The sequence below is a fragment of the Cobetia sp. 2AS genome (genome assembly GCF_029846355.1).
In the GTDB taxonomy this organism is placed as follows: domain Bacteria; phylum Pseudomonadota; class Gammaproteobacteria; order Pseudomonadales; family Halomonadaceae; genus Cobetia; species Cobetia amphilecti.
Genome location: NZ_JARWKQ010000006.1, coordinates 57672 through 230421, shown reverse-complemented (window position 1 = coordinate 230421; position 172750 = coordinate 57672). Strand labels below are relative to the sequence as shown.

Annotated in this window: 136 protein-coding genes, 3 tRNA genes and 1 pseudogene (1 of these 140 running past the window's edge); 80 read left to right on the top strand and 60 right to left on the bottom strand. The window is 63.5% G+C overall.

Annotation, left to right across the window (positions count from 1 at the left end; translation table 11 throughout):
* Nucleotides 1–679: 679 nt before the first annotated feature.
* Both QD356_RS15790 and QD356_RS15785 read right to left on the bottom strand, forming a co-directional pair.
* Entirely contained in the window at nt 680–3490 is a 2811-nt protein-coding gene (locus tag QD356_RS15790; protein WP_318833296.1) for a heavy metal translocating P-type ATPase, read from the bottom strand.
* A complete protein-coding gene (locus QD356_RS15785; protein WP_192839191.1) occupies nt 3487–3942 on the bottom strand; it encodes a MerR family DNA-binding protein in 456 nt (151 codons plus the stop codon). Before QD356_RS15785 ends, QD356_RS15790 begins: the two co-directional genes overlap by 4 nt.
* A 443-nt stretch (nt 3943–4385) precedes the next feature.
* Here QD356_RS15785 and QD356_RS15780 point away from each other — a divergent pair, with 443 nt between their 5' ends.
* Nucleotides 4386–5654, top strand: coding sequence for an outer membrane protein transport protein (locus QD356_RS15780; RefSeq protein WP_225996631.1), 1269 nt, complete (start codon nt 4386–4388; stop codon nt 5652–5654).
* 188 nt (nt 5655–5842) lie between these two features.
* Here the strand turns inward: QD356_RS15780 and QD356_RS15775 are convergent, their stop codons facing one another.
* The 6 genes from QD356_RS15775 to QD356_RS15750 all read right to left on the bottom strand — a co-directional run bounded on the left by QD356_RS15775 (nt 5843) and on the right by QD356_RS15750 (nt 14359).
* Entirely contained in the window at nt 5843–6925 is a 1083-nt protein-coding gene (locus QD356_RS15775) for a porin (RefSeq protein WP_192839189.1), read from the bottom strand.
* 353 nt (nt 6926–7278) lie between these two features.
* Nucleotides 7279–8874 carry an ABC transporter ATP-binding protein gene (locus tag QD356_RS15770; RefSeq protein WP_107336731.1) on the bottom strand — a complete coding sequence of 532 codons (1596 nt, stop codon included), beginning with the start codon at nt 8872–8874 and terminating at the stop codon, nt 7279–7281.
* 147 nt (nt 8875–9021) lie between these two features.
* Nucleotides 9022–9945 (bottom strand): ABC transporter permease subunit, encoded by a 924-nt coding sequence (locus tag QD356_RS15765; protein WP_107335886.1) that lies wholly within the window; start codon nt 9943–9945, stop codon nt 9022–9024.
* A gap of 14 nt (nt 9946–9959) precedes the next feature.
* Nucleotides 9960–10886, bottom strand: coding sequence for an oligopeptide ABC transporter permease OppB (gene oppB / locus QD356_RS15760; RefSeq protein ID WP_043337152.1), 927 nt, complete (start codon nt 10884–10886; stop codon nt 9960–9962).
* A gap of 59 nt (nt 10887–10945) precedes the next feature.
* Nucleotides 10946–12583, bottom strand: a complete 1638-nt coding sequence (locus QD356_RS15755) for a peptide ABC transporter substrate-binding protein (protein ID WP_192839188.1) — start codon at nt 12581–12583, stop codon at nt 10946–10948.
* Nucleotides 12584–12733: 150 nt separating this feature from the next.
* A complete protein-coding gene (locus tag QD356_RS15750; protein WP_192839187.1) occupies nt 12734–14359 on the bottom strand; it encodes a peptide ABC transporter substrate-binding protein in 1626 nt (541 codons plus the stop codon).
* Nucleotides 14360–14778: 419 nt separating this feature from the next.
* Here QD356_RS15750 and prfB point away from each other — a divergent pair.
* The 6 genes from prfB (at nt 14779) to QD356_RS15720 (ending at nt 20341) form a co-directional block, all read left to right on the top strand.
* A protein-coding gene (gene prfB / locus QD356_RS15745) for a peptide chain release factor 2 (RefSeq protein ID WP_107335890.1) occupies nt 14779–15877 on the top strand; the annotation gives its coding sequence in 2 pieces (ribosomal slippage) (nt 14779–14853 and nt 14855–15877; 1098 coding nt in all).
* Nucleotides 15878–16041: 164 nt separating this feature from the next.
* Nucleotides 16042–17580 carry a lysine--tRNA ligase gene (gene lysS / locus QD356_RS15740; RefSeq protein WP_192839186.1) on the top strand — a complete coding sequence of 513 codons (1539 nt, stop codon included), beginning with the start codon at nt 16042–16044 and terminating at the stop codon, nt 17578–17580.
* A gap of 367 nt (nt 17581–17947) precedes the next feature.
* Entirely contained in the window at nt 17948–18331 is a 384-nt protein-coding gene (locus QD356_RS15735) for a hypothetical protein (RefSeq protein ID WP_043336300.1), read from the top strand.
* 224 nt (nt 18332–18555) lie between these two features.
* On the top strand, nt 18556–18867 hold the full coding sequence (locus tag QD356_RS15730) for a BolA/IbaG family iron-sulfur metabolism protein (protein ID WP_043336297.1): 312 nt from the start codon (nt 18556–18558) through the stop codon (nt 18865–18867).
* A 2-nt stretch (nt 18868–18869) separates the two neighbouring features.
* Entirely contained in the window at nt 18870–19841 is a 972-nt protein-coding gene (locus tag QD356_RS15725; RefSeq protein ID WP_192839185.1) for a hypothetical protein, read from the top strand.
* On the top strand, nt 19838–20341 hold the full coding sequence (locus tag QD356_RS15720; protein ID WP_192839184.1) for a GNAT family N-acetyltransferase: 504 nt from the start codon (nt 19838–19840) through the stop codon (nt 20339–20341). The genes QD356_RS15725 and QD356_RS15720 overlap by 4 nt, the downstream gene beginning before the upstream one ends.
* 193 nt (nt 20342–20534) lie before the next feature.
* Here the strand turns inward: QD356_RS15720 and QD356_RS15715 are convergent, their stop codons facing one another.
* Both QD356_RS15715 and rsmD read right to left on the bottom strand, forming a co-directional pair.
* Complete coding sequence (locus QD356_RS15715; protein WP_054556544.1) at nt 20535–20795, bottom strand: cell division protein ZapB; 261 nt, start codon at nt 20793–20795, stop codon at nt 20535–20537.
* Nucleotides 20796–20977: 182 nt separating this feature from the next.
* Nucleotides 20978–21664 (bottom strand): 16S rRNA (guanine(966)-N(2))-methyltransferase RsmD, encoded by a 687-nt coding sequence (gene rsmD / locus QD356_RS15710; RefSeq protein ID WP_192839183.1) that lies wholly within the window; start codon nt 21662–21664, stop codon nt 20978–20980.
* Nucleotides 21665–21770: 106 nt separating this feature from the next.
* On the opposite strand from rsmD, the gene ftsY reads away from it, so the two are divergent.
* From ftsY to QD356_RS15685, 5 genes are all read left to right on the top strand, one after another.
* The gene (gene ftsY, locus QD356_RS15705; protein ID WP_192839182.1) at nt 21771–23501 is read left to right on the top strand and encodes a signal recognition particle-docking protein FtsY; all 1731 of its coding nucleotides are present in this window, start codon (nt 21771–21773) and stop codon (nt 23499–23501) included.
* Complete coding sequence (gene ftsE / locus QD356_RS15700) at nt 23498–24166, top strand: cell division ATP-binding protein FtsE (RefSeq protein WP_043336289.1); 669 nt, start codon at nt 23498–23500, stop codon at nt 24164–24166. Before ftsY ends, ftsE begins: the two co-directional genes overlap by 4 nt.
* Nucleotides 24163–25245: a permease-like cell division protein FtsX gene (ftsX, locus tag QD356_RS15695; protein ID WP_192839181.1), complete on the top strand. Its 1083-nt coding sequence runs from the start codon at nt 24163–24165 to the stop codon at nt 25243–25245. Before ftsE ends, ftsX begins: the two co-directional genes overlap by 4 nt.
* A 258-nt stretch (nt 25246–25503) precedes the next feature.
* The gene (gene rpoH, locus QD356_RS15690) at nt 25504–26379 is read left to right on the top strand and encodes an RNA polymerase sigma factor RpoH (protein WP_043336284.1); all 876 of its coding nucleotides are present in this window, start codon (nt 25504–25506) and stop codon (nt 26377–26379) included.
* A gap of 195 nt (nt 26380–26574) precedes the next feature.
* Nucleotides 26575–29205 carry a GGDEF domain-containing phosphodiesterase gene (locus QD356_RS15685; protein WP_192839180.1) on the top strand — a complete coding sequence of 877 codons (2631 nt, stop codon included), beginning with the start codon at nt 26575–26577 and terminating at the stop codon, nt 29203–29205.
* Between the two features lie 130 nt (nt 29206–29335).
* Here the strand turns inward: QD356_RS15685 and slmA are convergent, their stop codons facing one another.
* From slmA to coaBC, 5 genes are all read right to left on the bottom strand, one after another.
* Entirely contained in the window at nt 29336–29953 is a 618-nt protein-coding gene (gene slmA / locus QD356_RS15680) for a nucleoid occlusion factor SlmA (protein ID WP_043336281.1), read from the bottom strand.
* A gap of 112 nt (nt 29954–30065) precedes the next feature.
* A complete protein-coding gene (gene argB, locus QD356_RS15675) occupies nt 30066–30983 on the bottom strand; it encodes an acetylglutamate kinase (RefSeq protein ID WP_043336279.1) in 918 nt (305 codons plus the stop codon).
* Nucleotides 30984–31214: 231 nt separating this feature from the next.
* On the bottom strand, nt 31215–32597 hold the full coding sequence (locus QD356_RS15670) for a phosphomannomutase/phosphoglucomutase (RefSeq protein ID WP_054556539.1): 1383 nt from the start codon (nt 32595–32597) through the stop codon (nt 31215–31217).
* Nucleotides 32598–32768: 171 nt separating this feature from the next.
* Nucleotides 32769–33227 (bottom strand): dUTP diphosphatase, encoded by a 459-nt coding sequence (gene dut / locus QD356_RS15665; protein ID WP_043336274.1) that lies wholly within the window; start codon nt 33225–33227, stop codon nt 32769–32771.
* Nucleotides 33228–34595, bottom strand: a complete 1368-nt coding sequence (coaBC, locus tag QD356_RS15660) for a bifunctional phosphopantothenoylcysteine decarboxylase/phosphopantothenate--cysteine ligase CoaBC (protein ID WP_192839179.1) — start codon at nt 34593–34595, stop codon at nt 33228–33230.
* Nucleotides 34596–34884: 289 nt separating this feature from the next.
* Between coaBC and radC the strand changes: the two genes are divergently transcribed.
* The 11 genes from radC to QD356_RS15605 all read left to right on the top strand — a co-directional run bounded on the left by radC (nt 34885) and on the right by QD356_RS15605 (nt 45767).
* Entirely contained in the window at nt 34885–35559 is a 675-nt protein-coding gene (gene radC / locus QD356_RS15655) for a DNA repair protein RadC (protein ID WP_192839178.1), read from the top strand.
* A 441-nt stretch (nt 35560–36000) separates the two neighbouring features.
* Complete coding sequence (gene rpmB, locus QD356_RS15650) at nt 36001–36237, top strand: 50S ribosomal protein L28 (RefSeq protein ID WP_043336270.1); 237 nt, start codon at nt 36001–36003, stop codon at nt 36235–36237.
* A 92-nt stretch (nt 36238–36329) separates the two neighbouring features.
* Nucleotides 36330–36485 (top strand): 50S ribosomal protein L33, encoded by a 156-nt coding sequence (rpmG, locus tag QD356_RS15645; RefSeq protein WP_016417370.1) that lies wholly within the window; start codon nt 36330–36332, stop codon nt 36483–36485.
* Nucleotides 36486–36641: 156 nt separating this feature from the next.
* Nucleotides 36642–37457, top strand: coding sequence for a bifunctional DNA-formamidopyrimidine glycosylase/DNA-(apurinic or apyrimidinic site) lyase (mutM, locus tag QD356_RS15640; protein WP_192839177.1), 816 nt, complete (start codon nt 36642–36644; stop codon nt 37455–37457).
* A 130-nt stretch (nt 37458–37587) separates the two neighbouring features.
* Nucleotides 37588–38778, top strand: a complete 1191-nt coding sequence (locus QD356_RS15635; protein ID WP_043336266.1) for a class I SAM-dependent rRNA methyltransferase — start codon at nt 37588–37590, stop codon at nt 38776–38778.
* 178 nt (nt 38779–38956) lie between these two features.
* On the top strand, nt 38957–39313 hold the full coding sequence (locus tag QD356_RS15630) for a DUF2007 domain-containing protein (RefSeq protein ID WP_192839176.1): 357 nt from the start codon (nt 38957–38959) through the stop codon (nt 39311–39313).
* Complete coding sequence (locus QD356_RS15625) at nt 39310–39816, top strand: thioesterase family protein (protein WP_192839175.1); 507 nt, start codon at nt 39310–39312, stop codon at nt 39814–39816. Before QD356_RS15630 ends, QD356_RS15625 begins: the two co-directional genes overlap by 4 nt.
* A 143-nt stretch (nt 39817–39959) precedes the next feature.
* A complete protein-coding gene (gene ald / locus QD356_RS15620; protein ID WP_192839174.1) occupies nt 39960–41081 on the top strand; it encodes an alanine dehydrogenase in 1122 nt (373 codons plus the stop codon).
* 186 nt (nt 41082–41267) lie between these two features.
* The gene (locus tag QD356_RS15615; protein WP_107335903.1) at nt 41268–42281 is read left to right on the top strand and encodes a tryptophan--tRNA ligase; all 1014 of its coding nucleotides are present in this window, start codon (nt 41268–41270) and stop codon (nt 42279–42281) included.
* Between the two features lie 265 nt (nt 42282–42546).
* Nucleotides 42547–43776, top strand: a complete 1230-nt coding sequence (locus QD356_RS15610; protein ID WP_192839203.1) for a YeeE/YedE family protein — start codon at nt 42547–42549, stop codon at nt 43774–43776.
* A gap of 311 nt (nt 43777–44087) precedes the next feature.
* Nucleotides 44088–45767, top strand: coding sequence for an NAD-dependent malic enzyme (locus QD356_RS15605; RefSeq protein ID WP_043333048.1), 1680 nt, complete (start codon nt 44088–44090; stop codon nt 45765–45767).
* Between the two features lie 132 nt (nt 45768–45899).
* Here the strand turns inward: QD356_RS15605 and acnA are convergent, their stop codons facing one another.
* Nucleotides 45900–48659 (bottom strand): aconitate hydratase AcnA, encoded by a 2760-nt coding sequence (acnA, locus tag QD356_RS15600; protein WP_043333046.1) that lies wholly within the window; start codon nt 48657–48659, stop codon nt 45900–45902.
* 347 nt (nt 48660–49006) lie between these two features.
* Here acnA and QD356_RS15595 point away from each other — a divergent pair, with 347 nt between their 5' ends.
* The 3 genes from QD356_RS15595 (at nt 49007) to trxB (ending at nt 51686) form a co-directional block, all read left to right on the top strand.
* Nucleotides 49007–49372 (top strand): CPXCG motif-containing cysteine-rich protein, encoded by a 366-nt coding sequence (locus QD356_RS15595; protein WP_192839173.1) that lies wholly within the window; start codon nt 49007–49009, stop codon nt 49370–49372.
* A gap of 285 nt (nt 49373–49657) precedes the next feature.
* Nucleotides 49658–50260 carry a peroxiredoxin gene (locus QD356_RS15590; protein ID WP_043333044.1) on the top strand — a complete coding sequence of 201 codons (603 nt, stop codon included), beginning with the start codon at nt 49658–49660 and terminating at the stop codon, nt 50258–50260.
* A 469-nt stretch (nt 50261–50729) separates the two neighbouring features.
* Nucleotides 50730–51686: a thioredoxin-disulfide reductase gene (gene trxB, locus QD356_RS15585; RefSeq protein WP_192839172.1), complete on the top strand. Its 957-nt coding sequence runs from the start codon at nt 50730–50732 to the stop codon at nt 51684–51686.
* Nucleotides 51687–51830: 144 nt separating this feature from the next.
* Here the strand turns inward: trxB and QD356_RS15580 are convergent, their stop codons facing one another.
* A complete protein-coding gene (locus QD356_RS15580) occupies nt 51831–52082 on the bottom strand; it encodes a SlyX family protein (RefSeq protein WP_192839171.1) in 252 nt (83 codons plus the stop codon).
* Between the two features lie 608 nt (nt 52083–52690).
* On the opposite strand from QD356_RS15580, the gene QD356_RS15575 reads away from it, so the two are divergent.
* Entirely contained in the window at nt 52691–53155 is a 465-nt protein-coding gene (locus tag QD356_RS15575) for a cold-shock protein (protein ID WP_043333039.1), read from the top strand.
* A gap of 96 nt (nt 53156–53251) precedes the next feature.
* Here QD356_RS15575 and QD356_RS15570 read toward each other — a convergent pair whose 3' ends face one another.
* From QD356_RS15570 to map, 7 genes are all read right to left on the bottom strand, one after another.
* Nucleotides 53252–53665, bottom strand: coding sequence for a hypothetical protein (locus QD356_RS15570; protein ID WP_043333036.1), 414 nt, complete (start codon nt 53663–53665; stop codon nt 53252–53254).
* Entirely contained in the window at nt 53662–54861 is a 1200-nt protein-coding gene (gene dapE / locus QD356_RS15565; RefSeq protein ID WP_225996629.1) for a succinyl-diaminopimelate desuccinylase, read from the bottom strand. The genes QD356_RS15570 and dapE overlap by 4 nt, the downstream gene beginning before the upstream one ends.
* Nucleotides 54862–55019: 158 nt before the next feature.
* Nucleotides 55020–56045, bottom strand: coding sequence for a 2,3,4,5-tetrahydropyridine-2,6-dicarboxylate N-succinyltransferase (dapD, locus tag QD356_RS15560; RefSeq protein WP_077377814.1), 1026 nt, complete (start codon nt 56043–56045; stop codon nt 55020–55022).
* 40 nt (nt 56046–56085) lie between these two features.
* Nucleotides 56086–56487, bottom strand: a complete 402-nt coding sequence (locus tag QD356_RS15555) for an ArsC family reductase (protein ID WP_318833295.1) — start codon at nt 56485–56487, stop codon at nt 56086–56088.
* A gap of 39 nt (nt 56488–56526) precedes the next feature.
* Nucleotides 56527–57726: a succinyldiaminopimelate transaminase gene (dapC, locus tag QD356_RS15550; RefSeq protein WP_192839170.1), complete on the bottom strand. Its 1200-nt coding sequence runs from the start codon at nt 57724–57726 to the stop codon at nt 56527–56529.
* A 215-nt stretch (nt 57727–57941) separates the two neighbouring features.
* Nucleotides 57942–60653, bottom strand: coding sequence for a [protein-PII] uridylyltransferase (locus QD356_RS15545; RefSeq protein ID WP_043333097.1), 2712 nt, complete (start codon nt 60651–60653; stop codon nt 57942–57944).
* 5 nt (nt 60654–60658) lie between these two features.
* Nucleotides 60659–61450 carry a type I methionyl aminopeptidase gene (gene map, locus QD356_RS15540; RefSeq protein WP_175089677.1) on the bottom strand — a complete coding sequence of 264 codons (792 nt, stop codon included), beginning with the start codon at nt 61448–61450 and terminating at the stop codon, nt 60659–60661.
* A 315-nt stretch (nt 61451–61765) separates the two neighbouring features.
* Between map and rpsB the strand changes: the two genes are divergently transcribed.
* From rpsB to tilS, 18 genes and pseudogenes are all read left to right on the top strand, one after another.
* Nucleotides 61766–62500 (top strand): 30S ribosomal protein S2, encoded by a 735-nt coding sequence (gene rpsB / locus QD356_RS15535; RefSeq protein WP_043333027.1) that lies wholly within the window; start codon nt 61766–61768, stop codon nt 62498–62500.
* Between the two features lie 178 nt (nt 62501–62678).
* A complete protein-coding gene (gene tsf, locus QD356_RS15530; protein ID WP_043333025.1) occupies nt 62679–63548 on the top strand; it encodes a translation elongation factor Ts in 870 nt (289 codons plus the stop codon).
* A 116-nt stretch (nt 63549–63664) separates the two neighbouring features.
* Nucleotides 63665–64402: a UMP kinase gene (gene pyrH / locus QD356_RS15525; RefSeq protein ID WP_225347344.1), complete on the top strand. Its 738-nt coding sequence runs from the start codon at nt 63665–63667 to the stop codon at nt 64400–64402.
* Nucleotides 64403–64406: 4 nt separating this feature from the next.
* Nucleotides 64407–64964 (top strand): ribosome recycling factor, encoded by a 558-nt coding sequence (gene frr / locus QD356_RS15520; RefSeq protein WP_043333023.1) that lies wholly within the window; start codon nt 64407–64409, stop codon nt 64962–64964.
* A gap of 54 nt (nt 64965–65018) precedes the next feature.
* Nucleotides 65019–65762 (top strand): polyprenyl diphosphate synthase, encoded by a 744-nt coding sequence (gene uppS / locus QD356_RS15515; RefSeq protein ID WP_043333020.1) that lies wholly within the window; start codon nt 65019–65021, stop codon nt 65760–65762.
* Nucleotides 65762–66565, top strand: a complete 804-nt coding sequence (locus QD356_RS15510; RefSeq protein WP_192839169.1) for a phosphatidate cytidylyltransferase — start codon at nt 65762–65764, stop codon at nt 66563–66565. Before uppS ends, QD356_RS15510 begins: the two co-directional genes overlap by 1 nt.
* A gap of 53 nt (nt 66566–66618) precedes the next feature.
* On the top strand, nt 66619–67821 hold the full coding sequence (gene ispC, locus QD356_RS15505; RefSeq protein WP_192839201.1) for a 1-deoxy-D-xylulose-5-phosphate reductoisomerase: 1203 nt from the start codon (nt 66619–66621) through the stop codon (nt 67819–67821).
* Between the two features lie 88 nt (nt 67822–67909).
* A complete protein-coding gene (rseP, locus tag QD356_RS15500) occupies nt 67910–69265 on the top strand; it encodes a sigma E protease regulator RseP (RefSeq protein ID WP_043333016.1) in 1356 nt (451 codons plus the stop codon).
* A gap of 245 nt (nt 69266–69510) precedes the next feature.
* Complete coding sequence (bamA, locus tag QD356_RS15495) at nt 69511–71847, top strand: outer membrane protein assembly factor BamA (RefSeq protein WP_192839168.1); 2337 nt, start codon at nt 69511–69513, stop codon at nt 71845–71847.
* 145 nt (nt 71848–71992) lie between these two features.
* Nucleotides 71993–72505 (top strand): OmpH family outer membrane protein, encoded by a 513-nt coding sequence (locus QD356_RS15490; protein ID WP_043333014.1) that lies wholly within the window; start codon nt 71993–71995, stop codon nt 72503–72505.
* 92 nt (nt 72506–72597) lie between these two features.
* A complete protein-coding gene (gene lpxD, locus QD356_RS15485) occupies nt 72598–73635 on the top strand; it encodes a UDP-3-O-(3-hydroxymyristoyl)glucosamine N-acyltransferase (protein WP_192839167.1) in 1038 nt (345 codons plus the stop codon).
* Nucleotides 73636–73828: 193 nt separating this feature from the next.
* Nucleotides 73829–74272 (top strand): 3-hydroxyacyl-ACP dehydratase FabZ, encoded by a 444-nt coding sequence (gene fabZ / locus QD356_RS15480; RefSeq protein ID WP_043333010.1) that lies wholly within the window; start codon nt 73829–73831, stop codon nt 74270–74272.
* Nucleotides 74269–75036 carry an acyl-ACP--UDP-N-acetylglucosamine O-acyltransferase gene (gene lpxA, locus QD356_RS15475; protein ID WP_043333008.1) on the top strand — a complete coding sequence of 256 codons (768 nt, stop codon included), beginning with the start codon at nt 74269–74271 and terminating at the stop codon, nt 75034–75036. The genes fabZ and lpxA overlap by 4 nt, the downstream gene beginning before the upstream one ends.
* A gap of 2 nt (nt 75037–75038) precedes the next feature.
* On the top strand, nt 75039–76190 hold the full coding sequence (gene lpxB, locus QD356_RS15470; RefSeq protein ID WP_192839166.1) for a lipid-A-disaccharide synthase: 1152 nt from the start codon (nt 75039–75041) through the stop codon (nt 76188–76190).
* Between the two features lie 101 nt (nt 76191–76291).
* Nucleotides 76292–76936: pseudogene (rnhB, locus tag QD356_RS15465) on the top strand (ribonuclease HII); the annotation flags it as partial.
* Nucleotides 76937–77310: 374 nt separating this feature from the next.
* On the top strand, nt 77311–80811 hold the full coding sequence (gene dnaE / locus QD356_RS15460; protein WP_054556522.1) for a DNA polymerase III subunit alpha: 3501 nt from the start codon (nt 77311–77313) through the stop codon (nt 80809–80811).
* Nucleotides 80812–81087: 276 nt separating this feature from the next.
* The gene (gene accA, locus QD356_RS15455) at nt 81088–82041 is read left to right on the top strand and encodes an acetyl-CoA carboxylase carboxyl transferase subunit alpha (RefSeq protein WP_043333001.1); all 954 of its coding nucleotides are present in this window, start codon (nt 81088–81090) and stop codon (nt 82039–82041) included.
* Nucleotides 82042–82200: 159 nt separating this feature from the next.
* On the top strand, nt 82201–83724 hold the full coding sequence (tilS, locus tag QD356_RS15450) for a tRNA lysidine(34) synthetase TilS (protein ID WP_192839164.1): 1524 nt from the start codon (nt 82201–82203) through the stop codon (nt 83722–83724).
* A 44-nt stretch (nt 83725–83768) separates the two neighbouring features.
* On the opposite strand, the gene ppx is transcribed toward tilS, so the two are convergent.
* Nucleotides 83769–85253: an exopolyphosphatase gene (gene ppx, locus QD356_RS15445; protein WP_192839200.1), complete on the bottom strand. Its 1485-nt coding sequence runs from the start codon at nt 85251–85253 to the stop codon at nt 83769–83771.
* 481 nt (nt 85254–85734) lie between these two features.
* On the opposite strand from ppx, the gene trxA reads away from it, so the two are divergent.
* The 5 genes from trxA to folM all read left to right on the top strand — a co-directional run bounded on the left by trxA (nt 85735) and on the right by folM (nt 91154).
* Nucleotides 85735–86061 (top strand): thioredoxin, encoded by a 327-nt coding sequence (gene trxA, locus QD356_RS15440; protein ID WP_043332999.1) that lies wholly within the window; start codon nt 85735–85737, stop codon nt 86059–86061.
* 575 nt (nt 86062–86636) lie between these two features.
* Nucleotides 86637–87896, top strand: coding sequence for a transcription termination factor Rho (gene rho, locus QD356_RS15435; RefSeq protein WP_043332997.1), 1260 nt, complete (start codon nt 86637–86639; stop codon nt 87894–87896).
* 160 nt (nt 87897–88056) lie between these two features.
* Nucleotides 88057–89526 (top strand): 4-hydroxy-3-polyprenylbenzoate decarboxylase, encoded by a 1470-nt coding sequence (ubiD, locus tag QD356_RS15430; RefSeq protein ID WP_153636602.1) that lies wholly within the window; start codon nt 88057–88059, stop codon nt 89524–89526.
* An 86-nt stretch (nt 89527–89612) separates the two neighbouring features.
* On the top strand, nt 89613–90407 hold the full coding sequence (locus tag QD356_RS15425) for an FAD-binding oxidoreductase (RefSeq protein WP_043332993.1): 795 nt from the start codon (nt 89613–89615) through the stop codon (nt 90405–90407).
* 33 nt (nt 90408–90440) lie between these two features.
* Nucleotides 90441–91154 carry a dihydromonapterin reductase gene (folM, locus tag QD356_RS15420; RefSeq protein WP_192839163.1) on the top strand — a complete coding sequence of 238 codons (714 nt, stop codon included), beginning with the start codon at nt 90441–90443 and terminating at the stop codon, nt 91152–91154.
* 169 nt (nt 91155–91323) lie between these two features.
* On the opposite strand, the gene QD356_RS15415 is transcribed toward folM, so the two are convergent.
* Nucleotides 91324–92034 (bottom strand): anti-sigma factor, encoded by a 711-nt coding sequence (locus tag QD356_RS15415; RefSeq protein ID WP_107335921.1) that lies wholly within the window; start codon nt 92032–92034, stop codon nt 91324–91326.
* The gene (locus QD356_RS15410) at nt 92013–92567 is read right to left on the bottom strand and encodes a sigma-70 family RNA polymerase sigma factor (protein ID WP_043332989.1); all 555 of its coding nucleotides are present in this window, start codon (nt 92565–92567) and stop codon (nt 92013–92015) included. Before QD356_RS15410 ends, QD356_RS15415 begins: the two co-directional genes overlap by 22 nt.
* A gap of 727 nt (nt 92568–93294) precedes the next feature.
* On the opposite strand from QD356_RS15410, the gene QD356_RS15405 reads away from it, so the two are divergent.
* Nucleotides 93295–94455 (top strand): 3-deoxy-7-phosphoheptulonate synthase, encoded by a 1161-nt coding sequence (locus tag QD356_RS15405; protein WP_192839162.1) that lies wholly within the window; start codon nt 93295–93297, stop codon nt 94453–94455.
* Between the two features lie 255 nt (nt 94456–94710).
* The gene (locus tag QD356_RS15400; protein WP_192839161.1) at nt 94711–96852 is read left to right on the top strand and encodes a PhoX family phosphatase; all 2142 of its coding nucleotides are present in this window, start codon (nt 94711–94713) and stop codon (nt 96850–96852) included.
* A 206-nt stretch (nt 96853–97058) separates the two neighbouring features.
* Here QD356_RS15400 and ppk1 read toward each other — a convergent pair whose 3' ends face one another.
* Entirely contained in the window at nt 97059–99344 is a 2286-nt protein-coding gene (ppk1, locus tag QD356_RS15395) for a polyphosphate kinase 1 (protein ID WP_225996628.1), read from the bottom strand.
* A 48-nt stretch (nt 99345–99392) separates the two neighbouring features.
* Nucleotides 99393–100412, bottom strand: a complete 1020-nt coding sequence (gene hemB / locus QD356_RS15390; protein WP_153636598.1) for a porphobilinogen synthase — start codon at nt 100410–100412, stop codon at nt 99393–99395.
* 653 nt (nt 100413–101065) lie between these two features.
* Here hemB and elbB point away from each other — a divergent pair.
* The gene (gene elbB / locus QD356_RS15385; RefSeq protein ID WP_192839160.1) at nt 101066–101752 is read left to right on the top strand and encodes an isoprenoid biosynthesis glyoxalase ElbB; all 687 of its coding nucleotides are present in this window, start codon (nt 101066–101068) and stop codon (nt 101750–101752) included.
* 187 nt (nt 101753–101939) lie between these two features.
* Here the strand turns inward: elbB and tatC are convergent, their stop codons facing one another.
* From tatC to QD356_RS15320, 13 genes are all read right to left on the bottom strand, one after another.
* Nucleotides 101940–102731 (bottom strand): twin-arginine translocase subunit TatC, encoded by a 792-nt coding sequence (gene tatC, locus QD356_RS15380; protein ID WP_043332983.1) that lies wholly within the window; start codon nt 102729–102731, stop codon nt 101940–101942.
* Complete coding sequence (gene tatB, locus QD356_RS15375; RefSeq protein ID WP_192839159.1) at nt 102731–103129, bottom strand: Sec-independent protein translocase protein TatB; 399 nt, start codon at nt 103127–103129, stop codon at nt 102731–102733. Before tatB ends, tatC begins: the two co-directional genes overlap by 1 nt.
* Nucleotides 103130–103134: 5 nt before the next feature.
* Entirely contained in the window at nt 103135–103389 is a 255-nt protein-coding gene (gene tatA, locus QD356_RS15370) for a Sec-independent protein translocase subunit TatA (protein ID WP_043332981.1), read from the bottom strand.
* 109 nt (nt 103390–103498) lie between these two features.
* Nucleotides 103499–103834 carry a phosphoribosyl-ATP diphosphatase gene (locus QD356_RS15365; RefSeq protein ID WP_043332980.1) on the bottom strand — a complete coding sequence of 112 codons (336 nt, stop codon included), beginning with the start codon at nt 103832–103834 and terminating at the stop codon, nt 103499–103501.
* 201 nt (nt 103835–104035) lie between these two features.
* The gene (gene ubiB / locus QD356_RS15360) at nt 104036–105664 is read right to left on the bottom strand and encodes a ubiquinone biosynthesis regulatory protein kinase UbiB (RefSeq protein ID WP_054556513.1); all 1629 of its coding nucleotides are present in this window, start codon (nt 105662–105664) and stop codon (nt 104036–104038) included.
* A complete protein-coding gene (locus tag QD356_RS15355) occupies nt 105661–106329 on the bottom strand; it encodes an SCP2 sterol-binding domain-containing protein (protein ID WP_131432768.1) in 669 nt (222 codons plus the stop codon). Before QD356_RS15355 ends, ubiB begins: the two co-directional genes overlap by 4 nt.
* Nucleotides 106330–106336: 7 nt before the next feature.
* Nucleotides 106337–107083 (bottom strand): bifunctional demethylmenaquinone methyltransferase/2-methoxy-6-polyprenyl-1,4-benzoquinol methylase UbiE, encoded by a 747-nt coding sequence (gene ubiE, locus QD356_RS15350; protein ID WP_043332974.1) that lies wholly within the window; start codon nt 107081–107083, stop codon nt 106337–106339.
* A gap of 147 nt (nt 107084–107230) precedes the next feature.
* Nucleotides 107231–107590 (bottom strand): DUF971 domain-containing protein, encoded by a 360-nt coding sequence (locus QD356_RS15345; RefSeq protein ID WP_279878295.1) that lies wholly within the window; start codon nt 107588–107590, stop codon nt 107231–107233.
* A 343-nt stretch (nt 107591–107933) separates the two neighbouring features.
* Nucleotides 107934–109259 carry an ATP-dependent protease ATPase subunit HslU gene (gene hslU / locus QD356_RS15340; RefSeq protein ID WP_043332972.1) on the bottom strand — a complete coding sequence of 442 codons (1326 nt, stop codon included), beginning with the start codon at nt 109257–109259 and terminating at the stop codon, nt 107934–107936.
* Between the two features lies 1 nt (nt 109260).
* Nucleotides 109261–109782 carry an ATP-dependent protease subunit HslV gene (gene hslV / locus QD356_RS15335; RefSeq protein WP_043332970.1) on the bottom strand — a complete coding sequence of 174 codons (522 nt, stop codon included), beginning with the start codon at nt 109780–109782 and terminating at the stop codon, nt 109261–109263.
* Between the two features lie 331 nt (nt 109783–110113).
* Nucleotides 110114–110767 carry an SPOR domain-containing protein gene (locus tag QD356_RS15330; RefSeq protein WP_043332968.1) on the bottom strand — a complete coding sequence of 218 codons (654 nt, stop codon included), beginning with the start codon at nt 110765–110767 and terminating at the stop codon, nt 110114–110116.
* Between the two features lie 3 nt (nt 110768–110770).
* Entirely contained in the window at nt 110771–112456 is a 1686-nt protein-coding gene (argS, locus tag QD356_RS15325; RefSeq protein WP_043332965.1) for an arginine--tRNA ligase, read from the bottom strand.
* A gap of 240 nt (nt 112457–112696) precedes the next feature.
* Nucleotides 112697–114955 (bottom strand): primosomal protein N', encoded by a 2259-nt coding sequence (locus QD356_RS15320; RefSeq protein WP_279878250.1) that lies wholly within the window; start codon nt 114953–114955, stop codon nt 112697–112699.
* A 240-nt stretch (nt 114956–115195) separates the two neighbouring features.
* On the opposite strand from QD356_RS15320, the gene rpmE reads away from it, so the two are divergent.
* Together rpmE and QD356_RS15310 are read left to right on the top strand one after the other, a co-directional pair.
* Nucleotides 115196–115408 carry a 50S ribosomal protein L31 gene (gene rpmE / locus QD356_RS15315; protein WP_054556509.1) on the top strand — a complete coding sequence of 71 codons (213 nt, stop codon included), beginning with the start codon at nt 115196–115198 and terminating at the stop codon, nt 115406–115408.
* Between the two features lie 528 nt (nt 115409–115936).
* Entirely contained in the window at nt 115937–117205 is a 1269-nt protein-coding gene (locus QD356_RS15310; protein ID WP_192839157.1) for a malic enzyme-like NAD(P)-binding protein, read from the top strand.
* A 174-nt stretch (nt 117206–117379) separates the two neighbouring features.
* On the opposite strand, the gene QD356_RS15305 is transcribed toward QD356_RS15310, so the two are convergent.
* Together QD356_RS15305 and QD356_RS15300 are read right to left on the bottom strand one after the other, a co-directional pair.
* Nucleotides 117380–118141: a DUF481 domain-containing protein gene (locus QD356_RS15305; protein WP_043332961.1), complete on the bottom strand. Its 762-nt coding sequence runs from the start codon at nt 118139–118141 to the stop codon at nt 117380–117382.
* Between the two features lie 224 nt (nt 118142–118365).
* Nucleotides 118366–120882, bottom strand: a complete 2517-nt coding sequence (locus QD356_RS15300; protein ID WP_192839156.1) for a penicillin-binding protein 1A — start codon at nt 120880–120882, stop codon at nt 118366–118368.
* 248 nt (nt 120883–121130) lie between these two features.
* On the opposite strand from QD356_RS15300, the gene pilM reads away from it, so the two are divergent.
* The 12 genes from pilM (at nt 121131) to eno (ending at nt 138548) form a co-directional block, all read left to right on the top strand.
* On the top strand, nt 121131–122195 hold the full coding sequence (gene pilM / locus QD356_RS15295) for a type IV pilus assembly protein PilM (protein WP_107335932.1): 1065 nt from the start codon (nt 121131–121133) through the stop codon (nt 122193–122195).
* Nucleotides 122192–122782 carry a PilN domain-containing protein gene (locus tag QD356_RS15290; protein ID WP_064503256.1) on the top strand — a complete coding sequence of 197 codons (591 nt, stop codon included), beginning with the start codon at nt 122192–122194 and terminating at the stop codon, nt 122780–122782. The genes pilM and QD356_RS15290 overlap by 4 nt, the downstream gene beginning before the upstream one ends.
* The gene (locus QD356_RS15285; RefSeq protein WP_043332958.1) at nt 122779–123411 is read left to right on the top strand and encodes a type 4a pilus biogenesis protein PilO; all 633 of its coding nucleotides are present in this window, start codon (nt 122779–122781) and stop codon (nt 123409–123411) included. Before QD356_RS15290 ends, QD356_RS15285 begins: the two co-directional genes overlap by 4 nt.
* Entirely contained in the window at nt 123408–123959 is a 552-nt protein-coding gene (locus tag QD356_RS15280; protein ID WP_192839155.1) for a pilus assembly protein PilP, read from the top strand. The genes QD356_RS15285 and QD356_RS15280 overlap by 4 nt, the downstream gene beginning before the upstream one ends.
* A gap of 152 nt (nt 123960–124111) precedes the next feature.
* Nucleotides 124112–126169: a type IV pilus secretin PilQ family protein gene (locus tag QD356_RS15275; protein WP_107335935.1), complete on the top strand. Its 2058-nt coding sequence runs from the start codon at nt 124112–124114 to the stop codon at nt 126167–126169.
* Nucleotides 126169–126711: a shikimate kinase AroK gene (aroK, locus tag QD356_RS15270; protein ID WP_054556506.1), complete on the top strand. Its 543-nt coding sequence runs from the start codon at nt 126169–126171 to the stop codon at nt 126709–126711. The genes QD356_RS15275 and aroK overlap by 1 nt, the downstream gene beginning before the upstream one ends.
* Nucleotides 126712–126780: 69 nt before the next feature.
* Entirely contained in the window at nt 126781–127887 is a 1107-nt protein-coding gene (aroB, locus tag QD356_RS15265; RefSeq protein ID WP_192839154.1) for a 3-dehydroquinate synthase, read from the top strand.
* Between the two features lie 506 nt (nt 127888–128393).
* The gene (gene gltB, locus QD356_RS15260) at nt 128394–132845 is read left to right on the top strand and encodes a glutamate synthase large subunit (protein WP_192839153.1); all 4452 of its coding nucleotides are present in this window, start codon (nt 128394–128396) and stop codon (nt 132843–132845) included.
* Between the two features lie 77 nt (nt 132846–132922).
* The gene (locus QD356_RS15255) at nt 132923–134338 is read left to right on the top strand and encodes an FAD-dependent oxidoreductase (RefSeq protein ID WP_192839152.1); all 1416 of its coding nucleotides are present in this window, start codon (nt 132923–132925) and stop codon (nt 134336–134338) included.
* Nucleotides 134339–134532: 194 nt separating this feature from the next.
* Entirely contained in the window at nt 134533–136173 is a 1641-nt protein-coding gene (locus tag QD356_RS15250) for a CTP synthase (protein WP_043332948.1), read from the top strand.
* Between the two features lie 131 nt (nt 136174–136304).
* Nucleotides 136305–137156, top strand: a complete 852-nt coding sequence (gene kdsA, locus QD356_RS15245; protein WP_192839151.1) for a 3-deoxy-8-phosphooctulonate synthase — start codon at nt 136305–136307, stop codon at nt 137154–137156.
* 102 nt (nt 137157–137258) lie between these two features.
* Nucleotides 137259–138548 carry a phosphopyruvate hydratase gene (eno, locus tag QD356_RS15240; RefSeq protein WP_043332946.1) on the top strand — a complete coding sequence of 430 codons (1290 nt, stop codon included), beginning with the start codon at nt 137259–137261 and terminating at the stop codon, nt 138546–138548.
* Between the two features lie 1262 nt (nt 138549–139810).
* On the opposite strand, the gene fdxA is transcribed toward eno, so the two are convergent.
* Both fdxA and mutS read right to left on the bottom strand, forming a co-directional pair.
* The gene (gene fdxA / locus QD356_RS15235; protein ID WP_043333067.1) at nt 139811–140134 is read right to left on the bottom strand and encodes a ferredoxin FdxA; all 324 of its coding nucleotides are present in this window, start codon (nt 140132–140134) and stop codon (nt 139811–139813) included.
* Between the two features lie 259 nt (nt 140135–140393).
* Complete coding sequence (mutS, locus tag QD356_RS15230; protein WP_192839150.1) at nt 140394–142973, bottom strand: DNA mismatch repair protein MutS; 2580 nt, start codon at nt 142971–142973, stop codon at nt 140394–140396.
* Between the two features lie 214 nt (nt 142974–143187).
* On the opposite strand from mutS, the gene QD356_RS15225 reads away from it, so the two are divergent.
* The 9 genes from QD356_RS15225 to QD356_RS15185 all read left to right on the top strand — a co-directional run bounded on the left by QD356_RS15225 (nt 143188) and on the right by QD356_RS15185 (nt 151357).
* The gene (locus QD356_RS15225) at nt 143188–143676 is read left to right on the top strand and encodes a CinA family protein (RefSeq protein ID WP_225996636.1); all 489 of its coding nucleotides are present in this window, start codon (nt 143188–143190) and stop codon (nt 143674–143676) included.
* A 215-nt stretch (nt 143677–143891) separates the two neighbouring features.
* Entirely contained in the window at nt 143892–144959 is a 1068-nt protein-coding gene (gene recA / locus QD356_RS15220) for a recombinase RecA (RefSeq protein WP_192839149.1), read from the top strand.
* A gap of 232 nt (nt 144960–145191) precedes the next feature.
* Nucleotides 145192–145776, top strand: coding sequence for a regulatory protein RecX (locus tag QD356_RS15215; protein ID WP_192839196.1), 585 nt, complete (start codon nt 145192–145194; stop codon nt 145774–145776).
* 242 nt (nt 145777–146018) lie between these two features.
* Nucleotides 146019–148622 (top strand): alanine--tRNA ligase, encoded by a 2604-nt coding sequence (gene alaS, locus QD356_RS15210; RefSeq protein WP_054556500.1) that lies wholly within the window; start codon nt 146019–146021, stop codon nt 148620–148622.
* A 109-nt stretch (nt 148623–148731) separates the two neighbouring features.
* Entirely contained in the window at nt 148732–149979 is a 1248-nt protein-coding gene (locus tag QD356_RS15205) for an aspartate kinase (RefSeq protein WP_043332939.1), read from the top strand.
* Nucleotides 149980–150337: 358 nt separating this feature from the next.
* A complete protein-coding gene (csrA, locus tag QD356_RS15200; protein ID WP_043332937.1) occupies nt 150338–150529 on the top strand; it encodes a carbon storage regulator CsrA in 192 nt (63 codons plus the stop codon).
* A 463-nt stretch (nt 150530–150992) separates the two neighbouring features.
* Nucleotides 150993–151085: transfer RNA gene (locus QD356_RS15195), tRNA-Ser, on the top strand.
* A 22-nt stretch (nt 151086–151107) separates the two neighbouring features.
* A tRNA-Arg gene (locus tag QD356_RS15190) sits at nt 151108–151184 on the top strand.
* A gap of 96 nt (nt 151185–151280) precedes the next feature.
* A tRNA-Arg gene (locus QD356_RS15185) sits at nt 151281–151357 on the top strand.
* Nucleotides 151358–151720: 363 nt separating this feature from the next.
* Here the strand turns inward: QD356_RS15185 and QD356_RS15180 are convergent.
* Entirely contained in the window at nt 151721–152779 is a 1059-nt protein-coding gene (locus QD356_RS15180; protein ID WP_192839195.1) for a tRNA-dihydrouridine synthase family protein, read from the bottom strand.
* A gap of 256 nt (nt 152780–153035) precedes the next feature.
* Between QD356_RS15180 and QD356_RS15175 the strand changes: the two genes are divergently transcribed.
* The 3 genes from QD356_RS15175 to QD356_RS15165 all read left to right on the top strand — a co-directional run bounded on the left by QD356_RS15175 (nt 153036) and on the right by QD356_RS15165 (nt 156733).
* On the top strand, nt 153036–153302 hold the full coding sequence (locus QD356_RS15175) for an OadG family protein (protein ID WP_153636585.1): 267 nt from the start codon (nt 153036–153038) through the stop codon (nt 153300–153302).
* Between the two features lie 205 nt (nt 153303–153507).
* The gene (gene oadA / locus QD356_RS15170; protein WP_192839148.1) at nt 153508–155343 is read left to right on the top strand and encodes a sodium-extruding oxaloacetate decarboxylase subunit alpha; all 1836 of its coding nucleotides are present in this window, start codon (nt 153508–153510) and stop codon (nt 155341–155343) included.
* A gap of 70 nt (nt 155344–155413) precedes the next feature.
* On the top strand, nt 155414–156733 hold the full coding sequence (locus tag QD356_RS15165; protein WP_192839147.1) for a sodium ion-translocating decarboxylase subunit beta: 1320 nt from the start codon (nt 155414–155416) through the stop codon (nt 156731–156733).
* Nucleotides 156734–156818: 85 nt separating this feature from the next.
* Here QD356_RS15165 and QD356_RS15160 read toward each other — a convergent pair whose 3' ends face one another.
* The 6 genes from QD356_RS15160 to QD356_RS15135 form a co-directional block, all read right to left on the bottom strand.
* On the bottom strand, nt 156819–157934 hold the full coding sequence (locus tag QD356_RS15160) for a metal-dependent hydrolase (protein ID WP_192839146.1): 1116 nt from the start codon (nt 157932–157934) through the stop codon (nt 156819–156821).
* Between the two features lie 50 nt (nt 157935–157984).
* Complete coding sequence (locus QD356_RS15155; protein ID WP_192839145.1) at nt 157985–158569, bottom strand: DNA-3-methyladenine glycosylase I; 585 nt, start codon at nt 158567–158569, stop codon at nt 157985–157987.
* Nucleotides 158569–158973 carry a DoxX family protein gene (locus QD356_RS15150; protein ID WP_279878243.1) on the bottom strand — a complete coding sequence of 135 codons (405 nt, stop codon included), beginning with the start codon at nt 158971–158973 and terminating at the stop codon, nt 158569–158571. The genes QD356_RS15155 and QD356_RS15150 overlap by 1 nt, the downstream gene beginning before the upstream one ends.
* A 106-nt stretch (nt 158974–159079) precedes the next feature.
* Entirely contained in the window at nt 159080–159523 is a 444-nt protein-coding gene (locus QD356_RS15145) for a GNAT family N-acetyltransferase (protein WP_107335943.1), read from the bottom strand.
* Between the two features lie 44 nt (nt 159524–159567).
* Nucleotides 159568–160173 (bottom strand): glutathione S-transferase family protein, encoded by a 606-nt coding sequence (locus tag QD356_RS15140; protein WP_043332924.1) that lies wholly within the window; start codon nt 160171–160173, stop codon nt 159568–159570.
* A 132-nt stretch (nt 160174–160305) separates the two neighbouring features.
* Nucleotides 160306–160908: a LysE family translocator gene (locus tag QD356_RS15135; RefSeq protein ID WP_043332923.1), complete on the bottom strand. Its 603-nt coding sequence runs from the start codon at nt 160906–160908 to the stop codon at nt 160306–160308.
* 157 nt (nt 160909–161065) lie between these two features.
* Between QD356_RS15135 and QD356_RS15130 the strand changes: the two genes are divergently transcribed.
* Nucleotides 161066–162517, top strand: coding sequence for a PLP-dependent aminotransferase family protein (locus QD356_RS15130; protein WP_192839144.1), 1452 nt, complete (start codon nt 161066–161068; stop codon nt 162515–162517).
* Nucleotides 162518–162530: 13 nt separating this feature from the next.
* Here the strand turns inward: QD356_RS15130 and QD356_RS15125 are convergent, their stop codons facing one another.
* The 7 genes from QD356_RS15125 to QD356_RS15095 all read right to left on the bottom strand — a co-directional run.
* Nucleotides 162531–163820, bottom strand: coding sequence for a methylated-DNA--[protein]-cysteine S-methyltransferase (locus tag QD356_RS15125; RefSeq protein ID WP_192839143.1), 1290 nt, complete (start codon nt 163818–163820; stop codon nt 162531–162533).
* 150 nt (nt 163821–163970) lie between these two features.
* Nucleotides 163971–164495, bottom strand: a complete 525-nt coding sequence (locus QD356_RS15120) for an acyl-CoA thioesterase (RefSeq protein ID WP_043332919.1) — start codon at nt 164493–164495, stop codon at nt 163971–163973.
* A 273-nt stretch (nt 164496–164768) separates the two neighbouring features.
* Nucleotides 164769–166079 (bottom strand): short-chain fatty acid transporter, encoded by a 1311-nt coding sequence (locus QD356_RS15115; RefSeq protein ID WP_054556491.1) that lies wholly within the window; start codon nt 166077–166079, stop codon nt 164769–164771.
* A gap of 168 nt (nt 166080–166247) precedes the next feature.
* A complete protein-coding gene (locus QD356_RS15110) occupies nt 166248–167531 on the bottom strand; it encodes an MATE family efflux transporter (RefSeq protein WP_225996634.1) in 1284 nt (427 codons plus the stop codon).
* A 219-nt stretch (nt 167532–167750) separates the two neighbouring features.
* The gene (locus QD356_RS15105) at nt 167751–168344 is read right to left on the bottom strand and encodes an outer membrane beta-barrel protein (RefSeq protein WP_192839141.1); all 594 of its coding nucleotides are present in this window, start codon (nt 168342–168344) and stop codon (nt 167751–167753) included.
* A gap of 716 nt (nt 168345–169060) precedes the next feature.
* The gene (locus QD356_RS15100) at nt 169061–171991 is read right to left on the bottom strand and encodes an MASE3 domain-containing protein (RefSeq protein ID WP_192839140.1); all 2931 of its coding nucleotides are present in this window, start codon (nt 171989–171991) and stop codon (nt 169061–169063) included.
* 536 nt (nt 171992–172527) lie between these two features.
* A protein-coding gene (locus QD356_RS15095; RefSeq protein ID WP_043334597.1) for a YfhL family 4Fe-4S dicluster ferredoxin crosses the window boundary here: on the bottom strand, nt 172528–172750 show its 3' portion. It continues 35 nt past the right edge of the window; 223 of the gene's 258 nt are visible here — the last part of the coding sequence; the start codon falls outside the window, past its right edge; the stop codon is at nt 172528–172530.

Below are 172750 nucleotides of genomic sequence, written 5' to 3'. Positions count from 1 at the left end.
ATGTGAGAGTAGGTCATCGTCAGGCACTTATCCCGAACCGCCCCTGCAGCCTTGCTGCAGGGGCGGTTCTCTTTGTGCGCAGGAAAAATCATAGGCGCGAAGGTCATGCGTGGGATAAGCCATGTGTGACATGTGTGAGTTGTGTGGAAAGGCACGCATAGAGACGTCAGCAGATCCGCTGTGCAGAAAGAAGCTCAAAGGAAGCGCCCCTGTCACTGATGTGGCAGGGGCGTTTTTGCATTCTCGGCGCCTTGGTCGAGCGGGGTAAAGAAGTGATGCGCGGGGTAAAGAAGAGCAAAGCGGTTGTGGAAAACTCAAGATTCGTCAGTGCAGGAGCTATCCATACGAACTCGCGGCAGCTGCTTTCTCTCCAGTGTGCTGTTGGGTGACATGGGTCTCGGAGCCACTGGGCGGCATGCCATGAGCGCTATCGTTGCGAGTCTTGCGAGAGCCGTCTGGTGCGCTTTTGATCAGAAAACAGTCACGAAAAAGCCCTGCCACACAGCGTGTGACAGGGCTTTGAAATGATGAACTTGCGCGATTGTCTTGTGCAATCATCTTGCTCGATTTCAGCGACTACAGAGCAAGGCCTGGAGTGTGTTTCATGACTTGGCGAGCCAGAACCACCAGACAATGGCGGCGATCAGGCCGAACCCTAGCAGATTGATGGCCATGCAGATCATGCTGACGCTCCTTGTGAGGTGGTGGCGGCATTCTCGGGGTTACTCGTTGCGGATCCAGCTGCACTCGGGGGCGTATATCGACGCAGACGATTGGCATTGGTCACGACGGTGACCGAGGACAGGGACATGGCCAGCCCCGCGATGACCGGTGACAGCAACATGCCCGTGAAGGGATAGAGGATGCCTGCGGCAATCGGGATGCCGATCAGGTTGTAGCCGAAGGCCCCCACCAGGTTCTGCTTGATGTTGCGCAGGGTGGCCTGGCTGATCGCGATCGCATCCGCGACCCCGCCCAGCGACGGCTGCATCAACGTGATACCGGCGGTCTCGATGGCGACGTCGGTACCTTCGCCCATCGCGAAGCCGACATCGGCCAGCGCCAGCGCCGGCGCATCATTGATGCCATCGCCGACCATTCCCACCACATGACCTTCCTGCTGCAGCCGCGCGATCTCGTCGTGCTTGTCATCCGGTGAGACGCCGGCACGGTAATCATCGATACCGGTCTCGCGCGCCACGGCCGCTGCCGTGTGAGGGTTGTCACCGGTCAGCATGATCACCTTGAGGCCGATGGCATGCAGGCGAGCGATGGCATCGCGGCTATCGTCACGTAGCGGGTCGGCCAGCCCGAAGACGGCGAGCAATTCATCGTCGCGAGCCATCAGGATCAGGGTGCGCGCATTGTCTTCCAGCGCTGTGATCTGCTCGCTGAGAGGGGCTAGGCTGATACCTGCCTCTTCCAGCATGGCAGCGTTGCCCATGCGCCAGGTGCGCCCTGCATCGTCCTGGGCCTGAATGCCGCGTCCGCTGATGGTCTGGTAGTCATGGAAGGCCTTGCTGCGCGAGGCTTCGGGACGTCTGGCTTCGATATGTGCCAGCAGTGCCGCGGCCAGCGGGTGCTCGGAGCCCCTCTCCAGTGCATGTGCTGCATCCAGTACGGCTTCCTCGTCTTCCCCTTCGAGGAGCGAGACCTCGGTGACCTCCGGCTTGCCGCGTGTCAGGGTGCCGGTCTTGTCGACCACCAGCGCGGTCAAGCGACTGGCGGTCTGCAGTGCCTCACCGCTGCGTACCAGCACGCCATGTTCCGCCGCCTTGCCGACCCCGATCATGGTCGAGATCGGCGTCGCCAGGCCCAGCGCACACGGGCAGGCGATGACGAGTACCGCCGTCGCGACCACCAGCATATGCACGCCGGTCGGCGCAGGTCCGAAGTTGAACCATACCAGCGCCGCGACGATGGCGATGATCATCACGCTGGGCACGAATACGCCGGAAATGGTGTCAGCCAGCCGGCCGATCGGCGGGCGCGAATTCTGCGCCTGACGCACTTGGCTGATGATGCGGCCCAGGCGCGTCTCGCTACCGACGCGCTCGACCTCGAAGACCAGACTGCCACGTGTATTGAGCGTACCGGCGGCTACCTCGTCGCCGATACCGCGTGACACGGGCAGTGGCTCACCGCTGAGCATCGATTCATCGATGTGGCTCTGGCCCTCGATGACCCGGCCATCCACCGGGATGCGCTCACCGGGGCGAATGCGCACCTGGTCCCCGCTGCGGACCTCGTTGATATCGATCTCGCGCTCTTCCCCGTCGCGGATCACGCGGGCCGTGCGGGTCTGCAGATCCAGCAGCGCGCGCAGCGCCTGCTGAGTGCGGCCCCGGGCGCGGACTTCCAGCGCCTGCCCCAGACTGATCAAGCCGATGATCATGGTCGAGGCTTCAAAGTAGAGCCCGCGCGCCGCCGGGGGCACGCTGTCGGGAAACAGCAGCACGCCCATGGAGTAAAGCCATGCCGCCCCGGTACCGAGCGCCACCAACGTATCCATGTTGGCCTGATGGTGCGTGAAGGCCTTCCAGGCGCTGGTGAAGAAGCTGCGTCCTGCCGTGGCGAGCACGCCCAGCACGGCGACGCCGATCGCCAGCCACACCCCGCGCTCGAGCCCCTCGAAGCCGGGATGATGGAAGAACATGCTGATCATCAGAGGGATGCCGATGCCCAGTGACAGCACGCTGTCACGGACACGAGAGTGATATTCCTGCTCGGCGTCCTCTTGCTGTTGCTGCTCACCGGCCTGGGCGTCTTCCACCAGGCTCGCCCCGTAGCCGACACCTTCGATGGCCGAGACGATCTCGTCAGGAGTGAGGCGGCTCGTGACCTGGGCGGTGCGCGAGGCGAAGTTGACCTGCGCCTGCTCAACTCCGTCCAGGCCATCCAGTGCCTTCTGGATCGTCGCCACGCAGCTGGCGCAGGTGACGCCGGACAGTGAGAACTCGGTGCTTGCGCTATCGGTTGGCTGGCTCTCAGTCGCTGTCTTGTTTGCAACGGCCGGCGTATCAGCAGCCGGCGCGACTTGAGCTTCATCCTCTTCGGCGGGGGCCTCAAGCGAATAGTCTGTCTCGAGAATGATTCTCTCGAGCAGCCCGCGCGGCAGACAGGTGTCCACGTCGAGAGTGTCTTCTTTCGGCGTGCCAGTGACTTGCGCGGTGTCATCCCAGTGCTGGATGGCCTCGCGCAATCTGGCGACGCACTTCTGGCAGTGCATGCCGTACACCGACAGATTGTGATGGGCGCGTACCGGCAGGGCTTCCTCCTTGAGGGGGTAGCCGCAGTCGTCCGCGACTTCCTGCAGTGCCGTGGATGACAGCTGGCTGTGCATCAGCAACAGCTCTGCGTCAGGCGCGCCGAGCAACTCGGCCTGCAGGTCCTGCGCCTGCAGGGCACGACGAATCCTGCCGACACAGCCCTGACAATGGATGCCTGGCGCCTGCAGAAGGCGTGTCTCGGGAAGTGATGTGGTCATCATGATTGCCCCCCGTCGCGGCGTTTGGAAGTGGAAGCGGTGTCGGGCACGTCCTGCGGAAAGCCTTCGATCAGGCAGCACACGCTGTTGCCGTCCGGCACGCCATCCGGCAGGTCCTGCCAGCAATCCAGCGCATGCTCCATGCGCTCTGCGAGGGATTCCAGCTCACGAATGCGCTCGCGCACTCTCGGCAGGTGCTGTCGCAGCAGGTCACGCACCAGCGGGCACGGCGAGTCGTGCTGGTCCGCCTGCTCGAGAATCTGTTTGATGTCGGCAAGGCTGAAGCCCAGCTGGCGTGCCTGACTGATGAATTTGAGGCGTACCAGCGCCTGCTCATCGAAGCGCTGGTAGTTGTTGACGGGATCACGTCGGGCCGTGATCAGCCCCTGGCGCGTGTAATGGCGAACGGTTTCGGCGGTGACGCCCCCCGCGCGGGCCAGTTCAGCGACTTTCATTGCATCATCTCCTGGTGATCAAGAGTGGCGGAGAGAGCATTCGGCTGCCCTGAAGGTCTGTCGGCAGCCAATGTTCCGTGACTGGTCATCAGTGTAAGACTTATGTGTTGCACATAGGTCAAGCGAGCCGATACATACGAAAAAGCTGATGTTCGACCAATAGGCTAGAGAGGGGAGCAGAGGAGGTTGTCGTGTTTTAAACGCTGGCGACAAGGCACTAAATCGTCGTCAGGTCATGGGCTTAGCAGCACGCGACAGTGCAGACATGAATGAAAGTTCCCTGAATACTAGAAATCTCCCTATTCAAACAAACGTTCGCCCTTGACTTGAACGCACGACTCGCCCAAAACGTAGGTGACAGAGCTATGCATCAACGAATGATAACAACAACATGCGGCTCTCCAGCCACCTGCAATGGGACGCCATCCATAATGAAAAACAAGATGAACAAACTCACCCTCGGGGTCGCTCTGGCAGCGGCTGCCACGGCTTATGCCGGTGGCGTTCACGCGGGGGCCTTCCAGCTGAACGAGCAGAGTGTCAGTACCCAGGGCACCTCCTTCGCCGGGCGCGCCTCGAATGCCAATGATGCCTCCACCGTGTTCGGCAATCCGGCCGGCATGTCCTTCCTGGATCGTGCCCAGATCACCGGCGGTGTGACCTATCTGGACGTCAATACCGATATTGATGTCGCCAGCGCGAACGATGCACTCGGTCGGCCAGTCTCTGGCGGAGATGACGGTGACATGGTGCCGGGGGCAGCAGTGCCTTCCTTCTATTACGTGCAGCCGATGAATGATCGGGTAGCACTGGGCTTCGGGGTCTACGCGCCCTTTGGCGTGATCACCGATTATGGTTCTGATTTCCGCGGCCGTTATTTCGCCAATTACAGTGAAGTCGAGGTGGTCACCGCCCAGCCGACCATCTCCTACCGCATCAATGACAAGTGGGCCATCGGCGCCGGTGTGACCTACAACAGCGTCAAGGGAGAGCTGACTTCCAACACTGCCGATGTCCTTGGCGCAGGCGATGGCAAGGTCAAGATCAAGGGTGACGATGCCGCCTGGGGCTACAACGTCGGGGTCATCTTCCAGCCGGTGGAAAGTACCCGTCTCGGTCTGTCCTATCGCTCCAAGGTGGATTACAGCTTGGAAGGTGAGGCCAAGTACAACAATGTCTTCAATGGCAGCATGACAGCGCCGGGCCTCGTGAATACCGAGCAGGATGCGTCGCTGGACGTGACCTTGCCGGAAAGCATCGACTTCTCCGTGACGCACAAGCTGGATGATCGCTGGACGCTGATGGCGGGCGTGACCTGGGTGCACTGGAGCCGCTTCGATGAGATCGCGGTGGAAGTCGACAACATGAACGACATCGTCGAGGAGCAGGGCTACGAGGACAGCTGGCAGTACGCGGTGGGCCTGAGCTATCAGCTCAATCCGCAGTGGGTGCTGCGCACCGGCATGGCCTTCGATGACAGCCCGACCGTGGACGAGCATCGCAGCGCGCGTATCCCGTCCGGGGATCGCACCATCTTCTCGCTGGGGGCCGGCTGGACGCCGATGCCGGAGCTGACCATCGACATGGCCTACACCTACCTGTGGGAAGAGACGGCCACCGTCAGCCTGAGCGAGCCCAACCGTGGCACCTATGAAGCCGATTACGAGAATGAAGCGCATGGCTTCGGTCTCGGCGCGACCTATCGCTTCTGAGTACGTCAGCGGCTGAAACCCTGAGCTGATCTCGGGACAACCGATACAACCGATACAGCCGATACAAAAAACGCCCGGTCATATGACCGGGCGTTTTCTTGTCGTCCTTGCCGGGTTCATCAGGCAAGGGCGGAACTATCGCCTAAGCGCGAGCATTGGCGAACCGTCACCAGCGTCTGACATGTCGATCAGAAGTCGTAACGCGCCAGGAACATCAGCTGGTCGCGGTCGGCGCTGTACTCGCTGCCGTCTGACTGGCGGCTGTTGTCGAAGCGATACTCGGTGGCCAGCGTCAGGTCCTTGACCCGCCAGGCCGCGCCCAGAATCTGATAGGCGTAGCGTGCTTCGCTGTCGGCGTCCTCCAGGTGATTCAAGCCACCGTAGAGCTCGACACTGTCATCGCCCCAGATGACCTCCTTGAACTTGTAGTTGACCACGAATTCCGCGCCGCGCGCCTTGTCGACGAAATCTTCTGAGGAGTCCAGAGTGCTGCCGGCGATGTGGTTGCGATATTCCCCGCCGACGAGGGCGATGTACCAGTTGCCCGGTGACCAGTGACCGCCGAGCAGCCAGGCATCGATATCGCCGTTCTCGCTGTTGCCGCTCTCGTAGTCGCTCAGCTCCGTATGGTGGAAGACCCCGCCCACCGTGAAGTCCTCGTTCGGGTGCCAGTTGAGCGCGGCCTCATAGCTGTAGTCACGCTCATACCCCGAATACTCGGTCTCGGTGGTGAAGACGCCATCCTCGAAGAGTGAGGTCTCGTTGCTGTGCTGGCCATCATGGCCGAGCTGGTAGAGCAGGCCGACAGTGACATCGTCGAAGCCCTTCTTCCAGTAGAGCGAGTTGTCCGGCCGCCCCGTGCCATGCAGGCCGCCGTCACCGCTGCGGCCTTCGAAGGTGCCGGACGCCTCGCCACCATTGATCCAGAACCAGTCGGTGTTGACGGCCACCATGTCGTACCAGGGGCCATACTGCTTGCCGACCGTGAAGCTGCCCCATTTCTCGTGGGCCGCTCCGGCATAGAGCATGCGCTTGTAGTGAGCATCGGTGCCGTCCTTGAACCAGGGATCGAAGCCCCACTCGGCACGAATGATGGAGCTCCAGCCCTGCTCGAACTGATGCTCGTGGATCAGGCGCACCCGCGAGCCGCCGTTGTAGATATCATCGTGTGCGCCATCCTGGATCACCGCAAACGCCGCCAGGCGGCCACTGAACTCGACGCGGTCGGTATCCGTCTTGTAGACCTCGATGGCCTGGGCCATGGGGCTCATGCTCAGCAGTCCCGTGCCGAGCAGGGCTGCGCCAATCGCGTGACGCAGTCGTGAGTGAGTGTGAAGGGGGATGCTGGCTGTTGTTGTAGGTTGCATCGTCATCCTGTGCATGTCTTTCCATCGGTGTGGGTAATGCCGGAGCATCCTGCTCCGGCCTCGGTCGGGTGCAAGCACCCGGTTGGCAGCCAATGTCGATTCGTGTGAGCGACTCGGCTGCCCTTGCCCGGGGCGAGGCCGGGCGCTCATCGCCACCCTTCAGACAGGCAGTGATGAGGCCCTGCGCCTTTTCTCAGGCAAAGCGGGGTCTTGATGGGCGCTGCAGCGCCCATCAGGCATGTCGTCTTTTCAGGGTGTCAGTGGTGCGTCTGGCCCAGGTCCGGGGCGAAGGCGGCCTGCATCAATTCACGCGTATAACGCTCACGGGGTGCCTCGAAGATGGCGTGGGTACTGCCGCTTTCCACCACCTCGCCTTCCTTCATCACGATGAGATGGTCTGACAGCGCACGCACGACCGCCAGGTCATGGCTGATGAACAGATAGGTCAGGCCATGGCGCGCCTGCAGGTCGCGCAGCAGGTCGATCACCGTGACCTGTACCGAGCGGTCCAGCGCCGAGGTCGGCTCGTCCAGCAGCAGGAATTCCGGTTTGAGCACCAGGGCGCGGGCGATGGCGATGCGCTGGCGCTGACCGCCGGAGAACTCATGCGGATAGCGATTGCGCATGCCGGGGTCGAGGCTGACCTCGCTCAGGGCGTCGCAGACCCGCGCATCGCGCTGGGCGCGATTGAGCTCGGGGTGGTGCACGCGCAGGCCTTCGCTGATGATCTCGCCCACGGTCAGGCGCGGTGACAGGGAGCCGAAGGGGTCTTGGAAGACGACCTGCATGCGCGAGCGCAAGGGGCGCATGCCTGACTTGTCCAGCGGCATGATATCGACGCCATCGAAGCTGATCTGGCCCTGGCTCTTGAGCAGGCGCAGCAGGGCGCGCCCCAGCGTCGACTTGCCGGAGCCGGACTCGCCGACGATGCCGATGGTCTGGCCGCGTCGCACCTCGAGATCGATGCCGCGCACCGCCTCGAAGGCGACCTTGGGGCCGAACAGCGGACGCTTGATGGTGAAGCTGACACGCACATCGCGCGCCGACAGCAGCACCGGCGCATCTGCGGCCACCGGGGCCTTCTCGCCGGCCGGTTCGGCATCGATCAGCATGCGGGTGTAGGCGTGCTGCGGGCTCTCGAAGACGTCGTGGGTGGCGCCGGTTTCCAGCAGCTCGCCGTGACGCATCACGCAGACGCGGTCCGCGAAGTGGCGCACGATGCTCAGGTCGTGGGTGATGAACAGGATTGCCATGCCGTAGCGCTGCTGCAGCGACTTGAGCAGCCGCAGGATCTGCGCCTGCACCGTGACATCCAGCGCGGTGGTCGGCTCATCGGCGATCAGCAGGTCCGGCTCGCAGGCCAGCGCGATGGCGATCATCACGCGCTGACGCTGGCCACCGGACAGCTCGTGGGGATAGCTGTCGATACGTCGCGCCGGCTCCGGAATGCCGACCTGCTCGAGCAGTTCCAGCGCCTTGTGGCGAGCCGCGCGGCCCTTGAGGTCACGATGCAGTGCCAGTACCTCGATGATCTGGCGCCCGATGCGGTGCAGCGGATTGAGCGAGGTCATCGGCTCCTGGAAGACGGTAGCGATGCGATTGCCGCGCAGCTCGCGCATGCGCCGCGTCGAGGCACTCAGCAGGTCTTCGCCGCGCAGGCGGATGGCGCCCTTGATCTCGGCGAGTTCCGGCAGCAGGCGCAGGATGGCGGTGGACGTGACCGACTTGCCGGAGCCGGACTCGCCGACCAGCGCCAGCGTCTCGCCCTTGTTGAGAGTGAAGCTGACGCCCTTGACGGCGGGTACCGCGCCGTCCGGCAGCTGGAAGTCGACCTTGAGGTCATCGATCTCCATCAGCGGTGGCGTGCCCGGCGCCTCGGCTGCCAGCCCCAGGCGGGTCAGGGTGTCGGCGCGGGCCTGGTCGGCGGCGTTGCGTGCTGGCGGCAGGCTGGAGGAGGTGCCGGAGGTAGAGGGTGAAGAAGTCATGATCAGCGCTCCGGTTCAGCGAGTCTTGGGGTCGAGGGCATCACGCAGCCCATCGCCGAGGAAGTTTAGGCAGAACAGGGTCGCGGCGAGGAAGGCCGAGGGCACCAGCAGCATCCAGGGGGCGGTCTCCATCATGTCCTTGCCTTCGGAAATCAACACGCCCCATGAGGTCAGCGGTTCCTGCACGCCGAGGCCGAGGAACGACAGGAAGCTTTCCAGCAGGATGACCTTGGGCACCGTCAGCGTGACGTAGACGATCACTGGGCCCAGCGCGTTCGGAATCAGGTGACGAGTCACGACCTGCAGGTCACGCACGCCGAGTGCATGCGCCGCCTCGACGAATTCGCGCTTCTTGAGCGCCAAGACCTGGCCGCGCACGATGCGCGACATGTCCAGCCACTCCACCGCGCCGATGGCGGCGTAGATCAGGAAGATGTTGCGACCGAACACCACCATCAGCAGGATCACCAGGAACATGAACGGCAGCGAATACATGATGTCGACGAAGCGCATCATCAGGTTGTCGGTGCGTCCGCCGAAGTAGCCGGAGACGGCGCCGTAGAGCACGCCGATCACCAGGCTGACGAAGGTGGCGACCAGCGCCACCGACAGCGAGATCTGGCCGCCATGCAGGGTGCGGGTCAGCAGGTCGCGGCCGTTGACGTCGGTGCCAAAGACGTGGCCGGAGGCCAGGTCCGGGCCGGTGCCGATGGCGTTCCAGTCGACCTCGTCGAGTTCGAAGGGCGTCAGCCACGGGCCGATCAGGCAGGCCAGCACGATGACGGCCATCACCACCAGGCTGCACATGGCAGCGCGGTTCTGCTTGAGACGACGCCAGGCGTCGCGGGTCAGGCTGTCGCCTGCCGGCGCGGCAGGAGGCTGGCCGTCGAAGGCACTGGCACCGCCGGTGCCGTGGGGAGCGGGAGTTGTCTGTGACATGTCAGGGCCTCGGGTCAGTCGTCGTAGCGGATCTGCGGGTCGAGCATGCTGTAGAGCAGGTCGACGATCAGGTTGAGCAGCAGGATCAAGGCGCCATAGAAGACCACCGTGCCCATCACCAGGGTGTAGTCACGATTGAGCGCACCCTGCACGAAATAGCGCCCGATGCCGGGAATGCCGAAGATCTGCTCGATCACCACCGAGCCGGTGATGATGCCGGCGATGGCCGGGCCGAGGTAGGAGACCACCGGCAGCATCGCCGGTCGCAATGCATGGCGCAGAATCACCTTCCACTCGCTCAGCCCCTTGGCGCGGGCGGTGCGGATGTAGTGGCTGCCGAGCACCTCGATCATGCTGGCGCGCATCATGCGGGCGATGTAGGCGATCTGCTGGATGGAGAGCGCCACCACCGGCAGCAGCAGGTTCTGCCAGGCGCCGCCGTTCCAGCCGCCGGCCGGCAGCCAGCCGAGCAGCACGCCGAACACCAGCGCCAGCAGCGGGGCGATCACGAAATTGGGCACCGCGATCCCCGCCAGCGCAGTACTCATCACCACGTAATCCGCCGTCGAGTTGCGCCGGATGGCCGCGATCACCCCCAGCGGCACCCCGATCAGCAGCGCGGCCAGAATCGCCCACATGCCCAGCTCCAGACTGGCCGGGAAGCCCTGGCTGATCAGCTCGCTGACATCGAAGTCCTTGTACTTGAAGGACGGGCCGAGATCGCCCTGCACCAGATCACCCAGATAGCGCAGATACTGCATCGGCAATGGCTCATCCAGGTGATAGGCCGCGCGCAGGTTCTGCTCGATTTCCGGGGGCAGACGGCGCTCGCCATCGAAGGGGCCGCCCGGGGCGACTCGCATCAGGAAGAACGACAGGGTGATCACGATCAGCAGGGTGGGAATCGCCTGCAGCAACCGTTTGAGGGTGTAGCTCAGCATCCAGTGCTCCGTCCGGGCCGCTGCCCGGGTATGTCGTTGTTATTGGTGACTGTCGTCTGTCAGTGCGAGGTATCGAGCTGCAGATAGCGACTCGGGTGCACGTCCAGCGCATTGGGCGCCCAGCCGCTGATGGCGGGGTCGACAAGACTGGAGGTGACATAGTCGTAGAGCGGCAGCACCACATCGTTGTCGAGCAGATACTGCTCGGCGTCGTGGAGCTGGCGCTGGCGGGTGCCGACGTCTCCTTCACGTGCCGCCGCCTCGATCAGCGCATCGTAGGTCGGCGAGCTGAGCCCGGGCGCGTTGGAGGTGTTGTCGCTGCTGAAGGCGTTCAGGAAGTCGTAGGCATCGGCGATGGTGGCGATCATGCCGTAACGGCCGACCTCGAAATCGCCCAGCGCCAGATCGCGGTAATGCACCGCGGCCTCGGTATTGGTCAGCGTCACCTTCACGCCCAGCGGTTTCCACATCGCCCCCAGGGCCACGGCGATCTTCTTGTGGTCTTCCAGGGTGTTGTAGCGCAGCGTCAGCTCAAGCGGGGTATCCGGGCCGTAGCCCGCGTCTGCCATCAGCTCACGCGCCTTCGCCATGCGTCGGTCCATCGACCAGTCAGCGAAGTCGAAGCGCGCGCCCTGATGCTCACCCAATGCCTTCGGCACGAAGTGCCAGGAGGGAATCTGGCCCATGCCGAGAATGCGCTCGGTGATCACCTCACGGCGCGTGGCCAGATTCAGCGCGCGACGAATGCGCTGGTCGGCCACCGGCGAGCCCTCGCGCAGATTGAAGACATAGAAGTACTCGCCGAGGATCGGGTAGGTCTGCAGGGCAGCGGCCAGATTGTCCTGGATCCAGGTGTAATGGCTGGCGGGTACGCCGTAGGCGATCTCGACCTCGCCGGCGCGGAAGCGATTGAGCGCGGCATGACTCTCCTCGATGGGCAGGTAGACCACCTCATCGAGCGCGACCGTGTCCGCCGCGTGATAGCGCGGATTGGGCGTCAGGCGAATCTCGGCCTGGGGCGACCAGGTCTTGAGCACGAAGGCGCCCGAGGTGGCCATGTTGGCCGGCCGCGTCCAGTCAGCGCTCTTGGCCGCGATCACATGGCGTGGCAGCGGGGCGGCTTCGCTCATCGCCAGCGTCTGCTCCAGCGTCGCCGAGGGGTGACTGAGGGTGATGGTGAGCGTCTGCGCGTCGGGCGCGGTCACGCCAAGCTTCTCCGGCTCCAGCGCACCGGTATTCACCGCGCGGGCATTGACGATCGGGTAGTAGAGCGTGGCGTTGTGGGCCGCGGTGGCGGGAGTCAGCAGGCGGCGCAGCGCGAAGACCGCATCCTGGGCGGTCAGCGGCGTGCCGTCTGACCATTCGAGCCCTTCGCGCAGATGGAAGGTCCAGCTCAGCCCATCGGCGGACGACTCCCAGCGCTCTGCCAGCCCGGGAATCAGCTTGCCGTCGGCGGAGTAGGCGATCAGCGGCTCGAACAGATCACGCGTGATGCGTGTCTCCCAGGTGCCGTTGGTCTGTTGCGGGTCCAGCGAGCCGGGTTCGGCGCCATTGGCGATACGCAGGATCTGCTCGCTCTGGCTTGAAGATTCTGCTGCCATGGCGCTGCCGGAAGCGCCGAGGGAGAGGGGAAGAACGGACAGCAGCAGGCCTGCGCTGAGGCTTGCCGCGCATTGCATCGGTGAGGTGGGGGACATGCATGAACTCCTTGTCACGCCCGTGGGGCGCGACGTCATCTTCTGGTGCCATCCTTGGCAGATGCCACGCTCCTGCCCTGCCAGGCACGAGCGTGGACCCATGACGATCTAGAGAGCGGCGAGCCGGGTCAGAGGCTCACAGGGCTCGCCTCACTCGGAGAACGAGACCCAGCGCGAGCGGTGGGTATCCTCGATGTTGTTCTTCCAGCCGCTGAGCTTGGGGTTCACCAGATTGCGCGACACGTAGTAGTAGATCGGCAGCACGGCGTAGTCATCCAGCGCCTTGCGCTCGGCGTCCTGCATCAGCGCCTCGCGATCCTCCATGTCGAGCGTATTGGCGGCCTTGTGCATGTCGTCATCCAGCGCACTGTTGGAATAGGCGCCGTAGTTGTTGGGCACGCCGCTTTCCAGCAGGTTGAGGAAGTTCTGGGCGTCGTTGTAGTCGCCGATCCAGCCGGCGCGGCCGACATCGAACTTGCCCTGGCGCATGTCCTCGTAGTGCACCGCGACTTCGGCATTCAGCAGATTGACCTTCACGCCCAGCGGCTTCCACATCGCGGCGGCGGCGATGGCCACCTTCTTGTGGTCTTCGCTGGTGTTGTAGCGCAGGGTCAGCTCCAGCGGGTTGTCCGGACCGTAGCCGGCGTCTTCCATCAGGGACCTGGCCTTCTGCATGCGCTCATCCATCGACATGTCCTTGAAGGCCATCTCCTGGATGTCGTAATGGTTCACGCCGGTGGGCACGAAGCTGTAGGCCGGCACTTCGCCGGTGCCGAGAATCTTGTCGGTGATGATGTTGCGGCGGATGGAGAGGTTGAGCGCCTCGCGCACGCGCGGGTCTGCGGTGGCATGGCCATCGCGCGAGTTGAGCACGTAGTAGTAGATGCCCAGGTAGGGCGCGACGTGGGTGGCGTCCGGCAGGTTGTCCTTCAGCCAGCCGTATTGCTGGGTCGGGAATTCGCGCGCGATGTCGATCTCGCCGGCGCGGAAGCGCTTCAGGGCGCTGTTGCGCTCCTCGATGGGGTAGTAGATCACCTCATCCAGCGCGACCTCCCTGGCATCGTGGAACTCAGGATTCTTGAGCGCGACGATGCGGGTCTGCGGCTGCCACTCGCTCAGCTCGAAGGCACCGTTGGAGACCATCTTGCCGGGGTCGGTCCAGTCCTTGCCGTACTTCTCCACCACATGTTTCGGCAACGGGTAGGCGGTGTAGTGCGACAGCTGATCCAGGAAGTAGGGCGTCGGGCGCTCGAGGGTGATCTCGAGGGTATGATCATCCACGGCACGCACGCCGAGGGTGTCCGGCTCGGCTTCGCCACTGTTGATGGCCTTGGCGTTCTTGATCGGATACAGGATGTAGGCGTAATCCGAGGCATTTTCCGGCGTCATGATGCGCTTGAGCGCGTACACGAAGTCCTCGGCGGTCACCGGCTCACCGTCTGACCACTTGCCGTTCTCGCGCAGCGTGAAGGTGTAGGTCTTGCCATCGTCGGAAATCTGCCACGACTCGGCCGCGCCGGGGATGCGCTCGCCATCGGCGGCTTCGGTGACCAGGCCCTCGAAGAGGTCGCCCACCACGTCATTTTCCCAGGTGCCGGAGATCTGCTGCGGGTCCAGCGAGGCCGGTTCACCCATGATCGCCAGCTTGAGCGTGTCGGCCATGATGCCCTGGGAGGCAACGATGCCCCCGGCCAGCAGCAGAGAGCCTGCCAGGCGTTTGAGCGCGAAGCGTCCGGGGAGCGCCGGGGTGTGAGAGGGGGAGTACAGTCGTGCCATGATAGGGAGGCTCGCTATTGTTGTTAGGGGTAATACGAGTGTCGCCTTCTACCATCGAATCTTTTCCTGCCCGCTGTCCATGTTAAAAAATGGATGGCTTATGCATGCATTCGATAAACGTCATGCAAGGCGTGGAAACTCGGGCCATTCGGGGCTGACGGACCTTTGAATGACTTTGGTCGTATTCGTCGCCTGCCCGCTGATGGGCGGCATGCCTGGCAGCCGAAAGCCGCCGCTTGCCCGCTGGCCACGGATGATGGGCCGGGCATGGTCGCCACGCCGGGAAATGGCTACAATATCGGGCTTTGCGCGCTGTCGATCTGCACATGCACCCTCGGGTGGCATGTGGCGGAGCCCGTCGCTTGCGACAGGATCGCCGCGCACCCATTCACGCATCATCGCCTCAAGACAGGACGACCATGCAAGAGATCAATCCGATCACCAACCTCATCAAGGACCTGTCCGAAAGGGCAGAAGTCCTGAGGGGGTACCTTTGACTATGCCGAAAAGCAGGATCGGCTAGAGGAAGTCACTCGCGAGCTCGAGAATCCGGATGTCTGGAATGACCCGGACTACGCGCAGAAGCTCGGCAAGGAACGTGCGTCGCTGGAGCTGGTCGTCAAGACCCTCGACGACATGAGCAACGGTCTGTCCGACTGCTCCGACCTGCTGGAAATGGCGGTCGAGGAAGAGGACGAAGGCACCGTGGACGAAGTCGTCCGCGAGCTGGACCAGCTCAAGGCCAGTCTCGAAAAGCTCGAGTTCCGCCGCATGTTCTCGGGTGAGATGGACGCCAACAACGCCTACCTCGACATCCAGGCAGGCTCCGGCGGTACCGAAGCGCAGGATTGGGGCAACATGTTGCTGCGCATGTACCTGCGCTGGGCCGAGCATCACGGTTTCAAGACCGAGATCGTCGAGGCGAGCGCCGGTGAAGTTGCCGGGATCAAGTCCGCGACCATCCACGTCGAGGGTGATTACGCCTTCGGTTGGCTGCGCACCGAGCTTGGCGTGCACCGTCTGGTCCGCAAGAGTCCCTTCGACTCCGGCGGCCGTCGTCACACCTCGTTCGCGTCCGTGTTCGTGTCGCCGGAAATCGATGACAACATCGAGATCGACATCAATCCGGCCGACCTGCGCACTGATACCTATCGCTCCTCCGGCGCCGGTGGTCAGCACGTCAACACCACCGACTCCGCGGTACGTATCACCCACGTGCCGACAGGCATCGTGGCGGCCTGCCAGACCGAGCGTAGCCAGCACTCCAACCGTGACCGCGCCATGAAGATGCTGAAGGCGCGTATCTACGAAGCCGAGATGCAGAAGCGCAACGCCGCCAAGCAGGAACTCGAGGACTCCAAGTCCGATATCGGCTGGGGCAGCCAGATCCGCTCCTACGTCCTCGATGACCAGCGCATCAAGGACCTGCGGACCAGCGTCCAGTCGAGCAACTGTGACAAGGTGCTCGACGGCGACCTCGATGACTTCATCGTCGCCAGCCTCAAGATGGGGCTCTGAGCGCGAATACCCTCGCGGCCCAGCGCCTATTCGCCTCCGCCGGTCTCGCCGGCGGAGGCCACGAATCCCCGTATCGCGGTCAGCACTGATGGTCACAATCGTCAGGCTGATCATGATCTGTCGTGGCCCAGGCCATGACCCTTTGACACGAGACAGGCCCCTCCATGTCGACAGAGCAGACCCCCGCCATTGATGAGCAGCAGGCCGCCGAACAGGCTCAGGAAGAGAACCGCCTGATCGCCGAACGTCGCGCCAAGCTGAACGCCCGCCGCGAGCAGGCCGCCGCCGAAGGCAAGAGTGCCTTCCCGAATGATTTCCGTCGCGACAGCCTCGCCGCTGACCTGATGGAAGAGCTGGGCGAGAAGGACAAGGCCGAGCTGGAGACGCTGGACCGCAAGGCCGCCGTCGCCGGGCGTATCATGCGCAAACGTGGCCCCTTCATTGTGCTGCAGGAAGTCTCCGGCCAGATTCAGCTCTACGTCGACAAGAAGGGCCTGCCGGAAGCGCTGCTCGAGGACATCAAGAGCTGGGATATCGGTGACATCGTCGGTGCCAGTGGCCCGGTGCACAAATCCGGCAAGGGCGATCTGTACGTCATGATCGAAAGCGCCCAGCTGATGACCAAGAACCTGCGTCCGCTGCCGGACAAGTTCCACGGTCTGTCCGATCAGGAAATGCGCTATCGCCAGCGTTATGTCGACCTGATCATGAACGAGCAGTCGCGCCGCACCTTCGCGCTGCGTGCCGGCATCGTCGCCTCCATCCGCCGCTTCCTCAGCGATCGCGGCTTCATGGAAGTCGAGACGCCGATGCTGCAGCAGATTCCGGGTGGCGCGACCGCGCGTCCGTTCATCACGCACCACAATGCGCTGGACATGGAAATGTACCTGCGCATCGCGCCGGAGCTGTACCTCAAGCGTCTGGTGGTGGGCGGCTTCGAGCGCGTGTTCGAGATCAACCGCAACTTCCGCAACGAAGGGCTGTCGACGCGTCACAACCCCGAGTTCACCATGCTCGAGTTCTACTGGGCCTACGCGGACTACCGTGACCTGATCGCGCTCACCGAGGACATGATCCGCACCGCGGCCCAGGAAGTGCTCGGCACCACGCAGATCACCTGTCAGGGCAGCGAGTACGACCTGAGTCAGCCGTTCATCCAGATGACCATGCGCGAGGCGATCATCAAGTACGGCGATGGCATCACCGAAGCCGACCTGGCCGATTACGACGCCGCGCGCGCCACGGCGGAGCGTCTCGGTATCCAGGTCAAGCCGATCTGGGGGCTGGGCAAGCTCGAGACCGAGATCTTCGAGGAAGTCGCCGAGCACCGTCTCGACCAGCCGACCTTCATCACCGAATATCCGGCCGAAGTCAGCCCGCTGGCGCGTCGCAACGATGCCAACCCGCACGTGACCGATCGCTTCGAGTTCTTCGTCGGTGGTCGCGAGATCGCCAATGGCTTCTCGGAGCTCAACGACGCCGAAGATCAGGCCGAACGCTTCCAGGCCCAGGTGGCCGAGAAGGACGCCGGTGATGACGAAGCCATGTTCTACGACGCCGACTACGTGCGCGCGCTGGAATACGGCATGCCGCCGACCGCCGGTGAAGGCATCGGCATCGATCGTCTGGTGATGCTGCTGACCGACAGCGCCTCCATCCGCGACGTGCTGCTGTTCCCGGCCATGCGTCCGCAGCAGGGCTGAGCAGTCGGCCGCCAGCCCGTCACGATGGCGCATCATGACGCACCATCGTGACGGGCCACGCTGAGGGCACCCACAACGCCTCCGATCCCTGATCGGGGGCGTTGTGGTCTCTGCCTCACACGAATGGCTGACGACGAGTGCCTCGCGGGGCATGATCGGTGCCGATGAGGCAAGGTGGCGCTTGGCTTTGTTGCCCGCGAGCGGCCATAATGGTCGGCGTCCAGTCTGCTGGCGCCCTGGCACTGCCAGGGTGACGCGCTGGACACCTCGAGGCTCACCCGCATCGCGTGCCTGCTTTATGAGCGGCGCTGCCATCCACGGTGTGTCCTGTCTCGGAATTGTCCCTGAATGTCCTGGAGAGTGCAGAATGAAGCTGCTTAACCGTTCCGCCCTGAGCGTCAAGCCGACCCAGGCGTTTGTCGACTGGATCAACTCGCTGGAATCCGAAGGCGAGGGAGGCGAGGATCTGGCGCTGGAGGATGTCAATCAGGAGAGCACCGTCTACCTGATTCCCGAGATGGACACGCGTGAGGCGCTGGATGGCTTCGTCTCCGAGCGCTGGCTGGACGTGCTGGAAAGCGAGCTGCGCGCCTGGGAAGAAGACACCCGCCATTGGCCGGAGCCGATGGACAAGGCACTCTTCGAGCGCTTCCTGACCGTCGAGCACAGCTATCTGGCGGTCGACCTGGACGACGAGGCACCGCTGGAAGTCAGCGAAGTCGATGACGAGCTGTTGGCCGATCTGGACTGAATCTCCGGTGTGATCGCGCCGATTGGCCGATTGTCAGACGCGTGATGGCCGCCGTCGCCGCACTTTCCGCAAGAGCCGTCAGCAATGACTGTCAGTGATGGCGACAGACGCTACAATGGCCTCGGGCAAAATGCCCGAGGCCATTTGCGTTGTGGCGATCGCATCGTCACCCTCATTTTTCCGCATGTCCGTCGTGCGGCTTCCCCCCTTCAAGGAGATTGCGCATGAGCATCCAGACCCAGATAGACACCAAGCTCGCGACGCTTGACCCGTTGATGGTCGAAGTCGTCAACGAGAGCCATATGCATAGCGTGCCGGCCAACTCCGAGACCCACTTCAAGGTCACCCTGGTCAGCGATCGCTTCAGCGGCCTGTCGCGGGTCAAGCGTCACCAGCAGCTGTATGCCTTGCTCAGCGAAGAGCTGGATGGCCCGGTGCATGCACTGGCACTGCACCTGTACACCGCGCAGGAGTGGGCGGCACGCGGCGGCGAGATTCCGGATTCCCCCAACTGTCTGGGCGGCGGCAAGCACTGACCATGACCCCTGAACCGCAACGCCTGCAATATCTGGACGCGATGGGACTGACCGCCTGGGTCGGTCGCTATCAGCTGCCCAATGCCTTGCCCACCCAGGCGTGTGACTGGCCCGAGCCGCAAGCAGCGGAGGCGGTCGCGCCCCAGGCGCGCCTGCACGCGCTGATCGATGAGGCGCCGCGTCCGCCTGCTGCCCACCAGACGGCGGATGCCAGCCATGGCTCCTCCGCTCAGGCTGGCGGCATGGCCGGCAGCGCGACGCCACGCCCGGCAGGGCCTTCTCCGGCCTCGAGTGCACGCGCCTTGCTGGGCATGGCGCCGGCGGCGGTCGAAGCCCCCGCTGCGGCTGCCTCGCCGGCGCCCGGCGCTGCCGAGACCAGCAGCACCGCCTCGTGGGGGACGCCGCCGACGCAGGTCACGGCCGAGGCACCGGCAGCAGATGAGGCAGTGACAACGCCAGCGGCAGACAAGCCGCCACTGCGCTTCAGCGTTCAGCTGGCGGCGCTGGAAGGACGCTGGTTGATCATGCTGCCCGGTGACGAGGCGCCGCATCTGGAAGGGGAAGCCTTGCTCAAGGCGTTGTGGCGCGCCGCCGGTATCGAGGCGGCATCAGGGCTCACCTTCAGCCACTTCCGCTGGCCGCTGTTGCCCAACCTCAAGGCCAGTTCGCCACTCGAAGAAGCCCGCGAAGGATTGCATGCCTTCCTGAGTGGCCCGGCAAGGCGAGGTTGGCAGCCGGAGCGGCTGTTGATCTTCGGCAGCGATGAGGCCAGCGAGACGCTGCGCGAGGTGCTTGGCATCACCGCATCCGAGCGCGGCGAGGCGACCTCCAGTCTGCTGAACCTGCCGGTCTGGCAGGGGCCGGCACTGCCGGCGCTGGCGCGCTCCAGTGAGGCCAAGCGCAAACTGTGGCCGCTGTTGATCCGCTGGGGGCGCGAGTGGCAGTCGGCATCGCCGCAGACGGACGACTCATGAGCGAGTCAGCTGACCGGCGCCTCGAGCTGCGTGAGCTGGCCGATGATCAAGCGACCCTGACGGCGCTTGAGGCCATCGAGGCCAGCCAGGCACACGGCCTGAGCCAGTCACAGCTGGTCGATGTGCTCAACGATGACGCGCGCTGCGTGCTGGGCGCCTGGTGGCAGGCCTGTGAGTCGCCGACCGCAGAGCTGATCGGCTTCGTGGTGCTGGCGCGCGGGCCCTTCGAGGCCGAGATCGAGGCGATCACCGTACACGCCGCGCAGCGCGGGCAGGGCGTAGGTGCACGCCTTTTGGCCGCCGCCATCGCGCAGGCGCGTGACTGGCAACGTGACTCGGGGCTTGAGCGCCTGCTGCTGGAGGTGCGCGCCAGCAATGCCGCCGCCGCTGCCCTCTATGCGAAGGCCGGCTTTACTCGGGATGGAGTGCGCAAGGGCTACTATCCGCTGGCGGATGGCGGGCGTGAAGATGCCTGGCTCATGTCGCTGCCGCTGGTGTGATCCTGGCCCTTCTTTCTTGGGCTCCGGCATCGCTATGGTGCTGGTGCCGATACGAAAACGCCGCCGACAGTCTCCTGTCGGCGGCGTTTTCATGAGGCCATGTTCATGAACTCTTGTTCAAGCGCTCCTGTTCAAGAGCCATTGTTCAAGAGTGCATGTTCACGCGGCCCAGCGCGCAGGACGCGCGGGAGCATCAGGCGCTCTGGGTTTCGCTCTCGGTCTCGCTGAAGCGTGCGACCAGCGCTTCCAGACGCTGTGCCCACTGGTCACGCTCTTCCTGCAGTTGGGCGTTGGTCTGGCGCAGCTGCTCCAGCTCTTCGCCCTGACCTGTCTTGGCTTCGGTCAGGCGCTGGTTCTCTTCCTTCAGCTCTTCGACTTCCATCTTCAGCATCTCGATGCTGTCGATGGCCTGGCCGACTTTCTGCTCAAGTTGGGTAAAGAGTTCGGTGCTCATGCTATCTCCTTGTCGAGTCACGGTCGTGGCCCGAGGGGGTTCGTTGAGGGCGGTAAAGGTATGCGGTAAATGCTGGTGCGATGAATATCGGCCATGTCGGGAATCCTTGCCGGATGGCGCAGCGATACCCGCCTGCAGGCAGACTACGACGCCGCCTGAGTCGACACAAGTGGGAAGGTGGCTCAGGCGGGCGGATGGCGCCGATACAGGCGGCCATGACTGTCGCCGGCACGGCTTTCCCGGTGCAGCTGCCAGTTGGCGGGCACCACGGGGTCGAGGCCGGATTCCACTTCCAGATAGATCATGGCGTCATCGCTCAGCCAGCCATGCGCTTCGAGCAGTGCGCAGCTCGCGGCGGCCAGCTCGAGCCGGAAGGGCGGATCGAGCAGCACCAGATCCATGCCGCCTGCAGCGGGAGTGGCCGTCTCGAGCCAGTGCAGGACATCGCCGGTCACCACCTGCGTTGGCAGGCTGTCACCGTTGGCGAGGGTCGCGAGATTGGCCTCGAGCGCGCGCGCGACGCGGCTGTCGCGCTCCACGAAGGTGACGTGAGCCGCCTCACGCGACAGTGCCTCGAGACCCAGTGCGCCACTGCCGGCATAGAGGTCAAGCACGCGGGCGCCGCCGACATGAAAGCCCAGCCAGTTGTAGAGCGTCTCACGCACGCGGTCGGGTGTCGGGCGCAGGCCCGGTGCGTCGATCACGTTGAGCAGGCGGCGCTTGAAGCGCCCGCCGATGATGCGCAGGCGACCTGGCCCGCCGGCGGCCTGGCCACGCTTGCCGCTCTGCTTGCCGTGCTGCTTGTCAGCGCGCGAGGGCGCGCTGGATTTGCCCCGTGCGGGGCCTTGGGAGGATGCGCGTTTTTTCATGCCGCGAGTCTAGCATGTGCGACGCCGGATGCCGCGCGGTGCGTACCTTCAGCCCCGAAGGGATGGTAGGATGACGCCACTTTCACGAGTTCAGGACTGTCTCGCCATGTTCGGTTTTTTCAAGCGCAAGAAACACAAGGCTCAGGAGCAGAAAGCCTCCGAGCAGCAGGCCCTCGAGCAACAGGCTCTTGAACAGACACAAGACGCCACGCCCCACGAGCAAGCCGATGCCGAGCAGGCAGCGCGGCTCGAGGCGAAGCGTCTCGAGGCCGAGAAGGTAGAGGCAGAGCGCCTTGCCGGTGAAGAGGCCGCTCGGGTCGAGGCTCAGAAGCTCGAAGAGCAGAAGGCCGAAGCTGAAGCCGAGCGCCGCGCCTCGGAGCAGGCGGCTGCTGATCAGGCCGCCAAGGCAGAGGCCGAGCGCATCGCCCAGGAACGCGCAGCGCAGGAGCAGGCCGCTCAGGAACAGGCCGCCCGAGACGAAGCGGAGCGCATCGCCCAGGAGCAGGCCGCTGCAGAACGCGTCGCCGCCGAAAAGGCCGCCCGGGAAGAGGCGGAACGTCTGGCTGCCGAGCAGGCCGCCCAGGCAGAGGCCGAGCGCATCGCTGCCGAACAGGCCGCTCAGGCCCGTGCGGAAGAAGCCGCCAGTGAAGCGCGTGCCGAAGAGGCGCGTATCGCGGCTCGCGAGGAAGAAGAGCGTCAGGCCGCCGCGCAGCTGGCCGCCATCGAGGCCGAAGAGCAGGCCGCGCTGGAACAGGCTCGCCAGGAAGAAGAGGCACGTGCCGTCGAGGCTGCCGCCGCTGGCGCAGACGCCGTGGTCGAGGATGACGCTGCGCGTGATACGGCCCGCGATGGTCGGGAAAAGCCGCGTCGTGGCTTCTTCGCGCGCATCAAGGCCGGTCTTGGCAAGACACGCGCCAATCTGACCGAGGGCGTCGCCAGCCTGTTCCTGGGCAAGAAGCAGATCGATGATGAGCTGATGGAAGACCTCGAGACCCAGCTGCTGATGGCAGACGTGGGCATCGAGGCGACCACCGAGATCATCGACAACCTGACCGCGCGTATCTCGCGCAAGGAATTGAAGGAGCCGCAGGCGCTCTACGAAGCGCTGCAGGAAGAGCTGCGCGTGATGCTGGCACCGGTCGCCAAGGACCTGGAGCTGCCGCCCAAGGGTAGCGGTCCCTTCGTGATCCTGATGATCGGCGTCAACGGCGTCGGCAAGACCACCACCATCGGCAAGCTGGCCAAGCGCTATCAGAGCCAGGGCCGCAGCGTGATGCTGGCGGCGGGCGATACCTTCCGCGCCGCGGCGGTGGAGCAGCTCAAGGTGTGGGGCGAGCGCAACAAGGTGCCGGTCATCGCTCAGCATACCGGCGCCGACAGTGCCTCGGTCATCTATGACGCCCTGGAAGCCGCCAAGGCGCGTAACGTCGATATCCTGATCGCCGATACCGCGGGCCGCCTGCACAACAAGAGTCACCTGATGGAAGAGCTCAAGAAGGTGCAGCGCGTGATGGCCAAGCTGGATGTGTCCGCGCCCCACGAGGTGATGCTGGTGCTGGATGCCGGTACCGGCCAGAACGCGCTGTCACAGGCCTCCACCTTCCATGAAGCGGTCAACATCACTGGCCTGACGCTGACCAAGCTGGATGGAACCGCCAAGGGCGGCATCATCTTCGCGCTGGCCAAGCAGCTCAATCTGCCGATCCGCTATATCGGTGTCGGGGAAGGTGTCGATGACCTGCGTCCCTTCGCGGCCGATGACTTCGTCAGTGCCCTGTTTGCACGTGCTGGCGATGAGGCAAGCGAAGAGGCCAACGCCGAGTCGCGCGAGGCATGATTGCCTTCGAGCATGTCGGCAAGCGCTATGGAGGGCGCTTCGATGCACTGGCCGGGCTCGACTTCAGGGTCGAGCGTGGCGAGATGGTCTTTCTGACAGGCCATTCCGGTGCCGGCAAGAGCTCGTTGCTCAAGCTGATCATGCTCCTCGAGCGCCCCTCGCGGGGGCGCATTCTGGTGGCGGGGCATGATATCGGGCGGCTGCATACCTCCCAGGTGCCATATTACCGCCGCCAGATCGGCGTGGTCTTCCAGGACCACCAGCTGCTGACCGACCGCAACATCTTCCACAACGTGGCCCTGCCGCTGATGATCCAGGGGGTCCCGCCGCGTGAACAGGCGCGGCGGGTGCGGGCGGCGCTCGACAAGGTCGGCCTTCTGCATCGTGAGAAGGCGCTGCCGATCGAGCTGTCCGGTGGTGAGCAGCAGCGCGTCGGCATCGCGCGCGCCGTGGTCAACAAGCCCGCGCTGCTGCTGGCCGATGAGCCGACCGGCAATCTGGACCCGGCACTGTCCGCTGACATCATGCGTCTGTTCGAGGACTTCAATCGCATCGGTACCACGGTGATGATTGCCAGTCACGATCTGGCGCTGATCGCCCGCCTGCACCATCGCACGCTGGAGCTGTCCGATGGTCGTCTGATCGCCGACAAGGATGCCCGATGAGCCCCCCGCGTTCCCGCAACGATTCCCCCTCTACTTCACGCGAGCGTGGCCAGCCCCGCGCCGAGACGCGTACCCGCAAGGCCGCCCCGCAGGCGCCTGAATCACCGGAGGCCGCCGAGCGTGCGGCGCGCAAGGGTGCGCGCTCCAGTCGTGTCTCGGTCGAGAGCCGCTACCGCAGCTGGCTGCGTCATCACGCTGCCATGGCGCGCGACAGCGCACGCCGCCTGCTGGTCGCGCCCATCGCCAGCCTGCTGACCATGCTGGCCATCGCCATCGCGCTGACGTTGCCGGCGGCGCTGTGGCTGGCACTGGACAGCGCGCGCCTGCTCGACAATGAACTCAATGACAGCGCCCAGCTCACCCTCTATCTCGAGACCTCGGTCGACGAGAGCCAGGCGCTGACGCTGTCGGACTCGCTGCGCGATGCTGCCGGTGTCGGGGGAGTGCGTCTGATCACCGCCGCCGAGGGCATGCAGGAATTCGCCAAGGCGCTGGACCTCAAGCGCTCGCTGAGCCTGCTGGATGACAACCCACTGCCGGCCAGCATCGTCATCACGCCGCTGGACACCACGCCGGAGTCCGTTCGCGCCCTGGCCACGCGCCTCGAGGGCGAACCGGGTGTCGCCAGCGCACGTCTGGATCTGGCCTGGCTCGAGCGTCTGCGCCAATTGGGTGAGCTGGGTCAGAAAGTGACGCTGGGACTCGCGTTACTCTTCGGGCTGGGCGTGTTGCTGGTGGTGGGCAATACCATCCGCCTGTCCGTGGAGAGTCGCCGCCAGGAAATCGAGGTCGTGACGCTGATCGGGGCGACCCACGCCTTCGTGCGGCGTCCCTTCCTCTACAGCGGTGCATGGTACGGTCTGGGAGGAGGGCTGCTGGCCTGCGGAATCCTGGCGCTTGGCGGCAACTGGTTGGCGGCACCCGTGACGGCCCTTGTACAAAGTTATGGCGGCAACTATGTGTTGCCCGCACTGGGCGTTGCAGGGGGTGCCACGCTGCTGTTTTCGAGTACAATATTGGGCTGGATAGGGGCTTGGATCGCGGTCGGACGTCATCTGGCGAGTATTTCTCCGCGCTGATTCCGATTATTCTTCGCGGTTTTCAGCCAGTGTTTCTGCCCAGGAAGGTCAACAGTTACGTTCCGACAACATTCCTGTCGGGCGTCAGTGAAGGGGGCTGGCGGGTGGTTAAACGCACCACACACCCGACAGCGTTACGAAGTGCTACTCGTCATGACAATTGTACACGTCATGTACAGCTATTGACGGGAACCTGTCCCACCCTTCACAGTCTCACTACTTGCATGCGTGTTAGGCAACCATGGAGACATCTGCACTATGAGCACCAGTCTTCAGCCACTTGGCCACCTGTCACCGGGTCAAGATCTAAACGGCTATATTCAGTCGGTGAACCGTATCGCTGTGCTTACTGCCGAAGAAGAGCACGAGCTGGCCCTGCGGTTGCATGAAGAGAATCATCTGGAGTCGGCCCGTCGACTCGTCATGTCGCACCTGCGCTTCGTCGTGCATATCGCGCGCAGCTACAGCGGCTATGGCTTGCAGCAGGCGGACCTGATCCAGGAAGGTAACGTCGGCCTGATGAAGGCGGTCAAGCGTTTCGACCCGCATCAGGGCGTACGCCTCGTCTCCTTTGCCGTGCATTGGATCAAGGCTGAGATTCACGAGTTCGTGCTGCGCAACTGGCGCATCGTGAAGGTCGCGACCACCAAGGCTCAGCGCAAGCTGTTCTTCAACCTGCGTGGCGCCAAGAAGCGTCTTGCCTGGTTGAACAACGATGAAGTGGATGCCATCGCGGGCGATCTGGACGTCAAACCTGCCGTGGTGCGTGAGATGGAAAGCCGTCTCTCTGCCCACGATGCAGGCTTCGACGCCGGCCCCAGCGATGACGAGAGCTCTGCCTATCAGGCGCCGGCCAACTATCTGGAAGATCACAGCCTCGATCCGGCTGCCCAGGTGGAACAGCAGGACCTGGAAGACGACTCCCACGGTCGTCTGCTCAAGGCGCTGGCGGCACTGGATGAGCGCTCACGCGACATCCTCCAGCAGCGCTGGCTGAGTGACAACAAGTCGACTCTGCACGAGCTTGCCGACATCTATGGCGTCTCTGCCGAGCGTATCCGTCAGCTCGAGAAGAACGCGATGAAGAAGCTGCGTGAATCGATGGGTGACATGAGCGAAGGCTTCGCTGCCTGAGCTTGATGACCCCATGACATGAGCCCGCGATTTTCAGGCTCGCTGTCACGTGAAAATGCCCCGCCGGGTTTCCCGGCGGGGCATTTTCGTTGAGGGAGAGTGGATCCCGAGGAATCCGTCGTTATTGGTTGAACACTGCAACACAATGTTTCATTCTGTCACACTAAGACATGAAACATTTCTACTGGTGACCCCGTGGACCCGACCTCCTCGCACGTCAATGGCACACATTCGCTGTGGCGAATCTTTGGGCTCAATGCAGCCTTGATGGTGGTATTGGGTGGCCTGTTTCTGGCCAGCCAATGGTTTGATGTGCGTGAACAGGAAATGCGTCGCCTGGAGCTGCTGGACACCCAGCTGCATATCTCCACCGAGCAGCTGATCGCCAATGTCTCGCGCGAGATGATGGTGCTGGAGCGCGTGTTGAGCAGCGAAGGCAAGGAGCTGTGGCGTGGCTCGCTGGATAGCGCGCTGGGCCGTCATCCCTCTCTGGTCTCGCTGATGGTGGTGCCGTTTGCCGATTACCGCGGCAGCAGCCTGCGTCAGATCGGCGTGGGGCGCAGTTGCAGTTGGCAGCTGACCCAGCCGGAAGCCCAGGCGCTGCCCGGGCGTAGCAGCTTGCTGTTCGGCTCCGCACTGCCTCTGGCATCCGGTCAGCCGGGCTTGCCGTTCTATCGCCACATGGATATCGAAGGCATGTCCTGGCTGATGATCGGCTGCCTGGACTTCTCCGAGTCACGCAGCCTGCTGGCCAACCCGAATTCCGATGATGGGCAGCGCCTGCGCCTGTTCTCCACCAACGGTCTGCTGCTGTTCTCGAGCCCCCAGGAGCATGCGCTGGGCGTGACCGGCAAGCTGCCGCTGTCCTCGATGGCCAACATGGGCAAGTACATCTCCGAGCGTGGCGTGCGCCGCTATCATGTGCCGGGCTTCGACGGCCAGCCGCGCATGGCGGCGGGCAGCTATATCGCACCGCTCAAGCTGTTCAGCGTCGTGAGTCAGCCGCTCTCCAGTCTGTGGTGGCTGTGGTGGAACCGTATCTGGTTCGGCATGCTGCTCGGCGGCATCTTCCTGGTCGTGCTGGTGGTCGTGGTGGCGCGCGCCGAGCGCAAGCGCGCTGAGCGCCACGATGAGCTGGAGGGCGCGCTCGAGTCGATGACGGCGCGTTCTCGCACCCTGGTGACGCTGATGGATAACCTGCCGGGCGTGGTGTATCGCATCGAGGTCAACACCGGAGTGCTGACCTTCATCAGCAACGGCTCGGCCGAGCTGTTCGGTCGCTCGGCCGAATCGCTGGTCGGCGCCGGCATCACCCTGACCGAGCTGATCCATCAGGAAGACCGTCAGTCCGTCAGCGCCGCCCGCCACTGGGCGATGTGCGCGCAGATGCGCCATGAGCAGGTCTTCCGCATCATCGCCGACCATGAGCGTTGGGTGCTGGACCGCAGCGTGATGATCGAGGGCGAAGATGGCGTGCGCTACTGGGAAGGCCTGCTGCTCGACATCAGTGCGCACAAGGAATCCGAGCGTCAGCTCGATTTCCTGGCGCGCCATGACGCCCTGACGGGACTCTATAACCGCAAGGCCTTCATGGCGGCGGCCGACGAGCGCGTCGCGGCGGGTGGCTTGATGATCTACGCCGATATCGACCGTTTCTCGACCGTCAACGATGGCCTGGGCCATGAAGCCGGTGACCAGCTGCTGGTCGCGGTCGGCGAGCGTCTGCGTCGTCTGCTGCCGCCGGGCGGTCTGGTGGCGCGTCTGGGGGCCGATGAGTTCGGCCTCTATCTGCCGCACGGCAATGATGATCCGGCGCAGGTGGTGGAGGAGATCCAGCAGAAGGTCGAGCGTCCCTTCACGATTCTGGGTCGCCCGCTGATCATCAGTCTGACGGCAGGCTACGTGCTGTCCGAGACCAATGGCGATGCCCAGGCGCTGATGCTGAATGCCGATGTGGCGCTCTATCACGCCAAGTCGCGCGGCGATCATGCGCTGCGCTGGGAGTCGTCGCTGGACAAGCACGTCGCGTCGCGCATGACGCTGGAGCAGGATCTGCGTCAGGCCATCGGCAGCGAGCAGCTCTATCTGCATTACCAGCCGCAGCTGGATAGTCATGGTGAGCTGCAGGGTGTCGAGGCGCTGCTGCGCTGGCAGCATCCGGAGCTGGGCATGATCTCGCCGGCCCAGTTCATTCCGCTGGCCGAAGAGACCGGTCTGATCTTCCGCCTCGGACGGTTCGTGCTCGAGGAAGCCTGTGCCCAGATGGTGCGCTGGCAGGATGCCGGCCTTCACATGCCGCGCATGGCGGTCAATCTGTCGGCGCGCCAGCTGACCTCGGGCTACGAGAACGAAGTCTTCGGCGTGCTGGAAAGCCAGAAGCTGTCGCCGACGCGGCTGGAAGTCGAGGTGACCGAGACGCTGCTGATCCAGGACATGGAAGGGGGGCTTGCCGTGCTCGGCGCGCTGCGCGAGCTGGGCGTGCGTGTGGCGCTGGATGACTTCGGGCAGGGCTATTCGTCGCTGTCCTATCTGTCATCCCTGCCGCTGGATGTGCTCAAGGTCGACCGCAGTTTCGTGATGAAGATGGATGCGGTCGCCGGCTCTGATGGCGGTATCCGCTGCCCCAATCAGCAGGCCATCCAGCTGGTCGGCGCCGTGATCAGCCTGGGGCACTCGCTGGGCCATGAGATCGTCGCCGAGGGAGTCGAGACGGACGTGCAGTTCGAGGAGCTCAAGCGACTGGGCTGCGATACCTATCAGGGCTACCTGCTGGCGCGGCCGATGTCCGCCGAGGCCATACTGGAGCGCTTCAGCGTCAACGCCTGAGGTGCCGTCCCCCATCCCACCCCACTCGGTGGTGACATGAGAAGGCCTGACCCAAAAAGAACGCCCCGCCTGCAATGACTGCAGGCGGGGCGTTCTTTTTGGTGCGGCTCATGCGTGCGAGGCAAGCCCCTCAGACGGCAATGCGCTCCTGACTGCTCAGCAGCAGGTCGCGGCTCAGCAGCTGCCACTGGTCTTCCCAGTGCTCGGTCGGGCGCTTGCGATAGTCGCTGCGCACGTACTGGCCGATACGGCCTTCCGCACACGCCAGCAGCAGATTGGCTGCTGCCGTGACGGTGATGGCCGGTCGCAGTCCTTCGCGAGGCTCGGCTTCGCGTAGCACCTGCTTGATCTGCGTCTCGAGACGCTCGAACAGTTGCGCCATGCGCGTGCGCAGGCGTGCCGTCTCGCCGGTGAGAGCATCACCGTTGAGGAGGCGACACAGCCCCGGGTTCTTTTCGGCAAAGCCTAGCAGCAGGCTCAGGATGTGATGCACCCTGGCATGCGCGGTGTCGTTGTCCTGAATGATCAGCGCGATACGCTCGAACAGCGTGCTCTCGATGAATTCGATCAGTCCTTCGAACATGCGTGCCTTGCTGGGGAAGTGGCGATAGAGCGCCGCCTCCGAGACACCGACCTGTCGTGCCAGTGCTGCAGTCGTGATGCGTTTGCCGCTGTCCTCTTCCAGCATCAGAGCGAGTGCCTGGAGGATCTGTTCGCGACGTGATTGTTTTGGATTCGCCTGCGTCATGGAATCTTGTCGTTTATCGCGGCCTGCAGCAGTGTGCTACGGGCGGGTCCGTGTCCTGAGGCATGTCGCTTGCCTCGCGCGAAACACCGGGGCCGAGCCCCGGCTTGTCACCTTACGCCTTGTCAGTGTCCGCTTCCGCGTTGCTGATCAACGTGCCGACCCCGGCATTGGTGAAGATTTCCAGCAGGGTCGCATGTGGCACGCGGCCATCGATGATGTGAGCACTGCGCACGCCTTGCTTCACGGCGTCCAATGCACAGCTGATCTTGGGCAGCATGCCACCGTAGATGGTGCCATCCTCGATCAGGCCATCCACCGCCTCGGTGGTCAGGCCGGTCATGACTTCGCCTTGTGCGTTCATCAGGCCAGCCACGTTGGTCAGCAGCATCAATTTCTCCGCGCCCAGTGCCTCGGCGACCTTGCCGGCGACCAGGTCGGCATTGATATTGTAGCTGCGACCCTCGGCATCGACCCCGATGGGTGCGATGACGGGAATGAAATCGTTGCGTGTCAGCAGTTCGATCAGGTCCGTGGAGACATGCTCGACTTCACCGACATGACCAATGTCGATGATTTCAGAGGCATTCATGCCCGGCGTCTGGCCGCTGACCTTGAGCTGGCGGGCGCGAATCTGGCCGCTGTCCTTGCCGGTCAGGCCGATGGCCTTGCCGCCACTCTGGTTGATCAGGTTGACGATGCCCTTGTTGACCAGGCCGCCCAGTACCATCTCGACCACGTCCATGGTCTCGGAATCCGTGACGCGCATGCCATCGACGAAGCGCGATTCGATGTTCAGCTTCTCGAGCAGCGCGCCGATCTGCGGGCCGCCGCCATGCACGACCACCGGATTGATGCCGACTTCCTTCATCAACACCATGTCGCGAGCGAAGGAGTCGATCAAGGCTTCTTCGGTCATGGCGTTGCCGCCGTACTTGACCACCACGGTCTTGCCCGAGAACTGCTGGATATAGGGCAGGGCTTCGGACAGGACCTCGACCACCTGATGCGGGTCGCGGTTGGCGTGGCTCATCAGCGTATCACTCCACAGAAAATGGTCCGGAAAGAGAGTCCGGACACTGTCACTCGAAACGGTCTTTCAGCGCGCGCGGTGCGCGCTGTCATGCAAATCGGTTTCTTCAGGCACCTGATGCGCCCGGATAAGCGGCAGCAGTGCCTGGCAAGGCGAGGGCGGCGATCAAGCGGCAGACCGCCGCCCCCGTTGCGGCTCATGCCATCCTGTCGATGGCGAGCGAGTGCGGGATCAGAACGGTGCCTGGATGCTCGGCTCGGCCTGCTTCAGCGCGGCGCGGAAGCTGTCCTTGATACGCTCCAGTGCGGCTTCCGACTTGCCTTCGAAGCGCAGCACCAGCATCGGCGTGGTGTTGGACGCGCGGCACAGGCCCCAGCCATCGGCGTAGTCGACACGAATGCCGTCCAGCGTGGTCTTGACGCCGTCGCTGCCGAAGTCGCCTTCACTGGCCAGTCGCTCGACGATAGCGAACTTGTTCTCGTCGGTCACTTCCACATTGATCTCGGGGGTGCCGAGGTCCTGCGGGAAGCGGGCGAAGAAGGTGTCGGCATCGACATCCTGCTTGGCGAGGATTTCCAGCAGGCGCGCAGCGCCGTAGATGCCGTCATCGAAGCCGAACCAGCGCTCCTTGAAGAAGATGTGGCCGCTCATCTCGCCGGCCAGTGCCGCGCCGGTTTCCTTCATGCGTGCCTTGATCAGCGAGTGGCCGGTGCGCCACATTTCCGGCGTGCCGCCGGCCTTCTCGATCACGGTCGCCAGGTTGCCGGTGCACTTGACGTCGAAGATGATGCGCGCGCCCGGCACGCGCTCGATCAGGTCTTCCGACAGCGCCATCATCAGGCGGTCCGGGTAGAGGATCTCGCCCTTGGGCGTCACGACGCCGAGGCGGTCGCCGTCACCATCAAAGGCCAGACCGATGTCCGCGCCGGTTTCCTGCATGGTCTTGATCAGGTCCTGCAGGTTTTCCGGCTTGCCCGGGTCCGGGTGGTGATTCGGGAAGTTGCCGTCGATCTCGTCGAACAGCGGCACGGTGTCGACGCCCAGGCGACGGATCAGCTCCGGGCCCAGCTCACCAGCCACGCCGTTGCCGCAATCGACCACGGCCTTGAGCGGACGCTTGACGACCACATCACCGGTGATCTGCTCCAGATAGCGCTCGCGCACGTCCTCTTCACGCAGGCTGCCTTCACCTTGCGCCAGATCGCCTTCCTGCAGGCGACGATAGAGATCGGTGATGGTGTCACCAGACAGGGTCTCGCCGGCCAGCACTATCTTCAGACCGTTGTAGTTGGCCGGGTTGTGGCTGCCGGTCAGCATTACGCCGGAGCGGGTGCCTTCCAGGATATTGGTGGCGTAGTAGAGCACCGGTGTCGGCACCATGCCGATGTCGACGACATCACGGCCGGCATCGCGCAGGCCCGCGATCAGCGCCTTGGACAGGCGCGGGCCGGAGAGACGGCCGTCACGCGCGACCACGACGGTGGATTCACCGCGTGCCGCGGCTTCGCTGCCGATGGATTGGCCGATGGCGCGCACGCCGTCTTCGGTGAGGGTCTCATCCACGATGCCACGGATATCGTAGGCGCGGAAAATTGAAGCGGGTACCTGACTCATGGTGCATCCCTGTCGGTTGAATCAATCGTGAAGTCGCTTGAGGCGTCATGCGTCTCGAACGCTATCGCTGCATGACGATCAGTGTGGAAATCTGCATGGCTTCCTTGTGACCGGAAGCCCGGCAGCCGGCGCGAGCCTGCCGCTCGGCTGCCCTCTGGCATGACGGGTCAATCAGTGGCGACCGGAGTGGCCGAAGCCGCCTTCGCCGCGCTGGCTGGCCTCGAATTCAGAGACTTCCACCAGCTCCGCCTGTACCACCGGGACTAGCACGTACTGTGCCAGACGCTCGCCGGGTTCCAGCACGAACTCGCTCTCGCCGCGGTTCCAGACCGAGATCATCAGTTCGCCCTGGTAGTCGGAGTCGATCAGGCCGACCAGATTGCCCAGCACGATGCCGTGTTTGTGCCCCAGACCGGAGCGCGGCAGGATCATGCCGGCCAGTGCGGGGTCGGCGATATGGATCGCCAGCCCGGTGCGCACCAGCTCACAGGCGCCCGGCGCCAATGTCAGCGGCGCGTCGAGCAGTGCGCGCAGGTCCATGCCGGCGCTGCCGGGAGTGGCGTGATGCGGCAGCGGGTAATCGCGAACGCGCTCGTCGAGAATCTTGAGTTCGAGCCGGGGGCGGGTCATCTAAGGTGCTTCCTGATCGTCGGTGACAGTCGGTGTAACGGTCTGGATGGCAGGGTCGAGGCTGACCCTGTGCTGATGAAGTGCCAGGGCGCGCTTCAGAATCGCGCGCGCCAGTTCCGTCTTGGGACAGGCCGCGATGGCCTGTTCGTGTTGCGTGTTCGTGTTCTGATCGAGCGGCTGCCACAGCAGGGTGGCGGCATTGCTGTCGCTGCCGAAGCCAAGGCCCGGCGTGCTCACATCATTGGCGACGATCATGTCGAGCTGTTTACGTGCAAGCTTGTCGCGTGCATAGCGGAGCACATCGCGGGTCTCGGCGGCGAAGCCGATCACCAACGGTGCCCGCTGACCGGCGGCGCGGCGTGCCTGCGTTTGGGCGGCGATACCGGCGATGATATCCGGATTGCGGGTCAGCGTGACCTGCATCTGCTCCTCGCCCGACTGCTTCTTGAGCTTGTGGTCGGCGACCGTGGCCGGGCGGAAGTCGGCGACTGCCGCGCAGCCGATGAAGAGGTCGCTCTCGCTGGCGGCTGCCTCGGCGGCGGCCTGCATGTCCAGCGCGGATTCGACATCGATGCGCTCGACGCCAGTCGGCGTCGTCAGCGCCACCGGGCCACTGATCAGGCGCACGCTGGCGCCCAGCGCCGCAGCCTCGGCGGCCAGCGCATAGCCCATCTTGCCGGAGCTGTGATTGCTCAGATAGCGCACCGGGTCCAGCGGTTCGCGGGTCGGGCCGGCGGTGATGGTCACCGTCAGGCCTGCGGCCGGCAATGACATCTCATTGCTCTTACGGCCCGGGTCGCTCTGGCTCATGAGGTCGCTCTGGCTCATGAGGTCGCTCAGTGCCGCGACGATTTCTTCCGGCTCCAGCATGCGGCCCGCTCCCACGTCGCCACAGGCCTGTTCGCCGCTGGCGGGGCCGAGCAGCGTCCAGCCGTCGGCACTGAGCTGGCGGGCGTTGCGCTGGGTGGCGGGGTGCGCCCACATGGCCTGATTCATCGCCGGGGCCATCACCCAGCGCGCGCTGTTGGCCAGGCACAGGGTAGTGAGCAGATCATCGGCATGGCCATGCACCAGGCGGGCCATCAGATCGGCGGTGGCAGGCGCGATCAGGATGACCTCCGCCCAGCGTGCCAGCTCGATATGCCCCATGCCGGCCTCGGCCTCGGGGTCCAGCAGGGAGGTGTGCACCGGATTGCCCGACAACGCCTGCAGGGTCAGCGGTGTAATGAAGGCTTGAGCCCCTTCGGTCATGGCGATGCGCACTTCACAGCCCGCCTTTTTCAACAGGCGGGTGATCAGAGCGGCCTTGTAGGCCGCGATGCCGCCACTGATGCCCAGCAGAATGCGCCGTCCGGCGAGTGAATGCATGGTGTGTCCTGCGTCCCTGATGCGTCGATTGCTACGCTCGCGCGTTTGCCCTCTACCATATCACCGTGATGCAACCTTGCGTAGCGCCGCTGGCCCGCGACGCCGAGTGTCGCCAAGCGCTCGCTTCATGGGGCGGGGGCTCCTCTCGAGTGGCATGCAGGGGCCAGACGCAGGCCCTCGGGGCGACAAGCGTTGATACTCACAATGGCGAAAGAGGCGGCATCTGACCACGCTTCTCATGCTTTGGACTGTCAGCCATTCGGGGCGACAGGCGATGGGAGAAGAGTGCATGGGGATTCGAGAGTGGCCGGTCGGGGAGCGTCCGCGCGAGAAGCTGTTGTCGTCAGGGGCAGGGGCCTTGTCAGATGCCGAGCTGCTGGCCATCTTTCTGCGCGTAGGCATAAAAGGACGCTCGGCGGTGGATCTGGCGCGCGACCTGCTGAGCACCTTCGGCGGTCTCAGGCCGCTGCTGGAGGCGACCCAGCAGGACTTCTGCGCGGCGCGCGGACTGGGTGATGCCAAGTACGTGCAGCTGCAGGCTTCGCTTGAGCTGTCGCGTCGCCATCTGGAGAGCCTGTTGATGCGCGGGGCCGCCCTGACGTCGCCCCTGCTGGTGCGGCGCTATCTGTCCTCGCATCTGCGCGACCTGCCGCATGAAGTGTTCGCCGCGCTGTTTCTCGACAGCCAGCATCGCGTCATCCGCTTCGAGACACTCTTCACCGGCACGCTGGATGCCGCCGCCGTCTACCCGCGCGAGGTGGTCAAGCGGGCACTGGCGCTCAATGCCGGCGCCCTGATTCTGGCCCACAACCATCCCTCTGGCGTCGCGGAGCCCAGTGAGGCCGACCGGCGCATCACGCAGCGCCTGGAAGAGGCGCTGGGGCTTTTCGATATTCGCGTGCTGGATCACTTCGTGGTCGGAGACGGCGAGGTGGTTTCGTTTGCCGAGCGCGGCTGGCTCTAGTTGGGGTGTCGAGGAGGCTGAGCCGCTGAGTGCTCGATGACGGTACAGCCCCCGCCAGATGCGGTCGCCGCTGGCGTGAGAAATGCGCAGGGATTGCAAACCAGGGCACTGGTTGTGGTAATGTTGCGCCTCCCGTATCACCCACCACAGAATTCGCGACCACTCTGGCCGACATTGGCTGAGTGAAGCGTTTGGCTGAGAAGCGTCTGTACCGATGTGACACGTCGGGCATGGGCGTGCTGGCGAAAAAAATCCGTATAGGACGTGCTTTCACGTTCCTCTTCGGGTAAAATGCTGCGCCTGCACGTTCCAGCACCCGAAAGCTTGTCTTCCGGAACGGACGTAAACACTTTGAAATCAGGGCATGAGGCGGCGCCTGCCACTTCCGGTTTGCCCGACAGGTTTTGAACAACTTAGCCAACGCAGCGGTTGGAGGCTCCAATGTCCAAAGTATGTCAGGTTACCGGCAAGCGCCCGGTGACTGGTAACAATGTTTCTCACTCCCAGCGCAAGACTCGTCGCCGGTTCCTGCCGAACCTGCACACCCACCGTTTCTGGGTTGAATCCCAGCAGCGCTTCGTCAAGCTGCGCGTCTCTACCAAGGGCATGCGCATCATCGACAAGAAGGGTATCGACGAAGTCCTCAAGGACCTCACTGCACGTGGCGAGCGCTTCTAAACACTAGAAGACAGCCCCTGTAGCAATGGCAACCGAGCCGAGGGCAACGCTCTCAATCGTTCGGTGAATGCGACTGTGGAAGGAAACTGAAAATGCGTGACAAGATCAAGTTGGTGTCAAGTGCCGGTACTGGCCACTTCTACACCACCGACAAGAACAAGCGTAACACTCCGGACAAGCTTGAATTCAAGAAGTACGATCCGGTCGTTCGCAAGCACGTGATGTACAAGGAAGCCAAGATCAAGTGATCTTGTCTCCCGCCAGCGTGCTGTCGGAACCCTCGAAAACCCGGTCCTGACCGGGTTTTCGAGTATCTGGATGTCGCTGTTCTGGGCATCCTGCAACAGGGTGGCGGCTTCTGTCGTCACCCTGTTGTGCGTCTGGCGGTCAGTCGAGGAGAGAACATGCCCGAATTACCGGAAGTCGAGACGACCCGTCGCGGTATCGCGCCGCTGGTCGAGGGCCAGGAGGTCAGCGAGGTGATCGTGCGTCAGCCGCGTCTGCGCACCCCCGTGCCCGGCGAGCTCGCCGAATGGCTGGTGGGTCAGCGTTTCGGCACGCTTGCGCGTCGCGCCAAGTACCTGCTGTTGCCGATCGCCGATGGCCATCTGCTCTGGCACCTGGGCATGTCCGGTAGCCTCAGACTGGTGCCCATCGGCACGCCGCCACGTACGCATGATCATGTCGATGTCGTGCTCGGCAACGGCCATGTGCTGCGCTATCACGATCCACGTCGCTTCGGCTTCGTCGACTTCGTGCGCGGTGACCCGCATGCCGATACGCGCCTGGCGCGACTCGGTCCGGAGCCGTTGTCCGATGCCTTCAATGGCGAGCACCTCTTTGCGCGCTCCCGCAAGCGCCGCGTGGCGATCAAGCCGTTTCTGATGGACAACGCCAACGTGGTGGGTGTGGGCAATATCTACGCCAGCGAGGCGCTGTTCATGGCCGGTGTCGACCCGCGCCGTCCTGCCGGTGAAGTGACGCGCGAGGAGTGCGAGCGCCTCGCCAACGCCGCCAGCAGCGTGCTGGCCGCGGCGATCGCCCAGGGCGGCACCACGCTGCGTGACTTCGTCGGTGGAGATGGCAAGCCGGGCTACTTCGCGCAAAGCCTCAACGTCTACGGGCGGGGTGGCGAGCCATGCCGCGAATGCGGCCACGAGATCATGAGTCTGGTGCTGGGCCAGCGCGCCAGCTGCTTCTGCCCGTATTGTCAGCGCTAGCGGCGAGCCGCATCAGACCACTGCTTGACCGGGGGCTCCGTGACCGGGGCCGCCATGACGACTAGAATAGGCCCGTTCGGGCGCGTCCTGTCGTCGTCCTGTCCCTTCCTCTGCTTTCTGGATATTTCCCGTGACTGAACGTCTGCGCCTGAAGAAGAATGCTGATCGCCGCCTCAAGGCCGGCCATCTGTGGCTGTACTCCAATGAAGTCGATACCGTCGCGACGCCGCTCAAGAACTTCGAGCCGGGCGCCCAGGCCATCATCGAGGCCAGCAATGGTCGTGCGATGGGTGTTGCCTACGTCAACCCGAACTCGCTGATCTGCGCGCGCATCGTGTCGCGCAACCCGGAACAGCGTCTGGATCGCTCGCTGCTGGTGCACCGCTTCAACCAGGCGCTGTCGTTGCGCGAGAGCCTCTATGACAAGCCGTTCTATCGTCTGGTCCACGGCGAAGGCGACCTGCTGCCGGGCCTGATCGTCGATCGCTTCGGCGACGTGCTGGTCTGTCAGCTCAACACCTTCGGCATGGAGCGTCTGGCGGAAGTGATCGTCGATGCGCTGCTCAAGGTCGTCAAGCCGACAGCCATCGTATTCAAGAACGATTCCAGCGGTCGCCGCCAGGAACAGCTCGAGCGCAACGTCGAAGTCGTCTACGGCGAGCTGCCGGAAAGCGTGCTGCTGGAAGAGAACGGCGTCCAGTTCACGGCGCCGGTACTCGACGGCCAGAAGACCGGCTGGTTCTACGACCACCGCGCCAACCGTGCCTGGTTGAACCGTCAGGTCGAAGGCAAGCGCGTGCTGGACCTGTTCAGCTACGTCGGTGGCTGGGGCGTGCAGGCGGCGGCGCATGGCGCCAGCGAAGTGCTGTGTGTCGATGCTTCCGGCGCGGCACTCGAGCGCGTCTCGGGCAACGCCGTGCTCAACGGTGTCGAGGACCGCGTCTCCATCGCGGAATCGGATGTCTTCGAGGCCCTCTCGGCTCTGCGTGCGGAAGGCGAGCAGTTCGACGTCATCATCGCGGATCCGCCCGCCTTCATCCGCAAGCGCAAGGACATCACCAACGGCGAGCGCGCCTATGCACGCCTCAACCGTGAAGCCATGCGCCTGCTGGGCCGTGACGGTCTGCTGATGTCCGGCTCCTGCTCCATGCATCTGGCGCCGGAGCGCCTGATGGATGTGGTGCGTGGCGCCGTGCGTCACCAGGACCGCCACGGTCAGGTCATCTTCCAGGGCCATCAGGCCAGTGACCACCCGGTGCACCCGTCCATCCCCGAGACGTCCTACCTCAAGGCCCTCGGTGTGCGCGTCTATCGCGACTGATGATGCCTGACGGCTACCAGGACTGATGGCTGTGCCATCCGGTATCGACGACAACGCCGCCCTTCGGGGCGGCGTTGTCGTCTGTGGCTTGTGAGTCGTCTGTGGCTTGCTTGTCTATCGACTGCGGCCCGCTTTTGGCTAATCGTCCATGGCTCATGGACTCTGATAGTCTGACGGCATGCATAGACGACTGACATCTCATCACAATCTCGTGCTGCTCGATCACTGGCGCAACCTGCTGGAAAGCGAGGGTATCCCCTGTGAGCTGCGCAATCGCCTGCTCGGCTCGGCCGCGGGTGAGTTGCCCGTGCTCGACTGCGAGCCCCAGCTGTGGGTGGCAGAGCATGACCTTGCGCATGCCCGCCGCCTGCTGGCGAGCATCGAGGCCGCGCCGGCCCTGCCGGACTGGCAGTGTGCCTGTGGCGAACATCTCGAGGGCAGCTTCAGCGAGTGCTGGGCGTGTGGGGCAAGCGCGCCGCAGCAGCCCGCACCACAGGCGCGTCCGCGCGATGAGGACCCGGAGTTCGTGGCATGAGCAAAGGCACCTCGAAGGCGAGCGCCGCGCCGCCGTTGACGCAAGATTCCCCCGGCTGGGCACTGCCACGCCCGTTCCTGTTGCCGATCAGCGTGAAGAAGAAGGCGCTGGATGGTTATGGTCACGTCAACAATGCCGAGTATGTGCGCTGGCTGGAGGACATCAGCTGGGCACACTCCGAAGCGTTGGGGTTTGGCCTGGCGCACTACCGTGAGCAGGACCGCGGCATGGCGGTGCACCGTCACGAGATCGACTATCTGGCCAGTGCGCGACTTGGCGATTCACTGATGCTGGCGACCTGGCTGGTGGATTGCGATGGTCGCCTGAGTCTGACGCGTCGCTTCCAGCTGCGCCGGTGCTCGGATGGCCAGACGCTGCTGGAGGCGCGCACGCGCTTTGTCTGCATCGAGCTCTCGAGTGGACGGGCCCGGCGCATGCCCGGCGCCTATCGTGAATGCTATTCGGCGGCGCTGGTGAGTGAGGAGGCTGCCAGTCAGCGATGATTCCTCGCATTCCACTGCATCATTGGCGTGTTTTGGTGAATCCTGCTGGTATCTGATTGGCGAGACGCTGACGAGTCTGCTGTGCTTGTAGCAGGCGTCGTGATGACGTCAGTGCATTCCGCCAGCAGTGCAAGGAGTTCACCATGCAGATTGCCGTGCCGAAGGAAATCAAGAACCACGAGTATCGCGTCGCCCTCACGCCTGCCGGTGTGCGCGAGCTGATCGCCCAGGGCCATGAGGTGATCGTCGAGTCTGGTGCCGGGGAGGGTAGTGGCTACCCCGATGCGCAATATCAGGGCGTGGGCGCGCGTCTCGAGTCGGACGTCGAGCGGGTCTTTCGCGACGCCGAGCTGATTCTCAAGGTCAAGGAGCCGCAGCCGGCCGAGGTGGCGCGGCTCACCCGCGGCCAGACCCTGTTCACCTATCTGCATCTGGCCGCCGCTCGTGAGCTGACCGAGAGCCTGCTGGAGAGCGGCGTGACGGCCATCGCCTACGAGACCATCACGGATGCCGACGGGGGGCTGCCGCTGCTGGCGCCCATGAGTCGCGTCGCCGGGCGCATGGCGATCCAGGCCGGCGCGCACGCGCTGGAGAAGGCGCAGGGCGGTATGGGCGTGCTGTTGCCCGGCGTGCCCGGCGTGCCGCCGGCACGGGTCACGGTGATCGGCGGTGGCGTGGTGGGGGAGAACGCGGCGCGCATGGCGCTGGGGTTGGGCGCCGAGGTGGTGATTCTCGATACCTCACTGGCGCGCCTCGAGACGCTGGATCATCGCTATCAGGGCCAGATTCGTACCGTCTATTCGACCTCCGAGGCGCTGGAGGAAGCGGTGCGGCAATCGGCGTTGATCATCGGTGCCGTGCTGGTGCCCGGGGCGGCGGCCCCCAAGCTGATTCGCCGCGAGCATCTGCGCAAGATGACGCCGGGCGCCGTGCTGGTGGATGTCGCCATCGATCAGGGCGGCTGCTTCGAGACCAGCCAGGCGACCACCCACGCCGAGCCGACCTACGTGGTGGATGGCATCGTGCATTACTGCGTGGCCAACATGCCCGGCGCGGTGGCACGTACCTCGACCCAGGCGCTGACCAGTGCGACGCTGCCGTATATCGTGCGCCTCGCCAATGGCGGCTATCGCGAGGTGCTGAGCCGGGACAGCCACTTTGCCGCGGGCCTCAATGTGCACGCGGGGCAATTGATCCTGCCGGAAGTCGGCGAGGCCTTCGACATGCCGGTGACTGCACTCGCCGAGGCACTGGCGAAGGAGTGAGCCGAGCGCGCCGGCCCTTACGAAGGCTGCACGCCTCAGGGTAAGATGTGGGACATATAGCGACAGGTCATGGTGGCTGCGTTCGAGGGATTCGAGCGGGCGCTGCCGCGGCCTGTCGTGATCCATTGTGAGCGAGTGCAGCCCCGCGGCACGACCTCCCGACCCAGACGCCCAAGAAGTGCATCCATGACCAAGACCCGCGTTCTTACCGGCATCACGACAACCGGCACCCCTCATCTCGGCAACTATGTCGGCGCCATCAAGCCTGCCATCGAAGCCAGTCAGGACCCGACGGTCCAGTCCTTCTACTTCCTCGCCGACTTCCACGCCCTGATCAAGTGTCAGGACCCGAAGCGCGTGCAGGAGTCGCGTCGTGAGATCGCCGCCACCTGGCTGGCTCTGGGTCTGGACACCGACAACGCCATCTTCTATCGCCAGTCGGACGTGCCGGAAATCCCGGAGCTGATGTGGCTGCTCAACTGCGTGTGCGCCAAGGGCTTGATGAACCGTGCGCATGCCTACAAGGGCGCCGTGGCCGAGAATGAAGAGAGCGGCATCGAGGATCTCGATCGCGGTATCAGCATGGGCCTGTTCAGCTATCCGGTGCTGATGGCGGCGGACATCCTGATGTTCAATGCGCACAAGGTGCCGGTGGGGCGTGACCAGATTCAACATATCGAGATGGCGCGCGACATGGCCGGACGCTTCAACCACCTCTTCAAGGGCAACTACTTCACCATGCCCGAGGCGGTGACCGACGAGAAATCCCAGCTGCTGCTGGGTCTCGACGGTCGCAAGATGTCCAAGAGCTACAACAACACCATCCCGCTGTTCGGCACCGAGAAGCAGCTGCTCAAGAGCGTGCGCAAGATCAAGACCAACTCGCTGGAGCCGGGCGAGCCGAAGGACCCGGATACCTGTTCGCTGTTCCAGATCTATTCGGCCTTCGCCACCGAGGCGGAAGTCGCCGCCATGCGTGAGCAGTACGCGGCCGGCATCGGCTGGGGCGACGCCAAGAACCAGCTGTTCGAATACCTGAATGATCACCTCAAGGCGCCGCGCGAGCGTTACGTCGAGCTGATGGAGGACCCGGCGCATGTCGAGGCGATCCTCAAGCGTGGCGCCGAGCGTGCCCGCGAAGAGGCCGCACCGATGATGGAGCGTCTGCGTCGCGCCGTCGGTCTGGGCAACTTCATCTAGGTCGCCCGTCCACGCTGCTCGATCGGCCCCCGTCATCTTCCCGGATGGCGGGGGTTTCTGTTGCTGGCACCGTCGTTTCAGAGGGTAGCGTCATCGGGGCTATCGGGCTGATGGCGCCCGGGGCGTGATGTCAGGCATATATCTGCGGGGAATGAAAAGCGTGCTGGAAATTCATTCACAGCTATAAAGCGACGCGTTAGGCTTGCCGCATCAATGCTTCAAGCATGCTGTATACACAAGGGGGTACGACATGAGTCAACACGCGATGCCGGGCAAGGCCAGTGAGCCTGCCCAGCCATCTAGCACCATCAACCCTCGCGCCGTCTGGGCGGGTGGGCTGCTGGTCATTGCCTCAGTGCTGCTGGGCCTGGTCGCCGGCTGGCGCCAGGGCCTGCTGCTGCTGATCGGCGGCGCGCTGGGCGTGGTGCTCTATCACGCGGCCTTCGGCTTCACCTCCGCCTGGCGAGTGTTCATCACCGAGCGTCGTGGCCGCGGCCTGCGCGCGCAGATGCTGATGCTGGCGATTGCCGTGGTGCTGTTCTTCCCGGTATTGGCAGCGGGCAGCCTGTGGGGACAGGACGTCTCCGGCTTCGTCTCGCCGCTGGGCACCTCCGTCGTGGTCGGCGCCTTCCTGTTCGGCCTCGGCATGCAGCTGGGCGGCGGTTGCGCCTCGGGCACGCTGTTCACCGTCGGCGGCGGCAATGCGCGCATGGTGATCACCCTGATCTTCTTCTGCGTCGGCTCGGTGATCGGCACCGCGCACTTCAGCTGGTGGCAGAGCCTGCCGTCGCTGCCCGCCGTCTCGCTGGTTGACAGCTTCGGCGCACTGGGCGGCATCATCGTCAGCCTGGTGCTGTTCGCCATCATCGTGCTGGTGACGCGCACGCTGGAGAAGCGTCGTCACGGTGAGCTCGAGAAGGCCGCCGTGACCGACAGCCAGCCGCGTGGCCTGTCACGTTTTCTGCGCGGCCCCTGGCCGCTGCTGGCGGGCGCCGTGGCGCTGGCGCTGCTCAACTTCGCCACCCTGGCGCTGGCCGGGCGTCCGTGGGGTATCACCTCGGCCTTCGCGCTGTGGGGCACCAAGGTCTACACCACGCTGGGCTTCGATGTCAGTGACTGGGGTTACTGGCAGGCGGCGGGCAACGCCAAGGCACTGGCGGCACCGCTCTACACGGACATCACCACGGTGATGAACATCGGCATCGTGGTCGGGGCGCTGGCGGCGGCGCTGCTGGCCGGCAAGTTCGCGCCGAAGTGGAACATTCCGCTGCGCTCGCTGGTGGCTGCCGTGCTGGGTGGCCTGCTGCTGGGCTACGGCGCGCGGCTGGCCTTCGGCTGCAACATCGGCGCCTACTTCGGCGGCATCTCCTCCGGCAGCCTGCATGGCTGGCTGTGGCTGGTGATGGCCTTCGCCGGCAACATGCTGGGCGTGAAGCTGCGTCCCTTCTTCGCCCTTGCGCCGCGCAAGCCGGCATCGCGTGCCGATCTGGCCTGAGCCATTCCCCGCACGTGACTGCGAACGCCTCGCTCCTTCCCCGTCAGGGGGATGAGCGGGGCGTTTCTCGTCATGCAGTACCCTTGTCTGCGCAACGCACGCCGACCTTGCACAGGCTGCCGGAGATAGCACTGCGCGTGCTATCATCATGCCTTGTTCGCACGTGGAAACTGCACGTCGAAAGGTCCCTCGGACGCCCGGTTGCCAGCAGGTCTTCTGCGGTGCTTCAGCGGGCATGCTGCGCTTGTCTGCCGGCATGCCGAGAAGCTTGCCGAGCGTGAGGTCGTCCCCACTGATTCAAGAGTCTCGCCATGACGGATACTTCCAAGCGCGCCCTATACGTTCCTTACGCCGGCCCGAGCCTGCTCGAGATGCCGCTGCTCAACAAGGGCAGCGCCTTCAGCCTCGAGGAGCGTGTCAGCTTCAATCTGATGGGCTTGCTGCCGCAGAATGTCGAGAGCATCGAAGAGCAGGTCGCGCGCGTCTACAGCCAGTATCAGCAGTGCGCCACCGACCTCGACAAGCACATCCTGTTGCGCTCGGTGCAGGACGACAACGAGACCCTGTTCTTCCGCGTGATCGAGGAACACCTCGAGGAGATGATGCCGATCATCTACACCCCGACCGTCGGTCAGGCGTGCGAGGAGTTCTCCAACATCTACCGCAACCACCGCGGCCTGTTCATTTCCTACCCGGACCGCGAGCACATGGATGACATCCTGCGCTCCGCGACCAAGGACAACGTCAAGGTCATCGTCGTCACCGATGGCGAGCGTATCCTGGGGCTGGGCGATCAGGGCATCGGCGGCATGGGCATCCCCATCGGCAAGCTGTCGCTGTACACCGCCTGTGGCGGCATCAGCCCGGCCTACACCCTGCCGATCTCGCTGGACCTGGGCACCAACAACCAGAAGCTGCTCGACGACCCGCGCTACATGGGCTGGCGTCACGAGCGCGTCACCGGTGATGACTACAACGCCTTCGTGGCCGAGTTCATCACTGCCGTGAAGCGTCGCTGGCCGAAGGCCATGATCCAGTTCGAGGACTTCGCGCAGGCCAACGCCATGCCGCTGCTCGAGCGTTACCGCGATGAAGTCTGCTGCTTCAATGACGACATCCAGGGCACCGCCTCCGTCGTGGTCGCGACCCTGATGGCGGCCTGCAAGGCCAAGGGCGAGAAGCTCTCCGACCAGCGCGTCACCTTCCTGGGTGCCGGTAGCGCCGGCTGCGGTATCGCCGAGATGATCGTGGTGGCGATGGTCAAGGAAGGCATGGAAGAGGCCGAGGCCCGCAAGCGCGTCTTCATGGTCGATCGCTTCGGTCTGCTGACCAGCGACATGGAAGGCCTCTACGACTTCCAGAGCCGTCTGGCCCACGATATCGACAGCGTGGCCGACTTCGGTGACCGCGGCCTGCTGGATGTGGTCAAGGCCGCCAAGCCGAGCGTGCTGATCGGTGTGTCCGGCCAGCGTGGCCTGTTCAGCGAAGACGTGATCCGTGCCGTGCAGGCTGGCTGCGAGAGCCCGCTGGTGATGCCGCTGTCCAACCCGACCTCACGCGTCGAAGCGACACCGGCGGAAGTCATCGAGTGGACCGACGGCAAGGCGCTGGTCGCCACCGGCAGCCCGTTCGCGCCGGTCGAGCACAATGGCCACACCCACGCGATCGCCCAGTGCAACAACGCCTACATCTTCCCGGGCATCGGTCTGGGGGTGCTGGCGTCCAACGCCTCGCGCATCACCGACAACATGCTGATGGCCGCCGCCAATGCGCTGGCCAACAACGCCCCCATCGTCCTTAAGGGTGAGGGCGCGCTGCTGCCGTCACTGGGCGACATCCAGGACATCAGCCGTCAGATCGCCTTCGACGTGGCACGTCAGGCTCAGACCGATGGTGTGGCGCTGACCTCCAGCGACGAGATCATCCAGGCCAATATCGAGAAGAACTTCTGGCAGCCGCGTTACCGCGCCTACCGTCGCAAGGCGTTCTGATTGCATCGGCGCCGCCAGTGAGCGCATGAAGCAGGTTGCATGAAACAGAGTGCGTAAATGAAGAAGCCCCCGCAGGCCATGCCTGCGGGGGCTTTTGTGTTGCAGTCAGCGCTGCGGTGAGCGACTGGCGGGTTACAGCATGCCGCGCAGCACGTAGTGGAGGATGCCGCCGTGACGGTAGTACTCCAGCTCGTTGTCGGTATCGATGCGGCACAGCGCCTCGATCTTCTGCTCACCCTTGTCGCTCTTGAAGGTGACCTGGACCTTGCCGCCGGCCGTCAGGTCATTCAGGCCGCTGATGCTGATTTCCTCATCACCGGTCAGCCCCAGCGACTGGCGGCTCTCGCCTTGCGGGAACTGCAGAGGCACCACGCCCATGCCGATCAGGTTGGAGCGGTGGATACGCTCGTAGGACTCGGCGATCACCGCGCGCACGCCCAGCAGCAGGGTGCCCTTGGCGGCCCAGTCACGTGAGGAGCCAGTGCCATACTCCTTGCCGGCGACGACCACCAGCGGCGTGCCTTCCTCGGCGTACTTCATGGCGGCATCGTAGATGGCCATCTGCTCGCCGGACGGCACGTGGCGGGTCTCGCCGCCCTCGACGCCATCGAGCATCTCGTTGCGGATACGCACGTTGGCGAAGGTGCCGCGCATCATCACTTCGTGGTTGCCGCGACGTGAGCCGTAGGAGTTGAAGTCCTTGACCTCGACCCCGTTCTCCTTGAGGTAGCGACCCGCCGGGCTGTCCGGTTTGATGGCACCGGCCGGAGAGATGTGGTCGGTGGTCACCGAGTCGCCGAGCATCGCCAGCACGCGGGCATTCTCGACATCCTGAACGGCTTCCGGCTCACGCTGCATTCCTTCGAAGAACGGCGGATGCTGGATGTAGGTGGAGTCCTTCCACTCATACACTTCGGCTTGCGGCACATCGATGGCCTGCCAGGTCTCGTCACCGTCGAAGACCTCGGCGTACTCCTTGCGGTACATCTCGGTACGCACCTGCTCGACGGCCTCGGCGATCTCGGCCTGACTCGGCCAGATGTCCTTGAGGAAGACGTCATTGCCGTCGGTGTCCTTGCCCAGCGGCTCCTTGGAAAGGTCGACCCGCACGGTGCCGGCGAGGGCATAGGCGACCACCAGGGGCGGCGACGCCAGCCAGTTGGTACGCACGTTGGGATGCACGCGACCCTCGAAGTTGCGGTTGCCCGACAGCACCGAGGCGACCGTCAGGTCACGCGTGTTGATGGCGTCCTCGACCGGTTCCGGCAGCGGGCCGGAGTTGCCGATACAGGTGGTGCAGCCATAGCCGACCAGGTTGAAGCCCAGCTCGTTGAGGTCATCCTGCACGCCGGCAGTCGCCAGGTAGTCGGTGACAACCTTGGAGCCCGGCGCCAGTGAGGTCTTGACCCACGGCTTGCTGCTCAGGCCTTTCTCGCGTGCCTTGCGCGCCACCAGGCCAGCCGCCAGCATCACGCTGGGGTTGGAGGTGTTGGTGCAGGAGGTGATGGCGGCGATGACCACATCACCGTGATCGAGGCGGAAGGTCTCGCCATTCAGCTCGCTGTAATCGCCGTTCTTCACCTCGCTCTGCTTGTCGTAGCTCTGCTCGACATCGACGGCGGTCTGGCCACCCTCGGACAGCCACTTGCCGTCCTCGATGTCCGGCACTTCGCCCAGCTGATCGCCGAGAATCTTCTCGAAGGTCTGCTTGATGTCGGTGAGGGCGACGCGGTCCTGCGGGCGCTTGGGACCGGCGAGGGAGGCGACGACCTCGGTCATGTCCAGCTCGAGCGTATCGGAGAAGACCGGCTCGTGGCCCGGCTCGCGCCACAGACCCTGCTCCTTGGCATAGGCCTCGACCAGCGCGACCTGCTCATCGGAGCGACCGGACAGACGCATGTAGTTGAGCGTCTCGTCATCCAGCGGGAAGAAGCCACAGGTAGCACCATACTCCGGCGCCATGTTGGCGATGGTCGCGCGGTCGGCCAGCGGCAGGTCATCCAGGCCGTCACCGTAGAACTCGACGAACTTGCCGACCACGCCCCGGCTTCTCAGCATCTGGGTGACGGTCAGCACCAGGTCAGTCGCGGTGATGCCTTCGTTGAGCTTGCCGGTCAGCTTGAAGCCGACCACTTCCGGAATCAGCATCGAGACCGGCTGGCCGAGCATCGCGGCTTCCGCCTCGATACCGCCGACACCCCAGCCCAGCACGCCGAGGCCGTTGATCATGGTGGTGTGGGAGTCGGTGCCGACCAGGGTGTCCGGGTAGGCGAAGGTCTTGCCATCTTCCTCGCGAGTGAAGACGGCGCGGCCGAGATATTCCAGGTTCACCTGGTGGCAGATACCGGTGCCCGGCGGGACGACGGAGAAGTTGTCGAAGGCCTGCTGGCCCCAGCGCAGGAATTCGTAACGTTCGCGGTTACGCTCCATCTCGATGCGGACGTTGTCCTTGAAGGCGCTCGGATCGCCGTAGTGGTCCACCATCACCGAGTGGTCGATGACCAGGTCCACCGGAGTCAGCGGATTGACCTTCTCGGGGTCGGCGCCGAGCTTCTTGACGGCGTCACGCATGGAGGCCAGGTCGACCACACCGGGCACGCCGGTGAAATCCTGCATCAGCACGCGCGCCGGACGATAGCCGATCTCGTGGGTGCTGGAGGCGGTCTTCTGCCAGTCGGCCAGCGCCTTGATGTCTTCTTTGGTCGCGGTTTCACCGTCCTCGAAGCGCAGCTGGTTCTCCAGCAGCACCTTGAGCGTGAAGGGCAGTCGCGTCAGGTCGCCAAGCGTGTCGGCCGCCTTCTTGAGCGAGTAGTAGTGATAGCGCTTGTCTCCGACTTCCAGCTCGGAGAGGGTGTCAAGCGAATCCAGTGACTGAGAGCGCTGGGAACCCATGATTCTCCTCCTTGTCGTTGTCTTCACCGGCCAGACTGCTGAAGTGTCGTTCAACAGGCGCGTCAGGTGCCTCGGCCGGATGCGACGCGTCGCGAGAGCGACTGCCAGGTCGCGGATGGTTGCCTACATAAGGCTATGGTCATCATGTGACAGGAATTCAAGCGCACACCATCATCGAGGATAGTGTGAAGCAAGGAACCCTGCGTCGCGTTCGCTGCCATAGAGATTGCCGCCACGACTCTCGCGCGGCGTGAATGCGGCCTCTAAGGTATCCAATGCAATGGCATCCGAAACGGTGCCAGCCGCAACGTCCGTCGCTTTCACCATCAGGCACAACGGAGGCTGTCATGAACGAACAAGGGCGCAGGCCGAGCGAATCCGGCGAGCTGCCGGAAGATGATGAGGTTCTGGATGCGGCGGTCGAGCAGTGGCTGGCGGAGCATTCCTCGGGGCAGTCCGATGAATGGCCGGGCCATGAGTTGCTGGAAGACAAGCAGGCGGGGGTGGTCAATGAGGCGCTGCATGAGGCGGAAATCAACTGCCCCTACTGCGACACGCCCTTCACGGTGTTCCTGGATCTGGACGAGGGCAGTCTGACCAACATCATCGACTGCGAGCGTTGCTGTCAGCCGATCCAGGTGCGCCAGCAGGTCGACCCGGTCAGTGGTGAGCTCGAAGGGCTGGATATCGGCCAGGATGACGACGTGCTGTGACGGCATCTCACCTGCGCGGCACGCTGGAATCGGCGCCGGCAGGCGTCAGTGACGCAAAGTGACAGGCTTGCAGGGGCAGGGCGCGGCAGATGCTGTATTCTGCAGCCAAGGTCACTTATGATCCCGACACCCGCTGTTGGCGTCATCGAGCTGCCATAGGCAATCTCTATGGTGGTGATTGCAGCAAACATTTGGCATCTGCCACACGTGGCGATTAGTCTGTGTGGCGATTCATCACAAAGGCGGTCCGCTGCCTTTATCATCATTATTCCTCAGGAGATCACCATGAGCGTATTGGTCGGACGTCAGGCCCCGGATTTCGAAGCCGCAGCAGTGCTGGGCGACGGTACCATCGTCGACAACTACAAGCTGTCTGATTCCAACGGCAAGCTGCGCGTGCTGTTCTTCTGGCCGCTGGACTTCACCTTCGTTTGCCCGTCTGAAATCATCGCCCACGACAACCGTCTGGCGAAGTTCAAGGAACTCGGCGTCGAAGTCATCGGTGTGTCCATCGATTCCCAGTTCACTCACCACGCATGGCGCAAGACCTCTCCGGACGCTGGCGGCATCGGTGAAGTCGGCTTCCCGATCGTGGCTGACGTCAAGCACGAAGTCACCCAGGCATACGGCATCGAGCATCCGGAAGCTGGCGTCGCTCTGCGCGCTTCCTTCCTGATCGACGAAGACGGTGTCGTTCAGCACCAGGTCGTCAACAACCTGCCGCTGGGTCGTAACGTCGACGAGATGGTCCGCATGGTCAAGGCCCTGCAGTTCCACCAGACCAACGGCGAAGTCTGCCCGGCAGGCTGGGAAGAAGGTCAGGAAGGTATGAAGGATACCGCTGAAGGTGTTGCCAAGTACCTGGCAGGCCACTCCAGCAGCCTGTAAGTCGCTGCCTGGACGAGATCAGCTCACGCGTCCGCGCTGACTGATCCCGCGACTGCCTTTCGAACCTTCGGTAATGAGTGTCTCGAGAGGTAGGCGAATCGGAAGCCGTCGCCCTTGGCGGCGGCTTCCGCGCATCTGGGCAATGCCATCCTGCGGGGGCGTGCTTGAGCATAAGCTTCTGCGATGCCGGTCTGAGTCCGGTGCTGAAAGCTGGCGGCGTCTGCGCTACTCTGCGCAGTCCTTGTTCGTCTCAACCAGCCCGGCGAGCCAGTCAGCCAGCGAGTACAAGTGCTTCCAGCGGGAAGCCTGCACGGGCGCCAGCCGGCCCGGGTCATCACGCCGTGTCCTGAACCATGTCGATCGCATGCGCCGTCTGCAGCGCTGTCGGTATCGTTCAGTACATTGATCGCCAGCCGCCGCCATTGCTGCTGGTGAAATCCTCCGCCTTCATCTGTCACTGAGGTCATCCATGAGCAATGTCCGTCACGAACGTCTGATCATTCTCGGTTCCGGCCCGGCGGGTTACACCGCTGCCGTCTACGCTGCACGTGCCAATCTCAAGCCGCTCCTGATCACCGGCATGCAGATGGGTGGCCAGCTGACCACCACCACCGACGTCGACAACTGGCCCGGCGACGATGCTGGCGTGCAGGGGCCGGAGCTGATGGAGCGCATGCGTCGTCACGCCGAGCGCTTCGAGACCGAAGTCCTGTTCGACCACATCAACGAAGTGACCCTCGGCGAGCGTCCGTTCCTGCTCAAGGGTGACAACGGCAGCTACAGCTGTGATGCCCTGATCATCGCCACCGGCGCCAGCGCGCAGTATCTGGGCCTGCCGAGTGAGCAGCAGTTCATGGGCCAGGGCGTCTCGGCCTGTGCGACCTGCGACGGCTTCTTCTATCGCAATCAGGAAGTCGTGGTGGTCGGTGGCGGCAACACCGCTGTCGAGGAAGCGCTGTACCTGTCCAACATCGCCTCCAAGGTCACGCTGGTGCATCGCCGCGATAGCCTGCGCGCCGAGAAGATCCTGCAGGACAAGCTGTTCGACAAGGTCGAGAACGGCAACATGGCGGTCGAATGGCACCACACCCTCGACGAAGTACTGGGTGACAACTCCGGTGTCACCGGCGTGCGTCTGCGTCATGTCGAGAGCGGTGCCACCAAGGAGTTGAGCTCGATGGGCGTGTTCATCGCCATCGGTCACCGTCCGAATACCAGCCTGTTCGAAGGCCAGCTCGAGATGCAGGGCGGCTATCTCAAGGTCCAGTCCGGCCTGGAAGGCAATGCCACCCAGACCAGCATCCCCGGTGTCTATGCCTGTGGCGATGTGATGGACCACGTCTACCGTCAGGCGATCACCTCTGCCGGTACCGGCTGCATGGCGGCGCTGGATGCCGAGCGTTATCTGGACGGCCTCATCGCCTGAGATCGCCCTGTCTGTAGCAACACTGTCTGATTCGAGAAAGTCTGATTCAGAACTGCCCGACCGGCCCCGCAGCCTCGCTGCGGGGCCGGTTTGCGTTCAAGGCCCAGCCAGGACTTGGCTGGGGGGCTGCGTGCCGCTGGCGGCTCAGTAATGGGGCGGCAGCTCGTCGTGTGGTTGTGCACTGAAAGGTGCTGTCGAATCTTTATCGCCTTGCTGCTCGCGCAGGGTGCGTAGCTGGCTGGCCATCAGCGCGGTGAGTCGCTCGAGTGTCTCTATCTGACGCTGCTGGGTGATGACGGTGCGATCGAGGGTCTCGAGCCAGTCATCCTGATGCGCGAGGCGCGATTCCAGTGCTTCCAGTCGGGCTTCCAGGCTGGGATCAGTCGAGGTTGTCATGCATCTGGGCTCCAGAGGGTGAGGGAATGGTCCGCGTGGGCAGTGGGGGAAGAGGGTGAGGTGGCCGCCGTTGGATGACGACTCATGCCATGACTCATGCCATGACTCATGCCACGATTTCTGAGCGATGGCACGCCGAATCATCGCTGCGGTCGTTGCCTGGATCGTTGTCGAATTACCGCAAAGTGTTGAAGGATTGTCACTGAGTTGCCTCAGACGCATCAGGAAGAGGCGTGATAGACTGTTGACAGTGCGATTGACTTATTTTTCGTATATCGCACTCATTGACGGCCTTCGATTGCCTGCGCTTCGCGCGTCATTGACAGGGCCGGTTCCATCGACTGATGTGGAGTTACCTGCATCACGAGCCACGACGTCATCAGAGCGATGCACAGGCATCTTCGCGTGTATCAGTGACGGTGACGGGCACCGCCGTGAGGCGCTGCATTCAGGCAGTTTCCCGACTGACGATAGCTTCTGTAACCCTGTCGTGCGGTCAGGCGCTGTCCATTGCGATCAAGGGCAGAACATTCTGATAGGGATCATCCGAAGCACTCATTTCTGTCCTCGCGTTACACCTCCACCCATTACCTAGAGAGTTTATCTTGATGAGTTCCAAGACGTTCTTCCGTTGTTTCATCATCAGCCTGTTGCTGGCACTGCCGGCACCGTTGCTGATTGCTGTCTTCATCACCCTGACCGGCGGCCAGCTGGCCGACACCCTGAGCCAGGCGCTTAGCGTCGAGGGCTTCGAGTTGGCGTACGCGGCTGCCGTCGCGGCCGTGTTCATCCTGCTGTTGATCGCGACGCTTGCCATTCCGGTGCTGTCTCCGCGCTCTGCAGTACTGGCTGAAGTCGAGGACGACGATCGTGAGATCGGCGAGGTCAAGTGGTTCAACGTCAACAAGGGCTACGGTTTCGTGACCCGTGAAAGTGGTGAAGATGTCTTCGTTCACTTCCGTGCCATTCGTGGCAAGGGTCACCGTACCTTGGCCGAAGGTCAGAAAGTGCGTTACCACGTCATCAGCAATGAGCGTGGCCTGCAGGCGGATGACGTGACGGTCATCACCTGATCGCTGACTCGCTCAGTGAAAGACGACAACGCCCCGCAGGCTAGCCTGCGGGGCGTTGTCGTTTCATGGTCTGTCTCACCAGAAGAGACGGGTCACTCAGCCCTTGTCCGGCCAGGTGAAGGCCTCTTCGCTGCCGTCGGCCATGACACGGAAGAAGCGGTCCGGCTCATCACCGGGCTGCCAGCTGCCCAGCGAGCAACGCGTCTCGACCTGCAGGGCCCGGGCGGCGGCGCGTGCGCAGTCGACATCGCGCGCCCAGGGGGTGCTGGCGCTGTCGAACCACAGGCTGGCGAAGCCATCGGCGACCTTCTCGACCACCAGCACCGCGATCTCGGCACCATCACGCGTGAGGCGCGTACGGTGCTGCAGCTTGCCGGCCGGCTGGAAGACGACGACCTGACCGAACTGCTCGCCCAGCCAGGCGCCCAGTGCTTCCAGGCTCAAGGGCTTGAGGTAGATCTCGATGTCCGGGTACTGCTCATCGGCGTCATTGTGCGGGGTGTCGCTCATGCCGTGGTCTCTTGGGTCGCGGGGACAAACAGGTATTCCAGGATGTGCTCGTAGGCGCTGGAGAGTCGGTCCAGATCGCTGGCCATGACGCGTTCATCGATCTTGTGGATGGTCGCATTGACCGGCCCCAGCTCGACGACCTGAGTGCCGAGCGTGGCGATGAAGCGACCATCGGAGGTGCCGCCGGAGGTGGACAGCACCGGCTTGCGCCCCAGTGCGCGTTCCACGCCGTGGATGGCGGCATCGACCAGCGCGCCTTCCGGCGTCAGGAAGGGCTCGCCGCTCAGGTTCCACTCGATCTCGACGTCCAGACCGTGCTTCTCGAGGATCTCATAGGTGCGACGCTTGAGGTCATCGGCGGTCAGTTCGGTGGAGTAGCGGAAGTTGAAGACCACTTCCAGCTCGCCGGGAATGACGTTGGTCGCGCCGGTACCGCCACGGATGTTGGAGATCTGGAAGCTGGTCGCCGGGAAGAAGTCGTTGCCGTTGTCCCAATGCTCGGCGGCCAGGGCGGCCAGCACCGGGGCGGCTTCGTGGATCGGGTTGCGCGCCAGATGCGGGTAGGCCACATGGCCCTGGATGCCCTTGACGTGCATGACCGCACCCAGCGAGCCGCGACGGCCATTCTTGATCACGTCACCGGCGTAGTCGGTGGAGGACGGTTCGCCGACGATGCAGTAGTCGAGGCGCTCGTGATGCTCGCGCAGATACTCGACCACCGCACGGGTGCCGTGAACCGCCGGGCCTTCCTCATCGGAGGTGATCAAGAAGGCGATGCGGCCTTCGTGATCCGGGTTGGCGGTGACGAAGCGCTCGGTGGCGGTCAGCATCGCGGCCAGCGAACCCTTCATGTCGGCGGCGCCACGGCCACACAGGAAGCCGGCATCGTCGATGCACGGCGAGAACGGCGGATACTGCCAGTTGGCTTCCGGGCCCGTCGGCACGACATCGGTGTGGCCGGCGAAGGCCAGCACCGGACCATGATGGCCGCGCACCGCCCAGAAGTTGTCGACATCGCCGAAGGGTAGCCGCGTGATGGTGAAGCCCAGCGCCTCGAGGCGTTCGATCATCAGGGTCTGGCAGTCCAGGTCGTCCGGCGTGACCGAGGGGCGTGAGATGAGATCGAAGGCCAGCTCCAGCGTCGGAGACAGATCGGCGGGGCGTGGCGGAAGCGGTGCGTTTGAATCAGTCATCATGGGCCATCGCTGCAGGCGTCATCGCGAGGAGCGACAGCGCGAAATTCGGGGGGAGAGACGAAGTGTCTTCACGCCGGCTCGGACACTGCTGCCCGAGCCGGGAAATGCCACGACGGCCTGCCAGAGGTGTAGCCCCTGACAGGCCATCGTCACGCGCCTCAGTTGTGGGCGTGCAGGGCATCGTTGAGCGCGATGGCGCTCTTGTTGGTGCGGCACTCGACACGGCCGGTGACGGAGTTGCGACGCAGCAGCAGGTCGTCCTGGCTGGCCAGCTCACGGGCCGCGACCGTCTCGACTTCCTGGCCTTCGTTGTCGAAGACCATGACCTTGGTGCCGGCGGTGATGTAGAGGCCAGCTTCCACGGTGCAGCGATCGCCCAGCGGGATGCCGATACCGGCATTGGCGCCGATGAGGCAGCCTTCACCGACCTTGATGACGATGTTGCCGCCACCGGACAGGGTGCCCATGGTGGAGCAACCGCCGCCCAGATCAGAACCCTTGCCGACGAAGACGCCCGCGGAGATGCGGCCTTCGATCATGCCCGGGCCTTCGGTGCCGGCATTGAAGTTGCAGAAGCCTTCGTGCATCACGGTGGTGCCTTCGCCCAGGTAGGCGCCCAGACGCACGCGTGCGGTATCGGCGATACGAATGCCGGTCGGCACCACGTAGTCGGTCATCTTCGGGAACTTGTCGACGCAGTCCACGGACAGGGTGCGACCTTCCAGGCGGGCCTTGAGGCGACGCGCCGGCAGCTCTTCGATGTCGATGGCGCCTTCGCTGGTCCAGGCGACATTCTTCAGCAGACCGAACATGCCGGTCAGGTCGATGCCGTGCGGACGCACCATGCGGTGAGACAGCAGGTGCAGCTTGAGGTAGACCTCCGGCACGCTCTGCGGGGCGGCGTCTTCCTCGATGAACATGGCGACCAGCGGGCGCTGGCTGGCGGCCAGGCTCTCGGCCAGTTCGGCCTGGGCGCTGTCACCGGCGTCGCGCAGGGCGCTGGCCAGGGCGGCGCAGTGTTCCGGGAGGAAGCTGGTGGCGGTGGTGCCAGCCGGTGCGTCCAGTGCCTTGCGAGCGGCGTCAGCAACGGCAGCGGTCGGCTTGAACAGCGGGGCAGGATAGTAGACTTCCAGCCAGTCGCCGGTGGTGTTCTGGGTGCCGATTCCGAGGGCAAGGCTCAACATCGTGTCAATCTCCGGGGTGTCCAGTGGTGTAAGGGGTAACTCAGTCCTGCGGTTCGTAGACCGCCTTGTCATAGCCGATCACCAGATCCATCTCATTGTCGGCGGGATGACGCTCGAGAATGGGACGCTTGATCAGGGTCGGGTGCTCCAGCATCAATGCGCGTGCCGAGTTGGCATCGAGGCTGTCACGCTGTTCATCGCTCAGGTTGCGCCAGCTGGTGCTGCGCTTGTTGAGCAGGCTGCTCCAGGCGGTCTGCTCCAGCCAGGATTCCAGCAGGCTGGCGGAGAGGCCATCCTCACGCAGGTCATGCCAGCGATAGGGCACGCCCCGGTCGTCGAGGGCGCGGCGCGCCTTGCGGCAGGTATCACAGGTCTTGATGCCGTAGAGCACGTGCATGGCGGTCTCCTTGAGCCAATCCACCCCGCCGGGCGGGGCTGTCATCCAGTGTTGGGCTGCTGTCAGCCCGTGCAGGCCTGGCACTCAGCGCAGGCGCTCGACGAAGCGACGCAGGCGCTGGGCGGCTTCGACGGTCTGTTCCAGTTCGGCCACCAGCGCCAGACGAATGCGTCCGGCGCCCGGATTCACGCCGTCCACCTCGCGCGCCATGTAGCTTGCCGGCAGCACGCCGACCGCCTCTTCACGCAGCAGTTCGCGGGTGAAGGCGGCGTCGTCACCGCCGGGCACGGCGGGATACAGGTAGAAGCTGGCTTCCGGAGTCGGGAAGTCCATCACCGGCGCGAGGATTTCGGTCACGGCGGCAAACTTCTCGCGGTAGGCATCGCGATTGGCCAGCACGTGGGCTTCATCATTCCAGGCGGCGATGGAGGCGTACTGGTGATGCAACGGCATCGCGCAGCCGTGATAGGTGCGGTAGTGACGGAAGCGACGGATCACCTCGCCATCGCCGGCCACGAAGCCGGAGCGCAGGCCCGGCAGGTTGGAGCGCTTGGACAGCGAGTGGAAGACCACACAGCGCGCATAGTCATCGCGGCCCATGGCGGCACAGGCCTGCAGCAGTCCCGGCGGCGGCGTGGACTCGTCGAGATAGAGCTCCGAGTAGCACTCATCGGAGGCGATCAGGAAATCGTGCTCGTCAGCGAGGCGAATCAACTGCTGGAAGTCCTCCAGCGGTGTCACGGCGCCGGTGGGATTGCCCGGCGAGCAGACGAAGACGATCTGGGTGTCACGCCACACCTCGGACGGCACCGCCGCGTAGTCGGGGCGGAACCCATTCTCGGCGGGGCAGGGCAGGTAGGTGACCTCACCGCCGGCCAGCAGCGTCGCGCCTTCGTAGATCTGATAGAAGGGGTTCGGCACCAGTACGCGCGCTGGACGGCTGCTGTCCAGCGAGGCCTGGATGAAGGCGAACAGTGCCTCGCGGGTGCCGGTGACCGGCAGGACCTGCTGGTCGATATCCGGCGTGGCATTGAGCGAGAAGCGCTTCGCGAGCCAGTCGGCGATTGCCTGGCGCAATTCCCCCAGACCGCCGGTGGCGGGGTATTTGGCCACGCCCATGATGTGCTCGCGCAGGGTGTCGAGCACGAACTCGGGCGGCGCGTGACGCGGTTCGCCGATGGTCAGTGCAATCGGGTCCAGGGCGGGATTGGGCACGACGCCCTCGCGCAGCTTGGCCAGGGTTTCAAACGGGTAGGGCTTGAGCTGGTCGAGATCCGGGTTCATGCACGTTCCATGGGTGATGGCCGTGGCAGTCAGGCTGCCGGCCGAGCAGGGAGGAAGGCGTCCGCGAGTCACCGGACTGCCATGCAGGTCGACTCGCGATTATAGGGAAGCCGGCCGGTCCCCTCAATCGCGGGGTGCCGGCCGGCGCTTTCCCTCTGTACTCTCGTCACGCGCCGTCACGCGCCGTCACGCGCCGTCACGCGCCGTCGCGCGTCTCAGCCGCGCTCGCCGACCTCGAGGACTTCGGTGAGGGCGTCACGCAGGCGTGTCTGGCGCTCGGGGTCGGTGATGGGTTCACCGGCGCGGTCGGTGATGAAGAAGATATCCTCGACGCGCTCGCCGAGGGTGGCGATCTTGGCGGCATCGATGGCGATCTCGTGCTCCATGAACACGCGGCCGATGCGCGCCAGCAGGCCCGGGCGGTCCGAGGCGATCACTTCCAGCACGCTGCGGCCGTTGGTGTAGTCCTGACTCAGCGTGATGCGCGGCGCGATGCGGAAGTGCTTGAGCTGGCGCGGCGTGTGGCGATTGACGATCACCGAGTAGTCATCCGGGTCATCCAGCTCTTCGACCAGATGGGTACGGATATCGGCCAGGCGTGCGGCGTCGCGGATCGGCTCGCCGTCATCGTCGAGCAGGATGAAGGTGTTGAGCGTCCAGTTGTGGCTGGAGGTGGCGATGCGCGCATCGTGGATCGAGAGCCCCAGCTGCTCCAGCGCCGCGGCAGTGGCGGCGAACAGGTTGTCCACCGAGCGAGTGTGGATGAAGACCTTGGTGCCGCCTTCGGTCATCTCCTCGGTGGGCGCGCTGGTCAGTACCAGCGGCAGCGGCTCGCCATGCTCGTCGAGCTGCGGGGCTGCCTGGCGCGCCAGGATCCCCTGGGTGTGCCAGGCCACCTCGCTGGGGGCATAGCGCACGAAGTAGTCGTCGCCGAGGCTGGCCCACAGCGCCTCGGCGTCAGTGCGGGTGGTGCCCATGCCGGCCAGCAGGGACAGCGCTTCCTCACGGGTCTCGGTGATCCACTCGTGGCGCTCCGGCGGATGCTCGAGGCCACGGCGCAGCGCCCGGCGCGTCTCCATGTGCAGCTGGCGCAGCAGTGCCGCACGCCAGCCGTTCCACAGCGACGGGTTGGTGGCGTTGATGTCGGCCACCGTCAGCACGTAGAGATAATCGAGGTGCGTCTCGTCGCCGACGATCTCGGCGAAGCGGGTGATGATCTCGGGGTCGGCGATGTCCTGCTTCTGGGCGGTCATCGACATCAGCAGGTGGTGGCGCACCAGCCAGCTCAGGGTGCGGGTGTCACGCGGGCTGAGGTCATGACGGCGCGCGAAGTCCTCGACTTCCTCGGCACCGATCTCGGAGTGGTCGCCGCCACGGCCCTTGCCGATGTCGTGATAGAGCCCGGCGATCCACAGCAGCTCCAGCTTGGGCAGCTCGCGGATCAGGGTCGCGGCGACCGGGAATTCCTCCTCGGCATCGGGGGCACGGAATTCCTGGGCGACCTTGAGCAGGCGCAGGGTATGCGCATCGACGGTGTAGACGTGGAAGAGGTCGTGCTGCATCAGCCCCACGGCGCGCCCGAAGGCCGGCAGGTACTTGCCGAGGATGCCGTAGCGCGCCATGCGCTTGAGTACGCGGGGCACGTTGCCGCCACAGCGCATCAGCTCCATGAACAGGCTCTGGTGGCGCACGTCGTCGCGGAAGGCGTCGTCGATCTGGTGGCGATGATCACGCAGCGCGCGGATGGTGTCGGCGCGCACGCCCTCGATCTCCGGGTGCTGCGCCATCAGCAGGAACAGCTCCAGTAGCGCGGCGGGGCGGCGGCGGAACACGCCTTCCTCGCGCAGGCTGATGTAGCCGCTGCGGATCTCGAAGCGCGGATTGAGCGGCACGATGTTGACCGGCTCGTCATGGCGCAGGATGGCCTCGTCGAAGTGCTGCAGCAGCATGTCGTTGAGGCCCGCCAGGGCGGTGACATGGCGGTAGTAGCGCTTCATGAACTGCTCGACCGCCAGATGCTCGGGCGTGTCGCGGAAGCCGAACAGCTCGGCGATGGTGCGCTGGTGGTCGAACAGCAGCCGGTCCTCGGCGCGTCCGGCCAGCATGTGCAGCGCGAAGCGTACCTGCCACAGGAAGGCCTGGCCCTGGCTGAGAATGCGTAGTTCGGCATCATTCATGAAGCCCAGCGCGACCAGGTTGTCGTAGCGCTCGACCCCGAAGTGGCGCTTGGCGACCCAGCCGATCATCTGGATATCGCGCAGGCCGCCGGGCGACGACTTGATGTTGGGTTCGAGGTGATATTCGGTGTTGGCGAACTTGTGGTGGCGAGCGATCTGCTCCTGCCACTTGGCCTCGAAGAAGGCTTCGGCCGGCCACAGACGGTCAGTGGCCAGACGTTCGCGCATGGCCTCGCGCAGCCGCTGCGGGCCGGCGATGACACGGGATTCCAGCAGGTTGGTGATCACGGTGACATCGGCGCGTGCCTCACGCTCGCAGTCACTCAGCGAGCGCACGGACTGGCCGATCTCGAGACCGATGTCCCACAGGAAGGTGATGAAGTCGGACAGCGCCTCACGATAGGGCGTGTCGTCGTCCTGCTCCAGCAACAGCAGCAGGTCGATGTCGGAGTGCGGGTGCAGCTCGCCGCGGCCGTAGCCGCCCACGGCGAGCAGGGCGATGCCGTCATCCGGCCAGGTCTGGCGCTGCCAGGCGATGGCCAGCAGGCGGTCGATGGCGCGGGCACGACCATGGATGAGGTCGCGGATGTCGGCACCCGCCTTGAAGCGAGCCTCGAGACGCTCCTGTACCTGTGCCAGAGCCCGCTTGAACAGCGGGATGGGTGTCTTCGTCGTGGCCAGCTCGCCGTCGAAGGTGACGGCATCGTAGAGCGCTTCACGCTCGACGAAGTGATAGTGGTGCAGGAGCATCTTGATCAACCCTCGAGGAAGGAGAGGTCCTCTTCCGTGCGACGTGTCAGTACCTCGACGCCGGTGGCGGTGACCAGCAGGGTGTGCTCCCACTGGGCCGAGAGGCTCTTGTCCTTGGTGACGGCTGTCCAGTCGTCCTTGAGGACCTTCACCTTGTAGCCACCGACATTGACCATCGGCTCGATGGTCAGGCACATGCCTTCCAGAAGCTCGGCGTCGGCACGGGCTTCGTAGCCGTCATAGTGCAGCACCTGCGGGTCTTCATGGAAGCCGGCGCCGATGCCGTGGCCGCAGAAGTCACGCACGACACTGTAGCCTGCCGCTTCGGCATGCTTCTGGATCGCGCGACCGATTTCTGACAGGCGTACGCCCGGGCGTACCAGCTCGATGCCTTTATAGAGGCATTCCTGGGTGATGCGGCACAGACGCTCGGCCTGGATGCTCGGCTCGCCGACGATGTACATCTTCGAGGTGTCGCCGTGATAGCCGTCCTTGATCACGGTGATGTCGATGTTGAGGATGTCGCCTTTCTTGAGCTTCTTGTTGTCATCGGGGATGCCGTGACAGACCACGTGATTGATCGAGGTGCAGATCGATTTCGGGAAGCCGTGGTAGTTGAGCGGTGCCGGAATGCAGCCCTGAACTTCGGTGATGTGGTGGTGCGCGATGCGGTTGAGCTCGCCCGTGGTGACGCCGGGACGGACATGCTCGTCGAGCAGCTCCAGCACTTCAGCCGCCAGACGGCCGGCGACGCGCATCTTGTCGATTTCTTCAGCTGTCTTGATGGGAATGTTCATGAGGACTCGAGGCAGGAGATAAGAGGGATGAAACGCCGCCAGGCCGCGCGTGACGGGGGAATGGCGCGACGCATCGCATGCCGCGTCGGGCAGTGGCGACTTCATATCGTGGTCGAGCTATGGTATAAAGCCGCGCGCTTTCCTGCAAATTCTCCTCGATCGGCCACCTCCGGGCGCCTGGCCGAGGCGAGATTGAAGGACTGACGTACATAACCCCAATCCACACACGTTCCGTCACATGGTCCCGGGTGCCGCGCAAGCGGTCGGATCCATGGGGGACGTGGAGGCCCAACCCGATATCCAGGAGATATTCACATGGCGCAAGTCAACATGCGCGATCTGCTCAAGGCAGGCGCACACTTCGGTCACCAGACCAAGTACTGGAACCCGAAGATGTCCAAGTTCATCTTCGGCGCTCGCAACAAGATCCACATCATCAACCTCGAGCACACCCTGCCGGCGCTGAACGAAGCCGTGTCAGTGGTCGAGAAGATGGCTGCCAATGGCAACAAGATCATGTTCGTGGGCACCAAGCGCGCTGCCGGCAAGATCATCAAGGAAGAAGCTCGCAAGGCTGGCCAGCCGTACGTCAACCATCGCTGGTTGGGCGGCATGCTGACCAACTTCAAGACCATCCGTCAGTCCATCAAGCGCCTGCGTGAAATCGAGCAGATGCATGAAGACGGTACCTTCGCGAAGCTGACCAAGAAAGAAGTCCTGATGGCCACTCGTGAGCAGGACAAGCTCGAGCGCTCCATCGGCGGTATCAAGGACATGGGCGGCCTGCCGGACGCAATGTTCGTGATCGACGTTGACCACGAGCGCATCGCGATCAACGAAGCCAACAAGCTGGGCATCCCGGTCATCGGCGTCGTCGATACCAACTCCAACCCGGACGGCGTGGACTACGTCATCCCGGGTAACGATGACTCCATCCGCGCCATCCAGATCTATGTCCAGGCAATTGCAGGCGCCTGTGGCAAGAACAAGGAAGAAGAGCTGGCCGGTGAGTTCGTCGAAACTGCTTCTGAAGAAGACGCAGCAGAGTGATCCTGGCGGCTTGATCTGACTGTCACAAACGCTGCGCTACACTAAGTGCGGCATGGCCTAGCCAGGTGGCAGTCAGGTCAGGCAATGAGGGGGCCACGGCCCCCTCATTTGCGACCGTTCAGCGGTCGTGACCGAATTCCCGTATTCAAAGACGTCGACACGACAGAGGTTTCATCCCATGGCAGCTATCAGCGCATCTATGGTCAAGGAACTGCGTGAGCGTACTGCGCTCGGCATGATGGAATGCAAGAAGGCTCTTACCGAAGCCGGTGGCGACATCGAGCTGGCGATCGAGAACCTGCGCAAGAACTCCGGCCTGAAGGCCGCCAAGAAAGCTGGCCGCGTGGCCGCTGAAGGCGCCATCGTCATCAAGGTCGCCGACGACGCCAGCTACGGCGTGATGGTCGAAATCAACTCCGAGACCGACTTCGTCGCTCGTGATGACAATTTCAAGGCCTTCACCCAGCTGATCGCCGATCGTGTGTTCGCTACCAAGAACACCGACATCGCTTCCCTGATGGAAGGCGAGCTGGAAGACACCCGTGGTCAGCTGGTTCAGAAGATCGGTGAGAACATCTCCGTTCGTCGTGCCGAGCTGGTCGAAGCGCCGGCTGGCGGCGTCGTCGGTGGCTACGTCCACGGCGGCCGCATCGCTGCGCTGACCCTGCTGAACGGCGGTACTGGTGAAGCAGCCAAGGACGTCTCCATGCACGTCGCAGCCGTCAACCCGGTCTGTGCACGTCCGTCCGACATGCCGCAGGAACAGATGGACGCTGAAAAGGCCATCATCCTTGCTCAGCCGGACATGGCAGGCAAGCCGGCGGAAATCGCCGAGAAGATGTCCCAGGGTCGTCTGAAGAAGTACCTGGCTGAGAACAGCCTGACCGAACAGCCGTTCGTCAAGGATCCGAACCAGACCGTCGCCGAGTTCGTCAAGGCAGCCGGTGGTGAAGTGGTATCCTTCGTACGCATGGAAGTCGGTGAAGGTATCGAGAAGGAAGAAGTCGACTTCGCAGCTGAAGTCCGTGAGCAGGCCAGCCGCGCGTAAGGGCTGACTGTTTTCGCTTCTCATGATGGCGTGCGCATAGTCGCACGCCATCGTGTATCTGGCCCCCGCCTTCGGGCCGCCCCGTTCCCCGTATGTCAGTATCAGGAGAGATTCGCATGGCCACCATTTCCGCTGAACGCAATGCCAAGTACAAGCGCATACTGCTCAAGCTTTCCGGTGAGGCCCTGATGGGCGATGGCGATTTCGGCATCGACCCCAAGGTGCTGGATCGCATGGCGCTGGAAATCGGTCAGCTGGTGGGCATCGGCGTCCAGGTCGGCATCGTCATCGGTGGCGGCAACCTGTTCCGTGGCGCAGCCCTGCAGGAAGTCGGCATGGAGCGTGTGACCGGTGACCATATGGGCATGTTGGCGACCGTGATGAATGGTCTGGCGCTGCGTGATGCGCTGGAACGCTCCAACATCCGTTCACGCGTGATGTCTGCCATCCCGATGAGTGGCGTGGTAGAACATTATGATCGCCGTACCGCCATCCGTTATCTGACGTCTGGCGATGTGGTCATCTTCTCCGCCGGTACCGGCAACCCGTTCTTCACTACCGATTCCGCTGCCTGTCTGCGCGGTATCGAGATCGACGCGGATGCCGTCATCAAGGCAACCAAGGTGGATGGTGTCTACGACAAGGACCCGGTCAAGTTCCCGGATGCCGTGAAGTACGACAGCCTCAGCTACGATGATGCGCTGGACCAGAAGCTTGGCGTGATGGATTTGACCGCCATCTGCCTGGTACGTGACCATGACATGCCGGTGCGGGTGTTCAACATGAACAAGGCAGGCGCGCTGCTCAACCTGGTGGTGGGTGGCAAGGAAGGCACGCTGATTGATAGAGGGTAAGACTGTGATCAACGACATCAAGAAAGACGCCGAATCACGCATGAAGAAGACCATCGAGTCCCTCGGTGCCGCCTTCGGCAAGATCCGTACGGGTCGTGCGCATCCCAGCATCCTGGATGCCGTGACGGTCGATTACTATGGTAGCCAGGTACCGCTGAATCAGGTGGCCAACATCACCACCGAAGATGCGCGCACCCTGACTGTCGTGCCGTGGGAAAAGCCCATGGTGCCGAAGGTCGAGAAGGCCATCATGACTTCTGACCTGGGTCTCAACCCGTCCACCGCCGGTGACGTGATTCGCGTCCCGATGCCGATGCTGACGGAAGAGACGCGTCGCGGTTACACCAAGCAGGCGCGTGCAGAAGCGGAAAACGCCCGCGTGGCGCTCCGCAATGTGCGTCGTGACGCCAATGGCGACATCAAGAGCCTGCTCAAGGACAAGGACATCTCCGAAGACGATGCACGTCGCGGAGAAGACGAGATCCAGAAGCTGACCGACAAGTATGTGGCGGAAGTCGACAGTGCTCTGGAGCACAAGGAAACCGACCTGATGCAGGTCTGATCGGGTCTGCCGCCGGCGCTTGCCGGCGGCATCCGGTGCTCGTAGCGAGACCCCATGACGTCACCGAATTCCCCCTCCACGCCACGCCATGTGGCGATCATCATGGACGGCAACAACCGCTGGGCGAAGTCCCGCGGCTGGGCTGGCATACGCGGCCATCGCGCCGGTGCCGAAACCGTCCGCAGTACCATCCGTCGCGCTGCCGAGCAGGGCGTGGAAGTGCTGACCCTGTTTGCCTTCTCCAGTGAGAACTGGAAGCGCCCGGCCAATGAAGTCAGTGCGCTGATGGAGCTGTTTCTGCTGGCGCTCAAGCGCGAGGTCAAGAAGCTTCATCGCCACGATATCCGACTCTCGGTCATCGGCGAGCGCAGCCGTTTTTCCAATTCGATTCAAAAGCATATCCAGAGCGCCGAAGACATGACGCGCGGCAATCGCGGCATGCACGTGGTGATCTGCGCCAATTATGGCGGTCGTTGGGATATCGCCGAGGCCGCCCGCCGTCTGGCGGAGCAGGTCGAGCGCGGCGAGCTCAAGGCCGCGGACATCGACGAGTCACGTCTCGGGGCGGAAGTGTGCCTGAGCGAACTGCCGGAGGTGGATCTGTGTATCCGCACCAGCGGTGAGCAGCGCATCTCCAACTTCCTGATCTGGCAGCTGGCCTATGCCGAGTTCTATTTCTCGCCCGTACTGTGGCCTGATTTCGATGCGGCGGCCTTCGATGAAGCGCTCAGCGCCTACGCCCTGCGTCAGCGTCGTTATGGCATGACCAGCGAACAACTCGACGCCGAGGGGCTCTAGTGCTCAGACAACGAATCATCACCGCGCTCATTCTCGCGCCGCTGGCGCTGTGGGGGCTGTTCGGCCTCGACGGTGCCGCCTTTGCCGCCTTCACCGGGGCTGTCGTCGCGCTGGCCGCCTGGGAGTGGTCCAACCTGTCTGGCGTGCGTGCCGGCATGGCGCGTCTGCTGTTCCCGCTGGTGCTCAGCGTGCTGATGCTGCTGGTCTGGCAGTTTGATGGCGCTCTTGCGCGTTGGCCGCTGTATCTGGCGGCACTGGCATGGCTGGTCAATCTGCGCTGGGTGATGCGCTATCCGGCCGCCAGTCAGGAATGGCAGGCGACCGGCGTGCGGCTGGGCGTCGGCGTGCTGGCACTGCTGCCGACCTGGTTCGGCTTCGTGCAGCTCAAGGCCAGTGGCGGCGAGTGGCTGCTGTATGTGCTGCTGATGGTGTGGGCGGCGGATATCGGTGCCTACTTCTCCGGCAAGCGCTTCGGCAAGCGCAAGCTGGCGCCGCGCGTCAGCCCGGGCAAGTCCTGGGAGGGCGTCTACGGTGGTCTGGTGGCCACCGGCCTGCTGGCGACCGGCTATGCGCTGGCGGGGCTGGCCGACTGGCTGCCGCTGCTGCTGGTCACGCTGGGCGTGACGGCCGTCTCGGTGCTGGGTGACCTGCTCGAGAGCATGTTCAAGCGCCAGCGTCAGATGAAGGACTCAAGCCATCTGCTGCCCGGTCATGGTGGCGTGATGGACCGCATCGACAGCCTGACCGCAGCGGTGCCGCTGTTTGCCCTGCTGTTGCCGTGGGTGCTGGGAGGTGGTGCGTGAGCACGAATGTGAACGTGAGCGTGAACCACGAGACTCCTCATGAGGCGCCTGCGTTGCAGCGCATCACCATCCTTGGCGCGACCGGCTCCATCGGGTCCAGCACCCTGGATGTGATCGCGCGCCATCCCGAGCGCTATCGGGTGCATGCGCTCAGCGCTGCCACGCGTCACGAGGCGCTGCTGGAACTGTGCCTGACGCATCGCCCGCAGGTGGCGGTGATCGCCTCGCGCGAGGCGGCTGCGTGGCTCAGTGAGGCGCTCAAGGGCGTCGAGAGCTATCAGGGCACGCCCATCGAGGTACGCCACGGTGAGCAGGCGCTGGTCGACATCAGCGAGGCGCCTGAAGTCGATAGCGTGATGGCCGCCATCGTCGGTGCGGCTGGTCTGTTGCCGACGCTGGCGGCGGTGCGGGCCGGCAAGCGCGTGCTGCTGGCCAACAAGGAAGCGCTGGTGTGTGCCGGGCAGCTGTTCATGGATGCGGTGAAGCAGCACGGGGCGACCCTGCTGCCGATCGATTCCGAGCACAATGCCATCTTCCAGTGCCTGCCGGCCCAGCATCGTGATGGCCTGGCGCCGATCGGCGTCGAGAAGCTGTTGCTGACCGCCTCCGGCGGCCCGTTCCGCGATGATGCCGAATGGCCTGCCGAGCGGCTGGCCACGGTGACACCGGACGAGGCCTGCGCGCACCCCAACTGGTCGATGGGGCGCAAGATTTCCGTCGATAGCGCCACCCTGATGAACAAGGGCCTGGAGCTGATCGAGGCCTGCTGGCTGTTCGCCTGCGGGCCGGACGACATTCAGGTGGTCGTGCATCCCCAGAGCGTGATTCACTCGATGGCGGCCTACAGTGATGGCTCGGTGCTGGCCCAGATGGGCAATCCGGACATGCGTACGCCGATCGCCTATGCGCTGGCGTGGCCGGAGCGTATCGATGCCGGCGTCGAGCCGCTGGACCTGTTTCAGGTCGCGCGCCTCGATTTCCGTGCCGCCGACGAGACGCGCTTCCCGTGTCTGCGGCTGGCGCGCGAGGCCATCGCGGCAGGCGGCACCTGGCCTGCGGTGATGAATGCCGCCAACGAGGTGGCCGTGGCCGCCTTCCTCGAGGGTCGCCTGGCCTTCGATCGAATCCCGGCAGTGGTGCAGGCCGTCATGCAGGCGCGTCCGCCACTGGCGGTGGATGGCCTCGAGGTGATTCTCGCCGAAGACGCGGCGGCGCGTGAGCTGGCTGCCGCCGAGTTGGCCCTCGCCGGGCCCTGAAATCCTATCTTGCACTGTCTTGTCACTTTCTTCGTGAGCGTGGCAAGGCAGGCTGCCCATCTCGGGCACCAATCTCCAGGAGCGCGTGATGGGTGTGATCCAGAATATTCTTGCCGTGATCGTCGTGTTGGGGGTGTTGATCACCATCCATGAGTACGGTCATTTCTGGGTCGCGCGTCGTTGCGGCATCAAGGTGCTGCGCTTCTCCATCGGCTTCGGCAAACCCTTCTGGTCATGGACCGATCGCCACGGCACCGAGTACGGGGTCGCCGCCATCCCGCTGGGTGGCTACGTCAAGATGCTGGATGAGCGCGAAGGGCCGGTCGATCCGGCCGAGCGTCATCTGGCCTTCAATACCAAGTCGGTGTGGAAGCGTATCGCCGTCGTCTCGGCGGGCCCGCTGGCCAACTTCCTGCTGGCCATCGTCGCCTACTGGGCGCTGTTCGTCGCCGGTACCACCACGGTGGTGCCGATGGTCGGTGCCGTGGCACCGGACTCGCCGGCTGGCCGCGCCGGCCTTGCGCCGAAGACCGAGATCGTCGCCATCAATGGTCAGGCCACTCCCTCGTGGGATGAGGTCAACCTGCGCTTGATCGGTGCGATCGGCGATGACAGCCTGACGCTCACCACACGTGCCGAGGGTGCCAGCGCCACGCGTGAGCAGTCCCTCGACGTGACACGCTTCCTGGTCGATCAGGATCCGCCGCGTCCGCTGGTGACGCTGGGCATCACGGCCTGGCGTCCTCAGTTGCCGGCGGTGCTGGGGCGTGTGCTGGACGGTGGTGCCGCTCAGGCGGCAGGCCTGCAGGCCGGTGACCGCATCGTCAGCATCGATGGCACCCTGGTGGTCGACTGGATCGATTTCGTCGAGCGCGTGCGCGGTGCGCCGGGCGAGACGCTGTCGGTGCTGGTGGCGCGTGATGGCAAGGAAGAGACGCTGTCACTGACCCCCGCCAGCAATTCGCTCGATGACGGGCGTGTGGTGGGGCAGGTCGGTGCCGGCGTCGAGAACGTCAGCTGGCCCGAGCAGTACCAGCGCGAGCTCAGCTTCGGGCCGCTGGCGGCAGTGGGGCAGGCCGTCGGCAAGACCGGCGAGATGACGGTGCTGACGCTGGATTCGATCCGCAAGATGCTGGTCGGCCTGATCGCACCGTCCAACCTGTCTGGCCCGATCACCATCGCGCGTATCGCCGGCGACACGGCGCGCTCCGGCCTCGAGGCCTTCCTCGGCTTCATGGCCTATCTCTCCATCAGCCTGGGTGTCCTGAACCTGCTGCCGATTCCGGTGCTGGATGGCGGGCACCTGCTGTTCTATCTGGTGGAAGCCGTGCGCGGCAAACCACTTTCGCAAGAGGTCCAGAATGCGGGGTTGAAGATCGGCATGGCGCTGGTCGGTTCCCTCATGCTGATGGCCATCTACTTCGATCTCATGCGTCTTTGGTGACGGATTCGGGGAGCCATCAGCACGTGATGGCTCCCGCAGGATGAACCGAATCTGAACTGTCGATGCCCATGGGGGTCAATTCATTGCACGGGCTGGTCAATGCGATCAACTCCCGTCATCATGCCCACACGACTTCGGCCCCGATTGCCGATCCTCACTCGTAGCTGTCTTGTCAGTTGCAGGGGGTTGTGTATAAGGTGCCTGTTCACCCAAGCGGGCGGAATCCAGAGAAGCGAAGCGACTGCATGAAACTCAAGACCATTGGATTGGCAGCTGCGCTGCTCGGGGCCAGTCAGGGCGCCTTGGCCGCATCTTTTAAAATTTCGGACATCCGGGTAGAGGGCCTCCAGCGCGTGTCTGCGGGCACCGTCTTCAACGCCTTCCCCGTCTCCGCGGATCAGAATGTGGAAGAAGAGGACCTGTCCTCGGCTGCGCGTCAGCTGTTCGACACGGGCCTGTTCGACGACATCCGTCTCAAGCGTGATGGCGATGTCCTGATCATCGATGTGGTCGAGCGTCCGACGATCTCCAAGATCGAGATTGACGGCAACTCGCAGATTCCCGACGAAGACCTGCGCAAGGGCCTCAAGGAAGCAGGGCTGGCCGAGGGTCAGGTTCTGCAGCGCTCCACGCTGGAAGAGATGCAGCGTGAGCTCGAGCGTGTCTACCAGGCTCAGGGCCGCTACAGCGCGCGTATCGAGACCTCCGTCGAGGAACTCGAGCGTAACCGCGTACAGGTCAACATCGACGTCAAGGAAGGCGCGATCGCCAAGATTCATCAGATCAACATCGTTGGCAACGATGCCTTCGATGACGAGACCCTGCGCGAACAGCTGGAGCTGGAAGACAAGCCGAGCTGGTTCTTCGGCTGGTTCTCCGATGATGAATACTCGCGTGAGAAGCTGACCGGCGATATCGAGACCCTCAAGTCCTGGTATCTCGATCGCGGTTACGTCAACTTCCAGGTGCGCTCGACCCAGGTGTCCATCTCGCCGGACAAGTCCGAGATCTTCGTCACCATCAACGTCGATGAAGGCAAGCCGTACAAGATCGGCAATATCGGCTTTGCCGGTGACCTGAAGATGAAGGAAGAGCGCGCCCGCGATCTGGTCAAGCTCGCCCCGGATGCCCTCTATTCCCAGCGTGATGTGACCGCTTCCAGCGAGGCGCTGCGCCAGGCACTGGGTGCCGACGGCTTCGCCTTCGCCAAGGTCAACGCGGTGCCAGAGGTCAATGAAGAGAGCGACACCGTCGATCTGACCTTCGCGGTCGATCCCGGCAAGCGTGCCTACGTGCGTCGCATCAACTTCAAGGGCAACACCACCACTGCAGACGAAGTGCTGCGTCGTGAGATGACCCAGCTGGAAGGTGCACCGGCCTCCACCGACAAGATCAAGCAGTCCAAGCAGAAGCTTGAACGCCTCGGCTTCTTCAAGCAGGTCGATGTCGACACGCGTCCTGTCGCCGGCGAGCCGGACCAGCTGGACGTCAACTACAACGTCGAGGAGCAGCCGTCGGGCTCGATCTCGGCGTCGGTCGGTTTCTCCCAGGGTGACGGTGTCATCTACGGGGTGGGCCTGTCGCAGAAGAACTTCCTGGGCACCGGTAACGAAGTCAACATCAACGCCCAGAAGTCGGATGACTACACCAACGTCAGCTTCGGCTACACCGACCCGTACTGGACGCTGGATGGCATCTCGCGCGGCTACAACATGTTCTACCGCAAGGTGGACTACGACGATGATGACGACGTCGCCAGCTACGCGACCGACAGCTTCGGTGGCGGGATCAACTTCGGTTACCCGATCAACGAGCTGTCACGTCTGAACTTCGGCGGCGGTTACGAGTTCGTGCGCGTCAAGGACTTCGACGACAGCCCGGCGGAGGTCACCCAGTTCATCGAGGATGAAGGCGAAGACTTCAACCTCTACAAGCTGACGGCCAGCTGGTCACGCAACAACCTCAACCGTGGCATCCTGCCCACGGCGGGCAGCTCTCAGCTGCTGTCGCTGGAAGTGGCGGTGCCGGGTTCCGATGCGGATTACTACAAGCTCCGCTACAAGGGATCCAAGTACTTCGAGCTGAGTCAGGACTGGTCACTCAAGTTCCGTACCGAGCTGGGCTATGCCAACTCGTTCTCCGGCGATACCTATCCGTTCTTCAAGAACTTCTATGCCGGCGGCCTGGGCAGCGTGCGTGGCTACAGCTCCAATACCCTGGGGCAGTCCACCACCGAACAGAACGATGGTGACGACGATACCATCGGCGGCAACATCCTGATCGAAGGTGGGGTGGACCTGATCTTCCCGATGCCCTTCATCAAGGACAAGCGCTCTGTGCAGCCGTCGTTCTTCGTCGATGCCGGTAACACCTATCTGACGTCGTGCTACGACGTGAGCTCCAGTGACACCAGCAGCTGTGAAAGCGGTGTCGACCTGGGCGAGCTGAATTACAGTGCCGGTATCGGCCTGTCGTGGATCACGCCGGTAGGCCCGCTGACCTTCAGTGTCGCCCAGCCGATCGGTGACGATGACGACGATGACACCGAGATCTTCCAGTTCTCGCTGGGCCAGACCTTCTAAGGCCGTACGAGGCCGCACCCGCTTGAGCCGGTGCGGCCTTCGTCACGACCACCGGCGGCGCTGTCCCTGTTCCGTCGCCGGTCCTCGCACCGTCGGTCGCTGAGTCATCAGTGACTGAACAACAGGCCTACAAGGAGTTTGTGTGATGCGTAAATTGACCCGCGCCCTGTGTCTGGCTGGTGGCCTTGCCGCCATGGCGACTCCGATGCTGGCACAGGCCACCGAAGTCGCGGTCCTCGACTGGCGCCAGGCGCTGTTGAGTTCCGACTCTGCCAAGATTTCCATGAACCAGCTCAAGAATCAGCTGGCCGGCAAGCAGGACCAGGCCAAGGCACTCGCCAAGGAACTGGAATCCCTGCAGGCCAAGCTGCAGAAGGACGGCGCCGTGATGTCCGATTCCGAGCGTCAGTCCGTGCAGCAGCAGCTGCGCCAGAAGGGCGGCCAGTTCCAGCAGCTGCGTGGCCAGGTCCAGCAGCAGCAGCAACAGGCGGAGCAGACCTTCCTCAAGCAGTCCAAGCCGAAGCTCGACAAGGCCATCCAGCAGGTCGTCGACAAGCATGGCATCGAGCTGCTGGTCGACCGCAATGCGACGGTCTACAGCAAGGACGGTATGGACCTGACCAATGAAGTGACTCAGGTGTTCAACTCGCTCAACTGAGTGCATCCCGCGCGCGAAAGCGTGCGGGATGTGTTGCATCCGAGCATGCCAACGCGAATGCGAGCCAGAGGCGCTCAGCGCCCAGAGACAGAATGAAAAAGCGACAATTCTCTTACACTCTCGAGGATCTGGCTCAGCGGCTGGGCGCTCGTCTCGTCGGTGCCCCGGCTGTCCGGGTCACCGGCCTGTCGACGCTGGTCGATGCTGAGCCCGGCGATATCGCCTTCCTCGCCAATCGCGCCTACCTCAAGTATCTCGGGGAAACCGCCGCGACTGCCGTGCTGCTGCATGAAAGCCATCTTGAAGAGTGCAAGGGCAATGCCCTCGTGCTGGACAATCCGTATCTGGCCTACGCTGAGCTGTCGCGTCTGTTCGATCCGCTGGCGGTCGAGCCTCAGGCGAGCGTGCACGCCAGTGCCGTCATCGACGAGACCGCAACCCTGGGGGCCAATGTCGAGGTCGGCCCGCAGGTCGTGATCGGTCCGGGCGTCAGCATCGGCGACAATACGCGCATTCACGCGGGTTGCGTGATCGGGGCTGACAGCGTGCTGGGCGAGAGCTGTCTGCTGCACCCCAATGTCACGCTCTATCATGGCGTGGTGATAGGGGCGCGCGCAGTACTCCATAGCAGCTGCGTGATCGGTGCCGATGGCTTCGGCTTTGCCCACGATGGCAAGGGCTGGCACAAGATCGCCCAGCTCGGCGGCGTGCTGATCGGCGATGATGTCGAAGTCGGCAGCTGCACCAGCATCGATCGTGGCGCGCTCGGCGACACCATCATCGGCAATGACGTCAAGATCGACTCCCAGGTCCAGATCGCGCACAACGTGCAGATCGGTGACCACTCGGCGCTGGCGGGCTGTGTCGGCATCGCCGGCTCCACCAAGGTCGGTCGCTACTGTCTGATGGGCGGTGGCGTGGGGCTGGCGGGGCACCTGGAAATCGCCGATGGCGTGCAGGTGACCGGCATGAGTCTGGTGACCAACTCCATCACCAAGCCGGGCGTCTATTCCTCCGGTACTGGCGCGATGGACAACGGCCTGTGGCGCAGAAATGCCGTACGTTTCAAGCAGTTGGATCAGTTGGCGCGACGCTTGAATCAGGTCGAGAAGAGTTTGAAGGACAAGTAGTACTGCAAGCCCGGGTAGTACCTGTCCAGAGCAGAGTCTCGCACCTGCTTGGCGCACTGTCGGGCAATGAGCGGCTGCCAGCCACGCGCAAGGACGCTATAATGCGCGCCATTGCCCGAACGGCGGTCCGGACCGTCATTACATGCCTGCCCGCGAGCGGCAGGCATTTCGTTATTTCAGAGGTTGCAAGCCAATGGTTATGGACGTCAACGAGATCCGTGAGTATCTCCCGCACCGCTATCCTTTCCTGCTGATCGATCGTGTCATGGACCTGACCCTTGGCGAGTTCATCGTCGCGCGCAAGAACGTCAGCATCAATGAGCCGTTCTTCAATGGTCACTTCCCGGAGCACCCGATCATGCCGGGCGTTCTGATCGTGGAAGCCATGGCTCAGGCGGCGGGTATTCTCGGCTTCAAGACCGTCGACAAACGTCCCGCCGATGGCTACATCTATTATCTCGTCGGAAGCGACAATGTGCGCTTCAAGCGCCCGGTGATGCCGGGTGACCAGCTCGAGATCAGCGCCCGCGTGCTGCGCGAGAAGCGTGGCATCTGGAAATTCGCCTGTCAGGCCAAGGTCGACGGCGATCTGGTCTGCGAGGCCGAAATCATCTGTGCCGAGAGGAAGGTCGCTTGATACATCCTACTGCCATTGTCGATCCCGGCGCCCGCCTGGCCGATGATGTCGAGGTCGGCCCGTTCTGCGTGATCGGGGCTGATGTCGAGATCGGCGCTGGCACGGTGGTGGGGCCGCATGTCGTCATCAAGGGCACCACCGTCATCGGTGAGCGCAACCGTATCTTCCAGTTCGCGTCAGTGGGCGAGGACTGTCAGGACAAGAAGTACGCCGGTGAGCCGACGCGTCTGGAAATCGGGGATGACAACGTCATCCGCGAGGGCGTGACCCTGCATCGCGGCACCGTCCAGGATGCCAGCCTCACGCGTATCGGCAGTCGCAACCTGTTCATGGCCTACTCGCATGTCGGCCATGACTGCATCATCGGTGACGACTGCATCATGGCCAATCAGGCGACGCTGGGTGGTCATGTCCATCTCGGCAACCACGTCATCCTGGGTGGCCTGTCGGCGGTGCATCAGTTCTGCCATATCGGCGAACATGCCATGGCGGGTGGTGGCTCCATCATCACCAAGGACATCGCGGCCTTCGTGATGGTCAATGGCCATCCGGCGGAAGCGCATGGCCTCAACAGCGTCGGCCTCAAGCGTCGTGGCTTCAGCCGCGAGACCATCTCCGCGCTGAACACGGCCTACAAGACGGTCTTCCGTCAGGGCCTGACGCTGGCCCAGGCTCTCGAACAGCTGGAAGCCGAGCCGCCACTGGCCGAGCGCGATGTCTTCATCGCCTCGCTCAAGGCGTCCACTCGCGGTCTGACTCGCTGAGCATGCGCATCTACCTGGTAGCCGGCGAGCTCTCCGGTGACATCCTCGGTGCCAGCCTGATGCGCGCGCTCAAGGCGCGCTATCCCGATGTCGAGTTCCGTGGCATCGGCGGCCCGCGCATGCAGGCCGAGGGCTTCGACAGCCTCTACCCGCTGGAAACGCTGTCGGTGATGGGGCTGGTCGAGGTGCTCAAGCATCTGCCGGCGCTGATCAAGGTGCGTCGCCATCTGTTGCGCGACGCCCTTGAGTGGCAGCCCGACGTGATGATCGGCATCGATGCCCCGGACTTCAATCTGGGACTCGAGCTGCGCCTGCGCAAGCAGGGAATCACCACCGCGCACTACGTCAGCCCCTCCGTGTGGGCCTGGCGTCAGGGGCGCGTGAAGACCATTCGCCGCGCCGTCGATCGCATGCTGACCTTCCTGCCCTTCGAGGCCGCCTTCTATCGTGAGCATCAGGTGCCGGTGACCTTCGTCGGCCATCCGCTGGCCGATGAGTTGCCGCTCGAGGATGATCGCGCTGCTGCCCGTGGGCAGTTGGGGATCGACCTGGAAGTGCAGCTGCTGGCGGTATTGCCGGGCTCCCGCGCCAACGAGATCCGCTTTCTCGGCGAGACCTTCCTGGCCGCCATCGAGCGTCTCTGTCAGCGTTACCCCGGCCTTGAGGTGGTGATCCCGGCGGCCACGCCGCTGCGGCGCACCGAGCTCGAGTCCCTGATGGCGGAGCGCGCAGGGCTGGATCGCAGCCGCATTCATCTGGTGGATGGCCAATCGCGTGAAGCGATGACCGCCGCCGATGCCGTGCTGCTGGCTTCCGGCACAGCGGCGCTCGAGTGTCTGCTGTGCCATCGTCCGATGGTGGTGGCCTATCGCATGGCGCCGATGACGCATCGCATCGCGCGGCATATGGTCAAGACCGAGTGGATTTCCCTGCCCAATCTGATCGCCCGCGAGACGCTGGTGCCGGAGCTGATCCAGGACGCCGCCACGCCGGAGTCCATCGAGGAAAGCCTTGCGCCATTGCTGTCGCGTGCCGCCGGTGACGTCGCCCGCCAACGGGAACTGCGTGAGCGTTTCACCGCCATGCATCGTGAACTGACCTGTGATGCCAGCGCCGCGGCCGCCATCGCCATCGGTGAACTGGCCGGACGCTGATCCCGCGTGTCGCCGCCAGACATTGCGCTACCCTTGATTGAATCACTTCGACAGGCAGATCGCATTGGCGCTCTGCCTGTTGTCTTACGCCTCGAGATATCATGACCGACTCTGCCGACAGCCACGCCACCACGCCTTCTGCGCGCAAGCGTAAACCCGCCGATGATTTTCCGCCGCTGGTGATTCCCTATCAGGGGCAGTTGCTGGCCGGTATCGACGAGGTCGGGCGTGGGCCGCTGGTCGGCCCGGTGGTGGCGGCAGCGGTGATTCTTGACCCGAATGACCCCATCGAGGGCATCACGGACTCCAAGAAGCTCAGCGAGAAGAAGCGTCTGGCCCTCTACGAGCAGATTCGGGCCCGTGCCTGGGCGTGGGCGATCGCCGAGGCCACCAGTGACGAGATCGATGAGCTGAACATCTATCAGGCCACGCACCTGGCCATGCGGCGCGCCATCGATGCACTGGGCGTGCGTCCGGAATACCTGCTGGTGGATGGCAACCGCCTGCCGGGACACGAGATTCCCGGCATGGCGGTGGTGAAGGGCGATCTGCGCCACGCCGCCATCGGCGCGGCCTCGATTCTGGCCAAGGTGCATCGCGACGCCCAGATGGCGGCGCTGGATTCACGCTTCCCCGTCTATGGCTTCGCGCGTCATAAGGGCTACCCGACCCGCGAGCATCAGGCCGCCATCGAGGAACATGGCATCCTCACCTTGCATCGCAAGAGCTTCGGGCCGGTCAAGCGACTGTTCATGTCGGGTCACGTGCCACAGGCCGTGCCGCCAGACGCGCTGATCGCGCTTCCGGCCCCGGAGCCGAGCGAGGCAAGCGAGACGAGCCAGCACCCCACGGCAAAAAAGCCGCCAGCCGTGGTCTGACTGATGCCAGTGAGACCACGGCATCCCCGTCAGTCGAGCCTGCCCGGGTGGATGCTGCGCCTTCAGATGCCATGCCTTCAGACGATGGCGCTGACAGGCTATCCTTGAAGCCCGAGCCCGAGCCCGAGCCCGAGCCCGAGCCCGAGCCTTCAGCCTCGCAGCCGCCGGCGGCACCCGCAGCGACGACAGCACCAGCCGCAACCGAATCCTTCACCGTCACGCCGACTTCACGAGCCGATTCCATGACCACGCCCTTTGTTCACCTGCGCGTTCACACCGAGTTCTCCCTCGTCGATGGTCTGCCCGGCGTCAAGCCGCTGATCAAGGCGACCGCCGCGGCGGGCCAGCCGGCTGTCGCGGTGACTGACGAGGCCAACCTGTTCGGGCTGGTCAAGTTCTACTCCAATGCGCGCGCTGCCGGCATCAAGCCGATCATCGGGGCCGACATGTGGCTGATCAATCCCCAGGATGCCACGCGCCCGTATCGCCTCACGCTGCTGGCGATGAACGACACCGGTTATCGCAATCTTACCGAACTGATCTCGCGCGGCTGGACCGATGGCCAGAAGCAGGACCGCGCCTACCTCGAGAAACAGTGGATCTTCGAGCAGGCCGAGGGCCTGATCGTGCTGTCCGGTGGCCGTGAAGGCGAGATCGGCCGTCATCTGCTGTCGGACCACGAAGACAGCGCCCGGGCGCTGCTCGGTGAGTGGAAGGCGGTGTTCGGGGATCGCTTCTATCTGGAGCTGACCCGCACCCAGCGTCAGTACGAGGAAGAGTGCCTGCACCTGTCGGTGGCGCTGGCCGAGGCCACCGATACGCCGGTGGTCGCCACCAATGATGTGCGCTTCCTCAAGCGGGAGGACTACTGGGCCCACGAGACGCGCGTCTCCATCGGCGAAGGCAAGGCGCTGGATGACCCGCGGCGCGAGACCCGATACAGCGATGAGCAGTACCTGAAGAGCGCCGAGGAGATGAGCGAGCTGTTCTCCGACATTCCCGAGGCGCTCGAGAACAGTGTGCTGATCGCGGCGCGCTGCTCGGTGACCGTGCAGCTGGGCACCTACTTCCTGCCCGAGTTCCCGGTGCCGGAAGGCATGACGATGGACCAGTTCTTCCGCAAGGTCTCGCATGATGGCCTGACGGAGCGCCTCGACAAGCTGTATCCGCACGCCAGGCATCCGCGCGACAGCGAGGCCTGGGCCGAGATCGAGCAGCGCTATCGCACGCGGCTGGATTTCGAGCTCGACATCATCCTGCAGATGGGCTTCCCCGGTTACTTCCTGATCGTCATGGACTTCATCCAGTGGGGCAAGGACAACGGCGTGCCGGTCGGCCCGGGGCGTGGTTCCGGTGCCGGCTCGCTGGTGGCCTACGCCCAGAAGATCACCGATCTGGACCCGCTGGAATATGACCTGCTGTTCGAGCGCTTCCTGAACCCGGAACGTGTCTCCATGCCCGACTTTGACGTCGATTTCTGCATGGAGAAGCGTGACCGCGTGATCGACTACGTGGCCGAGCGCTACGGGCGCAACGCGGTCTCGCAGATCGTCACCTTCGGCACCATGGCCGCCAAGGCCGTGGTGCGTGACGTGGCGCGTGCCCAGGGCAAGCCCTACTCGCTGGGTGACAAGCTCTCCAAGCTGATTCCCTTCGAGGTCGGCATCACGCTCGAGAAGGCCATCGAGCAGGAGCCGCAGCTCAAGGAATTCATCGACAACGACGAGGAAGCCCAGGAAATCTGGGAGATGGCGCTCAAGCTCGAGGGCACCACGCGCGGCACCGGCAAGCACGCCGGGGGCGTGGTGATCGCGCCGACCAAGCTGACCGACTTCGCGCCGCTGCTGTGTGATGAAGACGGCAGCGGTCTGGTGGTCCAGTTCGACAAGAACGACGTCGAGGAGGCCGGGCTGGTCAAGTTCGATTTCCTGGGTCTGCGCACCCTGACCATCATCGACTGGGCGACCGAGATGGTCGACAAGATCCGTGAGCGGGAAGGGCTGGCGCCGCTGGATATCGATGATATCCCGCTGGATGACGCCAAGACCTTCGACATGCTGCAGAAGGCGGAGACGACGGCCGTCTTCCAGCTGGAATCCCGCGGCATGAAGGAGCTGATCAAGAAGCTCAAACCCGACTGCCTGGAAGACATGATCGCCCTGGTGGCCCTGTTCCGTCCCGGCCCGCTGCAGTCCGGCATGGTGGATGATTTCATCAACCGCAAGCACGGCCGTTCCGAAGTGTCTTATCCACACCCGGATTACCAGCATGAGCTGCTCAAGCCGGTACTGGAGCCGACCTACGGCATCATCCTGTACCAGGAGCAGGTCATGCAGATCGCGCAGGTGCTGGCCGGCTATACGCTGGGTCAGGCCGACATGCTGCGCCGCGCGATGGGCAAGAAGAAGCCGGAAGAGATGGCCAAGCAGCGCGCCGGCTTCATGGAAGGCTGTGCGGGCAAGGGCATCGACAAGGACCTCGCCGGCAACATCTTCGACCTGGTGGAAAAATTCGCCGGTTACGGCTTCAACAAGTCGCACTCGGCGGCCTATGGTCTCGTCTCCTACCAGACCGGCTGGCTGAAGGCGCACTATCCGGGGCCGTTCATGGCCGCGGTGATCTCGACCGAGATGCAGACCATCGAGAAGGTAGTGCCGCTGATCGAGGAGTGCCGTCATATCGGCCTGACGGTCACGCCGCCGGATGTGAACATCGGCGGCTACAAGTTCACCGTCGATCTGGAAGGGCGCGTCGTCTACGGCCTGGGCGCCATCCGTGGCGTCGGCGAGGGCCCGATCGATGCGATCGTCAGCGCGCGCGCCGAGGGTGGCCCGTTCAGCGACATCTTCGATTTCTGCAAGCGCATCGACGCCAAGAAGATCAATAAGCGCACCCTGGAAGCGCTGATCCGCTCCGGCGCGCTGGACAACATCGGCCCGTCGCGTGCGGTGCTGATGCTGGCGGTGGAGGATGCGCTCAAGGCCGCCTCCCAGAATCACGCCAACAATGATGTCGGCATCACCGACATGTTCGGCGATGCCTTCAGCGAGCCGGAAACCGATGTCTACGCCGGCTATCGCAAGGCGCGCGAGTGGACCGACAAGGAGCGCCTCACCGGTGAGAAGGACACGCTGGGACTCTATCTGACCGGCCACCCCATCGATGAGTATGAGGGTGAGCTCAAGCGCTTCATCAATGCGCGCATCAGTGATCTGAAGCCGTCGCGTGAGCCGCAGCGCATCGCCGGGCTGGTGATCGCCATGCGCACCATGAAGTCCAAGCGGGGCGACACCATGGCCTTCGTGACCCTGGATGACCGCACCGGGCGCATCGAGGCCTCGATGTTCGGTGAGCTTTACGATCAGGTGCGCAACAAGCTGGTACCTGACAGCGTGGTGATCGTCGAGGGCGAGGTCAGCCAGGATGACTATTCCGGTGGCCTGCGTCTGCGCGGCAAGGATGTCACGCCGATCATCGATGCGCGGGCGCGCTTCGGTGAGGCGGTCGAGATGAGTATCGCCGCCGAGGACATCGGCGGTCGCTTCACCCAGCAGCTGACCACCTTGCTGACGCCGCACCTGGCCAGCGAAGGCCTGCCGATGCGCCTGCGTTATCGCAACGCCGCGGCGGAGGCCTGGCTGGAGCTGGGCGAGCAATGGCGCGTTGCGCCCAGTGATGAGTTGTTGATCCAGCTGGGTGAGGTGGAAGGCCAGCGCGGTGTGCGCCTCAAGTACCGTGACTGAGGTGCTGGCCCACAGGATGGTGCCTGCCTCGCCAAGCGGCGGGGCAGGCGCAGCACCGAGATGAGCGGCGTGGGTGCAGAGTTAATCCACGCCTAACAGGCGGGCAAGGTTTGCACCTGTCGAACAGGGTGCGATAATGCCTGTCCATCTTTTCCGTACCCAATTCCATGCCGACTGTGACCGCCGCGAGCCACAGATCGCCTGAGCGTGTGCTCAGGGGGAGTGACCCGGCCGACTCGCTTTCCTGGCTGCCCGAGACGACGAACGAAACGCCTTATGAATCCCAATTATCTGGACTTTGAACAGCCGATCGCCGAGCTGCAGGCCAAGATCGAGGAACTCCGTCTGGTCGGTAACGACTCCCAGGTCAACCTGTCTGACGAGATCGCTCGCCTGCAGGAAAAGAGCACCAAGCTCACCGAGTCCATCTTCAAGGACCTCGGCGCCTGGCAGGTATCTCAGCTGGCACGTCACCCGCAGCGCCCGTATACCCTCGACTACCTCGAGAATCTGTTCACGGATTTCGATGAGCTGCACGGCGACCGTCACTACGCGGACGACGAAGCGCTGGTCGGCGGTATCGCGCGTCTCGACGACAAGCCGGTGATGGTGATCGGTCACCAGAAAGGCCGCGACGTGAAGGAAAAGGTGCGTCGCAACTTCGGCATGCCGCGTCCGGAGGGCTACCGCAAGGCCTGCCGTCTGATGGAAATGGCCGAGCGTTTCAAGATGCCGATCCTGACCTTCATCGACACGCCGGGTGCCTATCCGGGCATCGGTGCCGAGGAGCGCGGTCAATCCGAGGCCATCGCCTACAACCTGGCGGTGATGTCTCGCCTGAAGACGCCGATCATCTCCACCGTCATCGGTGAGGGTGGTTCCGGCGGCGCACTGGCCATCGGCGTGTGTGACGAGCTGAACATGCTGCAGTACTCCACCTACTCGGTGATCTCGCCGGAAGGTTGCGCCTCCATCCTGTGGAAGAGCGCCGAGCGTGCCGCCGACGCCGCTGATGCGATGGGCATCACTGCCTCGCGTCTCAAGGAGCTGGGCTTCGTCGACAACCTGATCAAGGAGCCGCTGGGTGGCGCGCATCGCAACCCGCAGTCCGCCGCCGACAGCATCAAGGCTGCGCTGGGCGAAGGTCTGGAGCGTCTTGGCGCCCTGGATACCGATGCCCTGCTGGAGCGTCGTTACCAGCGCCTGATGAGCTACGGCGCCCCGGCATGATCCCGGTGCCTCTCGCGTGATGCGCGATCGGCTCATGCCCGCGTGACCAGGACGCCTCCGGATTCTTCCGGGGGCGTTCTTGCGTTCAGGGTCGGCGCTTTCTTCTCCACTTCCTTTTCTCCTCCACTTCCTTCATCCGCTTCGCGACAGGAGCCCGACATGTCTCTGTCCCCCTCACCGGATTCGCTGTGCCTGCGTGCTCAACCGCTGAGCGAGATGGCGGAGTCGCGGGCACTCGTCGCCGTGCGCGAGGCGCTCGAGGCCAGCGATGCCAGGCGCACGGTGTGGATCGCGCTCTCGGGCGGGCTGGATTCGGTGATGCTGGCGCGGCTGGCGGCACGCGCGCTCAAGGACTGCCCACGCCGAGTGCGGCTGGTGCATGTGCATCACGGCCTGCAGGCGGCCAACGATGATTTCGAGCAGCTGGCGCGCAGGCTGGCCTCGCGTCTCGGGCTACCGCTGAGCGTGCGTCATCTGGCGCTGGCGGAGACAGCACTCAAGTCGCGAGGACTGGAGGCGGCAGCGCGCGAAGGGCGGCTGGCGGCACTGAGCACCTGTCTGGTGGCGGGGGATAGCCTGTGGCTGGCGCAGCATCAGGATGATCAGGCCGAGACGCTGTTGCTCAACGCGCTGCGTGGCAGTGGCGGGCGCGGGCTGGCGGCCATGCCGCCTGAGCGGGCGCTGGCCGTGGGCGAGGCGTCTCCCGGGCAAGACCAGCTCGCCCATGAGCGGGCGCGACTACTCCGGCCGCTGTTGGGCATCCCGCGCCATGAAATCCTGACATTGGCGCGCCAGCAGGGCTTGCAGGCCGGGCGTGACTGGTGCGAAGACCCCAGCAATGTCGATCAGCAGTTTGATCGCAACTATCTGCGCCACAGTGTCGTGCCGCTGCTGCAGGCGCGCTGGCCGCAGGCCGTGGCCAGCCTGGCGCGTTCGGCGCAGCAGTTGCAGGAAGAGCAGTCACTGCTTGATGAGCTGGCGGCCGAGCTGCTGGCGAAGGTTCAGGTGTCAGGCGCAAAGCGCCTGGCTCAAGGACATGAGCGGGGACATGAGCAGGGGCAGGGACTAAATCAGGGCCTGGATCAGGGGCGGGAGCAAGAGACGCAGCTGTCACTGGCGAGGCTGGCAGGCTTGAGTGAGTCACGTCAGCGGTTGGTCCTGCGCCATCTATGCCAGTCGCGTGGCTGGCCGGTGCCGCCGCGGGGTCGCTTGATGAGCCTGCAGCAGTTGATCGCCACGCCGCCCGACTCGGTGGCCGAGGTGCACTGGGCCAATGCCGAATATGCCGTCAGCGTGCGTGCGTGGCGCGGCCAGCTGTGGTGGCAGGTGTCAGATACCGTTATTGAGCAGGGTGTGCGTCATCGACAAGGCGATACCGGCTACGCGAGAAGTGGTCGCCAACCCGGAGAGACGCCTTCCTCTGAGTGGGATGCTGAGGCGCGCAAGGCATGGCGGGCGCTGGGGAGGGACGAGCAGCATGTTGCCTTCACCTCACGTCAGCCGGGAGATGTACTGCGAGTGGCAGGGCGGGGGCGGCGTGATATCAAGCGTTTGCTGCAGGAAGCCGACATCCCGCCGTGGCAGCGTGACCAGTTGCGTGTGGCACGCATGCACGACGGGACAATCGCGGGGCTGTGGCATCCCTCGCGGGGCTGGTGGCTACTGGCCTCATTCACACAGTAGTGAGGCCAGCGGGCGGTCTCGCCGATGTCTTGCGCAGTGCTCGCTCAGGCATCGGCCAGTGTCAGCGTCATGCCGGCGGCTTTCTGCAACTCGCTTTCCTGGCTGAGGTCATCGTTGATCAGGCTGTGATCGCGATATTCCTCGGTCAGGTTGAGCGTCAGGTCGTCGCCTTCGGCGCTGAGGTGCATGCCGAGCACCGGCGCTTCCGAGCGTGAATGGTTGAGCATCACCGCTATGCGCAGCAGGCGTGCCAGACGCGCCAGACGCGGTTGCTGCGGCTCCGGCAGCGCCGCCAGTTCGTTCTTGGGGAACTTGCGACGGTGGGCGCGGACCAGGAAGGCCAGCGCGCGCTGTTCCGGACGCGAGAAGCCGAGTAGGTCGGAATGCTCGAGCAGGTAGGCGCCATGGCGATGGAACTGGCTGTGGGAAATCGCCTGGCCGACTTCGTGGAGGTCAGCGGCCCAGCTCAGCAGCTGACGTGACGTCGCCCCCAGCGCCCAGTCGCCGGCGACCTGATCGAACAGCTGCAGGGCGGTGTCGCGCACATTGCTGGCGTGGCGGGTATCGATGCCGTAACGACGCTGCAGCGACTCGATGGCCGACAGACGCGAATCCTCCGGCGTGTTGCGCCCGATCAGATCGAACAGTACGCCTTCACGCAGCGCGCCGTCGGAGTAACGCATCTGTTCCAGTCCCAGTGCCTCGAAGACACCGCACAGGATGGCGATGCCCGCCGGGAAGACGGTGGCGCGATCGCTCTTCAGGCCCGGCAGGCTGACCTTGTCGAGGCGCTTGAACTCCAGCAGTGCCGCGCGCAGCTTGTGCAGCCCTTCACGTGTGACCACGCCATGTGGGGCCCAGCCGTGCGCTTCCAGCACGTTGGCGGCGGCCTTGATGGTGCCCGAGGAGCCGACCGGGTCATCCCAGCCCATCTCGCGATAGGTGCGCTGGATGCTGGCCAGTTCCGAGCGTGCGGCCAGCTCGGCGCGGCGCATGCGCTTCTCGCTGATCTCGCCATCCTGGAAGAAGGCCTTGGTATAGGCGACGCAGCCCATGTGCAGGCTTTCCAGCAGCTGGGGCTCGAACTGCTCACCGATGATGAACTCGGTGGAACCACCGCCGATATCGACGATCAGGCGCTTGCCGTGCACATCGGCCAGTGCATGCGCCGCGCCCAGATAGATGAGGCGGGCTTCTTCGCGCCCGGCGATGATCTCGATGGGATGCCCCAGCAGGGCCTCGGCACGCTCGATCAGTTCTTCACTGTTACGCGCGGCGCGCAGGGCGTTGGTGCCCACGACCCGCAGATGGTCGGCCTCGATGCCATCGATGAAGGGCGCGAACTGGGCGAGGCAGTTGAGGGCGCGCTCCATGGCTTCCTCGCTGAGCATGCCGTCTTCGTCCAGCCCTGCCGCCAGCTGGACCTTCTCACCCTGCTTGGCCACGACCTGCAATTGCCCCGCCTGGTGGTTGGCCAGCAGCAGGTGGAAGCTGTTGGAACCCAGATCGATGGCGGCCAGCTTCAGCAGCGGGGCCTCGTTGCCGGCGCTGCCTTCATCAGAGGCGGTGGGTTGCGGGTGCTGGGAGGGTGCTGATTCACTCAAGGGCGGAGTCCTTTACGGCGGGTCATTCATGGCAGGCATCATGCACTGCCTCCTTCACGCCAACTCCTGCGACGGCTTCCTTGCGTAGCGACCATGGCGCAATGAAGTTGTCGTGAGCGTGGGCGGCCACCGGGCGCGAGCCTGCTGCGGGAAGATGACGCTGGCAGCAGGTCGCGGCGGCGACTCTCGCAAGATTGCGGCGACTGGCCAGAGGTGTCAAACCGGTGGCACACACGGCGCCATCACCACGAGGGGCTGGCGGCACATTCAGCGCATGGGGCATGCTATTCTAGCGGCGTGATATGACAGAACGACGAAGTCGCGGGTCATCATCACGCTCAATGAGTCGCAAGCCATCACGCAGCACAATCAGCAAGACCAAACGGGTCTGGGAGATAACGTCGCGATGAGCGAACGTGTGGTACCGATTGCAGAAAGGGACTTCGAATCCGTGGTGCTGGAGAGCGAGCATCCGGTGCTGGTGGATTTCTGGGCTTCCTGGTGCGGGCCGTGCAAGAGCGTGGCACCGACGCTGGAATCCCTGGCCGAGGAATACGAAGGGCAGCTCAAGATCGTCAAGGTCGATGTCGATGAAGCCCCTGAACTCGCCGCCCGCTTCGGCGTGCGCGGTGTGCCGACATTGATGCTGTTTGTGGGCGGCAATGTCGAAGCCAGCAAGGTGGGCGCCATGCCGCGCGCGCAGCTGGCAGCCTTTCTGGATGCCAATCTGTGAATCGGACCTTGCCGCCGCCGGGTGCCTTAAGCCGTCAGTGAAAGCGCCACGTCAGCGGCGGCTATTGCAGCGCTGGCTGGCCGCTAGCGAGCGCCACCAGGCCGCCGGGGCTTGCGTTCAGGGGCCGGCTTGACTACCATCGAGACGTTCGCCTGATTACACGCTCTCTGATTGCGTCATGTCGACCGTCCCACGGTCCCCCAGTTGTCAGCCAGCCCTCTGGTAATGCTGCCCGCGACACGCCGGCCAGCCACCAGGCGATTCATACCGCTAGATTCCATATCGAGAAGACTTTTCTGTCAGGAAGCATGACGCTCCGTGTCCCTTCGACCGGTCCGTCGTCGCTGGACATCCGTAGCTCGACACTCCGTTGCTGAATTCGTTGTTCGGCCGTGGTGAGTGATCTTTCCTGAACTTTTGGCACCTGTCTTCATCCAGCTCAGGCGCTTGCCTCCGGGAATGCTGTCGAGTTCTGTCTGCACCTTTGCAGTGCCGGTCCTTGCCTTCTGCCCGTCTTCTCGATTCCCTTCTTATCTATCAGCCCTGCTGACCTGAGCCACGTTCAAACAAAGCCGATGAATCTTACCCAACTCAAGCAAAATACTGTCCCCGAACTGCTGGAACTTGCCCAGACGATGGGCATCGATAATCTGGCACGTTCGCGCAAGCAGGACATCATCTTCGCCATCCTCAAGAAGCACGCGAAAAGCGGTGAGGACATCTACGGCGACGGCGTTCTGGAAATCCTGCAGGACGGCTTCGGCTTCCTTCGCAGTGCAGACTCTTCCTACCTCGCGGGCCCTGATGACATCTACGTTTCACCGTCCCAGATCCGTCGCTTCAATCTGCGCAAGGGCGACACCATCTCCGGCAAGATTCGACCGCCGAAGGAAGGGGAGCGTTACTTCGCGCTGCTCAAGGTCAATCAGATCAACTTTGACCGCCCCGAGAATGCCAAGCACAAGATCCTGTTCGAGAACCTGACGCCGCTGTTCCCGCAGTCGCGCCTGCTGATGGAAATCGGCAACGGTTCCACCGAAGACATCACCTCGCGCATCCTTGATCTGACCGCCCCGATCGGCAAGGGCCAGCGTGGCCTGATCGTCTCGCCGCCCAAGGCGGGCAAGACGATGATGCTGCAGAACATCGCCGCCTCCATCACGCGCAACAACCCCGAATGTCACCTCATCGTACTGCTGATCGATGAGCGTCCCGAGGAGGTTACCGAGATGTCGCGCACCGTGCGTGGCGAAGTCGTGGCCTCCACCTTCGATGAGCCGCCGGCCCGTCACGTCCAGGTCGCCGAGATGGTGATCGAGAAGGCCAAGCGTCTGGTCGAGCACAAGAAGGATGTCGTCATCCTGCTCGATTCCGTGACCCGTCTGGCGCGTGCCTACAACACCGTGGTGCCGTCCTCCGGCAAGGTGCTGACCGGTGGTGTCGACGCTCACGCGCTCGAGAAGCCGAAGCGCTTCTTCGGTGCCGCGCGTAACATCGAAGAAGGCGGCAGCCTGACCATCCTCGCCACGGCGCTGGTCGATACCGGCTCCAAGATGGACGAAGTCATCTTCGAGGAATTCAAGGGCACCGGTAACATGGAAGCTCACCTCGACCGCAAGCTGGCCGAGCGTCGTGTCTTCCCGGCCCTCAACATCCGTCGCTCCGGCACGCGTCGTGAAGACCTGATCGCGTCCGAGGATGAAATGCAGCGCATGTGGATCCTGCGCAAGCTGCTCAACCCGATGGAAGACGTGGCGGCTACCGAGTTCCTGATCGATCGCCTGAAAGATACCAAGACCAACCTCGAGTTCTTCGAGGCCATGAAGCGCCGCTGATCGACACTTGGCCCAGCCGGTTGGCTGGCCATGTTCTCGACAGGTGCTTGCCAGGACGCCCACTTCCCGCCCGGGAAGTGGGCGTCTTGCGTTGCTGACCTGCCGAGTGCCGGCTGGCAATGGTATGCTCGGGACTTGATCAAGCCGAGCGGAAACTCCCATGCAGTATCGAGACTTACGCGATTTCATCGCGGCGCTGGAAGAGAAGGGCGAACTCAAGCGCATTCGTGCCGAGGTGGACCCCTATCTGGAGATGACCGAGATCTGCGATCGCACCCTGAAGGCGGGTGGTCCGGCGTTGCTGTTCGAGAACGTCAAGGGCCACAGCATGCCGGTGCTGGGCAATCTGTTCGGCACGCCGCGGCGCGTGGCGCTGGGCATGGGCCAGGAATCCGTCGAGGCCTTGCGCGAAGTCGGCGAGCTGCTGGCCTTCCTCAAGGAGCCGGAGCCGCCCAAGGGCTTCCGTGATGCCTGGGACAAGCTGCCGATCTTCAAGCAGGTGATGAGCATGGGGCCGAAGAAGGTCAAGCGTGCGCCCTGTCAGGAGATCGTGCTGGAAGGGGATGAAGTCGATCTCGACATGATTCCGATCCAGCACTGCTGGCCGGGGGATGCCGCGCCGCTGGTGACCTGGCCGCTGGTGATCACCCGTGGTCCGCACAAGGAGCGCCAGAACCTCGGCATCTATCGTCAGCAGAAGCTCGGCAAGAATCGCCTGATCATGCGCTGGCTGGCACACCGTGGCGGCGCGCTGGACTTCCGCGAGTGGCAGAAGGCCCATCCGGGCGAGCCCTTCCCGGTCGCGGTGGCACTGGGTGCCGATCCGGCCACCATCCTCGGCGCTGTCACGCCGGTACCGGATTCACTCTCCGAGTATGCCTTTGCCGGTCTGCTGCGCGGCTCGCGCACCGAGCTGGTCAAATGCGGCCTGTCGGATCTCGAAGTCCCGGCCAGCGCCGAGATCATCCTGGAAGGCTATCTGTATCCGGATGACGTGGCACCGGAAGGCCCCTACGGCGATCACACCGGCTATTACAACGAGGTGGAGACCTTCCCTGTCTTCACCATCGAGCGCATCACCCATCGGCGCGACCCGATCTATCACTCCACCTATACCGGGCGTCCGCCGGATGAGCCGGCGATTCTCGGCCTGGCGCTCAATGAAGTCTTCGTGCCGATTCTGCGCAAGCAGTTCCCGGAGATCGTCGACTTCTATCTGCCGCCGGAAGGCTGCTCTTACCGCATGGCGGTGGTGACGATGAAGAAGCAGTACCCCGGCCACGCCAAGCGCGTGATGATGGGGGTCTGGAGCTTCCTGCGTCAGTTCATGTACACCAAGTTCGTGATCGTGCTGGATGATGATGTCGATGCCCGCAAGTGGGAAGATGTCATCTGGGCCATCACCACGCGCATGGACCCGAGCCGTGATACCGTTCTGGTCGACAATACGCCGATCGATTATCTGGACTTCGCCTCGCCAACGGCGGGTCTTGGCTCCAAGATGGGCATGGACGCGACCAACAAGTGGCCCGGCGAGACGGACCGCGAGTGGGGCGAGCCCATCGTGATGAGCGAAGAGATCACATCCCGTGTCGATGAACGCTGGGACAGTCTGGGCATTCTGGACTGATTCCGCGACAGACCATCAACACCCATGCATTTACCCTGTCGTTGCGCGGCGCGCTGGCGGCAGGCATCAGATAACAAGAGGATACGATGACGGCGCGGACCCTGACCTGTCATGTCGAGAGTGTGGAAGATCTGACCCCGGACGTGTTTCGTGTGCGCTTCGCCGCACGTCCCGAGGCCCTGGCGCACGCGCCGGGCCAGTATCTCGAGATGAAGCTCGATGACACCACCTGGGTACCGTTCTCCATCGCCAATGCCGCCAGTGATGATGGCGTGCTCGAGCTGCATATCCAGCATTGGCCGGAGCGCAGCAATTCCGCGCGTCTGCGCAGCCTGCTGGTCGCGGCCAATCAACTTGAGCTACGTCTGCCCAGTGGGGAGTGCGTGCTGGACCTCGACGACCCCAGCCCCATCGTGCTGATCTGTGCCGGCACCGGGTTCTCGCAGATGCACGCCATGCTGCAGGCGGCGTTTGCGCGTGGCCTGACCCAGCCCATCGAGCTGTGGTGGGCGGCGCGTGAGCGGCGTGATCTGTACCTGGAGAGCGCGGCGCTCAACTGGGCCGCCAGTCAGCCCAACTTCCGTTATTTCCCGGTGCTGGAAGAAGCGCCGGAAGTCGGTGATGCCCACCATCGCGCGCTGGAAGCGGCCGGTGTCGAGGCCGCTTTCAATGGCCATCTGGGGCGTATCGATGAGGCGCTGCGCAAGCACGCGGGCAGCATGGCGGGCAAGCGCGTCTATCTGTCCGGCTCGCCGGGCATGGTCTATGCCTGTGTCGATGCGCTGACGCCATTGGGTGTCGAGGCCAGCGCGCTGAGCTCCGATGTGTTCAGTTATGCGCCACGCGAGCCGCTGCTGGACCCGGCGCTGGTCTCTGCCTGAAGCAGCCTGACATTGCCTGAAGGAGTCGAGTGAATGAGTCAGTCCCCGATACTGATCACCGGTGGCGCGCAGCGTCTGGGGCGCTATTGTGCCGAGCGACTGATCGATGATGGTCATCCGGTCATCATCAGTTATCGACGCGAGCGGGAAGAGCTCGATGCCCTGCGCGCGCTGGGCATTCGCACCGTGCAGGCGGATTTCTCCAGCGAGGCAGGCATCCAGGCCTTCATCGCGGCGATTCGTGAGCTGACTCCGACATTGCGGGCCATCGTGCACAATGCCGGCGACTGGGCGCCGGATGGCGACGGCGAGGGGCAGGGCGAGCTGTTCGAGCACCTGTTCCGTGTCCACATGCAGGCGCCGTACCTGATCAATCTGGCGCTGCGCGATCTGCTGGAAGCCGGAGTCGAGAAGCAGGCGGACATCGTCCACATGAGTGACTTCGTGGTCCAGAAGGGCTCGCGCAAGCATGCGGCCTACGCGGCCAGCAAGGCGGGGCTCGAGAACCTGACCTTGTCGTTCGCGTCGATGTTCGCGCCACGCATCCAGGTCAACACCATCGCGCCGGCGCTGATCATGCTGCGCCCGGACGATGATGATGACTATGCCGAGCGTGCGCGCGCCAAGTCGTTGATGCAGCAGGTACCGGGGCCTGGCGTCATCTGGCAGGCGCTGCGCTACCTGCTGGATAGTCCCTATGTCACGGGCACGACCCTGCCGGTGGATGGTGGCCGCCACCTGCGCTGATGCCTTCTGTTTGCGGGTCTTTCGGTTATCGCTCCTGATATTTGCGATACGACATTCGAGACCTGACATTCGCGACATGACATTGGGCATATGAGCACCGCACAAAAAAGCCCCCGCTTCTCAGCGGGGGCTTTTTTCGTTGACGCGACATTCTGCACCAGCGAAGCGCTTACAGGATGTGGCGGCCTTCGACCGGCGTCAGCTGACCCTTCTTGAGGGTCGGCCCCATCTGGTTGCCGGAGGGAGCGCCCTGCGGGCTTTCCAGCGTGATCACCAGATCGCTGTCGGGGAAGGCGGCCAGATACTCCTTGGGCACCTCGACCTTCATGGTGCCGGAGTGCGGCAGAATGCCCAGTGACATCGGCTCCTTGCCATCCTTGGCCATCAGCCACAGCTCGCAGACCTTGCCGGGGGCCGGTGCTTCGGGCCTGACGGCCTGCACCATCATCTCGCCCGAATGGGAGGCGTTGACGATCCAGCCGGGGCTGCTGTCAGAGTTGTTGACCACGAACACGTAGTCGCTCTCCATGCCCGCGTTGTGCCCCAGGCTGAAGGTCAGGGTGACCGCCAGTGCCAGGCTGAATGCCGTGGCGGTCATGCCTTGCCACAGGCCCAGGCGACGCCACCAGGGCTGACGGGCGGTGCCCGTCGCCTCGGCGATGCCTTGCCAGACATGGGCCGGTGGCGTGACGGGGGGAAGCTGTTCATTGAACACGTTGAGATGCTCGCGCCAGCGCTCCACATCACGTTGCAGGTCGTGGCTGACGGCCAGCAGTGACTCGAATGCCGCGCGCTCGTCGCGTGTCAATGTGCCGAGCGCATATTCGCCCGCTGCGGCTTCGCGCAGTTCCGGGTCGCTCAGATCAAATGACTCATGCATGTCTTCAACCTCTCGAGTCCACGACGGACCCAGCTCTTGACGGTGCCCAAGGGCTGGTCCAGTTGATTGGCCAGATCCTGGTGGGTGAGGCCTTCGAAGTAGGCCAGTTCCAGGGCGCGGCGTTGATCGTCATTCAGCTCGGCCAGGCACTGGTGGAGTTCACCACTGTGCTGGGCCAGGTCGACATCTGCCTCGATATCACTCCGCCCCGGCATGGCGGCGATCAATTCATCGCTGTCATGCTCGCTGGGTCGCTGTCGACGTATCCAGTCGATGGCGATGTTGCGGGTCATGGTGCCGAGCCAGGTCATCGGGCGGGCGCGGCCGGCGTCATACTGGGCGGCGGCGGCCCATACCCGGATGTAGACCTGCTGAAGACAATCCTGCGCGGATGCCTCATGTCTCAAGATACGCAGCAACTGAGCGTATAGATGCGCACTGGTCGCTCGATAGAGCTGATCCAGTGCCTTGGCATCCTGCCGGGCGCATCCCGACAGATACTCAATCAGTGCATCATTTCGGGAATCCTGCATGCATGCATTCCAAGCTGTGGGCGCGGTGTCAGGCACCGCTGGACGAATGCGTGTTGCCGATCATGTTGCTCGACAACCAAAGATTATACTGATGCCACTTCAGGCTGATAGCCCTTCTTTATGCGTGCGGGCAACGGTTTGTTGCCGGTTCACGCTTGCGCAGGACGATCTGGAGTGCAAGGATAGGCCTATCACCTTTTTCATCGTCACTACTGGATATCGGCCCGACCCATGAATCAGACCACCAGCCACCGCCCGTTCACTGTCGCTGCCTGCCCTTCGGGCCAGGTCGTGACGGCGGCGTGTGCGGCCGGCTATTGGTATTGGTTTACACAGGGGCGCGCCTGAGGTTACGGCGCGCCTGTCTCGTACGGGCTGCCACCACCTTCAAGAACCCCCGGTCGCAGCCACGGCCGGGGGTTCTTGCGTTTCGGGCCTTGCGAAATCCATGACGAGAGGCATGTCACCCTAACGTGCCGACAATGATTGCAGCATGAATGACGAGAGGAATGACCATGCGCACCACTATCCTGACTACCCGCTTTTCTCTTGCCTCCGCTCGGGTCGTGCATGGTTATTGGCGCTGGCGATTTAGCGGCGTCCTGCCTCTTTCCGCTGTCACCGCGGGGCAGGGCGAGCAACACCGGGGTGACGATTCGCGAAGTCCCTGTCTGTCAGAATGAATATTGCGTGATGGAGCCGAGGCTTCATCACAGGAGAGAAAGCCATGAACGCCAGCCTTGAACGCGTGTTGACCGCCAACCCGCACACTGCCGACGCCACTGTTGACCCCTTGACTGCCGAGAACGCCACCGTGACCCGCTCTGATGCCGCCCAGACACCGACCACACCCGGACGCATCAGTCGTGAAGCCCTGCCCAGCGCCAGCGAATTGCGCGAGCAGCTGCCGGTGGACGCCGCCCTGGCCGGCCAGATTCGCCAGCATCGTGATGAGATCAACGCCATTCTCGCCGGCGACGATGATCGTCTGCTGGTGGTGGTCGGGCCGTGCTCCATCCATGATCTCAAGGCCGCGCGCGAGTACGCCCAGCGCCTGGCGGTGATCGAGCCGCAGGTGCGTGATCGCCTCAAGCTGGTGATGCGTGTCTATGTCGAGAAGCCGCGCACCACGGTGGGCTGGAAGGGGCTGGCCTATGATCCGCATCTGGATGGCAGCGATGACATGGCCACCGGCCTGCGTCAGGCACGCGAGCTGATGCGCGAGATCAACCTGCTGGGCCTGCCGGTGGCGACGGAGCTGCTGCAGCCGCTGACCGCCGCCTACCTGGAAGACCTGCTCGGCTGGGCGGCCATCGGCGCCCGTACCACCGAGTCGCAGATCCATCGCGAGATGGCCTCCGGCCTCGGCTGTGCGGTGGGCTTCAAGAACGGCACTGACGGAGGCGTCGAGGTCGCCGTGCAGGCCATCGGGGCGGCGGCGCATGGGCATCGCCATTTCGGCATGGATGACAGCGGACGTCCGGCGCTGATCGAGACCGCGGGCAACCCGCATACCCATGTGGTGCTGCGCGGCGGCCATGGCCAGCCCAACTATGACGCCGCCTCGGTGGCCGCCTGCCGGCGTGAGCTGGAAGGCGCTGGCCTGACGCCGCGTCTGATGGTCGATTGCAGCCACGCCAATTCCCGCAAGGACCACCGCCGCCAGAGCGAAGTGATGCTGGATGTGCTCTCTCAGCGCCTGGCGGGGGATGATGCCTTGATCGGCGTGATGCTCGAGAGTCACCTCAATGAAGGCAAGCAGTCCTTGCCGGCAGCGGAGAAGCTTTCCCAGCTGCGTCATGGCGTGTCCGTCACCGATGCATGCCTTGGCTGGGAAACCACCGAGCACCTGCTGAGCCTGGCCGCCGAGCGCTTGCGCGAGGCCTGAGATCAAACGCCAGACTCGCGCCTCGATGGGAGGATGACGTCGCGCTTGCCTGATGTTTGCTGAATTTGTCGGCTTGTCCTGAAGTCCCCAGCGCCCAACGGTCGAAAGGCCGTTGGGCGCTGTCGTCTCTTGCCTTTGTTGCCCGTTCGTCACGGAATTGTCATCGGGCTCGCGTATCACTCTTGTTGCCTTCGGCTTGCCCTCAAGGGGCATGCCTGAACAGAACAACCCGAAACCTGACTACGGGGAAGCGACATGAGCAAGGAAATCGAAGACCATCGCCTGCTTAATCCCAGCAGCAACGAGACGTTCTCATCCGTCATCGAACGACACATCTCGCGTCGTCGTGTCCTGCAGGGTGGCCTTGGCATGGCGGCTGCCAGCATGCTGGGTGGTTTCGGTCTTGCGGGGCTGAGCACCACGGCCAACGCCGCCAGCAACGCTGCGGGCGAGAAGACGGCTCTGGCACTGGCCTTCGAATCGATCAAGGGTTCACGCACGGATGCAGTCGTGGTTCCCAAGGGGTATACCGCACAGGTGCTGGCGCCGTGGGGCACGCCGCTCAATGCCAAGGCTCCCAAGTGGAGCAAGGACCTGGCGATGACGCCGGAGATCCAGCTCAACACCGTCGGCATGCATCACGATGGCATGCACAACTTCGCCTTGAATGACGACACAGCCTCCAGCAACTTCCTGCTGGTCATGAACAACGAATACATCGATCAGGATGCTCTGTGGGCACCCAAGGGTGGCGCGACCAATGCGGATTCCGGCAAGCGTCCGGCCGATGAAGTGCGCACCGAGATCAATGCCCATGGCGTGACCATCGTCGAGGTCAAGAAGGCCAGCAACGGCAAGTGGGAAGTGGTGGGCGATTCGCGCTACAACCGCCGCTACACCAGCGCCAGCGAAATGAAGCTGAGCGGCCCGGTGGCGGGCAGCGATTACGTCAAGACGGCCTTCTCGCCGGATGGCATGCGCACCCGTGGTACCAACAACAACTGCGCCAACGGCTACACCCCGTGGGGCACCTACCTGACCTGTGAAGAGAACTGGCCGGGTTACTTCGTCAAGCGCAGCGATCGTCAGCTCGATGACAACCGCATCGGCATCGAGACCGAGCGTGGCCGCTATGGCTGGGAAACCGCCGCCGGGGATGCCAGTGAAGTCGATGGCGAGTTCGCGCGTTTCGACAACACGCCGACGGCAGACAGCGCCGACAAGGATTACCGCAACGAACCGCGGACCTTCGGCTATATCGTCGAGATCGATCCCTACACCGGCGAGCAGGCCATCAAGCGCACCGCGCTGGGCCGCTTCCGTCACGAAGGCTGCTGGCCGGGCAAGCTGGTCGAGGGTGAGCCGGTGGTCTTCTACTCCGGTCACGATTCGCGCAACGAGTACATCTACAAGTTTGTGTCGGACGCCAAGTGGGACGCCGCTGATGCCCGTGGCGCCGGTGACTTCAAGGACCGCCTGGCGATCGGCGACAAGTACCTGGACAAGGGCACGCTGTATGTCGCCCAGTTCTCCGCCGATGGCACCGGCACGTGGCTCAAGCTGACGCCGGACGCCGTGACCAATGATGGTCGCACCCTGGCCGAGGCACTGGGGCTGGCGGCCGATGACCTGGCTGGCATCATCATCCACACCACCGATGCGGCTGACCTGATGGGCGCGACCCCGATGGACCGTCCGGAGTGGGGTGCGGTGGACCCGGTATCCGGTGAGGTCTACATGACGCTGACCAACAACTCCAAGCGCACCGAGGAAGGCACGGATGCCGCCTTCACCAACGATGGCACCGCCATCGAGGAGCCGGGTGTCGGTTACAAGACGGCGCCGACCAACGCGGCCAATCCGCGTGGCAACAACGAAGCGGGTCAGATCATCCGCTGGCGTGAAGCGGGCGATCACAAGGCCTTCGATTGGGAGATCTTCGTGTTCGGCGCAGCGGCCAGCGATGCCGACAACCTGTCCGGCCTGACCGAGATGAACGAGTTCGCCAGTCCCGATGGCCTCTACTTCGACGGCCGCGAAGGTCAGGACAGCATCCTGTGGATCCAGACGGACAACGGCTACGAAGGCATCACCGAGGTCACCAATGACCAGCTGCTGGCGGTCGTGCCGGCAGGTCTCGAGCAGGCCGAGGGAGACGCGGCCGTAATCGGTGCCGACAACCAGGCGCAGCTCAAGCGCTTCGCGGTGGGCCCGAACGGTTGTGAAGTCACCGGGATCTTCACCACCCCGGACAAGACCGCGATGTTCATCAACATCCAGCACCCGGCCAACTGGCCGCAGAGCGATGACGCTACCGCCGAGACCGATGGCAGCGTGCGTGCCCGCGCCGCGACCGTGGTCATCCAGCGCGAAGATGGCGGCCAGATCGGCGTCTGATGTAAGCCGCCGCGCGTCAGGTGTGAACGCGAAGCCCCCGTATCGATGATACGGGGGCTTTTTCATGCGCCTGAACCTGGCCCCGCTTCGCTTGAGGGCGCTTGGTCGATCAAGCGGGTGGGGAGGGCCAACGACAACGGCCCCCACGCAAGCGTGAGGGCCGAGAGTTCATGAGCTTTGTTCTGTCCTGACCTTGCCGAGCGCGATCAGGCCTTGGCGGCGTAGGCGAACAGCAGGGTTTCCTGCACGCTGATCGGTTCCGCGTCGCCGGCATCCAGCTGGGTGTAGTGGCCATCGCTTTCCAGACGCCAGCTCTGGCAGTTGTCGACCAGATAGGTGTCCAGGTCCTTGCGGATACGCTGGGCCAGCTTCTTGTCGAGCAGCGGGAAGCAGGTCTCGACGCGGTGGAACATGTTGCGCTCCATGTAATCCGCGCTGGAGCACCAGGTTTCCGGCTGACCGGCATTGTGGAAGTGGAAGGTGCGCGTGTGCTCGAGGAAGCGACCGATCACCGAGCGTACGCGGATGTTGTCGGAAATCCCCGGCACGCCCGGGCGCAGACAGCAGACGCCGCGGATGATCAGGTCACACTGCACGCCAGCCCGCGAGGCGCGGTAGAGGGCGCGAATCAGCTTGGGCTCGGTCAGTGAATTGCATTTGACGATGATGTGGGCGCGCTTGCCTTTCTCGGCGTTGCGCGCTTCACGGTCGATCATCTCCACCATGCGCTCATGCAGCGTGAAGGGCGCGTGCAGCAGCTTCTCGATATTGCGCTGCTTGCCCATGCCGGTCAGCTGCTGGAAGACCTTGTGGACGTCCTCGCAGAGCGTCTCGTTGGCGGTCAGCAGGCTGTAATCGGTATACAGGCGCGCCGTCTTGGCATGGTAGTTACCGGTGCCCAGGTGCGCGTAATGACGCAGCTCGCCGTGTTCACGCCGCACGATATGCAGCATCTTGGCGTGGGTCTTGTAGGCCATCACGCCGTAGATGACGATGGCGCCGGCTTCCTGCAGGCGTGAGGCCAGCTGCAGGTTGTCGGCCTCATCGAAGCGCGCCCGCAGCTCGATCACCACGGTGATCTCCTTGCCCTGGCGTGCGGCTTCCACCAGCGAGGAGACGATGTTGGAGTCGGCGCCGGTGCGATAGAGGGTCTGCTTGATGGCCAGCACGTTCGGGTCGCGCGCCGCCTCGGCGAGCAGGTTCTCGACCGGGGAGAAGGACTGGAAGGGGTGATGCAGCAGGATGTCCTCGCGACGGATCGCATCGAACAGGCTGTTGTCGCCCTTGAGTGCCTTGGGGATGCCCGGAGTGAACGGGGCGTAGAGCAGGTCCTCGCGGCCGACGTCGCCGATGACTTCCATCAGGCGGTTGAGGTTGACCGGGCCCTTGACCTGATAGAGGTCACGCGTTTCCAGATCGAACTGCTTGAGCAGGAAGGTGTAGAGCGCTTCCGGGCAGTTGTCGGCCACCTCGAGACGCACCCCGTCGCCGTAGCGGCGTGCCAGCAGCTCGCCACGCAGCGCGGAGGCCAGGTCGGAGACATCCTCGGCATCCACCGACAGATCGGCGTTGCGGGTCAGGCGGAACTGATAGCAGCCCTTGATCTTCATGCCCGGGAACAGCTCCTGGGCGTGAGCGTGGATCATCGAGGACAGGAAGACGTATTCGGTGTACCCCGGCTCGACAAGGCCATCCGGGATGCGGATCAGGCGCGGCAGTGAGCGCGGGGCCGGCAGGATGGCCAGGCCACCTTCACGACCGAAGGCATCCTTGCCTTCCAGCTCGACGATGAAGTTGAGGCTCTTGTTGACCAGGCGCGGGAACGGGTGCGACGGGTCGAGACCGATCGGGCTGATGACCGGCTGGATCTCTTCCTCGAAGTAATCGCGCACCCAGGCCTTCTGGGCATCGTTCCACTGATTGCGGCGACGGAAGCGGATGTGCTGCTCTTCCAGCGCGGGGATCAGGTCCTCGTTGAGCATGCGGTACTGGCGTTCGACCTGCTCATGCGTGATGCGGGAGACCTCATCGAGCACCTTGCTCGGCAGCATGCCGTCACAGCCGGGGTCGGTGCGATCGAAGGCGATCTGATGCTTGAGACCCGCCACGCGAATCTCGAAGAACTCGTCCATGTTGGACGTGAAGATTAGCAGGAACATCAAGCGGTTGAGCAGCGGATGCGAGGTATCCTTGGCCTGCTCGAGTACGCGGATGTTGAACTGCAGGTTGGACAGCTCGCGATTGAAGTACAGCGCCGGATCAGCGAGATCAGCCTCGGGGGAGGGGGTGGCCTTGGCATGGATACCGGTACGCGTCCGGTTGACGCGCAGGGGCAGCGGTTCCTGAGCCGGCGGCTCATCCGCCGCCAGCTCGATCTCGCCTTCCCGTGGGGTGGATGCTGCCTTGGGGGCAGCATCCTTGTCGCGACTGTCAGCGACTTCCGGCAGGGTCGCCGTGTTGTTGTCGGTGTCTTGCTTGGGCGTCTGTTCCATCATCAACTCCATGATCCCGGTCAGCCGCATCCGCAATGGCCGGGGTTGTCAAAGGCGGTTTTTCTGCGCCAGCAATTCGGCCGCCTGGCGAGCAAAATAGGTGAGGATGCCGTCGGCACCCGCACGCTTGAAGCACATCAGCGACTCGAGAATGACCTTGTCGGCATCCAGCCAACCGTTCTGGAAAGCCGCCATGTGCATGGCGTACTCACCGCTGACCTGATAGGCGAAGGTCGGCACTTCCAGCTCGCGCTTCACGCGCGTTACCACATCAAGATAGGGCATGCCCGGCTTGACCATCACCATGTCCGCACCTTCGGTGATATCCATGGCCACTTCGTGCAGCGCTTCATCGCTGTTGGCGGGGTCCATCTGGTAGGTCTGCTTGTCGGCCTTGCCCAGATTGCCGCTCGAACCGAGCGCGTCACGGAACGGGCCGTAGTAGTTGGAGGCGTACTTGGCCGAGTAGGCCATGATGCGCGTGTTGATCAGGCCTTCCTGTTCCAGCATGGCGCGGATGGAGCCGATGCGGCCATCCATCATGTCGGAGGGCGCGATGACATCGGCACCGGCTTCCGCGTGTGACAGCGCCTGCTTGATCAAGGTCTCGACGGTGCGGTCGTTGAGCACGTAGCCGTCTTCGTCGAGGATGCCGTCCTGACCGTGAACGGTGTAGGGGTCGAGCGCGACATCCGTGATGACGCCCAGCTCCGGCAGCGCTTCCTTCAAGGCGCGCACGCAACGCTGCACCAGGCCGTTGGCGTTGTAGGATTCTTCGGCATACAGCGTCTTGGCCTCGGCATCGACCACCGGGAAGAGCGCGATGGCCGGCACGCCCAGTGCGTGGACGGCGCGGCATTCTTCGACCATGAGGTCGATGGACAGGCGTTCGACGCCCGGCATGCTGGGCACGGCTTCACGACGCTGGGAGCCTTCGAGAACGAAGACCGGCAGGATCAGATCATCGGCCGTCAGCTGGTTTTCACGCATCAGGCGGCGAGAGAAGTCGTCCTTGCGCATACGGCGCATACGAGTCGCAGGAAACTGGCGCGGGGTACGTTGGCTCAAGAAATGCTCTCCGGGTCGGGTGGTCCGCTCCCGTGATGGTCGCAGGCAGTCTAGGTCTATAATATTTCATTAATATTACAGTGATGCCAGCGGTCATGGGGCAAGGCCGGTCACGTGAGGTGCCAGCAGGGGCTGAACATGACGACAAGGCGTCTGTCGGGCGACGAGAAGGCCTGGCTTGCGGCCTGCAAGTGGGTGGCCCGTGACGGGAGCCGTCGTCCCTGTGGCAGGGTCAATTGAGTATATCAGCGTTGACTTGTGGCCACAGGTGCAGGAGATGTGTCGCGGTGTCGCGCCTCATGCACGCCCCGTATGGGGCGGGTGTGTGGGGCTGCAAGACGACTTCGGACACCGCGGCAAGCCTCCGGCGCTAGAGCCTTGATGGCATACGAGTGGACGAGGAGCAGCACTTGAGTTGTGCCAGGGCCGCCCATAGTCTTGAGGGGATGCGCAGTGACATGCCCCGCCTGCACGCCTGTCACTGTCTGCCGCGTGGCGGTCGCGCAGCTTCGGTGCCGCTGAAGCGTCTCGCGCCGGGCATGACGCCGGGCATGAAATCAGACTCGGCATTCGAATCAGTCACGCGCTTGTATTAGTCTTTTCTGACCTGTCCGGCAATCGCCGCGCACAGCTCATCGTCAATGGAGTAACCCATGACCAAGCAGGTAGCCCTGATCCTTTCCGGTTGCGGTGTCTTTGATGGCTCCGAGATCTATGAAACTACCCTGACGCTGCTGCGTCTCGATCAGCTGGGCATTGCCTATGAGAGCTTTGCACCGGATGTCGCGCAGCATCACGTGATCAATCACGGCACTGGCGACGAGATGGAGGAGACCCGCAACGTGCTGGTCGAGTCCGCGCGTCTGGCACGTGGCAAGGTGCGCCCGCTGGGAGAGCTGTCAGCGGACGACTTCGATGCGCTGATCCTGCCCGGCGGCTTCGGTGCCGCCAAGAATCTGTGTGACTTTGCCGTCAAGGGTGAGGACCTCGAGCTCGTCGCGGGCCTGCAGGACGCGGTGCAGCCCTTCCATGCGGCCGGCAAGCCGATCGGCGTGATGTGCATCGCGCCGGTGATGGTGCCCAAGCTGCTGGGTGAGGGCATCTCGGTCACCATCGGCAACGACGCCAGTGTCTCCGGGGCGATCAGTGCCCAGGGCGGCCTGCACAAGAGCTGTGAGGTGACGGACATCGTCGTCGACGCCGCCAACCGTGTCGTCACCACTCCGGCCTACCTGCTGGCGGAGCGCATCAGCGAAGCGGCCCAGGGCATCTTCAAGCTGGTCGAGCGCATCGATAGCTGGATCGAGGACGACAAGGCGCGCGCCGCTGAGCAGGACTGACCTCGACACGCCGGTGCGCCTGGCGTGATAGCGCGTGGCTGGTGTGAGCAAGTTCCCTGGAAACACAAAGCCCCCAGAAACAGAAAGCCCCGCCGGTGAACCGGCGGGGCTTTCTGTTTTGATGCTGTGATTCTGAGGCACTGTTTCTGGCGCCCTGTTTCTGATGCCCAACTGCTGGCAGCCACGTTCAGGGCGCTTCCTGCGATGCCTCATCGTCTGAGGCCGCACGCCGGCGCTTGAAGAGGCGCGAGGCCAGAATGCCGACCTCGAACAGCAGCCACATCGGAATCGCCAGCAGTGACTGCGAGATCACGTCCGGCGGTGTCAGCAGCATGCCGACCACGAAGCAGGCGATCACGATATAGGGGCGCTTCTTGCTCAGTGCCTCCACCGTGGTCGCGCCGGTCCAGATCAGCAGGAAGGTGGCGATGGGGATCTCGAAGGCCACCCCGAAGGCGAAGAACAGCTTGAGGACAAAATTCAGGTACTGATTGATGTCCGTCATGATCGCCACGTTCTCGGGGCCCGTGGTGGTGAAGAACTGGAACAGCAGCGGGAACACCACGTAGTAGGCGAAGGCCGCACCGGCATAGAACAGCAGGATGCTGGAGGCCAGCAGCGGCAGGGCCAACGCCTTCTCGTTCTCATAGAGGCCCGGCGCGATGAACGCCCAGGCCTGGTAGAGCACAGCGGGGATCGCCAGGAACAGCGCCACCACCAATGTCAGCTTGAAGGGTGCCAGGAAGGGCGAGGCCACTTCGGTGGCGATCATCTGCGAACCCGGTGGCAGCAATGCCATCAGCGGTTCGGCGACATACAGGTAGATCTGGTTTGAGAAGCCGTACAGCGCGGCGAAAACCACCAGCACCACCAGGGTGGCGCGCAGCAAGCGCGAGCGTAGCTCGATCAGGTGCTCGATGAGCGGCGCATGTGCGGCGTCGCCCTGACCACCTGACGGTGAGGCATGTGGATCACTCATCAGGAACGTGGCTCTCGTGATTCACGGGTGTCGGAAGCAGTGCTCGGCTCGGTGGCCGGCGCACCATTCTCGGCAGGGCGGGGGCTGGTCTCGGCGCCGGAGGCGCCTGCATCGCGGGGCGTGCTGGGCTCGGTGATGCCGCGCTCGACATCGCGTGCCTCGTTGCGCGCATGAGCGAGCGTCTCATCGAGCTGCTTCTTCTGCTCGTTGAGCGTCTGACGCAGTTCCTCGGCTTCCAGCTGGGCACTGATTTCCTGCTGAATGCCCGAGACACTGCGCTTGATGCGTCCCAGCCACAGACCCGCAGTGCGGGCGGCCCGGGGCAGACGCTCCGGGCCGAGCACGATCAGCGCCAGCAGCGCGATCAATGCCAGTTCAAAAAAGCCGATATCGAACATGCGGGTTACGAGCGCTTGTCAGCGGTATCGCGGCTCTCGGCCTCGACATCGATGGTGTCGCCACGCTTTTCCTCATGCGCGACCTTCTGCTGGGCAGTCGGCTCGTCGCTCTTCTTCTCTTCTTCCTTCATCGCGCCCTTGAAGCCCTTCACGGCACCGCCGAGATCAGAGCCGACGTTGCGCAGCTTCTTGGTCCCGAAGATCAGGATGATGATGCCGAGCACGATGAGAAGCTGCCAGATACTGATGCCACCTAACATGGGAAATTCTCCATTTGGGCCGCTGACACCGGGTCATTGGGCCTTGAGACTTGCAGGGTGCTGGCACCGCTGCCGGAAAGCCGACTTGCGCCGGAAGAATACGGGTCCTTCACTGGCCGCGAGCGGCCTTTTCATCATGGCCGGAAACACCGAAGCGGCGTGCCAGCTCATCCAGCACTTCCTGATGATCCAGCCCCAGGTGCGACAGCATGACCAGTGAATGGAACCACAGGTCAGCGGTCTCACCGATCACGGCACGCTGCGAGTCCACGTCGTCGTGAGCGAAATCCTTGGCGGCCAGTACGGTTTCGGTCGCCTCTTCGCCAATCTTCTCCAGTACCTTGTTGAGGCCCTTGTGATGCAGGCTCGCGACATAGGAGGAGGTCGGGTCAGCGTCGCGCCGTTCTGCCAGTACCACTGACAGACGGTTGAGAATATCACTCATGAATCATCATTCCTGAAATCTTGGGTCTTGCGTTAAGTCATCGAGTTCTGCGCTGACGGCACACCTTGCACGGCAAACGGCACGGCGTGGGCAGGCGACTCAGGATGCAAGTGTTATATGTCATTCATATTGCACTGCGTCCCATGGGGCGGCAAGTGTCGTTGCGCGCCGGGCCAGTCAGGCCATCATGTCTGCCTGCGGCTAGCGCCACAGCAATAACACGATTCCCAGTCCTGCGCCCACCAGTACCGCCACGGGCTGGGTCTCCGCCCAGGCCATCAGGGGCTGCCAGCCGAAAGCGCCGGCCACCAGCAGCAGGCCCGCTCGCAGCCGCCAGCTGGTGCTGGAGGCGTGATTGACCCGGTCGCGCAGCGTGGTGATGGCCTCTGTCTGGCGTTGACGGGCGCGATGCTCGTCCTCGATGCGCTCCATGGCCTGGAAGGCCATCGCCGGCAGCTGCGGCAGCTGATGCGACAGCTCCGGTGCCTGCTTGACCATCTCGGCCCAGAACGCCTTGGGACCGGCGCGCTCCTTCATCCAGCGCTCCAGATAGGGGCGGGCGGTGGCCCACAGGTCGAGGTCCGGATACAGCTGGCGGCCGAGGCCCTCGATGTTGAGCAGGGTCTTCTGCAGCAACACCAGCTGCGGCTGGACTTCCATGTTGAAGCGGCGCGCGGTCTGGAACAGCCCCAGCAGGACCTGGCCGAAGCTGATGTCCTTGAGCGGCTTCTCGAGAATCGGCTCGCAGACGGCGCGGATGGCGGCGGCGAATTCGTTGGCGCGCGTGCCTTCGCCGACCCAGCCGGACTCGATGTGCAGCGCCGCGACCTCGTAGTAATCCTGGCGGAAGAAGGCCAGCAGGTTGCGGGCCAGATAGTCCTGGTCCTCGCGGGTCAGGCTGCCGACGATGCCGCAGTCGATGGCGATGAACTGCGGGTCGTGCGGGTTCTCGCGCGAGACGAAGATGTTGCCGGGGTGCATGTCGGCGTGGAAGAAGTTGTCGCGGAATACCTGGGTGAAGAAGATCTCCACACCGCGCTCGGCCAGCTTCTTGAGGTCGGTGCCCTGCGCGGTCAGCTCCTCGATATCGGCGACCGGAATGCCGCGGATGCGCTCCTGCACCATCACGCGGCGGCGCGTCAGTGGCCAGTGGATGGCCGGGACGTAGAGCAGCGGCGAGTCGAGGAAGTTGCGCTTGAGCTGGGAGGTGTTGGCGGCCTCCTTGTGCATGTCGAGCTCGTCGAACAGCGTCGCCTCGTAGTCGGCGACGACCTCGACCGGGCGCAGGCGACGGGCTTCCGGCGAGACCTTCATCAACAGGCGCGCGAACATGTAGAGCAGGCCGATATCCTTGCGCATCACTTCCTCGATGCGCGGCCGGATGACCTTGACCACCACGTCCGAGCCATCGTGCAGGCGTGCGGCATGTACCTGGGCGATGGAGGCGGAGGCCAGGGGCTGGGCCTCGAATTCGGCGAAGGCTTCCTCGACCGACATCTCGAGTTCCTGCTCGACCAGCTCCCGCGCGACCTGGTTCTCGAACGGCGGCACCTGATCCTGCAGGCGCTTGAGTTCGTCGGCGATGTCCGGCGGCAGCAGGTCGCGGCGCGTCGAGAGCATCTGGCCGAACTTGATGAAGATCGGGCCGAGGGCCTCGAGCGCGAGACGCAGACGCTCGCCGCGCGTGCGTCTGCCGATGGGGAACAGACGCAGCGGCGACAGCTTGAGCAGCGGACGCAGCAGGGCCGGCACGCGCCCCGGGGGCACCAGGTCGTCGAGGCGGTAGCGGGCGATGACCCACAGGATGCTCAGCAGGCGATAGAGTCTCACGACGGCTGGCACTCCCGCTCGGCAGGTTGATGGGAGGTGGCGGCCTCGAGATGACGGCGCAGCCGCGCCAGACGCGCTTCGGTGCGATCCAGACACTGGGTCAGCTCGGTCAGCTCGTCGCGGGCGACACGCATCTGTGCCTGACCGGGCAGCCAGCGCGCTTCCTCGGTGAGGTATTCGCGCAGGTCCAGCTCCAGCTCACGGCGGCTGATCAGCCCGAAACGCCCGAGGCTGCGCAGGCCGCTGGCCAGGCTATGGCCTGGGGCTTCGCCGAACCACTCACTGAGTGCACCTTCCCAGTCCAGGTCGAGGTCCATCACCAGGTCACGGGCGCTCTCCAGCAGATGGATACGGCCACGCACGGCGAGGCGGCCCTCGAACATCAGGCGCTCGATGGACTCACCGGACAGCAGGGCGGCGGCGGTCTCCATGTCGAGCTCCACCACCACATCGCCATCGCTCTCGTTGGCCTGGGGCAGGCGCAACAGGTGCAGGCCCTGCAGGTCGAAATGCACCAGCAGGTCGAAGGCGGGGCGTTCGACACGCACCAGCAGGCGTCGGCCTGCCAGTGCATTCAGGCGCGACGTCGAGGCCGGGTCGCGAGCAAGCAGCTGATTCAGCGTCCGCTCAGCGGTCGCCAACAGCAGGGGGGTCAGCAATGCCATGACAGCCTCAGAGCTTGATGCCGCGGTGCAACGCGACGATGCCGCCCGTCAGGTTGGTGTACTCGACGCGCTCGAGACCGGCCTCTTCCATCATGCCGGCCAACGTCTTCTGGTCGGGGTGCATGCGGATGGACTCGGCCAGGTAGCGGTAGGAGTCGGCGTCGCCGGCGACCATCTCGCCCATCTTGGGCAGCAGCCGGAAGCTGTACTGGTCATAGGCGGTGGAGAGCAGCGGATTGACCGGCTTGGAGAATTCCAGCACCAGCAGACGGCCGCCCGGCTTGAGGATGCGCTGCATGGAGCGCAGGGCCTTGGCCTGGTCGGTGACGTTGCGCAGCCCGAAGGCGATGGTGATGATGTCGAAGGTGTTGTCCGGGAAGGGCAGGGCCTCGGCATTGGCCTGCACGTATTCGACGTTGCCGCCGACGCCACGGTCGAGCAGCTTGTCGCGGCCGACGTTGAGCATCGAGGCATTGATGTCGGCGAGCACCACGCGGCCTTTCGGGCCGACCAGACGCGAGAACTTCAGCGTCAGGTCACCGGTGCCGCCGGCGATGTCCAGCACCGACTGGCCGGGACGGGCGCCGGCACGCTCCAGGGTGATGCGCTTCCACAGACGGTGGATGCCGAACGACATCAGGTCATTCATCACGTCGTACTTGGCGGCGACACTGTGGAAGACGTCCGCGACGCGGCCTGCCTTCTCGTCCACGGCAACTTCCTGATAACCGAAGTGAGTCGTACGCTTGTCCATGACTTCCCCTGTTGTGACGCCGCCGTGGCGACGTCAGCACAATATGGTGAGCTTTCGCAGTGGCTCGATTGTAACCGCTGGCCAGCGGGCTGTCTTTTGGCAAGACGTCGACTCGGACATCTTGCCGCGCCCAGTGGCATCAGTGGCTTACAGCTGGTTGAGCGGAATGCCCAGTGGTTCGCGCGAGGCGCCGACCTCTTCCAGCTGGCGCAGGTAGTAGGCCCACATGGCGTCGCGGCGATTGGCCAGTTCCCACAGGTATTCCCAGGTATACAGGCCGCTGTCATGGCCATCATCGAAGTGCAGCTTCAGCGCGTAGCGGCCGCTCTGGGTGATGTTGGTCAGCCCGACGTAGCGCATGCCGACCTGCAGGGTTTCCTGGCCGACACCGTGGCCACGCACTTCCGCCGACGGCGACATCACGCGCAGGAATTCGGTGCTCAGGCGGAAGCTCTGGCCATCGGCGTAGCCCAGTTCCAGTTCGCGCTCTGACTTGTGGTAGTGCACGCGCGTCGGTACCGGGGCCTCTTCGCCATCACGGGCATGGCGCTCGTTGAGGCGGTAGTCGCGCTGCTGGCCGCTGGTATCAGCGTCGTGGGACGCGGCGGCGTCCTTGGGAGTGTCGTGGCTCATCGGGGCATCCTCGGGCTTGCATGCCGCACGGCAGCGTGGGGCGCAGGGCGGCATGGCGAAGGCAGATAGGCGTCGAGCGCGGCGCTTGGCCGGTCGATGTGTCTTGTGCGCATGATGCACTGACGCCCGATCCGGGCCAAGCCGGATCGGGCGTCAGAAGTCCCCTCAGGAACGGGACTGGCTTCCATGAGGGGCTGTCAGGCGCGTGAGCGTGTCGTCAGAGGATGTAGCGCGACAGGTCTTCATCACGCGCCAGATCACCCAGGCGGGCATCGACGTAGGCGGCATCGACCTTGAGTTCGCCGGGCTGATCGCCACCCTCGTAGGAGATCTCTTCCAGCAGACGCTCCATCACGGTGTGCAGACGACGGGCGCCGATGTTCTCGGTGCCTTCGTTGACCTGATAGGCAATCTGCGCGATGCGCTCGATGGCGTCATCCGCGAAGCTCAGCTCGACACCTTCGGTCGCCAGCAATGCCTTGTACTGACGGATCAGGGCGGCGGACGGCTCGGTCAGGATGCGCTTGAAGTCTTCCGGTGTCAGGGCGTTGAGCTCGACGCGGATCGGCAGACGGCCCTGCAGCTCCGGAATCATGTCCGACGGCTTGGACAGGTGGAAGGCACCGGAGGCGATGAACAGGATGTGGTCGGTCTTGACCATGCCGTGCTTGGTGGACACGGTGGAGCCCTCGATCAGCGGCAGCAGATCGCGCTGCACGCCTTCGCGGGACACATCACCGCCACTGCCGGATTCGCCACGCTTGGCGACCTTGTCGATCTCGTCGAGGAAGACGATGCCGTTCTGTTCGACGGCCTCGATGGCACGGCTCTTGAGGTCTTCATCGCTGACCATTCTGGCCGCTTCTTCCTCGTGAACCAGCTTGAGCGCTTCCTTGACGGTGATGCGACGGCTCTCTTTCTGCTGCTTGCCCATGTTGGAGAACATGGACTGCAGCTGGCTGGTCATCTCTTCCATCCCCGGCGGGGTGGCGAAATCGAGACTCTGGCTGGCCGGGCTCAGCTCGATGTCGATTTCCTTGTCATCCAGCTGGCCTTCGCGCAGCTTCTTGCGGAACATCTGGCGCGTGCTGCTGTTGTTGGCGGCAGCGTCGTACTCTTCACCACGCACACGCGGCAGCAGGGCGTCGAGGATGCGCTCTTCGGCGGCATCTTCGGCCTTGTCGCGCACTTCCTTCATGGCGTCTTCACGCACCAGCTTCATCGCGACCTCGACCAGGTCGCGGATGATGGATTCCACGTCACGGCCGACATAGCCGACCTCGGTGAACTTGGTCGCCTCGATCTTGAGGAAGGGCGCGCCGGCCAGCTTGGCCAGACGACGGGCGATCTCGGTCTTGCCGACACCGGTCGGGCCGATCATCAGGATGTTCTTCGGCGTGACCTCCGGGCGCAGATCGTCATCGAGCTGCATGCGGCGCCAGCGGTTGCGCATGGCAACCGCCACGGCGCGCTTGGCTTCAGGCTGGCCGACGATGTGCTGATCGAGGGCGTTGACGATTTCCTTCGGGGTCATCTGGGACATCTCAGGACAGCTCCTCGATGATGGCATTGTGGTTGGTGAAGACGCAGATATCGGCCGCGATGGAGATGGACTTCTCGGTGATCTCGCGGGCGGAAAGCTCGGTATTCTCGATCAGGGCGCGGGCAGCGGCCTCGGCATAGTTGCCACCGGAGCCGATGGCCAGCACGCCGTGCTCGGGCTCGACCACGTCACCGTTGCCGGTGATGATCAAGGAGGCGTGCTTGTCGGCGACTACCAGCATGGCCTCAAGCTTGCGCAGGGCGCGGTCTGAGCGCCACTCCTTGGCAAGCTCCACGGCGGACTTCACCAACTGGCCCTGATACTTCTCGAGCTGCGCTTCGAAGCGTTCGAACAGCGTGAAGGCATCGGCGGTACCACCGGCGAAACCGGCCAGTACCTGATTGCGATACAGACGACGTACCTTGGCGGCGTTGCCTTTCATGACAGTGTTGCCAAGGGATACCTGGCCGTCACCAGCCAGGGCGACCTGGCCGTTGCGACGCACGGAGACGATCGTGGTCATGGATAACTCCTGAGAGAGCATGCCGGCGATTGGAATAAGGTGAACGGGGCCGGGCATGGCATTTCTGGGCAGACGAGGCCGTAGCCTCGTCGCGTAAAACGGGTGGTGATCGTCAGCCTGGCGCTTGCCACTGCTTGCCGCGATCCTGCACCGCCTGATGGGCGGCACGCGGGCCTGATATCTCACCGGAATGCTGTAGATGGGGGCGCCGATACGGGTTTCAAGTCATCGGCGACTCAGCGTTGACTGCGATCGGCCCTGGTCTGTGCCCTCATGCAACGGGCCCGCTCAAAAATGAGCGGGCCCGTCTGTCGCAAGGCTCACGCCTGGCTTACTGCAGCTTGATCAACAAGGGCTCGATGCCCTGGGTGTTCATCAGGTCCTGGGCGCGATTGAGCTCGCGGGTGTCCTTGTAGGGACCGACCTGCACCCGGTGCCAGACGGTGCCACCGGAGGCATTGACGTCACTGACCTTGGCCAGCAGGCCAAGGTCCTTGAGCTTGCCGGCCAGCTTCTTGGCATCGCTCATTTCGCGGAAGGACGCCGCCTGCAACATGTAGTTGGTCAGCGAGGCCTCGGACTTCTTGGTGCTCTCGGCGCTGCCCGGACGCGGCGTGGACTTGTACTCATCCACCTTGGGCGCGATCACCTCGGTTTCCGGCAGCAGGGTGTAGAACTCGAAGGTCGGCATGTTGCCGGCGGACTCTTCGGGGGCTTCCTTCTGCTGCTGGTTGCCCTGCTTGGCGGCCTGCTGCCCGTTCTGCTGCCCGTTCTGCTGCGTGTTGGCCTTGGGCACGATGGCCGCGACCGGCAGACGCGGGGCCTGTTTCTCGAAGTACTGCGCGAGAGCGAAGCCGGCGATCAGGCCGATGATGCCCCACAGCCAGCCGGGCAGACCACGACTCTGGCTGGCAGCGGGTTGCCGACGGGGGCTCGCCCCCTGGCGGGAGGCGGGCTTCTTGTTGGCGGGGCGGCGAGCAGCCATGGCTTACATCTCCTCGGGAGCGCTGACACCCAGCAGGGCCAGGCCGTTGCGGATGACCTGAGCGGTCGCCAGACCCAGCGCCATGCGCGCATTGCGGGTCGCGTCGTCCTCGACCATCACCTTCACCGCGTTGTAGCAGGTGTGGAAGTCGGAGGAGAGGTCCTGCAGGTACTGGGCGACCTGCTGCGGCTCGCGCACCTTGGCGGCGTGGGCGACGACGTCCGGGAACTGCGCCATGCGATTCATCACGGCCTTTTCCTGGTCACTGGTCAGCAGGGTGAGCTGCGCCATGGCCAGGGCTTCGTCGAAGGGCTTCTCTTCGCGGCTGGCCTTGCGCAGCACGCTGTGCACGCGGGCGTGAGCGTACTGGATGTAGTAGACCGGGTTGTCATTGGACTGGGAGCGCGCCAGGTCGATGTCGAAGGTCAGCTGGGAGTCGGCGCGACGTGCGGCCAGGAAGTAGCGGGTCGCGTCGCGGCCGACTTCCTCGATCAGGTCGCGCAGGGTCACGTAGCTGCCGGCACGCTTGGACAGCTTCACTTCCTCGCCGGAGCGCATCACGGTGACCATCTGGTGCAGCACGTAGTCCGGCCAGCCCTTGGGAATGTCCGCCTGCAGAGCCTGCAGACCGGCACGCACGCGGGTCACGGTGGAGTGGTGATCGGCACCCTGCTCGTTGATGACCTGGGTGAAGCCTCGCTGCCACTTGTCGAGGTGGTAGGCGACGTCGGGCAGGAAGTAGGTGTAACCGCCGTCACGCTTGCGCATCACGCGGTCCTTGTCATCACCGAAGTCGGTAGTGCGCAGCCACAGGGCACCGTCGTCTTCGTAGGTGTAGCCGTTGTCGACCAGGCGCTTGACGGTCTCTTCGACCTTGCCGTCGCTGTAGAGCGAGGACTCGAGGAAGTAGACATCGAATTCGACGCCGAAGGCCTTGAGGTCGAGATCCTGCTCGTGGCGCAGGTAGGCGACGGCGAAGACGCGGATGGCCTCCAGGTCATCGGGGTCCGCGGCACCGGTCACCTGCTTGCCATCGGCTTCGACGGTGTCGCCGGCCATGTAGGAGGCGGCCAGTTCGCTGATGTAGTCACCGCGATAGCCATCGGCCGGCCAGCTGGCATCGTCCGGGCCCAGGCCCTTGGCGCGCGCCTGGACGGAGAGCGCCAGATTGTTGATCTGGGCGCCGGCGTCGTTGTAGTAGAACTCGCGCGTGACGTCGTGACCGGTGGCGGCCAGCAGGCGGCACAGCACGTCGCCGACCGCGGCACCGCGACCGTGACCGACGTGCAGCGGGCCGGTCGGGTTGGCGGAGACGAACTCGACCTGCACCTTCTCGCCGGCACCCACGTCGCTGTGACCGAAGCTGTCGCTTTCGCTGAAGACGCGACGCACGATATCGGCTACCGCACCGGTATCAGCGAAGAAGTTCAGGAAGCCGGGGCCGGCGATCTCGACCTTGGAGACGGCATCGGAGGCCGGCAGCGCCGCGATCAGCTTCTCGGCCAGATCGCGCGGCTTCATGCCGGCGGCCTTGGACGTCATCATCGCCAGATTGCTGGCGTAGTCGCCGTGGCTCTTGTCCTTGGTCGGGTCGACCTTGATCTGCGGGCTGGCGTCGGCGGGCAGGGTGCCGTCGGCCTTGAGGGTTTCCAGGGCCTGGCCCAGCAGTTCGATGATCGTCTCTTTCATGGAATATCGGTCTCTTCACGGCTCGGGTCGCACCGCGTGCCATACAGCAGGCGGTTGCAGGCATCAGGCCTGCGGGCAATGGGGGAGTGCGGATGTCGCTGCACGATGGCGGGCATTATCACCGATCCTGCGGCTTGCATAAACCGTCGTGATCAATCGCGCCGCATTCCGCGCCCTGCAGGGATAGTGGTCAGTTCATCGCAAGCGGCGTAGAGGGCTGTCACGCCGCTTGCGTATCACTCAGGCCATGCCGATGGGATCGACATCCAGCGACCAGCGCAGGCGGCGCGCGTCGCGGTCCTGCTCGCAGAGCGTCACCAGCCAGGCCGCCGCTTCATGCAATGGGCCGCGTTTCGCACAGCGCAACAGCAATTGGGCGTGATAGCGATTCTGGCGACGCTCCATCGGTGCGGGCACCGGGCCGAGGCAATCCACCTTGAGATTGGCAGCCTCGACGTGCTGGCGCAGGGCGCCACCGACCTTCAACAGCCACTGCTCGACCTGCTGCTGGTCAGTGGCCTCGGCGCGCAGCAGCGCCAGATGGCTGAACGGCGGCAGCTGGGCGATGCGGCGCTCCTCGAGCAATTCCCCCGCCAGCTGCGGGTAGCCGGCCTGAATCAGCGTCAGCAGGTTGGGGTCTTCCGGGTGGCGGGTCTGGATCAACACCTCACCGGGGCGCTCGGCGCGTCCGGCACGCCCCGCGACCTGCACCAGCAGCTGCGCGGACTGCTCAAGTGCGCGGAAGTCGGCGGCATAGAGGCCGCTGTCGGCATTGACCACCACCACCAAGGTGACGTGGGGGAAGTGGTGGCCCTTGGCCAGCATCTGGGTGCCGACCAGCAGGCAGGGCTCGCCACGCCGGATCACCGCCAGCGCCTCGCTCATGGCGTCCTTGCGCTGGGTGCTGTCGCGGTCGATGCGCAGCACCGGCACATCGGGGAATTTCTCGCCGAGCAGCTCTTCGGTACGCTCGGTGCCCGCGCCCTGCGGGCGAACATCTCCGCTGCCACACGCCGGGCAGGCATCCGGCAGCGGGCGGGTGCGCTCGCAGTGGTGGCAGGTCAGCTGGGGTGGATGACGATGCAGGGTCATGCGGGCATCGCAGTTGTCGCATTCGGCGATCCAGCCGCAGGCATGGCAGGTCAGGGTCGGCGCGAAGCCACGCCGATTGATGAACACCAGCACCTGATCGCCCTGGGCGAGGCGCTTCTCGATCGCCTCCAGACTCTGGGTCGAGAGGCCGCCCAGCGTCATGCGGCCGCGCAGGTCGACGGGATGCAGTCGGGCCGGCTGGCTGCGACCGGCGCGCTGATGCAGGTGCAGATGCGTGAAGCGCCCCTCGCGTGCATGGCGCAGGCTCTCAAGAGACGGCGTGGCGCTGCCGAGCACTACTGGTATGCCTTCCTGCTTGCCGCGCACCAGCGCCAGATCGCGGGCGTGATAGCGCAGGCCGTCCTGTTGCTTGAAGGAGCCGTCGTGCTCCTCGTCGACGATGATCACGCCGAGTCTGGCCATCGGCGTGAAGATGGCGGAGCGGGTACCGATCACGATGCGCGCCCGGCCGCAGCGCGCGGCTTCGAAGCCATCGAGGCGTTCACCATCGCTGACGCCGGAGTGCAGCATCACCTGCGGCACGCGGAAGCGTCTGCGGAAGCGCTCCAGCGTCTGGGGAGTCAGGCCGATCTCGGGCACCAGCACCAGCGCCTGGCCGCCGCGGTCCAGCACCGCCTCGATCAATTGCAGGTAGACCTCGGTCTTGCCGGAGCCGGTCACGCCCTCCAGCAGCGTGGGCGAGAAGCGGTTCAGGCCCTCATGCAGACGCGAGAGGGCGCGACCCTGCTCATCATTGAGGGCCAGGCCGGGTTCGGCGAGCACGCCCTTGTTGGCCTGCTCCGGCGTGGCGCCAGTCACCGGCTCCTCACGGGATTCGATGTAGCCGCGGCCGCGCAGGGTCTCCAGCTGCTGGCGGGTGAAGCCCTGGGCGGTGATGGCGCTGTGCACCAGGCCATGACGATGCTGAGCGAGCAGCTCCAGCAACGCGATCTGGCGGGTGGCTCGCCCCAGGCTTGCCGGCTCGGTGGCGCGGCCCTTGTCGGTCAGCGTCCAACGCTCACGGGTACGCGCCTCGAGGGCGCGCCCCTGACGCAGCAACGAGGGCATCGCCTGGGCGAAGGTGTCGCCGAGCGAGTGCTGGTAATAGCGCGCGGTAAACTGACATATCCACAACCAGTCGGCCGGCAGCGGTTCGTCATCGATGACTTCGCTGACAGGCTTGAGCTTGTCGATGGGGAAGCTTGAGTCGCTGCGCAGCTCGGCGATCACCCCGACCAGCTGGCGACGCCCGAATTCGACGCGCACGCGCAGGCCCACCTGCCAGCCTTGACGAGGCGGCTGGCGGGATGGCAGGTAGTCGAACAGATCGCGCAGCGGGCCGGGAATCGCGATGCCCAGCACACGTCCCGGCAGGTGAGTCGCAGTCTTGTCGGTAGTGTCAGGCACGCAAGGTATCCGGATATGAGGTGATATGAGGCGTTCAGTAAAACGGGGATATGCCGTGGCACGCAGTCTACAGAGTGTTGCCCGCAATAAACGTCACAAAGTTTGGTCTTGCGGCAGATGACTGGTAAAATACGCGGCCTTCCGTCGGAAACGGCGGAATGACCGGTTCAATCCAAAACCCGTGTACGGTGCCTGGCAAGTGATCAGGTGGCGGTGCACAGCGACCTGAGGTTACACATCATGAAACAGGGTATCCATCCGGACTACCAGCGCCAGACCGCAACTTGCTCCTGCGGCGCGCAGCACGAAATCGGTACCACTTCCAAGCAGACTTTCGCGCTTGACGTGTGCTCCGAGTGCCACCCGTTCTACACCGGCAAGCAGAAGCAGGCTACCACCGGTGGTCGCGTCGAGCGCTTCAACAAGCGTTTCGGTGCTGCCATCAAGCGCTGATACCTTCAGCTGCTTGTCGCTTTCATGGCGCTGCGCATCTTGCAGCGTCATGGACGAAAAACCCGCTCACGAGCGGGTTTTTTTGTGCCTGTCGTTCAGACCACCCTGAAGAGAGCCGCGACCACGCCAGCCGGCCCGGGATGCCCTTGTCGTGATGGTCTTGCGGAGATGTCGCCCCTGCGCTGCGCTTGCCGGGAAGGATTATTGTTTCCGATTTGGCACTTTTTCTGCTCTGCCTCTGCATCAAGCGCGCCGGAATGGCGGGTTGCGTCAGCGAACGGTCGAAAATCGAGGATCTTGCGCGAATCGTGGCGTCATCTCGGGCCGAAATCGGCGTGAAAGCCGGTCAGCGATAAGGAAAGGTTTATAGCTGAGTAGGGCATCCATAATGTTAGACGAATGGCTAAAATATTTTTTAAACGAACGTTTTAAAGTCATGAATAACAGCAAGTTGCGTCGGTTGTTCAGAGGTGTCTTTTTCTATATTCTGGAGCAGCCAACCCCCCGCCAAAATACCGGATGACACGCATGTCTGATGCCATGAAGAAAGCAGCACTGCAATATCACGCCGAACCGATTCCCGGAAAGCTCTCCATCGAGCTGACCAAGCCGACCGAGACCGCCAAGCACCTGGCGCTGGCCTACAGCCCGGGCGTTGCCGAGCCGTGCCGCGAAATCGCCGCCGACCCGGAAAATGCCTACCTGTACACCGGCAAGGGCAATCTGGTCGCGGTCATCTCTGACGGGACTGCCATCCTTGGGCTGGGCAACCTTGGTCCGCTGGCTTCCAAGCCGGTCATGGAAGGCAAGGGCGTGTTGTTCAAGCGCTTCGCCGGCATCAACTCCGTCGATGTCGAGATCGATGCGGAAAGCCCGCAGGCCTTCATCGATACCGTGCGCCGCATCCACACCACCTACGGTGGCATCAACCTGGAAGACATCAAGGCGCCGGAATGCTTTGAAGTCGAGCAGGCGCTGATCGAGCAGTGCAACATCCCGGTCTTCCATGACGACCAGCACGGTACCGCCATCGTCACCGCGGCCGGCATGCTCAACGCCCTGGATATCGCCGGCAAGAAGCTGGAAGACGCGCGTATCGTCTGCCTGGGCGCCGGCGCTGCCGCCATCGCCTGCATGAAGCTGCTGGTGGCCAGTGGTGCCAAGGTCGAGAACATCTTCATGCTCGACCGCAAGGGCGTGATCCACAGCGGCCGTGATGACCTGAACCAGTACAAGGCGATGTTCGCCACCGAGACCGAGCTGCGCACCCTGGACGACGCCATCGATGGCGCCGACGTCTTCGTCGGTCTGTCCGGCCCGAACCTGCTCAAGGCAGAGCAGCTCAAGAAGATGGCCGCCAACCCGATCGTATTCGCCTGCTCCAACCCGGATCCGGAAATTCATCCGGATACCGCTCGCGAAGCACGCCCGGACGTCATCATGGCGACAGGTCGCTCCGACTACCCGAACCAGGTCAACAACGTGCTGGGCTTCCCGTTCATCTTCCGTGGCGCGCTGGACGTGCGTGCGACGCGCATCAATGAAGAGATGAAGCTGGCCGCCGTTCACGCCCTGAAAGACCTGGCGCGTGAGCCGGTCAGCCAGGATGTGCTGGATGCCTACGAGATCGACAGCCTCGAATTCGGCCCGGGTTACATCATCCCGACGCCGATGGACTCGCGTCTGCTCGAGCGTCTGCCGGCCGCCGTGGCCCAGGCGGCCATCGATTCCGGTGTCGCGCGCAAGCCGTACCCGGCGCACTACCCGCTGACCAGCACGGATCAGGTCTACGGTTAAGCGTCAGCGGTCGAATGGCCGGTTGGCGGTGTCGCTGAAGCGACGCAAGACATGAAAAAGCCCTCGTCGGAGTTTCCGGCGAGGGCTTTTTGTTGGTGGCAGCTTTCAGCCATGAACCACGAGCCTTGAGCCACCAGCGACTGGCGACTGGGCAGGCAGGCGTCAGGCCTGTGCTCAGAAGCTGTAGAGGATTGAGGCCGCCGTGGTGGTGTCGGTCTTGGCATCCGACTCGTCGGGCGGGTTGGTGTTGTTCTCGATCTCATGCGAGAGCTTGAGAGCGAGGCTTGCATTGATGGCGACCGTCAGCGCGGTATAGCTGCGACTGATCACGTTCTCGCGCGTGGCCTCCGCCGAGAACTGTTGCTCGAACTTGGAGGTGTCGGACAGCTGCCAGCGGTAGTCCATCGCGCCATAGCCCAGCAGGTAGTTCTCGTGATCCCCCGCCGTGATGTCATCGAAGCGATAGCCCGGCCCGGCCTCGAGGGAGAGGTTGTGCTCGGGGCCATCCAGTATCGTGATGCCCTCACCGACGATGGAGGTGACCTGGTGGTTGTAGCCGGAGAAGCGCTCCTTCTCCCAGCGCAGCAGCCCGAAGGCGTAGTGATCATCGCTGAGGTCATAGCGCTCGCGCTGGCCGACCAGGTACTTGTCGGTCGTGGTCTCGCCACTGCTGGAGACGTGCTTGGCCTCCACTCGGAAGGTGTGGGTCCAGGGCTTCAGGTGCCAGGACAGGCTGGTCTTGCCCAGCAGGGTCTCGCTGTTCGAGTTGCCCGACAGCTTGGTGAAGCCCAGCTCGGCCTGGCCGCTGAAGGGCTCAGAGTCCTCGCTGGCGGGTGGTGGCGCATAGAAGAGGTCGTCTGCGACAGCCGTGTCGAGGGGAAGCAGGGCCAGGCACAGAAACGCGGTCCTGCGCAGTGTGGGCAATGGGTGAAGCATGCGAACTCCGGCATGTTTGAGGCATGACATCATCATCGGGAATATGGCTTGCGAGATGACGCTTGCTGAGCGAGGCGGCCTGGCGCGTCATCCGGACGCTACCAGTGGATCGCGATACGGGGGAGCCTTGCGAATGCTCAGATGGCAGAAGAGCGACCAGCGGCCGCTCTTCCTTGGGCTCTCCCCCTGCCGATGAGGCTGGCAGGCGAGGTCTGGAGATCAGATCAGAAGATGGCCTCGAAAGTTCCGGTACCTTCCGAACCGCTTTCCTGCTCCAGCTCCTTGCGGATGGTACGTTCCTGGTAGGGCGGCAGATTATCCTTGCGGAATAGCTCACTGATGCCACCGGACTGACCGCTGCGCAGGCGCTTGCCAGAGTCCGGGTCGATGGTCGCCGTCACGATGTTGTCCGGACGCTCCATGGTGGAGGACGGCATGCCCTTGAGGGCGCCGCGCATGTAGTCGACCCAGATGGGCAGGGCGGCCTGGGCGCCATACTCGGCCAGGGTGTCATTGGAGTCCTTGCCGACCCAGACCGTGGCCACCAGCTTGCTGTTGAAGCCGGAGAACCAGGCATCACGCTGGTCGTTGGTGGTGCCGGTCTTGCCGGCCAGGTCATCACGACCCAGCGCCAGGGCGCCACGGCCAGTACCGCGCTTGATGACATCCTGCATCATGTCACGAATCAGATACATGGATTCAGGGGAGGCGACACGCTCGGCCAGCGGGTACTGGCGACCGTCACGATTGACGGTGACCATGCCCGGCGCACAGTTGGCGCAGGCAACCGGCGGATGCGCTTCATAGTCGGTCTCGTCATCGCCACGCGTGATGGTATCGATGTACCAGGGCTCGACACGGAAGCCGCCATTGGAGAGCACGGCATAGCCGCGTGCCATCTCCAGCGGGGTCAGCGAGGCGCTGCCCAGGGCCAGTGACAGGCCATTGGGCAGCTCGTCACGCTGGAAGCCCAGCTTGACCAGGAAGTCGAGAGTCTTGTCGAGGCCGACCGTCTGCAGCAGGCGCACGGAGACCAGGTTCAGCGAGCGATACAGGCCAACGCGGATACGGGTCGGGCCGGTGAACTTGCCGCCGGCATTTTCCGGACGCCACACCTTGCCGCCATCCTGAAGCACGACGGGGGCGTTGTTGATGATGGTCGCCGGTGACATGCCGGCCTGCTCGAGCCCGGACAGATAGACGAACGGCTTGAAGATCGAGCCTGCCTGACGGCGTGCCTGGATGGCGCGGTTGAACTTGCTGGCGGAGTAGCTGAAGCCACCTTGCAGGGCGAGGATGGCGCCACTTTCCGGGTCCAGCGAGACGATGGCGGATTGCGCGTCCGGCAGCTGGCCCAGACGGTAGCCGTCGTCCTGCTTGATCACGCGTACCAGATCACCGGCCTTGGCGATCTCGGCGGCCGAACCCGGCACGCCACCACGCCATTTGGCGCTCTTGTACTCGCGTGCCCACTTCAGGCCGTCCCAGTCGAGGGTCACGACCGTGGCGTCGGCCAGCAGTGCCTTCATCTGCTTGCCGGTGCTTTCCACCACGATGGCGGCCTTCAGCGGGCCGTAATCCGGGGTGCGATCGAGCACTTTCAGCCAGTTCGAGACATCACGGTCGATGCCGGCGATGCGCTTCTCGCTCTTCTGGGCTGCCTGCTTGGCGGTTTCCAGCACTTCCGGTGACTTGGAGAGTTCTTCCTCGAGGCCGGCCTGATCGGTCTGGTCCTGAGCTTCCGCTAGCGAGGCGGCGATGTCGGATTCCTCGACCCCGCGCCAACCATGGCGGGTATCGTAGGCGATCAGCCCCTTGATCAGCGCATCACGTGCCATTGGCTGCAGCGAGCTGTCCAGCGTCGTGGTGATGCGGACGTTGTCGGTGTAGGCCTTGTCGCCGAAGCGGTCGACGGCGAAGCTGCGTGCCATTTCCGCGACGTAGGGTGCCTGTACTTCCGGTCTGGAGTAGTGGCGTGCCGCGGTGATCGGTGCCTTGACGGCTTCGTCATAGGCTTGGGGCTCGATGTAGCCCAGCTCCTTCATGCGCAGCAGGATCCAGTTGCGACGGATCAGTGCGCGCTGCGGGTTGGTCAGCGGGTTGAAGCTCGACGGCGCCTTGGGCAGGCCGGCCAGCATGGCCTGCTCGGCCAGGGTCAGTTCATCCAGGGACTTGTCGTAGTAGGTGCGCGCAGCGGCGGCGATCCCGTAGGCGCGATGGCCCAGGAAGATCTTGTTGACGTAGAGCTCCATGATCTCCTGCTTGGAGAGGATCTCTTCCATCTGCAGCGACAGCAGAATCTCGCGAATCTTGCGCGTGAAGGTCTGGTCCAGCGTCAGCAGATAGTTGCGCGCCACCTGCATGGTGATGGTACTGCCACCGGACTGGATGCTGCCGCTGGAGGCCAGCTGCACGGCCGCGCGCGCCAGCCCCTTGGGGTCGATGCCCGGGTGGGAGAAGAAGTTGCTGTCCTCGGCGGCGAGGAGGGCGTCGACGAAGGTCTCGGGGATCTCGTCGTAGGTGACCGGGATGCGGCGCTGGTCACCGTATTCGCCGATCAGCTTGCCATCGCGGGTATAGATGCGCAGCGGCGTCTGCAGCTTGGTATCCTGAAGCTGATGGACGTCGGGCAGGCCCGGCGAGAAGTACAGCGAAGCGCCAACGATGGCCAGAAGTCCCGCGGCACATAGTGATAGCAGCAGCCAGAACACTGGCGAAAATAGTCGTCTCAATAGCTTCATGGGCAAGACAGGGTCCGTGGGTAAGAAAAGCGAGTGGCTGCGCGGGGATTGGCAATTCCATTGCTGGGGCATTATAAGTAGCGGGTTCAGATGCGGCCAGCGTTGAACCCTGACTTGCGCGTCTGTTGTGTTATTCTGGGAAACATAATGTAACATCCTGGAATGATAGAGGGTGTCGCGGCAACGTCGTCAGGGAACCGGCGGCCAGCCAGTCTGGCAAGATCGTCATCAGAGCAGGGGAACGCCAATTGCTGGGACTCAAATCCGCCGGCAAGGGACTCATCGGGGTCGATATCACGTCGGCCACCGTGAAGCTCCTGGAGCTGTCCAGGCAAGGAAATCGATACCAGATCGATAGCTATGCGGTGCGTCCACTCAAGGAAGGCGCAGTCGTCGAGCGACGTATACGGGACATGGACGAAGTCGTGCTGGCCATCAAGCGCGCGGTCGAGCAGGCACAGCCGCGCTCGAAGCGTGCTGTGGTCGCGGTTCCCGCGAGCGCTGCCATCACCAAGACACTGAGCTTCCCGGCCAATCTCGCCGATGACGAGATCGAGCAGCGCATCGCGCTCGAGTCCGAGAAGCACTTTCCCTTTCCGCTGAACGATGTCGCGTTCGACTTCCAGCATCTGGGCGTCAATCCGCGCAATCCCGATCAGCAGGACCTGCTGCTGGTGGCGTGTCGCAGCCTGGACGTCGATCAGCTGACCTCGGCACTGTCCCAGGCCGGCCTCGAGCCGGCTGCCGTCGATGTCGAGACCTTCTCCCTCGAGCGCGCCTTCGGCGAGCTGCGTCATCAGTTGCCGCCGACCTACGACAACGAAGAGTGCGTTGCCGTCGTCGATATCGGCGCGACGATGACCGCCTTCCACGTCATCCAGAATGGTCGCATCGTCTACAGTCGCGACGCCGTCTTCGGGGGGCGTCAGCTGACGGACGAGATCATGAATCGCTTCGATCTCTCCAATGATGAGGCGGGCCTGGCCAAGAAGCGTGGCGGTCTGCCGGATACCTATGACAGCGAAGTGCTGGGTCCGTTCCGCGAGACGCTCATCCAGCAGATCGCACGCTCACTGCAGCTCTATTACACCGCCGGCAAGCGCCGCGAGGTGCAGCGTATCCTGCTCGGGGGCGGTACGGCCGCCATCGTCGGGCTGCGTGAAGGCCTGGCGGAGCACACCGGGCTTGAAGTGATCATGGCCAACCCCTTCACTCACATGAGCGTCAATCCGCGCGTCGACATCCAGGCGCTGGCGGGCGATGCCCCGGCGATGCTCACGGCCTGCGGTCTTGCGATGAGGAAGCGCTCATGACCATCGAGATCAACCTGCTTTCCTGGCGTGAAGACCGGCGTGAGAAGCGCAGCAAGCGCTTCATGGGCATACTGGCACTGGCGGCTGTCATCGGTATCGGTGGCGGCTATGGCATGAGCGAGTATTACCAGAGCCAGCTCGAGGCGCAGCAGCAGCGCCATGCCTTCATCGAGAAGGAAATGGCCCGCCTCAATCGTGACATCAAGGAAGTCGAGGACATCGAGGCACGCCGCACCCAGATGCTCGACCAGATAGAACTGATCCGCAGTCTGCAGTTCTCGCGTCCGGAAACGGTACGGGTCTTCAATCAGCTGGTGACGTCTCTGGTGGACGGCGCCTGGTATCAGAGCATCAGCCGCAGCGGGCGCCAGCTCAAGGCGAATGGCACGGCGGAAAGCACGCGTCAGGTCTCTGGTCTGATGCGCGCCATTGCCCTGTCGGATTCCTTCGGCACCCCGACGCTCTCCGACGTGCAGAGCAATGACGACGATCAGCGCAGCTTCAATATCATGATTCCGGAGCGCCCGACGGGGTCGGCGCTGAGCGCTGCCGATGCGGAAAATGACAAGAAAGGAGGTCGGCGATGAGTTTCATCGATGCTGAAATCCGCCGCCTCAAGTCGACGGATTTTCGTGATCTTGACCTGAAGGAAGCCGGCATCTGGCCGGTCACGCTGCAGGCCGTGCTGGCGCTCATCGTGCTGGGCGCCCTGTTCTGGGCGTCCCATTGGTTCCTTGCGGCGCCCAAGGCGGAAGACCTCGAGCGTCTGCGTGCCCAGGAAAGTCAGCTGCTCCAGCAGTTCGAGAGCAAGGCGTTCAAGGCCGCCAACCTGCCGGCCATGCGCGAGCAGATGGTGGAGCTGGAGTCCCGCATGGGGCAGCTGCTGGAAATGCTGCCCACCGACGCGGAAGTCCCGGCGCTGCTGGATGACATCAGCGAGACGGCGATCAACAACCAGCTGGCGGTCGAGTACATTCGTCTGAAGCCGGCGGAGAATCGCAACTTCTACGTCGAACAACCTTTCGATATCAAGGTGCGCGGCGACTATCATCGTATCGCCGCCTTCATTTCCGGTGTCGCGGGGCTTTCACGCATCGTGACGCTGCATGATTTCGTGCTGACGCCGGTCGCCAACAGCGATGATCTCGAGCTTTCGCTGCTGGCCAAGACCTACAATTATCGTCAGACCCCGGCAACATCAGGAGGCAAGCAATGAGCCTGATGACACGTCGAAATACCGTGATGGGAAGTGTGTTGCTGGTCACTCTGCTGGCGGGGTGTGGAGATCCGCAGCTGGGCGCGCTGGAGGGGGAGCTCGAGTCCTTGAGAGGGCGTCCTTCCGGCAAGGTGCAGGAGTTGCCGCCGCAACCCGAGTATCATCCCGTCACCTATGACATGGCGGATGCGCGCAGTCCTTTCCAATCACGCCTGCCGGAGCCCGAAGAGGAGCTGACGGCCGTCGACAACGGTGTGCGACCGGACCTCGATCGCCCTCGTGAACCACTGGAAGCCTGGCCGATGGAGCAGCTCAGCATGGTCGGGACGCTGGATGTCGATGGCGCGCGTTCGGCGTTGATTCTGACGCCGGAGCAGGAAGTGCAGCGTGTGCGGGTCGGCAACCACATGGGCAGCAACTTCGGCAGGATCACCCGTATCGGTGATACGCAGATCGATATGGTGGAAATCGTGCCCAATGGTCAGGGCGGTTGGATAGAGCGGTCTCGCGCCATGGCGCTGAAAGAGCCCGTGTCGCAAGGTGGTTGAGATCACTGGCGTTGGCAGTAGCCATATTGTCACGGAAGACGAACGGTCGACCCGCAAGAGTTGGCGACCGACACCATAACGCTTCGATAAGAATAAGGCGCGATCAGCCCGACGGTTGAACGGAGCCACGGCGAGACAGGGGACTAGGGAACATGACGCGATTGCAACGAATGAGTCTGCTGGGGCTGGCGGCAGTCGGTAGCCTGATGGCGAATGTGGCGATGGCTGCGTCGTCGCTGCAGGACCTCAACTTCACCGCCCTCGGGGGCGACCGTATGGAGCTCAAGCTCGACTTCGTCGGCGGAGTGCCGGAGGTCAAGGGCTACCGTATCGAGACGCCGCCGCGCATCACCATCGACCTCCTGGATACCAGCAGTCAGCTCGACAAGCGTCGCTTCGATCTGGGGCTCAGCGGCGTGGACGAACTGGTGGCGCTGGAGGCCGGCTCGCGCACGCGTCTGGTCATGAAGCTCAACCAGTCCAAGCCGTACGTCACGCGTACCGAGGGCAACAGCCTCTACGTCATCATCGGCGAGCAGGGCGGAGCGCCGGGCGCTCAGCCTGCGGCTGCTTCCCAGGCGAACGCCGCCAACGTGCCGCCGGACAATCGTGCCCTGGAAGTGGCCAGCGAGCCGGCCGTCAGTGGCATCGATTTCCGTCGTGGCACGGACGGTGAAGGTCGCGTCGTGATCAACTTCAACCGCTCCAATGTCGAGTCACGCGTCACCGAGCGTGGGCGCAAGATCTACGTCGACATCAAGGGCGTGAAGCTGCCGCCGGAGATGAATCAGGTGCTGGATGTCGGCGATTTCGCCACGCCGGTGACGCGTATCGATCCGCAGCGTACCCGTGATGGCGTGCGCATGGTGGTGGACGCCAGTGGCTACTACACCCAGCTGGCCACCCAGGCAGGCAACGAGCTGGTGCTCGAGGTCAAGCCGCTGACGCGTGAAGAGCAGGCGGAGCGCATCAAGGACAAGTTCCCCTACACCGGCAAGAAGATCTCGCTCAACTTCCAGAACATCGAAGTGCGCTCCGTGCTGCAGATCATCGCTGACTTCACGGGGCTCAATCTGGTCGCCAGTGACAACGTCACCGGCAACGTGACCCTGAACCTGAAGGAAGTGCCCTGGGATCAGGCGCTGGATCTGGTGCTCAAGTCCAACGGTCTGGCCAGTCGTCGCATGGGCAACGTGCTGATGGTCGCGCCGGCGGAAGAGCTGGCGGCACTGGAGCGCAAGGAGCTCGAGGCGAACCAGCAGGTCAAGGAGCTGGCGCCGATGACCACCGAATACATCCAGGTGCGTTATGCCAAGGCGGCGGACCTGGCGGCGTTGCTGCGCGGTGAAGGCGGCATCGGTCTGCTGTCCGAGCGGGGCCGCGTGATGGTCGATGAGCGCACCAACACCATGCTGATCCAGGATACCCGCGATACGCTCGAGTCCATTCGCGGCACGCTGGAATATCTCGATATCCCGGTGCGTCAGGTGCAGATCGAGGCGCGCATCGTCATCGCGCGTAGCAGTGTCTCCAGCGAGATCGGTGTCAATTGGGGGCTTTCCAACAGCAGCAACGGCAAGTTCGGCCTGGAAGGCGCGTCGACCGGTACGACCAGTGATGGCGGCCTGAGTGTCAATCTCGGCGATGACAGTGATCCGGGCAGCACCTTCAGCTTCGGTTACCTGTCCGGCGATATCCTGCTGGACCTGGAGCTCTCGGCGCTGGAAAGCGAAGGCAAGAGCCAGACCATCTCCCAGCCCAAGATCATCACCGCCAACCAGAAGAAGGCCGTCATCAAGCAGGGTCAGGAAATTCCCTACGAGGAGGCGACCTCCAGCGGTGCGACCAACATCGAGTTCAAGGAAGCGGTGCTGGCATTGGAAGTGACGCCGCAGATCACGCCTGACAATCGCATCATCATGGATCTGTTGATCAACAATGACGATGTCTCCGATGACAGCTTCAATGGCGAACCGGCCATCGATACCAATGAGATCGAGACGCAGGTGCTGGTCAATGATGGCGAAACCGTGGTGCTGGGCGGCATTCTGACCTCCGAGCAGATTCGCAGCGTCTTCAAGACGCCCTTCCTCGGGGACCTGCCGGTGATCGGGAATCTGTTCCGCTATACCGAAGAGTCCAACGAGAAGGTAGAATTGCTGGTATTCATTACCCCGAAGATCATCGAGGACGGCCTGGCGGTGCGCTGATGCATGTGATTCCCAACGTATTCCTTGTCGGCCCCATGGGGGCCGGCAAGAGCACTATCGGCCGCCTGCTGGCGGCCGACTTGCATCGTGAATTTTGCGATAGCGACCATGTGATTGAAGACCGCTGCGGAGCCAGCATTCCGTGGATTTTCGACGTCGAGGGCGAGTCCGGCTTTCGTGAACGTGAGCAGGCTGTCATCGATGAGCTGACCTCGCTCAGGGAAGTCGTGATGGCCACCGGTGGCGGCGCCATCATGGCGGAGGCCAATCGGCGCGTACTGCGCGAACGCGGCACTGTCGTGTATCTCTACGCGCCTGTCGAACAGCAGCTCAAGCGAGCCGGCCGTGATCGCAATCGTCCGCTGTTGCAGCAGGATGACCCCGGGCGGGTGCTCAAGCGCCTGTTCGAGCTGCGTGACCCGCTCTACCGCGAGACGGCCGATATCATCGTGCGTACCGATCGGCGCAGCCCTCGGGCGGTCACCAACGAGATCCGTCGCCGCATCAAGGCGCTGGCGGACCCGTTGCACGCCCCTGGCTAGTCTCATCAGCGGCTGGTGGCCCTGGCGGGCATCAGTCGCTGTCATCTGTTTCGCCCAAGGAGAATTCTGATGTCCCTGGCACCTGCTCATCGTCTTGATGTCGCGCTCGGCGAGCGTAGTTACCCCATTCATATCGGGCCGGGCCTGACCGCACGTGGTGATCTGATTCGTGAGCACCTTGCGGGGCGTCAGGTGATGATCGTCACCAACACCGTGGTGGCGCCGCTGTATCTGGACGCACTGAAGGCCTCGTTGGGCGAGGGGCTCGATATCCGCGAGGTCATCCTCGACGACGGTGAGCAGACCAAGCACATGGCCAGTATCGGTCTGATCTGGGATGCCCTGCTCGAGGCCGGCTTCAATCGCCGCTGCACCTTGATCGCCCTCGGTGGCGGTGTGATCGGTGACATGACCGGCTTCGCGGCGGCCTGCTATCAGCGGGGCGCAGCCTTCATCCAGGTGCCGACCACGCTGCTGTCGCAGGTGGATTCCTCGGTGGGCGGCAAGACCGGCGTCAACCATCCGCGCGGCAAGAACATGCTGGGCGCCTTCTGGCAGCCGCGTCTGGTGCTGATCGATACCGCAAGCCTCAAGACATTGCCGCAGCGTGAGCTGTCAGCGGGCATGGCCGAGGTCATCAAGTATGGTCTGCTGTGGGATGAAAGCTTCCTGAGCTGGCTGGAAGACAACATGACAGCCTTGATGGCGCTGGACGAGACCCTGCTCGGTGAAGCCATTCGCCGCAGCTGTGCCATCAAGGCGGATGTCGTGGCGCAGGACGAGACCGAGCAGGGCGTGCGTGCGCTGCTCAATCTGGGGCACACCTTCGGGCATGCCATCGAGACGGGCCAGGGCTATGGCGTCTGGCTGCACGGCGAAGCCGTCGGCACCGGCATGCTGATGGCGGCTGAGCTTTCGGCGCGCATGGGCTGGCTGTCGAGTGCGGATGTGGACCGTGTCTCGCACATCATCGCCAAGGCGGGTCTGCCGCTGGCGGCTCCGGAGGATATGGGCGTCGAAGACTTCCTCAAGCACATGCAGCTAGACAAGAAGAATGTCGATGGCCGTCTGCGTCTGATCCTGCTTGAGCGCATCGGCCGAGCGGTGATTACCGAAGAGGCGCCAGCCGGTGTGCTGGCCGACATGCTGGAGCACTGGCCACGCAGCTCTCGCTGACATCCCGGCCAGCCAACGGCTGGTTCATGGGCGCTGCACGACCACGCAAGCCGTCACCCTCTGGGTGGCGGCTTTTTTTTGGCGGGTGTCAGCGCGCCGTGACGGAGTCATTGGCGGAGCGTGATTCCTGAATTGGTATGCCGTATGCGTAATCGGTATGGGGTAAATCGAATAAAAACGCTGTTTTTTATTTAACCAATACTAAAGTTGCAAGGCGAAATTCATGAGGCATGTCTACCCGCTAAGCGCTTGAGCCTACAGGGTTTTTTGGTTGAAGGTTCTTCTAACCTTCGGTTTTGTCAGGTTTTTTTGGTCGATGGGCGACCTGTGGAGAATTGCGCAGGCGGGAAGCTGGGGGATATGCTCGAGGGAAATCTGGCGTCGTGTAGCGACACTGATGGCGCCACTATCGGCAGGTATAAAAATAAAGATAACCGATAACTATAACCGGGAAAATGCTTGAAAAAAAGCATCTGGACACATGATTTCTCCGTGAGGCACGCCCCATGAACAAAGGTCTCCACCATCCGGGAGAGTTCCGCGACAACTGCGGCTTCGGTCTGATCGCCCATATGGAAGGGCAGGCGAGCCACGAACTGCTGCAGACCGCCATTGAATCCCTGACCTGCATGACCCACCGTGGCGGGATTGCCGCTGACGGCAAGACCGGCGATGGCTGTGGCCTGCTGCTCAAGATGCCTGACGGCTTCATGCGCCAGATCGCTCGAGAAACCCTCGGGCTGGAACTGGGCGCTCGCTATGCCGTCGGCACGCTTTTCCTGCCCGATGATGACGCGCGTGAACAGTCCGCGCGTGACGCCTTCGAGTCGGCGCTGAGCGCGCGCAATCTCGAGGTGCTGGGCTGGCGCGACATGCCGGTAGATGACAGCGTGTGCGGCCCGATGGCCCGCGACTGCCTGCCGCGCATCCGTCAGGTCTTCGTCGGCGCCGCCGACGAGCGCACTGACATCGCCTTCAATGTCGATCTGTTCATGGCGCGTCGCTATGCCGAGCAGGCGCTGAAGAGTGAAGAGGACTTCTACGTCTGCTCGCTTTCCGGCAAGGTCATCTCCTTCAAGGGCCTGGTGATGCCGGAAGACCTTCCGCGCTTCTACAAGGACCTGGGCGACCCGCGCCTCGAGACCGCGATCTGTGTCTTCCACCAGCGCTTCTCGACCAACACCGCGCCGCGCTGGCCGCTGGCCCAGCCGTTCCGCTTCCTCGCCCACAACGGCGAGATCAACACCATCGAGGCCAACCGCGGCTGGGCCAACGCACGCAAGGAGAACTTCGTCTCCGAGCAGCTGCCCGAGATCGCCGAGCTGGACGAGATCGTCAACACTGTCGGCTCCGACTCCTCCAGCATGGACAACATGCTGGAAGTCCTGCTGACCGGTGGCATGGATATCTATCGCGCCATCCGCATGATGGTGCCGCCGGCGTGGCAGAACGTCGAGCAGATGGACTCCGATCTGCGTGCCTTCTACGAATACAACTCCATGCACATGGAGGCCTGGGACGGCCCGGCGGGCATCGTGCTCACCGACGGTCGCCACGCCGTGTGCATGCTGGACCGCAACGGCCTGCGTCCGGCGCGTTGGGTCATCACGCGCAATGGTTTCATCACCCTGGCCTCCGAGATCGGCACCTACGATTACAAGCCGGAAGATGTCGTCGCCAAGGGGCGCGTCGGACCGGGTCAGGTGCTGGGCGTCGATACCGAGACCGGTGAAGTGCTGCACACCGATCAGGTCAGTGAGCGCCTCAAGGGCGCGCATCCCTACAAGCGCTGGCTGCGTGAGAACGCCAACTATCTCGAGTCTGCACTGACCGAGCTGGCGCGTTTCCAGCCGATGGATGCCGATCAGCTGGACGTCTACCAGAAGATGTTCCAGGTCAGCTTCGAGGAGCGCGATCAGCTGCTGCGCCCGCTGGCCGAGAGCGGTCAGGAGGCGGTCGGCTCCATGGGTGATGACACGCCGATGGCCGTGCTGTCGCGCCAGAACCGCGTACTGACCGACTACTTCCGTCAGAAGTTTGCCCAGGTCACCAATCCGCCGATCGATCCGCTGCGCGAAGCGATCGTGATGTCGCTGGAGACTTGCTGTGGCGCCGAGCTCAACATCTTCGACGCGACACCGGAGCACGCGCATCGCCTGATCCTGACCACGCCGGTGCTGTCACCGCGCAAGTTCAATGCGCTGGTCAATCACGAAGATCCGGCCTTCACCTCGCAGACGCTCAAGCTGCACTACGATCCGGCGCAGGACTCCCTCAAGCAGGCGCTCAAGGCCCTCTGTCAGCAGGCCGAGGAAGCGGCGCGCAATGGCAAGGTGATCCTGGTACTCAGCGACTGTGGCTTGAAGAAGGGGCAGCTGCCGATCCACGCCGCACTGGCGACTGGCGCCATCCATCATCACCTCGGTGCGCTGGCCCTGCGTCCGCGCGTCAACCTGGTGATCGAGACCGGCTATGCGCGTGATGCGCACCAGATGGCAGTGCTGTTCGGGGTCGGCGCCACGGCGGTCTACCCGTACCTTGCCTATCAGGTGATGGCTGACATGCATCGCACCGGCGAGCTGTCCGGCAACCCTGCTGATGCCCGCGAGAACTATCGCAAGGGCATGCAGAAGGGCCTCTACAAGATCCTGTCCAAGATGGGCATCTCGCACATCGGCTCCTACCGTGGCTCGCAGCTGTTCGAGGCGGTCGGTCTCAACAGTGAAGTCATGGACATGTGCTTCACCGGCATGGCCTCGCGCATCGAAGGCGCCGGCTTTGCCGAGCTGCAGTTCCAGCAGGAGCTGCTGGCCCGTGAAGCCTGGCTGCCGCGCAAGCGCATCAAGCAGGGCGGACTGGTCAAGTACGTGCATGGTGGCGAATACCACGCCTACAACCCGGATGTGGTGGTGAAGCTGCAGCAGGCCGTGCAGCAGGGTGACTACGGCAAGTGGAAGGAATTCGCGCGCCTGGTCAACGAGCGTCCGGTGGCGACCATTCGTGACCTGCTGACCCTCAAGCCGGTCGCCGAGCCGCTGCCGATCGAGGAAGTCGAGTCCGTCGAGTCCCTGCTGCCACGCTTCGACAGCGCCGGCATGTCGCTTGGTGCACTGTCTCCCGAGGCACATGAAGCGCTGGCCCAGGCCATGAACGAGGCCGGTGGGCGCTCCAACTCCGGTGAGGGTGGTGAGGACCCGGCGCGTTACGGCACCGTGCGCTCCTCCAAGATCAAGCAGATCGCCTCCGGTCGCTTCGGTGTCACACCGGCGTACCTGGTCAATGCCGAGGTACTGCAGATCAAGGTCGCACAGGGCGCCAAGCCCGGTGAGGGCGGTCAGCTGCCGGGCGGCAAGGTCAACGACCTGATTGCACGCCTGCGCTACGCCGTGCCGGGGGTGACACTGATCTCGCCGCCGCCGCACCACGATATCTATTCCATCGAGGATCTGGCGCAGCTGATCTTCGATCTCAAGCAGGTCAATCCGTCGGCGCAGGTCTCGGTCAAGCTGGTCTCCGAGCCGGGGATCGGCACCATCGCCACCGGTGTCGCCAAGGCGTACGCCGACCTGATCACCGTCTCCGGCTATGACGGCGGCACCGCGGCCAGCCCGATCACCTCGATCAAGCACGCCGGTTCCCCGTGGGAACTGGGGCTGCCCGAGGTGCATCAGGCGCTGCGCATCAACCAGCTGCGTCACAAGATCCGTCTGCAGACGGATGGTGGCCTCAAGACCGGCCTGGACGTGGTCAAGGCCGCGATCCTGGGCGCCGAGAGCTTCGGCTTCGGCACCGCGCCGATGGTCGCGCTGGGCTGCAAGTACCTGCGTATCTGTCACCTGAACAACTGTGCCACCGGTGTCGCGACCCAGCACCAGGCGCTGCGTGACGAGCATTTTCGCGGCACCGTCGAGATGGTCAAGCACTACTTCCGCTTCATCGCCGAGGAAGTGCGCGAGCTGATGGCACTGCTGGGCGTGCGTCAGATCACCGACCTGATCGGTCGTACCGATCTGCTCGAAGTGCTGGAAGGCGAGACCAACGCGCAGCGTCGTCTCGACCTCACGCCGTTGCTGGGCAATGACTTCGTGCCCAAGGACGCGCCGCAGTTCTGCCAGGTCAGCCGCAACGAGCCGCATGATCCCGGCGCCAAGAACCTCGAGATGCTGGCCGCGATGGAGTCGGCGATCGACAGCCGCAGCGGTGGCGAGTTCAGCTTCCATGTCACCAACTGTGATCGCTCGGTGGGCGCGCGTGTCTCGGGTGAAATCGCCAAGCGCTATGGCGAGGCCGGGCTGGCAGGCTCGCCGCTCAAGGTCAGCCTGACCGGTGTGGCAGGCCAGAGCTTCGGTGTTTGGAACGCGCACGGGCTCGAGATGCATCTGGAAGGCGACGCCAACGACTATGTCGGCAAGGGCATGAACGGCGGCAAGCTGACCATCGTGCCGCCGCGTGGTTCGCGCTTCGAGAGCCACAAGACCGCCATCATCGGCAACACCTGCCTGTACGGGGCGACCGGCGGACGGCTGTATGCCGCGGGTACTGCCGGCGAGCGCTTCGGGGTGCGCAACTCCGGTGCGCACGCCGTGATCGAAGGCGCGGGTGACCACTGCTGTGAGTACATGACCGGTGGTCTGGTGTGCGTGCTGGGCGAGACAGGCGTCAACTTCGGTGCGGGCATGACCGGCGGCTTCGCCTACGTGCTAGACGAGAATCGCGACTTCGTCGACAAGTACAACCACGAGCTGGTGGAAATCCACCGCATCAATACCGAAGCCATGGAGGCCTATCGTCGCCATCTGCGCGAAGTCATCGAGGAATATGTGGCCGAGACCGGCTCCGAGCGCGGGCGCGACATCCTGCGTGATTTCCCTGACTTCGTGCGTCACTTCTGGTTGGTCAAGCCGAAGGCGGCAAGCCTCAACGGCCTGCTGGACCAGTCACGGCGTCAGCCGGAGTGATCGCATCCCTCACCCCAGCATGCCTCGGGTGAGGGCCCGCACCGCGACGGTGCCCGGATTTTGAAGGAGGATTCATCATGGCCAATCAGCTCGCCAACGACTTCCAGTTCATCGATGTGGGTCGTCAGGACCCGCAGAAGAAAGATGCTCGCGTGCGCGCACGTGAGTTCAACGAGATCTATGCCGAGTTCAAGCCGGTAGAAGCCGCCAGCCAGGCACATCGCTGCCTGGGCTGTGGCAACCCCTACTGTGAGTGGAAGTGCCCGGTACACAACTACATTCCCAACTGGCTGAAGCTGGTCTCCGAGGGCAACATTCTCGAGGCCGCCGAGCTTTCGCACCAGACCAACTCGCTGCCAGAAGTCTGTGGTCGCGTCTGCCCGCAGGACCGTCTCTGCGAGGGCGACTGCACCCTGAATGACGGCTTCGGTGCCGTCACCATCGGCTCGGTGGAGAAGTACATCACCGACACCGCCTTCGCGATGGGCTGGCGCCCCGACATGTCCAAGGTCAGCTGGACCGACAATCGCGTCGCCATCATCGGTGCAGGCCCGGCGGGTCTCGGTGCCGCCGATATCCTGGTGCGCAATGGCGTGCGTCCGGTGATCTATGATCGCCATCCGGAAATCGGCGGTCTGCTGACCTTCGGTATCCCGGAGTTCAAGCTCGAGAAGGGCGTGATGACGCGTCGCCGCGAGATCTTCGAAGAGATGGGCATGGAGTTCCGTCTCAACGTCGAGGTGGGGCGTGATGTGACCTTCGATGCGCTGCTCGAGGAATACGATGCCGTCTTCCTGGGCATGGGTACCTACAACGCCATGAGTGGCGGCTTCCCGGGCGAGGATCTGCCGGGCGTGCACAAGGCGCTCGACTTCCTGATCGCCAACGTCAATCACTGCCTGGGCTTCGAGAAGGACCCGGCGGATTACGTCTCCATGGAAGGCAAGAAGGTCGTGGTGCTCGGCGGCGGTGATACCGCGATGGACTGCAACCGCACCTCCATCCGCCAGGGCGCGGAAAGCGTGACCTGCGCCTACCGTCGTGACGAGGCCAACATGCCGGGCTCACGTCGTGAGGTGACCAATGCCCGCGAAGAAGGCGTCGATTTCCTCTTCAACCGTCAGCCGGTGGCAGTGGTCGGCGATGGCAAGGTCGAAGGCGTCAAGGTCGTGCGCACCCGTCTGGGTGAGCCGGATGCCAATGGTCGTCAGCGTCCGGAAGTGGTGCCGGGCTCTGAAGAGATTCTGCCGGCGGATGCCGTGGTCGTGGCCTTCGGCTTCCAGGCAAGCCCTGCGCCGTGGTTCGCCGACTTCGACATCGCCGTCGATGAGCGTGGCCGCATCGCGACCAGCGCCGAGCGTCATGCCTTCCAGACCACCAACGCCAAGGTGTTCGCTGGCGGTGACATGGTGCGCGGCTCCGATCTGGTGGTGACCGCCATCGATGAAGGTCGCCGTGCCGCTGAAGGGATTCTTGATTTCCTGGAAGTGTAAAGGTCATGTGACGTCACGCATCAGGCCCGCCACGGCGGGTCTGATGCGTTATGGCGGGTGCATCGGATGGCGACGCGAGATGGGCAGGTGGTGGCATTCAAATTGAGCCGGAGCAGCCTTTCCGCTAGACTGGCGACCCATCCTGATCCGTTCCCCCGGATCTCTCCTACAGCTCACGTTTTCGGCAGGTTTCCATGACACGATTTATCTTCGTGACGGGTGGCGTTGTGTCCTCGCTTGGCAAGGGCATCGCATCCGCTTCGCTGGCGGCTATTCTCGAGGCCCGTGGCCTCAAGGTCACCATCCTCAAGCTGGATCCGTACATCAACGTCGATCCGGGCACCATGAGCCCGTTCCAGCACGGCGAAGTCTTTGTCACCGAAGATGGCGCGGAAACCGACCTCGACCTCGGTCACTACGAGCGTTTCATCCGCTCGCGCATGACCCAGGGCAACAACTTCACCACCGGTCGCGTCTACGAGCACGTGCTGCGCAAGGAGCGCCGCGGTGACTACCTCGGCGGAACGGTGCAGGTCATCCCGCACATCACCGACGAGATCAAGCGTCGCGTGATCGCCGGCGGTGAAGGCTATGACGTCGCACTGGTCGAGATCGGCGGTACCGTGGGTGACATCGAGTCGCTGCCGTTCCTGGAGTCCATCCGTCAGCTGCGTGCGCAGCTGGGTGGCGAGCGTGCGCTCTTCATGCACCTGACGCTGGTGCCGTACATCAAGACGGCCGGCGAGACCAAGACCAAGCCGACCCAGCACAGCGTCAAGGAGCTGCGTTCCATCGGTATCCAGCCGGATATCCTGATCTGCCGCAGCGAAGTCGAGATCGAGGAAAGCGAGCGTCGCAAGATCTCGCTGTTCACCAACGTCGAAGAGCGTGCCGTCGTCTCCCTGCAGGATGCCGACACCATCTATCGCATTCCGTTGATGCTCCACGAAGCCGGCCTCGATGAGATCGTCTGCGACAAGTTCCGCCTGGAGGCCAAAGAGGCCGACATGTCCGAGTGGGTCGCGGTGCTCGACGCCAAGCTCAATCCGCTCAAGACCATCAACATCGCGATGGTCGGCAAGTACATGGAGCTGCTCGACGCCTACAAGTCGCTGAACGAGGCGCTGATTCACGCCGGTATCCAGGGGCGTGTGAAGGTCAACGTCGACTTCATCGACTCCGAGGAGATCGAGCGCAACGGCACCGACCGTCTGATCGGCAAGGACGCTGTGCTGGTGCCGGGCGGCTTCGGCGAGCGTGGCGTGGAAGGCAAGATCGCCACTGCACGCTTCGCGCGTGAGAACAAGGTGCCGTATCTGGGCATCTGCCTGGGCATGCAGGTTGCCGTCATCGAGTTCGCGCGTAACGTGGCAGGCTGGAGCGATGCCAACTCCACCGAGTTCACCCATGACACCCAGCACCCGGTGGTCGGTCTGATCACCGAGTGGCTGACGCCGGAAGGCAAGATCGAGACCCGCGACGCGGCGTCTGATCTGGGCGGCACCATGCGTCTCGGCGGCCAGGCCTGCAGCCTGCTCAACGGCTCCAAGGCGCATCAGGCCTATGGCAGCGATGAGATCGTCGAGCGTCACCGTCACCGCTATGAGGTCAACGACCAGTTCGTGCCGGCCCTGGAAGAAGCGGGCCTGATCTTCTCCGGACGCAGCGTCGACAACTCGCTGGTCGAGATGGTCGAGCTGCCGGATCACCCGTGGTTCGTGGCATGTCAGTTCCACCCGGAATTCACCTCCACGCCGCGTGATGGCCATCCGCTGTTCACCGGCTTCGTGAATGCCGCGCTCAATCACAAGGCGGCGCGTACTCGCGGCGAGTGATAGGGTGTTGAGCGGGCGCCACCTCGGGTGGCGCCCGTAGGTCTTCTCCGCGGTGGTTGCATGTCTTGATGTTCGCCAGAGCATCCTCAGGCAGACTGCCGATGGACAACGATTTGATGGACGGTGCAGAGATGAGCAACGAACAACGCGTGATCGATTTTGCGGGTCTGCAAGTCGCCAACGATCGTCCGATGACGCTTTTCGGTGGCATGAACGTGCTCGAATCGCGGGAGCTGGCGCTGGAAGTCGCCGAGCAGTACGTCGAAGTGACGTCACGCCTGGGCATGCCGTACGTCTTCAAGGCCAGCTTCGACAAGGCCAATCGCAGCTCCATGCACTCCTACCGCGGTCCCGGGATGGAGAAGGGGCTCGAGATTCTGGCCGAGATCAAGTCGCGCTTCGGTGTGCCGATCATCACGGACGTGCATGAGCCACATCAGGCGGCGGCCGTGGCGGAAGTGGCCGATGTCATCCAGCTGCCGGCCTTCCTGGCGCGGCAGACGGACCTGGTCGTGGCCATGGCGCGCACTGGCGCCGTCATCAACGTCAAGAAGCCGCAGTTCCTCGCGCCGCACGAGATGCGCCATATCGTCGCCAAGTGCGGTGAAGCGGGCAATGACCGGATTCTGCTGTGCGAGCGTGGCTCCAGCTTCGGTTACAACAACCTGGTGGTCGACATGCTCGGCATGGCCGAGATGAAGGATAGCGGCCTGCCGGTATTGTTCGATGTCACCCACTCGCTGCAGCGCCCGGGCGGGCGAGCCGATTCCGCTGGCGGTCGTCGTGAGCAGGTCTTCGATCTGGCACGCTCCGGTGTCGCATTGGGGCTGGCGGGTCTGTTCCTCGAAGCGCATCCGGACCCGGACAACGCCAAGTGTGACGGCCCCTGCGCCTTGCCGCTGGACCAGCTCGAACCCTTCCTGCGCCAGCTGCAATCGCTGGATGCGCTGGTCAAGGGCTTCGCGCCGCTGGACATTCGTTGAGCAGGACTACTGGCCGTTCACCCCTGTGTGAGCGGCCTTTTTGCACTATGGGCAAGATGCCCGTCGTGGTGTTTCAATCCCCCGTGTAGAGGACGACACAAGATGGCCAATATCGTCGAAATCCGCGCCCTTGAGGTGCTCGATTCCCGTGGTAACCCGACCGTACAGGCCGAGGTCGTGCTGGAAGGTGGCCAACGCGCCAGTGCCTGCGCTCCTTCCGGTGCCTCCACCGGTTCGCGTGAAGCGCTGGAATTGCGTGATGGCGACAAGAGCCGTTATCTGGGCAAGGGCGTGCTGAAGGCAGTCGAAGCCGTCAATGGCGCGATCCGCGAGCGCCTCGTGGGCATGGATGCACTCGACCAGCGCGCGCTGGACGATGCCATGCTGGCGCTGGACGGTACCGAGAACAAGGAATCGCTGGGTGCCAACGCGATTCTTGCCGTCTCTCTGGCGGCTGCCAAGGCGGCAGCGCAGGCCAAGGGCATCGAGCTCTACGCTCACATCGCTGAGCTCTACGGCCAGCCGGGCCAGTACTCCATGCCGGTGCCGATGATGAACATCATCAACGGCGGTGAGCATGCCGACAACAACGTCGACATCCAGGAGTTCATGGTCCAGCCGGTCGGCGCGCCGACCTTCCGTGAAGCACTGCGCACCGGCGCCGAGATCTTCCACGCGCTGAAGAAGGTGCTGCAGGGTCGCGAGCTGAGCACCTCCGTGGGTGATGAAGGTGGCTTTGCACCGAACCTGGCGTCCAACTCCGAAGCACTGGCCGTCATCAAGCAGGCCGTCAGCGATGCAGGCTACACCCTGGGCACCGATGTGACCCTGGCGCTGGATTGCGCGTCTTCCGAGTTCTACAAGGACGGTCAGTACAACCTGTCCGGCGAAGGCAAGAGCTTCGACGCACGTGGTTTCGTCGACTATCTGGCTGGCCTGGCCGCGGAATATCCGATCGTCTCCATCGAAGACGGCATGGACGAGTCCGACTGGGAAGGCTGGAAGATGCTGACCGACGAGCTGGGCGACAAGGTGCAGCTGGTCGGCGACGACCTGTTCGTCACCAACACGCGCATCCTGAGCCGTGGTATCGATGAAGGCATCGGCAACTCCATCCTGATCAAGTTCAACCAGATCGGCTCGCTGTCCGAGACCCTGGATGCGATCAAGATGGCGCAGGCCGCCGGCTTCACCGCGGTCATCTCCCACCGCAGTGGCGAGACCGAAGACACCACCATCGCCGACCTCGCCGTCGGTACCTGTGCTGGCCAGATCAAGACCGGCTCTCTGTGCCGCTCTGACCGTGTCGCCAAGTACAACCGTCTGCTGGTGATCGAGCAGCAGCTGGGTGATGTGGCTTACAACGGCCTGAAAGAGATCAAGGGTCAGTAATCGCCTCTGATGTGAGGGCTCAGCGCCCAGCATCGCAGAGGTAACTTGCAACGGGGTCGTGCCTTCTGGCGCGGCCCCGTTGTGCATTGCAGGCGATGATTGAGTGCGTATGGGGGGGATGCAGGAAACAGGCCGCTTTCAGGCACTGATTTCGTGTAAGCCATCTCTTACAAATCCCGCAGGACAATCGAGACACTGGCTGCGAGTTGCCTGCGGATATGAACGTATGTTCTTCAATATCTATTTGATTCTAATCAATATATTTTCTTTGACGGCCTGTTCAGGTATAGCGGGTTAAGCGGTTTGGCTAGTTGCCTCGCCGGCGAATGCTGCCCAGAATGGCTGCATGGACGTGAGGGTGCGGCGGGACACCGCAGTCTCGGCAGGATGCCAACGGGATGATCAGAAAAGACTTGATGGCGAGACAGGACGTTTCGCCCCGCTGAGCAGGACGCTCGGCGGAAAAGGACCTGACATGGACGTCGGTAGCAGAGAGCTGCATATCTTCGCTTGAAGGAGTCAGGCGAGAGATGCCAGGGAAGCAAGGATAGCGGGCATGACACCGGAGTGTGTCAGGATCAGGATGATCCGTCGGCGATGGGAAGCGCCACACAGGCAGGAAGCACGATAACGACACGGAGTGTCGAAGAGCCTCAGGCTCTGATATGCAGTCAGGAAGCTTGCCCTTCACAGGAAGTGACGGATGACGGGACATCATCCGCGTCAGGAATGATGGGGCAGACAGCGTCAGCATCAAGTGGCAGGAAGCCACGACAAGGATGGTCGGACAAGGAATGTCGTGAGGCTGTCAGCTGCACAGGCAGGGAGCGGTACAGGCAGGACGCCGGGCAATGCATGGGCAGGACAGCAGGACAGGCAAATATCTGCACTAACGGGCATTGCGGTGGGACAGCTGCGCGAGCAGTGCTGCAATGCCCGCCACGCGTGACGGTGCGCCCCGAATGACAGGATGTCGTGAAGGGCAGGGACAGCACTCAGGAGTGCGATCCAGGATGGATCGACAGGGACACGCTTGGAGCGGGCGACCTTACGGGGTCGCCCTTTTTTATGCCCGGATGTCAGGGGGCTGAGCTCCTGACATGAGCTTGAGTCTCCGACTTCAGGCACCGACTTCCGGCATCAGATACCGAAACGGCAGCGGCTCCCGAGGGAATCGCTGCCGTTTCTGTCGTGAGAGCCGGGCTTGCCCGGTCAGGGCGGGCAAGCCACTTGCCACGTGAGATGCGGTTTGCTTGAGGGGCTTACTGCTCCAGATACTCAAGCTTGCCATCGACACCATCCCACTTCTCGGCGTCTTCCATGGCGTCCTTCTTCTCGCTGATGTTCGGCCAGACTTCGGCCAGATCGGCATTCAGCTCGATGAATTCCTTCTGGTTCTCCGGCACTTCATCTTCGGAGAAGATGGCTTCGGCGGGGCATTCCGGCTCACACAGCGCGCAGTCAATGCACTCATCCGGGTTGATCACCAGGAAGTTCGGGCCTTCGTAGAAGCAATCCACCGGGCAGACTTCCACGCAGTCGGTGTATTTGCAGCGAATGCAGTTCTCGGTGACGATGAATGCCATGCAGGTCTCCTGACGCGGATTGGCGTCTCTCTCGTAGGTCGTGGTCCAGGCGCCCACCATGTGTCGTCTCGGCGACATCATGGCCTTCAGGTTATAAGCGGCGCAGATGTTATAAGGCGTTATTCTAGTGGCGCTCTGCCGCCCCCGCAATCAGCAGGGGCGGATCGTTTTGGAATGGTGCTATGCCCGAAGGTTGCTGTCGAGCCTTGCCGCTCATTCTCGGGCCAGGCGCGCCAACGCTGGCTCGGTGTGACGGCGCTCAGCGCTGACGGTGCCATTCGTAGATCAGCTCCAGCGCTCGCTTGGGGCTCAGATCATCCGGGTCAAGACCATTGAGGGCCTCGACGACCGGATGCGGCGGTGCCGCGAACAGGTCATTCTGCTGCGGTACCGGCTGGCCCAGCGCATCCTCGCGCGCCACCTGCGGACGATCGACTTCCTGCTGCTCCAGGCTGGTCAGCTTCTCGCGTGCCCGCAGGATGACGCTCTGCGGCACCCCGGCCAGCTGGGCCACCTGCAGGCCATAGCTCTGGCTGGCAGGGCCTTCCTCGACACGGTGCATGAAGACGATGCCATCGCCGTGCTCAGCGGCCGTCAGATGCACGTTGGCGACGGCATCGGCATGCTCGGGCAGCGCCGTCATCTCGAAGTAATGGGTCGCGAACAGGGTGAAGGCACGCGTGCGTGCCAGATGCTCGGCGCTGGCCCATGCCAGTGACAGGCCATCGAAGGTCGAGGTGCCACGGCCGATTTCATCCATCAACACCAGGCTCTCGTCAGTGGCGTTGTGCAGGATGCTGGCGGTCTCGGTCATCTCGACCATGAAGGTCGAGCGGCCGCCGGCCAGGTCGTCCGAGGAGCCGATGCGCGTGAAGATACGGTCCAGCGGGCCGATGCAGGCCCGTGATGCCGGCACGAAGCTGCCGGTATGCGCGAGCAGAGCGATCAGTGCCGTCTGGCGCATGTAGGTGGACTTACCGCCCATGTTGGGGCCGGTGATCACCAGCATGCGCCGCGTATCATCGAAGCGCACATCGTTGGGGACGAAGGGATGATCGCTGACATGCTCGACCACCGGATGGCGTCCGCCTTCGATATCGATGCCCGGGGTCTCGCTGAGTTCAGGGCGCACGAAATCGAGTGCGGCAGCGCGATCGGCGAAGGCGGTCAGCACATCCAGTGACGCCAGCGCACGGGCCGTCTGCTGCAGGCCATCCAGTTCGGTATTCAAATCATCCAGCAGGTGCTCATACAGCAGCTTCTCGCGCGCCAGTGACTTGGACTTGGCGGACAGTGCCTTGTCCTCGAATTCCTTGAGCTCGGGGATGATGAAGCGCTCGGCATTCTTGAGGGTCTGGCGACGGATGTATTCCGGCGGGGCCTCGGCCGATTGCGAGCGCGGCAGCTCGATGAAGTAGCCATGCACGCGGTTGTAGCCGACCTTGAGGTTGCTCAGGCCGGTGCGCTCACGCTCGCGGGTCTCGAGTGCGACCAGATACTGGCCGGCGTTCTCGGACAGGCCGCGATACTCGTCCAGCTCATCGTCGTAGCCATCGGCGATCACGCCACCATCGCGCAACACTACCGGCGGATTCTCGACCAGCGCCTCGCTGAGCATCGCGGAAAGTGCCGGGAACAGGCGGATGGCATCGCGCAGGTCATCGATGGCGCTGCCTTTTTCGACGCTGGCGAGCACGGCGCGCAGCTCGGGCAGGGTGTTGAGGCCATCGCGCAGGCGTGCCAGGTCACGGGGGCGTGCGCTGCGCAGCGCGACACGGGCGAGGATGCGCTCCACATCGCCGATGCGCTTGAGCAGGCCTTGCAGCTCGAAGGGATAGTCGCCATCCAGCAGACGTTGCACCGCCGCCTGACGCTGGCCGATCTGGAGCTGATCGCGCAGCGGGCGGTTGAGCCAGCGCTTGAGCAGGCGTGAACCCATCGCGGTCGCGGTGACGTCCAACACGCTTGCCAGCGTGTTGTCGCTGGTGCCGCCCAGGTTGGTATCGATCTCGAGGTTGCGACGGCTGGCGGCATCGATCACCACCGAGTCATCGCGGCTCTCGACGGCCAGCGCGGTCACGTGGGGCAGGCCGGTACGCTGGGTGTCGCGAGCATAGTCGAGCAGGGCGCCGGCTGCCGTGACGGCGCGCGTCAGGTGGCTGCAGCCGAAGCCGTTGAGGTCCTGGACGCCGAACTGATCGCACAGCAGGCGCAAGGCAGTCTCGTGATCGAAGTGCCAATCGCTCTGGCGGGTCAGGCCCGGGCGCGAGGCCAGGCTGGCGGGGAGGGTACGGCTTTCGCCGACCATGACTTCGGCAGGCGACAGACGCTGGATCTCGGCCAGCAGCTCGTCATCACCATTGACCTCGAGCACGCTGAAGCGACCGGAAGAGAGCTCGAGAGCGGCCAGGCCCCAGGTCTCGCCATCACGGTGCAGCGCCACCAGCAGGTTGTCACGGCTGGCATCCAGCAGCGCCTCATCATGCAGTGTCCCCGGGGTGACGATACGCACGACCTTGCGCTCGACAGGTCCCTTACTGGTCGCCGGGTCACCGATCTGCTCACAGATGGCCACCGATTCGCCCATCTTGACCAGGCGTGCCAGATAGCCTTCGGCGCTGTGGTAGGGCACCCCTGCCATGGGGATCGGTGAGCCACCGGAGCTGCCGCGCGCCGTCAACGTGATATCGAGCAGTTGTGCTGCGCGCTTGGCGTCCTCATGAAACAGTTCATAGAAGTCGCCCATGCGATAGAACAGCAGCACGCCGGGGTGCTCGCGTTTGATCTTCATGTACTGCGTCATCATCGGCGTCATCTGGGGCGCGCTGTTCTTGGCCATGGCCATGGACTTCCTTGACTGCACTGCAATGGGAAAAAGCACACATGCGAGAGCACGGCATGCGGGATGCGCGATATTCTACGGACTGGCGCGGCCGGCTCCAATGCCTGTGATGTCTCCTGCTCGCTGCCCTTTTCACCCGATGACCTCCACAAGGAGAAAGTTCGTGAGCCAATTGACTGGTACGACCCCCGAGGCTGCGTGCGCGAATGCCCTGGCTGAGCAGCTGCAGGCGCTGGCGGTCGCGCGCGGCGTGCGTGTCACCACCGCCGAGTCGTGCACCGGGGGCGGGGTGAGCGCGGCGATCACGGCGATTGCCGGCAGCTCCAGCTATTTCGATGCGGGCTACGTTACCTATTCCAATGCCACCAAGCAGCGCCTGCTGGGGGTCAGTGAGGCATCGCTTGAAACATTCGGTGCCGTCTCCGAGGCAGTCGTGTGCGAGATGGTGAGGGGCGCCTGTCGCGAAAGCGGCGCTGAGCTGGGGGTGGCGATCAGCGGTGTGGCCGGCCCCGGCGGGGGAAGTGACGAGAAGCCCGTCGGCACCGTATGGCTGGCGTGGGGGAGCGAGATGCGCCAGCAGGCACGCTGCTGTCACTTTCCCGGCGACCGGCAGGCCGTACGCGACGCCGCCGTGCGGGAGGCGTTGCAGGGCTTGATCGAGCGCGTGGAGGCCTTGCAGATCGGCACCGAAGACGCGTGAGCCCGATGCAAGCCCCGCGTTGAGGGTGCTGCCTGAAAAAGCGCATCACCGGACTGGCAGAGTGACGCAACTTGCGGCATTATACTGTCCATGTATACAGGGTTTTGCCACGACACCTCAGCCGCTAGTCTGACGGTGTCTGCTCAGCTCTCAGTGACAGAATTCTCTATTCCAGGTGGCAGCCCGTGTGGCTCCGCCGTTCGACAGGAGGCCACATGGCAAAGGACGACAATCGTACCAAGGCGCTGAACGCGGCGCTGTCCCAGATCGAGCGCCAGTTCGGCAAGGGCGCCGTCATGCGCATGGGCGATGCCCCGCGTGTGGCCATCCCGTCGGTTTCCACCGGTTCTCTGGGGCTGGATATCGCACTCGGCATCGGCGGCCTGCCCTTCGGGCGCGTGGTCGAGATCTACGGCCCGGAATCCTCGGGCAAGACGACACTGACCCTCTCGGTCATCGCCCAGGCGCAGAAGCAGGGCAAGGTCTGTGCCTTCATCGATGCCGAGCACGCGCTGGATCCGTCCTACGCCGAGAAGCTGGGCGTCAATCTGGACGAGATGCTGGTCTCCCAGCCGGACACCGGTGAGCAGGCGCTCGAGATCGTCGACATGCTGGTACGTTCCGGCGGCGTTGACGTCATCATCGTCGACTCCGTGGCGGCACTGACGCCGCGTGCCGAGATCGAAGGCGAGATGGGCGACTCCCACGTCGGCCTGCAGGCGCGTCTGATGTCCCAGGCGCTGCGCAAGGTGACGGGTCACATCAAGAACGCCAACTGCATGGTGGTGTTCATCAACCAGATCCGCATGAAGATCGGCGTGATGTTCGGCAGCCCCGAAACCACGACGGGCGGTAACGCACTGAAGTTCTACGCCAGTGTGCGTCTGGATATCCGTCGTACCGGTTCCGTGAAGTCCGGTGATGAAGTCACCGGTAACGAGACCCGCGTCAAGGTCGTCAAGAACAAGGTCGCGCCGCCGTTCCGTCAGGCCGAGTTCCAGATTCTTTACGGCAAGGGCATCTATCACGCCGGTGAGGTGATCGACCTGGGCGTGCAGTGTGGTCTGGTCGGCAAGTCAGGCGCCTGGTACAGCTATCAGGGCAGCAAGATCGGTCAGGGCAAGGCCAACTCCGCCCAGTACCTGGAAGACAATCCCGCCATCATGGAGGAGATTGAAACCCAGATCCGCGCACAGTTGCTGGCAGCACCGGAAACCAAGGAAGAGCCGAAAGAGACCGCGGCCGCCGAGAGTGAAGACGACCTGGATATCGATCTCGATTGAGGTTCGTCCAGAAGAAAGAGCTAGAGCGCCAGCCGCCAGGCTGGCGTCATCGCACCGTGTCGTTTCCGACCCGGTGAGATGATCCCAAGGCGCCCGCCCCGATGACTCGGAGGCGGGCGCCTTGCGTTCACGTCCATCGATGTCCTTCTGCTCAACCCCGGGGAGCATGACCATGCACGATGACAGCGCTGAAATGGGTGGGCCTGAGTATCAACCGCTCGACTCAGGCGCGATGACGCCGCAACGGCGTGCGCGCAATGATGCCATCGCGCGTCTGGCGCGCCGCGAACATAGTCGCCGCGAGCTGCACGACTATCTCAAGGAGCGTGACTACCTGCGGGCGGTCAGCGATGACGAGTTGGCACAGCGGCAAGCCGCGGGCGAGGAGGGCACACAGGCGGCCTTGAGTCGCGATGAGGTCGAGCTGCTGATCGAGGAGGTGCTGGAGCGCATGGCCGAGGAGGGCCTGCAATCCGATGAGCGCTTTGCCGCCAGCTTCCTGCGGACGCGAGTGCTGCGCGGGCAGGGGCCGAGGCGTATCCAGCAGGAGCTTCGCCAGCGTGGTATCGATAGCGAGACGCTCAATGCCGTGATGCGTGCCGCCAGTGACCCGACGCCGGATGCCTTCGGTCATGTCGAGGCGGTGGATTTCTTCGAACTGGCGCGCGAGACGCTGGCCAGGCGCTTCTCCGGCCCCGGCGAGGGGCACAAGGAGCGTGCACGGCGCGAACGCTTTCTGCTCCAGCGCGGCTTCGACTATGAGCAGCTGCGCTATGCCATGGAGTCCGCCTGGAGTGATGAGGGCGAAGAAGGCTAGCTGGCGGGCGACTGTTTGGCTCTCATGACGCGCAAACCGGCGCTTCAAGACATTTCCCCCCCTTTAGCTTGCGCGAACAGGCGTTATACTAGGTCGTCTTGCGACGGCACGGGGCAGGCGCCTTCTTTCATGCTTTTCATTGCACCTCCATGCATACCCACATGGATGAATATGCAGAAACCATGCGGAAGTCATGCAGAAGACCCCCGGAGCGTCTTTACGCACATCGCTACGGAACCTCTATGAAAAGCGCAGAAATCAGAAACGCCTTCCTGACCTATTTCGAGAAGCAGGGCCATACCATCGTTCCCACCAGCTCCCTGGTGCCGAACAACGACCCGACCCTGCTGTTCACTAACGCCGGCATGGTGCCCTTCAAGGATGTCTTCCTGGGCCGTGACCCGCGTGGCTACAGCCGTGCGACCTCCGCGCAGCGCTGCGTGCGCGCCGGTGGCAAGCACAATGACCTGGACAACGTCGGCTATACCGCCCGTCACCACACCTTCTTCGAGATGCTGGGCAACTTCAGCTTCGGCGACTACTTCAAGCGCGAAGCCATCCAGTTCGCCTGGAAGTTTCTGACCGAAGAACTCGGCCTGCCGAAGGAGAAGCTGTGGGTCACCGTGCACGTCAGCGATGACGAAGCCCGTGACATCTGGTTCAACGAGGTCGGCATCGATCAAAACCGCTTCTCGCGTCTCGACGAGGACAACTTCTGGCAGATGGGCGACACCGGTCCGTGTGGTCCGTCCTCCGAGATCTTCTATGACCACGGCGAAGACGTCGCCGGTGGCCCGCCGGGCAGCCCGGACGAGGACGGCGATCGCTACATCGAGATCTGGAACCTGGTCTTCATGCAGTTCGATCGTGACGCCGAGGGCACGCTGCACCCGCTGCCCAAGCCGTCCATCGATACCGGCATGGGCCTGGAGCGTGTCGCGGCCGTGATGCAGGGCGTGCACTCCAACTACGAGATCGACCTGTTCCAGAATCTGCTGGCCGCAGCAGCCGAGATCATCGGTCACGACAACATCGCCACGCCGTCACTGCGCGTGGTGGCTGACCACATCCGCTCGTGTGCCTTCCTGATCGCCGATGGCGTGCTGCCGTCCAACGAAGGCCGTGGCTACGTGCTGCGTCGCATCATCCGTCGCGCCGTGCGTCACGGTCACAAGCTGGGGGCGCGTGGCAGCTTCTTCTACAAGCTGGTCGCGGCTCTGGACAGCGAGATGGGCGATGCCTATCCGGAACTGCGCGCCGCACGCGAGCAGATCGAACGTGTGCTGCTCAAGGAAGAAGAGCAGTTCGCACGTACGCTGGAACATGGCATGAAGCTTCTTGAAGAAGCCATCGCTGGCCTCGAGGGCAATACCCTCGACGGCGAGACCATCTTCAAGCTCTACGACACCTACGGCTTCCCGTATGACCTGACCGCCGACATCTGCCGCGAGCGCGAGCTGATCCTCGATGAGGCAGGTTTCCAGGCGGCCCTGGAAGCACAGCGTGATCGCGCCCGTGCCGCCAGCAACTTCGGCGGCGACTACTCCGCCAACCTGGTGCTGGAAGGCGAGACCGTCTTCACCGGTTACGACCAGCTGGAAGGGGAAGCCACCGTCACCTCGCTGTTCGACGCCGAAGGCAATGCCGTCGAGCAGCTCGAGGTGGACACCAAGGGCATCGTGGTACTCGATACCACCCCGTTCTACGGCGAGTCAGGTGGCCAGGCCGGTGACACCGGTTATCTGCATCTGGATGGCGGCCGCTTCCAGGTCAGCGATACCCAGAAGCAGACTGGCCATCACCTGCATCACGGTGTGCTGATCGAAGGCGCTCTCAAGGTCGGTGACAAGGTGCGTCCGCAGGTCGATGCCGAGCTGCGCGCGGCTTCCGTGCGCAACCACTCCGCCACGCACCTGCTGCACGAAGCGCTGCGTCTGGTGCTGGGCGAGCACGTTCAGCAGAAGGGCTCGCTGGTCACGGCCGAGCGTCTGCGCTTCGACTTCAGCCACTTTGAGGCGATGACGGCCGAGCAGCTGTCCGAGGTCGAGCGCATCGTCAACGCGCAGATCCTGGCCAACGCCGAGACCACCATCGAGTTCATGAGCCTCGATGAGGCTAAGGCGCGCGGCGCAGCGGCTCTCTTCGATGCCAAGTATGGTGAGGAAGTCCGCGTGCTGACCATCGGTCAGGATGCCTTCTCCATCGAGCTGTGCGGTGGGACTCACGTCAAGCGCAGCGGCGACATCGGCCAGATGCACATTCTCGCCGAGACCGGCATCGCGTCCGGCGTGCGTCGTATCGAGGCCATCACCGGTCGCGCCGCGCGTGACTTCCTGCTCGCGCAGGAAGCGACTCTGGCTCGCCTCGGTGAGCGTCTCAAGGCCAAGCCGGAGCAGGTCGAGGAGCGCGTCGGCAGCCTGCTGGAGCGCAACCGCGGCCTCGAGAAGGAGCTTGAACGCCTCAAGGCCAAGCTGGCGTCCGCTTCGGCCAGCGACATGCTCAGCGACATCGCGAATGTCCAGGGCATCAAGGTGCTGGCCAAGCAGGTCGAAGGCGTCTCCGGCAAGGAGCTGCGTGGCCTGATGGATGACCTCAAGTCCAAGCTCGGCTCCGGCATTCTGGTGCTCGGCGTCGCGGACGGTGACAAGGTCAGCCTGATTGCCGGTGTCACCGATGACCTGACCTCACGCGTCAAGGCGGGTGACCTGGTGCGTCACGTGGCCGAGCAGGTCGGCGGCAAGGGTGGCGGTCGTGCTGACATGGCCCAGGCCGGTGGCAGTGACGCCGCCTCGCTTCCGGGCGCACTGGCCGGTGTGCCATCATGGGTAGACGCCCAGCTGGGCTGACAGTACAAGATGAAGGCCGGGCTCCTCTTGAGGAGACCCGGCCTCTTTTTGGGCTCACATGAGCTTCATGTGGGGACAACGCAAACGGACACGGATAACGGAAACGCACATGGCGCTATACGTTCAGAAGTTCGGAGGCACTTCGGTCGGCTCGGTGGAGCGGATCAAGGCCGTCGCCGAGAAGGTCAAGCGATTCCGCGATGAAGGCCATCAGATTGTCGTGGTCGTCTCTGCCATGAGTGGCGAGACCAACCGACTGATCGGTCTCGCCAGCGAGATCAATGATGACCCGACACCGCGCGAGATGGACATGCTGGTCTCCACTGGCGAGCAGGTCACCATTTCCCTGCTGGCCATGGCGCTGCAGAAGATCGGCGTCGACGCGACCTCCTACACAGGGGCGCAGGTGGGAATCCGCACCGATAGCGCGCACACCAAGGCGCGTATCCAGCACATCGATACCGATGACCTGCGTGAAGACCTCGACGATGGCAAGGTGGTCGTGGTGGCAGGCTTCCAGGGTGTCGATGAAGAGGGCAACATCACGACGCTGGGTCGTGGTGGCTCTGACACCACCGGTGTCGCACTGGCTGCCGCACTGAAGGCGGATGAGTGCCAGATCTACACCGATGTCGATGGTGTCTATACCACTGACCCGCGCGTGTGCTCCAAGGCACGTCGTCTGGAAACGGTGACCGTCGAGGAAATGCTGGAAATGGCGAGCCTGGGCTCCAAGATCCTGCAGATCCGTTCGGTGGAATTCGCCGGCAAGTACAATGTTCCCCTGCGTGTGCTGTCTTCCTTCGAGGATGGCCCGGGTACCCTGATCGTCGCTGAGGAAGAAGACAACATGGAAGAACCGCTGATCTCCGGCATCGCCTTCAATGTCAACGAAGCCAAGCTGACTCTGCTCAACACGCCGGATATCCCGGGTGTCGCTTCCAAGATTCTGGGCCCGATCGCCGATTCCAACATCGAAATCGACATGATCGTCCAGAACGTCTCTCCGGACGGCAATACCACTGACTTCTCCTTCACCGTCGCCAAGACCGACTTCAAGGCGACCCAGCGTATCCTGACCGAGACGGTGATTCCGTCCGTCGGTGGTGGTGAGATGCGCGGTGATGACAACATCGCCAAGGTCTCGCTGGTCGGTGTCGGCATGCGTTCTCACGCCGGTGTCGCCTCCAAGATGTTCCGCGTGCTGGCGGAAGAAGGCATCAATATCCGCATGGTCTCCACTTCAGAGATCAAGATTTCCGTCCTGATCGACGAGAAATTCATGGAGCTGGCGGTTCGCTCCCTGCACACCGCTTTCGGGCTGGATGCAGAAGCGATCAGCGACGAGACTGCCTGAGTCTCACCACGGAGCGTGCAGCAAGGAAGTCGTAAAGACACCGACAATCAATGACTTGCCCAAGTCGTAAAGCGTCGGTGCCCAGGCCGGGGATATTGGTCTGGCAGACGTGCGGCACGTGAAGTCGATAGCGCCCGATGCATTTTCTGTCATTCTTCTGAATGTCAGTCTGTGCATCGGGCGCTTTCATTCAACGTGTCTATCGGGTGTGATGAAGGTATGGCATTGGCCGTCGGAGCATGCATAGCGCATAATTCGAGCTTCATGCATCAGGGTGGTCGACTTGTCCCGGTCGATCGCCGCCTCCACATCCCGTTGAAGTCCCAGCTGTTTTGAATTTCTGACAAGGAGATCAGTCATGCTCATCCTGACCCGTAGAGTGGGTGAAACTCTGATGATCGGAGACGACATCACTGTCACCGTTCTCGGAGTGAAAGGTAATCAGGTGCGTATCGGTGTGAACGCGCCCAAGGACGTTGCCGTCCATCGAGAAGAGATCTATCAGCGCATCCAGCGTGAGAAAGAAGACAATGGCGATGCCATCGCCTGACGGCATGCTGCGCCTGCACGTCGCACGATCCTGCACGACCCGATGAACGCCAGCCATTGTCCCCATGGCTGGCGTTCGCGTTTGTGGGCCTGGTGCAGGCGAGGGCGGCCCGCCTAGCTCATGAACAACGGCGTACGTACCTCCATGAGCAGCGGCTCATGCGGGGTGATGAGAGGGCGGCTTGTTCAAGTCTGTGTTCCGTAAGGGAAAAATTTGGCTTTTTTCTCAAAAAGGGGGAGACAAGCCGATTCTGGTTCGGTAATATGCCCGCTCCCTCGAACGAGACGCGACGACAGGCTAGCCATCGTCATGTTCTGGTTCATGCGGGGAGATTGCTTGGGGGCGCGCAGCCTCGAGCCTGTTGTCGAGTGGTGATGAGATGTTCAGCATCGAAGCCAAAAAATCGACACAGGGGCTGGACAAAGCCCAATCAAATGAGTAAGATATGCGCCGTACCTGATGAGGAGAGGTGGCCGAGTGGCTGAAGGCGCTCCCCTGCTAAGGGAGTATAGGGTTTATAGCCCTATCGAGGGTTCGAATCCCTCTCTCTCCGCCATTAGGTACAAATGCAGTAAGATGCGCCCTTAGCTCAGCTGGATAGAGTACCTGACTACGAATCAGGCGGTCGGAGGTTCGAATCCTCCAGGGCGCGCCACTGCAACGCAAGACATGAAGTTGGAAAGACGCGGTACTCGCACGATAAAGTCCTGAAGTCATTTGAAATGCTCAGGCCACAGATTTCAAGGTTTATGCGCCCTTAGCTCAGCTGGATAGAGTACCTGACTACGAATCAGGCGGTCGGAGGTTCGAATCCTCCAGGGCGCGCCAATTGAAAAACCCGCTTCACTGAAGCGGGTTTTTCTTCGTCTGAAGAAAAGTCAGGCAATGAAAGAAGCCAGGCTTTGAGGCAAGGTTCTTAAACAAGGCTCTGAAGCAAGGCTCTGAGGCAAGATCAGCGCCGAGTGATCGCCGCCTGCACGGCCCCGATCCCCGCATTGCTGATGATCTGAGTGTTCTACCGCTTTCCTTGACTGTGATGTCACGCCTTCGGGCGGACGATCGCCAGGGCGCCCTTTTCGCGAGGGGCGCCCTTTTTTTGGTTCACTGATCGGGGCAGCGGCCGGATCGGGTGTTGGCCGGTGCTGATGTTCAGGTTTCGGTTTCGGTTCCGGCTCAGGTTCCAGTTCAGGCTCAGGCCGGGGTGGTCGCGGCTTCCGTTTCCGATGCCTGAGGCGATTCTGGTGCCTGAGCCGGCTCCGGCATGCGAGTCACCGACGTCAGAAGGCTTGGCGCCAGCTCCAGCGCAGTGCCGGCCACCAGGCCGGTGAAGAACTCGGCGCGCTCCTTGTGGCGCTTGATGGCCTGGAAACGGCTTTCGGCTTCCGCGTTGCCGCTCTGGCGCATCATGTTCATCCACTGCTTGAGTAGCGGCACCATCACCTTGTCGGGGAGGTGAGCGCAGCGCTCAGCATGGGAGAGCAGCACCTGCGCACGCTGTGTCCAGTCCGTCTCGGGCAGCAGCTCTCCGGTCGCCTGCCAATGCTTGATGCGCGCCGCCAGGAAGGGGTCAGCCAGGGCGGCCCGCCCCAGCATGACATCGCGACAGCCGGACAGGGAGCGCGCCCGCCAGTAGCAGTGCATATCCCAGATATCGCCATTGGCGACCACCGGAATGGAAAGCTCGGAGGTGATCTTGCCGATCCATTCCCAATGCGCCGGTGGGCGATAGCCTTCCTGTTTGGTGCGCCCATGCACCACCAGCTGGGTCGCACCGCCTGCCTCGGCTGCCTGAGCGCAGGCCAGCGCCAGGCGCCGATCATTGAAGCCGAGACGAATCTTGGCGGTGACCGGCACGCCCGTCCCCTCGAGTGCCTTGCGCACGCCTTCCACCGCGCGGAAGACGCGTTCCGGCGAGCGCAGCAGCGCCGCGCCACCATCATGTCGGTTGACGGTCTTGGCCGGGCAGCCGAAATTGATATCGACGCTTGGCGCACCCAGACGCGCGGCGACGCGGGCATTGATGCCCAGTGCCTCGGGGTCGGCTCCCAGCAGCTGCAGGGCGACCGGGGTCTCGTGTCGTGTACGGGCCGTCTGTGTCGGGGAGGCGTCGAGCAGCTCCGGACAGATGCGCTTGAAGACGCGCGGCGGTAACTTGACGTGGGTCACGCGCACGAATTCCGTCACGCACCAGTCGTAGCCGCCAAGGCCAGTGAGACATTCGCGCGTGATGTCATCTATCACGCCTTCCATCGGCGCGATGCCGATGCGGCCGGCCCGCGCGAGGGCCTGTGGGGTCAACGATGGTGTCATTGCAATTGCCGTGGAATCAGGCACTTTAGAGCGACCAACAAGCATTGAATGCAGCTGCATGGGCATACCGACAGAGGCTATCGGCGGCGGAGCCTATCCGTCGTGCCGTGTCCGGCGTGACCGAAGGCATTGGCGTTCAGCGCAGGCGCTGCGCCGTAGTGCGGCTCGATAACGAGAAAGACTCGAGGACACTGGCATGCAAGAGAATGATCTGCTCGGTGAAGGCTTGAACCTGATGGTGTTCGGGATGGGGTTCGTGTTCGTGTTTCTAAGTCTGCTGGTGGTCGCCATGATGGCGATGGCCAGGCTGGTGGATCGCTTCGCGCCCGCACCAGTGCCCGCTGCGCCAGGTGCTGCGCGGGCGCCGGCTGCCCCGGCCCCTGCGGCAGAGGACGACAGCGAACTGACGGCCGTCATGGCCGCGGCGATTCACCGCTTCCGGCAGGACCAGCACAGGCACTGACGCTTGCGCGGCTTCGCCGATAGCGTCTGGGCTCTGCCGAGCGTCTGACCACTGCCAAGAGTAGCAGGCGGCGATTCTATCACGAGCAGTACGGTGGGTAGACCTCCCCCCGAGTGCAATATTCTGTGTTGCAGGCTGACGCAACAGGCAGCCTGCAGCGCGCGCAGAACTCGATATCCACAATATAAAGAACAAGGGATCACTCATGGACAAGCAACCGCTGGGCATCACGGATGTGGTACTGCGCGACGCGCATCAGTCACTGTTGGCCACGCGCATGCGCCTCGATGACATGCTGCCGATCGCCGCCAAGCTGGACGACATCGGCTTCTGGTCGCTGGAGAGCTGGGGCGGTGCGACCTTCGACGCCTGCATTCGCTACCTGGGCGAAGACCCCTGGGCGCGCATTCGTGCCCTGAAGGAAGCGATGCCCAAGACCCAGCAACAGATGCTGCTGCGCGCACAGAACCTGCTCGGCTATCGTCACTACGCCGATGATGTGGTGGATACCTTCGTCAAGCGCGCCGCGACCAGCGGTGTCGATGTCTTCCGTGTCTTCGATGCCATGAATGACCCGCGCAACCTCGAGCGTCCGCTCAAGGCGGTACTGGATCAGGGCAAGCATGCCCAGGGCACCATCTCCTACACCGTGAGCCCCGTGCACACCCTGGAGATGTGGGTCGAGCTGGCGCAGAAGATCGAGTCCATGGGCGCCCAGTCGCTGGCGATCAAGGACATGGCAGGCCTGCTGACGCCGTACACCGCCTTTGAACTGGTCTCGCGCCTCAAGGCGAGCCTGTCGATCCCGATCCACATGCAATGCCACGCCACCACCGGGCTTTCCACCGCCACGGCCCTCAAGGCCATCGAGGCGGGCATCGACAACGTCGACACCTCCATCTCTTCCATGTCGATGACCTACGGCCATAGCCCGACGGAATCCGTGGTCGCGATGCTGGCGGGAACCGAGCGCGATACCGGGCTCGATCTCGAGAAGCTCGAGGATATCGCCGGCTATTTCCGCGAAGTGCGCAAGAAATACGCGGCCTTCGAGGGCAGTCTGCGCGGTATCGACTCGCGCATCCTGGTCGCGCAGGTGCCGGGTGGCATGCTCACCAACATGGAAAGCCAGCTCAAGGAGCAGGGCGCCGGTGACAAGCTGGATGACGTGCTCGCCGAGATTCCGCGGGTGCGCAAGGACCTGGGCTATATCCCGCTGGTGACCCCGACCTCACAGATCGTCGGCACTCAGTCGGTGATGAACGTGATGATGGGCGAGCGCTACAAGTCGATCTCCAAGGAAGTGCAGGCGCTGCTCAAGGGCGAATATGGCGCGGCACCGGCGCCCTTCGACAGTGAGCTTCAGTCCCGCGTGCTGGAAGGCGGCGAGCCGATCACCTGCCGCCCGGCCGACAACCTGACGCCGGAGATGGAGCGTCTGCGTGAGGAGCTCAAGGGCAAGGCCAGTGAAGAGGGCATCACGCTGGAAGGCGGCGAGCGCGAGACCGATGATGTGCTGACCTACGCGCTGTTCCCGCAGATCGGCCTCAAGTTCCTGCGCAACCGTGGCAACCCGGATGCCTTCGAGCCCGCCCCGCAGGCTGTCGATGACAAGGCGTCCAAGGCTGCAAGTGCGCCGGTCTCCAGTGCTCCAGCCGTCAGTACTCAAGCCGCGTCGAGCGGTCCGCAGACCTACACCCTGAACGTCAACGGCAAGCAGTATGTGGTCGAGGTCGCCGAGGGTGGAGACATCACCCAGGTGCAGGCCAGCGCGCCAGCGGCGCCTGCTCCGGCAGCCGTAGCGGCGGCACCTGCCGCACAGGCCGCCTCCGGTGAGCCGGTGAGTGCGCCGCTGGCGGGCAACATCTTCAAGGTCAATGTCAGTGTCGGTGACAGCGTGGCCGAAGGGGATGTGGTCATCATCCTCGAGGCGATGAAGATGGAGACCGAGATCCGTGCCCACCAGGCCGGTACCGTCTCCGCGGTGAAGGTCAAGGAAGGCGACAGTGTCAGTGTCGGCGACGTTCTGATCACCCTCTGAGCCGGTGTGTCCGGCCCGTCGTCATGCGCGGCGGGCCGGTCGGTGATGCTCCTCTGCAAGGCGACACGACATGGACAAGATACTCAACCTCTGGCACGGCTCGGGGCTCTACAACATGAGCTTCGGCCAGCTGGCGATGATCGTCATCGGCCTTGGCCTGCTTTATCTGGCGATCCGCAAGAACTTCGAACCCCTGCTGCTGGTGCCGATCGGCTTCGGCGGCATTCTGGCCAACATCCCGGAAGCCGGGCTGGCGCTGTCTGCCGCCGAGCAGGCGGCCCATCTCGGCAAGCCGGAGCTTCTGGCTTCGATGGCCAATCTGCTCAACGTCAACATCGCCAGCCTGCCGCTGGATGAGGCACGTCACGCGGTGGAGCAGGCGCTGCATGGCGAGATTCCCGCCGCGCTCAAGCAGCAGGCCAGCAACATGGCGCTGGATGGCGGCTTCTCCAACGGCATGCTCTACAGCTTCTACAGCGTGGCGATCGCCTCCGGCATCGCGCCGCTGGTGATCTTCATGGGCGTGGGCGCGATGACGGACTTCGGCCCGCTGCTGGCCAATCCCAAGACCCTGTTCCTCGGTGCGGCGGCGCAGTTCGGCATCTTCGCGACCCTGCTGGGCGCGGTGGCGTTGACCTCGATGGGCCTGATGGACTTCAGCCTGCAGCAGTCGGCGGCCATCGGCATCATCGGCGGTGCGGACGGCCCGACCTCCATCTATGTCGCCAGTCTGCTGGCGCCGGAGCTGCTGGGCGCGATCGCCGTGGCGTCCTACTCCTACATGGCACTGGTGCCGATGATCCAGCCGCCGATCATGCGCGCGCTGACCACCGCCAAGGAACGCAGCCTGGTCATGACCCAGCTGCGCCCGGTGTCCAAGACCGAGAAGATCCTGTTCCCGCTGGTGCTGCTGATCATGGTGGCGATGCTGCTGCCGGACGCCGCACCGCTGCTGGGCATGTTCTGCTTCGGTAACCTGATGCGCGAGTGTGGTGTGGTGGAGCGTCTGTCGGATACCGCGCAGAACGCACTGATCAACATCACCACCATCTTCCTGGGACTGTCGGTGGGCTCCAAGCTGCAGGCCGACAAGTTCCTGGCGGTGGAGACGCTGGGCATTCTGGCCCTCGGCGTGGTCGCCTTCGGTATCGGCACGGCCTGCGGGGTACTGATGGCCAAGCTGATGAACAAGGTCTCCAAGACACCGATCAATCCGCTGATCGGGTCGGCCGGTGTCTCGGCGGTGCCGATGGCGGCACGTGTCTCCAACAAGGTCGGGCTCGAGTACAACCCGCACAACTTCCTGTTGATGCATGCCATGGGGCCGAACGTGGCCGGCGTGATCGGCTCGGCGGTTGCTGCGGGGGTGATGATCAAGTACCTCGGCTGATCGTCACCACAGCACTGATACGACAACGCCCGCCATGGCTACCATGGCGGGCGTTGTCGTATCTCGGGCCTTCATCAGCGGCGCTTTATCTTGTCTCGGCCGAGGGATTTGAGGGCGTGGCAGAGACGGTGCGCTGATTCGGCTGCATGCGCGTCTGCGGGTCGTGGACGGCCTGCCAGAGGCTTAGCAGGGCGGCGCGATCGACAGGCCGGCTGGGCAGGCGCTGGCTGTCCTCGAGCCCTTGCCATTCCCCCGCGGCGTTCTGGCGTGCGAGGGCAAAGCGGAAGGGGTGATAGCCGGGTGAGCCCAGGCGTGTATCGGTCACTGCCAGCAGCGTCTCACCCTCTGGGGTCTGCTCGCGGCTCGCGCGCAGATAGGGCGCCGCGAACCAGCGCAGACGCTGGCCGTCCTCCAGCTTCGCGACCTCGGCATCCAGCGTCGGATGGCGCGGAAAATCACGGCGTGCGAGATACGCCAGCTGCGCATCGGAGTCGAACACGCTGACCATCCACTCGTGATCCGCCTGCGGCGTGGTTGCGCTGACACGCCACAGCAGGCTGTTGAAGGGAGTCGGCTGCACCATGCGCGGAGCGTCGGCGAAGCCTTGGCTGGCCAGCAGCGGCGCCACGCGATGTTCGACCCAGCTCTTGGCGGCCAGCCCCCAGCCCAGATAGAGGCTCGAGAGCATGAGGCCCGCGCTCAACAGATGCCCGGCGCGACCACGAATCGCCACCCACAGGCCGGTGATCAGTAGCGGCAGGGTGTAGAGCGGGTCGATGATAAAGACGCTGGCCAGACTGATGGGGCGGCTGGGCCACGGCCACAGCAGCTGGGTGCCGTAGGTGGTGAAGCTGTCCAGCAGCGGGTGGGTGACCAGGCACAGCACGCAGTAGGCGATCAGCCGCCCACGGCCGAGACTCGCCAGCCTTGGCAGGCGTGCCAGTAGCCAGCCGAGCACGAGGCCCAAAAGCGCCAGCACCGGCAGGGAATGGCTGAAGCCGCGGTGATGGGTGTAATTGGCGACTGCGTCGCCATAGTCGATCATCACGTCGAGGTCGGGCAGGGTGCCGAGTGCCGCACCGCCGAGCAGTGCATAGCGGATGGCCGCGCCGCGTTTCGGGCCGGGCAGGCGGGGAATGGCCGGCGCCATGACGGCGCCGCCAACGACGGCCCCGAGACAGATCTGGGTGAGGGAGTCCATGCGTGGGCTACCTGTGAGGAAGAAGAGAGCGGGAGGCGTGGGAGCAGGCGTCAGTCATCTGCACGGATCGCCGCCAGGGCGCCCGGCTCGGCCCAGCGCGGGCCGGCATCCAGCACGCGTGCCTGCACCGGACAGTCATCACGATGACAGCCAGGCAGATAGCCGCAGCTCATCAGCAGCTCGTTGACGATCTCGGGGCCGGTGAAGCGGAAGGTCTTCTTGAACAGCTTGACCCAGGCCGACAGCGGTTGTGGATGATGGGCATCCAGCCATGCACTGAAGCTGCCGTGGGAATCCTTGAGCTGCATCACCACGCCTGCGTTGTGGATCACGGCATTGATCTTGAGCCGGTTGCGAATGATGCCGGCATTGCTGAGCAGGCGCACGCAATCCTCGTCCCCGTAGGCGGCGATACGCGCGATATCGTAATCCTCGAAGGCCTCGCGGAAGGCCGCGCGCTTCTTGAGCACCGTCAGCCAGGAGAGGCCGGCCTGATTGATCTCGAGCACGAAGCGTTCGAACAGCACCCGGTCATCGCTGACCGGAAAGCCGTATTCATGGTCATGATAAGGGCCATGAATCGGGTGCCGGGGAGCATTCTCGCAATAGGTGCTGGCGGTGACGACGTCGGCCATCAGTCCTCCTGTACCGCGAAGCGGCCGCTGCCGAGAAAGACGATGGTCAGGGCGCTGGCGAGGAAGAAGCCTTGCAGCTCCAGCGCCCAGCCGCCGGAGGGCGACAGGCTCAACAGCTGGCCCATGTGTGCCACGGCAAAGGCGAACAGCATGTTGGCGACCACGATCAGTCCGGCGATGCGCGAGTGCACGCCGAGCACCAGCATGATGGGCGCGATGATCTCGCCAATGTAGACGCCATAGGCCACCACGCCCGGGATGCCCAGATTCTCGAGCTCGCCGGCGATCCAGCTCAGCGTGCCGCCATCACCGAGCAATTTCGAGAGGCCATGAAACAGCAACAGCAGGCCCAGCATCAGGCGCAGTATCAGCTTGCCGAGGTCGTCATTTTCGAGAAATTGCACGGTAGAGCTCCTTGCTCAGCGGTCGTCGGGCTTGCTCAGTCGTCGTCGGGCTTGCTTGGCGGTCGTCGGGCTTGCTTAGCGGTCGTCCGAATAGAAGGCGGCTGTCTCAGGCGTTGGGGTTGTCCACCAGAATGCGCGAGAAGCGCACGATCTCGGCATTGCGGTTGGACCAGCCAAGACGCTCCCAGAAGCGATGAGCGTCATGGTTGTCGTGCAGGGTATCCAGATGCACCTTGTCGATGCCTTCGCTGGCCAGGGCTGCCAGACAGCGGTCGACCAGCGTGCTGGCGATGCCCTGGCCACGCATGTCCGGTGCCGTCATCACATGCTGAAGATAGCCGCGCTTGCCGTCATGGCCCGCCATGGCGCAGCCGACCAGGCGCTCATCGAGAAAGGCCAGGTGGCTCATGCCGGGGTTGCGCGCCAGATAGCGGGCGACAGGGGCATGGCGGTCGGCATCGCGGATGACCACGCCGGGAGTCGCCTCCATCATGGCGATGAAGGCAGGGTGGTCTTCCGGTGTCATCGGACGATAGGTCAAGGTTGGCATCGTGTGTCCTGGCAAACGGCGGTCGTCGGGGATGCCATATCCTATCAGTCCCGCGGGATATCGAAATGCCCCGGCTGCGCCGCGACGCGTGCCAGCCACGCCTGAATGGCGGGATAGTCATCCAGCGCGAAGCCGCCTTCATCGGCAACATGCGTATAAGCATAAAGGGAAATGTCGGCAATCGTGAATCGGTCCCCGACCAGCCAGTCATGCTCGGCGAGATGGTGCTCCATCACGCGCAGGGCGCGCTTGCCGCCATCCTGCTTGGCGGCGTACTCGGCGCGGCGCTCGTCGGGGAGGCCGAGGTAGCGATTGATGAAGCGGGCGGTGGCGATGTACGGCTCATGGCTGTACTGCTCGAAGAACTGCCACTGCAGCACCTTGGCGCGCAGGAAGGGGTCACTCGGCAGATAGTCACTGCCATCGGCGAGGTAATTCAGGATGGCGTTCGACTCTGACAGTGTCTCGCCGCGATGCAGCTCCAGCAGCGGAATCTTGCCATTGACATTGCGGGTCAGGAATTCCGGCGTGCGGGTGTCGCCGGCCAGAATATCGACCTCGATGTAGTGATGATGGCGTTCGAGCAGGTGCAGCAGCAGCTCGACCTTGTAGCAGTTGCCGGAGCGGCGATCACCGTAGAGTGTCAGCATGCAGGGAGCGTCCTGTGCGAGCGTGGAATTGGCGTCTCGACAGTCTAACCAACCTCGCCTGCATGAACAGTGATTATTCGAACAGTGTTCGACGCTCCGGTGTCATCCGCGTACTCCAGACGCAGGCTGAGGTCAGCCGAGGATCATCACCACGCAGGAAGCGGTCAGTACGCCCATCACGCGGTTGAAGATCTTCCAGGCGCGCTCGGTATTCAACAGGCGCCCGATGGCGGTTCCGAAGCCCGCCCACAGCGAGATGCACGGCAGCGCGACCAGTTCCGCGAAGCCTGCCAGCAATACGGCGTTGAGCAGTGCCGGGCCTTCCTCGGGCAGAAAGCTTGCCATCAGCGCCATGCCCATCACCCAGGCCTTGGGGTTGGCGAACTGGAACAGGCACGCCGCGAGGAAGGTCATCGGACGCGCATCCTGCTGGCTGGCGAAGTCAGGTGGCGGGGCGGTGGCGATCTTCCAGGCCAGGTAGAGCAGGTAGGCACTGCCCAGCACCTTCAGCAGCGTCTGCACGATGGGATAACGCTCGAAGACCAGCCCCAGCCCCAGCGCGATGGCGATGAACAGCACCAGGCAGCCGATCAGGATGCCGAAGATATGCGGTAGGGTGCGCCAGTAACCATAGTTGGCCCCCGAGGCCGTCAACATCACGTTGTTGGGGCCGGGTGTCAGGGTCATCGACAGCATGAAAAGCGTGGCGGGGGCCAGAAAGGCGAGGGATTCCATGGGTGTCCTTCAGCGTGGTGGGCGTTGTCGAGGTGGCGTGGCTGATTGTACGGGTTCAATTTGCGGATGCCGGCACATTCCCGTGTTTTGTGGCTTGTTGGCGGCATGTTTTGAGCATAATCTGATGACAATTACCGTCAACAGGTTTTTTGTCACCATGACAATGTGGATTCCGACCCTGGACCCCGCCATGCCGCGTTACCGTGCGCTGGCGGAGGCCATCCGCCTCGATATCGCCGCGGGCCAACTCAAGGAAGGCGAGCGACTGCCGCCTCAACGACGGCTGGCGGATGCGCTGGGCGTGACCATCGGCACGGTGACGCGAGGCTACGCCGAGGCCGAGCGGAGTGGCCTGGTGTCGGCGCGTGTCGGGAGCGGCACCTACATCAACGGCGCCACCCGGAGCGCGCATGGGTCCTTCAGCAGCTTCGGGCATGCCCTGCGTGCCAGCAAGGCTTACGGATTGGCGCCAGAGCAGGAGGGCGCGCTGCCGGCAGCGTCCGGCGTGATCGATCTCACCATGAGCCTGCCACCGCCTCACCCCGCGCGGCAGCAGGGTATGGCGGCGGCGCTGGCCGCGATCAGCCAGTCACCCGAGGCCTTGCTGCGCAGTGTCGAGTATCAGAATGAATTCGGCGACGGCAGCCACCGTCAGTTGCTGGCGAGCTGGATGGGCGAGCTCGGCATGCCGGTCGACCCCGAGGAGCTGATGCTGACCCAGGGCGGCCAGAATGGCATCACGCTGGCGTTGTCGGCGCTGCTGGCGCCCGGGGATGCCGTGGTCACCGGCGCGCTGACCTATCCCGGGTTGATCGTCGCCAGCGCCGAACGTGGCCTCAAGCTGTTACGGGTGCCGCTGGATGATGACGGCATGGATGTCGAGGCGCTGGCGCGGCTGTGTCGTCAGCAGGCGCCCAGAATGGTCTATGTGATGGCCGAGCAGAACAATCCGGGCGCGGCGCAGTTGTCTCATACACGGCGCGAGGCACTGGTCGCCCTCGCACGCCAACATGACTTCTGGATTCTGGAAGATGGGGTGCAATATCTGCCCGACGAGGAGTGCGGCACGCGGCTCTATCAGATGGCGCCGGAGCGCACCCTGTATGTCTTCAGTACCTCCAAATTGCTGGCCGGCGGTCTGCGCCTGGGCGTATTGCGGGCGCCGGTGGAGGTACTGACCCGCATCGGCGCAGTGCTGCGCAGCCACAGCTGGATGGTGGCGCCGCTGTTGATGGAGACGGTCTGTGCCTGGCTGACCAGCGGCAACGCGACACAGCTGGTGGAGTGGCAGATGGAGGAGATGCGCGCGCGCCAGCAACTGGCCCGCACGCTGCTGGCGGAGTGGTCGCCGGCGGCGCGGCCGTCCTCGTTCGATCTGTGGCTCGAGTTGCCCGAAGGGCAGCGCAGTCAGGCGATGGTCGCGTCATTGGCCGAGCGGGGGGTGCACGTCACCAGCGCCGAGCCCTTCTGTGTCGGCAATGAGCCGCCACCGCAGGCCATCCGGCTGTGCCTGAGCGCTGCCGAGAGCCGTGAGGCGCTGACCCACGCGCTGGAAATCGTGCGCGAGCAGCTGCAGGCGCCGCCTGCGCTGCGCCCCATGACACTCTAGCGCTTCGCCGCGGTCACTCCCGGCGGGTGCCGGATTCCTGCGCCAATCTGGCCTGCTTGAGCGGCACGCCCCAGCGATAGCCGCCGAGCCCGCCATCGCCGCGTACCACACGATGACAAGGTGTCAGCAGAGCCAGCGGATTGGCACCACAGGCATTGGCGACGGCGCGGCTGGCGGTCGGCCGCTCGAGCGCCTCGGCCAGCTGGCGGTAGGTCAGGGTGTCGCCGCTCACGGTGGCGTTGAGCTGCTGCCAGACGCTCAATTGAAAGGCAGTGCCACGCACATCCAGCGGCAGTTCGAGCAGCAGTGCATGACTGGTCTCCGGTTGCTCACACAGGGCTAGCAACCGTGCCCCCAGTGAGGCATGCAGCAGGCGACTGGCCGCGTGAGTGTTGCCGTCCTGCTCGTCTGCCTCCATCTGCTGCCAATTGGCTTTGGGCAGACGTGCTTCCAGCGCCTGCTGGCCCGCCTCACGACTGTCGCTGAGCTGAATGACGACCACGCCACGCGCGCTGAGTCCTGCGCTCAGCCAGCAGGACTGCTCCGGTATCCCGAAGCGACACGGCCAATGCAATGCCAGCAGGTCTTCTCCCTGGCCGCCGGAGCGGCGGGCGCTGGGCGTGATGCCGCCCCTGCGCGCATAGGCGCGACTGCTGGAACGATAGCCGGCGGTGATGATCGCCTCGGTCACGCCATGGCCTTCCTCCAGCAGCGCATGGAACTGCATCTGGCGCAGACCCGCCGAGTACTCGGAAGGTGACAGGCCCAGCAGTGTCGTGAAGCGGCGCTGAAGATGCGAGGCGCTTATCCCGTGCTCCGCCGCCAGGCTTGCGAGTGTCGGGGTGGGCTCGCCTGCGGCGACGGCCTGCTCCAGCTGCCGGCATACCGCCAGCGGCCAGGGCGAGGCGGGCGCTGAGGCAGCATCTGCAGGTATCGAGCTGGCGGCAGTGGAGGCGCATGAATGTGAGGCGTTCAATTCCGGCATCGTCGGTGCTCCAGGCGTGGCCCTGACGGGATGGCGAGTCTGCTCGACGGCCTGAGGGCGATCAGGCTTTTCGGACTGCTCAGGATGACAGCGCCGACAGGCGCGCATGCCCGCGGCTCGCGCCGCGTGACAATCGGCAAACAGGCGCAGGTTGTCGCGGCGTGGCGCCGGGGATGGGCAGCCGATGCGACAGAAGATGCCAGTGGTGATCACGCCGTAGCGCAGCGCCTCCCCGGCGATCGGCTGGCGCGCCAGCAGACGCTGCCAGATGGCCTCATCGCACCCTTGAGCGTCGCCAGCGGCAGTTGGTGCCGTCATGCCTGCCGCTGTCTTTTCGCCGGACACTGATGTCATCGTTCATCTCGCTGTGCAAGGTTCACGATCAGTATCGCCATCCGCTCGGGGCGGTGCACTCCGAATCTTGTGCTGACTGTCAGGATTGCGCTCGCAGCATTTGCCGGGGTTCGCTCAGAACTCGATGGATTCCTGGCGCTTCTCTTCTTCTTCGGCCTGCTTGCGCAGCTTCTTGCGGATGGCGGCCTTGTGGAAGCGCAGCTTCTGTTCCTGGGTTTCCAGGTTGAGTGGCGGCACCGGCACCGGCTGGCCGTTGGAATCGACCGCGACCATGGTCAGATAGCAGCTGTTGGTATGGCGAATCAGGCGTCCCTGGATGGATTCTGCGACCACCTTGATGCCGATCTCCATCGAGGAGCGGCCAACGTGATTGACCGAGGCCAGGAAGGTCACCAGCTCGCCGACGTGGATCGGCTGCTTGAAGCGCACCTGGTCGACCGAGAGGGTGACGACGTAGCTGCCGCTGTAGCGACTGGCACAGGCGTAGGCGACTTCATCCAGCTTCTTGAGGATGGCGCCACCGTGCACCTTGCCACTGAAGTTGGCCATGTCGGGGGTCATCAGCTCGGTCATGATCAACTGATGCTGGCCGGGCAGAGCTTCGTTGAGGGCGGTCTGTTCTGGCTGGTTCTCGCTCATTGGGGCGTCCTTCAGGCACGGGCCTGTCAGGTGAGTGGGAGCTGTCAGGGGCTCTCAGGTGAAGCAATGGCTCTGGCATGCCGCGCAGAGAGGGGATAATGGCTAGTCTGCGGGATTCGTGACGTCTTGGCACCCCGTGAGCGGCATATCAGCTATCTAGAAACGACCTTGCCCCCACAGTCGCCTGTGGGGGCAAGGAGCTTGCGGGGTTATCAGGCAGGCTATCTGAATCGCTGGCTGAAAAGGCTAGCTGGCGCCGCCGTCAGGCGGGTATCAGAGCAGCGTCAGACCCAGCGAGATGATGATGCCGGTCACCAGCAGCTGCACCAGGCAGAAGCCCATGATGTCCTTGGCCTTGAGGCCGGCGATGGCGAGCACCGGCAACGCCCAGAAGGGCTGCAGCATGTTGGTCCAGGCATCGCCCCAGGCGACGGCCATGGCGACGCGTGACAGGTCGGCACCCAATGCCTGCGCGGCGGGAATCATGACCGGTGCCTGCACGGCCCACTGACCGCCACCGGAGGGCACGAACAGATTGACGATACCGGCACTGATGAAGGACCAGAACGGCAGGCTGTCGGCGGTGGCAATCGACACGAAGCCTTCGGACAGCGTGGCGGCCAGTCCCGACTGCACCATGATCGCCATGATGCCGGCGTAGAAGGGGAACTGGATGACGATGCCTGCGCCACCCTTGATGGCTTCATTCAGACTGTCCAGCAGCTTGCGCGGCGTGCCATGCAGCACGATGGCCAGGAACAGGAAGCTGAAGTTGATCACGTTCAGGTTCAGTCCGCCGCCACGAATCACGAAGTGATCCACCAGCCAGGCGAGGCCGAATAGCCCGACGACCCAGGCGAGAATCGGCGAGTTCTCGAGACGCTCGGCGGGACGAGGCTGGTCGCTGATCTCGGTGTGCTTCTCCTCGAGCAGGGCCGGGTCCACGTACACGCTTTCCTTCTCGAAGGGCATCATGGCGCGATTGACCAGCGGCATGATGATCAAGAGCGCCGCGACGATGGCGATATTGAAGAAGGCGAAGATGGTGTCCGAGGTGGGCACGATGCCGATGCTATCCTCGGTGAAGTGTCCCGCGGTGGCGATGGTCAGCGGAATCGAGCCCGAGATGCCCGCATGCCAGATCACGAAACCGGAGTAGGCACTGGCGATCAGCAGGCGGTAATCGACCTTGATCATCCTGGCCAGCTGCTTGGCGAACAGTGCGCCGATGACCAGCCCGAAGCCCCAGTTGATCCAGCTGGCGATCAGCGACACGAAGGTGACCAGCATGATGGCGCTGCCGGGCGTTCTGGCCAGCGAGGCGATGCTGGCCAGGCCTTTCTTCACCGGCGGGGTGTTGGCGAGCATGAAGCCTGAGATCAACACCAGCAGCATCTGCATCGAGAAGGTCAGCAGATTCCAGAAGCCATCGCCCCAATAGCGCATCACCTCGGTGGGGGAGCGCTGTTCGATGAGCATGGCAGCTGCCGCTGCAACGACGGTCAGCAACAAGACGAAGATATAGGGGTCAGGCAGATAGCGCTCAACCAGCTTGACGGCTGGCCGTGATAGCGATTGCAGCATGTGAGAGTCCCTGTTGGCTTTTTGTCGGTATGGGATACGGGTTGGCACGCTCACATTAGTCTATTCGCTATCAGGAGAATATCGCGCGATGGTCGAGTGGCACGCCAATGCCAGTGGCAAGCCTTTCAGCGCTGCATCAACCTGCTGGAGGCTTCAGCGGGCATGGCATCAGCGCCAATGATGGCGGCGATGATGCAGGTAGTAGCCGCCGAGTACGGCAGAGCGCACGCTGGTGAACAGCAGGAAGGCCAGCCACAGTCCATGATTGCCGAAGCCTTCGAGTAGCGGCCACAGGCCGATGAAGGCCAGCAGGGATACCACCAGCGTATTGCGCATTTCACGCGTCGCCGTGGCACCGATGAAGATGCCGTCCAGCAGGTAGCTCCACACCGCGACCAGGGGCATGGCGACCATCCAGGGCAGATAGACGGTGGCCAGGGCGCGCACTTCGGGAATGTCGGTCAGCAGATGGATCAACGCCGGCCCGCAGAGCCAGAGCAGGCCGCTGGCCGCGGTCGCGGTGATCAAGGAGAAGCGGGTTGCTGCCCCCACGCTGCGCGTGAAGCGTTGCCAGTCGTTCTGGCCGACGGCTCGCCCGACCTCTGACTCCGCCGCCTGGGCGAAGCCATCCAGTGCATAGGACGTCATCATCACGAACTGCAGCAGCACCGCATTGGCCGCCAGAACGTCATCGCCGAAGCTGGCACCCTGCGAGGTGAAATAGGCCGTCGCGCCCAGCAGGCAAAGGGTGCGCACGAACAGGTGCTGATTGACGCGGATCAGCGCGCCCCAGGCGGGGAGAGACAGCAGCGCTGCGCGATCACTGCGCCCCGGCATGCGTCTGAGCTGGCGGGCGACCAGCCACAGGCCCGTGGCCAGCGCACAGTAGTCGGCGATCACGCTGGCCAGCGCCACGCCATCGCTGGTCATGCCCAGCCCGGGCACGAAGGCCAGATCGAGCAGGATGTTGACGCCATTGGTCAGCACGAGGATGCCGAGTGTGACGCGCGAATTCCCCAGCCCCAGGAACCAGCCCAGAATCACGTAGTTGATCAGCACTGCCGGTGCCGACCACAGGCGGATGCTGGCGTAGTCATGGGCCAGGGCACGCGTGGTCTCGCTGGCCTCCATCAGCGATAGTCCCAGGGTGATCAGCGGCGAGCCGGCGATGATCAACACCAGCCCGATGGCGAGTGCCAGCCCGATGCCCTGGCCCAGCAAGGTACGCAGGCCATCGTGGTCTTCACGGCCATGGGCCTGTGCCGTCATGCCGGTCGTGCCCATGCGCAGGAACCCGAAACCCCAGTACAGGAAGCTGAAGAGGACCGCGCCCAGTGTGACCGCGCCCAGATACACCGCATCCTCGAGATGCCCGACCACGGCGGTATCCACCAGCCCCAGCAACGGCACGGAAATGTTGGAAAGGATGATGGGCCAGGCCAGGCGCCACATATGGCGATCGGCGCGAGGAGGGAGTGGCGAGGAGATGTCAGTTTGGCGTGGGGAATCGGTCATTGGCGCTCCATTCAAGAGCTACAAGCCTACCCTTGCGCAGGAAGTCGTCAATGCCCTGTAAGAGCCCCGGATGTGATGATGCCCCGCAGAAACTCTGCAGGGCATCAATACAGGCGATGATTCTTGACGTTTAGTAAGAGAAACTAGAGTCGCTCTTTAGAAATACATGCCAGCGCTCAGGCTCCACAGATCGATGTCGACATCTTCATCGGAGCTGCCGCTATCCACATCGAGCATATAACGTGTGTATTCAGCACGGGCGAAAAGGGATTGATTGCTGTACTCAAGGCCGCCACCGAAAAGAGGGTCAGTGCCGTTATCCTTTTCCTTTTCGTTAAATGCTTTGGCTTCAGAGTCCCATTTGATTACGCCGATGCGCCCGATCACGCTCAAGCCACCATCTATCGGCAAGCGACCCAGCAGTGCAGCCGACACACCATCGATCTCAAAAGACGCGACCTGACCAACACCGCTGATCTTGCCCGTTGCCTCTCCCAGGTTGACGTAGCCCACTTCCATGCTGAAGTTCGGGTTGAATCGATAACCGCCGAACAGCGTATAAGCGGCATCCTTTTCGTCAACATTGGTGCCCTCGAAGTCATCGATATCATCGAGAGTGTCACTGTGATAGACAGCCTGCCCGGCACCCCCGCCCAGATAGAATTTATCAGAAGGAGCGGTGTCGCTGGCGGCATGCGCCTGTGCCGCAGAGAAGAGAATAGCGCCAGTAAACAGCATCCTTGCAAACATGATCAATATCCTTGCGTGCGTTGTTGATTATGATGGTTCCGTACGAGTTATATAATATCACCACAGATTTAATATATCGTCATATTGTATTATGAGGTTTCTCGACACAGTATCCTTGATGCGACGCACCCTCTACGTTGATCACTTGGCATGCACTATCTCCAGCTGGAATGAGTTCACCTGATACACTTGGGTGGAGCAGTGCGCCAACAGGCCGTCATACCGATAGGGACGCGAGCGCATCCATGCAGCCTACAGGGAGTGAGGGGAATGAAAACAAGACGAGAAGGATGGTTGGGGCTCATGGTGGGTGGGGCGATGGCTCTTGCCATGGCCATGCCCGCTCAAGCGCTGGACCTGCCTGGTGAACCGGAGCAGTCAGGGCCGGGAGCCGGCGCCATGGTGGCAGATGCATTGATAGGGCGCCCCCTGTTGTTGTTGACGACAGTCGCTGGCACGGCAGTCTTCCTGGTGTCTGCCCCCTTCGCGGCTCTCGGAGGGAATCTGGATGCTACAGCAGAGACGTTGGTCAAGACGCCCGCGGAAGCGACATTCCGTCGCTGCCTCGGGTGTGAGTTGAGCCGTCGTGCTGATGAAATGTAAGACCTGAAGGAATATGGCAAACGTGAGACGAGCCATGACTCGATGATCCAGACACGACAACGCCGACCTCGAGGGTCGGCGTTGTCGTGTCTGAAGGGTGGTGAGAGCGGCGGTCAGTGCGCGGGTTGCCTGGCGTGGCTATCGGCTGCGGGCGGTAGTGAGTTGAAGCACAGCACGCGTTTGCGTCCGGCGCGTTTCGCCTGGTAGAGCGCGTTGTCGGCCATGTTGAACAGTGCGTCGGTGGCCTGGCTGTCATGCGGCGCGTTGGCGACCCCGGCGGAGAAGCTCAAGCCGGTCAGCGGCCCCAGCGTCTCATGCTCGAAGACTTCTTCGTGGAAGGCTTCGAGAATGGCCTCGACACGTGCGCGTGACACCGCTGCGCTGGCACCGGGGATCAGGATCACGAACTCCTCGCCACCGTAGCGACAGGCTTCATCGGAGCTGCGCAGCGACTCACGTATCAGGTTGGCCAGGCGCGTGAGGACCTGATCGCCCATCTCGTGGCCGTAGGTATCGTTGACCTGCTTGAAGTGGTCGAGATCCAGCACCACCAGGGACAGCGGGTTGCCGATGCTGGCCTCGGCCAGTTTCTGGGGCAGCACCTCATCGAGGTGACGACGATTGAAGAGGCGCGTCAGCGTGTCCTTGCGCGCCTCATGTGCCAGACCCCGCTTCAGCTGCAGGTCGGCCAGTGCCAGCATCACCAGGTGGCTGACATCTTCCGCCAGGGGCTGAAGGCGCTCCAGGCTGTCCTCTTCCGGCGGGATCAACAGCACGAACTCTCCCACCTGGCCATCCCCGACCGTCAGCGTCTGTTTGAGGTGACGAGCGTCGGTGGGCGGTGATCCCCAGTTGATATGCATCGTCTGATTGATGTCATTCGGGTCATGCAGGGTCACGTTGCCTTCGCAGCCGGCAAACAGGCTGGGCAGACGAACATTGAGCTGGGTGATGATCTCATCGAGCTGGGAGCAGGTCAGCAGGCATTCCGCGAGGTGATGGATCTGGCTGCGGCTCTCGGAGAGTCGCGACAGCTTGAGGTTGGCGGCCTGCAGGTCGCGCTGGGCACGCTTGCGATCGGTGATGTCGTGAACGATGGAGAACAGCAGGGTGCGGCCGTTCAGGTCCACCGGGCCGGTAAAGATCTCGACATCACGCAATTCACCGTTGGCAAGCTGATGGCTGGCCTCGAAGTGGTTGTCGGTACGGTTGACGACCGCACGGATGCGCTTGGAGAGCGACTGGCTGGCCAGCACGTTGATACGGCCCAGTGGCATGCCGCACATCTCGCCGATGCTGTAGCCATAGAAGTCGGCGGCGACCGGGTTGGCATCGATGATCTCGGCAAGCTCCGGGTCGATCAGCAGCTTGATGGCGTTGCCGGTGCTGAAGACTTCCTGATACAGGGTCGCATTCTCCTCGAGCAACTCGATGGCGCGGCGGCGGTCCTCGATATTGTTGATCAGTACCAGGGTGCGCTCCTCGCCCTCCAGCGGCGTGAGGGTGACTTCCGCCCAGAACATCTGCCCCGTATCAGTCTGCATGTGGTATTCGTCCTGGAAGCTGCCGCCTTCGCGCTGCAGCTGGCCCCAGGCACGTTTCATGCGACTGATCTCATCCAGTGAGAACAGCCCCCACAGCGATTGCTGGAAAAGCTCGGCATCACTCTTGCCCAGCAGGGCATGCATGGCCGAGTTGGCATCCGCGATGGTGCCATCCCGGTCGGCGACGATGATGCCCACCGGGGCGGAGTGATAGATGGAGCGCAGACGGGCACGGCTGCTGATCAGGCGTTGCTGCTGCTCCTTGATCCAGTCGATATCGCTGTGAGTACCGATCATGCGCAGGGGCCTGCCATCTTCGGCACGCTCCACCACGCGTCCCTGATCGAGAATCCACTTCCATTCACCGTTGCGCGTCAGCATGCGGTGCTCGTTGCGATATTCTGCGCTGTGGCCTTCAAAGTGCTGTTTCAGGTCGTCGAGGGTGCGCGGCATGTCATCCGGATGGATGCGTGACTTCCACTCATCGAAGCTGCTGCCGATCTCGTGTTCCTGGAAGCCGAGCGTCGCTTTCCACTGCGGAGAGTAGAAGACGTGATCGGTATCCTGCTTCCAGTCCCAGACGCCGGCGCCTGAGCCTTCCAGCGCGAACTGCCAGCGTTGTTCGGCCTCGCCCAGGGCGTCACTCATCTTCTGCAGCTGCTGATAGGGGTAGACCATGCGCGATGAATAGATGGCGTGATAGATCATCGCGTAGGCCACCACCTTGTACAGATGGCCGAGCAGATTGAAGACATCGAAGGCAGTGGCATAGAGCGTGAAGCACAGCTCGGAAATCCCCGTGGCCAGCGCCGCGACCGCCAGCCAGCCGGCATTGGTGCCTTCAGGCAGTCGGCGCGCGCCGAGCAGAAGTACCGCGGCCAGCACAGCGCTCAGCGCCAGGGCCCACTCGTAGCCGATCTTCCAGGCGGTCAGGCCGCTGCCGACGATGAAGGTCTCTGGCAGGAAGTCGAGATGAAAGAGGCCTATCCAGCTCACCGCCAGCCCGATGGCGAGCGTCAAGCCAAAGGCCAGGGGCAGATAGCGGCGCGGTACGGGGCGGGCTGTCAGCAGGCAGGGGGCCAGCAGCGCGATGATGAAGGCGGTCCGCCCTGCCAGCCAGAAATGGATGGCCTTGCTGACGGAGGCTTCGCTGACGAAGTCGGGCATGCCGTCGTAGCTGAAGATGTGCACCATGTCGAAGAAGGCGGAGAGCATGAAGGCGCACCCCATGACCAGAAAGCTGGTCGGCAGTGTCCGACGGTGCCCCTGGAAGATGGAGACGGCAGACATCAGAGCGACCAGTATCGCGCCCATTTCCAGCAATGAATGTGGGACGAGGTACTGTCCGACCGAGCTGAACAGCTGCGGACGCGGCACCACGATCAAGACCACCATGATCGCCAGCATGACAAGCAGCATCGCCGTGCCGGCATTGGGCAGCTGTGTGCGTGTCCCCAGGAAGGGGCGCTTGAGAACGGTAGAGAGCGAGCGAGAGGACATGGGCAATCCGTGCGCGTTAAAGGGGATGACCGGTGACTGCGTAACTACAGGATAGAATAGATTGTTTACATTATCCTAACAGAAAATAACCTAGAGTAGCGTTTGGTATTGATTGCGTAGCCGTTTAGGCAGGGGCCGAGAGCAGGTTGGGAGCCACGATTCTGTCTGGCCATGTCAGCAGCGGGGCCAGCAGGGAGGACGGCGGGAGCAGGCACTGGCGGGTAGAGCGGGAGGTCTTGATCGCGAACGAAGTGTGTCGCCAGTCGGCGCCTTTGCCAGTCGGTTACGTTACCCGTGTGTCTTGCAGCAAGAGGCGCCGCGTTGGCGAGTCTGGCGCTGAAGCGTCAGTCAGGGCCGAGCCTGAGGAAAGGGCTTGAGGAAAGGGCTTATGGAGAGGGCTTGCGGAAAGAGCTTATAGAGAGGGCTTGCGGAGAAGGCAGGAGGTGTCAGGCAATAAGAAAGCAGCAGCCGTCACGACGGATGTGGCGCAGTACAGGCCATGTCATCGCCATGACGGCTGCCGGAGCAGGCGGCAATCAGTTGCCGAGTGCGGCCGTGATGATGTGGTACTTGTCCATCAGCTCTTCCTGGCTTTCCTTGTTGGCCGGGTCGAGCGGGATGCAGTCGACAGGGCAGACCTGCTGACATTGCGGCTCATCGAAGTGTCCGACGCATTCGGTGCACAGGTCCGGGTCGATGACGTAGATCTCTTCCCCCGGCGAGATGGCCCCATTGGGACATTCCGGCTCGCAGACGTCG

Bases quoted from the DNA above. Each gene is read 5' to 3' on its own strand.
- QD356_RS15790 (WP_318833296.1), bottom strand. From the start codon at position 3,490: ATGATGACCACATCACTTCCCGAGACACGCCTTCTGCAGGCGCCAGGC.
- QD356_RS15785 (WP_192839191.1), bottom strand. From the start codon at position 3,942: ATGAAAGTCGCTGAACTGGCCCGCGCGGGGGGCGTCACCGCCGAAACC.
- QD356_RS15780 (WP_225996631.1), top strand. From the start codon at position 4,386: ATGAACAAACTCACCCTCGGGGTCGCTCTGGCAGCGGCTGCCACGGCT.
- QD356_RS15775 (WP_192839189.1), bottom strand. From the start codon at position 6,925: ATGAGCCCCATGGCCCAGGCCATCGAGGTCTACAAGACGGATACCGAC.
- QD356_RS15770 (WP_107336731.1), bottom strand. From the start codon at position 8,874: ATGGAGATCGATGACCTCAAGGTCGACTTCCAGCTGCCGGACGGCGCG.
- QD356_RS15765 (WP_107335886.1), bottom strand. From the start codon at position 9,945: ATGTCACAGACAACTCCCGCTCCCCACGGCACCGGCGGTGCCAGTGCC.
- oppB (WP_043337152.1), bottom strand. From the start codon at position 10,886: ATGCTGAGCTACACCCTCAAACGGTTGCTGCAGGCGATTCCCACCCTG.
- QD356_RS15755 (WP_192839188.1), bottom strand. From the start codon at position 12,583: ATGTCCCCCACCTCACCGATGCAATGCGCGGCAAGCCTCAGCGCAGGC.
- QD356_RS15750 (WP_192839187.1), bottom strand. From the start codon at position 14,359: ATGGCACGACTGTACTCCCCCTCTCACACCCCGGCGCTCCCCGGACGC.
- lysS (WP_192839186.1), top strand. From the start codon at position 16,042: ATGTCGACAGAGCAGACCCCCGCCATTGATGAGCAGCAGGCCGCCGAA.
- QD356_RS15735 (WP_043336300.1), top strand. From the start codon at position 17,948: ATGAAGCTGCTTAACCGTTCCGCCCTGAGCGTCAAGCCGACCCAGGCG.
- QD356_RS15730 (WP_043336297.1), top strand. From the start codon at position 18,556: ATGAGCATCCAGACCCAGATAGACACCAAGCTCGCGACGCTTGACCCG.
- QD356_RS15725 (WP_192839185.1), top strand. From the start codon at position 18,870: ATGACCCCTGAACCGCAACGCCTGCAATATCTGGACGCGATGGGACTG.
- QD356_RS15720 (WP_192839184.1), top strand. From the start codon at position 19,838: ATGAGCGAGTCAGCTGACCGGCGCCTCGAGCTGCGTGAGCTGGCCGAT.
- QD356_RS15715 (WP_054556544.1), bottom strand. From the start codon at position 20,795: ATGAGCACCGAACTCTTTACCCAACTTGAGCAGAAAGTCGGCCAGGCC.
- rsmD (WP_192839183.1), bottom strand. From the start codon at position 21,664: ATGAAAAAACGCGCATCCTCCCAAGGCCCCGCACGGGGCAAATCCAGC.
- ftsY (WP_192839182.1), top strand. From the start codon at position 21,771: ATGTTCGGTTTTTTCAAGCGCAAGAAACACAAGGCTCAGGAGCAGAAA.
- ftsE (WP_043336289.1), top strand. From the start codon at position 23,498: ATGATTGCCTTCGAGCATGTCGGCAAGCGCTATGGAGGGCGCTTCGAT.
- ftsX (WP_192839181.1), top strand. From the start codon at position 24,163: ATGAGCCCCCCGCGTTCCCGCAACGATTCCCCCTCTACTTCACGCGAG.
- rpoH (WP_043336284.1), top strand. From the start codon at position 25,504: ATGAGCACCAGTCTTCAGCCACTTGGCCACCTGTCACCGGGTCAAGAT.
- slmA (WP_043336281.1), bottom strand. From the start codon at position 29,953: ATGACGCAGGCGAATCCAAAACAATCACGTCGCGAACAGATCCTCCAG.
- argB (WP_043336279.1), bottom strand. From the start codon at position 30,983: ATGAGCCACGCCAACCGCGACCCGCATCAGGTGGTCGAGGTCCTGTCC.
- QD356_RS15670 (WP_054556539.1), bottom strand. From the start codon at position 32,597: ATGAGTCAGGTACCCGCTTCAATTTTCCGCGCCTACGATATCCGTGGC.
- dut (WP_043336274.1), bottom strand. From the start codon at position 33,227: ATGACCCGCCCCCGGCTCGAACTCAAGATTCTCGACGAGCGCGTTCGC.
- coaBC (WP_192839179.1), bottom strand. From the start codon at position 34,595: ATGCATTCACTCGCCGGACGGCGCATTCTGCTGGGCATCAGTGGCGGC.
- radC (WP_192839178.1), top strand. From the start codon at position 34,885: ATGGGGATTCGAGAGTGGCCGGTCGGGGAGCGTCCGCGCGAGAAGCTG.
- rpmB (WP_043336270.1), top strand. From the start codon at position 36,001: ATGTCCAAAGTATGTCAGGTTACCGGCAAGCGCCCGGTGACTGGTAAC.
- rpmG (WP_016417370.1), top strand. From the start codon at position 36,330: ATGCGTGACAAGATCAAGTTGGTGTCAAGTGCCGGTACTGGCCACTTC.
- mutM (WP_192839177.1), top strand. From the start codon at position 36,642: ATGCCCGAATTACCGGAAGTCGAGACGACCCGTCGCGGTATCGCGCCG.
- QD356_RS15630 (WP_192839176.1), top strand. From the start codon at position 38,957: ATGCATAGACGACTGACATCTCATCACAATCTCGTGCTGCTCGATCAC.
- QD356_RS15625 (WP_192839175.1), top strand. From the start codon at position 39,310: ATGAGCAAAGGCACCTCGAAGGCGAGCGCCGCGCCGCCGTTGACGCAA.
- ald (WP_192839174.1), top strand. From the start codon at position 39,960: ATGCAGATTGCCGTGCCGAAGGAAATCAAGAACCACGAGTATCGCGTC.
- QD356_RS15615 (WP_107335903.1), top strand. From the start codon at position 41,268: ATGACCAAGACCCGCGTTCTTACCGGCATCACGACAACCGGCACCCCT.
- QD356_RS15610 (WP_192839203.1), top strand. From the start codon at position 42,547: ATGCCGGGCAAGGCCAGTGAGCCTGCCCAGCCATCTAGCACCATCAAC.
- QD356_RS15605 (WP_043333048.1), top strand. From the start codon at position 44,088: ATGACGGATACTTCCAAGCGCGCCCTATACGTTCCTTACGCCGGCCCG.
- acnA (WP_043333046.1), bottom strand. From the start codon at position 48,659: ATGGGTTCCCAGCGCTCTCAGTCACTGGATTCGCTTGACACCCTCTCC.
- QD356_RS15595 (WP_192839173.1), top strand. From the start codon at position 49,007: ATGAACGAACAAGGGCGCAGGCCGAGCGAATCCGGCGAGCTGCCGGAA.
- QD356_RS15590 (WP_043333044.1), top strand. From the start codon at position 49,658: ATGAGCGTATTGGTCGGACGTCAGGCCCCGGATTTCGAAGCCGCAGCA.
- trxB (WP_192839172.1), top strand. From the start codon at position 50,730: ATGAGCAATGTCCGTCACGAACGTCTGATCATTCTCGGTTCCGGCCCG.
- QD356_RS15580 (WP_192839171.1), bottom strand. From the start codon at position 52,082: ATGACAACCTCGACTGATCCCAGCCTGGAAGCCCGACTGGAAGCACTG.
- QD356_RS15575 (WP_043333039.1), top strand. From the start codon at position 52,691: ATGAGTTCCAAGACGTTCTTCCGTTGTTTCATCATCAGCCTGTTGCTG.
- QD356_RS15570 (WP_043333036.1), bottom strand. From the start codon at position 53,665: ATGAGCGACACCCCGCACAATGACGCCGATGAGCAGTACCCGGACATC.
- dapE (WP_225996629.1), bottom strand. From the start codon at position 54,861: ATGATGACTGATTCAAACGCACCGCTTCCGCCACGCCCCGCCGATCTG.
- dapD (WP_077377814.1), bottom strand. From the start codon at position 56,045: ATGTTGAGCCTTGCCCTCGGAATCGGCACCCAGAACACCACCGGCGAC.
- QD356_RS15555 (WP_318833295.1), bottom strand. From the start codon at position 56,487: ATGACAGCCCCGCCCGGCGGGGTGGATTGGCTCAAGGAGACCGCCATG.
- dapC (WP_192839170.1), bottom strand. From the start codon at position 57,726: ATGAACCCGGATCTCGACCAGCTCAAGCCCTACCCGTTTGAAACCCTG.
- QD356_RS15545 (WP_043333097.1), bottom strand. From the start codon at position 60,653: ATGCTCCTGCACCACTATCACTTCGTCGAGCGTGAAGCGCTCTACGAT.
- map (WP_175089677.1), bottom strand. From the start codon at position 61,450: ATGAACATTCCCATCAAGACAGCTGAAGAAATCGACAAGATGCGCGTC.
- rpsB (WP_043333027.1), top strand. From the start codon at position 61,766: ATGGCGCAAGTCAACATGCGCGATCTGCTCAAGGCAGGCGCACACTTC.
- tsf (WP_043333025.1), top strand. From the start codon at position 62,679: ATGGCAGCTATCAGCGCATCTATGGTCAAGGAACTGCGTGAGCGTACT.
- pyrH (WP_225347344.1), top strand. From the start codon at position 63,665: ATGGCCACCATTTCCGCTGAACGCAATGCCAAGTACAAGCGCATACTG.
- uppS (WP_043333020.1), top strand. From the start codon at position 65,019: ATGACGTCACCGAATTCCCCCTCCACGCCACGCCATGTGGCGATCATC.
- rseP (WP_043333016.1), top strand. From the start codon at position 67,910: ATGGGTGTGATCCAGAATATTCTTGCCGTGATCGTCGTGTTGGGGGTG.
- bamA (WP_192839168.1), top strand. From the start codon at position 69,511: ATGAAACTCAAGACCATTGGATTGGCAGCTGCGCTGCTCGGGGCCAGT.
- QD356_RS15490 (WP_043333014.1), top strand. From the start codon at position 71,993: ATGCGTAAATTGACCCGCGCCCTGTGTCTGGCTGGTGGCCTTGCCGCC.
- lpxD (WP_192839167.1), top strand. From the start codon at position 72,598: ATGAAAAAGCGACAATTCTCTTACACTCTCGAGGATCTGGCTCAGCGG.
- fabZ (WP_043333010.1), top strand. From the start codon at position 73,829: ATGGTTATGGACGTCAACGAGATCCGTGAGTATCTCCCGCACCGCTAT.
- lpxB (WP_192839166.1), top strand. From the start codon at position 75,039: ATGCGCATCTACCTGGTAGCCGGCGAGCTCTCCGGTGACATCCTCGGT.
- dnaE (WP_054556522.1), top strand. From the start codon at position 77,311: ATGACCACGCCCTTTGTTCACCTGCGCGTTCACACCGAGTTCTCCCTC.
- accA (WP_043333001.1), top strand. From the start codon at position 81,088: ATGAATCCCAATTATCTGGACTTTGAACAGCCGATCGCCGAGCTGCAG.
- tilS (WP_192839164.1), top strand. From the start codon at position 82,201: ATGTCTCTGTCCCCCTCACCGGATTCGCTGTGCCTGCGTGCTCAACCG.
- trxA (WP_043332999.1), top strand. From the start codon at position 85,735: ATGAGCGAACGTGTGGTACCGATTGCAGAAAGGGACTTCGAATCCGTG.
- rho (WP_043332997.1), top strand. From the start codon at position 86,637: ATGAATCTTACCCAACTCAAGCAAAATACTGTCCCCGAACTGCTGGAA.
- ubiD (WP_153636602.1), top strand. From the start codon at position 88,057: ATGCAGTATCGAGACTTACGCGATTTCATCGCGGCGCTGGAAGAGAAG.
- QD356_RS15425 (WP_043332993.1), top strand. From the start codon at position 89,613: ATGACGGCGCGGACCCTGACCTGTCATGTCGAGAGTGTGGAAGATCTG.
- folM (WP_192839163.1), top strand. From the start codon at position 90,441: ATGAGTCAGTCCCCGATACTGATCACCGGTGGCGCGCAGCGTCTGGGG.
- QD356_RS15415 (WP_107335921.1), bottom strand. From the start codon at position 92,034: ATGCATGAGTCATTTGATCTGAGCGACCCGGAACTGCGCGAAGCCGCA.
- QD356_RS15410 (WP_043332989.1), bottom strand. From the start codon at position 92,567: ATGCAGGATTCCCGAAATGATGCACTGATTGAGTATCTGTCGGGATGC.
- QD356_RS15405 (WP_192839162.1), top strand. From the start codon at position 93,295: ATGAACGCCAGCCTTGAACGCGTGTTGACCGCCAACCCGCACACTGCC.
- QD356_RS15400 (WP_192839161.1), top strand. From the start codon at position 94,711: ATGAGCAAGGAAATCGAAGACCATCGCCTGCTTAATCCCAGCAGCAAC.
- ppk1 (WP_225996628.1), bottom strand. From the start codon at position 99,344: ATGGAACAGACGCCCAAGCAAGACACCGACAACAACACGGCGACCCTG.
- elbB (WP_192839160.1), top strand. From the start codon at position 101,066: ATGACCAAGCAGGTAGCCCTGATCCTTTCCGGTTGCGGTGTCTTTGAT.
- tatC (WP_043332983.1), bottom strand. From the start codon at position 102,731: ATGAGTGATCCACATGCCTCACCGTCAGGTGGTCAGGGCGACGCCGCA.
- tatB (WP_192839159.1), bottom strand. From the start codon at position 103,129: ATGTTCGATATCGGCTTTTTTGAACTGGCATTGATCGCGCTGCTGGCG.
- tatA (WP_043332981.1), bottom strand. From the start codon at position 103,389: ATGTTAGGTGGCATCAGTATCTGGCAGCTTCTCATCGTGCTCGGCATC.
- QD356_RS15365 (WP_043332980.1), bottom strand. From the start codon at position 103,834: ATGAGTGATATTCTCAACCGTCTGTCAGTGGTACTGGCAGAACGGCGC.
- QD356_RS15355 (WP_131432768.1), bottom strand. From the start codon at position 106,329: ATGGCATTGCTGACCCCCCTGCTGTTGGCGACCGCTGAGCGGACGCTG.
- ubiE (WP_043332974.1), bottom strand. From the start codon at position 107,083: ATGGACAAGCGTACGACTCACTTCGGTTATCAGGAAGTTGCCGTGGAC.
- hslU (WP_043332972.1), bottom strand. From the start codon at position 109,259: ATGTCCCAGATGACCCCGAAGGAAATCGTCAACGCCCTCGATCAGCAC.
- hslV (WP_043332970.1), bottom strand. From the start codon at position 109,782: ATGACCACGATCGTCTCCGTGCGTCGCAACGGCCAGGTCGCCCTGGCT.
- QD356_RS15330 (WP_043332968.1), bottom strand. From the start codon at position 110,767: ATGGCTGCTCGCCGCCCCGCCAACAAGAAGCCCGCCTCCCGCCAGGGG.
- argS (WP_043332965.1), bottom strand. From the start codon at position 112,456: ATGAAAGAGACGATCATCGAACTGCTGGGCCAGGCCCTGGAAACCCTC.
- rpmE (WP_054556509.1), top strand. From the start codon at position 115,196: ATGAAACAGGGTATCCATCCGGACTACCAGCGCCAGACCGCAACTTGC.
- QD356_RS15310 (WP_192839157.1), top strand. From the start codon at position 115,937: ATGTCTGATGCCATGAAGAAAGCAGCACTGCAATATCACGCCGAACCG.
- QD356_RS15305 (WP_043332961.1), bottom strand. From the start codon at position 118,141: ATGCTTCACCCATTGCCCACACTGCGCAGGACCGCGTTTCTGTGCCTG.
- QD356_RS15300 (WP_192839156.1), bottom strand. From the start codon at position 120,882: ATGAAGCTATTGAGACGACTATTTTCGCCAGTGTTCTGGCTGCTGCTA.
- QD356_RS15290 (WP_064503256.1), top strand. From the start codon at position 122,192: ATGACCATCGAGATCAACCTGCTTTCCTGGCGTGAAGACCGGCGTGAG.
- QD356_RS15285 (WP_043332958.1), top strand. From the start codon at position 122,779: ATGAGTTTCATCGATGCTGAAATCCGCCGCCTCAAGTCGACGGATTTT.
- QD356_RS15280 (WP_192839155.1), top strand. From the start codon at position 123,408: ATGAGCCTGATGACACGTCGAAATACCGTGATGGGAAGTGTGTTGCTG.
- QD356_RS15275 (WP_107335935.1), top strand. From the start codon at position 124,112: ATGACGCGATTGCAACGAATGAGTCTGCTGGGGCTGGCGGCAGTCGGT.
- aroK (WP_054556506.1), top strand. From the start codon at position 126,169: ATGCATGTGATTCCCAACGTATTCCTTGTCGGCCCCATGGGGGCCGGC.
- aroB (WP_192839154.1), top strand. From the start codon at position 126,781: ATGTCCCTGGCACCTGCTCATCGTCTTGATGTCGCGCTCGGCGAGCGT.
- gltB (WP_192839153.1), top strand. From the start codon at position 128,394: ATGAACAAAGGTCTCCACCATCCGGGAGAGTTCCGCGACAACTGCGGC.
- QD356_RS15255 (WP_192839152.1), top strand. From the start codon at position 132,923: ATGGCCAATCAGCTCGCCAACGACTTCCAGTTCATCGATGTGGGTCGT.
- QD356_RS15250 (WP_043332948.1), top strand. From the start codon at position 134,533: ATGACACGATTTATCTTCGTGACGGGTGGCGTTGTGTCCTCGCTTGGC.
- kdsA (WP_192839151.1), top strand. From the start codon at position 136,305: ATGAGCAACGAACAACGCGTGATCGATTTTGCGGGTCTGCAAGTCGCC.
- eno (WP_043332946.1), top strand. From the start codon at position 137,259: ATGGCCAATATCGTCGAAATCCGCGCCCTTGAGGTGCTCGATTCCCGT.
- fdxA (WP_043333067.1), bottom strand. From the start codon at position 140,134: ATGGCATTCATCGTCACCGAGAACTGCATTCGCTGCAAATACACCGAC.
- mutS (WP_192839150.1), bottom strand. From the start codon at position 142,973: ATGGCCAAGAACAGCGCGCCCCAGATGACGCCGATGATGACGCAGTAC.
- recA (WP_192839149.1), top strand. From the start codon at position 143,892: ATGGCAAAGGACGACAATCGTACCAAGGCGCTGAACGCGGCGCTGTCC.
- QD356_RS15215 (WP_192839196.1), top strand. From the start codon at position 145,192: ATGACGCCGCAACGGCGTGCGCGCAATGATGCCATCGCGCGTCTGGCG.
- alaS (WP_054556500.1), top strand. From the start codon at position 146,019: ATGAAAAGCGCAGAAATCAGAAACGCCTTCCTGACCTATTTCGAGAAG.
- QD356_RS15205 (WP_043332939.1), top strand. From the start codon at position 148,732: ATGGCGCTATACGTTCAGAAGTTCGGAGGCACTTCGGTCGGCTCGGTG.
- csrA (WP_043332937.1), top strand. From the start codon at position 150,338: ATGCTCATCCTGACCCGTAGAGTGGGTGAAACTCTGATGATCGGAGAC.
- QD356_RS15180 (WP_192839195.1), bottom strand. From the start codon at position 152,779: ATGGAAGGCGTGATAGATGACATCACGCGCGAATGTCTCACTGGCCTT.
- QD356_RS15175 (WP_153636585.1), top strand. From the start codon at position 153,036: ATGCAAGAGAATGATCTGCTCGGTGAAGGCTTGAACCTGATGGTGTTC.
- oadA (WP_192839148.1), top strand. From the start codon at position 153,508: ATGGACAAGCAACCGCTGGGCATCACGGATGTGGTACTGCGCGACGCG.
- QD356_RS15165 (WP_192839147.1), top strand. From the start codon at position 155,414: ATGGACAAGATACTCAACCTCTGGCACGGCTCGGGGCTCTACAACATG.
- QD356_RS15160 (WP_192839146.1), bottom strand. From the start codon at position 157,934: ATGGACTCCCTCACCCAGATCTGTCTCGGGGCCGTCGTTGGCGGCGCC.
- QD356_RS15155 (WP_192839145.1), bottom strand. From the start codon at position 158,569: ATGGCCGACGTCGTCACCGCCAGCACCTATTGCGAGAATGCTCCCCGG.
- QD356_RS15145 (WP_107335943.1), bottom strand. From the start codon at position 159,523: ATGCCAACCTTGACCTATCGTCCGATGACACCGGAAGACCACCCTGCC.
- QD356_RS15140 (WP_043332924.1), bottom strand. From the start codon at position 160,173: ATGCTGACACTCTACGGTGATCGCCGCTCCGGCAACTGCTACAAGGTC.
- QD356_RS15135 (WP_043332923.1), bottom strand. From the start codon at position 160,908: ATGGAATCCCTCGCCTTTCTGGCCCCCGCCACGCTTTTCATGCTGTCG.
- QD356_RS15130 (WP_192839144.1), top strand. From the start codon at position 161,066: ATGACAATGTGGATTCCGACCCTGGACCCCGCCATGCCGCGTTACCGT.
- QD356_RS15125 (WP_192839143.1), bottom strand. From the start codon at position 163,820: ATGACGGCACCAACTGCCGCTGGCGACGCTCAAGGGTGCGATGAGGCC.
- QD356_RS15120 (WP_043332919.1), bottom strand. From the start codon at position 164,495: ATGAGCGAGAACCAGCCAGAACAGACCGCCCTCAACGAAGCTCTGCCC.
- QD356_RS15115 (WP_054556491.1), bottom strand. From the start codon at position 166,079: ATGCTGCAATCGCTATCACGGCCAGCCGTCAAGCTGGTTGAGCGCTAT.
- QD356_RS15110 (WP_225996634.1), bottom strand. From the start codon at position 167,531: ATGTGGCGCCTGGCCTGGCCCATCATCCTTTCCAACATTTCCGTGCCG.
- QD356_RS15105 (WP_192839141.1), bottom strand. From the start codon at position 168,344: ATGTTTGCAAGGATGCTGTTTACTGGCGCTATTCTCTTCTCTGCGGCA.
- QD356_RS15100 (WP_192839140.1), bottom strand. From the start codon at position 171,991: ATGTCCTCTCGCTCGCTCTCTACCGTTCTCAAGCGCCCCTTCCTGGGG.